Below are 230,686 nucleotides of genomic sequence, written 5' to 3' on the forward strand. Positions count from 1 at the left end.
GGCCTTTAGTCCCAGACCCACAGCAATATGGGTTTTACCCGTTCCGGGATTACCTGCCAGTATTATATTTTGTCCGGATTCTATAAAGTCAAGACGTTCCAATAGCGGTAGTTTCTCCATGGCACCGGTAGGTAATTGATCTCTGACCAGTTCATTTAGATACATTTTTGAAGGAAAATTAGCCTGTCTAATATGGAATTTCTTACGATTCTCTATCCGCCCTTCATACTCCCGCTCCATGAGTTGTAAAAGGAAGTGTTCGTAATCCATCCCTTCCATGGCAGCCTCTTTGGCCAGTTGGCTAAAGTCTCTTCTAAATACGGGCAACCGTAATTCTTTGCTGTAATCCACTATACGCTGATTGATTGTTTTATTCATCGATTTTTAATTTAGTAACGCTGATAGTTGTTGAAGTTGTGATTGGGCCATAGTAGTAATTTGAGTGGGTACCAGGGGCTCATCTTGCTGCTCTTGCTTATTGCCCAGCACTGCTTTTATCTTTTCCACAGTAAGTTTCTTTATCGGGCTTTGGGTAAGCTGGTTCACTACTTGTTCTAGTTTTTCATGGGTAATTTTATGTGCTCGGCAATAAATCAAAAGGTCAATAAAGCCTCGCGCTTCCCCTGTAAAATGGGTTCGATAGAGCTGTTTTAAGTACTCTGAACTTGCCAGGGCTATACTTCCCGGAAGGGCCCTAGGCTTGCGTTTAAAAGTGTCCAGATAATGGTCGATTTTTATGACCCATTGGTGTTTGTGGTAGCTTCGTTTATGAATGGCTACTTTTTGATTATCGTGATAAAGCCATAACTCGTGGCTCATAATCTTAACATCTACAAAACGGCCCACTAAATGATCTGCTACGGAATACCGGTTGGTTTTGTAGCTTACCGTAGCGTATTTATCTACTCTGAGCTGAATTTGTTCAAAGCAGCGCAATCTTATCGGTGCTACTTTTAGAGCGTTTTTTTCCTGATCAAATAATTCATTAGCAGTCTTCCCGGTAAGTTGTTGTTTGGTATTATTAAGCCTTGCTATGGTATTAGATAGCCAAGTATTGGCTTCCTTAAAATTGGTGAAGCTAGATTTTACACCAAAACTCTTACGGCGAATGTATTCCACGCTGCGTTCCACATGCCCCTTTTCATTACCCCGATAGCTATTGCAAAAGCGGTGGCTGAACTGATAGTGCCCGCGTAATTGCAGTAAAGCCTGGGTAGGTTCCTTCTGATATGGACCAACGAACTTAGCTACTGCTACCCGCATATTATCGTAAACCATTTCTTTGTAAACACCACCTACCTGTGCAAAGAACGCTACGTGAGTTTCCATAAAGGCTAGTGTGTCCTGGCGCTGATAGATAGCGGCAAAGCGATAATTGCTGTAGGCCGCTGTAAAAACAGCAAGTTGCAGACGGGTCAGCTTTCCATCTATATAGAGCTTGATCTCTCCCCAATCAAACTCGCAAACATCACCTGGGGTATACGCTTGACGGATAAAAGCTTCCTTAGGTACTTTTTTTCCTTGTTTTTCTTTAATGTAATTACACACGGTAGTGTAGCCAATAATAATGCCTTGCTCCTGCAAAAGAGAGTGGATATCACACTTTTTAAGCAACTGCTTTCTTAGTCCCTGCTGCCTTTTCTTTTCATTAGACAACAATAACGCATCGATGACCTGTTGAACCTCTAGGGTGAGTTTTAATCTGCCACGCTTCTCCTTACTATAGCTTGGAGGGGTCGATAAAAATTGAGCCATTACTTCCTCACAAGGCAAACCCGATTGCAATCCAGATTCAAATTGGGTAATATATTTCTTTACCGTTTTTCTGCTAATTCCAAGCTCATTGCTTATAGCTCGTTGACTTTTACCCTCACGGTAACTCTTTATTATAATTTCCTGTTTTGTATACATACTTATCATTTTCTAGACATCTCTATTGAAATGTCCAAGTTGGTAATAAGTGGTATACTTTTAAATTGAAATATGGGGTAGTTTTATTTTAATATATACAGTTAAAGTAGAAGGGAAGATCGTTCACAAGGCACTTTACAACATCTTGGGAATTAACAAAGAGGGGCAAAAAGAAATACTAGGGATATACTTATCTGAGAGCGAAGGTGCTAACTTCTGGTTGCAGGTACTTACCGACCTTAACAATAGGGGGCTTGAAGATATTTTGATAGCCTGTACCGATAACCTAAAAGGATTTACTAATGCGATACTCGGTGTTTTCCCCAAAGCTGAGGTTCAACTTTGTATCGTTCACCAAATACGTAACTCCTTAAAGTATATAGCTTCAAAGGATCAAAAGGAATTTATGAAAGACCTTAAAAAAGTCTATCGGGCAACAAATAAACAAGTGGCAGAGGATGAACTGGAAAAGCTATCGGGCAAGTGGGAAGAAAAATATCCGGTAGTCATTCAAAGTTGGCAAAACAACTGGGAGCATCTATCACAGTACTTTAAGTATACAGCACCTATCAGAAAAATCATCTATACCACCAACGCTGTAGAGGGGTACCATCGCCAGGTACGCAAAGTAACCAAGACCAAGGGTGCCTTTACAAATGATATGGCACTGCTCAAGCTCGTTTACCTTGCTACGATGAACATCCAGAAAAAGTGGACAAGCCCTCTGCACAACTGGAGCTCTACCATACAGCAACTTTATATTATCTTTGAGGGTAGGATAGACCTGGATATTGGTAAAAACCAATCAAAACGTGTCGCTGACGCTAGGTCGCATTCCAAAATCAGTCGAAAACAAGTTTCGACTAATTTTGAAATGGATAAGAAAAAATAACTCAGACAGAGTTTAATTTACACTACCTATCTAATTGATAAAAGCTTTTCATAATCATATTTTTCATAGTCTTTAGCTTTTTGTTTCCTTAATTTGACCAACTCATTTTTTACTTGTACTCTATACCAATACTCCGGGTTCGTTCTGGAAAAGGAACTTATTTTTAAAACAATATCAGGATTTAATTTTCTTTTTCCAGTTAGGTACGTATGTAAATTACTGTCCTTCATACCAAAATATTTAGCCAAATCTTTTTTAGTAATTCCAAGTACTTTTAGATACATTTTGATAAAATCCAATATATTGATAACCTTATCTTCGTCAATGGATTCTTTCTCGATATAATCTTCTAATTTGTACTGGATAGAAAGAAGTTTGTTTCTAATTTTTCTTTCTTTTGATTGATTTTCAGAATGTTGTTTAACAAAAGTATTGATACTATTTAATTTTTCTTCATTCCAAATATTTTCAGGTTTAATTTCTCTTTCCTTCATAACTATTTAATTTAGATATTCAGTTATTAATTTTTCGCTTCCTTCTGGTAAAATGATCATAGTTGTGGTATTTTTCAATCTTACGGCATTATACTTTTGACTGTATAGGGTCATAAGTTTTATTTCATCCTCAACTTTTTCTTCTATAACATCAAAGGCTACGTATCCTTCTTTATCATTCATAAAACTTTGTCTACAAGCAAAAGCAATTAAACATCCAGCAACTTTATCATACATTCTTTTATTTCCTTTATTATGTGGAGCTACTTCAACAAATGCCATATACACATGAAAATCCGTTTTAGTATTGATAATCAAACATCCTTCAACAACATCAGGATTGATTAATGTAGTTAACGTGTAAGTTTTATGTTCTTTTTTCTTTGAATGCTTATTAAAATTAAACCTCCATCCTGAACTTATGGAGGGTAACTTATTTTTGTTTTTTGTAATTAAAAGTATTTTAGCTTCATCTTCTGAATTACTTCTACAATTAAATACTTTAACATTCATAAATGATTGTATACTATCAAAGGTATTAAAAATTATACAAAATGTATAATTAAACAACCTCATTTTTTAACCTAAAAAGAGAAAATAATCCAAAAACCGCCCCAATTCCTAAAATTAATAAAGCATATTGAATGGATGTATATTCAGTAAGATATTGTACCAACTGAATACTGATAATGGTTACCGTATATCCAATACAATTGACAATGGTTAAAGCGGTTCCTTTTAAGGCTACTGGTGCGCTTTTTGCAATTAACGTAGAAAATTGCGGGGAGTCCGAAATTACCAGAAGTCCCCATAGCACTAAAAAAACAATAAATAGAGGAGGAGCCAGGTAAAAGGAAAATGGTACCAGTAAACAACATATTCCGGAACCTAACAGGCTTATAAATGCAATTTTTTTACTTCCAAAACTTAAGGAAAGAAAACCACCTATACTACAAGATAAAGCACCGATAGCAATAGCTACAAACGACCATAGAGCAACGGATAGATTTGTTCCGTTGTAATTATTATAACTTAAAAGTAAGACCGGTACGAATCCCCAAAATGCATACAGCTCCCACATATGTCCGAAATACCCAAAAGCAGCTTTTCGGAAATCAGGTTTTTTAAAGATTTGAGAGATTTGCTTTGTACTAAAGTTAAGAGATCTTTGTGCAAAAGGTCCGTCCGGTACGCCAAAACCAATAAGTCCGCCCCCAACAAGTGCCAACCCGGAGGTTACGTATACAATAGTCTGATAACTTCCGCTTATGGATAGGTAACTTACCAAATGTGGGAAGGCGGTACCTAATACCAAAGCACCTACTAACAAGCCTAAAGCCTTTCCTAATCCTTTTTGGTAGTAATCGGAAGCAATCTTCATGCCTACCGGATAGATACCAGCCAAACAAAAACCGGTTATAAAACGAACAAAAAGTACACTGATAAATGAAATTCCCGGCACAACCAAAACCAGGTTAGCTAAAGCACCGAACAAAGCGGCTACCATAAAAACTTTAGAGGAAGAAAAACGATCGTTAATGGCATATAAGGCAAACAAAAACGTGCCCATAATAAATCCGATTTGAACGCTAACCAGCGCATATCCTACCTGGCTACTATTAATATCGTTCCCCGTTAGGACATCACTAATTACCACATTCCCTACAAACCATAGTGAAGTGCATAGAAACTGAGCTACGACAATAAGTGGTAAAACAAAAGATTTCACAAGCCTTACTTAAAGTGCCGAAGCAAAATCCTTTAACAACTGGTGTACTTCTTTAGTTCCTTCTACATAATATTTTGCTTTCGTTTTTTTAAAACCAACTTTGATAGTATATGTACTTTCCGGAAGTTCTTTAAACATAAATTCATCCGTCCAGTCGTCACCTATGGCAAAAATAAATTCATAGTCGGTATTCATTAACATTTTAGTAGCTGATTTACCTTTATTGACGCCCCCGGCTTTTATTTCCAATACTTTATCACCGTCCATAATTTCGAGGTTATGATTTGCAATCAAATGTTGTATGGTTGTTTTTACTTCTACCGCGCGTTTTCTAGCCAAATCCGGGTCAACATTACGATAATGCCAGGCTAGCGAATAATTTTTTTCTTCGATAATAGAACCGGGAGTCCGGTCTGTAAAAGTTTCTAAAATAGGTGCAATAACCTCAAACCATTTATTACCTACGGCTTCCATTAATTCCCAGTCTTTCCCGGTTTCGCGTAACCAGGCTCCATGTTCTGTAATTAAAGTATAGGGTTTATGACCAAACCATTTATTAAAGGTGTCTTTATCTCTACCTGTGATTATAATAAGTTTAGTATCAGGTAATTCATAGATAGCATCCAGAATGGTATATAATTCTTCGGTAGGTTTGGCATGTTCCGGAATTTTTTGAAATGGGGCTAGCGTACCGTCATAATCCAAAAATAAAATACGTTGCTTCGCCTTTTTAAAGTCCGAAAACATATGGTTTTTAATGGTGGTATTTAACTTTTTAAGCGCAATTTGCTTTTCATGCTGTTGCGTTAATTCCAGCGCTTCCATAAAATCCGAAGCCCAACGTTCTACATCATAGCGTTGCAATCGTTTTTGCATGGCACTATTTCGTTTTATCTGCTCTTCTACCGGCATTTCCAGTGCATATTTTATAGTATCTGCAATCTCTTCAAAGTTATTAGGGTTAATAATTAAAGCTTCGCTCATTTCTTTAGATGCTCCTGTCATTTCACTTAAAATTAAAACCCCTTTTTTATCTACTCTTGCTGCCACATATTCTTTAGCCACCAGGTTCATACCATCCCGGATAGGGGTAAGCAAAGCAACTTCACTCGAAGTATAGAGGTCAATCAGGTTTTCAAAAGGCATGGATCGATAGAAATACCAGATAGGTGTCCAACTGACCTCGGCAAACCTTCCGTTAATTCTTCCTACTAATTGATCAATTTCATTTTTTAATAATTGGTATTGCGGAACGTCTGATCGGGAAGGAACGGCCAACATCACCAAACGCGCTTTTCCTTTAAATTGCGGATATTTCTCTAAAAAATATTCAAAGGCACGCAGACGATTGGCAATACCCTTGGTATAATCCAGACGGTCAATAGATAGAATTAATTTGGCTTTACTACCTTCCTTTAAATGTTTATCAATTTCCTGTTGAACTTCACTTTTGTTCTTTTTATCCTTTTTATCATGAGAGATGGCAGCTTTATGAAATTTTTGGTAATCAATTCCCATAGGAAAAGAATCTACCACGACATTCCGGTTCTCTAACTGAACGGTGTTAAAATTAATCTCATGTCCTAAAATACGCTGGGTTGCGCTTAAAAAATGACGTTCATAATCATAGGTATGAAATCCAATTAAATTGGATCCTAATAAACCTTCCAGAAGTTCTTTACGATAAGGAATCGTACGGAATACTTCATAAGAAGGAAATGGGATATGTAAAAAGAATCCGATGGTAGCTTCCGGAATCTGGTTGCGTACTAATTGTGGAACCAGTAATAATTGATAATCATGTACCCAGATGGTATCTCCGTCTTTATAAGTTTCGATAACTTTATCGGCAAACTTTTGGTTGACCTTCTGATACATCTCCCAGGTATCTCTTTCAAACCGCGTATATTCCATAAAATAATGAAATAATGGCCACAGGGTATCATTACTAAATCCGAAGTAGTAGCCATCCAATTCCTCTTGTGATAGTGCCACTCCGGAGCACTGATGCTCTTTAAGTGTCTGGTTTACTTTCTTATGCAATTGAGGTGTCAGGCAATCTTCTGTCAGTCCGCTCCAGCCTATCCAAATCCCGTCACTATCGGAATGAACGGATTTCATACCTGTAGCTAATCCTCCTACGCTGGGCGTAGCTTCTATAGAATCATTATCAATTTTTAGTTGTAAGGGTAATCGATTTGAAATAATGATAGTTTTACTCATAAAGTAAGAAAGATTGTTGGTGGTTATATTTGAATTTTGCTAAATTTCGCAAAAAGAAATTAAAGCCACGGCTATTTAAAGGAAAATTATAATTTATGGATAATTTAGATTACGGAATCATTGGGAATTGTAGAAGTGCTGCGCTTATTTCTAAGTACGGTTCTATCGATTGGGGGTGTCTTCCTAATTTTGATTCGGATTCTGTTTTTGCAAAAATTCTGGATGAAAAAATAGGGGGAAGCTTTGAGATTTTAGTAAAAGATACTTATAAGATTTCACAGAAATACATTCCCAGTACAAATATTCTAGTTACAGAATTTGCTGATGGTGATCACATTTTTGAAGCTATTGATTTTATGCCCCGCTATAAGAATGCTGACGGTACCTTTTATGCCCCGGCAGATATTATCCGGTATATTAAACTAATTTCCGGTACGCCTAAATTTAGGGTAAAATACGATCCAAAACTAGAATATGCAATTGCAGCTACCGAACATAAAATCGAAAGCGATTATATCAAGAGTATTACGTATGACGACAAATATGATACTTTATATCTATACACTGATCTGGATCGAGAAAAAGTATTAGCATCCGAAGAATTTACACTTACCGAACATGCCTATTTTGTAGTCAGTTATCATGAAAAAATATTAAAACAATCCCTGGAACGTTCGTATTTAAAAATGCAACGTACCCGGGTCTACTGGTTAAACTGGAGTGAAAATACCACCTCTTATAACTTTTATAACGATCAGATTTTACGAAGTGCTCTAGTCTTAAAATTGTTAAGCTACGAGAAGTCAGGAGCTGTTCTAGCTGCTGCTACCACTTCGTTACCGGAAACCATTGGAGAAGTACGTAACTGGGATTACCGGTTTTGCTGGATTAGAGATGCGTCAATGGTGATTAAAGTAATTTCGAACCTGGGTCACAAAAATTTGGCAAAACGGTTTTTACAATTTATCATAGATATTATACCAGATAAGGATCAAAAGATCCAAATTATGTATGGTATCAACGGTGAAACGAAGCTTACGGAAAAAACTCTGGATCACTTAAGTGGGTATAAAGGATCTAGCCCGGTACGGATAGGGAATGCGGCATATCACCAAAAACAACATGATATTTATGGTATTTTGATGGACGTTATTTATCAGCAATTTGTGAAGTTTGATACGGATGTAGATAATAGTGAAGGACTCTGGACTATTTGTAAAAGTATTGTACATATTGTTAATGTTAACTGGGAAAAACCAGATAAAGGTATCTGGGAGTTTAGAACAGAAGAACGGCACTTTACCTTTTCTAAACTTTTATGTTGGGTTGCCGTAGACCGAGCTATAAAAATTGGGGAATTAATTGATAAAACCAATAAAAACGAACGTTGGATTCAGTTACGGGATCGTATTTACCAAGATATTTATACCAAGTCCTGGAACGAAGAAATACAGGCATATACCCAATCGTACGGTTCCGCTGACCTAGATGCTTCTACTTTATTGATGGAATCCTATGGTTTTATTAAAGCTCGAGACCCACGTTTTATCAGTACTGTCAAGGCTACTGAAAAGGAGTTATGTAATGATGGCTTGTTGTATCGTTATAAAAACAAAGATGATTTTGGCTTACCCTCTTCGTCTTTTACAATTTGTAGTTTCTGGTTTATTAATAGTTTGTATAAAATAGGAGAACGTAAAGAGGCCAAGCGTTTGTTTGACCAATTATTATCTTATAGCAACCATCTGGGCTTGTTTAGTGAAGATATAGACTTTAAGTCCAAACGATTGTTAGGTAATTTTCCACAAGCTTATTCGCATTTGGCTTTAATTGAAACTGCAGTTAACTTTTGTGGGGGCATTACCGAAGAAGACCGGATTATGGAATCTATTCATGAATAATATCGAAAGGTAGCGTTATAATTTTATGATGAATGCTATTTGATTTAAAGCCGTCAGATTGAGTAATTTCATGTAATGAAGTGAAGAAAAATAGCGGGTCCTTGACTTGATCGAGGATATCTAAATTAGGCTTTAAACTTAAAGTAATTTGAGTTATTTAAAATGCCGAAGTTTAAAATTAATTATTAGGGGCAAATTATTAAGTAGTTGCTTCCGATTTCTTTAATAAAATTCGAGAGCGTGGTATACTTTCCGGATAATTTTCCTGTATAAAACGAACCAGTTGTTCCCGGACATGTACTCGTAAATCCCAAGCAGTAGGGGAGTCTTTTGCACTCATTAGTGCCCGAATTTCGATACCTTCGGGTTTTACGTCAGTCACTTGTAATACATTGACTTGTTTGTCCCATAATTCTGTCGCATGTAACACCCGAGTCAGTTCTGTACGCAAAGCTTCTACATTCATTTTATAATCCGTAAAAATAAATACGGTTCCCAGAATTTCTGAAGTTTCGCGAGTCCAGTTTTGAAAGGGTTTTTCGATAAAATAGGTAGTAGGTACGATTAACCTACGCTTATCCCAAATTTTGATAACTACGTACGTCAGGGTAATTTCTTCAATAGTACCCCATTCTCCTTCTACAATAACTACATCGTCTAGGCGTATGGGTTGGGTAAATGCAATCTGGATACCGGCAAGTAGAGTACCCAGGGCTTTCTGAGCAGAAAAACCAATAATGATCCCTGCCACCCCAGCGGAAGTTAGCATACTTACACCAATACTTCGGATGCTTTCAAAACTCATTAGACCAATGCCGATTGCAAAGACTATAATGATAAAAATGGCAATGCGTTCCAGGATATTGAACTGCGTATAAATTTTTCGTGCCCGTAAATTGTTGGAAGCATTGATATCATAACTAGCTACAATACGTTGTTTAATTACTTTTAATACTGCTATAATAATCCAGGTAATAGCAATGATAAGTAGAATCGTAGCAATACCATTGGTGGTAGCAGTCAATTCTTCGGTTACGTATTCTTCTACCGGAAGTAACTTAGTAGTAACGGCTGCTAGTAAAAGGAATAACGGAAGTTTTATTCGGGTAGCGAAATGCGGAGGTATTAAAAATCGTGAATCCCTACCAACCGCTTTTAAAATCAAGTGCAAAGCAATATACGATGCAATTAAAATTCCAAATCCGATAAGGAGTTGCCGAAGAAAGAGTTGGTTGATAGTTCCGAATAGGTTAAAGTTCATTTTATAATTTTAAGGGGTGGTAAAGAAATGGTATTAGTTATTGTCGATAAAAACAAAGAGTAAAATACCCATATTAAACGGAATAAGGTGTACTGAAATACAAATTTATGTATCTTATAATAATCTAATCTAGTTCTTTCTAAAAGTGTAGAATAAACCTGACCATATTATTCAATTATATAATCAAAACATGGTTTAAAGGACAACCTATGACCGTTTTTTGGAGCGAATTAATTTATGATCCCTTGTAATTACGGCTTTTATAAATTTTAATAGGGTTTTGTTTATTTACTAGGTCAGTTTCTCATACTTAGACCGGAACTTTCCGCAATAGATCCGTATTGGAATGGTTTCTATTGATAAGAGTTTAGAAAGAATGCAAGAAAATAATTATGAGTTTTATTATAGTTCGTAAGTCTTTATTAAGTTCTCAATTCAGAAGATAGTAAATGGAACGAAAGTAATTTGGATTAAAAATGGTCTTAGCAATATTATATTGTTCAACAACTAAATTAATTATAGTTCAGTTTAAGGGATAGCTCACAAGATTAATAAAGTTAAATTTAGCCTTAAAAAATAGTAATAAAATAATAGCGAGTGAACAATAGTGGAAAATTGACTTTAAAACGGAATAGTTAGAGGTATTAAATTAGAATGCTGAATTTTGAAAAGTTCTTTTTTACTAGAAACGAGAGATTGATTATATTGAACCCATCAAATCAGAACACTATGCGACTCTATTTTTTTAATTTACTTTTTTTATTTTTTATAGTATCATGCTTCTACGGTCAGCAACAGGATTCTTTATTATTAAAAAAGAATTACGATCTAAAAGAATATCGTATTCCTATGCGTGATGGAGCCGAACTTTTTACTGTGATTTATACACCCAAAGACACTTCTAAAAAATATCCTATTTTGATAAATCGCACTTGTTACAATGCGTCTAAATATACGAATTATCAATATAATGGATATCCTTCAAAATATATAGTTAAAGATGGCTATATCCTGGTATTTCAAGATGTTCGGGGACGGTATATGTCTGATGGTACTTTTGATAATATGCGACCAAACATTGCTGGGAATAATCCTAAGAATAAGAATGATATTGACGAAAGTTCAGATACTTATGATACTATTGACTGGTTGTTAAAAAACATAAAAGGTTCTAATGATAAAGTAGGTATGTACGGGATATCTTATCCAGGACATTATGCAGCTGCGGGTTTGATTGATGCACATCCAGCATTAAAAGCGGTATCTCCTCAAGCTCCAATTGCAGATTTTTTCTTTGACGACTTCCATCATCAAGGTGCTTATCTACAAAGTTATACCGCAGCTTTTGCTGTCTTTGGATATCAAAAAGATAGTCTTACCCGTAAAACCTGGTATACAGATAAAATTAAACGATTTTACGATAATCCGACTCCTGATGCATACGACTTTTTTCTCAAAATGGGGCCTCTTAAAAATGTTACTAAAAAGTATCATCATGATAACTTCTTTTGGAAGCAAGTAACAGAACATCCCAACTATGATGAATTTTGGCAAAAAAGGAATATTTTACCTCACTTAACTAATATTGAACCAGCAGTAATGACAGTTGGGGGATGGTTTGATGCTGAAGACCTCTACGGTCCGCTAAACATTTATAAGACTATAGAAGTAACTAGTCCTAAAGCCGATAATACTATTGTAATGGGACCATTTGACCATGGTGGCTGGGCAAGGGAAAAAGGAAAAACGGTTCATAATCATATATATTTTGGAGATAGTATTGCTACCTTTTTCCTCAAGGAAATAGAGCAAAAATTCTTTGCAAGACACTTAAAGAATGAAAATTCAAATTCTTTACCAGAAGCCTATATGTATGACACAGGGTCAAAAGAATGGAAGAAATTTAATAAATGGCCTCCAGAAAATATTGAAAGCGTAATTTTAGTTTTTGGTAATAATGGTAAACTTAGTATTAATGGTTCCATAGATAAAAAGTTAAAATTTGAATATACCAGTGATCCTCAGAAGCCCGTACCTTATACTTCCCAGACTCAAGGTTTAACATTCACCCCTAGAAGATATATGTCTGATGACCAGCGAGAAGCCTCTCGTCGCCCAGACGTATTAACTTTTGAGACAGAATCCTTGACTTCAGACCGAACGCTTGCTGGTGAAATTATGGCTAAGTTAAAAGTTGCAATTAGTACTACCGATACTGATTTTATAGTAAAAATTATTGATGTCTATCCGCCCGAACATAAGAACTTTGAGCACAATCCCGATAATATTATTATGGGCGGTTATCAACAATTGGTCCGTGCGGAGGTTTTTAGAGGAAGGTTTCGAAATAGTTTTGAAAAACCAAAACCGTTCGTTCCCGGTAACCCCGAAGATGTAAATTTTCGTTTACAGGATATTTTACATACTTTTAAAAAGGGACATCGTATTATGGTACAAATTCATAGTACCTGGTTTCCCTATATTGACCGTAACCCACAAAAATATATAGATAATATTTACAAGGCCAATGAAGAAGATTTTATAAAATCAAACATTACTGTTTTCGGTTCTTCTACTGTTGAAGTAGGTGGTACTCAAAACTGTTGTGAACCAGCTTTATTTCAGGCAGATAAGGGGGAATTTAAGAATTAGTTATATGGAACTGATATTAACTATGAAATAAAGAGAAATAGTTTCAGGAATGAGTTCAAATGAATTTTCTAAACGGACATGGAAGAAAAGAGAAAAAATCTTTATAATTTCATCCTATCAAGGTTCTTTTTAATAGTTTCCATTTTTATGTCGGCTTCAAATTGAACAAAATTTTCTGGGGTTACTTTTTTAGAGAATATGCCGTTTTCTAATAATAGAAGTTCATCGCAGAAATTAGTTAGGGTAGATAAGATATGAGAACTGATAAGTATAGTTTTATTCAAGGATTTTAATTTAAAGAGTAATTCTTCAATGATCATATTGCTTTGAAGGTCAACCCCGTTAAAAGGTTCATCCAGAATATAACAAGAGTTGCCCTGGCCAAGTATAGCTGTAAGAGCTAATTTCTTTTTCATTCCGGTAGAATACTGATCAACATACCTATCCAGAGGAAGTTCAAAAATATTATTATCTTCAATAGTGAAGTTTTTAATATTTCGTGCCTGAACTAAGAGTCTAATATATTCTCTTCCGGTAAGTTTAGGAAAGAAAAAAGGTTCGGTCGCAAGGTAACCCAAATTCTTTTTTGTATTATTTTTAAAAGTTATCGATCCGGTATAGCTTTCTAACCCGGTCATACAATTAAATAAAGTAGTTTTTCCCGCTCCGTTTTTACCAATAATCCCATAGATTTTTCCTGTATTAAAGGTGTACGAAATATTGTTTAAAATTAATACCGAACCATAACTTTTAGATAAACCTGAAATTGTAATCAACGTAAATAAAATTTTAAACTTTGTACTGATTTTTTATAAAAATAGGGTATGGTAAAAAGTAAAGCCGGAGGAAAAATAATTACTACGAAAAACAAAAGCTGTCTCGGCAATTGGTCTGTATTAGGAAAAAAAGCATATTTTAATAAAATAGCGGTTGCTAAATATGTAATTCCAATAAATGATGCGGCAAGAAAAATGTCCAGCGATTCAAAAAAGAATACAAGTACGAATCCAAAAAGCGGAAGTAAGGATAGTAATGAAAACTGTAAAGCAATTTTTAATTTTTTCCGTATAAATTCCTCGGGGGTGGTATCATACGACCATACAATATATGGGTCTTCGATAAGGTTGTAATAAGAAATAGCCGTAAAGAAAAATACCAACATACTAAAAATACAAAGATTAAAATTACCTACATAAACCGAAATCGAACCAAGGAAATACACAAATAAGTACGCCAAATATGTCTTTCTAAAGCCCAGGATAAATTCAAAAGGATGTTTATAAAATGGCGTTGGAATAGTAAAATTTCTATCGATATGAAAAGAAAACAAGCCGGTAATTATAGCAATACTTATAGAAACAATTGAATAAATCCATAATTTCTGAAAGAGAAAGATAAAAGCTACCGGTAAGCTAATTAAGATATTTTCTATAACTCTTATAAACTTATGGGTTGACCTTCCATAACAATTATGTAAAAAGTCATTTCTTTTTTTTGAAGAAAAACTAGTAACTAAAAAGAGTACTATAAAAAGATAAAGATAGGGGGCAGCAACTAATTTTAGAAAAATCCAATTTGAAAAACAGAAAAACACGATGGCGATGAATGGTATTCCCAGTAATGGGGAAATACCAAAAAGCTTAAGCCTTCGCAATAACAAAGTAGCCTGAAGTTGAAAGTGATACAGCATACAAATTAAAACTAAACAAGCAACCACTCTTTAGTTACGATCCTTCGTTTTTAAAAATAATCTCATAATGTTCTACTATAGGAAAAGGTTCATAATAATGATGTAATAACTTTTTCCAATGCTGATATTCTTCCGAAGTTCTAAAATTTACTTCATGGCTTTCAATATCCTTCCAATGCACTAATAAAAGATATTTATTTTCGACTTCCATACATTTGTGTAAAGAATGGCGTATATACCCTTCAATATGAGAAATATATTGAGAAGCCGTAGCAAAATCTTTTTCAAAATTGGTGGCTTCTCCTTTTTTTACGTAAAGCAATGCTTGTTCTAATATCATAGACTACTATTAGTGTTCGACCGTTACATGAATAAAATATGGCTTTAGTTTATAATAGTGTTGGTGTATCAAAATTGAACTAACTATTTTATTTACAGCTATTTACTATATTCCAAACCCTTTCCAAAGGAAAGGACTTTTAGCTACTTTCCCTTCAGGAAGGGCAGGGGATGGGATCTAAGTGAATTGGAATTATTTACGCTATTTTAAACTAGAACCTAAATTTTTTATAAATAGTAGTATCCTAAATTTATAGACGGAAATAACATTTTTCTTACCACTTGTTTACTAGTAAGTAGTGCAAGTAAACTTTTTTAAAGAAAATTTCTACTTCTTAAAAACCGGAAGTAATTTTGTAGATACTTCTCCAAAACCAATACGAACATCTTTATTTTTACAATATCCCGTCATAATTACCGTATCGTTGTCTTCAATAAATTTTCGGTTTTCTCCATCAGATAGTTGTACCGGATTTTTACCTTTCCAACTTAATTCCAACATCGATCCGTAAGAATCCGGAGTAGGTCCGGAAATCGTACCACTACCCATCATATCACCCGAATTTACCGGGCATCCGTTAATGGTATGATGTGCCAGTTGTTGGCTCATATTCCAGTACATATATTTAAAGTTACTCTTACAAACTTTAACTGGCTTTCCCTTTTCCGGTTGAATAGCAACCTCCAGGTGAATGTCAAAACTTCGTTCCCCTTCGGTTTGTAAGTAGGGGAGTTGTTCTTTTTCCGGTTTTGGCCCAGCTACCCGAAAGGGTTCCAAAGCATCCAAAGTAATAATCCACGGTGAAATAGAAGAGGCAAAACTTTTTCCTAAGAAGGGGCCAAGCGGAACATATTCCCATTTTTGAATATCCCGGGCACTCCAATCATTAAACAATACTAGTCCAAAAATATAATCTTCTGCTTCATCTACTGGTATAGGTTCTCCTAACGGATTTGCATCGGTAGTAATAAATGCCATTTCCAGTTCAAAATCAACCAATCGCGATGGCCCAAAGATCGGACTATCCGCTCCGTCGATAATTTTTTGCCCTTGCGGACGGTGAACTGGTATGCCTGACGGAATAATAGAACTACTACGGCCGTGGTACCCTACCGGCATATGTAGCCAGTTAGGTAAAAGGGCGTTGTCAGGATCCCTAAACATAGTTCCTACATTGGTAGCATGTTCTTTACTGCTGTAAAAATCGGTATAATCCCCTACCGTGACCGGAAGTTGCATTTCAATTTCTTCCAGTTTAAACAGCACTATTTTTTTATGTTCTTCATTATTTTGAAGCGCCTTGTTTTCTTTATCAAAAATTTCGGCAATACGGTTTCGAACCAACCGCCAGGTTTTTTTACCATCAGAGATAAAGTCATTTAAACTATCTTGTAAAAAAATATCATCTGTTAAAGGAATCCCTTCAAAGTAGCCCAATTGATGTAATGCTCCCAGGTCAATCGCTGTATCTCCGATACGGGTTCCTATGGTTATGATATCATCCCGGGTAAGAAATACCCCAAAAGGAATATTTTGGATAGGAAAATCGGTTTTTGAAGAAGTAGCAATCCACGTCTGTCTATTGGGGTTATTCGCGGTTATGGGCATGAGTATATTTTTAAACTTATAATTTTAATTAGGGTCAATCGAGCTTTTAAAGTAAATCAACGCTATAGTCAAATATAGAATATTACCTATAACTACTACTTATTGAGATGTGAAAGTTATATAAAATTATGTACTCCATCCGTTATTAAGAAAATATTTACATTTGGATAAAAATCGATTCGTAATATGCCAGATTGTTCTTATTTTTGTATCCTATTTTAAAACAAAAAACAATGCAACGCGACGAAAAGATTTTTGAGTTGATTGAAGAAGAAAAAGAAAGGCAGATCAACGGCTTAGAATTAATAGCTTCTGAAAATTTTGTTAGTGAACAGGTGATGGAAGCTGCTGGTTCTGTTCTTACGAATAAATATGCCGAAGGATATCCGGGTAAACGATATTACGGCGGTTGTGAAGTAGTTGATGTTGTAGAAAGAATAGCCATTGATAGGGCAAAAGAACTTTTTGGAGCTGAGTATGCTAATGTGCAACCACATTCCGGTTCGCAGGCGAATACGGCGGTATACCATGCTTGTTTAAAACCAGGTGATAAAATCCTGGGCTTTGATTTATCTCATGGAGGGCACTTAACCCACGGTTCCCCGGTAAACTTTTCAGGTAAATTATATAATCCTGTTTTTTACGGAGTTGAAGAAAGTACCGGAAGATTGGATTATGATAAAATTCAGGAAATCGCGACTCAGGAAAAACCACAACTAATTATTGCAGGAGCATCGGCTTATTCCCGTGAAATTGATTATAAAAGATTTAGAGAAATTGCAGATAGTGTAAATGCTATTTTATTAGCTGATATTGCACATCCTGCAGGATTAATTGCTAAAGGCTTATTAAGTGATCCTGTACCGCATTGCCATATTGTAACTACGACTACTCATAAAACCCTAAGAGGTCCTAGGGGTGGTTTAATGATTATGGGTAAAGATTTTGAAAACCCGTTCGGAATCACTTTAAAAAACGGTAAAAAACGAATGATGTCTTCTCTCTTAGACAGTGCCGTTTTTCCGGGTAACCAGGGAGGTCCGTTGGAACATATTATTGCAGCAAAAGCTATTGCTTTTAAAGAAGCTTTAAGTGATGAGTTTTTACACTATATGGTTCAGGTAAAAAAGAATGCTTCCGTGATGGCACAGGCATTTATGGACAAAGGGTATAAAGTGATCTCCGGAGGTACAGACAATCATATGATGTTGATTGATTTACGGAATAAAAATGTATCCGGAAAAGAAGCCGAAGAAGCTTTAGGTAAGGCAGATATTACCCTTAATAAAAACATGGTGCCGTTTGATGATAAATCCCCGTTTGTGACTTCCGGAATTCGGATTGGAACGGCGGCTATTACTACTCGTGGGTTAAAAGAAGATGATATGCAACGTATCGTCGAATTTGTTGATGAAGTAATTCAAAATATTAACGACGAATCTATTTTAAAATCCGTTGGTGATAAAGTACATATGATGATGTCAGACATGTCGCTTTTTGTAGCGTAAAGAATTGATAACTTTTTTAATGCTATTAAAAGTTAGTAACGAAGTGGTAAGGTTTTAAAGCCTTACCATTTTTTATATAATCAATACAGATAGATGCGAAATATATGAGAATGGTCAACCGATTTTGGCATTATTGACTTAGCGGTATGTTTTTATTGAAGAACGATATCACTATCAATATGTAATTTTTAATGTAAGGCTTTTACAATAGTTAAAGTGATTTCTCTTTTTCCGTTTAAATAATCACTAATTCGGGAAGCACTGGTGTTTAATAAAACCGCCAGGTCTTTTCGTTTAAACATACGTGATTCAATTATTTCCTGTAGGGAAAGAAGTCTTGTAGCTTTTATATATTTGTTGGCAGTAAGTAAAAAAAGAATTGAAAATGCAAAAACAAGAAAATATTAAAATACACGAAACAGCATTTGTAACTTCTACATTTCGCTCAATGAACGAAAACTTGAGTCAAGATTTTTTTTCAAAATTATGGGGAAATGAAAAAACTGAAATATGGATTAAGGAATACCTTAAAGAAGTTTCATCTGAGGAAACCTTCGCTCATTGTTTAAGAAACAGGTACTTCCTTGATAAAATTAGAGAAGTAATTAAAACTAACAATATTGAAGTCGTAATAAATTTTGGATGTGGTTTGAGTATGTACCCATTTCTATTAGATGAAAAATTAGTCAATATAGAAATTGACAAGGCTGAAATTATAGAATACAAGAAATCCAAAGTTGATATTTGGCAAACAACGGGTGCTCTTCCAAAACGAAATATTCATTTTATAGGTGTTGATTTAAGTAAAGATTACGAGCAAAAATTATTGGCTAAAATAAATTCAATAAAAAATAACAGACCCTGTTTTATACTAATTGAAGGGGTGTTGTTCTTTCTTAATAAAGAAGAAACAAACAAACTGTTTGACTTTTTTAATTTAATTCAAAATCAAGGTGATTTAATTGGTAGTGCCTCTTTCCAAGAATCATTAAAGGAAACTTTAGCGTTTAAAAAATTAATAATTTTCTTTGGTGGGAACGTTTCGAAAACAGGTGAAAGTGATTATCAAACAATACAAGATGAATATTATAGAAAAAGAAAAGAATATAAATTAATTGATCATCAAGATTATTTTAGTCTGTCAAAAAAATATGAGCATAAAATTGAATTGGAAAAAGACTTGATTTTAAATGAAAACTTTTATCTATTGGAAAAATCATCTTAAAATGTAATAAAAACATTCTGCCAACAAGGTATAAAAAACATAGGGCGTTTGTGCTAAACCTAAAGTTCTGTTCATATTAGCAAAGTCCGCTAAATATAAAATTTGGCGTTTATAGGAGAAAAGATAAAAGCATGATATTTATATTTAGCTAAGTAATAAACCGAAACGAAAGTGCTTATAACATGCCCTACGTTTCTTATACTGAACGTTAGCGATCATTAAAGGAAAAAATAAATGGAAATTAAAATAAGAGAAGCAAAACCATCAGAATTTGTAAATGTCTATAATTTAATAAAGGAATTTTCGGAATTCATCAAAACGCCTGAAAAAGTGAAGATAACTCCTGAACAAATGGTTATGGATGAAAAGTATTTTAAATGTCTTATCGCTACTAATGGAAATATGATTCTAGGATTTGCAACATATTTTTTCTCCTATTACTCTTGGACAGGAAAAGCTATTTATTTAGATGACTTATACGTTCCTGAAAAATATCGAAATCAAGGTATAGGAAGCAAGCTATTTGACAAGATAATCGAAATTGGAAAAACTGAAGATTGCTGTAAAATGAAATGGCAAGTGTCAAATTGGAATGAAAAAGCGCAAGACTTTTATAAAGATAGAGGAGCAATTATTGATGATGTTGAAGTTAACTGTGATTTAGAATTGAATTAAAAAACGAGTTGCTAACACTATATAATAATACATAGCTGCCCTTTAGATCAGCAACGTTTGTTATACTAACCGTTACTCGCAAGCTAAAAAAACAACATAGATTAAATTTAATTTACAATCCTTAATGAAAAACATAGTATCAATTTTAATAATATTAACAATACTATTTTCGTGTAAACAAAATAGTGAAATCAAAAAAAACAATGAAAGAGATTTCACCGCTATAAACGATACTTTAACTAAGGATTTACAAAAAGCCTTTGAGAAAGGTGCTATTATTGGGTTTTCTGTATCAGTAGTTGACGAAAACGGAGTGGTTTACGAAAACGGGTTTGGTTACAGAGATATAGAATTAGAAAAAAAGTATACACCAAATACGACTCAAAATATTGCTTCAATTTCTAAAACTTTAATAGGAGTTTCACTATTGAAAGCGCAAGAATTGGGAAAATTAAATTTGGATGACCCAATTAACAAATACCTTCCTTTCAAAATAACAAATCCCAATTATCCTGATAAACCAATTTTAATTAAACATCTTGCATATCATTCATCTTCGATAATTGATGTTGATGAAGTGTATGCAAAGTCTTATGTTTTAAAAAAATCTAAACATAATGATAATGAAGGAGTATATGATTGGTTTAGTATGCCCGAAAAGAGAATTTCACTCATCGAATTTCTCAATAATAGCCTTACTGAAAACGGGAAATGGTATACTAAAGAGATCTTTGCCAATATAGAACCTGGTGTAATGAGAAAATATTCAAACATTGGAGCTGCTCTTTGTGCACAAATAATTGAATATGCTACTGGACAAGATTACCAATCTTTTACAAAAGATTATATACTACAACCTTTAAAAATGACATCTTCAGGTTGGTCCTCAAAAGATATTGACACTACAAAACGTTCAAGATTATTTGCAAACAAAGAAATGCTTATAGCTGAATATTCCTTGATTACCTATGCAGACGGCGGTTTTATCACTTCAAATAACGATTTAGGATTGTTTTTAACAGAGTTAATGAAAGGCTACAAAGGTTCAGGCACACTTTTGAACAAAGAGAGTTATACGAAGTTGTTTAAAAAACAAAAATTCCCAAACGTAGAAACTGAACAAGAATTTGGGATTTTTATGGAATTTAGTAAAGAGTTTATTAAAATTAAAGATGATGTAATTGGTCATAATGGGTCCGACCCAGGAGTTATGACTGCTATGTATTTTAATCCAAAAACTGAAACAGGTAAAATACTTTTAGTAAATACAGATTCAGATTTTAATGAAAATTTTTGGCCAGAAGTAGCATCAATTTGGAATTCATTGATTAAATACGAGACCGAATTGAACAGCGGGAAAGCCAGTAGGTAGCAACGGCTATAAGCAATGCGGAATTAAGTGCTTAAACCGAAAGAGATCGCAAATTCGCAATGACCGCCAAAACCTTGTTTTGGCTCTGTGTTCAACTACAGTGTTAAATTAAAAGGCCAATTTTCTTACAATGTTTTGTTCTAAATTGAAAGTTATAGCTTTTAATATGCCAGTAACCGTCAGTAAAAATAAAAAATTTCACAAAAACCTTATTCTTAAAAATATTGGTGTAAATTTGATTTAATTATGAACCAATTACACTAAACTATGGTAAGACAAAGTATTTCTTTTACGCAACCAAATGATGAATGGTTAAAATTGCAAGTAAATAGCAAAGAGTATTCTAGTAAAAGTGAATTGATTAATGATTTGATAAGACAGGCTAGAAATCAACAAACTCAAATAGACTGGATTAGAGCCAAACTAGATAGAGCTGAGCAAACTGGATTTACAAAGGATTCAAAACAAGATATTTTAGCAGAAGCGAAATTACGATTGAATGGCTAAATACAAATTGAGTAATGAAGCAAAAGAAGATTTAATACGAATTTATAAATACGGAATTAAAAAATTTGGAGAGATTCAAGCTGATAAATATTTTGACTTATTCTTTGAATATTTTGACACTATAGCAGATAGGCCATTCTCTTTTGAGGCTGTGGATTATATTAAAGATGGTTATAGACGCTGCCCTTGTGGAGTTGATAGTATTTATTACAAAATTAATAATGATAATATGGTAGAAATAATAGCTATTGTAGGACGTCAAGACTTAAAAAACATTTTCGAATAATATAAAAGAAGTAGGTAACAAAGTGGTAAGGTTTTAATGCCCTACCACTTTTTATATAATTAATCAATTCAAATAGCTTTAAAATGTATAAGAATTGTCAACAGGTGTGTAGAATATTAGCCTGGTGATATCTTTTTATTGGAGAATGATATCACTATCAATATTTAATTTTTGATGTAAGGCCTTTGCAATATTTAAAGTGATTTCTCTTTTTCCATTCAGGTAATCACTAATTCGGGAAGCACTGGTGTTTAATAAAACCGCTAGGTCTTTTCTTTTTAATCCCATTTCAAACATACGTAATTCAATCATTTCCTGTAAGGAAGGAAGTCCTATAGGAAAATGAGTTTCTTCATATTGTTCAATAGTATCTGTAATAACTTCAAATTCTTTCCCTAAAGGGCTATCGATAGGTGTCTGATCGTCAACACGATCAATTAATTCTTCTAAACGAAGATTTGCCTTTATATAATCCTTATATGTTATTGATTTTTTCATGTTTCTATAGTTCATCAATTCCCATCTTCCTCTCGATCTCTAAACATCACACTTTCATAAGCACCAATATCCGGAGCATTCATATCCCTCGTTTTTCCGGTAATATCTACGCCCATACCCGGTGCCGTTGCTTTTCCGTCTGCTGCTGATTCTTCACCTATATTTAGAAAATTCTGGCTTTTTCTACGTAAATCTAAGTCTGTATCATCATCGGTAAAACGGTCGAGATTTCTTCTGTAATCTGCATCTTCATTCAAGATAATATCGCGGTACAAAGCAGTATCAGTAAAATCATACAATTCCGGGTTTTCCGGTTCAGTACTGGGGGGTGTATATTGAATTAAACAATTTTTAAAATTAAAGTTAAAGGCAGCCTGATCGGTTTTATTAAAACCAATCTCTTGCTGACGGTTACCGTTAATAATACAATTAGTAAAATTAGCTTCAACCAGGTCAGCAATTACTAAGGTTGCCTCATCTGTATTGGGGTTCACCAGTATATTATTATCAATAAGTACAGAAGGAAATTCTCTTTGAGAACCGTTTTGCCAGTAATTAGCAAACGTACAATGTTCAAAATTGTAAATACCGCCCAGAGAACAACTAACGGCAACCTGTCCGGCATTATTGATTACTACATTTTCACCCCTTACGTTTCCGGTTCGCATCAATAACCCCACGTTGGACTGGTTATAAATTTGCGTATTTGTAATTTCTAGGGTAGGATCGGTACCACCATCGTTAGAAGCCATTAAAATTCCGACGGTTCCGTTTTTAATAGTAGCATGGTTTATTTTATGATTAGTGCTTCCTGCAGTTAACCAGATAAAACCCCATTGTCCCGGTATTTCGCTAAATTCTGGTTCCAGGCGGTCACCTTCAAAAATGACTTCATTTTCTTGTAATAACGGATCGGTACTTACCTCTCCATTTACTTGTAATGACGCCATATTTGCAGCAATCAGGCCTGAGTTTTCGTGAAAATGGATTCTGGTACCTGCCTCTATGGTTAAGGTTTTTTCCGGTGGAATCGCTGCAAATCCGTAGATGACATAGGGCTTTTCGTTGGTAAACGTAAGTTCATCATCATCCAGGAAAAAACCTTCAATTCGTATTTCATCTTCATTCTCGTCCAAACCTAAAAGTAAAGTTTCCGTTTCCCCGGTCATATTATCACGCGAAGGAAATAAAAATACCGCGTCTTTTATCAAGGTAACCAAATCAACATCTTGCTGATTGCCATCCGGGTCAAAAAGAATCTGATCGGTGTATAAAAATTCAGTTTCAGAAGATTGTTGTGTGATGTCGGTTGTAGTTTCAACAAAAATAAAAATACTGTCTTTTGCTAAAATCTGTATATCGTTAAAAGAAGTACCCGCAATTCCATCCACATTTAAGCGGTAATTTGAGGCTTCCCCATTTCTTAAAGTAATTCTTGGAATAGTAAAATCATCTCCCGTTCTATTATACACTTTAAATTGATAAGTACTTGAACTAATATTAGAAAAGATAGTATCTAGGACTAAGGTATCCGTTGAAAATTCAAGGTTTCCCGTACTAGGCTCCGAATCAAAATCCTTTCGGCAAGAACTCCAAAAGATAATCGTAAAACAGGAAATTAAAACAAAAATATATTTTTTCATATGCTTTTAACAGAAGTAATCCGTAATGTAAAATACGAATATAAAATAAAGTACGATCAAAACAGAAGTTTTGACTCTTTATACATTACTATTTAAAACAGTTTAATCCGTTTTTTATTTTAGTAAAGGTATTTTTAAACGTCAAAATCGAAAAATTAAAAACATTAAAATAATGATAGTATAATTATTTCTAAAACCACCAGAATCTTAAAAACAGGTTGAAGTAACCCATAAAACATTTGTACCTTTGTCATCATTTTTTAATTATACAATACAAAATTTATGAGTACCTATGATGTAGTAGTAATCGGGTCCGGGCCAGGCGGATATGTAGCAGCCATACGTTGCGCACAATTAGGATTAAAAACTGCCATTATCGAAAAATATGCTACGCTGGGAGGAACTTGTCTTAATGTAGGTTGCATTCCAAGTAAAGCCTTACTAGATTCTTCTCATCATTATGAAGATGCTGTAAAACACTTTGAAGACCACGGAATTGAAGTGCCGGGCGAAATAAAAGTAAACCTGGAAAAAATGATTGCCCGTAAACAGGCGGTAGTCGATCAAACTTGCGATGGGGTGCAATTTTTAATGAAGAAAAATGACATTACTGTATATGAAGGGGTAGGTTCTTTTAAAGATAAAACTCATATTACTATTAAAAAATCAGACGGTTCTGAAGAAACTATCGAAAGTAAAAATATAATCATAGCTACCGGTTCCAAACCAGCTACCTTACCTTTTATCAACATTGATAAAAAACGCGTAATCACTTCCACAGAAGCTTTAAAACTAAAAGAAATCCCCAAACATATGGTGATTATTGGTGGCGGGGTGATCGGATTAGAGTTAGGACAGGTGTACAGAAGGATAGGAGCAGAGGTTTCGGTGATTGAATACCTGGACCGTATTATTCCCGGAATGGATCGTGCCCTTTCTCGCGAACTACAAAAAGTGATGAAAAAACAAGGGGTTAAATTTTATACCTCTCATAAAGTTACCGAAGTAAAAGTTGCGGATAAACAAGTTACCATTACCGCCGAAGATAAAAAAGGAAAGTCGGTGGAATTTGAAGGGGATTACTGCCTGGTTTCCGTAGGGAGAAGGCCGTATACCGACGGATTAAACCTGGAAGCTGCCGGAGTAAATTTAAATGATAAAAATCAAGTCGAGGTAAATGATCATTTACAAACCAGCGTTTCTCATATTTACGCAATTGGTGATGTAATTAAAGGTGCTATGTTAGCGCATAAAGCGGAAGAGGAAGGTGTATTTGTAGCGGAAACTATTGCAGGACAGAAACCACATATTGACTATAACCTAATCCCCGGAGTAGTATATACCTGGCCGGAAGTAGCAGCAGTAGGTAAAACCGAAGATGAATTAAAAGAAGCAGGCATCGCTTATAAATCCGGCCAATTCCCGTTTAGGGCCTTAGGAAGATCCCGTGCAAGCGCGGATTTGGACGGTTTTGTAAAAATCCTTGCTGATGAAAAAACAGATGAAGTATTAGGAGTGCATATGATAGGGGCAAGATGTGCCGATTTAATTGCCGAAGCAGTAACTGCTATGGAATTTAGGGCATCCGCCGAAGATATTGCAAGAATGTCGCACTCACATCCGACATTTGCAGAGGCTGTAAAAGAAGCAGCCCTAGCTGCCACGGAAAACCGTGCTTTACATGTGTAAAGTTTATTTTTCTTGTTTGATATTGAGATAAGTATATGAAACCTTTAGAATGTTTAAGGGAAAAAAGCGTTAATTCGAGTATTTTTTCGTAATGAAATGAAGAAAACATAGCCTGTCCTTGATTTAATCGAGGATATCGAGAATAGCTTTTTTAAATAGAATCCTTGTTCTTGATACAGTTCTTCCTTTAGTTATAGAAATCGAACTGACGAATTTTATAATAATTATTATTTATGCATCACAGATAAAAGAAGTAGATAAAATAAAAGGGCTTGTCTAAAAAGTAATAAAAATTGTTATGCAGTCGCAACGAATAATTCGTCTGCGCTGATTATAGGCAGTAGTCAAAATGATTTAAAAATTAAATTTTATTTTTCAATTTTACTCGAAACGCCAGTAGCATAAACATTTTAGACAATCTCTAATTCTTGTTAAAATAAGAAAAGAACTTAATAACCTAACTCTGAGTAACTTAAACAACTTAATAACAAATAACTATCCCAATACAAGTGAAATATTCCGAAGCTTACTATAATACTTATCAACACCTCCCCGAAGAGTTAGCCAAGCAATACACGAACCTTCGATTTGATAACCATTGTTATTTACGAATCGCTTTAGATAATACTTTTAAAGCCAAATGGGATACGGTTTTAAAAAGACCCGCCTATAAAAACCTTAGTGCAACGGAACGCGAAGAAGTTTTAAACTTACTCAAAACCTATAAAACGAACGAAGCCCTGTTACAGGAACATAATAAAAATTCCTTAGAATGGAGGGGTAAAAAATAAGAGTTACTGCTACACTATTCAGTTCTGTGACTTCCATCACAATAAGGAGGATTGCTGGTTAACTTACAGGTGCATAGAGAAGCTTTTTTATCTTTTTCCACCGAAAAAATCATTGGAACACCGCCTTCATTTTTATGAGCACCATTGCAAAAAGGTTGTTTCTCGCTATACCCACAACTACACCAGGCGTATTTGGTATCTTTTTCTAATTCTATAACTACCGGTTGGTTTCCTGCTCTCTTTGGTGTACTCATAATTCACAATTTTTGTTTTTGTGAAAGTATTTAAAAATGAGTTTAGATTGAAAATAAATTAGGAATGCAAGTACCGTAAATTTTAAATTCTAAGTTCTGACCCCTTTTAAAACATTAAAATTTAAAGCTTCAACTTTCATCTTTTAACTTTGGGAGTAGACATGCCTTTCTTCCCTTCCTATATTCTAGCTTGATAAGTGTATAGATCATGATACCGGCCTTCTTTGGTGATTAATTCCTGGTGCGTACCTCTCTCAGCAATACGTCCGTTTTCAATCACTAGAATTTGATCGGCTTTTCGGATGGTACTTAGCCGATGTGCAATAACAAAAGTGGTTCGGTTTTGCATTAAGGTTTCCAGGCTTTTTTGAATTAAAGCTTCACTTTCCGTATCCAGGTTAGAGGTAGCTTCATCTAAGATGATAATTTTAGGATCTGATAAAATAGCCCGTGCAATCGCAATACGTTGCTGTTGGCCCCCCGATAATTTAACCCCACGTTCTCCAATTTTAGTTTCCAGGCCTTCCTCAAAACGATCGGTAAATTCATCTACATAAGCTGCCTTTACCGCTTTGGTAATTTCCTCTTCGGTAGCATTGGGTTTTGGGAATATAATATTTTCCCGTATGCTACCTTCAAATAAAAATTCATCCTGTAAAACCACTCCCAGGTATTTCCGATAACTGTTCAGTTTAACTTCCGCTAGGTTTTTTTCGTCAATACAAATAGTACCCGAATCCGGATTTAAAAAAGAAGCAGCTAATCCGGCAATCGTGGATTTACCGGAACCCGAACTTCCTACCAGGGCAGTTACACTTCCCGCCGGGGCTTCAAACGATATGTTATGTAAAACTTCTTTATTTTCTTCGTAAGAAAAGGAAACGTCCTTAAACACTAACTTTCCGGTTAAATTCGTTAACTCCAACGTTCGATTCACATCATCATCTTCGGTTTCCAGATTCATTAGCTCTTCCGTACGGTCAAGACCTGCCAAAGCTTCGGTCAATTGACTCCCGATATTACTCATTTGTACGATAGGAGCGATCATAAATGCCAGTACCATGGTAAAAAATAAGAAATCCCCGGTGGTCATAGATCCTTCAATCATATAATAACCGCCAATTCCCATGATTCCGGTAGAAGCAACCCCCGCCAGTAAAAACGTAGAGGAACTGGTCATCAAGGCCGTAGCCGTCAAACTTTTTTTAACATTGATAAAGATACGATTCACCCCTTCTTCAAAAACCTGGCTTTCTTGTTCTTCAGCGTTAAAACCTTTAATTACCCGTACCCCGCCCAAGGTCTCGGTTAATCTTCCTTTTACCTCCGCATTAATTTTTCCTCGTTTTCTAAAAATAGGTCGGATGTATTTAAAAGCCTTCAACACAACAAACCCAAATATGGATATGGGAATAAGGACAAACATGGTCATCAGCGGATTAATATATATCAACAACCCAAAAGATACAATGGCCGTAAATGTACCACCTACTAATTGTACTAATCCAGTACCGATCAAATTACGAACGCCTTCCACATCACTCATAATCCGGGAGACCAGAGCCCCTGACTTATTATCATTAAAAAAGCGTATCGGTAGCGCCAGTACTTTTCGTTGCACCTGGGCTCTTAATTCCGAAATTAAGTACTGCGCCTGTACACTTAAAATACGGGTAAGTAAAAAGGAAGTGATGGCTTGGATTAGAATGGCAATCGCGACTATAAACAATAACTCGTATAAGCCGTCAAAATCCCTTTCCGGAATGATTTCATCTAATAAGACTTTACTTTTCCAGGGAAGTACCAATCCTGCCAGTCGTCCTACTACAATAAGCACTAAACCTATCAACACCAGGTTTCTCCTGGGCCAGATGATGGTCTTAAAGGCTTGTAGAATACTGACTTTATTTTTTTTGGTTTCCGAAGAATTCGTTTGTACAGTAGAACGCATAGATCTTTTTAGACTATTTTAAAATTTGATAAGAAAAATTATAATTATTTTCATTAGTGTCTGGTTAAAATAAATAAAAGTTTACAAAGTATAGTAAAATAAAGTAATTCCAAACTTTGAACTGTTTAGACTGCTTTGTCACTTTTTAAAAGCAATTGGTTCTTTAATGTAAAAATTCACTCTAGTTTAAATAAGCGTTGTTAATATTATTACATAAAACACTGATAATCAGATTTTAAAATTAGCATCATCAAAACATCCTTCCCCAACCCTTCCTTCGAAGGAAGGGAGCAAAAAAGTCTCCCTTTGAAGGGAGATTTAGAGGGATGTTCAGCATTATTTTGATAACAATGCTAATTTAAACTAGAGTCTAAAAATTCATTACATTATTGATTTTCAATACTATAGTGATTAGTCTTAATTCTTGTTTCTAGAAGCGATAGCGAACTGCCCGTCTGCAAGCGAGTCTTGAATCTTTACCGGACAATAATGCATCACTTTCTCTTTTTATGCTTTAAGTTAAAGGTTTTATCCCCTTTAGTTTTCGGTTTTTTATATTTCTTTTTAATTTCGCGTTGGTATTTTCCGCCTAAATTTACTTTTTTATTTTTCTCCTTTTTTTCATGAAAAGCAGGTCCTACTTCATCCTCCGGTCGTCGGTTTGGATTGTAATGTTCTTTGACTTTTTCCTGTTCTTCAGGTATTAGTTCAGTAGATACGTCTACTGCTTCCGGTAGGATATCCAAGCTGATTTTTTGCTCCATCAATTCTTCGATTTCTTCCCTAAACTCCTTTTCTTTAGGCGTAGTAAAAACCAGCGAAACGCCTTTTTTTTCAGCCCTTCCGGTTCGTCCAATACGATGCATGTAATTTTCCGGATATTCCGGAGTATCCAAATTGATCACGTGGCTAATATCGTAGATATCCAAACCTCTCGCCATAATATCCGTAGCAATCAATATCCGAATGTCACCGGATTCAAAGTTTTCAATACTTCGTAACCGGTAATTTTGGGTTTTATTGGAGTGTATGACCGCACATTCTTCCGGAAATTCCTGTTCTAATTGCTCAAAAAGCCGGTCAGCCAATTTTTTATGATTGATAAATACCAAAACTTTAGTAAAATCCGACCGTTTTTCCAGTAAATACAGTAAGAAATTTACTTTCGTATTAAAATTAGGAAGATCGTAAGTAAATTGTTCGATATTTTCTAAAGGTGTCCCGCTTCTGGCTACAGAAACCTTTTGTGGTTTATTAAATATTTGTTCGATAATAGCTTCCACTTCCTGGGTCATGGTTGCTGAAAACATAATATGTTGTCGCTGACGTGGTAAGATATCAAAAATGTTCATTAATTGGGGGCGAAACCCCAAATCTAACATAACATCTACTTCATCAATCACTATCTTCTGTATGGATTTTAATTGCAAAGCCCGACAAGCCGCCAGGTCAAACAACCGCCCCGGAGTTGCTACGACTATATCCAGTCCGGCAGCGACCTGCTCTTTTTGCGTATTGATATTGGTACCCCCATACACTCCGGCACATCGAATGTTAAGGTATTTGCTCAACTTTTCAATTTCGCTAAATACCTGTACTACCAATTCACGGGTAGGAACAAGAATAAGTACTCTCGGGTTTTGTTGAACCGAATACTTTAAAGAACGTAAAATGGGTAATAAATATGCAAAGGTCTTTCCGGTACCGGTTTGTGCAATGCCCACGACATCCTTACCGGACATAATAGGAGAAAAAGCCTCTATCTGAATCGGGGTTGCAGTTTGAAAACCTAAATCGTCCAGGGCATTCTGTAAGGAATTGCTTAAATTAAATTCAGTAAAATTCACAAAAAACAGTCTTTACTTACAAAGGTAGACTTATTTTGTTAGGGGTATCATTTTAATTACTTTTGAATTCTTGAAATGTACAAATGAATAAAATACTGGCTATCGCCGGATCAAATAGCACAACTTCTATTAATCAACGCTTGGTAGAATGGGTGGCGGGGGAATTACCAGGTCAAAAAGTGAAAGTGTTAAAAATTGGTTCGTACCAAATACCTATATATAGCGAAGATCTGGAACGTACTTCCGGCATCCCCGGACAAATTATGGGTATTGCAAAAGAAATAGAAGAAGCCACAGCCCTGATACTCTCTGTAAGTGAACATAACGGAACCTGGAGTGCTTTTTTTAAGAACATTATAGATTGGCTGTCCCGATACAACCGGAACTTCCTGGAACATAAAAAAATACTGTTGATGAGTACCTCTCCCGGGCAACGGGGCGGACTGACTGCGGTAGAACACGCACGGCAAATTTTACCAAGATTTAGCGGAGAAGTCGTAGAAAGTTTTAGCTTTCCTTCCTTTTATCAAAATTTTAATAAAGAAATGGGTACGGTCACGAATGAAGTTTTATTATTAGGATTACGGGAAGTATTAACGACTTTCTCTCAAAACCTGATGGAAAGCTGAGAACCTCAACCACATATCCGCTTCCTGAGCATTTGGGTTTATTTAAAAAAAAACTGTTACAGTGGTCACAACAATTTGAAGAGGTCATATGGCTGGATTCCAATCAGTATCCTCAGCGCTACGGTAGCTACGAAGCTATTATGGCTACCGATGCTTTTACCGTCCTAAAAACTGATGCTTACCAGGCATTTGATAAATTAAACGAATACCAACAGCAAACCGCCGACTGGATATTCGGGTATTTGTCTTATGACCTTAAAAATGATGTGGAAAATTTAACTTCAAAAAACCCCGACTATATAGGGTTCCCGGAACTTTATTTTTTTCAACCGAAGCGGCTATTTTTAATTAGAAAGGACAAGGTAGAAGTTTTGTACCTAAATATGGTTTCAGATGAAGTGGAAGCGGATTGGAAGGAAATTCTTCAAACTAGAACTAAAACTTCTGCGGTATCAAAGACTTCAGGGAATAGTAACATCCGGATTAAGTTACGGATGAGTAAAAATGCATACAGAGAAAAAGTAAAAACCATTTTAGATCATATTCATCGTGGCGATATTTACGAAGCTAATTTTTGTCAGGAGTTCTATGCGGAACATAGTGAAATTGATCCAATTCAAAGCTATTTTTACTTAAATAACATCTCGCAACCACCTTTTGCAACTTTTCTAAAACTGGATCAACTTTATTTACTTTCTGCTTCGCCGGAACGCTATATTAAAAAATCCGGAATCCAGGTAACATCACAACCTATCAAAGGAACTGCAAAACGTTCAAAAGACCTGGAAAAAGATCGCAGATTAAAAATGTCTTTAAAGAATGACGCTAAAGAACAGTCAGAAAATATTATGATTGTGGATTTAGTTAGAAACGACTTATCCAAAATAGCAAATACAGGTTCGGTTAGCGTTGAAGAATTATGCGGATTATATACTTTTAAGCAAGTACATCAGATGGTATCCACCGTAAGTGCTCAGGTAAATGCTGACCAATTACCAGTTTCTATTTTACGAGCTACCTTCCCGATGGGAAGTATGACCGGAGCTCCTAAAATTAAAGCTATGCAAATTATTGAAGCCTACGAAATTTCAAAAAGAGGATTGTATAGCGGTTCAGTTGGATATTTTGACCCTAAGGGAAATTTTGATTTTAATGTAGTTATTCGTAGTATCTTGTATAATCAAAAAACAAAGTATATTTCAACCATGGTGGGGAGTGCCATTACGGCAAAAAGTAATTCGGGTAAAGAATACGAAGAATGTTTGTTAAAAGCCAAAGCCATGCGGGAAGCATTGGAAATAAATAGTTTGTAATTTTGAACTTGTGAATAATCTGGTAGCCACATTTAAAGAACATCTGGAAAAGAACTTTTCCGAACTACTTGATACTCCTTTTTTAATTGCCTGTAGTGGGGGAGTGGATAGTATGGTATTAGTATCTTTATGCCAACAACTATCCCTGAATTTTGGGATAGCCCATTGCAATTTCGAACTAAGGGCAGAAGAAAGTGACGGAGACGAAAGATTTGTTCAGGAAACTGCCCATTTACTACAAATACCTCTATTTCAAAATAGGTTTGATACTACAAAAGAGGCTAAAACCAGAAAAAAATCAATTCAGGTAACCGCACGTGAATTACGTTATCAATGGTTTAAAGAATTAATAGCTACCCAAAATTTTGAATTTGTACTAACTGCACATCATCTGGACGACGTTCTGGAAACGTATTTAATAAACCTGTCCCGGAGTACGGGAATCGAGGGACTTACGGGTATTCCGGAAAGAAACAAACACATTGTAAGGCCATTACTGTTGTTTTCAAGAGAACAACTGCTTTCGTATGCCTTACAAGAGGAAATATCCTGGCGGGAAGATTCGAGTAATCAAGGGATAAAATATTTACGCAATCAACTTCGACATTCGGTGATTCCGGCATTAAAAGGTACTAACCAGAACTTTTTACAAAATTTTAAACATACTATTGACTTTCTAAGCGAAAGCCAGGATTTTATCCGATGTCAGATAGATGCTATTTCAAAACAAATTATCCGTAAAACTTCTGACAATGAGTTCGAAATTTTAATTGAAAAATTAAAGGTTTACCCAAATCCATCTTTTATTCTGTATCAATTATTAAAAGATTATAATTTTACCGCATGGAAAGATATTAATCGGTTACTTACTGCTGAATCTGGTAAATTTGTGACTTCTCCCACCCATCAAATTAGTAAACACCGGAAGGTTTTAATAGTTGCTCCGACAAACTTAGAAATAGCTAATAGTACTGCTTTTTATCCAATTACCGAAAGTGACACTACAGTTTGTTTTCCTGGTGGAATGTTAAAAATGACTCAAGTTAAAGAATATACTAAAGCGTCTATTAATGAAATTTATATAGATCAGGAAAGGTTAAGCTTTCCTTTAAGGATTCGAAAAAAAGAGGAAGGAGATTACTTTTACCCTCTAGGTCTAGGAGGGAAAAAGAAAATTAGTAAATTTTTCAGGGACGAAAAACTATCTTTACCCGAAAAAGAAAAAGTTTGGATTTTAAGCAGTGGTGATAAGGTCGTTTGGATAATTAACCATCGGGCAGATGAACGTTTTAAAGTCAAAAGTAACACAAATAAAATAGTGAAAATAGTCTTCTATGAATAAGTACTTCTGGATTATAATTTTAGCGTTATCAACCTTTTTGGGTCATAGTCAAATTTTTGATCCGGTACAATGGAATGCTACGATTGAAAAAGCTGATGATCATACTTTTACCCTAGGCTTTAAAGCCAAAATTGAAGAAAATTGGCATGTATACTCCCAAAAAGAATACCCCGAAGATGCTATTGCACCCATACCTTTATCCCTTGATTTTAAAGATCAGGAAAAAAAATATGAATTAATAGGTATCACCACAGAAAGTGAAACAAAAACCAGTTTTAACGATGTTTTTAAGTTGGATGAAACCTACTTCGTTAATTCCGCTTTCTTACAACAAATAATAAAGTTTATAGATACACCGATACCCGTAAAAGTAGAGATTAAATACCAGGTTTGTAAAGAGGTTTGTTTAAATGAAAGTGCCTATTTTATTTTTACCCCTGCAAGTTTAAAAGCACAGGTTGTAGAGGCATCCGTTTTTGAAGGAAAAGAAGAAAATGTATCTACTGTTCCAGTTATCACTCCGTCATTCGATCAATCTGCAGATACCAATACCGCAGTAAATAGTAATACTACGGGGATAGAGGAAGAGCAAAATTTATGGGCGTTGTTTTTTATTGCTTTTTTATCCGGATTTGCCGCCTTGCTGACCCCCTGTGTTTTTCCTATGATTCCCATGACCGTCAGTTTTTTTACCAAACAAAGTAAAACCAAAGCTTCCGGGATTAGAAATGCTATATTTTATGCCATCTTTATTATTGTAATTTACGTAGGACTGGGTTCAATTGTCACTGCTATTTTTGGAGCAGATGCTTTAAATTCCTTGTCCACAAACGTCTGGTTCAATCTGGTTTTTTTCCTGCTTTTATTAGTATTTGGATTTTCATTTTTAGGAGCGTTTGAGATTGTATTACCTAATTCCTGGGCTAATAAAATAGACCGGAAATCAGAAAGGGGAGGAGTTGTGGGGATCTTTTTTATGGCCTTAGCCCTTGCTATTGTTTCCTTTAGCTGTACGGGTCCGATTGTAGGAACTATTCTCGTAGAAGCCGCTTCAAAAGGAGGAATTGCCCCTTTAGTCGGTATGTTCGGTTTTTCTTTAGCAATTGCCTTACCTTTTGCCGTCTTCGCTTTATTTCCAGGTTGGTTGCAATCTTTGCCTAAAAGCGGAAGCTGGTTAAATACGGTCAAAGTATTCCTTGGGTTCTTAGAAATAGCCTTTGCCTTTAAATTTCTATCAAATGCTGACCTGGTTCTACAATTGCACCTATTAAATCGGGAAATATTTCTAGCAATCTGGATTGCCATCTTCGGGACTTTATCACTTTACCTGCTGGGTAAAATTAAATTACCTCACGATAGTCCGTTACCTTTTATTTCTGTAGGTAGGTTATCTTTAGCCCTGTTAAGCCTGGCGTTTACTTTGTATTTAATTCCGGGTTTATGGGGAGCTCCTTTAAAATTAATAAGTGGTTTCCCGCCACCCTCCAGTTACAGTGAATCTCCCAGGGGGTTAGGAACTTCTTCTCCAGTACTACTCAATGATCAATTACCTGAGGGAGCTACGTATGGCGAACATGATTTGATCGTTTTTAAAGATTATCAAGATGGATTGGCATATGCCAAAAGAGTTAACAAACCGGCACTTCTGGATTTTACCGGCTATGCTTGTGTCAATTGCCGAAAAATGGAAGAAAATGTATGGTCACAACCCGAAGTATTACGAAAGTTACGGGAAGAGGTCGTTTTAATTTCTTTATATGTGGATTATAAAAAGGAACTTCCGGAAGCAGAGCAGTATATTTCAAAAACAACCGGAAAAAAGATTAAAACCATTGGAAATAAATGGAGTGATTTTCAGATTGAACGCTACGCTGCAAATGCACAACCTTATTACGTATTAATTGATCATAACCAACAAAACTTAAATGCACCTATCGGGTACACCCCTGATGCAACGGATTATCTTAGTTGGTTAAAGGAAGGGATTGGAAATTTCTAGGTTTCTGTGAGTTGATTAGGCACTAGGCAGAAGGCAAAAGTTACTTGTTGTTAAGTTACTAAGTTATTTAGTTAATCAGTTATTGGGTTAATAGGTTATTTGGTGGCTTCAGCTTACAATAGCATGATGCATTAAATTAACATAACTATTTTATTTACAGTTATCTATGCTATCCTAAATCTTTTCTAAAGAAAAGGACTTTGTGACTCCCTTCCCTCTGGGAAGGGCTGGGGATGGGACTAATTTATATGAATTAAAATTATCAACGCTATCGTAAACTAGAGTCTATTTGGTTTATTTGTTGCTATACTCAAAATACTAAATGTTAAGTAATAAATGGATGGCTGAGGCTCTCGACATGCTATAAATTAAGTAAAGTCAAATGGCTGAGGCTCTCGAAATTCTTTAAATTATGTAAAGCAGATGGCTGAGGCTCTCGACATTCTATAAATTAAGTAAGAACGGATGGCTAAGGCACTGGATATTCTATAAATTAGGTAAGAACGGATGGCTGAGGCTCTCAACTTACTGTAAATTAAGTGAGGTCAGATGGCTGAGGCTCTCGAAGCCATCTGTTAAATTACCCTTAAAAATATTTATAAGCTCAAATTCCTACATATATTAGAAAAAAGTGATAAAATTTCATCTAATTTTTTATATAAGTACCAAAACATGTGTAAATATTTAAAAACACTTTTACTGCTTATTAGTTTTTCAGCTATTACTAATTGTAAAGATGACAAAGTAGGAACCCTTTTAAAAGGACCTACCACCGCCATGGTAGAAGTGCATTCCCAAAAGCTTAATGATTGGTTTGAATCTGAATTTCAGGAATACGTAAATGAATCACCAATGTTACAAACCCAATTAGGGATCAAAACTAAAGACTATGGGAAATGGGATGATATTTCTTCTCAAAAACAAGTAAAAGACTTAGAAAAAACTAAAAAAAGGTTGGCTTTCTTACGGGATTCGGTTAAAGTAAATCACTTGAATCCTCAAACTCAGTTAAGTTATGATTTGGCTTTACAAGGCGTAAAAAATGAAATTGAAGATTTTAGTTTTCGGTTGTATAATTACCCGGTAAACCAGATGCATGGAATGCAGGCAGAAATTCCTGCTTTTTTAATTAATATGCATGAAATTAAAGATACTATTGATGCTAAAGCCTACATTTCCCGGCTTAGAGGTATAAGTTCTTTATTCAATGACTTGGTCGAAAACATTAAAATACGAGAGAAAAACGGGATTATGCCACCTAAGTTTGTATTTCAAAAAGTAATTGAAGCAAGCCGTAATGTAATTAAGGGAGTTCCCTTTGATAATTCTACCAAAGCCAGTACGCTACTAGCTGATTTTACAAATAAAGTTGATCAGTTAGCTATTGAAAATAAGGAAAAACAAGAACTCATTAAAGAAGCGGAGCAAGCCTTGCTACAAAACGTACAACCCGCCTATCAAAAGTTAATTGCCACCTTAGAAGATCAACAGAAAAGGGCTACGATGGATGACGGCGTATGGAAATTTCCGAAGGGAAAGGAGTTCTATAAAAACGCTTTACAAAGAACTACCACTACGGATATGACCGCAGAAGAAATTCATCAGTTGGGTTTAAAAGAAGTAGAACGTATTCATAACGAAATGCGTGCTATTATGAAAATGGTAGGCTTTACGGGTTCTCTACAGGACTTTTTTATTTTTATGAAAGAAGACGAGCAATTTTATTATCCTAATACCGAACAAGGTAAAAAAGAATACTTGGAACAAGCCGTTACCATTATTGATTCAATGAAAGGTAAATTGGATGAATTATTTATCACACAACCCAAAGCCGATATTGTAGTAAAAGCCGTTGAACCTTTTCGGGAAAAAAGTGCCGGAAAAGCATTTTATCAACAAGGAACTCCTGCCGGTTCACGACCGGGTAAATATTATGCTAATTTGTACGATATGAAAGCCATGCCAAAGTACCAAATGGAAGCTTTGGCTTATCACGAAGGAATCCCGGGGCATCATATGCAAATTAGTATCGCACAAGAACTGGAAAATATTCCAAAATTCAGGAAATTTGGAGGGTATACCGCTTATGTTGAAGGTTGGGGATTGTACAATGAGTTTTTACCGAAAGAGATAGGAATGTACAGCGATCCGTATTCGGATTTTGGGAGATTGGCTATGGAGTTATGGCGTGCTGCCCGGTTAGTAGTAGATACCGGAATCCATGCTAAAAAATGGACGCGGGAAGAAGGAATTAATTATTATGTAAACAATACCCCAAACGCAGAAAGTGATGCTATTAAGATGGTGGAGCGGCATATTGTAATGCCGGGTCAGGCAACTGCTTATAAAGTAGGAATGAATAAAATCTTAGAACTTCGGGAAAAAGCGAAAAATGCATTAGAAGATGATTTTGATATCCGGGAGTTTCATGATGTTTTACTTACCAATGGTGCAGTCCCATTATATACGTTAGAAAAGCTGGTAAATGAATATATTAAGTTAAAAAGTAATAAATCGGATGAGGTGTAATGGTTTTTAATCAAAAGAGTCTCTCACCAGGCTCTGCCTAGGGTTTAGCGCACAGATTTATGACTTTTAGATTCAAGAACCAAGAATCAAGACACAATAAGTCTTGTTTCATAATTCTTGTAGCGAAGCGTTCTTGTTTCTAATACTTCGATAATTTTTTCTCGAAGTAGTTCATTTAAAAATTCATACTATCCGATGTAATTTAATTGAATAAATAACGACTATTTCGCAAAATAAACATATGATTTACAATGAAGTGGTTTAAATTTTTCTGATTGAAGCGAAAAATAGGTATTTTTTGCTTAATTGAAATCATTTTTCAGCTGCATAGCCGTAGCTACGGAACTTAAAAATGATAAAAAGTAAGTGAAAAAGAACATTTTGCAGCCAATTAAGGAAAGTTTAAACAACTTCAATAATAGATTAGTCTTGATTCTTGATTTTAGAAGCCATAACGATCTTCAATTTTTACCGGACATTAATAATCCTAATAATAAACATATTCTAAGTAACTAATGCTTCAAATTAGAAATAGTATAAAAAATTCAGTTAATTTTTAACAAGTATTGATTTTATCAACCGAAAACGTTATAGATTTCTTAGTTATTAGGTTATTAGCCTTGTAAGCAATAGTTTTGACCACCATGTCGCAAAATATAGAAAAAATTGCCGTTTTAACCTCTGGTGGAGACGCTCCCGGAATGAATGCTGCCATAAGGGCCGTAGTTCGTGCCTGTAGTTATCATAACATCACTTGTATTGGTGTATATAAAGGATATGAAGGGCTTATCCATAATAATCTCGAAGAACTGAATGCTCGCTCGGTACGAAATGTAATTAATAAAGGAGGGACGTTCTTAAAATCTGCCAGGTCTAAAGATTTTAGAACTGAAGAGGGGCGTAAAAAAGCTTACGATAACTTAATTGCAAATTCAATTGATGCACTTATTGTTATCGGAGGGGATGGTAGTTTTACCGGTGCTTTAAAATTATCCCAAGAATTTAATTTTCCGGTAATCGGTATACCGGGTACTATTGATAATGACATTAACGGTACGGATTTTACCATCGGATATGATACGGCTTTAAATACAGTGGTAGAAGCAATCGATAAAATTAGGGATACTGCCAGTTCGCATAACCGGCTTTTTCTGATTGAAGTAATGGGTAGAGATGCTGGAGATATTGCCTTAAATGCTGGTATTGGAGCCGGTGCGGAAGAAATTTTAATACCTGAAGAAAACCTGGGTGTGGACCGATTGATTGAATCCTTACGTAAAAGTAAAGAGTCCGGAAAAACTTCTAGTATTATTGTAGTAGCAGAAGGAGATACCTCGGGTAAAAATATTTTTGAATTAGGCGAATATGTTGAGGAAAAGCTAGAAGATGATTATGAAGTCCGGGTGTCCGTATTAGGACATATCCAGCGGGGTGGGAGTCCAAGTTGTTACGACCGGGTACTTGCAAGTAAATTGGGAGTAGGAGCGGTTGAAGCGCTATTAGAAGGAAAGAGAGATGTGATGATTGGTATTGTCCACAAACAAGTTACTGTGGTAGCACTTACAGAAGCCCTTCAAAAAAGGGTTCATAAACATGACCAATTGATTAAAGTAGCTGATATTACATCAGTTTAAAAGTAGAATATATTTAAAACAATTAAATTATAAAGTATGAGTACGTTAAAACTAGGAATTAACGGTTTTGGTAGAATAGGGAGAATTGCATTTAGAATTGCATCACAAAGAGATAATGTAGAGGTTGTTGCGATCAACGATTTATTGGATGTAGATCACCTTGCGTATTTATTAGAATATGATTCCGTTCACGGAAAATTTGACGGAGATATCTCGGTAAAGAACGGAAATCTAGTCGTAAACGGAAAAGAAATTCGGGTATCGGCAGAACGTAACCCTGAAGATTTAAAATGGGATCAGGCCGGAGCAGAAATCATTATGGATTGTACTGGAATCTTTACTACTTTGGATAAAGCAGACGCTCATTTAAAAGCCGGAGCTAAAAAAGTAGTAATTTCAGCGCCATCTGCAGATGCTCCTATGTTTGTAATGGGGGTAAATCATAAAGAAGTAAAAGATTCTGATACTATTGTATCCAATGCTTCTTGTACAACAAATTGTTTAGCACCTTTAGCTAAGGTAATTGACGATAACTTTGGAATTGAAGAAGCTTTAATGACAACGGTACATGCCAGTACCTCAACTCAATTTGTAGTAGATTCTCCATCCAGAAAAAATTACAGATTAGGACGTTCGGCTATGGCGAATATCATTCCTTCTTCGACCGGAGCAGCTAAAGCGGTTGGAAAAGTAATCCCAAAATTAAATGGAAAACTAACCGGAATGGCGTTTAGAGTGCCAACTGTGGATGTTTCTGTTGTAGATTTAACGGTTAAAACTTCAAAATCGGCAAGTTATGAAGATGTAAAAGCTGCGATGAAGAAAGCTTCCGAAAATGAACTGAAAGGAATTTTAGGATATACTGAAGAAGAAGTAGTATCACAGGATTTCGTAGGAGAATCTCATACTTCAGTATTTGATGCAGGAGCAGGAATTGCTTTAAACGATAACTTCTTTAAGCTAATCTCCTGGTACGATAATGAATACGGGTATTCTTCTAAATTAGTAGATCTATCCGCTTATATCGGAAATTTATAATATTAAAGTAGATAAGCGCAGTTTCAATAAGTTTTATTGAGATTGCGCTTTTATATTTAGTACCTTTTTATAACCGTAATAACCCATGTTGCATTTGAATAATAATCTATATAAATTTCGTCAGTTTGAGTGCTTCGACCGAAGAAGGAAGTGTATTTTATCTACGTTCAGTAGAACTATCGAGTCTTTCGACCAGGCTTAAGATGACGAGGATTTTGGTCAAAAAAGCTATTCTCGATACATTTTTTCTTCATTTCATTACGAAAAAACACTCGAATTGACGCTTTTTCTCCTAAATGCATTGGAAGTTATAGTAGTATTTGGCTTACTAAATCAATTATAAATACAAAAATAACCTGTTTTACTAGTTAATACCTGCTGTTGTATAGTATTGACAATGGGTTAAAGCAGCTATTAGTATTTAGGCAACTATTAAAAGTTTTTTAAAGAAATTTACCATTCTTGCAAGGTAAAGGCTATGGAATAGGGACAAACTCATATTAACTAAAGAATATTTTATAAATGATTTTAATAACAGACGGAGGTTCCACAAAATGTGACTGGATATTAATGGATATGTCCGGTACCATCATTTTTAAGACGCGAACAGAAGGTTTAAACCCCGCCGTTTTTGAAAAATCATTATTGGAACAACGTATTAAAGCAAATATTGAGTTACATTCTAAAAAAGATGAAGTTAGCGTAGTTCATTTTTACGGAGCAGGTTGTGGTACGGCAAAACCGGCCAGCATCTTAAAGAACGTACTGGAAGAGTTTTTTAGTAACGCAAAAGAGATTAAGGTAAAAGAAGATATGGTTGCAGCGGTATATGCTGCTACCACAGAACCTGGTATCGTTTGTATTCTGGGTACCGGATCAAATAGCTGTTATTTTGATGGGGATCATATACATATGGCAGTAGACTCTTTAGGATATATTTTGATGGATGAAGCCAGTGGAAACTATTTCGGAAAACGTCTTATTAAAGATTATTATTACAAACGTATGCCTCCGGAGGTAGCCGAAGATTTTGAAAAACGTTTCGATCTGAACTCTGATACCATTAAAGAAAATCTATATAAAAAGCCAAATCCCAATACATACCTGGCATCCTTTGCCGAATTTATCTTTACTAGTGAACGTAATGGTTATTTCTATAAAGTACTTACCGAAGGTATTCAGCATTTTGTAGAAACACGGGTATTATGTTACCCTGAAGCTCAAAATGTTCCGATTCATTTTATAGGTTCTATTGCTCATTTTAGTGATGATATTATCCGGGCAGCTGTATGGCCTTATCATTTAACGGTGGGAAATATTGTAAGAAGACCTATTGATGGGATTATTGATTATTATCGTAACGATGTACTAAAAGTCAATTCTTAGGCTTTAGTATATGATACTTATTCCCAATTTTTTACCTTGCGTTTATTAACTTTCTTCTTTTTGTATAGGATAATTTAATGTGATTTTAGTACCCTTTCCAGGTTTGGACTTTATAAAAATCCTTCCTTCAATGTAATTAATCCGTTCTTTCATAAAAAATAATCCCATACCCCCTTCAGCATTGTTTTTAGGCACCTTGGGAACGCTTTCCAGATCAAAACCTTTTCCATCATCTTGTATGGTGATACTAAGTAATTCATCAGAATGATTGATAGTCACCATTATTACCTCAGCTTCTGCATATTTAATAGCATTATTAACAGCTTCTTGAGTAATTCTATATAAATTGGTTTCTACCAGGGTGCCAAATCGAAACTCTTTAGTTGTATTATTCGTAATGACAATCTCCTTTCCAGTAAGTTTTCTTAGTTCCAGCACCATTTTATCCAGTGCAGCAACAATGCCGTAATCCGTTAACTCAGGTGGAGTAAGATTAAAAGTAGCGACCCTAATTCCTTTAATTAAATCTTTAGCTAACTTCTTTAAGCCTTCAATTCGTACGGTTGCCTTATCCGGGTTTTTTAAGTTGATAGCCTCAATATTAAACTTAAGGGCGGTAAGCATCTGTCCAATACTATCGTGAATTTCTTTAGCAATACGTTTTCTTTCTTCTTCCTGGGCTTCTACAATCTGACTTACGGTTAAGCGTTGTAGTTCTTCTTTTACCTTATATTCTTTAGCTCGTAGTACTTCCAGTTCTTCTTGTGCTACTACTTGGGTGGTAATATCAGAGCAAAGTAGTAAACGCTCTGTAGTACCTTTCTTTTTATAGATACTTAAAATAGAAATATCGAGCCATAATTCTAATTTTGAAGTAACTATATGAAACTTTTCATTATAAACTCCGCCAGTATTTTGTTGTAGATAATGTAACAACCTATTTTGTTGGACTTCATCTAACTGAAAAAAATTAAGGATGTTTCCTTTTTCGCCTTCTTTACTTAAAATTTTTGCAAATCTTTTACCTAGGGTAATAATAGTACCTTGTTCATCGACCCTGGCATAAAGTAAAGTCTGGTCAATAGCTTTGGTTAAAGTAATAAGTTCTTGAACATTTTCATTCTGAATTTTCCGGAGCTTTTCTGCGTTATTGGCCATTTTGGTAGCCTTACGTTCAGAATTTAATAAATTAGAAATGGTTTGTTTAACGCCTAAGGCAACCGGACGAAAAAGGAAAATAAATTCAACGATCAGTATTAAAAGAACCAGGGCAGCCAATACGTATTCTATTCGTTGCAGCCATACTACTTTCGTTTTAGCTTCGGTTTCGTATTGTTGTACAATAGCATCCATTTTTCCTAAAAATATAGGTTCATGAAAAATTACGGTATCCAGTAATTCCTTACTTCCCGCAATTTCAAGATTAGAACCTTTATTTAATTTAATAAAAGAAATGATACTTGCTTCTATCTTACTGAAAACCGGTTGCAATTCGTTGAACATAGTGGTAATCTGGCGTTTTTTCTCCCTTTTATTGTAAGACACCAGTTTTTTATGGGCGGTTGTCCACTCCTGTAAGGTTTGTTCAATACGGTTTAAATAATGATAATTAGTAGTATCCTTAAAGTAGTTTTGATATAATAATATTTCTTTAGTCAACTTCTGACTTAGCATACGTTGTCTACCGGAAATATTAATAATCTCAGAGTCGTCTAGTTGCGAAGTAATAAATTGTTGAATAACTACCTGTCCGAATAAGGTAAACAAGGCAATGGCTCCGAGAGCAAAAACGTAAATTTTCCGGAGGCGGTTAAAAGTTTGAAAATCCAGTGATTTGGGAATATTCAAAAGATTTATTTTTAATTATCAATAATAAGCAAGGTAAGCAATTTCCTACTTACTTTTGATAAAGGTTTGATAGCTTAATTTCTAAGGTAAAGCAGCCTGTACCAACTCTTTCTCTTTTGAAGAAAAATTAATTTTTAACGCAGCTTTATGCCCTTTATCCGACATCTTATTCCATGTTTTTCGGATAATATCTGTAACTTTAGCATCTTCATGCTTTGCAATAAATTCCTCAAAATAATAGGTTAAGAATACCAGACATGCAACATCTTCCAGGGTTTGTGTACCATCATCTTTTTTTAATTGTTTCTTTTGTAATAAGAAAGAAACACGCTCTATAGTTTCCATTTGATAGCCCACCTGTGCTAAGATAGAAGAAGCTTTATCCGCATGAAATTTTTTAAGGTTAGCTCTCCATTTTAAATAACCTTTTTTATCCATTGGATAGGATTCTCGCGGAATTTGCCATCGGCAAATATGTTGCGCCCTAACTGCTAATTTTAACGCTTCGGAAGCATTAGGTTCAAAATGTGCTAATGTTTCGGTCATTCTATGACCGTAGATAAGTTCTTTAGCGACCTCTTTACCATCAACTAATTCCGAATTAGGATCTTCGGCGTTTGCCTGATCAATTAGTTGGTATGCCTTCTGTAACCGGTTGCTATTTTCCATAAGGAAGTTTTGTTTATCACAAAAATAGAATTATTGTGTACATAAACTAGTCTTTGAAACCCACATATACCATATTATTTTCGATTTTTACCGGATACGTAGCAATTGGTGGTAAATCCCCATTTAGGTTTTCACCATTTTCTAAGGAAAAAGTCTTTTTATGCATCGGGCAGGCGACCTTTGCAATACCTGCCTGGTCACCAATCATACCGCGACTTAATACCATTTCCATTTTATGCGGACATATATTTTGACAAGCATACCACTTGTTTTTACGGGCAAAATTAAATACTGCTATTTGCTTGTCCTTGTATTTGATACAAGCTCCGCCATTTTCAGGAAAGTCTAGAGTAGTAGCCGCTTTAAACCATACGGTGACTTCGTCAATAGTGGTCTTTTGATAGGTTTCTAATATATTATTCATACAAATTCAATCAAATTTTAATTCTAATGATCAGATAGCTTAGTTTGGCGTTTCTTACTGCCAGTGTTGTGGCATTTTCTGATCCCGAAGCGGAACAAAAACCAGGTTATCATCTTTATCATCACTATTTACAAAGTGCTTAAATCTTTTCATCATTTCTTCATCCTCTACGGCTTGTTTCCATTCGCATTGAAAATTGTTGACAAGCGTTTTCATTTCTTCTTCTAATTCTAAGGCAATACCCAGTGAATCTTCTACTACCACTTGTTTTAAGTAATCAATGCCACCTTCTAGTTTGTCTAACCATTTTGCCGTTCTTTCTAAAGGTGCGGCAGTACGTATGTAAAACATAAGAAATCGGTCCAGATAGCTAATGACAGTGGCATTGTCAATCTGCTCAGCTAATAATAAAGCATGTTTCGGAGTAGCACCTCCGTTTCCACATACATACAGGTTCCAACCACCTTCTACAGCTATGACACCAAAATCTTTTCCTCTTGCTTCGGCACATTCTCTTATACAACCGGATACACCGCCTTTTAGTTTATGAGGAGAACGCAATCCTTTATAACGTTCTTCCAGTTCGATAGCAAAACTAACACTTTCGTCCATTCCATAACGACACCAGGTAGAGCCGACACAACTTTTTACTGTTCTTAAAGACTTCCCGTAGGCATGACCACTTTCAAAACCATGTGCAATCAATTCTTTCCAAATCATGGGTAACTGATCTAATCTGGCTCCAAAAAAATCAATCCGTTGCCCTCCGGTAATTTTAGTATATAAATTATATTTTTTACCAATTTCACCAAGTACGATTAATTTTTCCGGGGTGATTTCACCAGCAGCAATACGCGGTACTACGGAGTAGGTACCATTACGCTGAATATTAGCAAGAAACCGATCATTAGAATCTTGAATAACCACCTCTTCATTTGCAGTATCTGCATATAAACTGGCAAGAATAGAAGCTACAAGCGGTTTGCAGGTTTCACAACCATCCCCCTGACCAATAGCGTCAATAATGGTATCAAAACTCCGGTAGTTTTTAACCTTAATTAAGCTGTATAACTCTTGTCGGTTATACTCAAAATGTTCGCAAATCGTATCTTTTACTTCTTTTCCTAAAGATTTTAAGGTAGCTTCTACTAAATCCTTAACCATAGGTTTACAACCACCGCATCCGGTTCCGGCACGGGTAAGATCAATTACATCTCCCAGGTTTTGACAGGAACCATTTTCAATAGAAGAACAAATGCTTCCTTTATTTACATTTTCGCAGGAACATATCTGAGCATCTTCCGGCAGGTCCAGCACATTACCTAATAGGGAACTACCGTCTCCACTACGGTTACCCAGAATTAAGTCTTCCGGATCTTCCGGTAATTTCATGGCTGTATTATAAAGTTGGAACAAGGCATTGTAATCTGATGAGTCACCAACCAGTATTCCTCCTAATAATAAAGTACCATCTTTAGATACGTTGATTCGTTTATAAATTCCTTTTCTTTTATTTTCGTAGACAATAGCATCAGCATCTTCACCTTCGTACAGTGCATCCCCAAAACTGGCTACTTCCGTTCCTATCAATTTTAACTGAGTGGACATATCAATAGCTTCGGACATCACTTTATCAGATTCTCCCAATATTTGAGAGACAGCAATATCTGCCATCTCGTAACCAGGAGCCACTAAGCCATAAATCATATTATTATACAAGGCTACTTCACCAATGGCATAGATATCATTATCCGAAGTTTTCATCGTATGGTCTACGATAACCCCACCACGCAATCCGGTTTCCAGTCCGCATTCTTTTGCCAGTTCATCCCTGGGTCGTATTCCGGCTGAAATTACCAGCATATCGGTTTTTAATTCCGATCCGTCTACATATTGAAGACCTTCAATGGCATTAGTACCCTGTATAAACGAGGTTTGTTTACTTAAATGGATTTGTAATCCTAATTTTTCAATAGTTTCCTGAAGCATATCGCTACCGCCCTGATCTAATTGCCGGGGCATTAACCGGGGAGCGAATTCTACCACATGTGCATCTAACCCCAGTTCTTTAACGGCATTAGCCGCTTCTAAGCCTAATAATCCACCTCCTAATACGGTTGCACTTGATTTACCTGCTAGTTGAATCTTTTTAGCATAGGTAGCAATGGCTTCTAAATCTTCAATAGTTCGATAGACAAATACACCTTCCTTTTCAACTCCTTCAATAGGAGGTACAAAGGCTGAAGAACCGGTTGCTAACACCAGATAATCATAAGAAAACTGTTGCCCTCTATGAGTTTGGATGGTTTTTTGCGCTCGGTTTATTTCGGTAACCAACTCAGAAGTATGTAATTCTATTTTATTCTCTACATACCACTCGCTAGAGGATAAACTTAGATCATCTGCACTTTTACCCGCATAAAATTCGCTTAAATGCACACGATCGTAAGCCCTACGGGGTTCTTCTCCAAAAACTATAATTTTAAAATGGTCTGACTTACCAGATGCTACCAGTTTTTCACAAAACTTATAACTCACCATTCCGTTTCCAATAATTAATATGGTTTTCATAGCACTACGTATTTGTAGTCCAAAAATAAGTATAAATACGTATATACGTCCTATAAATTTGATAATAATCTTAGGATAATTTTAGGAATATAGAAAAATAAATCTATGAAGGTGGCTTCAAGTTCATAGATTAGGCTTAAGGTATTCTTTAAATTATACAGTTTTATTCTGATTTATAAGGTAGTTTTACGTAATACTACGTATGAATACGTATTTTTAACAATTTTATAAGAACCTTTAAAGAAATAGCATTTAATTTTATAGTTAGCAATCGTATTAATAACTTAAATAACTTTACCATGGTAAGTCTTGTACTGGTAGATGATCATTTTTTAGTAAGAGATGGTATCAGGGCACTTCTGGAAGATGAAGATGATTATAGAATCGTTGGGGAAGCTGCAAACGGTGAAGAAGCGATCCGACTAGTCGCTTCTTTAAAACCTAATATTGTCATTTGTGATATTAGAATGCCGGGGATGTCCGGGATTGAAACGGTAGAACAACTTAGTCAGAGAGAAAACGGACCAAAAACTATCATGCTTTCCATGCATGATTCTGATGAATATATTTTACAAAGTGTAAAGGCAGGAGCAGACGGGTACTTACTTAAGGATGCTGGAAAAGAAGAGTTTCTAAAGGCTTTGGCAACCGTTTCAAAAGGAGAAAAATACTTTAGCGGAGATGTTTCTACCATCCTTATTAAAAGTTTAACCCAAGGTGATACTCCCAGCGCTACAAATAGTAAAAACTCAAAAACCGAAACTAAAAAAAATCAGTTGGTAGAATTGACCAAAAGGGAAAGGGAAATCATGGATTTGGCAATTTCAGGCTTAAGTAATAAAGAAATCGCAAACCAACTTAATATTAGTAAACGAACCATTGAAGTGCATCGTTTTAATTTAATGAAAAAGATGAAGGTGAAGAATGTACTTGAACTTAGTCATAAGGCAAAAACCCTCGGTTTACAGGTTAGCTATTAGATTCGATCCGAAGGGATTTATCACCTATGTATACTCTTTATTTTGTACCTATTTGAGTTTCGTATAAACCGGTAACTATATCAAAACTTTCCGTTAAGAAATTAGTATTTTTATAGATGGTTGCGATCTCCTTGGTACCTTTATAAATAGCGTGTTCATCTGTTTTTAAAGGTTCCCAATAAAATAAAACCTTACTTAATCCATCCTGTATGGCGGTATTATTATACGAACTGGTTATTAATTTGGTAACCACCTCATCAAATTGTTGAAAGGTTCTTCTTAAAACCAGTTTATAGTCATTCTTTTGTTTTGAAAAGAGCCTGGCCCCTATATAATAAAGACATAAACGCTGTGAGAGCATTCGTTGCCTTCCGGAATAGTTAATAATACGGATCAACCGATAATCGTCCTCTGTAATATTATCATAACTTTACAAGTTTTCTTCAATACGCTGAACTACTTTATCACAAAGATCGAGTAAATAAGAATTTTGATTTAATATTAAAATTGCCCTTGCTTTATTAGGGGTTGTAGTCAAAAGTTTTTGGTAATCTTTCCATAAATGCGAAACCTTCATTAAAGCATTAAGAATTAGAGTATCCTGTGTGTTTCTTGCTAAAATATTTAATTGATCATTGAAGATTTTAATTCCTGTTTTTAATTCTTCTTGTATACTAGCATCCTGATAACCTGACACTTGTAAAATAAAAGCTTTGGACATACGTTGTGATAACATTCGTTGTCTACCAGCAATATTCACCGCACTAGCATAGGTGATCCGGCCATAAGAACCGGATTGTGCCATACAGGTTGTAAAAATAGAAAGTAAAAAATATATAAATATAAAGTAGAGCTTATAATTCATTTAGGGCTTGTTTTACTTCTACTCGACATAAATTTCAACTAAATATAAAGGGAAATTGCAGATGTTTATGAAAAATTAAGTTAAAATTTTAAGACTTTATTTCAGTTAGAATCATTGAATTTTATAAGTCCTATCTTTCTCATGATTTGAAATTGTTAGTGACCGGTAGAAATCAATAGATGCTTATAAAGCATGGTAGAACAAGGTAATTCCAAACTTTAAAGTGTTCAGAAGTTGTTTTTTTACTTTTTTAGAAGTAATTTGTTATATAACTTAAATAGTTTATAATTTTGATTTTCAATACTATAATGATTAGTCTTGATTCTTAATTCCGGAAGCGATAGTGACCTGCCCGTCTGCAGGCGGGTCCTGAATATTTACCGGACCCTAGTAATTTGAAGTAGGTATTTTACTTCCAGATCGTCTCGATATTATGAATTCATAGTATTCCTGTTAATTTTTATAACGATCCCTTTTTTCTTCACCTATTCTTTTTAAAATTCGCAATAAATTCCTGTAGATCTAATTTACCAATCTACAAATCATGTTATATAAGTATTTATACGTAGTTTTATACGTAAATTTAAAATTGCTATGGCTTCAAAAACATATAAAACCACCTGTTCGTACTGTGGCGTAGGTTGTGGAATAATAGCTAAAAAAAATAACAAAGGTGTATTTTCTATTGAAGGAGATCCAGATCATCCAGTGAACCGGGGTATGTTGTGTTCCAAAGGTATGAACTTACATCATGTAGTCCAGGATAAGAGTGACCGCATTCTATACCCGGAGATGCGTCTTCATAAATCTTATAAAAGACAACGGGTAAGTTGGGATGATGCTTTTGACAGAGCTTCATCAGTATTTAAGACACTAATTGATAAATTTGGGCCGGATAGTGTTGGGTTTTATGTGTCCGGACAATGCCTAACCGAAGAATATTACCTGGTTAATAAAATTGCAAAGGGATTTATAGGGACTAACAATGTAGATACCAATTCCCGTTTGTGTATGAGTTCAGCAGTGGTGGGATATAAACAAGCCCTGGGAGAAGATAGTGTACCTATTGCTTATGAAGATATTGAACTGGCCGATTGTTTTATGATAGCCGGAGCTAATCCTGCCTGGTGCCATCCTATTTTATTTCGGCGTATAGAAGCTCATAAAGAGAAAAACCCAAATGTAAAAATTATTGTAGTTGATCCCAGAAAAACACAATCTTGTGATATAGCAGATTTACACCTGCAAATTTTGCCAGGTACGGATGTAATTTTGTACAATGCAATCGCTAAACGTTTGTTAGATCGTAACCAGGTTGATAAAAATTTTATTCAAAATCACACGGACAATTTTGAAGCCCTACAAGATTCTTTAAAAAAAATTAATTTAAAAGAGTCCGCTAAGCTTTGCGGAATTAGCTTGCAGGACATTAAAAAAGCAGCCTCTTTTATTGGTAATGCTAAAGGCTTTATCACCATGTGGGCCATGGGTCTTAACCAGAGTTCCATAGGGGTTAATAAAAATAACGCTCTTTTAAACTTATCGCTCTTGACCGGACATATTGGTAAACCCGGTTCCGGCCCTTTTTCTCTTACCGGACAACCCAACGCAATGGGAGGCCGTGAAGTAGGAGGGATGGCTAATTTACTCGCCGCTCACCGGGATCTGGGTAATGAAGAACACCGTAAAGAGGTAACTAATTTCTGGGGTGGAAAAGAAATTTCAGGGAAACCAGGATTAACGGCAACCGAAATGTTTGATGCCCTGGAAACAGGAAAACTAAAAGCCATTTGGATTATTTGTACCAATCCGTTAGTTAGTTTGCCTAATTCAAATAAAGTAGAAAAAGCACTTAAAAATGCAAAGTTTGTCATCGTACAGGACATTTCCTTCCGTGCGGAAATCCTGGAATACGCAGACTTAGTTTTACCAGCAGCGGGATGGGCGGAAAAGGAAGGGACAATGACAAATAGTGAACGTAGAATTACCCTACTTGATAAGATAACCGATCCTCCTGGCGAAGCTATGTCAGATGCGGAAATACTTTATAAGTTCGCTCAAAAAATGGGGTATCAGGGATTTGATTATAGTTCGCCCGGTGAAATCTATCAAGAACATACGGAACTGACCAAAGGAACCAATATTGATATTTCCGGGTTGAGTTATGAACGCTTAAAATTAGAAGGTAGCTTTCAATGGCCCGTACCCGAATCCGGACATAGCGGAACTTCCCGTTTATTTGAGGATCATGTGTTTTATACGGATACCGAAAACGCAAAATTTATTGTTCCCAGGTTTACAAAGCCCACCTCAGAATTAATTACTGAAAGACATCCTTTAATTTTAACCACAGGCCGAATCAGAGATCAATGGCATACCCGGACAAAAACCGGAAAGGTCAACCGATTGCAAACCCATATAGCTAATCCTTACTTAGAGATCAATCAGGTAGATGCTTATCTTAGGGGAATTAATGACAATGATATAGTTACCATTGAAAGTAAACGAGGAAAAGTACAGGTAAAAGCTAAAATTTCGGATACCATAAAGAAAGGTACCGTTTTTTTACCGATGCACTGGGGTAAAATGGGAGGTAATGATTTTGGTAGGGCAAATAACCTGACCACTAGTATTGTAGATCCTATTTCTAAAGAACCGGACTTTAAATTTTCTGCTGTAAATGTAGCAAAATTTAAAAAAGAAAAACAAAAAATATGTATTGTAGGAGCAGGTACTGCTGCGTATCGCTTTATACAAACGTACCGTCAGTACAATACCGAAGATGAAATTACCGTATTTTCAAAAGAAGAAGATCCATTTTATAATCGAGTACTTTTACCGGAATATATAAGTGAAGAACTTACCTGGTTGCAGTTACAGAAGATGAGAGAAGGCGGGATGGATACGCTACAAGTAAATTTAAAAACCGGGGTTGCCATTAAAAAGGTGAACAAAGAAGAAAAATGCATTGTAGATAGTAAAAATCAAAAATACGATTATGATGTCCTTATTCTTGCTACCGGAAGCCGGGCCTTTGTTCCTAAAGATGCGCTTTTGCATCTCCCCGGGAGGTTCACTATGCGAAACAGAAATGATGCCGAACATTTAAAAGAATATCTTGCAGGTTCGGGATTGACGCCTTCAAAGCAGCATATTACTATTGTAGGGGGCGGGTTATTAGGATTGGAACTTGCCGCTTCTCTCCGCAAAAAGAAAATTAATATCAGTATCATTCAGCGAGGAAGCCGCTTGATGGAACGACAACTGGATTATGTTGCTAGTCGTCTTTTAGCAGAAGATGTTCGCGAAAAAAATATTGAAATTTACTTTGATAATGAAGTAGATACGGTATTCAGTGAATCCCCCTATGAACTGGATATTAATTTAAAATCCGGTAAATCTATTAAATCTAATGCCATTGTCTACACGATCGGAACGATACCTAATATAGAATTGGGTAAAGAAATAGGTTTACAATGTAGAAGGGGGATTTTAGTCAATCAATATTTACAATCTACAGACCCTTCTATTTTTGCCATAGGTGAAATTGCAGAGTTTGAAGAGATGTTGTATGGGACTACGGCTGCAGCAGAACAACAAGCAGATATTGTTGCTAATTATTTACTAGGTGATTATAGCGCAATTTATAAAGGATCAGTCTCTATGAATATTCTAAAGTTTGAAGATCTGGATCTTTGTAGCATTGGAAATTTAAATATGCCGGACAATGACCCTGATTATGAAGAAGTTATTCTAAGGGATTTAGGAAAACGCTTTTATAAGCGGTGTATTATTAAAAATGACTGGCTGGTAGGTGCAGTTTTAATGGGCGACAAAAGTGAATTTGCAGATTTTAAAAGCCTGATTGAAAATAAAATCGAATTATCAGAACGTCGGGAAGAATTACTACGTTCTGCAAATGCCAACGAACCGGTACTAGGTAAGTTGATATGTAGTTGTAGTCAGGTAGGAGAAGGGAATCTGGAGAAAGCCATTCGTGAAGGCTGTACCGATTTTACTGAACTTTGTTCCCAGACAGGGGCAGGCTTAGGGTGCGGAAGTTGTAAACCGGAGGTAAAGGAAGTATTACATCAAGCAGTACAATTAGCTTAAATATTATGTACAAAATAAAGGTAAAAGGAGGAATTATATCTCCAGGAGAATTAAAGAATGTAATTAACAAAGCCAGGCTTCTGGATCTTGACTTTATACATTTCGGATCAAGGCAGGATATACTTTTTCCGCTAGAAAACGGTACAAATCAAAAACTAGCCGAACACCCTTCGTTTTCTCAGGTAGAAAGTGATTTTTCGACTTCACAAAATATTGCTTCATCTTACGTAGCGACTGATATTTTTTCGGGTACGCATTGGTTGCGGGGTAGTACCTATTTATATATTTTAGAAGATTTTAATTATTCTCCTACACTCAAAGTGTCGATAGTAGATCCGTATCAACGATTGGTACCTCTATTTTCAGGACAACTTAATTTTATCGCTTCCGAAATCGAAGATTATTGGTATCTATATTTAAAGCTACCTTCTGTTCCGGAAGGTTATTACCCGGTATTATTATATACTTGGGATTTAGCTAAAGTGGCTAAAGAAATCGAGAATATACCGGAAACAGACTATAAGACTATTGATGATTTGTTTAAATTGTTGAATGCAAAGCTTTCTACAAACAACCGTACGGTATCAAAAGATTTAAAACTCATTTTTAATCCTTTTCCGTATTATGAAGGGATGAATAAAATGGCAGGCGGGCAGTATTGGCTAGGCTTATATTGGCGTAACAATCAATACGATCTGGAATTCCTGGAAAATTTGTGTGATTTCTGTATTTCGTATAAAATTGGTAAAATTAGTATTACCCCCTGGAAATCTTTAATTATAAAAAACATTCCGTCGGCGGCAAAACTTGAATTAGAAGCACTGCTGGGGCAATCAGGAATCAATATTCGTCATTCTTCCCTGGAATTAAACTGGCATTTACCGGTAGGAAATACCGGGGCTTTACAGTTAAAACAATTTTTAGTGACTGACTTTAACAGTAAGGATATAAGTACGTATGGTATTACCTTTTCTATTGTAAATAATCCGTCTCATTCCGGATATTTTACCTCTATTGTAATTAGAGAGAAATCACAGGCGTTGCCTAATGCAACTCCTCTTTCTTTATCCTATGATGTATTGTATGCCCATGATTTTAATCCTAATTCCAGACAGTATAAAACTTACGCTCAGGATGTTGATAAAGAAGACCTGCCTTCTTTATTAGTGGAATTAACAAAATTATATTTTAAACAATTAAACAATATTAAGGTATCCGTAGAGCAACCCTCAGAAAAACAAGAAGAGAATCAAGTCTTGACAAACTTTTATCAGTGTAAAGAATGTCAAACCATCTACGATCCTAAATTGGGCGATCCTCATCAAAATATACCTCTCCACACAGAATTTGAAGATTTACCCGAAGATTTTGAATGCTCATTATGTCAAGCGGGTAAGGAGAGCTTCATTAGCGCTTTAATTCCAGTATTAAATTAAAACGATTTGTTGATTTTTATTTAGTTCAATTTGGTGTTTAACGAACATTAAATTTAGTTTTATTGATGTAAAGCTTGGTAATCTGTATCTAAGTTTACAAAACCCAACGTTATTTTTAATTAAAAACTAAAAATTCGATACATCTATTAGTATTTAAATATGAAATGTTGAAGAAGTAAGCACTATAAAGTTAGTGTATTGTATCTGAATAATTTACAAATTTAAATTACTTTTATGCCTTATCGTTTTACTCTTTTATAGAAGAATTTAAACCATATCTGCTAGAGAATTTTAAATAGAATAGCATCTATTTTCTTTATTTTTGAAAGCTGTAATAATGAAGTTGTTTAAACTTTCTTAATTGGCTGCAAAATGTTCTTTTTCACTTACTTTTTATCATTTTTAAGTTCCGTAGCCACGGCTATGCAACTGAAAAATGATTTCAATTAAGCAAAAAAATACCTATTTTTCGCTTCAATCAGAAAAGTTTAAACCACTTCAATAAATTAATTCCACCCGTGGTGCATTTAAATAATAATTATTTTAAAATCCGTCAGTTGGAGTACTTCGACCAAAGGAAGAAGGGTGTTTCAACTAGTTCAGTAGAGCTGTCGAGTCTTTCGACCAGGCTCCAGATGATAAGGATTTTAGTCAAAAAAGCTATTCTAGATATCCTCGATCAAGTCAAGGACAGGCTATTTTTTCTTCATTACATTACGAAAAAACACTCGAATTGACGCTTTTTTCCTTAAATATACAAGAGGTTAATACCATAAAGTTATTAGTTAAAACAGCTCTGTTGCTCTAAGTTATTAAGAAAGATTTTATATTCTAAATTTAGTTGATAACAGGGAATTTTATCACTCTATAATATAAAACTTGAATTGACTTTTTTAAATTACAATTAGGCTAATTATTATAACCAAAATATGATATGTATATAGGTATAGATTTAGGAAGCTCATCCATTAAAGTTTCTTTAATAACTTCAGATGGAAAAGCCCTAAAAACCGTTCAGGAACCTGAGGAAGAAATGAATATACTAGTTCCAGGAAAGAATTGGGCAGAGCAAAACCCTGAAACCTGGTGGTCTTATACTTGTAGTGCCATTGCTAGAGTTTGTGACGAAGCACAAATAGCAACTAAAGAAATAAAGGGTATCGGGATTGCCTATCAAATGCATGGATTAGTTCTTATAGAGAAAAATGGGGATGTTTTACGTAATGCGATTATCTGGTGCGACAGTCGTGCTGTTGCTATCGGAGATCAGGCTTTTCAAGATATAGGCGAAGAAGTATGTATGAATGAAATGCTAAATTCACCTGCCAATTTTACGGCTTCTAAATTAAAATGGTTGCAGGTAAATGAACCGGAAGTTTATCAACAAATTCATAAAATTATGCTACCCGGTGACTTTATTGCCTACAAATTATCCGGGAAAGCCCAAACAACAACATCCGGTTTATCCGAAGGTGTTTTTTGGAATTTTAAAGAAGATAAAGTTTCTAAAATCCTTTTAGACCATTATAACATTAAAAAAGAACTATTACCTGAGATCGTTCCAACCTTTGGAAAACAAAGTGAGGTTTCTGCTAAAGGAGAAGAAGCAACTGGTATACAAAAAGGAACTCCCATTTTATACCGGGCGGGAGATCAACCCAACAATGCGTTTTCTTTAAACGTGCTAAATCCAGGTGAAGTTGCAGTTACCGGCGGAACTTCGGGTGTTTTATATGCGGTAACTGAAAGTATGGTTTCTACCGAAGGTGTTAAACTAAATAATTTTGCCCATGTTAATCATGATCCGCAGCATCCCCGAATCGGAAAATTATTGTGCATCAACGGTTGCGGCATACAGTACCGCTGGTTAAAAGAACAACTGGGGTTTAAAGAAGATGCTTATGAGCAGATGAACCAGTTAGCTTCCTCAGTTCCGATTGGTGCGGATGGTGTGGTATGTATTCCCTTTGGTAATGGAGCTGAACGAATGCTTAATAATAAAATAGTAGGTACACATTACCTAAACCTAAACCTACCCGTTCATAATAAATCCCATCTATGCAGGGCTACGCTTGAGGGGATTGCTTTTACTTTTGTATATGGAATGGAATTATTAAAAAAAGACAATAGTGCTATCAATTTAATCAGGGCGGGTAGTGATAATTTATTTAGATCGCAGATATTTGCAGAAACTATTGCAACCTTAACCGGTCAGGAAATTGAAGTATATAATACTACCGGAGCCATTGGGGCAGCCCGGGCAGCTGGTCTTACTTTAGGAACTATTAAAAGTATGAAAGATCTGGTGCTTAAGGAAGATTATGTAAAAACCTACAAACCTTTAACAACTAAAAAAGAATATCAAAAAGCTTACACTCGTTGGAGAAAAGCCTTAGATATATACAATACTAGTCATAATGAATAAACACAATCAATTTTTTAAAGAAATTCCAATTATTACTTACGAAGGAAAGGAATCGGACAATCCTTTAGCTTTTAAATATTACAATCCGGATCAGGTAGTTGCCGGAAAAACTATGCGGGAGCATTTTAAGTTTTCGGTAGCTTACTGGCATTCCTTTTGCGGAACCGGAGCAGATCCCTTTGGACCAGGAACCTTACAATTTCCCTGGGATGAACCGACAGATGCCATGCAAGCAGCAAAGCAGAAAGCGGATGCTGCCTTTGAATTTTTAGATAAAATAGGGTTTGATTACTATTGTTTTCATGACTACGACCTGGTTCGGGAGGCACCTACTTTTAAAGAATCGGAGAGTAGATTACAACAAATTGTTACTTATCTTCAAGAAAAACAAAAGGATAGTGGTAAAAAATTATTGTGGGGAACTGCAAACTGTTTTTCAAACCCCCGCTATATGAACGGAGCAGGGTCTAATCCTGATTTTACCGTAGTAGCCAGAGCCGGAGGACAAATCAAATTGGCACTGGATGCAACAATTGCTTTAAACGGCGAAAACTATGTGTTTTGGGGTGGAAGAGAAGGGTATATGAGCCTTTTAAATACCAATATGAAACGGGAACAGGAACATATTGCTATTTTATTAACAAAAGCGAGGGACTACGCCAGATCTAATGGTTTTACCGGTACTTTTTTAATAGAGCCTAAACCTATGGAACCTATGAAGCACCAGTATGATTTTGATACGGCTACTTCCATAGCTTTTTTAAAAGAATATGATCTGGATAAAGATTTTAAAATTAATATTGAAGTCAACCATGCTACCCTCGCACAGCATACGTTTCAACATGAACTACAGGTAGCAGCAGATCACAGCATGCTAGGAAGTATAGATGCCAATCGGGGAGATTATCAAAATGGTTGGGATACCGACCAGTTTCCAAACAACCTTTACGAAGTAACCGAAGCTATGCTTATATTTTTAGAAAATGGCGGTTTACAAGGGGGTGGAGTTAATTTTGATGCAAAAATCAGGCGTAATTCTACGGATATCGAAGATATTTTTCTAGCTCATATCGGGGGGGCTGATGTTTTTGCCCGTGCTTTATTAACTGCCGATAAGATTTTAGATAGCTCTGCCTATAAACAACTTAGAAAAAATCGTTATCAATCTTTTGATTCCGGTCAGGGGGCAGCTTTTGAAAAGAAAGAGTTGGATTTAAATGATCTATACAAGATTGCCATGGAAAATGGAGAACTTTCTTTACAGAGCGGAAAGCAGGAATTGTTTGAGAACATCATCAATCAATATATCTAGTCCGAACCAAATTATGGTATAGGTTGTTCTCTTCATTGATTTCAACGGAAAATTAGCTTACTTTCACCTTTTATAAGATGAAATTTATATACAGCTAATACGATTAACCAAAAATGAACCCGGCTTCTGCAAGAGAAATAAGAAAAGCTTTGCAAAACAAGTCTCAACAGGAATTAGTTGAGGCTTGTATGCGTTTATCTCGATTTAAAAAGGAAAATAAAGAATTACTTACCTACTTTTTATTTGAATCTGAAAACGAAGATGCTTATGTGGAATCCATAAAGGAGTTTATAGATTCCGAATTTGCGTTATTAGCAGGTAAAAATAAGTATCGATATCTCAAAGCAGTTCGGAAAATTCTACGAATCAGTAAGCGTTTTATTCGATATTCCGGTAAAAAAGAAACCGAAGCTTCAATATTGCTCCATTTTTGTAATGTTGTAAATGATCAAAATAATTCGTTAAAGCGAAATCAAGGCTTGCTTACTGTTTTTAAAAAGCAATTGGAAATGGCGGAGAAAGCAATTGCTACGCTACATGAAGATTTACAATATGACTTTCAATCGGAATTAAGTAGTTTAAAAGCTATTTGATAAGTTGTGTTGGCTTTAGTTTATAATAGCATTGGTGTTCAAAATTAGCTAACTACTTATCTACAGCTATACATCCTATCCTAAATCCTTTCTAAAGGAAAGGACTTTTAGCTACCTTCCTTTTGGGAGGGGCTAAGGATGGGATTTATATGAATTGGAATTATTTACACTATCCTAAACTAGAGCCGTTGTATTTTTATCAACAATAGGTAAAAATTACTACTCCTTAGTATACCAAAAATCAGGGCAATTGCCTTAGTAAAGGATTGCCCTAATCTCGAGTTTTAATTTCAAATGCGAGTAAGTAGTTACATTTTATAACAATACACATTAAACGCTATGCACTATCGATTTAATTGTTTCTCTATTTTTTTGATGGCGGATTCAATTGATTTTTCGGGTTCTATAATATTATATTCACCCCAGAAAGCAGGATCAGAAAAACCGCTTGCTTCGTCACTAATTACCACGGAATTTTTAAGTCGCTCTTTAGGTCGGATAATCTCATTGCTACTGTTTTGTTTCCAATCGGTTACTGCCATTTCTACATTTAGTTTGTAGGTAGAATTAAACAACTTTTTTCTCCAGTTTACTTTAAAAGCCAGGTCGATCCTACCGTACCCGTAATACCACTTACCGTCTTTTTCACGATAGTTAATACTGTAATCCGCAACGGTAGGGTATACTTTTGCGTTTGCCGGTTTTTTACGAACAAACAATTCGGTTGCTTTTTTTCGGTCATCTAGTTTTAAACTAAAAACAGCTTTGGTCATTGCCAGCGATTCCGCATCTATATATAGTTTTCCGTAATATAAAAGGTCGTCAATATTTGGTTTTTGTTTAAAATTAATGACGTACACTACCTTATCATCAATATTTGTAGATTGATCAAAAGAAAAATTGTAGTTAGTAAGAATGTTTTGAGAAAACAGAGATTCCGGATTTTTCATTACATCAATATATAAAGTACTGGATGGGCCTCCCCGTAACTTTAAAGTTAAGGTATCTAATTTTTTATAGTCCGTGCTTTTACGGGCTTTGTATAACTTAATGACATCACTTTTATCGGAGACATACGGATTTTTATAGACATCCACCACGGCCTCGGATAAGGACACGTAGGTTTTTCGTTTTTTAATCGTTTCCCGATAAAAAGCAGTCATAATTGTGTTTTTATCCTGGTAGTTTACACCACGATTATTGATAGCCGCTCTTACAATAGCTTCCGGGTTTGAGGGGTTAATAGCCACCGTATTCAATTCGGTTATGGTTAAGGCTAATGGAATCCTAAGCATCTGTCCGTTAAAGTTGGAAAGGGCTATTGTTTTCTCCTGATATCCTAAATGGGTAATTTGTAGTTCACCGTTTTCCTGTCCTTTAGGTATTTTAATAGAAAACTCTCCCTCATCATTAGAAACCGTTGAAATATTAGAGTCTATAAGGGAAATTGTTGCTGAAATTATGGCTTCATTACTCAGCTGATCCACAATCATACCTTTAAATTCGGTAAAATTTGCCGGATTCTCCTGAGCAATTATGTTTGAAAAGCAGGTAACTACTATAAGGTACAAAAAAGTCTTGTAGTACCGTATTTGTAAATTCGGATGTTTCATAAGTTAATCAAATTTAGAACTAAAAAGTTATAATTACTTGTATTACAAGATACTAATTTATATTAACCTAATCTTAGGATCTATTATAATTAAATGTGAAAATCCGGTGTAACAAACCGGATTTTTATTGTTGAGTCATCATTAAATATTATTATTCAAAAACAATCTTACGGGTTTTATAGCCTTCAATTTTAATTAAATAGGTTTTAGGATCCAGGTAGTTATGAATATATTCATCTACTTCGCTTCTTATTAACAGTTTTCCGGATAGGGTGTATAAACTGTAGCTTATACCTAAAGGAACTTCTCTAATATGTTTAAAAGTTTTGTCTCCGGTGGTTTGTAAGCAAGTATCATCTGCTAAGAATTGATTGGTGAAAGTAATATTTCCCATTCGATCTCCTTGTAAGGTAACTGTAGCAGATGCATCTATATCCAAAATACCTTTACCTGAAATATCACCTAAAATAACCAAACAAGCATTCCTTATTTGAATACGCGAACCATTCTCAATATGCAAGCTCTCTGTAATAAATATGACACCTTCATTTAGATTTTCATCTAATCCGTCAATGGTAGTGTTTTCATAAACAGCCATTAATTTGCTGGAAATATCAATTTTTGTAGTTGCATTACTTTTTAAGGCAAAGCTACTTATCAGTAGTAGAAGTATTATATTTTTCATTTTCTAATTATTTTGGGTTGGTGTAGGAAAAAATTTCTAATAAATTATGGTTAAACCGTAATTATCGACAATATACCATTATTTACAGATTAAATGCAAATTTTTTAACATTTTTTCTTAAATTTTATCATTATTCCTCTTTTAAATTCAAACTTTGATAAAAGTTATCCTCTTAATATTTTATTAATTCATAGCTATTTTAAAATCTTTTATTTTTAAAGGCTAATATTGCATTCAGCACAAATCAGTTTTAATGGAAAGCGTATTACAACTATTCCGAAGTTTTAGTATTTGGTTTAAAATATTACTGGGGGAACTAGCAAATAATATTATTAGTTTACTTTTTATTTTTGCCATGTACCTTTCCTTATGGTACTTTCCGCAGACTATTGATTTATTACTCATTTTAAATCAGGCAGATGCATTCTTCCTCGAGATTCCGCTTTATTTTGGTTCTTTAACGGTAGCTGCTTTCTTTATATGGAATGTACCTAAATATTATTATTACCATAATTATAAAGATATTACTATTAGAAATTTGATTGGATTTGTTCCTAACAAACATTATCAATTTCAAAAGAAAAGTGCAGTAGTTAGCTTTCCCTACCGTACTAAGATACATATCAGAAAAACGGTGCCCAGGGTATTAGCTATTTTACTGTTACTAATAGCATCACTTAGTATTTTGAATGCTATGGAAGAGTTTAACCTGGATAACTTCTACACCTATTATTTACATCCTCAAAATACGCTATTAATAGCCATTATTTTTTTACTGTTACTAACCGTACCGGATTTCTATGAAGCTATCGGACGATTATGGAACAAAAAAATCAAATCTCCCTATATTCTCCCTATTCTAAGCATAGGTTTACTACTTTTTATAATATCACTAGGAACCCTTAATATTCAAACTGAACAAGATTTAGGTAAATTATTTCTTGCCAGTAGCGCATTAACCATACTTTTTGCAACTTTAAGCTTTAATAGCTACTATTTCCTATCCTTTTTTCCCAAAAAAATCTTTTATGCATCTATTCTACTTTCCGGTTTTTTTATAGTGATTTTATTTTTTGTTTTAAATTTTCATCCGGAGTTGTCCGCTTATATTAATCCGTTGTCAATCCTTGTTTTTTCCCTATTAAGTCTATTTATTATTTGTTTTTTATTAATCCTGGGGGGTAAGAAAATTAAATTACCCTTATTGACCCTGGTATTTATATTTGTTGTTTTTTCGGCACGTTTTTTTACTCAAAATTCGGATCATTATCAATTAAAGCTAGTCAAAACCTTATCTAAACGAAACTCGATTGAACAATATATCTATCAATGGATTGATTCTCGAAAAGAAGAGATTTTAGATAGTAAAAAATTTCCGGTTTTACTAGTTTCTGCTGAGGGGGGCGGTTCTCGTGCGGGATTGTGGTCATTTTTAGTGCATAGTTATTTGCAGGAGTCTTCAAAGGGAACCTATTTTAATCGTTATCTTTTATCTTTAACGGGCGCTTCGGGTGGAGGTGTTGGTAACGGTTTGTTCTTTTCTTCTGCTATGGAAGCAAAAAAGAACGGCTTGCCTGTAACTTATAGTCGTAATCCTGATGAAGAGTTTCCCTTTCGCTATAAAGCAAGTTTACTATATCGTAAGAATTATTTGTCAGAAGCACTATTATCTTTAACCGGACGCGATTTACTGAAAGAGATTACCGGACTGTTTCAATTTAGGAATAGGGGCGAACTATTGCAAGATGCATGGTCTGATACCTATAAGGAAATTTTTAGTCCGCTATCAGCTAAGTCCCCTTTACAAAGGGATATATTAAGTTTCTACCAAAAAATAAATGTAAATAGCAGTATCCCCCAGGATTTTATTCCGCCTTTATTATTTGTAAATACCACGCATACGCAAACGGGTACTTACAATACTATAGGTCCGGTAACTTTTAACGAACATACGGAATTTAAAGGCGTTACTGATTTTATTCAGGATCTACAGGATTATTATCCCGAATCCTCCATCAGCTTAGCTTCAGCTTTACGGATCAATGCCAGTTTTCCGTACATTACTCCGGTAGGAGAAGTAAAAAAGACAAAAGTCGGTCGTCAGGAAGTAAAAACAGATCAATATGCAGATGCCGGATATTATGATAATATTGGTGGCGTGGTATCCTTGGGAATCGAGCAGGTATTTAGAAAAGTAATTCAAAAGTCATTTCCGGAACTTGTAGATAAGATAGCCATTAAGCAGGTGCTAATTATGAATGAAAAGCAACGTAAAATAGCCAAAACAGAAACTCAATTTGCAGCACCGTTAACTACGCTGGGTAACGTACGATATGGACATACCTATGCGACCATGGAGCGACTGGGTTTTACACACGCTATTCAGTTAAAACGGACGGCTATTCGACCAAAGTTGTCAACTTTTTCTTTATGGAACGAACAACTAGATAGTACTACTACGATTCAACCTATTTTGCCTCTAGGAAGATATCTTTCTACTATTGCCATTAGATCTATGGAAGCCAGGTTAGACACAATTTCCGGTCAATTAGATAGTCTTTTATTAGAGTAAGTTTAGAAATTTAAGAGTAATATTATAAATACTTTATGAATTTATCCTAAAAGGTAAATAATAGTCCGTTTTTAATGTAAAGGCGTATTATTTATTATTACTCTAATAATGCAAAGCAGTCTAATTTTCAAGGTATTAAACCTTATAATTACGTTAAAAATGGCAATGGTATTTTTTACGTACGTACGATTTCTCTATATTTCTCACCTTAATCCATTACATAATTCTTAGTAATTATGCTTTTATGTTCAATGAATACTTAATTAAATCAATAATCAAAAATAGAAAATGAAGAAAATTTATTTTGTGGTAGGAATAAGTTGTCTTTTATTTTCCTGTAAAAAGGAAGTAAAACAACAAGAAGAAATTGCCACGGTTGAGAAGATTCCAGGAATCATACTGGAAAATATGGATACTTTAGTAAACCCGAAGTCTGATTTTTATAAATATGTCAACGGAAATTGGTTAAATACGACTAAGATACCAGATGACCGAAGTACCTGGGGAGGCTTTAGTGCTTTAAGAAAGTCTACAGATGCAGATGTACTGGAATTGATTGATAAAGCAAAGAAAGAGAATACCTATGCCGAAGGAAGTGACCAGGCAAAGGCCTTGGCTATTTTTGAAAGTAAATTAGATACGGTATCTCGAAATAAAGCAGGTTTGCAACCCATTTTACCAGCAATGGAAGCCATAGACGGGGCTCAAAGCCTGGCAGATTTGCAAACCGTAGTAGCTTCTAATCCTGTGGTCAGTTCTCCTTTTGTGGGCTTATATGTATACGCAGATTTAAATGACAGTAATCAAAATGCAGTATATTTAGGAATAAATGGCTTAGGCTTACCAGATCGGGATTACTACCTGGATACGGATAGTAAATCCAAAGAAATACGGGAAAAATATAAGGAACATATTGCCGGAATGTTTCAAAAATTAGGAGTTGAAGAAGCTAAAGCAAAAGAAGATGCTGAAAAAATCCTTAAAATGGAAACGGAATTAGCAGAACCTCGGTTTACTAAAGTAGAACGTAGAGATGCCCGTAAACGTAATAATCCCAGATCCGTAGAAGAAGTAGATAAGATGCTCTCTTCTATAGATGTAAAGAAAATGATGAAGGATATGGGAGTTACTAAAAAGGTAGATACCATTATCGTAACTCAGTTAAAGGCTACAAAAGCTTTAGATAAATTTTTAAAGAATACTCCTCTTGATGATTTAAAAACTTTGGTAAAATGGGATACTTTTAATAGTAATGCCAGTCGATTGTCAACCGAGTTGGAAACATCGGACTGGGAATTTTATAGCAAGTATTTATACGGGGCAAAAAAGCAACGTCCGGCAGACGAACGGGCGTTATCCACGGTAAATGGAACAGTAGGAGAAGCTTTAGGCCAACTTTATGTAGATGAAAAATTTCCGCCGGAGGCTAAAGAAAAAGCGGAGAAAATGATTGCTAATGTAATTGATGCTTTTAAGAAAAGGGTCAATAAGTTAGAATGGATGGGCGATAGTACTAAACTAAAAGCCATCGAAAAATTAGATAAGTTCACGGTAAAAATCGGATATCCTGATAAGTGGGAAGATTATTCTGAACTTGAAATATCTTCTGATAAATCCTATTTCGATAATATGATTGCGGTACAGGAATGGTCTCGTAAAAAAGACTTTGAAGATATAGGCGAACCTGTGGATAAAACCAAATGGGGTATGTCACCACAAACGGTTAATGCTTATTTCAATCCTTTATACAACGAAATTGTATTTCCTGCAGCTATTTTACAACCGCCTTTTTATAATTATACGGCGGATGAAGCTGTAAATTACGGAGGTATTGGAGCGGTTATCGGACATGAGATATCTCATGCTTTTGATGATTCCGGTGCAAGATATGATGCTAACGGAAATTTGGTTAACTGGTGGACCGATGAAGATTTAAAGAACTTTACCGAACGAGGTAGTAAATTAGCCGAGCAGTATGATGCTATTGAGGTATTGGATAGTGTGTATGTAAACGGAAAATTTACGTTGGGTGAAAATATTGGAGACCTGGGTGGGGTTTTAGCTGCTTATGATGGTTTACAAAAATATTTTGAAGAAAACGGAAGACCTGAAAATATTGATGGCTTTACTCCTGAACAACGTTTCTTTATGTCGTGGGCAACGGTATGGAGAACGTTGTCAAGAGATGATGCTTTACGAACGCAAGTCAAGACCGACCCGCATTCTCCTGGTAAAATCCGGGCAATACAACCTTTATTAAATGTTCCGGCTTTTTATGAGGCGTTTAATATAAAAGAAGGTGATTCTATGTACCTGGCACCTGAAAACCGGGTTCAGATATGGTAATCACCTAATTTTAATTATAATTCAAAACCCTCTTTTTAATAAGGAGGGTTTTTTGATGTTTTATTACAATAGTGTCGTGTAAAGGTTCAAGATCGCTATCGCTTCTATAAACAAGAATCAAGACTAATTTTAATAATTAATCACCTTAAAAAGACAAATTACTTTTAAAAAAGAAAAAAAGCAGCCTCTAAAGACTTTAAAGTTTAGTATTACTTTATTTTACCATATTTTACCATGCTTTAAAAACTATTATTTATTTTAACCCAACACTAATGTTAATTTTTAAAAAAGATAAGAAGAATTAAAAAATAAAAACGAAATAATGAAAAGTATTGCAATATTAATTTTATTACTTACCCTAACAGTTTTTTATTCTTGTAAAGAAACTCAAAAGCAACCGGAAAAAGAGGGGACAGAAGTTATAGAACCAAAAATTTCTACGGATGCTGTAGACAACTTAAAAGATTCAAAAATTGATACTACTGAAAAAACTACAATAACCCAAAATGGTTTTTATGGTTTTAAAATCGGAGATAAAATCAATTTGAAATCTAAAAACCTCCAAGAAAGTGTACGAAAAAATGGGGAGGGCTCCTTTTTAGGATTTGATTTGATGGATGATAAAGGAGAAAAAATAGGATTTATTCTTTCTGAACCGGATAATCAAGAAATTATAAAAGTTATAGAAATAAGTTCTTCAAAATACAAAACCAACAAAGGGATTGGTATCGGTTCCACTTACCAGGAGCTAAAAAATCAATATCCAGATATAGAAACGCATGGAAGCGAAATAGAAAGTAGGACTACAAGTAAGGTAGGAAACTTATATTTTCAATTGGATACTGCCTTTAACACCTATGAAATTGACGAGTCTAAAATTAAACCTTCAACATTAATTACCAGTATATTTCTTCTTTAGATAAAGAAATAAGCCAGAATTAACTTATACACATATAATATTATACAATTCGTTATTAGTACCTGGCTTTAGGATTTTTATTGGTGTCATTACTGTACTTTAAACTTATTTTAGTTACCATTGTGTATTATTAACAACTCCGATAGAGGTATGATCTACGATGTATTAAAAAATAACTTGAATAAAAGTTATCAGTTGTCTACCCCTAATCTTACTGAGTTTTGCAGATATTTTTACCCTAAATCGATCATGAAAAAAGAGTTTCTATTAGAACAAGGTCAAATCTGCAAATTTGAAGGCTTTGTGGTCGAAGGTTGTTTTCGGATATATACGGTTAATGAAAACGGAAATGAGCATACTTTGTATTTTGCAACCAGGGATTGGTGGCTTATGGATATAGATAGTTTTATGAACCAAACTCCTTCGGATTTATATATACAAGCTTTAGAAGCTAGTAAAGTACTTATAATTAATAGGGAAGATAAGATAAAGCTATATACGACGATTCCAGATGTAGAAAAACTGTTTCGAATCATGTCACAAAAAGCACTTGTTGCCTGGCAGAGACGATTAATTCGTAATCATTCTTTTACCGCAAAAGAACGCTATTTTCATTTTATAAAAACCTATCCTGATATTGCAAATAAGCTAACTAATAAAAGCATAGCTGGTTATCTGGGAATTAGTCATGAATTTTTAAGCAAGATCAAAAAATCAAGATAAATAAGTAGGTTGAATTGAACAAGTTCAACTTTTTTTTCTTTTTTCATCAATAGTTTTGCATTTTACGTAAAGGGAACTAAAGATGAAAAAAGGAATCAACCAAATGATTATATTAATTCACAAACCATATAAAATTTTACCAGTATCCTTACTTCTTTTTATAAGTAGTCTTCACGCACAGTTACCAAATGATATTTCCTACGAAGAAGCCCTAAAGATTACATTAGCTGCACAAAAGGTTGCAATAGATACAAATAGTACCGTAAACATCGCTGTAGTAGATGCCGGTGCAAACCTAAAAGCTTTTATCCGAATGGATCAATCGTTTTTAGGTAGTATCGATGTGGCTATTAAAAAAGCAAAAACAGCACGTTATTTTAATATGCCCACCGGAGAATTAGGGAAATTAACCCAACCGGGCGGTGCAATCTATAATATTGAACTTTCTAATGGCGGGTTAGTAACTTTTCCCGGAGGTATTCCCATTAAGAACAAAAATGGAACTATTATCGGGGCGATAGGAGTGAGTGGTGGTACTATCGAACAAGATCATTATATAGCTACCCAGGCAGTAAAAACAATTTTAGATGAATAGTACATTATGAAAAAAATAAATAAAAATATTCTCTTCGGAATTTTATTATTATGTCAAATTTGTCTGGCACAGCATTCAGATCAACTGATGCCTTACCGACAGGATTTTAAAAGTATTTCCGGAAAAAATACGGTTTCTATAACAAGCCATAAAAAGGATGGACAACATTTAGTTTACGTAGGAGGGGTTGGAAATATAGATGTCTATAATTTAAGTCAAGAAGGAATTCTTATACCTATTAGCAATCATGAATTATACAAAAATCAAGGGCCGGCAAGGGGGATGGTTGCTGATACTATTAATGGTACGGATTTTTTGTTTGTGGCTAATAAACACGGTAATGTTATTGAGACCTTTAAGATTTTAGACAATGGATCATTAGAACGCGTACACTTAGTTGAAGATACCGAAGAAACTTACTTAGGAACTGCCATTACCCTACAAGTAATTCATATGAAAAACGCATCCTACCTTTTTATCGGAGGATTAGAGGAAACTCCAGGATTAAGTTCTTTTAGAATAGAGAAGGATGGAAAATTAACACATGTCCAATCTATGAAGGATGATGAAACTATTCATACCGACGGAATTATTGGCATGTTTACCCATAGGATAAAAGGAAAAACTTTTTTATACACTAGTGGATTCCAGGATAATGGGGTAAGTAGCTTTAGGATTTATGAAAACGGTACCTTTAAAAATATTAACAACATAGATGATGATACCACCGCTACGTATTTAACCGGAGCCTACCCGGTCACAGGAGTAACTTTAGGTGAAGATAATTATGTGATAGTGGGTCACAGACATCATAAATATTATAAAAGAGGTAATTTTATAAAAAGACCGAATTTTGTGTATCACGGTGATGCAGTTAGCGTTTTTAAAGTAAATAATAAAGGTGCTTTAGTTCCTCATTCCATATTAAAAGATAATGAACAAACTAAACTACAGGGACAAACCAGGATTGAAATTATTTCCGTAACTAATAACGAAGCCATTTTAGCAGTAGGAACCAGAGACGATGCAAGTATTCAATTATGTAAATTGGATATAAACGGCGTTCTAACACCTATTAATTATTTAGAAACGGGGTTTTCCATTTATTATGGATTAAGGTCACATAAGATCGGAAAAGATCATTTTTTAATTGCAGGATCAAACAGATTCGATATGAATAAAGTAGTTAGCTATAAAATTCTCCCTAAAATAGATAGAACCGGAAAATCCTTAAGACACATTGTGAACCTTACGTATACTAATGAGGCAACCCAAACACAAATTGATGAAGCTGTGAATGCTTTTGTAAATCTTAAAGATCAAATTCCGGAAATAGCAAACTTAGAATGGGGAGTAAATGATAGCAAAGAAGGAGTTAGTAAGGGTTTTACTCATACCTTTGTAATTACTTTTAATAGCGAACACGATAGAGAAGTGTATCTATTTCACGAAGCGCATTTAGGTATGGTTAAAGAAATAGGTTCTATCATTGCCGATGTTCTTGTAACGGACTATTGGACAACTAAAAATTAAACTTATAAATGGAAAGCTTAAAAAATAAAAAAGCCATTATCACCGGGGGTAGTAGAGGATTAGGAAAGGCAACGGCACTAGCTTTTGCTAAAGAAGGTATGGATATTGCCATCACCGGAAGAAATGAAGAAAAATTAAAAGAAACGGTATCCGAATTAGAAGCATTTGGTATAAAAGCCATTTATTCAGCATTTGATGTAGGAAATTATGAAGAAGTACAAAAAAGTATAAAAAACATCATTACTACTCTGGGAACGGTTGATGTTCTCGTAAATAATGCAGGAATCGCAGCTATCGGATCGTTTAATGAAATGGAAGTAAGCCAATGGACACAAATTATTCAGACGAATGTCATGGGAATGTATTATGTAACCAAAGAAGTTTTACCACACCTATTAAGTAAAAACGAAGGTGATATCATCAACGTTTCTTCGACTGCAGGATTAAACGGAAATGCAAATATCTCTGCATACGCAGCGTCAAAATTTGCAGTGATTGGTATGTCCGAATCTCTTATGAAAGAGGTTAGAAAAAATAACATTAGAGTTCTAACCCTGACACCAAGCACTATTGAATCCGACCTGACCATAGAATTGGGTATGCTAGAAAAAGGTTCTGACCATGTGCTCCAGCCGGAAGATTTTGCCCAACTTATTGTTTCAGGATTAAAACTACCCAGAAGAGCGATGTTACAAAGTGCCGCGTTATGGTCAACCAATCCTTAAGTTTGGTTTGATTTCAAAAACATATCTATTAATATTAGTGTCCGGTTAAAACGTATAAAAGTTTGTAAATTATAGTAATATAAGGTAATCCCAAACTTTATAGTATTTGTTATAGGCTGCTTTTTTACTTTTTTAAAAGTAATATAGTTATTTAACGTACATATTTTTATAATGTTAATTTTCAATATTATAATTTTAGTCTTGATTCTAGAAGCGATAGCGACCTACCCGTCGCAGGCGGGTCTTGAATCTTTACCGGACACTATTGTTTTAAAATAAATTAACTATCTTTCTTTCTTTAAAAATAGTAAAGATGTCCCAAAAATATCTTCTGATTCTTTTAGTTTGTATTAGTACTTCCTTATTTGCCCAGAAACCTATTCTTACAGAGGCTTTTGACTTTACAATAGGGGAGAAGTATAAAAAAATTAAAAACCTACAATCCTATTATTTTTCTCAGGGAAATTATTTGGCTTCCTTTAAAAAAGGTCGGGACCAGATGACCATCCAGCGGTTTAGCTTGGAAGAAATGAAAGAAGACTATAAAAAGCGCCAGGTGATTGAAGATAAAGGGGATTTTCAAACGATCATGAAACTAGGTAGTAGGGCATTGTTATTCTATGCAAATAAGGATAAGGCCTTTGCACAAGGTATTTCCATAACGGGTAAGGTCGCGGATAAATCAAAAGTCCTGGTCGATGATTCTGAAAATATTACTGAAGATTTCGGCTTTAAAAGCACCTTTGGGTTTGATGCGGGTGGACGTATCCATAAATTCGGGTTTAAAAAATCTTTTAATGAAACCAAACTATTAATTTTATACCGAATTAAAACCCCAAATGATGAACCGGATAAGATTGGGATCAAAGTATTTGATCCAAGCCTAGAACTTTTATGGGAACGGAAAATTGCCTTGCCACATGCTTCTGATAAGTTGATTCCGGAAGACTTTTCTATTGATGATGAGGGTACTTTTTATATGTCAGCTTCTTTATTTACTGATACTACTAAAGATAAAAACAAGGAAGAGAATTTGTATAAAACAGAAGTTTACACCTTACAACAAGATGCTGAAAACTTTAGTACAACAACCCTGGGACTTACTAACAAGGTGGTGAGCAATGCGGTATTTGGGTTAAATAAAACCGGAGCCGTTGCCTTGACCGGGTTTTACGCATCCGGAAGTAGCCCTACAATAGCATCCGGAATTTTTTCTGCTAGTATCTTAAAAGAAGGAAGCATTCGAGAATTAATACAAACTGATTTTCCGAAGGATAAGGTAAACCTTTTTGCTACCCAAAGGGAAACACGGATCAATGAAGGAACCCAAAGTAAAAAAGACAAAACCGAATTTGAAAACCTAAAAGTGAATAAAATATTTTATAATGCAAACGGATCTTTTACTGTATTGGGAGAACAACGTTATGTAGAATCCTTTACTACCTCAAGTTCATCAGGATCTAGAACTACCTACACGTATTATTACAATCACGGTATTGCTGCTAAATCATCAGCTTCTGGTACTATGGATTGGTTAGAACTCTTACCTAAAGAGCAAATGGGAGTACGAGGTAAAGCCAGCATGTCCTATTATCCTGTAGAACTTAACAATAAGTATTACTTGTTTCATGTCGATCATTTTACGAATCTAAAAAAATCATTTGATGAAAAACCAGACCGCTATTTAGATGGAAAAAAGGACTTTCTATATCTGGTTTCCTATACCATTGATGCCATCACCGGAAAAGTAGAAAAAGAACCGGTATTAACAGGAAGGGACGTACGTAATTCAAGATTAGATAACCTACAGATAAGTAAAGTTGCAGCTACTTCAAACAATGAACTTTACTACGAACTGAATGATGGTTCAAAAAATAATTTATTATTGAAGTTGACACCATCTAACTAATTTAACACTACTTTTCTTTCAAAATTTTTAACAGAATTAACGCTTTTTAAGCCTAATTTAAGTTAATACTACCTTATTATAGTTAAACCCGGTTAAAGCGCTTGACTTTTTTTAAGTACTGGTTATATTAAGTAGACATACAATTAAGTATGTATCTAATTTAAGTAATTATATTATGAAAAATTCAAGCAGTACATTAATCGGAATCTTATCAGCAACTGCCATAGGAGCCATTGCAGGAATCTTATTTGCACCGGATAAAGGTTCTAAGACCAGAGAAAAAATCAAAACAAAAGCAGCAGATACTAAAGATGAAATTGTTGCACAAACTAACAGATTGTCAGACGAATTGAACTCAAAATTCAGATCAAAAAAAGTAGAATTTGAGAGAGAATTGGACGGATTAGTAACAGATATGCACTTAAAAGCAGACGATGTAATGTCCACATTAGAAAAAAAATTAGAAACATTAAGAAGAAGAAATTCTAAAGTTTCAGCGAATTAATGATTCATGCTTGAATTGTGAGTACGGGCTGTCTAAAAGTAAGTAGTATTATTTTTTAGGCAGCTCTGCTTTTTTACAGCTAATTATAATTTTTTGATCATTAGCTGATGTAGTAAAAAATAAAAATGCAGTTCCTCCTTCCCTTATTTTAAATCGTTTTCTTATTTCCCGAACGCTAATCGGAAAATTTCGAATGGTCACATTTGCTTTAGTTATATTTAAAGATTTAAAACTCTTTTTATCATATTTTAATACTTGCTCTATGATAAAAGACCTTCCTGGAAAGCTAATTAAATGTTCTGAAGTATATAAATGTGAATGTTGGTGCAACTTAGCAACTTGATACCGTTCTGAGAGTATTTTAAAAGCTCCACTTTTTAATATAGCAACATTAGGTTCATATAAATAGCGTAAAGGAGGGGAAAAGGTACTTTTAGCAACAGCTTCTTCTGTCCAAACGTAATTAAATTTCTGGTCACCCAACTTTTCAAAATTCATAGTTTTAATAATAGGCTGACCTTCAAAACTTTTATCAAGTACCCATAATAATTCTTTAACTTCATTTTTTATTGCTACAATATGGATTTCAGTAACATTTTTTAATTGTTGTAATCCTGAACTAATATCCAGAAGGGGAGCTGTCTTTAGTAACACATTTTTACCTTGTTTTAAAAGTAATGGAAGGGTTTCAACTATATTAGGAGTATAGCTTACTAAATCTGATACCTTTATATTCTGTGAATCCCGTCGTGCTGGGTCTACATAAATCCAATCTACTTGCCCCGTTTTTTCAAGAAATGCAATTCCATCCGTTACAATAGTTTGTATGTTATTTGCTTTTAATTGTTTAAAATTAGAAGAAGCTATAGCACTAAGTTCCGGGTTAATTTCACAATAAGTAATTTTCTTTACCTTCTTAGAAAAAAAGTACGTATCAATACCCAAACCACCGGTAAGGTCAATTAAGGTCTCCCCTGAAACTAAACTGGCTTTATATAGGGCGGTTTTTTCGGATGAAGTTTGTTCCAGGTTTAATTTTGGTGGATAATACAGAAAATCTTCTTGGTACCAGGAAGGTGCTTTATTTTTTATTGTACGTAAAGCCCCGATTTGTTGGGCTAGTTCCTGCGTGCTAATAGTATCAAAAGGATGTTTAGCTAAGACAATTTCAGGTAAAGTTATTTTTTCTTCTGCCTTTTCTCGTATGTATTGCTGAACTTCAGTAGTTAAGATTTTCGGATTCAAATTGATCTAAATTTCCTTTGTAAGTTGTTTGACCACCTTGTATTTTGATAAGAATTCTTTGGCAATTACTTTAATTACCGTGTATGCAGGTACTGCAATAATTAATCCCCCAATCCCCATAGATGCTCCAAAAATTAAAATAACAAGAAAAATTTCCAGTGGGTGGGATTTTACACTATTCCCAAAAATAAAGGGTTGGTTAATAAAATTATCTATTAGCTGAATGATAATATAACCTAATAAAATATACCCTAATTTCGGTAAAATAACAGTAGAAAAATCTTCTCCTAAATGGCTAGTGGTCGTCAAAATTAAAACAAAAGCACATCCCATTAAAGGACCTACATATGGAATTAAATTAAAGATAGCAGCAATTAAAGCAACGGCAATCGCATTATTAACATCAAATACGGAAAAGACAATAGTATATAAAATAAACAAAATGAAAACCTGTAATAAAAGTCCTAAAAAATATCGGGAAAGCAACTCCTTAATGGTTTCGAGGGCATGCCTAAATTTAGTTTCGTGTTCTTTCTTTTTGGCAAACACCAACAGGCTTTTTTCAAGTAACTTACTATCCTTTAGCAGAAAAAAAGCTATAAAAAGAACTGAAAATAACCCAATCAATAAAGAGCCAAATCCACTAAACAAGGAATTGACTGCAGTAGGTAAAGATTTTAAATTAAGGAAATTTGAAATATTACTTTCTTTAATAATATCCACTAGGTTCACTTCTTCAATATGAAAATATTCAGATATCTGACTATTAAGCTTATTTAAATTAGTATTTAGGTCAATTAGGTTCACTTCACTTAATAATTGACCTTGTTCGGATAAAATAGGGATAAATAATAAAAATATCCCCGAGAATATGGCAGATATCAGAAGTAACGTAATAATAACCGCTATGCCCGTATTTAACTTTAAGTATTTTCTAAAAAAAATAACTAAAGGTCTACCAATTAACGAAATAATGATCGCTATAAGAATATAAATTAGAATAGACTGGATAGTGTATAAAAATACAAAAAACAAACAGGTAAACGCCAGAATAAATACCGCCCTTACAATACCGTTAGCAATCGTTTTTGACCGTATCATTGGTTAAATAAACTAGTTAGTTGTTGCGTAAAATGATATAAAGCAATATTAGTAGCATTAATAACATTCATACTACTATTCCTTCCGTACATATCAATATGAACATGATTAGGAATTAAAGATAAAGTTTTTGAGGAGATACCAAACTGTTCGCTACCAATTATCAAAATAATTTTATTGGTTTCTAAAGTTTGTACGCTATTAAGAGGAACACTTTGACGCGTAATCTCAAGGCAGTACCACTGATAATCAGAAAATTGTAGATTATGTACCAATTCCTCAATATTACTTATAAAATAATGGGGTGTAGTCTTAAAGGTTGACCTGGAAGCTTTTCTAAGACGAGGTGTGATTTCTATACTATTAATTCCTGTAAAGTATATAGCTTTGACCCCAAAACAATCAGCGGTCCTAAAAAGGCTTCCGGTATTTACGGGCGAAAGCAGACTATCACAAATTAGAATTAATTCAAAATTCTTTTTATTAAATACTGTTTCTTCGTGTGTTTTTTGAATGCCCGGGACCACACTATTCCATTTTTAGTATTACAAAAAGCATATAGTCAATTTTCAAAAGCATATTTCACAATATTAGCTCCCATTTTTAAAGCTGTTAAACGTACTTCTTCCGGGTCATTATGAACTTCGGGATCTTCCCACCCGTCACCCAAGTCACTTTCCAAGGTTAATAAGACAGCAAGCCTATCATCAATAAAAATTCCTAAGGCACGCGGACGTTTACCGTCGTGTTCATGAATTTTAGGTAATCCTTTGGTAAACGGAAAAGCTACGTTGAATATTGGGTGATTAGCAGATAATTCTTTTAATTTGTTAGCCGGAAATACTTTCTCTAACTCCCTGGTAATGTATGGCGCCATACCATAATTATCATCAATATGTAAAAATCCACCGCTTTCCAAATATTTGCGTAAATTCTGTACATCTTCTTCAGAAAAATAAACATTGCCATGACCCGTCATGTGTAGTAAAGGGTATTGAAAGATATCCGGACTACCTGGTTTTACCGTTTCCGGACTTTTTTTAATTGTAGTACGAATCTGCGAATTACAAAACTCAATTAAGTTGGGTAGTGCCGTAGGATTACCGTACCAATCTCCACCACCATCATAGTGTACTACAGCAATTTCCTGAGTATACATTTTAAAGGATATTGCGAAAAGACAAGTGATTAATGTAAGCTTTAACAATTTCATACTACAAAAATAAAGTAAATTAGAATAGAATGAACAGAAAGTTAATTTGGTTATATATTTTAGGTTTTTCTTTAGTAAGTAATGCACAAATTCCTGAGAATAGGGGAGTGCTCCTAGAATTGTTTACTTCACAAGGATGTAGTAGCTGTCCCCCGGCAGATAAATTATTAGAAGAGATCAAAGAAAATTACAAAGATCAAAAGGTTTTTACCATTTCATACCATGTGGATTATTGGAATCGTTTAGGTTGGAAAGACCCTTTTAGCAAAGAAGTATTTAGTGATTATCAAAGGGGCTATGCCAGTCAGTTTAACAGCAGGTCTATTTATACTCCGCAACTTGTAGTTAACGGAAAAGAGCATTTTACCGGTTCAGATCGTTTAAAAGCTTTAGATGCAATTGAACATTATTTAGATTCCAGTGAATTTATAGAATTTAAACATTGGGAACTTGAATTAAAAGAGGACACCGTACAATTGGATTATACATTTGAAGATATACCAGGTGTAGAAGTAATTTCCGTTATTGTAAAGAACAGCACCACTACAAAAGTTTTAAGAGGTGAAAACGGTAATCGAACCTTAACAAATTCAAATATTGTCTTAGATCAGCAGGTTAAATTAAATAATAAGGGAAGCTTTGTTTTTAAACTTCCTGAAACGATAGAAGATACAAACGACCTAAGCTTTCTTACCTACCTTAAAAATAAAGAAGGTGCCGTAATAGGAGCTAAGCAAAGTAAGCTAAATTAATTATTAACACCACTAGCAACTAAATTACTATTATTTTGAGCCTTAAAACCAATTTTAAAATATTGTAAAACAGATCTTTATAAATTAATTTAAAATTTTTTGAAAAAATCGGTAACAAAAAATTGAGTTTTGTTACTAATAGAGTGTAAAGTAACATATGTGGTTTGCGTTACATTGTTAATAATCACTTTACGATTTTTAAAAGCTACAACGGCTGTGGGGTATGTCGTTGTAGCTTATTTGTTTTATAATAACTTCTACTAAAATTTAAGTGTTTGTTAAACAGATACTTAAAAAATAATTTAAAATTTTTTAAAAAAAACGGTAACAAAAAAGAAGGTTTTGATACTAATAAAGTGTAAAGTAATATATGTGGTTTGCGTTACATTGTTAATAATCACTTTACAATTCATTAGAGCTACAGCGGCTGTGGGGTATGCCGTTGTAGCTTATTTTTTTACACCGCACTAAAAAAGCTAAAAACAGACCCTCCGTATTTTCTGGCATTGGTCAAATAAGGTACATGGTCCAACTTAGTATGTTTGGAATGTTCAATGATTAACTGACCATCATCTTTTAATAAAGCCTTCTCGAAAACTAAGGAAACTATTTTTTCAAAATCATTAAGACTAAAATCATAAGGGGGGTCAGCAAATATAATATCGTAAGTTCCTGAGACTTTTTCAAGATAACTATATACGTCTGATTTTATAGTTTGGATATTAAAGTCCAATTCCTCTGAAATTTTACTGATATAATTTACGCATCCGTAATGTTTATCAACTGCCGTTATTAGTTTTGTGCCCCGGGAGGCAAATTCAAAACTAATATTCCCGGTGCCGGCAAATAAATCTAATACCCTAATTTGTGAAAAATGGTAAGAGTTATTTAAAATATTAAAAAGTCCTTCTTTAGCCATATCCGTAGTAGGCCGTACCGGTAATTTTTTAGGAGCCGTAAGTCGTTTACCTTTATGACTACCTGAAATAATGCGCATGATGATTCGTATTTAAAAGGGTAAACAAACCCTTTAATTCAGTATCTTTTAGTAGCTCCTCATTTTTAATTGTGGGCTTTATAAGATTAATTTTTCTAATGTATTTTTTGGTAAGCTGGTAAATAGGCTCTTTTTCAAGGTTTGCCGTTAATCCGATTAAATGTAACTGAAATTGTTCCGGATCCAATTCATATTGTTCCGCGGTGAATAAATGATAGTATAAAAAATCTTCTTCGTTTTGATAATAAAACGAATTTACTACTACAATTTTACCAGCGATCAGTAAAATCAGTTCAAAAGAGTCTGGTAATAGGTTACAAATTAGATGAGTATCACTTGTAAATATGGACTGAGAGCGTAAAGTTTTTAAAAGAATGCTCTGCGAATGGTAGTAGGAAAAAGAACCGTAAGTTTCAAAAAAGAAATTATTAATGTTGACATAAGGTACATATACCATAACAGCTTCTTCCTTTTCAAGGTTATCAAAAGCGATAAAGTCCGTAGGTAGGGTTCGAACAGAATAATTTAAGTACAATTCCGGCTGGTTTTCATCAAATAAGGACTTAGGAACCAGCGAGAATAATTCATTTTGATAAACTACAGTTACCGTAGCAAAGTTTTTAATAAGAAAAGGATGTTCCTTATAAATGATGTTCAACTTCTCTAATAAGCGTTCCGGGGTTTGTTGATTCTCAAAATAAACTTGTTCAATCTTCTCAATTCCTGAAAATTCATTTTGAATACAAAAAGAAAATCCATTCAAACTTATTTGAATGGATAAATCGTATGTTGTATAATCAAGGTCGCTACTGATCGTTTGCTCCATAAGATTGTGGCCAGTTACCCGTAGTATTTACTTCAGTCATAGATCCTACAGATAAATGGGTTCCGTTTACACCATCTACAGATACTACGTCTTTCTCTTGATATAATAAATCTTTGTCCTGATCGTGTAATAAAACATCTTTAGATACCTTAGCTTCAAACACGGCTATTTTTAAACCGTTTTTATCAATAAAACCAGCGTCCAGGTCATACTTGGCATCTACCCCTTCAATAGGTACCGTCATCATATTTTTATAAGAACTGCCAGAACCGAAAAGCGAATCCTTAATAGAAGCGTATCCTAAAGTATCAATTACAATCGTGTCCTTAGGTTCGTCAATATTTAACACTTTATTAAACCTGATAAAACTGGAATCCCTACGCTGGGTTAAAGTAAACTTTGCCGTATCGATAAAAGCAATTAATTTTTGCGGGTCTTTTTCAAACCTTCCCATAACCGTTTTAAAGGCTAACTCACTTTTTCTAATATCCCTTAGATTTTCAATTGCCTTTGCGTATCTTTTCTCTTTAAGTTTGTTAAAACGAACCGGCCCTATCACGGAGTCATAAACCATGAAAGCCAGAAATCCTATTACCGCCCAAAGTACTAATTGAATTACAATCTTCATTTTATTATTTAGCTTTAAAATTAGTGTACTCCACAAATCTACAATTTTTTTTGAATCGCAAAAGTTTATCAGCATAAAATCATTAGTATCTTTGATTTTCTAAAAAGATAAAAATAGAATATGCACAAAAAGGAATTTTACCAGTTGCTTATGCGTGATTTTCCTTTTGAACCTACTGCAAAACAGCAAGTACTTCTATTAAAACTAGCAGAGTTTGTTTGTGAAGTGTCAGATAACACGTTGTTTTTATTAAAGGGATATGCTGGTACTGGTAAGACAACCGTCATTGGGATACTTGTAAAATACCTGTGGAAAATTAAGATGAAATATGTATTACTGGCACCTACCGGAAGGGCGGCTAAAGTAATTAGTAATTATTCAGGGAAACAGGCCCATACCATCCATCGATATATTTATTATCCTAAGAAAAATACCAATGGTTCTATACAATTTCAGTTAAAACCAAACAAAGCTCGCGATACCTTGTTTATTGTAGATGAAGCTTCTATGATTTCCGATCAGCCTGGAGAACAGAAATTGTTTGAAAACGGGTCTTTATTAGATGATCTAATGTTGTTTGTATACTCCGGGCACAATTGTAAAATCGTATTCATCGGTGATACTGCCCAATTGCCACCCGTAAAATTAGATGTAAGCCCTGCTTTAAGAGCGGACAATCTGGAGCGTGATTTTAATAAGCAAGTCACACATATCGAACTGGATGAAGTAGTTCGACAAGCTAGTGACAGTGGGATTTTAATGAATGCGACTCAAATCAGGGAATGCCTGAACGAGGGGTTTTATGATACGTTTCAATTTACCCTAAAAAGTTTCCCGGATGTGGTTCGCCTGGTCGATGGTCATGAAATCATGGATGCTTTAAACGAATCCTATCATCAATCCGGGTACGAAGAATCTGTAATCATACTGCGGTCTAATAAACGAGCTAATATCTATAACCAACAAATAAGGTCCCGAATTCTGTTTAGGGAAGAAGAACTAACCCCGGGAGACCACTTAATGGTAGTTAAAAACAATTATTTCTGGTTGGATGTCAAAAGTGAAGCAGGATTTATTGCCAACGGTGATATTATTAAAATCCTGGAAATACAGAAAATAGTAGATTTATACGGTTTTCGGTTTGCTGAAGTAACCATAATGATGGTGGATTATCCTAATCAAAAACCCTTTGATACGGTTTTGATTTTAGATACCTTAACTTTAGAAACCCCATCGTTACCTTACGAAGCATCCAATCGACTATATCAGAAAGTTTCTAAAGACTATGAAACGGAAACTACTAAGTATAAAAGGTTCCTAAAAATTAAAAATAACAAGCATTTTAATGCCTTACAGGTGAAATTCTCCTACGCCATTACCTGTCACAAATCCCAGGGAGGGCAGTGGGATCAGGTTTTTATAGAACAACCGTATTTACCCGAAGGAGTGGGTAAAGAGTATTTAAGATGGTTGTACACCGCCGTAACCCGTACCAAGCAAAAATTGTATTTGATTGGCTTTAAAAATGAATTTTTTGTGGAAGATATGTAATTTGTTTACTTCATTCACAAAATTTTAAAAGTAATAGGTATATAATTATTACGATTTAAAAAAGTATAAGTTGAAAAGAAAAAATTTAAAAATTATTGCCGTTATTCCCGCCAGATATAAGGCTTCCCGTTTTCCGGGGAAGTTAATGAAAGACCTGGAAGGTAAAACGGTCATACGACGAACCTATGAAGCTGCGGTAAACACTAGGCTGTTTGACGAAGTTTTTGTGGTTACAGACAGCGATATTATTTTTAAAGAGATAGAATATTTCTCCGGGAAGGTAATAAAAAGTAAAAAAAACCATGAATGTGGTAGTGACCGTATTGCCGAAGCTATCCAATCTATGGAGGTAGATATTGTAGTAAATGTACAAGGAGATGAACCTTTTATCGATAAAAAATGCCTGAATGCCGTACTTCAGGTTTTTCAGGGAGAAGATGCTGCGCAAATTGACCTGGCTAGTTTAATGAAACCTTTATATAAAAAAGAAGATATTGAAAACCCTAACAACGTAAAGGTAATTGTAAATCAAAATAACTATGCTTTATACTTTTCCCGGTTGCCAATTCCTTACGTTCGAGATGCTTCCGTAGATCATACTTATTATCAACATATTGGTATTTATGCCTTTAGAAAAAAAGCTTTGCTAGATTTTTATCAGTTACCCATGCGATCCCTGGAAGCTTCAGAGAAAATTGAATGTATCCGATACCTGGAATATGGAAAAAATATTAAAATGGTTTTAACGGACGAAAGCTCTATCGGTATTGATACTCCGGAAGACTTGGAAAACGCTCGAATGTTGTTACGTAATGCTACTACTTAATTGTAAATTTGTAAACTATCTTACTCTGGTGAATTTAGGGAAAAAAGCGTCAGTTTGAGTGTTTTTTGTAATGAAATGAAAAAAAAATAGCCTGTCCTTGACTTGATCGAGGATATCGAAAATAGCTTTTTTGACTAAGATCCTTGTTCCCGATGGGCTTCTTCCTTCGGTCGAAGCACTTGAACCAATGGAAGTTATAATAATTATTACTTAACATTAGCATTATATGTTCAAAAAACCATTAGCGTCTGATTAATTAAATAAAAGTTTAAAAAGTACAGTAAAATAAGGTCATTTGATACTTTAAAGTATTTGAATAATACTTTTCTAAAAGTAATTTATTTTTTTAACGCGAATAATTTTATGATATTGGTTTTTCAATACTATAATGATTAGTCTTAATTCTAGGAACAAAAGCGATTTTAAATCCTTACCGGACACTAATGAAAAAAACGAATTATCGTAAAAAAACTATATACATACATTTTTTATTCCCTTATGGGATGGAAAATGGAAGGAGATTTTAGTAAGCATACTGTTAAAAAATGTGTGGTCATTGCCGTACCACATACTAGTTGGCATGATTTTTATATCGGATTACTTATTCGTAAAATTGACGGAGTACGCATTCATTTTGTTGGAAAAAAAGAATTATTCAAATGGCCCCTAGGTTGGTATTTGAAAAAAGTAGGAGGGATTTCAATTGATCGAACCCCTGGGCAAAATAAAGTAGAAGCTATCGCTAAAGAATTTGAGAAAAGGGAGGAATTACGTATCACTATTGCCCCGGAAGGAACCCGTAAAAAAGTATCTGAATGGAAAACCGGATTTTACTACATTGCTAAAGCTGCAAACGTACCTATTATCATGGTAGCTTTTAATTTTGGAAAGAAGAAGGTAACCATCTCAAAACCCTTTTACCCAACGGAAAATATAGAAGAAGATTTTAAATTTATGTATTCTTTTTTTAAAGCGGTCAAAGGAAAAGTACCGGAAAACAGTTTTGAACCTGATCTTTAGAACCTATGGGTTTTACCTATTTTAGTGGTATCCGTATTTTTCACAGGTCTCGTTGCATTGCCACCACCAAACAATAGTTCCGTACTGGTAAAGGTAGACCCAAAAGTTAAAGCTGCCAACCGAACCTGAGAGATAGCATCTTCTACCTGCGCTGTACTTAATTCTTGAAGCGGGTGAATAAATACAGACCATAAAACATCCTGGCTGATCGCATATTTAACATCCAGCGCCGTATGAAAATTGGCGATAAGACTATCTCTTAACAAATTGTCACTTAAATCCTTAACGCTTGCGATAGGCGAAATTATACGCATTCGATTATGAGCTTCGTTGGTAATACAAAACATAGGAACCTGCTCATAAATAAATTGCCAGTTGCCTGATTGTCCGTTTATAGAATCTGCCTTGCTGGTAATAATTTCTTCCATTTTTGAGTTCGTCATATTCTGTCCAAAAGCAGAACTAATAAAAAGAAGGAGTATGGTAAAAGATAAAAAAGTTCTCATACTAGTTTTTTATTTAAGTCGTAAATTAAAAGATAGGCTAACAAAAAAAGCCTTCGTAATGAAAGCTTTTTAAAAATCTATTAAAAGCGGCTATGAAATTATCTATTATTTTCGATCTATAATTTCAAATTTACCAGAGTAACCTATTTCAATGCTTTCGCCATTTTCTAAAGTTAAATTACCTGAAATGGTATAGGTTTCACCTTGTCCTTCTACTTTAATATTACCAGTATCAGATTCTAAATCTTTATCTTTAAATTCAACAAAAGAAAGATGATAGAAAGAATCAATATTAGTTTTTGATAAATTCTCAAAAGTTCCGGTTCTAAACGTATCTCCATTTTCTAATGGTGCATATAGTTCGGTTATGAAATTTAAAGCTTCGTCTCCGGATTTACCAAATAGGTAAAAATCGTAATTATAATACCTGGTTCCATCTTCCTCCTGACCATCATTAATTCCATAGTCCTCAATAAAAACGGAGTCTATACTAAAAGTCCTACCTTCATAAATCATTTGATTTTTAAGGATAACTTCCGTACTATCATCATCGTCTTTTGAACAGGAGACAAAACCTAATGAAACACTAAAAAATAATAATAGTAATACTTTTCTCATAATTTTTAATTTAAAATTTACGAGAGCAAATATATAATATTATTCTTGTTAAGTAAATATTAAATATAAAAATTAATCGTTAAAAAACCTTTTTTCACGATAAATTACTGAATTACTAAGATTCTTCCATAGTATGATATACGTTTTGTACATCATCATCTTCTTCAATCTTTTCTAATAATTTTTCTACATCTGCAACTTCTTCAGCGCTTAATTTTTTTGTAACCTGAGGAATTCTTTCAAATCCTGAAGATAGAATTTCGATACTTCGATTTTCCAGTTCTTTTTGAATGGTTCCAAAACTTTCAAAAGGTGCATAAATCAAAATACCATCATCATCCAGAAAAACTTCTTCCACACCAAAATCAATAAATTCCAGTTCCAGTTCTTCAGCATCCAGACCTTCGGCATTAATACGAAAGTTACAGGTATGATCAAACATAAATTCAACAGAACCGGAAGTACCCAAATTTCCATCGCATTTATTGAAATAAGAACGTATATTGGCAACCGTACGATTGTTATTATCCGTAGCGGTTTCTACCAAAATGGCAATCCCGTGAGGAGCGTAACCTTCAAATAAGACTTCTTTATAATCACCCTGACTTTTATCTGACGCCCGTTTGATAGCCCTTTCGATATTATCTTTAGGCATATTAACGGACTTGGCATTTTGAATAACCGCCCGTAACCTTGAATTAGAATCGGGGTCAGGTCCCCCTTCTTTTACCGCCATTACGATATCCTTACCAATCCTGGTAAAGGCTTTGGCCATCGCAGACCATCGCTTCATTTTTCTTGCTTTTCTAAATTCAAAAGCTCTTCCCATTTGCTAAATTTTTGTCCGTATGGTTACAAACTTAAGTAGAAAGTGAATCATTCACAACTAAAATTTTTGGTACAGTGATAGTAATCAATTATACCGTATCAACGATGGTATTAATAGTATGAGCCAATTTAAAATCTTTTTCTGTTACCCCTCCTGCATCATGAGTGGAGAGACTAATGTCCAATTTATTGTACACATTTGCCCAATCCGGGTGGTGATTTTGTAGTTCAGCTTCAAAAGCAATCCGGGTCATCACGGAGAAAGCATCTTTAAAATCTTCAAACTCAAAACTGGTTTGAATACTATTATGATGATATTCCCAACCTTCCAGATCGTTCAATCTTGCATTAATTTCGGTTTCCGTCATTCTTTTTTATGAATTTTGGTTTTTCTTTTTTTAAGGCACTAGGCACTAGGCAAAAGGCACTAGGCAAAAGTTATTCGGTTATTTAGTTATTCGGTTATTTAGTTATTGTGTTTTTCAGTTACTCAATTATTTATAAGATATAGCTTAGCACTTCATACTTAATACTCAATACCTAATACTTTATGTACATCCCTGCTATAGGTTGACCACTTTTAAATAAAGTGATTAATATATGAGAGCAAATTTAAAGAGTATTCAGAAGAGAAGAAAATATTCTGAGGATTTTAAAAAACAATTGGTCAGTGACTTTGAATCGGGTAAGTTCAGTGTCCCACAATTGGAGCGGATACATAAGATATCCCGCTCAAATATCTACAAATGGATTTATAAATATTCTACCTTTAACGAGCATGGATCAAGAGTTGTAGAGATGAAACACAGTAGTTCGGAGAAGTTAAAAGAATTAGAGAAAAAGGTTAAAGAGTTGGAAGCTGCCCTGGGGCGTAAACAAATCAAGATTGACTATCTGGAGAAGGTGGTGGAGATAGCCAAAGATGAACTTAACATCGATATTAAAAAAAACTTCAACACCCCACAATTAGGTGGTTCCAAAAGCATCAGCAAGTAATGGGTTATTCATTAAATAAGCTATATAACGTTGTAGGTATTAGCAAACAAGCCGTACACCAATACGCTAAGCGCCAAGAAGTCTTTGATCGGAAGATTGAGGGCTTAGTAGTAGAGGTAGATGAGTTGCGCAAAGACTTTCCGGGTTGTGGGGTAGAAAAGATGTACGATATACTACAACCTAATTTTATTGGTAGGGACAGGTTTGTAGAAACTATGATGTTATTGGGCTATAGGCTCAAGATCAAGAAGAACTATAAAAGGACGACTATTGCCGCTAAGGTGTATTACCCTAATTTAATTAAAGGGATGGAAGTAGCTGCACCGTCAGTAATTTGGCAAAGTGATATTACTTACATTCTTATTTGTGGGAAGCATTATTATGCAGTCTTTATCATTGACGTTTATACAAAGAAAATTGTAGGTTACTGCCTATCGGACCATATGCGTGCTACGGCTAACCTAAAAGCTTTACAAATGGCACTAAAGGACCATAAACCACCAAAGGTACATCACTCCGATAGGGGCGGTCAATATATCTACAAAGCCTATATCAAGCTTTTAGAACAACATGACTGTAGGATCAGTATGGCACAATCTGCCCAAGATAACGCTTATGCAGAACGTATCAACAGGACTATCAAAAGGGATTATCTTGACTACTGGGAGATTAAAACCTTTGATCAACTAAAGAAAAGAATGAAGCAAGCTGTCAACCATTACAACCATGTAAGGACACATAACAACATCGATAAGAAAACGCCAGTCCAGTTTGAAGAAAACTTTCCTTCAATAAACAAAGATCAAAGGAAAACAATAACTATTTTTAACAATGAAATATAAACCTAAAAGCGGTCAACACTATTTAGGGATGTACATTACACCTAATGTTATACACTCAACACTTTGTACTTAATACTTTACACCTAATGTTATACACTCAACACTTCTTACCTGATACTTCATACTCAATACTCAATACTTCTTACTTAATACTTTACACTTAATACTTAGTACTTCATACTCAATACTCAATACTCAATACTAACCACTCAATACTTTTCACTCAACAACTTCTACAAACCCAACTCTTCCCTCAAAACTTCATCCAAATTTGAATTTTTACCCCAATAAGCAGAACGAATTTGTTTTTTTAAAGTAGCTTTAGATGTCATTTCCTTTCCACGACTAATATAGGTTTCTTCCCAGCTAGTAATAGTATATGGAGAAGTATTGGTAAAAGTAATTTGTAGTTTCCTTTGAAGTTTAGGGTACTGAATGGTATACACATTAGTACTATCTTGTTTTTGTAAGCTTAATTCCGCTGGATGTGATTTTAAAGCAATATGTTTCATATTAGCATAAGCCAATCCCGGGATTACCGAATGAGAACCTATAGGTAGGCTTGTCGGATCAATTCTAATTTGTAACCAAAGTTCATTTTCTAAAATGGCTTTATCTAGAGTAAAGTCTTGATCTTCTTCTCCTTCAAAATAGGAATGGGTAGTAATTTCGAATTTGGATCTATTATTTAATTGTGCATACATCTGACCGCACCATTCTTGCATCGAACTTACCGTTTTTAACGCATGTTGGTGGTTACCAGTAGGATAAAAAGTACTTTCCATAATACTATACGGATAAATACCTGTATTAAAATTTCGGGTCATATTTAATTTTAAAACTGGTATATTTGTAGGATTCTGACGATTGGCCTTCACCTGTTCCTCAGGTAAAAATTCCTCTGTAACATAAATAAGTACTGCGTTACCTTCCCGCATTTCTCCATATCGGGCTTGCTGCAAATCATAAGAGGTAATTTCAGCCGTACCGTTATACCAGTATTTTTTAAAAGCCTCGGATAAGGGTTTCGGATTATTTTCTACGGTTTCTTCCTGACTACTTCCGGATACTAGAGAAGCAGTTTGTTCCGCATTGGACTTTCCACTCTTACCACAAGTATAAAATAAAATACTACTTAACAACAAAATATGTAAATACTTTCTATTCATTTTGATTTTTTTTAATCTCTGATGCATCTTAATAAAAAAGCGTCAATTCAAGTGTTTTTTCGTAATGAAATAAAGAAAAAATAGTCTGTCCTTAACTTAATAAAGGATTTCAAGCCCTTCAATTCGATTCAGAATTACATAGCTTTTTTGAATAATTTCAAATTACAACAAAGCCCTTATTTAACCATATCTATTAACGTTTTATAAAGAAGTTGTACGGGTAACCCCATCACATTGTAAAAATTACCTTCAATCTTGGTAATGGCTATCAATCCCAGCCATTCCTGTATTCCATAAGCGCCTGCTTTATCCAGAGGTTGGTAGTTAGTAATATAATAGTCTATTTCCTTTTCCGACAATTCCTTAAAAAACACCTTAGTTACCTGATTGATAAGTTTTTCTCTCTTTCCTACCCGGATGCATACGGATGATACTACTTCATGTGCATTTCCTGAAAAAGACCGAAGCATGTTTTTAGCTTCGTCCATATCTTTTGGTTTACCTACGGCATTATCCTGATGCCAGACAATAGTATCACTGGTGATTAAAATCTCATTTTTTTGTAAGTTATCAAAAGCATCCGCTTTTAAAAGAGCTAAGAAATCCGTAATTTCTTCTTTCTTTAAATGTTCAGGATATATTTCTTCTACATTGGGAACCGCTACTTTAAAACTAAGGTTAAGATCTTTAAAAAACTGTTGACGTCTGGGAGAACCGGAAGCTAAAATGATTTGATATTCTTGTAATAATTCGGTGAGCATAGGTTATATAATAATATAAGGATAGGTTACAAAAGAAAGGGCAATCAGTAAAAATACGAGCTTAAGTAATAGAATACTTCGAGAAATCGCTTTACTATGAGTCTTATTGAACAATGTAATTGCTGCGATTAATAAAGGAGCAATCCATAATAGTAATGTGACCGCTACCACTTTGGTTTTAGAAAAGAAATAGGTGTATAGGTAGTAAAAAATCAATCCCATAGGAATAAATAATAAAATTCCACATAACCGGGTTGCTTTGGTAATACCAAATTTTGTAGCTACGGTAGTGATTCCACTTTTAAGATCAGACTCCGCATGTTGGCAATCTGAAATTAATTCGTAGATAAGCGTAAGTATAAATAACAACACTGCATAATCGGATAAAATAGAAAAAATGGTTTGTTGCGAAGTTTGATTCTGCATCGTAATGGCAGGAAGCAAATCAAAAATCCCTGGTACTAGAACAACCATGGCAACAAAAAAAGCAATGACTACATTTTTGATAAGAAATAATTCTTTAAGATAGGTAGCATGAAGGTAGCATAGTGCAGAGATGATTATAAAAATAGTAACAAAAATAGGCCGTGCTATCACATTTGATAAATAGAAACCAATTCCTACACCTGTTATGGTAGCCAGTAAGAAGAAGTTAAATAAAATATTTTCTTTTTTATCAGTAATTTGTTTTTGATATCGATTACTGTACAACCAAATGATGATTTGCCCGGCCACTGTGGTACAGAAAGTAGCAAAAACTAATAGTGCTACCCCAAAATCATTAAGAGCAACATCAATTTGTAACGGACGTAAAAAACCGTACGCTACACATAATTGAAGCAATATTACCCAAACGAGTATGTCAATTTTAAGGGAAGCTAACAAGTTTTTCATAGGCATAAAGATTATTGGTGGTGGTATGGTTCGTTCTTTAAAATAGTAAAACCACGATATAATTGTTCGGTAAAAAATAAGCGAATCATCTGATGAGAAAAAGTCATTTTAGACAAGGCCATTTTACCTTGCGCTCGTTGATACACCGCTTCATCAAAACCATAGGGACCACCAATTATAAAAACAAGAGTTTTAATACCGGTATTCATCCATTTTTGCAATTGTGTTGAGAATTGAACAGAAGTAAATTCTTTTCCGTTTTCGTCCAAAACTACTACATAGTCCGTAGACGTGATTTTACTTAGAAGTAATATACCTTCTTTCTTTTTCTGCTGTAGTTCCGTTAGGTTTTTAGCATTTTTAATGTCCGGAAGTAATTCCGTTTTAAAATTTACGTAGTGTTGTAGACGCTTGTGGTAGTCATTAGTAAGCTGTTGTAGCGTGGATTTATCCGTTTTACCAATAGCTAAAAGTTTGATTTTCATAGGTTATTCCGGATAACTATTTTAAATTCATGTTGGTTTTAATGTAACGTCAGAAATTTCTACGCTTTTTGCTACTTTTACAAAAATAACTTTTACATATGATTACCAAAACGCAATTTGATAAAGAAATTGAGATTATCATAAAAAATGCCATACGAGAAGATGTGGGAGAAGGTGATCATAGTTCTTTAGCCTGCATTCCCAAAGATGCCGAAGGTAAAGCCCAATTGCTGGTTAAAGATGAAGGGGTTATTGCAGGAATCTCTTTTGCTAAAAAAGTTTTTAAATACGTCGATAAAGACATTATTTTTAAACAACAGATTGATGATGGAGATGCCATTACTAAAGGTCATATCGCCTTTACTGTTGAAGGGTCTTCTCAAAGTATTTTAAAAGCCGAACGCCTGGTATTAAATGCGATGCAACGTATGAGTGCGATCGCTACTAAAACCCATCATTTTGTACAATTGTTAGAAGGTACGGATACTAAAATCTTAGATACTCGCAAAACAACCCCGGGAATCAGGGCTTTAGAAAAATGGGCGGTACGAATAGGGGGAGGCGAAAATCACAGGTTTGCTCTATACGATATGATTATGTTAAAAGACAATCATATAGATTTTGCCGGAGGTATTCGAGAAGCAATTGAGAAAACCAAACAGTACCTAAAGGATAAAGAGTTGAAATTGAAAATTATCGTAGAAGCTCGTGACTTGAATGAAATTGAACAAATTCTGGAAGCTGGAGGGGTGTATCGTATTTTGATTGACAATTTTAATATTGCAGATACCAAAAAAGCAGTGAAGCTTATTGGCAATCAGTGCTTGACCGAATCCAGTGGCGGAATCAACGAAAAAACTATTAGAAAATATGCCGAATGCGGAGTAAATTATATTAGTAGTGGGGCATTAACTCATTCCGTTTACAATCTGGATTTAAGTTTAAAGGCATTTTAAAATGTCTAAAGAAGTAGAAGAACAGTTAGAAAAGATTCCCATAATTAGTACTTTGGTACGGTTCGGAAAAAAAATTGTTCTTCCGGGTTTTGAAGGCCTTTCTTTATATGACCTAATCGAGATCTATACTATCGGCATAATTAGAGGTACGTTTACAGCCCGGGCTGGTTCTATTTCCTGGAGTTTTTTCTTGTCCCTATTCCCTTTTTTACTTTTTCTATTAAACCTAATTCCTTATGTTCCTATAGAGTCTTTTCATTCGGAATTTTATCAATTTATAAATGGTATTTTGCCACGGCAGTCGGCTGCCTTTTTTCAGAATATTTATAATGATATCTACTTAAACCCCAGGGGAGGTTTATTATCTACCGTATTTATATTATCTATATTTCTAATGGCCAACGGGATTAATGCGGTATTCTCAGGGTTTGAATATTCTTACCATGTTACCCTGAACCGAAGTGTAATCAGGCAATATTTTATGGCGCTTGGAGTCTCGATTATTGTGGCATTGTTGTTGCTTATTACAGTAATAATTACTTTATACTTTTCGTATTTAATTGAAAACCTGAATAGTAGAGGCATGGTGCGGGATAATATATTTTGGTTACAACTAGGTAAATATAGTATTGTGGTATTAATGATTTTTTTAATTGTTGCCATTCTCTTTTATTTCGGAACGAGAGAAGGAAAAACTCATCGGTTTTTTTCCATAGGAGCAGTAATGACCACCTTATTAATTATAGTAACTACCTATTTATTCGGAATTTATATTGATAATTTTTCGAATTATAATAAATTGTATGGTTCGATCGGAGCCATGTTAATCCTGATGTTATACATTTGGTTAAATGCCATTTTATTACTTCTCGGATTTGAATTAAATGCTTCCTTGACTAAATTAAGGGGGGCTTATAAATTAAACAGTGAAATATCTAACTTATGAAAAAATTAAACTTTTTACTTACACTAGCGTTCATCATTGTGGTTCAATTGAGCGCTCAAACTAAAGTCGGAGACGCAACCTTACCTAACGAAGTTACTTTTAACCAGGAAAAACTGGTACTAAATGGTGCGGGTATTAGAGAAAAATTCTTTTTTGATATCTATGCCGGAGGTTTATATCTTAAAACCAAAACTACAGATGCGGAGAGTATCGCTAACGCCGATGAAACCATGGCGGTAAAATTAGATATTTTATCGGGTATGATGTCCAGGAGTAAAATGGAAGGAGCTTTAAGAGAAGGATTTGAAAAGGCAACTAATAATAATACAGCATCATTAGCTACCCGAATTGATAAATTCATCAATTTAATGCAGGAAGAAATTGAAGTAGGACAGGTGTATGATATTGTATATGAGAAAGGAAAAGGAAGCGTACTATACAAAAATGGGGTTGAAAAAGGTTTTGTCGAAGGCTTAGATTTTAAAACGGCTTTATTTAATATTTGGTTAGGTAAGAAACCAGCAGATAAGGATTTAAAATCGGAAATGTTAGGTAAATAATCGCTGTATTGTTACAAATAAAGGTTTAAATACAGTAATTTGTTTATTTTTTAAGTTTTTTGTCACGATTTTTAAGATAGAACCGGTATCTTAGCTCAATTATATTTTAAAGATTTAAGCTGCCCTAAAATGAAAAAATTCAGTTGTTTTTTGACGGTTCTGCTTTTTACACTATCTGGATTCTCACAAGTTCGAGTAGGAAAAGCCATTTTTCCTTATGAAACTCAATATCAGGACAGTATTGAGCTTAAATTGAATGGTGGCGGTATTCGGGAGATATTATGGGTAGATTTATACTCCGGTGGTTTATATCTTCCCAAACCTATGAAAGATCCGCTTAAAATTCTGGACCTAAACGAAACAATGGCAATCCATTTAAACATCGTATCAAAGTTTGTCACACAAGAAAGAATGATTAAAGCCGTTAGGGAAGGATTTGAAAAAGCCACTTTCGGAAATACAAAAGCCTTAGATAAACGGATTACCCGATTTATTAATTTTTTTTCCGAACCTATTGTAAAGCGAGATGTTTTTGAACTGGTCTATATCAAGAATAAAGGAGTACATGCTTATAAAAATAAAAAATTCTTAGGTTTAATTGAAGGAAGGGATTTTAAATATGCCTTATTTAAAATTTGGCTGGGTGATGAACCAGCAAGCGAAGCTTTAAAATTGGGAATGCTAGGACTGGAATAATAATTCGGTTAATAATTTTATAAAGCTGTTTGGTTACTGATCAAATGGCTTTTTTGTTTCATTAATAATTTTTACATTTAAAGAAAAAGATTTAGAATGAAAAGCAATTGGGGAGTATTAATTTTTTGCGCTTTATTTACAACATATAGTAATGCGCAATCTACGGTCATTGGAGAATGGAAAACCATAGATGACGAAACCGGAGAGGCTAAATCTATTATAGAGGTTTATCAGGATGGAGATAAGTATTATGGTAAAATCGTTGAAATCTTAGTGGGTGGAGAAGAAGCAGCAAATTGTTCTACCTGCGCAGAAGAATTTAAAGGGAAACCGATGAAGGGCGTAGTGATTATGAAAGATTTGGTTAAAGACGGAACAGAATATGAGGAAGGAACTATTACCGATCCTGAAAATGGTAAAACCTATAAATGTAAAATTTGGTTAGATGAGGATAACCCGAATCGACTAAATGTCAGGGGTTATATTTACTTTTTATACCGAACCCAGCAATGGATTAGAGCTTCTTAATTTACCATTATAATCAATCTTTTTATCTTTAATACGACACCATGTCTTATTACATTGATGTAATATTACCAATTCCTTTAGAGAATCAGTTCACTTACGCTATTTCGCAGGCAGAAGCTGCATTTGTTAAACCCGGAATGCGGGTAGCGGTACCTTTTGGTAAAAAAAAATTATATGCCGGTCTTATTGCCTCGGTTCATCAAAACCGTCCGTTGGTTTACGAAGCAAAAGATATCGAACATATTCTTGATGAAGAAGTTTTAGTTACTCAAGCGCAATTACAACTTTGGTCCTGGATAGCTTCTTACTATATGTGTACACTAGGTGAGGTAATGCGGGCAGCATTACCCAGTTCTTTTTTATTAGAAAGTGAAACTTTGATTGTTAAAAGCGAGCATAAAGACATAGACGCCCACGAATTAACTGATCAGGAATATCTGGTTTATGAGGCACTGCAACATCAGAGTATGTTAAAGATTAACGAACTTGTAGAAATCACCGGAAGAAAAAATGTACTGCCGCTCATTAATAGTATGATAGAGAAGGGGGTACTTCATACCAAAGAAGAGATATATGAAGTTTACGTTCCTAAAAAAGTAAAATACCTACAACTTTCTGCTCATTTGGATAATAATGAGGAACTGGAAAAAGCCTTAACTTCTTTAAAAAGGGCAAATCGTCAAAAAGAAGCTTTACTTAATTTATATCAGGCTAAAGCTAAACAAAAAGATATTTTACCGCTACAGAAATTTTTGGCGGAAACCGGTACCACCACCAGTGTTATCAATTCTTTAAAAGAAAAAGGCCTAGTTACCGTATCTGAAGAACAGGAAGATCGGCAGTCGTATAAAGGTGCCACTGAATCACAACCAAATGCTCTTAATGAAGAACAGAAAAAAGCACTGGATGTAGTAAAACAAGAGTTTACTCAGAAAAATGTATGTCTTTTATACGGTGTAACAGCATCCGGTAAGACAGAAGTGTATGTACAGTTAATTAAATCCTATCTGGATCAAGGAAAACAGGTGCTGTACTTACTACCGGAAATCGGACTGACTACACAATTAATACAACGCCTTGAACAATATTTTGGTTCGTACATTACCGTATACCATTCCAGGTTTACCGGAAACGAGCGGGTAGAAGCCTGGAGAAACGTTCAAAACCATAAAAAAAAAGGAAGTTTAATTATTGGTGCCAGGTCATCGATATTTTTACCTTTTAAAAACTTAGGACTAATTATTATCGATGAAGAGCATGAACATTCTTTTAAACAATTTGACCCGGCGCCTCGCTACCATGCCCGGGACACGGCTATCGTTCTCGCATCGTTCTTCCAGGCAAAAGTAGTCTTAGGATCGGCAACTCCTGCGGTAGAAACTTTTTACAACGTACAACAGAATAAGTACGGCCTAGCTTCCTTAACCCGTCGTTATCAAAACGTACAAATGCCTGAAATCCAAATTGTGGATTTAAAGGAAAAGTACAAGAAGAAGTTAATGAAAGATCATTTCAGTGATATCTTATTGACTCATGTACAGGAAGCGTTGGCAAATAAGGAGCAGGTCATTCTTTTTCAAAATCGAAGGGGATTTGCACCGGTAGTCGAATGTACTACCTGTGGTCATGTACCGCAATGTTCAAACTGTGATGTTTCCCTAACCTATCACCAACAGCGTAACCAGTTGCGATGTCACTATTGCGGGTACCACATGGCAATGCCACATACTTGCCTGGCATGTGGTAGTCCCGATATTTCTACCAAAGGTTTTGGAACTGAACAGATTGAAAAAGAACTTTTACAATTCATACCGGATACAAAAGTAGGAAGAATGGATCAGGATACTACCCGTGGCAAACATGGCTATGAAAAAATAATCAATAAGTTTGAAAATAACGAAATTGATGTACTGGTTGGCACGCAAATGCTAACCAAAGGTTTGGATTTTAGAAATGTGAGTTTAGTGGGTATTATGAACGCTGATAACCTACTAAACTATCCTGACTTTAGGGCACATGAACGCAGTTTTCAACTATTACTACAAGTAGCGGGCAGGGCAGGGCGAACCAAGAAACAGGGAAAGGTGTTAGTACAAACCTATAACCCGTACCACCAGATCATTCAGCAGGTTTCTGTAAACAACTATCAAGGTATGTATAAAGACCAGATAGAAGAACGAAAACAATACTTGTATCCTCCTTTTTATAAACTGATTCGGTTTACCGGAAAACACAAGGATTTTTCCAGGGTCAATGAAGCTACGGAATGGTTTGCTAAATCCTTACGTATGTACTTTGGTGAAAACGTATTAGGTCCCGAATTTCCTCCGGTCGCCCGTATTCGAAATCAATATCAAAAGAATATTATCCTAAAAATTTCAGCGGGGCAGTCTTTACAAAAAACAAAAGAAGCAATTGCCAAGATTCTAAAAACCTTTAAAAGTGTTAGAAATTTCAGTGGTGTCAGAATGCTGGTAGACGTAGATCCATATTAGGTGATGGTTGATTGTTAATGGTTGACAGTTTTTGGTTGTTAGTTATCTGTTATTAAGTTATTAGGTTACTGAGTTATTAAGTTGATAACAAATTAAGTACAAATAGAAGGCTGAAGCCGAGGCTGAGGTTCTCGAAGCCCTCGAAGCCGCTGTTTTGGTAAATAGCCAAAAGGACTAGGCAGAAGTTATCAGATTACTGAACTATCTGTTATTAAGTTATTAGGTTATTAAGTTAATACGTAATTGAGTATAAACAGTGGGCTGAGGCTGAAGCTGAGGATAAGGCTAAGTCTCCTGAAGGAGCGAGCTGAGGCTGAGGTTCTCGAAGTCCTCGAAGCCCTCGAAGCCAACAATTAAACAAAAAAAGACCCTAAACTATATGGTATAATTTAGGATCCGGGGGTGTATAAATTTAATCTAAATCTATGAACCGTTTAAAGCTTCAATAAGCGTATGCTTTTTATGTCGGCTTAACGGTATTTTTTCGTCATCAATTTCTATATTTCGGCTATTGTAACGTTCTACTTTATCCAAATTAATTATATATGACTTATGAATTCGTAAAAAACGGTCTTTCGGAAGTTCAGATTCAAAAGACTTCATGGTTGCCAGAACGATAATAGGGTCTCCTTCTTCCATAATCAGTTTAACGTAATCACCAAGGGCTTCTACGTACTTTAACTGACTTAAAAAGATTTTTCTTTTCTTTAAATTACTTTTTACAAAAATATAATCTTCGTCTTCCAGGGCGGCTTGTTCCGTACCTATTCTGGACATACTAATTGCCTTATCAACAGCAGCATTAAAGCGGTCTTTCTTTAAAGGTTTTCTTAAATAATCTACTGCATCATAATCAAAGGCTTTAAAAGCATATTTGGTTTTACCGGTAACAAAAATGATATGAGGTTTGTTTTCCAAATCATCCAGAAGGTCAAATCCGGTTAAAATGGGCATTTCAATATCCAGGAATAATAAATCCACAGGGGTATCGAGTAGTCCGTTTTTAGTTTCAATAGCATTATTCCATTCTGCGACGAGCTCTAAGGAAGGATGTTCATCAATCAATTTGACGATGGCCAGCCTTTGCAAACGAGAATCATCTACTACGGCACATTTAAGTTGTAATTGTTCCACTTGTAAATATTATGTTCTATACAATATTAAGAATTTATTCTTATAACCACAAACATTTTTCGCTTTTTGTCGATAAAAGGAGCGTTTCATCGAAGCGAAAATTATTTGATAATCAGAAAAATAGTGTTACTTTTGCAGCCAAATTAATTTTAATACATATTTATAGTATATGAATCATTATGAAACTGTTTTCATCTTGAATCCCGTTTTATCTGATGACCAGATAAAGGAAACAGTTAAGAAGTATGAAGATATTCTTATTTCTAACGGTGCCAAGATGATCTCCAAAGAAGATTGGGGACTAAAGAAGTTAGCCTACGAGATCCAACACAAGAAAAGTGGCTTTTACCATTTATTTGAATTTACTGCTCCCGGTGAAGCGATTCAACCTTTTGAAATTGAGTTCAGAAGGGATGAAAGAATCATGCGGTACTTAACGGTAAGTCTGGATAAACACGCTATTGAGTGGGCAGAAAAACGTAGAAAAAGAAATAAACAAAAAGCATAGAGTATGTCTTCAATTGAACAACAGGCCAAAGGAAAGAAAGACGGAGAAATCAGGTATTTAACTCCGTTAAACATAGATACGACAAAAACTAAAAAATATTGTCGTTTTAAGAAATCCGGTATTAAATATATCGACTATAAAGATCCTGATTATTTAGGCGCTTTTGTAAATGAGCAGGGTAAATTGTTACCCAGACGATTAACCGGAACTTCGTTAAAATACCAGCGTAAAGTAAGTGTAGCGGTAAAGAGAGCAAGACACCTTGCTTTAATGCCATACGTAGTAGATCTTTACAAATAAAATGACATAATCTTATGGAACTGATATTAAAAAAAGATGTCGAAAATCTAGGATTTGTCGATGATATAGTACAAGTAAAAAACGGATATGGTCGTAATTTTCTGATTCCGCAGGGACACGCTATTATTGCTACGCCTTCTTCCAGAAAAGCTTTAGAAGAAAAGTTAAAACAAAAATCTTTTAAAGAGAAAAAGCAGGTAGATGAAGCTCAAAAGCTTTCTCAAAAGCTTTCCGGATTAGAAATCAAGATCGGAGCAAAAACCGGTTCTGGGGATAAATTATTCGGATCTGTATCTAATTCAGACGTAGCAGATGCGTTTCAAAAAGAAGGAGTGGTTATTGAAAAGAAATTCATTACCGTACCTGGTGGAACCATTAAACGATTAGGACAATACGAAGCTGCAGTTCGATTACATCGTACGGTAGTTGCACAAGTTCCTTTTGAAGTGATTGCAACCAAAGCTTAATCCCTTTTACGGGTATTTAAGCAAATATCTTACAATATTATAATAAATAGAAGAAGCCGTCTCATAACTCAATGAAACGGCTTTTTTTGTTGTTTTTTCTCGGACTCCTATCCTTGAATGATTATCAAATACTCAATTCTCAGAAAGGTCGATTAGGTATTGAGACACTTTCTTTTTTATGCTCAAGCATGTAGTAAGGGCACCGGATTACAAAAACAATCCCGAAGTTTCAAAATAGGTAAGTACTTTTTCTTTATAGCTATTACCAATCGGAAGTTCCAGGTCTTTTATTTCAACTTCGTTCTTAGAAAAACCTGTTAAATAAATAGTATGAACAATATAGGACCGATGAATCCTTAGAAAAGGCAAACCTAATTTTCGTTCAAATGCGCCAATATTTTGTTTGATTCTAATTTTTTTATGAACGGTGTGTATTTCGATATAATCCTTAAAGCTTTCCACATAAACAATTTCATCCTTATATAATCGAATCTTTTTCTGCCCTTGAGTAACAATTAGTGTTTCTCTGGGTACAGAAGTATGAGGAGATTCGGTACTAGCAACTACCTTTGTTTCCATAGCTTTAAAAAATTTCTGTACGGATAAGAAAAAGCGATCAAAAATGATAGGTTTTAGTAAATAGTCCAGAGCATTTACTTCAAAACCTTCAAGTGCATATTCCCGATGGGCGGTGGTAAAAATAACTTCAGGTTTAGTAACCAGGTTTTTAAAAAAATCCACCCCTTTTAAAACCGGCATATTAATGTCTAAAAATAATAAATCCACTTTTTGTTTAGTAAGCAACGAAGAAGCTTCTAAGGCGTTTGTACATTGACCTGCTATTTTCAATTCAGGTATTTTAGAAACGTATGCCTCAATAAGTTCCCGAGCCAGGGGTTCATCATCGATAATAAGACAAGTATAGGTCACAGGCATAATTCGAGGGCAGTGGTATAGAGGGTAGATTCGTCGATAGTATGTAGTTGATGTTTATTGGGATAAAGTAATTCCAACTGCTTCTTAATATTTGTTAAACCTAGTTTTTTTCGATCCGAACTTTTATCCGTCACCTGGGGTTTTGAGTTGGTTAAAGTGAAAAAGAGGTTACTTTCTTTATTTTCTATTTGTATTTGTATGGAAGCCGTATCAATAGCTTCGGATACACCGTGTTTAAAAGCATTTTCGACCAAAGTAAGTAAAAGTAAGGGGGCAATCTCTTCATTACCATTTATAGATTCATCAAAAGTAATCTCCACCCTTTTTCCGTATCTTAATTGTTCCAGTTCAATGTATTTATTAATCAATACTAATTCATCTTCTAATAAAACAAATTTTTTATCACATCGGTACAGCATATAATCCAAGATATAAGAAAGATTTTCAATTACTTTAATCGTTTTATCTGATTTTTTAAGGGCAAGCAAGTATAAACTATTAAGGGTATTAAACAAAAAATGAGGATTTAATTGATTCTTTAAGGCACTTAACTCTGCTTCCCGCTTTTTCTCATGAAGTTCCTGAAGTTGTTGTCGCTCCCGGTAAAAGGAAATAGCCATAAGGATGGCACAAGGATATACCAGATACAGAAATTTGGAAAAAAACTGATTGAAATTAAAGTAAAGATGGTAAAAGTTAACTTCCTCAAAACGTTTCAAAAAAGATTGGTAGGTTTCAGGATAGGTTGGGATAAGGTACCGTACCAGGTAAGAAGTACAAATAGCATGGGCAATTACAAACAGAAGGCAGGTTGCTAAGATAAAAGGAAGAGTACGTCCTTTATTTAAAAACTTAGGTACCAGGAACTTTAAAATAGTGTAAGCTACAAAAACCTGAAGTATCGTTCGAAATCCGTAAACTTCAAACAACTCTCGGGTTTCATTATAATACCAACTGGCACTGGCGGTGGAAAATATAAAAATACAACTCCAGAAAATAGAATGAAGTATTATTTCCCGTCTCACGTTAATAGCTTCCATAGTAGTTAAATTCTAAAACAGATCATTTTGTCGTTCAATATAAAAGGAATATTATAAAGTTGCAGCTACCGATGATAAATAGCGGTTTTTAGCATACAAAGAGGTATAAATGTACAGAAAATGGGTTTCGTCATCTCTATCTGTTTGTTCTTCTTTAAAAGCATATTTTATTAATTCACCGGAATTTATGTTGATAAATAGCAGTTAGGTTTGAAGTCTAATTGAACTCAGTATCTATGCATTATTTACCCTTTTGCTTTATTATTTTGCTTCAAAGTTTCCTTTATGGGCAGACCAGTACATTGTCCGGAAAAATCATGGTCGCTGGTACTACAGAACCTTTACCTTTTACCAATATTACCTTAAAAACCAAAGAAAGCACCATCCTTAGCGGTACGATTACCGATGATAAAGGAAATTTTCGAATAAGCGATATTGCCGTTGGATCCTATATTTTAGATATTGAATTTATTGGTTTTGTCCCTCAACAAATAGATATAAAGGTTGAAAGTAAGAAAAATTATGATTTGGGTATTAAATACCTTACCGAACAAACCGAAATCCTGGAAAGCGTTACCATCACCGCACAAAAATCTACGGTTGAACAACGCCTTGATAGAAAAATTGTAACTGTTGGAAAAGACCTGGTTGCTTTGGGTCCTTCAGCAGCCGACTTGATGAACAACCTCCCCGCAGTTTCTGTAAATTCAGATGGCAATATTAGCTTTCGCGGAAGCGATAATGTGCGTATCCTGATTGATGGTAAACTGAGCAATCTGGAGAACCCGGCGGATATTTTACAGCAAATCCCTTCCAACACCATTAAAAAAATAGAACTGATCAGCAATCCTTCGGCTAAATATAGTCCGGACGGCCTTAATGGTATGATTAATATTATTTTGAAAAAAACGGCTAAAAAAGGTTGGAATACAGCATTGAGTACCAATCTTACTATCGCACAAAAAGAACAATATAATTCAAATATTTCTATCAATTTTAAACCCGGGAAGACCAATTATTACCTCAATTATAGTAACGGCTACGGGGATCAGGTAACAGATGGGGTGGTCAATCGTTTTGATTTAAATTCTAGCCAGGTAACACGTAACTTAAATAATCGAAGATCCAATGTAGTGCGTATAGGGGCAGATTTTACCCCTACTTCTCAGACCACGCTTTCTATTTTTACCAATCAAAACTTTTATAACGCCCTATTTGATGGTGAGAAGCAGGTTCTTTTTACAGAAGAAAGTCAAAATAATTTTGCGTTAAATGATATCCTGACCAGGGACAACTATACACAAGTGTATAATACAGATTATAAATGGTCGATTGACGGTAACTTACATTTTCTGGAACTAGAAGCCAATTACAATCGTTTTGAGAGTGATGCAAAGAATGACTTTAGGTTTTCGGGAGCTACCACGGTGCCTTCATACCTTGAAAATATCGACGACCAGCGATCCGTCTTTACCTTGAACCTGGATTATAAAGTGCCATTAAGTAAAAAATCAACTTTAGAAATAGGAGGCGAAAGCCGAATTAATAAAATTACCAATACATATATCGTCACCAATGCTCAGTTAGAGAATTCTCAACTTCAATACGACCGGGATATTTATTCATCTTACCTCATGTATACTGCTTATCCCGGTAGGTTTGAAATCAATGTGGGTTCACGATTTGAATATTACCTGGTGAACGCCCGGTTTGATGCGGAACGGTCCGATAAGGAATTGTTTAGCCAAAAATTGTTTTCTGTATTTCCTTCCGTATTTATAGGATATCAACCCTCACCGGAAAGCGTTCACCAGTATCAAATCAGCTACGGACGTAGGATTGAGCGTCCTTCCTTTAACCAGGTAAACCCCATACGCCAGACTACCACCCCTCAAATCCTGGCCACCGGAAATTTAGGTTTAACGCCGCAGTTTAGTAATATACTGGAGGCTAGCCATCTTTATAGATTAGGAATAGGTACAATCAGTTCGGGAGTATTTTACCGGTTTGTTAAAGATGAAATCAATCGCATTGGTATTTTTGATCAGGAAGACCCGAATCTTTTACGTTTAAGTTATGATAATTTTGAACGTAATCAAGCCTATGGTGCTGAGATCAGCAGTAACTTAAAACTAACTAGTTGGTGGCGTACCAATACGTCCGTTGAATTTTATACACGACAGCAGGAAGGAGCTATTGAAGGGGAGAAGGTAAGCGTACGTAATACCTTGACTAATTTAAAATGGACAAATAACTTTACGTTGTTTAAACAGGTTTCTGCTTCTCTATTTGCTTTCTACAGTGGTCCACAGGATGTACTACAATACCGACTTAAATTCAATTACTATATCAACGCTGGCTTAAGGTATAACTTTGTTAATGGTAAAGGGAGTATAAGCCTTAACGCTAATGATATTTTAGGTACCCGAAGGTTTGCTTTTAAGACATTTAGAACGGTTTTTCAGGAAGGGGAGTTTCTTAGGGATACCCAACAGGTATTTATAGGCCTGTCTTACCGATTCGGAGGTAAACTTTCTTCTTTATCACGTAAAAAACGAAAAAGTAATATCAAGGCGGACCGCTTTTTATAAATAGTTTATAATTCTAAATTTATATCCATGTTTTCAACACTATCAAACGTTCAACGTTTATCATCCCTACTTCTAATTTTATGCTTTTTACTAATTAGTACAACAAAAGCTCAAGAAATTAGCTATACACTAAAGAAAGGAGAAGTATTCGATCTACTTTTAGTAACCAATCAACCTACTGGTAAAGAGGTTTTTAAAAATTACCGGGCAGAAGCTTTTCCGGTGGCTGTCGAAAAGGGATATTCCTTTTTGTCCGGTTTTAAAATTACCGAAACGCTAGAAGGTGATATCCATCCGGAAGGTGCTATTTTTGGAAAATGGAAGAGTTTAGCGGACAGGCAAGAATTTCTAAAGATAATAACTACACGTGTACCGGATTTCCATAAGATGCGAAAAGAAATCTGGTACTACTTTACGGTAAAGTATTATGAGATAGAACAAGACCTTCACTTCAACCTGGATCCTGAAAAGGTAATTGTTGCTACTACCTACTGGCAGAAGGAAGGTGCATCCTCTGAATTTGAAAACTTTATCGCTAAAGTAAAGAGCCTTATAGAAACGACTGGCGGAAGCTTAAAATTAGCATTTAATAAAGGCTATTCTCCCGAAGGTTACGAATACAATCCGGATTACCTGATATTAACTCAATGGGATAACAAAGAAGATTTTGACCGTTTTATAAAGGATAGTAGTACGATGGATTCGACCATGTTACAAACCCTACATCAATTTATGTTTGGTAAGTAAGTCAAAAATTATAGGAAAGAATCAAAATCAAAGAAAGAATTTGGTAATTTCCAGTATTTTTGCTGCTCGAAAAGTAAGAGTATGAAGTACCAGCGATTAACCAAAGAGCAGTTAGAAGAATTGTATCCGGAGTTTATTAATTTTCTGGCGGCACAATCCATTACTGCTGAAGAATGGCAAGAAATCAAAACCAATAAACCTCAAGTTGCTGAAGAAGAACTGGATGTGTTTAGCGATTTGGTTTGGGAAGGTGTTTTATCTAAAGCAAAGTACCTTGAACATATTTCGAAAGATCAAATGCACCTTTTTAAGCTAATTGATAGCGGAATGCTATTGATTGCCATTAAAATCAACAATCCTAATATCAATATTACTACCAAAGAAGGGTATCAATGGTTGCAAAATAACCTGATGAATGATGAAGTGATTTTCTATAATTCGGATAAAGGTTATAGTAGTGACCCGGCTATGGACATTTTTAAACTGATCCAAAAAGGAGCGGTGATTACCAAAGGGGAATTATACGGATTTTTTGAAAAATTGGTTAAGGTGGTAGAGTAGTAAAAGATATTTTAATTAATAAAGTATAATGAGTGACTTTTACTAAAAAAGACGTTTTATCCTATTAAATCAAAATGTAGAAAGAGGAGTAGAAATAAGCAAACAACCTATAACACAAAGCGAAGTAGTACCAATCATATTATGGCAAACAAACCATCTTTACCTAAAGGAACCCGGGATTTTTCACCAATCGAAGTAGCAAGGCGTACCTATATTATAAATACCATTAAAAAGCAATTTGAACTTTTTGGTTTTCAACCTATAGAAACCCCTAGTTTTGAAAATAGCGATACCTTACTGGGTAAATACGGGGAAGAAGGGGATCGTTTAATCTTTAAAATTTTAAATAGTGGGGATTTCGAAAAAAAGGCTGATAACTTATTAAGAGAGAAAACCTATTTGGATGAAGTTTTTAACGAAAGTTTTTATTTAAATTTCCATCAATATCTAATTAATAAAGCTTCTTTAGATGAAAATAGTTTAACTAATAAACGATTTAATGAAGATGCACAAAATTTAATAGCAGAAGATTTACAACAATATTGGCGTATACACGAAAATGATTTTTTAAATAAAATCTACCCAGAAGATATTAAGGAAAAAATAAAAAACTTTTGGACAAGCGAATTTGGAGCTATAAGAAAATTTTCAATTGATATTATTTATAAAATTCACTTTTCAAGAAACAACCAAGATAATCTTCTATGGAAGTCTGATTTGGATAAACTTGTAACCAGATTAATAACTAAAAAGAACTTAAAGTTTTCTGTTCCTCTCGCTAATGAGATTTCAGATAAAGCTTTGCGATATGACTTGACCGTTCCTTTTGCACGCTATGTGGTACAACATCAAAATGAAATTATTTTTCCTTTTAAACGTTACCAAATACAACCGGTATGGCGTGCTGACCAACCACAAAAAGGTCGTTTTCGAGAGTTTTATCAATGTGACGCGGATGCGGTAGGGAGTACTTCATTATGGCAGGAGGTTGAATATATTAAACTATACGACGCTGTTTTTACGGAACTTGGTCTTAAGGGAGTTACTATTAAAATTAATAACCGTAAAATTTTATCAGGTATTGCTGAGGTTATTGGCGAAAGTGATAAACTTATTGATTTTACCGTAGCGCTGGATAAATTAGATAAAATTGGAGTTGCAGGGGTAACTAAAGAAATGCTAGCCAAAGGAATTAGTTCCCAAGCTATTGAAAAAGTAGAGCCTTTATTACATTTTTCCGGTAGTTTTGATGAAAAATTGGATATGCTTACCAGTCTGCTAACCTCTTCGGAGGAGGGCTTAAAAGGAATTGAAGAGGTTCGTTTTATTTATCAGGCCATTCAGGAAATGCCATTACAAAATGCCACCTTTGAATTGGATGTAACCCTGGCCCGTGGACTTAATTATTATACGGGAGCTATCTTTGAAGTAGCTGCGCCTTACACGGTAAAACTAGGTTCAATCGGAGGAGGAGGACGATACGACGACCTCACCGATATTTTCGGAAAGAAAGATATTAGCGGAATGGGAATTTCGTTTGGCCTCGACCGAATTTATTTAGTTTTAGAAGAGTTAGGCTTGTTTCCGGAAACCCTTCAACAGCATACTCAGGTATTGTTTATCAATTTTGGAGATAAAGAAGCGTTGTATGCAATGAAAGCGGTAAATCAATTACGAACCCTAGGCATCAAAGCCGAATTATATCCGGATGCTGCCAAAATGAATAAACAAATGAAATATTGTAATAAACGCGAAATCCCCTTTGTAGTGCTGGCAGGTGACGAAGAAATGCAATCCGAAACCTATACGGTAAAAAACATGAAAACAGGAGAGCAATCTAAACTCAATATTCAAGCTTTGGTAGATGTTGTTGGGGTTTAGACTAGTTATTATATTTGACTGAGAATCAAGATCGCTATTGCTTTTAGAATCAGGAATCAAGATTTAGAGTTGGTTCTAGTTTAAAATAGAGTAAATAATTTTCATTCATATAAATTAATCCCAGCCCTTCCCGAAGGGAAGGTAGCTAAAAGTCCTTTCCTTTGGAAAGGATTTAGGATAGGATAAATAGCTGTAGATAAAATAGTTGAGTCAATTTTCATATACTAATGCTATTGTAATTTAAAGCCTTACAGTTATATAGTTCTAATCTTACTAATTTAACTAGGTGAAGAGTTTAGTTTTTAGTGTAAAACAAGCTTTTCTATGTTTTAAAATGCATTTAAATGAATAAAATTACAAAAAACTTAATAATTCTCATTGGTATCATTTCTATTTTGGCTTCTATTTACGGATTATTAAATGATCGAAAACTGATAGAAGTGATTGGTGGAATAGCTATCGGATTATCAATAATTGGTTCCGTATTTTTAAGGCAAAATAAGAATAGAAGTTAGTTGTAGATTTTGCAATAAAATAGAGAAAAATAACCTGTCCTAAACTTGATTTAGGATATCGAAATTAGGCTTTACTTGAAAAGTCATTTATGAGTACTATACTATACAACTAAACGTAATATAAAGCCGTCAAATTGAGTGATTTTTTGTAGCGAAGTGAAGAAAAATAGCCTGTCCTAAACTTGATTTAGGATATCGAAATTAGGCTTTACTTGAAAAGTCTTTTATAAGTTTTATACTATACAACTAAACGTAATATAAAGCCGTCAAATTGAGTGATTTTTCGTAACAAAGTGGAGAAAAATTTTATCGAAATTAGGCTTTGTTTTAAAATTACTATTTCTAATTATTTATAACTAAATTTAGAGCAAATTATCCTAATAAATAGAACTTTTAATAGTGGGAAGAAAAAGGAGAATATTTACTTTAAGTTTAGCAGTAATTGCTTTGATAGTAGCAATTTTTGAATTTATCAAAGGTGATGAAATGTTTACGGCATCAATAAGACTTTTTATGGGAGTTACCTTACTTGGTTGGGTGTATTTAGTCCATAGGAAAGAAAAGAAAAAAGGCTAACCCAATATGCTATCCACAGTAATTACTCGATACGTATTAGAATTTATGGTAATTCTGATATTTTTCTCAGTATTAGTAATGTAAAAATTTTTACCGCGTTTTTTAAAACAACTCTCCTTCGTAGTTTTAATGATATTGAACAACCTTTCTTCAATTTCTTCATTAGAAATTTGAATATCTAACTTCTTCCGGATTCTATCGTACACTAGTTCGGTATAACAGATATGGTTTAAAATGTTTTTCTTTATTACTTCCATGTACACCTTAGTTTTTATTTATTCCTTCTGCAAATGTATTTGATAGTTGGCTTAAAATTAGAGATTCAATATAAGTAGTTTAAGAAATGGAATACCACTTCTTGCTACAGTAGAAACAACCCATTAATTTTCCCCGGTACATTTCAACTTTTGTAGTCAAATAAAATGTAGCCTTAAAACTTTAACTTTTTCCAATCTGAATTTAATTTTTAAAACTTGACTTTATTACAGATTATTAAAATATAAATAGCTAGTATACAATTACTTAAAAGTTTTGACTTATCTAGTGATAGGAATCATTCCTTTTCTAGGAAAAATTCCTATCTTTCTTAGTTTTTTGGTAAATTTGTCAAAAAGAGGTTAAGTCGTTGAGAAAATTTGCAATTATTGATGTAGAGACTACAGGGAACGGTATTAACGGTAACCGAATTACCGAAATCTGTATTGTTGTTTTACAGGAAGATAAAGTCATTCATAAATTTACCAGTCTTGTCAATCCCGAACGGAATATACCAGCATTTATTACGGGGCTTACAGGGATTGACAATGACATGGTACGAGATGCACCCAAATTTTTTGAAATTGCCCAGGAAATTGTAGAACTTACGGAAGGTGCTATTTTTATCGCTCATAATGTGACTTTTGATTATAATGTGGTTCGTGGCGAATTTAAACGATTGGGCTATACCTACACCCGTAAGAAACTTTGTACGGTTCGGCTATCTAGAAAATTGATTCCGGGAATGCATTCATACAGTTTGGGTAAGTTATGCACCTCATTAGCAATACCTCTAAGTAACCGCCACCGTGCTGAAGGTGATACGGATGCTACCGTATTATTGTTTCAAAAATTGTTAGATATTGACAAAGATCAGGAAACTATTACTTCTTTCTTAAACGCCCGATCCAAAGAAGCGACTTTACCACCTCATATTAATAAAAAACAAATTGCAGACCTTCCTGAGCAAACCGGTATTTACTTTTTTAAAAACCAAAAAGGAAAGGTAATCTACGTAGGAAAAGCAAAGAATATAAAACAACGGGTACTTAGTCATTTTTATGATAAAAAAAATAAAGAATATGCCTTAGGTCAGCATACGTATAGTATTGATTATGAACTGACTGGTAACGAATTGATTGCGCTTTTAGCAGAAGCTGAGCAAATTCAAAAACTATATCCGCGATTTAATAAAGCACAGAAAAAACCGGTAGCTCCCTATCGAATTATTTCGTATACCAACCGTAGAGGTGTCATGCAATTAGTTATCGACCGAATGCCAAGTACCAATAACGCTGTAGAAATTTTCTATACCCGTGCGGATGCAGTTTTACGCCTGGAACAATTGTGTACGAAATATCAATTATGTCCGCGATATTGTAATTTACAAAGTACCACGGAGAAGTGTTCTCATTATAAAATTAAATATTGTTTAGGTATATGCGAGCAAAAGGAATCTGTAGCCCTTTATAACATAAGAGTTCAACGTGCCCTGGCTGCTTTACAAAAAGAACAGCAGAATTATATTATTAAAGAAAAAGGGCGAACTCAGGAAGAAGAGAGCTTTATTCTGGTAAAAAATGGTTTGTATAGAGGCTTTGGTTTTATCACTCAGGATGATACTATTGAGCATCACGATCAATTTGAAAATTACCTACAACCTCGCAATCATACGTATCACACCGCCAAAATTTTAAAAAGTTATTTAATGAATAAAGCAAAAGATAATGTAGTTTTTATGGAAGTATAAAGGTAAATCCATATATAACCAAAGAAAAAACACTCGAACGGACACTTTTTCCCTAAAAATACCAAAGGTTAAGTTTTACCCAATGCTTTAATAACTTAGTAACCTAATAATACATAGCATCAATCAACAAGGAATAACAATCAACTACTAACTGACAACTATTAATAAACAACTGAAATCACTTCTTCTTTTTATATTTTTCCTCTCGGTCAAATTCAGCATCATTGGGAGCCATTCTAATATTAAATTCTTTTTCACCCCCGTATAATTTGATTTCCTGTATATCCGCAGGTAAATAGTATCCGGCTTCTTCCAGTGCTTCTTTTACATTACGAACTACATTTCCTTTAGTAGTCAGTGCCTGTCTTCTAAAATCTTTAGTATCTACCCAAAAGAAAACTTTTAAATTGACGGTACTGGTTGCCAACTGATCCTCAATAACAAAATTTTCATGCTCTTCGTCTTCGATGACATTTGGTTCTTTTTTTAAAGCTTCCAGAACGGTTTGTTTGGCACCTTCAATATTATCCTCATAGGCAATACCTACGATAAAATCCCATCGGTAAAACCCGTCTTCGGTATAATTAGTTACTGGTTTGGTAAGTACATCGCTATTAGGGATATACACATCTTTTCCGTTAAAGGTTTTTAACTTGGTATATCGAAACTCCAAAGTTTTTACTTTTCCGAAGTTTTCTCCGATTTCTACAGTATCATTGACGTCAAACGGACGGTTAAAAGCTAAAATAACACCAGCAATAAAATTCTCACCGATATCTTTAAAAGCAAACCCTAAAACCACCGCACTTGCTCCGGCGGCAGTTAAGATTCCAGTGGCCACCGCTCCCAAACCCGCAGCTTCAAGCGCCATCATAATAGCCAAAACAATCAAAATATATTTGATAGCCTGACCCAAAAAGCGACTCATTAAGGGATCATCCGTACGAAGTGCTAATTTCCTACGTGAAAAATTACCAATCCAGGTAGCAATTAAGATCCCTAAGATGACAATAATCACACCAATAGTAATCCCCGGAAGTTGTTCTATAAACCTGTTATAAAAATTAATAAAAGGTTCGGTAACCTCTTTAGTCTGGTCACTAATACTTTGCATATAAGTATAATTATTTACTATCTATAACCATAGTCAATCCTGGTTTTTAAATTACCTATTCTTTTATTCCTTTAAAAATGAAATAAGAATATCATTTAATTCATCCCGATGGGTTAGATTAAGTCCGTGGGGTCCGTTAGCAATCACTTTATAGGTATTATTAGCAATACCTTGAGCTGCCTGATCTGCCGAAGTTGCTTTAGGAACGTTATTGTCTGCATCCCCATGAACAATTAAGGTAGGAACATCTACATTTTTTAATTCCGGTCTAAAATCCGTTTCCGCCCAGGCTTTAGCTGCCTGAATAGTGGCTCGCGGAGAAGCATGAGAAGCAATGGACCAGTCATAATGCAATTGCGCTTCACTTATCGTATCTTTATTATCTTCGTAATTATAAAAGATTCTTAAAAAGTTCTTTAAAAAACCTACCCGATCGGTTTGTAAAGCTTGAATAATACCTTGTAAATCTTCTTTTGGAGCACCTTCAGGATTATCCTCTTTTTTTGCTACCAGTGGGATAATAGAACTAATTAAAGCTGCTTTTGCAATTTTCGCACTTCCAAATTCAGTAAGATAGCGCACTACTTCGCCACCACCCATAGAAAAACCAACAATAACCACTTTATTTAAGTCAAGTTGATCTATAATTGCTTTTAAATCTTTAGCCAGACTGGTATAATCATATCCATCCCAGGGTTTAGAAGACTGACCGAATCCTCTACGGTCATAGGCAATACATCTAAAACCGGATTCAACGATCTTCCAAACCTGTTGTTCCCAGGCTTTACCGCTTAAGGGCCAACCATGTATTAAGATAACCGGTTGCCCTGAACCGTAATCTTCATAATAAATTTCTGTTTTCTCCTGAGTTGCGTTGCTAGTAATAAATGGCATGTATTGAATCTTTATTATTCTTAAATTAGTTATTTCGCACTTTCAAATATCTCAAGTTGAATACCGTCAGGATCATTTAAATATGCAAAGGAAGCACCTACAATATCCTCAGCTTTATCTTTTTCTTTAAAAGTATAGGGTTCCGCATTGAACTGATACCCTTTTTCTGAAAGGTTCTTATAAGTTTCCTGAATATCATCTACTTCAAAAGCTATATGAATTGCTCCAACATCATTATTATTTTGTCGAAAGGGTTTACCTATAGGGTTGGTATATTCTATAAGTTCAATTATAGTATTTTTAATTTCGATCATAGCAAATTTACAGGCTGCATTTGGAACTTTTGTTCCTTTTGAAAAACCTTCACCAACCATTTCATTTTGAAATAAGATTTTTCCACCAAGAAACTCTTTGTAAAATTCAATCGATTTTACCAAATTACTAACCGGTATACCTATATGTTGTACACTTCTTGTCATTACCCATCAATTTATAATTATCACCTTCTATCAGAAGATTGCTCTAAATGATCGTTTCCCGGACCACCTTGACTGTATAATTGATTTTCTTCGTCTTTTAAGTTTAAAGTGTTTCTATTTTCCGGTGTAGTTCTTCCAGGTACATCCAGTTCTTTACCTTCAAAATCAACAGGTTCATTTCTATTTAATAATTCCTGGTCTTGACCTTGATCATTGTGTAAGTTTCCGGTTCGATCCCCTAGGGCATTGATATCTTCTTTTGTAATTTCCGGATTATAAGGTAATTTATCTTCTGAATTTTTCATAGTTTTTTGTTCTACTGTTTATCCAAAGAACTAACAAATAGAAGGGATGCTTTAACTCAATCAACCATTTTTGTAATGGAAAAAGTAAGCTTAAAAAGCACTTATTTACACATTGGACATTACCGGACTATCTACAGTTGGTTTTTGAAATAACTTGGTCAAAAGACAGGTAATACGTGAAGGTAATTTTTTACCTACTACATTTTTAGATAACTCTTTTGCAATTTCAATTTCTACTTGTTTCTTATAATCCAAAATTTCATGGTAAGAAAGATTTTCTAAACTTGCTAAGGTCTTTTTATTTACCGTAATAGGTGCTTCTTTTCCGGGATAGTACAACCTACAACGTTCAAAGATTTTACGAGCTTTTAAACTTTCTTTTTTCGCTTTTTTAAGAATGGCTTTTCTCCTTTGAAGAGGGAACTTAGCGTAGTTTTTAGAAATAAAAACATTAATAGTATATAACTTTCGAGAAATATCTCTTAAGGAATAAAACGTATGTTCGTCCATATATAGAACCTTGTTTTCTAAGGATTTAGTTGGTTATACAAAAGTAGATTTGTACTTACTATACTTTGTGCTTTATAAAACCAAATACTATTGCTAACGATCGGAGGGTAGCATTTTCCCTATAACTTTATTAATTCTTTAAGAATTTATTATTAAATAGGTGAAATTTTTAGAAATTTTTTTAAAGAAAACCTATTGAAAATTTGGGTTTAATATTGATAAAAAAGATCGTCTTAGATTTTCACAGCAAACGGGTAATCATTAATAATAACTGTTTTTCCGTTTAAGGACGTTAATGTAAGAGAAAGTTAATGCATACTAGCTATCTTTAAATGCGTATGAGTTAAAGGAGTTTTAGGGTTACTGCTATTTTCGATTTTAAATCTATACAATCATATGGAAAAATTACTAAGGGCATTATTAGCCGGATGGGGTGCAAAAAAAATTGGTGGTGGAAAATGCGGATGTTTCGGAACCGTTTTTGTCTTTCTTATTCTTTACTGGTTACTGGGTTATGTATTTAAAATCTTTTAAATACTTTAATTAGGCTAATAAAAGGCTTTTACACCAAAAAGTAACATGATAGTCTTCTAAATTAAATTTTAATATAAAATAATGGAAATAAATAAAAATTTAATTATCCAGAAAATAGATCCTGTATTGACTAAGGGAGATGGAGCCATCACTTTAGTTTTTTTACATTACTTTGGAGGAGACGGGGGAAGTTGGTTATGGACAATAGATGAGCTTTCTAAAAATTACAAATGTATCTCTTTAACCCTACCCGGATTTGGAAATACCGAACCTTTAAAAAATAAATCGGTAGTACATTTTGCGCAATGGATTGCGGATAAGCTAGCATCGTTAAAGGTGACGAATTATATTCTTTGCGGACATTCAATGAGCGGAAAATTAGCGCTAGTTACTGCTACCCTTAGTACTATCAAACCAAAGCAACTGATTTTAATTGCTCCTTCACCACCTACCGTAGAACCGATGGAAGCTGAAGAAAAAGAACGAATGTTGCACCATCCTGCCATCCGAGAAGCAGAAACAACCGTAAATAAAGTAACTGCCAAAAAATTAAGTGCATCACAAAAAGAATACGCTATTATTTCACAGCTACGAATTGAGCACGAAACCTGGGCATGGTGGATTAAACAAGGAATGGAGGATAATATAACCACATTAATCAAAGATGTAAATATTCCAACCACGATATTAGTAGGAGAAAATGATCCGGTTATTGATATGAATTTGGTTCAAACCGAAGTCCTACCTTATATGCCTGAAAGCCAAATAATCGTTATAAAAGATTCCGGACATCTAATACCTATGGAATCTATATCTGAAGTTGCAAGTACTATCCACCTGATAGCTTCTAAAACAAATCATATTCCGTCGTCACATTAAAACTTTCTTCTTTTAAATTTCGGTTTAAAGAAAATGCGGTACTGATCAATCCTAAATGGCTAAATGCCTGCGGAAAATTACCTAAGAATTTTCCGTCTTTATCAATTTCTTCCGCAAATAAATCCAGATGATTGGAGTAGGTGAGTAGTTTTTGAAAATAGTATTCTGCCTTTTCCAATTGTCCGGCACGGGATAAACATTCTACAAACCAAAAGGAACCAATAATAAAAGCACCTTCATTTAAGTCGTCTTCAAATGGGTTGGTATCGTTTAAATTTCTATAGATTAACACATCGTGCATAATTTTATCCTCAATAGCTTCCATAGTGGCAACCCACTTTTTATCATACGGACTGATCATACGTACCAGTGGCATAATCAAAATAGATAAATCCAGGGTAGAGGCTTCTTTAAAATGTACAAAAGAATTACAGGATTCATTCCAGAATTCTTCATACACATAAGTAAATATTTGATCCCTAACTTTAATCCATTCTACTTCCGGAAAAGGAAAAGAACGTTTTTTACCCAGTCGGATAGCCCGGTCTACTGCCACCCAACACATCACTTTGGTATATAAATAATGACGTTGTGATTCTCTAACTTCCCAAATTCCATGATCAGGCTTCTCCCAGTTTTCTATTACCGTATCTACCAATTTTACAATTAAAGACCAAAAGCTATAAGATATTTCTTCTCCGTATTTATCAAACAAATAGATGGTATCTAATAACTCTCCGTAAATGTCCAATTGCAGCTGATTTACGGCAGCATTACCAATTAATACGGGTTTTGATTTTTCGTAACCTTCATAATGTTCCAATTCCACCTCGGTGAGATCACGACTTCCATTCACACAATACATGATTTGAATATCTTTATTTAATTCAAGCAGGTCTTTTTCTAATCTCGCCTGAATCCACATCATAAATTGTGAAGCTTCTGATAAAAAGCCTAATCGGATAAAGGCGTACATGGTAAAAGATGCATCCCGAATCCAGGTATAGCGGTAATCCCAGTTTTTATCCCCACCCAATACTTCGGGTAGTGAAAAAGTAGGTGCTGCTACCGGGGAACCATGCTCTGCCGAAGTCAACAATTTTAACAGCAATGCCGAACGATTAACATAAGGTGTCCAGTCACCTTTATAGGTAGACGTTTTCATCCAGTTTTGCCAATAAGTAACCGTCGTTCTCAGTTTCTCCCGGGATTTTGAAACGATAGCTTCTTTGGCATCAGCAGTATCTTCATCGAATTGTTTTATAACAAAAATTACTGCTTCCCCTTTTTCTATAGTAAAATTTGATATTTCACTTTTTCCTTTCAGAAATGAAAGCGAACTCTGAATTTCCATCGGAGCAATATCCTTATTGTCACAAAATAGTTTTAATCGGTTATCGGCTATTACTTCTTTTTGAACGGTATCACGGTTATAATTAAAGGTAGGTTCAATTTCTAATTGTATGTTGGTGTTACCTTCAATCCCCTTAATGACCCGAATAATTTCATTAGTACCGGAAGTTTTTCCGTCAAAGGGCATAAAGTCAATAATATCGACTAACTGTTCTTTTGAAATATATCGTGTTAACAACACATTGGTATTCTGAATATACGTTTGGTGTATAGTTGCATTTTCTATTTGTGGCTGTGTATGAAAAAAGCCTCCTTTTTTATGATCTAATAACCTGGAAAATAGGGTAGGAGAATCAAAATTCGGGAAGCAAAAGAAATCAATAGATCCGGTTTTATGGATTAAAGCGGTAGTTTTACAATTACCAATGATTCCGTAATCTTCAATGGCGTAATAGGAAGAAGTATTTTTCAAGCTGTGTAAAATTTAAAAGGCTATTTAAACTGAAATATATTCATTTTAAATAGCCTTTACGGGGTTATTTAGTTTTTTATTTTATCCACCTACAACGGTACCGCCATTTACGTGAATAATCTGGCCGGTAACATAGGTTGAATCTTCTGACGCTAGGTACACATAAGCCGGTGCCAACTCTGATGGTTGTCCGGGACGTCCTAGTGGTACTTGCTTACCAAAATCTTCAATAGCTCCCATTGTTGCCGGGATTAGCGGAGTCATAATAGGTCCTGGTGCTACTCCGTTTACTAAGATTTTCTTTTCTGCTAATTGTGCAGACAATGCTCTGGTAAATGAAGTAATAGCTCCTTTAGTCGAAGAATAATCTACCATCATTTCATGTCCTTTATATCCGGTAACAGAAGTAGTGTTGATAATTCTTGAACCTTCTTTCATGTGTTCCAATGCCAATTTGGTCAAATAAATCATAGAAACAATGTTTAGATCAAAAGTTTCTTTTAATTCATCATAATCAATATTGGTAATGTCTTTGTTAGGATATTGTGTAGCTGCATTATTAATCAGAATATCTAATTGTCCAAATTCTGACATTGTCTGGTCAATTAAGTGTTGGCACACTTCTTTATCGGTTAAATTCCCGGAAAAAGTAACACATTTTCCACCTTCTTTTTCAACTAGTTCTTTTGTTTTTTGAGCATCTTGTTCTTCATTAAGATAAGCGATTGCTACATTCGCTCCTTCCCGTGCAAAATGAACTGCAACTGCACGCCCGATTCCACTATCTCCTCCGGTAATTAAGGCTGTTTTACCTTCTAATTTACCACTTCCTTTATAAGAATCTTTAATTGTTTCAGGTTGTTGTTCCATTTCGGCTTGTAGACCTGGTCTTTCCATTGTTTTCATATCATCTATTTTTTTATTAGGGTAAAATTACCCCTATTCTAATGCAATTATGATCGTTAATGCGAGTTATAGTATCTCATATATACTCTTTAATATAATTTTATGACAAGCAAATAATTATGGTAATTGGAAAAGTTTGAATCCTATGAAATTTGATCAGTTCTATGAAAAATTCGGTTATGTGGAAGCTTTAGCTTTAGTCTTTTTAGGTCTCGCCTTTTTCCCGGAACTTCGTCGTGACCCGTGTTTTTCATACACTTTAGCTGCTATCTCACGATATCCTTCTTGTTTACGTACGGCATAGATACGAGTTCGCATTTCGGTAGAAGCCGTTTTCCAATCTACGATTTGTGCCGGATAATCTCCTAATGGAGTGTCCGTATGGGCAATGATTTCTTCGGCAGAAAAAGGCCGTAATTCCGGAACGAACTTTTTTATAAAAACTGCTTCCGGGTCCTGATCAATGATCTGCTTGGTTGGGCTATAAATCCGTACCGTATTAATTCCTACTACACTTGCCTGCATTTGTAATTGGCTAATATGAATACCTGGTTCATAATCCGTATATAATTGTGCCATCGGATAATTAATTAACTTCCAACTGATATGTAGCGTATGACAGGCAAAGGAGGTAAGTAAAGCCCGCATCCTGAAATTTAAAAACCCGGTCTGGTATAAACATCGGATACAAGCATCAATCATAGGGAATCCCGTGGTACCCGTAATCCAAGCCTGATAATGTGCCGGATCATTTTCATAAAACAAATCTTCATAGGCAACATTCAATGCCTGGAATTCCATTTGCGGATCCGTTTCTAAGCGTTGGATAAAATGATCCCGCCAGTGTAAACGGGACATAAAAGAACGCAGCGACATTCGCCATTTGCCTGCATCAGGATCCCCTTTTTCTTTTAGCTCCAGGAGTTCGTCCATACGATTTTGAGTTCGTTGATAGATCGTTCTGCCCGTCATCGTTCCCCACGCCATATGTACCGAAGTACGAGACCCGGCGGTAAACGCAGTAAGTGGCGATGAGATTCCGCCCCGATAAGCAATTCCCCGTTCATATAAAAAACTAGTTAAATCCTTTTCAGCATTGGATTCGCTTACTTTTTGTATCTGATCATAATCAAGCGTATCTCTTAACGTAGTTGATTTAGGCGCATCCAATTCTTTTTGATAATCCGTACAACTAAACTTTTTAATTTCGGAAGGAACCTTACACTTATGAAGGGTTGAAGGTATGGGCAGTAATTCTTCGTTGGTAAATTCTTTCCAAAGTGTATGGCGTTTATCCCGATCATAAAAATTACGAAATACCGCAGTTTGCGCAAATTCCTTAAAAGATGTACCGATACTATCAGACCACTCCCGAACGGCTATATCTCTTTTATATGTTCGGTTTGTTCCAATCTCTTCATGAGCATAGATAGCATTAAAAGGTACGTGTTTATGTACTTCTTTGAATATATCAACTACCTCCCCCTTATAAATAATAATTTCTCCGTCCCTTTTTTTGTAATTGGTTACTAAATCCGTTAATGCTGTAGTAATGGCATAGGTATGTAATAGGGAAGTGTCGGGAGCCTCTAAGAAAGAGGGTTCAATAATATAAATAGGAATAACCTGATCAAAGGCTTCTAAAGCATGGGTTAAGGCTATATTATCAAAAATTCTAAAATCTCTTTTTATCCAGTATACTGCCGTTTTCATAAAGTCAAAATTTTAGAATAAGAATTAATTAAACCCTATCACCTTTGTGGTCGGGTAAAGTTCTTAAAATAGAACCTTACTAATTGTTTGCATACGCGATTTGTTATGCTCTATTCGTTATGAAACCTTAATTTTACTACAATTCCTGAATAAATTTTGTTCTTTACAAATAGCGACTTTAGTTCTTAATAGTGTTAGTATGTCATAATTACCCCCAACCATTTAATTTTCAGCTATCTATCCTATCCTATATCCTTTCCAAAGGAAAGGACTTTTAGCTACCTTCCCTCCGGAAAGGGCTGGGGATAGGATTAATTGATATAAATTAGAATTATCTACGCTATTTTAAACTAGAGCCTGAATAGCAAATATTGTATTAGATACTACAGATTATTAGTAATTAATCTATGTGTTGGGTTGTAACGAGAGGTACTGATAATCCATTCTTTATATTCAGGTTTCGTCTCGGCCAGGGTTTTGAATATGTCCGCATCATTTTTATAAGCCCTGTTCGGAATCCTTTTATATTCTACTGAAAAGCGTTGAAATTCTTTTTCAATAATTTCGGGTTGTATGGTAATATTTTTATCTTTTATATCAATTTTAGACAAAACTTCGCCGGGTAAATCCGGTAGATAGTGCAAAATTCGATCTTTATTCACTAAGTTCCGGCATAAGGTCATAGAAAAGTTGTCCGCCCATTTTAAAATCTGATGTCCCTGTTGCGCCGTTTTTATAGTAATTTTTAAATGTTTACACACTTTAATTTTTTCAGCTTTTAAGAATGTTAAGATTTCTTTTGAAGCCTTAGATTTTTGTTTTTGATATCGTTCGTATAAATGACACAAACTCATCAGATAAATCCATTGTGATTTTAACTCCAGGTTTTTCAAGAAGTTAATAGTTTCCTTTGGCTCTAACTCTACATTTTTAAAATCTTTAGGTCGGCCTTTATCATCCAGGTAGAACCTTGCTTCAGAGAGTTGATAACTATCATCATGAGAAGCAATGGCAATCAAGTGTTCCAGCCAGTTTCTAACGTATATTTTTATATTTGGCCGTAAGATATTTGCTATTTGAGATGCTAAAAAGGCATGGTGGCGGTTATGTATGACTATTATACTACTCTTCTCTTTTGCAATGATCATAGTACCTCTTTCTTAACAAAATTAGAGGCAGATCGTTAAATGTGTTAGCAAGATCAATTGGATTCTTACCTCAAATAACAATTTTGGGTTATGAAATGTGTTTAAGAAGACGATAATAGGTTCTTTCTAAAATCCTTTGGAGTAAGATTGTATTTATTTTTAAATACTTTAGATAAATAAGACATACTATTTATTCCTACCCGGTAGGCAATTTCTGAAATAGAAAGGTCTGTGGATTTTAATAAATGTACTGCAACATCCAGTCTTATTTTTTGCATATAACTATTGACACTCATACGATATAGAATTCTAAATCCTTGTTGTAATTTCTTTTTGTTTAAGCCCACATGTTCGGCAATCTGTTCGATAGTAAGGGATTCTTCAATATTTTCCTGAATAAACTTGGTAGCCTTTTCTATCATTTTCATTTCAGAACGGCGTAGGACACTTCGTCTACGGTCAGGATCCAGGTCATCAATATATTGTACGATTTGTTGAGTTAAAATTTCTAAGGATTTGCCATTTAAAAAGAATCGGTTTAAAAACGGATCTTTATTAAAATCCTCCATATCTTCAAATAACTCTCCTATCTTAAAACTGTATTGTCCTTTATAATAGAAATTATCTTTAGCTTCTGTATCTTCAAATAAATTTTGTAAATCATCCGGAAGGGATTTAAGTTCACAATCAATAGATTGTATAAACTCCTCTCGAATAATTTCAAGACTATTAATTTTTGTACGACAGTTTGCTTTAAACCTTAAGATATGACCATTGCAATTTTGGGAGGCTACAATAGCATTGTCATACTGCTGTACCTCATGTACATCGGTACAATGTTCGAATGTATGTGTAAACTCTCCGATCGCACAAAATAAAAATTTAAGAGGATGTACTTTATTCACTACAAATTTAAAAACAGTATCCTGTAGAAACGTACAATCATAGCGTAGGATCCCCAATCCGTTTTTAAAGTTGATTCCGGTTATCCTTCCTTCTCCGAAATTTTGAGGAATTTCCAAACTATATTCATCACAATAATGGAAGTATTCCGTATCAAAAATTTTGGCTATGTCTGCAATAACATCTTTAAGTGGTATGGATCTTACCAGTAAATCAAACATGTATGAGGTATTAAAGTCTTATTTTAATAAGGTTATTAATTTAAAATTAGGATAACCAGTTTGAATAGCCAAACCTTAATTGTAATGTAGTAAAGATATAATTAATTGCATCCATAATTGCTTCTTGATAAAAGTAGTTTTAAGCATCTGAATAATTAAAATGTAATAAAATTAAATACGAATGGATTTAAAGATTAAGGGTAAAACTGCTTTGATAACCGGTGGGGATTCCGGAATGGGACAGGAAACAGCAAAATTTTTAGTTAGAGAAGGAGTTCATGTTATTCTTTCAGACAAAGAAAACGGAGAGAGTTTGCAGGAAGCAAAGAAAAAGGTAGAAAAAGAAGCTCAGGATGGAGCGAAAGTACTGACTATGGCTGCCGATATCTCTAATTATGTAAATGTGAAAGAACTGGCGGATCGTATAGAAAAAGAAATGGGTGGTGCGCATATCGTATTTCATTCGGCAGGGGCAAGGGGTGCTGCAGGTGACTTCTTAGAACTTACGGATGAAGACTGGAAAAATACCATTGAGATTGACCTGATGGGTTCCGTACGAGTGGCACGGGCTTTTATTCCACATTTTCAGAAATTAAACTGGGGTCGTATGATTATGGTGGCATCTGAGAATGCTTTCCAACCTTATGAAGAGGAAAGTCCTTATAACGCTTGTAAAGCCGGAATTATCAATTTATCTAAATGTTTATCCCGGGCATATTCTAAAGAAAATATCTTATTTAATTGTATCTCTCCGGCTTATATAGAAACTCCGATGACAGATGCCATGATGGAAGAATTAGCCGAAGAAAAAAATATTAGTGTAGAAGAAGCAGTAGAGTGGTTTGTAGAAAATAAACGTCCGCATATCGCAATGCAACGTAGGGGTAAACCTGAAGAAATTGCTTCTGTAATTGCCTTTTTATGTTCAGAGCATGCCAGTTTTATCAATGGTACCAATATTCGGGTAGACGGGGGTTCGGTAGCCTCTGCATTTGGGTAGTCCGCGACTTCATAGAAACTATTTAGTAAGTAAGAATTTAAATTGCTTGCTAAGTAGTTTTCTAATTTTTATTCTTTAGTTTCAGTAATTCATCCGAAAATAAACGGGCATAATGATTTAGACGTTCCCCGCTTGTAAAGAGTATTATTCTTTCAATTTTTGGGGTAATGCTTCCGGTGGAAATTACTTCGACGAAATAAAGATCCAGAGCGTACAGAGAATGCATTACCCCCTTTAGTTTATATTCAAAAATAAGCGTTCCGGTATTTACTAAAATGCAAATCTTACGGTAAACAGGTTGTTTTTCAAACAGAGTACGTTTCATAAGTCACAGAGGTTTTAGAAGAAAGCGGTCTAATTTGATAACTTAGGTACTTTCATTACTGAAAATTAACAAGCATTATCCTGTTAAAAGTGTTTTTTTAAAGGAAAAATGGATGGTAATATAAATCCATACTACTATTTTAGTCGAATGTAAGGTTTCAACTTAACAATAAAGAAGGAATATGTTCCGCTTTATCAACCATTCTTATCCGGTATCAATTACTAAATCCTTATTTAAGAAAACTACACTTGTAACACCCCCATATTAAAAGGTTTTTCGATAGGGGACTGGTTGGCTGCTTCAATACCCATTGAAATTACTTTTCGGGTGTCCAGCGGATCTATGATACCATCTGTCCAGAGACGGGCAGCTGCATAATAAGGCGAAATTTGATCGTCGTAACGTGCTTTAATTTTAGAATATATAGTATTCTCGTCTTCTTCGGATAATTCTTCTCCTTTTTTCTTTAAAGAAGCTGTTTCAATTTGGGTGAGTACTTTTGCCGCTTGCGCTCCTCCCATAACTGCCAACTCTGCACTAGGCCAGGCATAGATAAAGCGAGGGTCATAGGCTTTACCACACATCGCATAATTTCCGGCTCCGTACGAGTTTCCAATTACAATAGTAAATTTAGGTACTACGCTATTACTAACAGCATTGACCATTTTTGCACCATCTTTAATAATTCCTCCATGTTCGCTTTTACTACCCACCATAAAACCAGTGACGTCTTGTAAAAATACCAGGGGAATCTTTTTCTGATTACAATTGGCAATAAAACGGGTGGCTTTATCCGCAGAGTCCGAGTAAATTACCCCCCCGAACTGCATTTCTCCTTTTTTATTTTTTACAATTTTACGTTGATTGGCTACAATACCTACCGCCCAACCGTCAATACGAGCATATCCGGTAAGTATACTTTGTCCGTAACCTTCTTTATATTCATCAAACTCTGATGCATCTACCAGGCGCTTAATGATTTCGCGCATATCATATTGTTCGTTTCTAGCTTTGGGTATAATCCCGTAAATATCTTTTTCGTTTAGTATGGGTGCAATAGGGGTAGTTCTATTAAAACCAGCATTTTCAGGGGCTCCTATTTTGGATATAATTTTTTTAATTGTGTCAAGGGCATCCTGGTCACTCTCTGCTTTATAATCTGTAACCCCAGATATTTCGCAATGGGTAGTAGCACCTCCCAGGGTTTCATTATCAATAGTTTCTCCGATAGCTGCTTTTACTAAATAGCTGCCCGCCAGAAAGATACTTCCGGTTTTATTTACAATCAAAGCTTCATCACTCATAATTGGTAAATAGGCTCCGCCGGCTACACAACTACCCATAACCGCCGAAATTTGGGTAATCCCCATACTGCTCATCACCGCATTATTCCTAAAAATCCGGCCAAAATGTTCTTTATCCGGAAAAATTTCGTCTTGCATTGGCAAGTACACTCCGGCGCTATCTACTAAGTAGATGATCGGTAATCGATTTTCCATAGCAATTTCCTGAGCGCGTAGGTTTTTTTTACCCGTGATGGGAAACCAGGCTCCGGCTTTTACCGTAGCGTCATTAGCCACTACCAGGCACTGAACTCCTTTAATATATCCTATAATAACCACTACACCTCCGCTGGGACAACCTCCATGTTCTTTGTACATTCCGTCTCCGGCAAAAGCTGCAATTTCCAGGGTAGATGCATCTTTGTCAAGTAAGTAAGCGATACGTTCTCTTGCTGTTAATTTACCTTTTGTATATTGTTTTTCAATCTTCTTTTCACCACCTCCCAGGTATACTTCTGCTAGTTTTTGTCGTAAGGAAGATACCAGTAATTTATTATGATCCTCGTTTTTATTAAAAGTTAGGTCCATGTGTTGCTTTTTTACGAAAATACAAAAAAGACCTTGCGAGTAGTGGTATTAGTAATAAATTATCAATAGTTATTAAAAAATGTAGTGAATATGTTAATAGGATTGCCTCTTTCTTTTAAAGTTAAAATTCCTATCAATCTTGTTATCTGGTCTTTCTTATGAATTAACATTTTCATAACGATTAAGGCATCCCAATTTAATCTTACTTATTTTAAATCCTTTACTTTAGGAGTCTAAAATAAACTCAACTTCTCATGCAAAACATTTCTATTAAAAATGTTGCTTTGGCAACAATCATTATTCTTTTCATTAATAGTTGTACTACCGAAGATAATATCTCCGAAATTGAAAATCAAAGCTTAGCTATTTTCGGTACACTAGAAGCTCCGACTTATCTATACGACAACCAGGGGCCACATGAACATAATCATAGTAATAAAAGAGCATCCGGCTTTACTGAAGGTTTTGAAAATACAGATAAACCCAGTTATGCTAACGGAACTATTTTTCTTCAAAATGGCAACTGGTTTGCTTCGGATGCTCTGGTAGGAGACCTGTCCAATGACCGGAAATTCGGAAGACAATCCGTACGTATCCGGAATACCGGTTATGTAGTAATGAGTTTTGATATGGATAACGGAGCCCGTTCTGTAAGTGTACGCCATGCTAAATACGGTAGTGACGGTACTTCTACCTGGCGTTTGATTGCCTCCTATGATCGAGGTGATAACTGGTCTTTTGTAGGCAATACGGTAACTACTAGCTCCACCCGTTTAAATACGGTAAGCTTCTCAGTGAACGATACTCGCCGTGTTCGTTACGGAATCTATAAAACCGGAGGCGGGAGCAGTCGGATTAACATTGATAATATCGAAATTAATACTGGCGGAAGTACCGGAGGACGGGCACAAAGAGATAGCAACCTAACCTTTGGAAATCCATCAAATGCCGGTAATTTCTCCAATAATTATTTTTTATTAAGACCTGAATATACATTATCTTATAATGAAGACCGCGGTACGGCTAATTGGGTAAGTTGGCACCTGAGCAAAGCCTGGAGAGGTTCTGCTTCGAGGTGTAACTGTTTTGAAGAAGATCGTTCATTGCCTTCTTCTTTCTTTAGAGTTTCCTCTTCGGATTATAGTGGTTCGGGTTTTGACCGGGGGCATATCTGTCCGTCGGCAGACCGGACTTTTAGTAGTGGTGGTAATGCAAATACCTTTTTTATGACCAATATGGCACCACAAGCCCCGGACAATAATCAAAAGAGTTGGGCTGATTTTGAGAATTACCTCAGGTCACTATTAGATGATAACGAGATTCATATAATTTCCGGAGTGGCAGGTAGTGGTGGTACCGGTCGTGAAGGATTCAGGCGGACGATTGCGAATGGGGCGGTAAGCGTACCAGATTCTTTTTGGAAAGTAGCCTTAATTATTCCTAACGGAACCAATGATATTAACCGGGTAACTACCTCCTCAAGAGTACTGGCAATCAACGTTCCGAATGACCAGAATATCAGTACGAACTGGAGAAATTTTAGGACTAGTATTGATGCTATCGAGCGATTGACCGGATATGATTTTTATGAAAATTTACCTAACCAGGTAGAAGCTGTTTTAGAAGCCAGGGTAGGAAATTAGAGGTGTACCTTACTTATTTTAAAATAAAAGACTGAAAAACAGGCAATTTGCCTGTTTTTTTATACCCTAACTTTTACGTACGTATTACTTTTACTACATCCGATCCTAATAAAGTTACGGTTATGACCGGAAATTAACGATATTTGTTTTTCAACTAAACAATAAATCATCCAAATAAGGTATTATGGGTATGAATAAAAATACGGTATTGGCATGGGCTACATTTATCATGATTCTGGTAGGAGTCTCCTTAATTCTCCTAGGGGCTTTTAGGTACAGAGAGGTCTCCGGCTGGGGATTTGCCGCAGTTGGAATCGGTTTTTTTGCCATTGCCTGGGTATTTAATGCCTTAAAAGGAAGAGTATAGTTAAATATTCCACAAACATTTAAAATAGAAATATGTCTGATGACAAGAAAGTGATTTTTTCCATGTCGGGAGTCACTAAAACCTTTAAAAGTGCCAATACTCCGGTACTCAAAAATATATATTTAAGCTTTTTCTACGGAGCTAAAATTGGTATCTTGGGTTTAAACGGCTCTGGTAAATCAACTTTATTAAAAATCATTGCCGGGATAGATAAAAATTTTCAGGGAGATGTGGTTTTTTCTTCGGATTATTCAGTAGGATACCTGGAACAAGAACCTCAGTTAGATCCCGATAAAACCGTACTGGAAGTAGTCAAAGAAGGAGCGGCTGAAACGGTTGCCATCCTGGATGAATACAATAAAATAAATGATATGTTCGGCTTGCCGGAAGTCTATGAAGATGCAGATAAAATGCAAAAGCTGATGGATAAACAGGCAGAACTTCAGGATAAAATTGATGCTAGTAATGCCTGGGAATTAGATACCAAGCTGGAAATTGCCATGGATGCTTTGCGTACACCGGACCCCGATAAAAAAATAGAGGTATTGTCCGGTGGAGAACGAAGAAGGGTGGCCCTATGTCGTTTATTATTAAAAGAACCGGATGTGTTATTGCTTGACGAACCAACCAACCACCTGGATGCCGAATCCGTACATTGGTTAGAACACCACTTGGCACAATATAAAGGAACGGTAATCGCTGTGACCCACGATCGGTATTTTCTTGATAATATCGCAGGTTGGATACTTGAATTAGATAGGGGAGAAGGAATTCCTTGGAAAGGGAACTATTCTTCTTGGCTAGACCAAAAATCCAAGCGAATGGCACAGGAATCCAAAACTGCTTCTAAACGTCAAAAAACCCTGGAACGTGAATTGGAATGGGTAAGACAGGGAGCTAAAGGTAGGCAAACCAAACAAAAGGCTCGTTTAAAGAACTACGATAAGTTGATGAGCCAGGATCAAAAACAGGTAGATGAAAAACTGGAAATCTATATTCCGAATGGCCCCCGGTTAGGGACTAATGTAATTGATGCCAAAGGAGTGAGTAAGGCTTTTGGGGACAAGTTATTATACGAAGATCTAAACTTTACGTTACCACAAGCTGGTATTGTTGGGATCATTGGTCCTAACGGGGCGGGGAAAACGACGATCTTTAAAATGATAATGGGTGAAGAAACCCCGGATCAAGGAAATTTTGAAGTAGGTGAAACTGCAAAAATAGCTTATGTAGATCAAAGTCATAGTAATATTGATACGGAAAAGACCATCTGGCAAAATTTTAGTGATGAGCAAGAATTAATTATGATGGGTGGAAGACAGGTAAATTCCAGGGCTTATTTAAGTCGTTTTAACTTTAGCGGAAGCGAACAAAACAAAAAAGTAGCCACTCTATCTGGTGGGGAACGGAACCGTTTGCATCTGGCAATGACTTTAAAAGAAGAGGGCAACGTATTGTTACTGGATGAACCTACTAATGATTTGGATGTAAATACCTTGAGAGCCCTGGAAGAAGGTCTGGAAAACTTTGCGGGATGTGCGGTAGTAATTTCTCACGACCGTTGGTTTTTAGATCGAATATGTACACATATTTTAGCTTTTGAAGGAGATTCACAGGTATACTTTTTTGAAGGAAGTTTTTCTGATTATGAAGAAAACAAGAAAAAACGTCTAGGGGGAGACCTTATGCCTAAACGAATTAAGTATAAAAAGTTGGTTCGGTAGATTTTGAAATATTATGAATCTAATTAAGCTATTTATTTTTTTACCATTTATACTTAACGCTCAATTTAATGATGTTTTAGTTTTCAAGGATGGAAGAAAATTATTGGGAGAGGTTGTTCACGTAAAGAAAAATGCTATTTACAAAGAATCAAAAACATTAAAAAACAAAAGTTTAATAAAGAACTATTGTACGCTGTTACCAAGGTAATTCCTATTTATGGAAAGGATACCAAAACATTCTTTTATAAAAAGGTTAAAGGGGGTAAGGGAATTCTTATTCTTGAAAAGTTAGTTGGCGGAACTACTGAATGTTATCGTGAACTTTCCTATGTAAATAATGCGGGTGGTCTAATGGGTTTAGGAACTGGAGGTCGTATGGGTCCGGTTTCTACTTACTATTTAGGAAGACAATCAGATAGTACAGTAATAAAAATAACACATGGACCTAGATTCAAGAAATTTAACTCAATAATTAATTCTTTCTTTAAGGAATGTCCTCAATTACTTGAGAAGTATAACTCAGGATTCTTTAAAAAAGAAATAGAGTCATTAGTCGATATGACTAAATTTTATAATGAAACAGGGTGTACGACAAATTTCCGTAAATAGAGATTTTTATAATTTTTTAATTTCCAACATTTCTTGATTTTACTGAGTTTTTGTTTCTGAAAAAATTAAGTTATCAGCAAAACCGGAAATTTGCCGTACACCTATGAAACCTGCAACTAGGTTAAATTAAGATAATTACTTTTGAAGAGGTAATGCCACTATTAAATTTCTTAACTCGTTATATGTAAGAGTATAAAATAGTTTTGACAATAAATAAAACTATAGAATAGCGATATCCGGTAATGCAACAACTTCCCCCACCTGCATATTTTCTAGATAGATACTACCTATCCGAACCCGAACCAAACGTAAGGTAGGCAATCCTACCGCTGACGTCATTTTGCGGACTTGCCTAAACTTTCCTTCGATTAAGGTTATAGAAATCCAACTGACCGGACCGTGACGGGCATCCCGGATTTTTTTACTACGTTCCGGTAGATTCGATTTTTCTGGGAGGGCGACCACTTTGGAAGGTTTGGTCTGATATTTTTTACCATCAAAACCTATCTCGACCCCAGTTCTTAATGTTTTAAGAATCTCTTCGGTAATTTGTCCGTCAACTAAGGCATAATATTCCTTTTCAATACCTGCACTATTGATATGATTACTTAATTTTCCATCTGTAGTTAGCAGTAAAAGGCCTTCAGATTTTTCGTCCAGGCGACCCACAGACATCAATTTTTCCGGAAAATCAAATAACTCACCGAGTAACTTCTTTTTACCTTGCTTTTGACCGTTATTCACAAATTGGCTTAAATACCCGTAAGGTTTATATATCTTAAAGTGATGGTGGTTCTCCAAATACGTAAAAATATACTTTCTTAAAAGTAATTACGGTATCGCCGGATACCAATCCCATTGAATCACTTCGATATCAGGACTACCAGCATTGACTAAAGCTTTAAATTTGGAAACATCGCTTAAGCCTTCGGTACCCCGATAATGGTAAGGATATACCCTTTTAGGTTTAAAAGCAAGTACGGCATCTGCCGCCGCCTCAACTGGCATGGTATACGGCAAATTCATACAGACAAAAGCTTTATCAATATTTTCTAAGCTTCGCATTTCAGGAATATCTTCCGTATCTCCTGAAAAATAAACACGTTCTTTTCCTAAGGTCAGTACATATCCGTTTCCTCTACCTTTATTATGAAATTTTAGGGCTTCTTCTCTTAAGTTGTACATGGGTATAGCCTCTATGGTAATCCCTTTTAGGTTTTTACTTTCACCATTATTTAAAATTATTAGCTGACTATTATAAGAAGCGGGTAGTTTTTCTGCCACGGCTTGTGGAGCTATTACTTGTGCATCGGATAAATCCAAACTATCCAGGGTTGCTATATTCATGTGATCTCCGTGAATATCTGTAATCAAAACCATATCCGGTTTTTTCTGACCTTCAAAAGCTTTTCTACCTCCGGTTGGGTCAATATAGATTACGACATCATTATATTCTACTACCGTAGTGGCATGTTCAATAGGGGTAATGGTAGCGACTTTTTCTTTTTCTGTAGTTTCAGTAGGTATTATTTTATTAGTTGCCAGTTCTTCATTGGTATTCTTTATTGAATCCTCTGATTTTTTAGTGTTTTTACAGGAAGTAAAAAAAACTGTAATTAAAACAGAAATAAATAGTATGTTTTTCATAGTAACGAATTTCATTTTCTAAAGTATTAAAACCCTCGTAGCTTAAAAATATTTTACAAGAAGATTAACTATCCACCCAGAGTTTAATAGCCATAGCTATTACCATTACTAGCAAAAAGAATTTAACCAATCCGTCTCCCTTATTTACAGACCAACGACTGGCAATCCACCCACCACCAGCATTGCCGGCAGCCAAAATTAGACCGTATGTATAATTAACCTGGTCATTATAAATAAAAATGCTCAGGGCGGCAACAGTATATATACCTACAACTATGGCTTTTATAGCATTAGATTGAACTAAGGAAAAGCGATGTACGGTGCTTAATGCAAAAAGAATAAGGATACCTACTCCAGCCTGGATAAAACCCCCGTAGATACCAATAAGAAAAAAGAGTATCCCACCTATCGATTTTTTTAAAAGAGTCTGTTCGGTTTTAGGTTTATTATTAGCTGTTTTAGGTTTTACCAGCATAAAAATAACTACCAGCACCATGATAACCGCCAGTATTTTATTGAAGATTTCTTCATCCAGTGTGACTGCTATTCGGGCTCCAATTAACGAACCTATTAACGCCCAAATACCCAGGTAAAAACTAAAACGAGAAGGTTGAATACCTTTACTTTTAAATCCAGCTACAGAAGTTGCGGTTTGAATAAAAATTCCGATACGATTAGTCCCGTTAGCTACTGCCGGGGGAAGCCCTAGAAATATGAGTAGGGGCAGAGTTAATAAAGAACCTCCCCCCGCCAACGTATTTACGATTCCGGCAAAAAAACCTATTGCAATAATTAAGAAGTATACTAAAATTTCATTCATATTTACTACTACTGAACGACTAAAGTACGCTGAAATCTTAAGAAGTAGAAGAGTCGAATAAATCAAAAATTATCGAATTATGAATATCTAAATAAGAAGATACCGGAATTTCCGAGATTTTTATCATACATTTATTATAGGAAAAAACTTGCTTTTTATACCTATTGCTAATTATAAAAATACCGTTTTAAAGAAAATTGATCACATATTTCCGATTGCTGCTGTTTTCAGATCATATACTCGCTCTCAGTTTAAAGCAGATTTAATTGCTGGTATTACGGTTAGCATTGTTTTAATTCCTCAGGCCATGGCGTATGCTTTGCTTATGGGAGTACCTCCGATTTACGGATTGTACGCTTGTGTTTTCCCTTTATTTATTTATACGTTTTTAGGAACTTCCCGTTTATTAAGTATAGGTCCGGTAGCCGTTACTGCTATTTTAGTCATGAGCGGAGTAAGCCAACTTGCTGAACCCTTTAGTGATCAGTTTTTAAGCCTGGTTATTTTTAGTAGCTTATTAATTGGTTTATTACAGATTATTTTGGGGGTTTTACGGATGGGCTTTTTAGTAAATTTAATTTCACAACCCGTGCTTACCGGTTTTATTTCTGCTGCAGCAATTATTATTATCGTATCCCAATTAGGGGAAGCACTGGGTATTTCTGTGCCCTCTTTAAATACATTTCAAAGAATTCAATATACTTTTCAAAACCTACAGAACACTCATGTACTTACATTTGTAATGTGTTTACTGTCTATTTTATTGATAATGGGGTTAAGAAAATGGAAACATTCTTTTCCAGGGGCATTGTTCATTTTATTATTAAGTTCCTTAGCTACGTATTATTTTAAATTATATGATCAGGGAATTTCAGTGATTGGTGAAGTTCCAAAAGGGCTACCTGATTTTGAACTACCAGATTTTAGCTACCAAAACATGCTTACCCTATTACCTGCTGTTCTTACCATTACCTTTATAGGATATGTTGGCAGTATTGGTATTGCCAAATCCCTGGAATTAAAAAATAAAGATCACGTAATTAAACCCAGCCAGGAACTTTTAGCGCTTGGTATAGCGAAAGTGATCGGGGCTTTTTTTCAAGCAGTACCTTCCTCAGGGAGTTACAGCCGGACCGCTATTAACGACAGGGCAGGAGGTAAGACCCAAATTTCCTCATTGATCACAGCAATTTTAGTGGTTATTTCCCTTTTGTTTTTAACCACATACTTCTATTACATTCCCAAAGCCGTACTTGCCGCTATCATTTTAGTTTCGGTATTGGGGTTAATTGATGTGAAAGAAGCGATACATTTATGGCATATTAAAAGAAAGGAATTTATCATTATGATTACTACTTTTATTGGTACGCTGATCATAGGAGTAGAGTTAGGAATTTTTATCGGTGTTTTATCAGCCTACTTTTTTCTACAATATCACAGTTCCCGTCCGCACGTAGCTGAACTTGTAAAAATCCCTGATACGAACTATTACCGAAATATTTTAAGGTTTCCGGAAGCCCTACGTTCAGAACAATATCTAATTATCCGTTTTGATGATCAATTGTATTTTGCCAATGCTACTTATTTTAAAGATGTTATTTTAAAACATATTGGACAGCGTAGCGTAACGCCAAAATTTTTAATCCTGGATGCAAAAAATATGCATGATATGGACACTACCGGTTTGTACATTCTGGAAGATGTATATACATATCTTGAAAACTCCGAAATACAATTATTAATCAGCGGAGCCATCGGGCCGGTTCGGGATTTTTTGCAAAGATCAGGCTTTACCGATCAGTTAGGAAGTGCGTATTATTTTATGACCATTGCAGATGCAGTAAGTTACGTAGAAAACAAATCGGTACATACTCATACATTTACTCCAGCTGTACAGTATAACGAAAGACGTTCTTTGTTGGATTAGGGTTTATTATACTCAGATGCTAGTTTATGTCCTACCTATCATAAACATGCAACTTCAATCCCATTCCGTAGTTGACGTGATTAATTCTGATTAGATTATTTCCTTCCGTATAGTTTTTATCAAATCGTTGCCAGGTTCGGTTTCTAAAAAATATTCTTCGGGCGAAGGTGATATTATTTTTTATTTTATTAGTAAAGGGTAGTAAAGGACGAAAGGTAGTGGGAATTTTAACAATACCGCGATTGGTTTCTACTTCATGATATTTCTTACCTTGTTGTAACTTACCGTTCTTATCCGTATATCCCAAAACTTGTATCGATATAAAAATCCCTTCTTCAGGAATAAAAACACCCGAATCCGAAATATCTAATTCAAAGTTAGACTTACTCTTATCTGTAATTCTGAAAAAAACGTCTTTATAGGGTAAACGTTTTCCGGGAGCCCCTTTTTTATTTTTATAAAATTGCATCTTAAATTGGGTAGAGAATTGTTGTTTTTTACCGGAAGGTCCCCGAATATCTTCCAAAAGAATTGGCAAGTACACCGATGCAATTTTAGTCCGTTGCAGAGGTATTTTCGGAAAATAAACTGCAACTTCGGATTCTACGGTAGGTAACCAGGATTTAAAGTAGTCATTATGTACAATAGCATTTTTCTTTTTTGTCTTATACTTCCCCAGGTTCTCGGCGGTAATCAGAACCTCCTTTAATTCCGCTACTTCCTGAACTAAATTTATAATAGCAGGTAAATTTGAAGTATGTAAAGACAATTCTTTATATCCTAAAGCGGAAATATATAAGGAAGTAATATCCGGGTAGCGTTTTTTACTAAAATTAAAATCTCCGGCTTCATCAGCAAAAATACCTTGTCCGTTACCAAAAGAGATAGTAGCATAAGAAACCGGTTGTTGCGTAGTACTATCGACTACTTTATACACTTGAGAATGTACTGGTAAATAGCAAATAAATAATAGAACACTTAAAAACAGTACTATACGTAAAGAAGGTTTGATCATGGGGTAATTTATGACTTTAAATTGACTTTAAGAATTGGAATTCATAAGTGGTTTCTACAAAATCCACACCGAAAATTAAATGAAGCTTATTTAATAAATTTAGTTATATAAGGAAGCTAGCCTTAAGTACTAGCTTATCTTTACAACTTGAGAACCATTCTAAATATTACTGCTATTGAGAAGAGCGATCCAATGCATGCTATTAAGTGCCTTATTTTTTACGGCAATGAATATTACAGTAAAATACTTATCCGGATTCAGTGCGGCACAATTAGTTTTTTTTAGATCTCTCGGATCTTTGTTTTTTACCGTTCCCCTTCTCATTAAGAATAGGATTTCACCTTTAGGAAATCAAAGAAAGTGGTTAGTTCTTAGAGGGGTTGCAGGAGTAACTTCTATGGGTCTGTTTTTCTGGTCCGTACAATATCTTGCCATTGGAACTGCTGTCTCTTTAAGATATCTGGCTCCCATATTTGCCAGTATTTTTGCACTGCTTTTTTTAAAAGAAAAGATTAAAATACTTCAGTTTTTCTTTTTTGGCATTGCTTTTTCCGGTGTACTTCTAATTAAGGGATTTGATCACCAATTACAGACTACCGGTCTGGTTTTGGTAGTTGGTTCTGCTATTTCCAGTGGTTTTGTCTATGTATTAATCAATAAAATTGGTAAACATGACCACCCTGTGGTAATCGTAAATTATTTTATGATGATCGCTGTATTTGTTGGTGGGATTTTTTCTATATTCTTTTGGCAAAAAAACCCAAATATTTCAGAACTATTAATGTTGTTGAGCCTTGGCATTTCTGGTTATTTCGGTCAGCTTTTTATGACTAAAGCTTTTCAAAGCCAGGCAACTAATAAAGTAGTTTCTTTAAAATATGTAGAAGTGCTCTTTACCCTATTAGGAGGAGTATTGCTATTAGGCGATAATTACACCTTAATCAGTTTAGTAGGAATGGTACTGGTTATTACCGGCTTGGTATTAAACATCACCTATAAAACCAGTTCTTCATAGAAAATAAAAACGACCCTACCACGTTTTAACCTATAGATGTGTTACGTAGGGCCGTTCGCCATGGGGCTAAATAGAGTTGTGTTGTATAGGGTGGTTAGCTAAAATCTTCTCGTAGATAGTACATTAGTTTTGCCCGGTCGGTAAAACTTTTAATACCTAAGATTTCGCCGTTTAGTTTATTATAAACTACTTCGGCAAATAAAAAATCACAATAAAAAATACTGTAATAAAAATCCCGGTTTGCGTCGTTAACACTGAACAGGTGAATACCTTTTGACCAGATATCTCTGTATTTCGTTTGTAAATCTCTAGAGTTAAACTCTTTCTCTAATGGTGATGGTTGTATCATGTTATTAATTTTATTCTAGGGAAATACTAAATTACACAAAAACCGTAACTGTACAAACTTTTTGACATAAAAGTTAAGTAAATCTTAATTATTTTTTTAAACAGGTTAGCACAGCCTATCGAATACTAATTGTAATATTTAAATAGTATACTGTTGTTCAAGTGATTAAATATATGTGTTGTTATGCTAGTTTAAAGTTTACTTTTAGAATTTTTATATTTTTAACTTTATTCCGTATAAGCTAGGTGAAAATTTTTCACTTTATATAATGTATTTATAGGTATATCCATAGTCTTCATAGTTTGTTTTATATTTAACAGGGTTGCAGAAAAAACTAACATCCCGGGTGTGTTGCTACTTATTAGTTTAGAGATTTCCATTCTAGAAATATTTCGTTTAATAAATACAATGCTTCAGTGGTTTATATTTATCTTAGGTCACTTAAGATGTTACTATAGTTTATACTTACAATGGTCTTCTTTGCTAACAATATAATACCATTATGTACATACTATATATTTTGTTAAGGTTTTTTGATCTTTTATTAAACAAAAAGTAACTTATTTAGGAATATGACAACAATTTTCAAGAATTATTGAGTTTTTTCAAGAATTGTGCAGAGTTTTCTTTAGTTTTAGGTGCTTTATGACATAAGCAATAAAATCCTCATTAAAAATTACACATTGTCACCCTTCTTATGGAAGTATTACATATTAGCTTTGAGTTCTATCCTTTAGCAAAAACAGGCGGTCTGGCTGACGTGGTCGGAGCTTTACCAAAATACTTAAACAACCTGGATATCTCGACGGGAGTTATTCTTCCTAAATATGATAAAAGTACTTTTCAGGATTTAAAAGTCATTAGTCAGACAGAAGGTACCGTATTGCTGGGTACAACAGAATACCTATATACTATTGAAGAAATTAAAGATACCCGTTTTGAATTTCCGTTATATATAGTAGCTATACCTTCTTTACTCAATCGAGATCAAATGTACGGATATCCCGATGATGTAGAGCGCTTCCTTGGTTTTCAAATAGCTGTTCTACAGTGGATATTAACATTAAAAGATAAACCACAGATACTTCATTGTCATGATCATCATACCGGGTTGATTCCATTTATGAAAGATTATTGTTATGATTTTGAAGATTTAAAACCATTAAAAAGTATTATTACTATTCATAATGCACAATACCAGGGACAATTTGGGTATGAATATGAACATTACCTCCCTTATTTCAACGAGGAAGATAAAGGCTTACTAGACTGGGATCAACTTATCAATCCATTGGCTACGGCTATAAAATGTGCTGATCGTGTGACTACGGTATCACCTACATACATGAGAGAGCTTCAACAATCGGCAGCAGGGCTAGAAGGTTTATTAGTACATGAAAAGAACAAGTGTATCGGTATTTTAAATGGAATTGATGCTACTTATTGGAACCCTAAAACTGATAGCTTATTAAAAGAGCCATACGACAGAAGAAATTTTATTTCCAAACGCAAAATACATAAAGAGTGGTTGTGTGATACCTATGGATTTATAAAGGAACTCCCGTTATTTATTTTTATCGGAAGGTTAGTTTATGAAAAAGGGGTCGACTTATTACCGGAAGTTATTGAGAAAATAATGCCACAAGCAAATTTAAATTTGTTACTTCTAGGTTCCGGAGATCAAGTTATTGCAGCAAATTTGAAAGCTGCTGCTCAAAAAGTGGGTACGCATTGTCAGGTTCATATTGGATATGACGAACAACTATCTCACCTTATGTATGCAGGAGGGGATTTTATTTTAATGCCATCCCGGGTAGAACCTTGTGGGCTCAATCAGATGTATGCTTTACGTTACGGTACTATCCCTGTTGTAAGGCGAACCGGAGGACTTCAAGATACAGTAGTGGATATTGGAGACGACGGTTACGGTATTTGTCATGCACAAGCTACCGTTACTGATATCTGTGAAGGTATTAGGCGAGCTGTTGAACTTTATAGTAATTCAAAATTCTATCGACAGACCCAACGTAAAGCCATGCAAATAGATAATTCGTGGAATCATTCAGCTAAACAATATAAAACTCTATATCAGTCACTTATAAAATATATTCATGATTAATAAAAAAGTACTTGCAGTCATACTAGGGGGTGGACAAGGAACCCGTTTATCCCCTCTTACTGATGACAGATCAAAACCGGCGGTTTCTATTGCAGGAAAATACAGACTGGTAGACATTCCTATTTCTAACTGTATTCATTATGATATAAAAAGGATGTTTGTGTTAACCCAGTTTAACTCGGCATCACTTAACCGACATATTAAAAATACGTATCGATTTAGCTCTTTTAGTAATGCTTTTGTAGACATTCTTGCTGCCGAACAAACGCCAAATAACAAAACCTGGTTCCAGGGAACAGCAGATGCGGTTCGGCAATCTTTGCATCACTTATTAAATCATGAATTTGAATATGTGCTGATTCTATCCGGAGATCAGTTGTATCGGATGGACCTCGATCGTTTTTTACGAGAACACGAAGAAAAGAATGCTGAGATCACCGTAGCTACCATACCGGTGACCGCCGAAGAATCCCATGCTTTTGGTATATTAAAGACTGATGATAATTTAAATATTTCATCCTTTATTGAAAAGCCTCCTTTAGATAAATTACCGGGTTGGGAATCCGAGGTAAGTCCGCAAATGAAAAAACAGGACAGAATTTACTTGGCTTCCATGGGGATCTATATGTTTAACAGAGACTTATTAATTGATATCTTATCTAATACGGAAACCATAGATTTTGGGAAAGAAATTTTACCACAATCCATAGGTAAACATAAAATTGCAGCCTATCAGTATGAAGGATACTGGACAGATATTGGTACCATACCCTCCTTTTTTGAAGCTAATATAGGATTAACTGATCCTATTCCTGATTTTGACCTGTTTGACACCAGTAATTCAGTTTTAACCCGACCCAGAATATTACCTCCTTCTAAGATTATGAGTACTATGCTCAACAAAAGTATGATTGCAGACGGATGTATTATCAATGCCAAGGAAATTAGTAATTCAGTGATTGGGATACGATCCAGGATTGGTAAAGATACTGTAATTAATGACACGTATATGATTGGGGGTAATATCTACCAATCTCTTGAAGAAATGGAAGATGATAAAGAAAATAACCGTCCGTGTATCGGAGTAGGGGATCGCTGTGATATATCTTATGCAATTATTGATAAAGATGCACGGATTGGAGATAATGTTGTTATAAAAGGTGGTAAGCATCTTGAAGATAAAGAAGAAGATACCTATGTCGTACGAGATGGCGTAATTGTGATTCGTCGTCGGGCTATTATTCATAACGGAACTATTATTTCTTAAGTAGTTACAATAATTTAATATATATGGCAGACGTGCTTCCACATAGTTTATTTACTGATTTTGATATCGAATTATTTAAGGCAGGTAAGCATTATCGCCTTTTCGATAAATTTGGTTCTCATTTACTTACTAGAGATGGCCAGGAAGGAACTTATTTTTCGGTTTGGGCACCTAACGCCAAACAAGTTTCAGTTACCGGAGACTTTAATTATTGGAATGACCAAGAGCATCTATTAAAAGTACGATGGGATTCTTCGGGGATTTGGGAAGGGTTCATACCGGGAATACAACAAGGTGCTTTATACAAATATAAAATTCAGTCCCAGGAAGGAACTTATACTGAAAAAGCAGATCCTTATGCCCGTCGTTGTGAACACCCACCTAGTACCGCTTCTGTGGTTTGGAAAGATCATTATGAATGGAAGGATACTGATTGGCAACAAAATCGAGGTGAAAAAAATAGTCTAACTGCCCCCTTTTCAGTGTATGAAGTTCATTTACCTTCCTGGAGAAAAAAACCAGGAGAAAACCGCTCGTTATCTTACTACGAATTAGCAGACGAACTAGTAGCGTACCTCAAGGAAATGGAATTTACACACGTGGAGTTTATGCCGGTGATGGAATTTCCGTATGACCCTTCCTGGGGATACCAAATAACCGGATATTTTGCACCGACTTCCCGCTTAGGCTACCCGGAAGAACTTAAATACCTTATCGACCAATTGCATCAAAACGGTATCGGAATTATTTTGGACTGGGTACCCTCTCATTTTCCGGAAGACGCGCATGGACTTGGAAATTTTGACGGTTCGCATCTTTATGAACATCCGGACAAACGAAGAGGGTACCACCCGGACTGGAAAAGCCTTATCTTTAATTACGGACGTAATGAGGTAAAAAGTTTTTTAATTAGTAATGCGATTTATTGGTTACAGAATTATCATATTGACGGATTACGGGTAGATGCTGTTGCCTCGATGTTATTTTTAGATTATTCCCGTGAGGAAGGAGAATGGGAACCTAATATCTATGGCGGAAATGAAAACCTGGAAGCCATCGAGTTCTTAAAAGAATTAAATTTAGAAGTATATAAGAGTTTTCCTGATGTTCAAATGATTGCCGAAGAATCCACTTCTTTTTCCGGTGTTTCCAAACCGGTTTTTTTAGGGGGATTGGGGTTTGGCATGAAATGGATGATGGGGTGGATGAATGATACCTTGTTGTATTTTCAAAAAGAAACGGTATACCGTAATTATCACCATAATGATATCTCCTTTAGCTTGACCTATGCATTTGCTGAAAATTTTTTGCTACCCTTAAGCCATGATGAAGTGGTACATGGCAAAGGAAGTATTATCGGGCGTATGCCAGGAGATGAATGGCAACAATTCGCTAATCTGAGGCTGTTATATTGCTATATGTTTACCCATCCCGGAACTAAACTTCTGTTTATGGGATCAGAGTTTGGGCAACATGCAGAGTGGGATTTTAATGATCAACTGGATTGGTATGTTTTAGAATATAAATTTCACTATGGTGTAAAACAATTGGTTAAAGAGTTAAATGCTTTGTATAAAAAAGAAGAGGCTTTATATAAACATCAGTTTGATCAGCAGGGATTTGAATGGATTAGTTATGACGACCATGAAAATTCGGTACTTAGTTATATCCGAAAAGGAGAGCATGAAAAAGATTGGGTCATTGTAATTTGTAATTTTACCCAAGTTCCTCGAACTGATTATCGTATAGGAGTTCCCAAAAAAGGTTCTTTAACTGAAATTTTTAACAGCGACGCCGATCGTTTTGCCGGAAGCGAGATGTCTTGTACTACCAAGGTGAAAATTGAGAAAATCGGATGGCAAGGAAGAACTCACAGTGCATCCGTCGAACTACCGCCATTAGCGGTTCGGATGTTTAAGATTTCTTAACTACTAAATTCATCTAAAACTAATATATTTTTTCAAACGTTTTCGCTTAAATTCTCTTAATAACTACTAGCAAATAAAATTTTTAATTACCAATAGTTATTGTTCTTTTACTAATTGGAAAAAAAAAGTTATGATATTAAATACGGAATTAGAAGTAAAAGGAAATATGTTTCCGGGGAAGGTAGTATCGTACTCTCACCTGGTTGATAAAATCAATTTTGCTTCGGAAAATGGGGTCTTATTACAAATTACCATTTTAAGGGGGAGTGTTGTTCGTTTTCGATATGCTACTGATAATAATTTTGAACAGGATTTCTCCTATGCGATCAGTGAAACTGCCGTAAAAGGATACAGTTTACTAGAAGTCGAAGAATTAGAAGATTCATATCAAATTGTTACTAAAAAATTAAAGATTTTAGTGACTAAAGTGGATATGAGGGTAACGATAAAAGATCATAATGATAAAATTATTCTTCAGGATGAATTAGGCTTTCACTATGAACAAAGTTATGAGTTCGGTGGAAATATCGTAAAGATGAGTAAAGTAGCTCCGCAGAGCGAATGTTACTATGGCCTGGGCGATAAGCCGATGCATTTAAACTTAAAAGGGAAGCGTGTACATAACTGGGCTACCGATCAATATGCTTTTGGCAAAGATCAGGACCCGTTGTACAAAGCAGTTCCTTTTTATATTGGATTGCATGATCAGAAAGCCTACGGAGTGTTTTTTGATAACACTTTTAAGTCCTATTTTGACTTCTGTCAGGAACGTCGTAATGTAACCAGTTTCTGGGCGCACGGAGGAGAAATGAATTATTATTTCTTTTATGGTCCGGATATGCAGGAAGTTATTACTCGCTATACCGATCTTACCGGAAAGCCTGAGTTACCACCACTATGGGCATTAGGTTACCATCAGTGTAAATGGAGTTATTATCCGGAAAGTCGAGTAAAAGAAGTTGCTAATAAATTCAGGGAATTACAAATTCCATGTGATGCCATCTACCTGGATATTGACTACATGGATGGTTTCCGTTGTTTTACCTGGGATAAAGAATATTTCCCTGATCCGAAACGAATGGTAAAAGAACTGGCAGATGATGGGTTTAAAACGATTGTAATTATAGATCCCGGAATTAAAATTGACGAAGATTATTGGGTTTATCAAGAAGCAATAGAAAAAGATTACTTCTGTAAACGTGCGGATGGTCCTTACATGCGCGGAAAAGTATGGCCGGGCGAATGTTTCTTTCCGGATTATACCAATCCGGAAGTCCGAGAATGGTGGGCAGGCCTTTTTAAAGAGTTAGTAGATGAAATAGGAGTAAAGGGCGTTTGGAATGATATGAACGAACCTGCGGTCATGGACGTACCTGGAAAAACCTTTCCTAACGATGTACGCCATGACTATGATGGTAATGCTTGTAGTCATCGCAAGGCACATAATATCTACGGAACCCAGATGGCACGGGCTACGTATGAAGGAGTTAAGCGCTTTGCTTATCCCTTACGACCCTTCGTTATTACAAGATCAGCCTACTCGGGAGCGCAACGTTATACCAGTTCCTGGACCGGGGATAATATTGCTACCTGGGAGCATTTATACATTGCAAATGTACAGGCGCAACGTATGAGCATGAGTGGGATGTCTTTTACCGGTAGTGATATCGGGGGATTTGCTGAGCAGCCTACGGGAGAACTTTATGCCCGATGGATTCAGCTAGGGGTATTTCATCCTTTTTGCAGAACCCATTCTTCCGGAGATCATGGTGATCAGGAACCCTGGACATTTGGCCCGGAAGTAGTAGACGTTACGCGTAAATACGTTTCACTACGTTACGAATTGTTACCTTATTTATATACCATGTTTTGGGAATATGCAACCGAAGGAATCCCCATGTTAAAATCTTTGGTTTTATACGATCAGGAAGATACGCAAACTAATTACCGTACGGATGAATTTGTCTTTGGAAACCAAATTTTAGTGTGTCCGATCCAGGAACCTAATGCATTGGGTCGAAGAATGTTTATTCCACGTGGTAACTGGTACAATTACTGGACACATGAATATGTAGAAGGTGGTTTAGAACAATGGGTAGACGCTCCGTTGGATACCATTCCTTTATTTGTAAAAGAAGGAGCTATTATTCCAAAATATCCGGTACAGCAATATGTGGGAGAAAAGAAAATCGAAGAACTGTTATTAGAATTATACTATAAAAAAGGTAATAAGGAAACTTCTCAGGTATATGAAGATGAACAGGACGGATATGATTATACAAAAGGCAGGTATAGCCTTCGTAGCTTTTCATTTACCGGAAAAGAAGATGAAGTTATCATTCAGCAACATATCACAGGTTCTTATGTTACCGAATATGAAAAAATGCGCTTTAAATTGATCGGTGTTCCCTTTCAATTAGAGTCGGTAGAAATTGATAACGTTACGGTAAACCTGTCTGAAGTAGAATACAATTTGGAACAACAAACTTTATTAGTACCTAAAGACTTTAATGTACTGCATTTGGTAGGAAAGAAGTGAAAACAGGAATAAATTAAATGTCTGATTAACTTTTTTCCAGATGTTTTTAGAAATTTATTAAGGTGAGAAGAGGAAATTTAGTGACGATACTAAATTTCCTCTTTTAATAAATGGTAAGTACTGGGTCTGGTAAAGTAAATAGTCAACCCTGTTTTATCAGACAGTTATTTGTAACTTATTATTAACAGTTTGTTAGCTATCCAACTTATACTGCTACCACATCATACATACGAACCATACCATAACAGTTAACATAATTTATGATTGGAACGTTTCCTCTTCACAATATTTGTAATTTTGATTTTTATAATAAAGAATAGAACATTACAATCATGAAAATCACCAAAATTTTATATTTAATAGTTGTTTTAACTATTGTAAATGCGTGTGCTACCAATCCTTTTACTGGAAAGAAGACGTTAGCTATTGTACCTAATTCTCAAATATTACCTGCTGCCTTTCAACAATATGATCAATTTTTAAAAGAAAACAAAGTGGTTACCGGCACAAATGAAGCAGAACTGATCAAAAGAGTGGGTCAAAAAATATCCAAAGCTTCCGAAAGATGGTTAAATGCAAACGGACATCCGGAATATTTAGAAGGATATTCATGGGAATATAACTTAGTTAAAAATGAGGCAGTGAACGCCTGGTGTATGCCCGGGGGTAAAATTGTATTTTATACTGGTATTATGCCCATTGCCAAAACAGAAGCCGGAATTGCAGCGGTTATGGGTCACGAAGTAGCTCATGCTCTTGCTAATCATGGTCAGCAACGGATGAGCGCAGGCCAAATACAACAACTAGCAGCTGTAGGAACTAGTGTGGCTGTAAGTGGTAAAAGTCAGGCGACACAACAGCTAGTAGGAACTGCTTTTGGGTTAGGAACCCAGTTTGGGGTAATGTTACCCTTTAGTCGTAGTCATGAAACCGAAGCAGATAAAATTGGATTAACCTTAATGGCTATTGCCGGATACAATCCGGACGAGGCGGCAAATCTATGGCAACGTATGAAAGCTAATAGCGGTGGACAAGCACCACCGGAATTTATGAGTACGCATCCTTCTAATGACACCCGGATCGCAAACTTAACCGCTTGGGCTCCTGCTGCAAAGATAGAAGCTAAAAAATTTGGTGTTACTAGCTTTAAGTAATTGTAAACTTATTAGTTTCTTATAAATATATTAGTATTTTAGAAGCCGTTCTTACTTTTAGGAACGGTTTTTATTTTATTATGTATGAAAGTTCCATTACCTAAAGGTGATAAAAAACTATTAAACGCCTGGGCGTTCTACGATTGGGCCAACTCAGTATATAGTTTAACTATTGTATCGGCGGTTTTTCCTATTTTCTACGGAGTATTGTTTGAAAAAGGAGAAAGCGTTTCTATCTTGGGAACCACGATTAGAAGTACCCCTTTGATCACCTATGCTACTGCCCTTGGCTTTATTATAGTAGCTGTGACTTCCCCATTTTTATCCGGAATTGCCGATCATATCGGGAATAAGAAAAACTTTATGAAGTTTTTTAACTACCTGGGAGCAGCATCCTGTATCGGATTGTTTTGGTTTACTAAAGAAACTATTTATACAGGTTTACTTTTCTATATACTGGCACTAGTAGGTTTTTGGGGAAGTATTGTCTTTTACAATTCCTATTTACCAGATATAGCTTTTGAAGAACAACAAGATGCAGTAAGTGCTAAAGGGTATTCACTTGGATATCTAGGTAGCGTATTGCTATTAGCTTTAAATCTGACCATGGTATTGTATTACGAAACTTTTGGATTTGAAAATGCTATTATCAGTATGCGTTATTCATTTTTATTAGTGGGAGTTTGGTGGATTGGTTTTAGTCAGTATACATACTACTATTTACCTAAAGGTTTCAAGAAAGAGCAAGAGGTGACCAATTCATTATGGAACGGGTATAAAGAACTACAAAAAGTTTGGAAAAACCTGTCTACTCAAACTGCATTAAAGAGATACTTAGGTGCATTTTTTGTCTATAGCATGGCTGTACAAACCGTAATGTTAGTAGCTACCTACTTCGGCGAACAAGAAATAGACTGGGGAGGGGATGATCAAAAAACCATGGGACTTATTATCAGTATCCTGGTCATACAATTAGTAGCTATTCTAGGAGCTGTTCTCACCTCAAAAGCTTCGGCAAAATTCGGAAATGTAAAGACATTAATTGGGTTAAACTTTATTTGGGCTTTTGTTTGTCTATATGCCTATTTTGTAACAACCTCAACACAGTTTTATGCTACTGCAGCTGTAGTCGGATTGGTGATGGGGGGTATACAAGCTTTATCCAGATCGACTTATGCTAAATTTCTTCCGGAAACTCAGGATACCACTTCTTATTTTAGTTTTTTCGATGTAGCTGAAAAGATAGGAATTGTCATTGGTATGGCAATCTTTGCAACAGTTGACGTACTTACAGATAGTATGCGCTATGCTGTGCTTCTCTTATTTTTATTTTTTATTATTGGGATCATTCTACTATTACGTGTATTAAAAATAGTTCCTCAACAATCATAAGTCTTAATTGGGTATAGGATAAAGATTATCGTGTAAGAGTTCAGGCTTAAAAAGGCTAAGTTATAATTTCGTTAAAACAATATTAATCAATTTATAATCGTATTTATTTATTAAGATAATTACGTAATCTAGCTTTAAATTTGGAAGTTACCCCTATGAAAACCTGTAAATATATAGTTGTTTTAATAAGTTTTATCCTCTTAGGATCTTGCTCTGCTACCACAAGAACTATTAATGGTGTACAAAGGTCGCTTAAAGGTCAATGGTCTTTAGATAAAATCACCTACAGCAGATCAGGTATTTTTGATGTTATTCTATATGATGACGCTTCAGCAGAATGTTTGACCGGAAGTGTATGGACTTTTATACCGAACAATAATACCGGTTTTTATTCCGTAAACCAAAGTAGCTGTGTTTCCACCGGTGATCGTAGATTTCGTTTTAACATTCCCGAATCAGACGCAAACGGCAATTTTAGTTTTTTATTTAAACCCATTGATGCTAAAAAGAAAAGTACTAATGGTAATAGAGGATACCGGATGGGACTTCCTTTGTTAGACGAAAACCAAATGACCTGGACACAAACCATTTCTATGGAGGGAGCACCTTTTGTAATTACCATGAATTTTAATAGACTTCAACAATAAATATTTAAAAATTAAGTAAATAAGTAATCATGAAATCAATAACAAATAAATTAGCAGTAGGCTTTATCTCTTTATCCATGTTGGTAAGTTGTGATGCGGTACAGAATGCAAATAAAACACAAAAAGGAGCCGTTATTGGTACCACGGCCGGCGCTGTATTGGGTGGTGTTATCGGTAATAATGTAGGAAAACGAAATTCTGCCTTAGGAGCAGTAATCGGTGGTGTAGTAGGAGGTGTTGCCGGTGGTGTGATCGGTAAAAAAATGGACAAGCAAGCTCAAAAGATAGAGGAAGAATTACCAGGGGCGGAAGTAACTCGAGTAGGTGAAGGAATCGATATAGTTTTAGACGAAAATAGCGGAGTACGCTTTGCTACAAATAAAAGTGATATTAACGGGCAATCTCAGGAAAACTTGAATAAACTTATCAATATTTTTAAAGAATATCCGGATACAAATATTGTTATTGAAGGACATACGGATAGTTCAGGCGATGATGCTTACAATTTAGCTTTATCTGAAAAGAGGGCAAAATCCGTAACGAGTTATTTAACAAGTAACGGAATCTCAGGTAGTCGAATTACCACCTACTGGCACGGAGAAACCTTACCAAAATATGACAATACTACGGCAGAAGGAAGAGCTAAAAACCGTCGTGTTGAAATTGGTGTAGTTGCTAATGAAAAGATGATCCAAGATGCAAAACAAGGAGTAGACTAGGCATTACTTTTAAAAAACATTTTAAAACTTCCGGAGGATACAGGTAACACTGAAATCCTCCGGATTTTTTATTTTATAAAGTAAAAGGTTATAATACAGCAACGTCACATCGAGACGCTCAATTTTACCACTCGACCTGACGGTAACATAGAAATACTTTTTACCTTTAAAACAGTTATATTCCTATTAAATTTTACTTCAAAATACGTATCTTTCCTACTTGAAAAAGAAATTACATATTGCAATTATCGGAGGGGGTTTAGCAGGATTAGTAAGCGCTATTGACCTTTGCCAACGAGGATTTCAAGTTACCCTCATAGAAAAAGACAGCTTTCCGCGTCATAAGGTTTGTGGGGAATATATATCAAATGAGATATTACCCTATTTTGAGTTTCTAGGGATTCATATGAAAGAGCTGACCGATGTCAAAATTTCTAAACTATTTCTAAGTACACAAGATGGAAATACTATTGAGAGTAACTTAAATTCAGGTGGTTTTGGCGTTAGCCGTTACACCTTAGATCATTATTTATATAAAAAAGCAATAAAAGAAGGAACAATCTTTATTGAAGGACAGGCAATTCAAATTAAAAATGACAAAAAAGAGAAAATTATAATTCTTCAGGATAAAAAGAAAATTACCTGTGACTTAATCATAGGCGCTTTTGGTAAGCGCTCTAATTTAGATAAAGCTTTACAACGGGATTTTACTTCGGTGATATCACCGTGGTTAGGAGTTAAAGCACATTATCAAGGTGATTTTCCTAAAGAACAAGTTGCCTTGCATAATTTTGATGGCGGTTATTGCGGAATTTCAAAAGTTGAGGAGGACAAAATTAATGTTTGTTACCTTGTTCATTTTGAAAGTTTTAAAGCCTATAGAAATTTAGAAGATTTTGAATACTCGGTATTGCATGAAAATAAATATCTACGGAGTTTTCTTAATAATTCAGAAATGATCTTTGATAAACCCATCACTATAAGCCAGGTAAACTTCGCCAAAAAAAAATTAGTAGAAGATGAAATATTAATGGTAGGAGATGCAGCCGGACTTATCCATCCTTTATGCGGTAATGGAATGGCAATGGCAATAAAAGGCGCAAAACTAGTTGCAGATATACTAACTATTTATGCAGACGGAATTATAACTAAAGATCAAATGTACGCCAAGTACAAGCGAGAATGGAAACAACAATTTTCCAATCGGTTACGGGCTGGTAGAATTTTACAGAAAATGTTATTGAACAAGCATATTCAACAAACTTCTTATAAATTTGCTAAAATGGTTCCGGCATTAGTGCCGGTTATTATCAAGCAAACACATGGCAAACCTATGGTATGTTAAATTATAAATATCGTAGCTCAGAACGGGAATTAATGGATCATCCGGATATTGATCAGGAAGTATTAAATGAGGCATTAAGAGATGTATCAAGGGTAAATAAGTTACTGGGAGGTAATCGAATTACTATCAATGCGGTTTTTAAACGAATACTTTTATTAAAAAATGATAATCCCGTAATATTAGATTTAGGTTGTGGGGACGGAGAGATATTACGGTTATTAGCAGGCAAAGCCAGAAAAAAGAGAATATCTGCAACCTTTATAGGTGTGGATATTAGTGAAAAAGGGATTCGACAAGCTATAAAACAAAGTAAAGATTATCCGGAAATCAGGTATGTTTGTAAAGATCTAAAAGCGTTGGACCCAATCCAATATGGATGTGATATTCTAATCTGCACCTTAACTTTGCATCATCTGCCGGATGCTGAAATTATTAAAATTCTTCAGAAAAGTATGACGCTGGTATTTGATAGTATTATTATTAATGATTTGCATAGAAATAAATTAGCCTCCTTTTTTTTCAGAATTTTTAGTTTGTTTTTGATCAAAAGTAAGGTAGCTAAACATGATGGTTTAGTTTCTATAAAAAGTGCATTTGTTAGAAAGGATTTTTTAAATTATGCTACACATCTGAATTTTAAAAATACAAGCATATCCTGGCGTTGGGCATTTCGCTACGAATGGATTATCGCAAAATAATATTATAGGATTGATTCATATATTATCAATAAAACAATAGATTGAGTACAAAAATTGTAAGTATAGCTAAAGCGCTTCCGGCGTATTCTCGACAAACCGATGAAATCATTCCATTTGTCAAACAATGGATGAACGCGCAGGAAGAGCGCTTTCAAAGGAAAGTCATTAAAATTTTTGAAAATGCTGCGGTAGATAAACGTTATAGTATCATGGCACCTGAAGAAGTGTTTACAGCCACTTCATTTCAGGAAAAAAATGATATCTATATCCGTGAAGTAAAAAAGTTAGGTAAAAATGTTTTGACTGATGCCTTACACAAAGCAGACTGGAAACCAGATTCTTTGGATTATATTATTACGGTAAGTTGTACCGGAATTATGATTCCATCTTTGGATGCTTACTTAATCAATGATGTAGGACTTAAGCAGGATGTGGTGCGCTTACCTGTGACTGAGATGGGTTGTGCTGCTGGGGTTTCAGGGATGATTTATGCCCATAATTTTTTAAAAGCAAACCCGGGAAAACGAGCGGCTGTTATTGCAGTAGAAGCACCAACAGCAACGTTTCAGTTAGAAGATTATAGCATGGTAAATATTGTAAGTGCCGCTATCTTCGGAGATGGTGCTGCCTGCGTACTTTTATCTTCTGAAGAAGAAGCCATAGGTCCTAAGATTTTAGGGGAAGGAATGTACCATTTTTATGATAATACTCATATGATGGGGTTTAATTTAACCAATACCGGGTTGCAGATGATCTTAGATAAATCAGTACCCGAAACAATTGCCAGTCATTTTCCGAAGATTATTCATCCCTTTTTAGCATCCTTCGGAAAAGATATCGAACAAGTTGATCATTTGATTTTTCATCCGGGAGGAAAAAAAATAGTAATGACCGTTGAAGAATTGTTCGGAAGTTTGGGTAAAAATATTGAAGATACGAAGGAAGTCTTACGTGCTTATGGAAATATGAGTAGTGCTACGGTATTGTACGTTTTAGAAAGGTTTATAAATAAAAATCCTTCTCCCGGAGAAGTCGGATTATTACTAAGTTTTGGTCCGGGATTCTCTGCACAGCGGGTTTTAGTGGAGTGGTAGGTGCATATTCCCACCCCAGCCCTCCCTGAGGGAGGGGGTTTAATTTTTTACTTTTTGTAAGGATTTGTATTTGATCTTTGACAGTATAGTATGTTATCACAAAAATTTTTTAAATACGTAAATTTTATTATCTTAAATTATATAATTCGACATTATGGATACTGAATTAACTTTAAAGTTAGATAGTGATACTATTTAAAAAGCTAAAGCATATGCTTCTAAAAGAAAAATTAGCCTTTCTCAAATAGTAGAGAAACATTTACAGGCTATAACTTCTGAAGAAGTAAATGAAACTTTTGAGATTTCATCATTCGTAAAAAAAATGACAACTGAAAATAACATGCCTTCGGATCTTGATTATAAAGAAGAATATTCTAATTATTTACTCAAAAAGTATCAATAAGTTCAAAAAGAAGTAAAATATTTTTGGATACAAATGTCGTTTTAGACCTTCTTAGTATTAGAAAGCCCTTTTATGATTCTATTGCAAAAATTGCAACTTTAGCGGAAAAACAAAAGATAGTTTTAGTAGTCTCACAAATATCGTTTGCTACCGTTAATTACTTCCTTACTAAATTTGAAAATAACAAGGTTGCCAGAGTCCAGTTAAAATGGCTGATGAATATGTATAAAGTTTAATGTAGTTATTTTTTTAAAGGAAAAAGATCAAATTTTTAAGAAACCCTCATTCGTTTAAAATTTTACGAATATCTCTTTGTACTTCATCTTGTGTTCTTATTAATTCTTCAAGCATGAATTTCATTTTCAACTTTGTATCTATAGCAGTTGAAGTCCAATTGGAGTAAATAAAATCTAAAATTTTATTCAATTTGTACTCTACTAGTTCTTTTCCCTCTTCAATATCCGCTAAGATGGATAATCTTTCATAAGGTAATAATTCTATTTTTGTGTTAGATAGTGCTTTCCAATAGTTTAATCTAATTGCTGGCGCATATACTCCTTTTGCCTTTTCGATAATTTGAAGAAGGGATACCGTTTCATCTTCCGAGTAAGAATTCAATGTATCAATAAGTATTTTCTGCTTAGGTATTTTTTCAGTTATTTCCACATCAGTTTCTTTTAACTCCATTTTTAAAGCAGTAAAGAATTTTGCTATATATTTTCTATCCTTTCTTTCTTCATTCCAATTATTAATAGCTAGGGCAAGTAATACTCCAATAAGAACCGGAATAATATCTCTTAGAAACTTTTTAAAATTATTTTTCATTCACATAATTTCTTAAACGGTTTATATAAAGCGCTAAAAATAGTAAAAGATGTACTCAATCTTATAACATAAATAAAGGTTGTGACGGATTAGTTTGTAATATGCAATACATTATATCAATTACTTTCTTAAATTTAGTTCATGAAAAAATTTGTATTGATATGTCTAATCCTTTTTCCGGTAATTGCTTGTTCTGGTGATGATAAAAAGGATAATGAGGAAAATATGACTACTGATCCTGAAGTGGTAGATATTACGGAAGAAGCTCAAGTAACAAATGTAACTGTTCAGGGAGAACCCGGAGCTTATACTTTTGCCGTAGAAATAAAAAGTCCGGATACCGGATGTGATCAATATGCGGATTGGTGGGAAGTCGTAACTGCTGAAGGTACACTTATATATCGAAGAATTCTCGCTCATAGTCATGTGGCGGAACAACCTTTTACCCGTTCCGGAGGAAAAATTGTCATTAATCCGGAAGATTCGGTTTTGGTTCGTGTACATATGAATAATACAGGATATGCTAGAAATGTGTTTAGTGGTTCTGTGGCTAAAGGTTTTAAGGCAACAGAAGTACAATTGGAGGCAGATACAACTTTGGCGAAGACCGCACCTTTACCAAATGGCTGTGGAGGATGATTAAAACAACCGAAGAAATTATTTCTTTATTACCTTATCAGGAACCATTTTTATTTGTAGATAAAATTGAAAGTATTTCTGATGAAGGATGTACCGGATATTATACGTTACAACCTGATGCGTTTTTTTATAAAGGACATTTTAAAGACCACCCAGTCACCCCGGGAGTCATCCTTACTGAAATAATGGCACAGATCGGATTAGTCTGTTTGGGTATTTATCTTAGTGATGTGAAATTACAACTGAATCAGGTAGGGGTTGCGATGAGTAGTACCCATATGGAGTTTTTAAAATCAGTATTACCCAGTGAAAAAGTAAAAGTAACTTCCTTAAAGCAATACTTTAGGTTTAATAAGCTAAAATGCGAAGTACGAATGTTTAACGAACTGAATATATTAGTAGCAAAGGGTACTATTTCAGGGATGATTGTACCCATTTCTAATGAAAAATAGAAGGGTAGTGGTTACCGGATTAGGTGTAGTGGCACCTAATGGTCATACCGTAGCTGATTTTAATGAGGCTATTCAAAATGGAACCAGCGGGATTACTCATTTTGAGGAATTAGAAAAATTAAATTTTTCATGCCAAGTAGCTGGTATACCGAAATATAACAAAGATTACTTAAATAATTACTTTACTCAACTTCAACAACGGGGTTTACTAGCCACTGGCTTAGAGTACGGGGTTATTGCAGGCATGGATGCCTGGAAAGATGCAAAACTACCGGTAGTTCCAAAAGACGAAAGTCCCAACTACGACGCAGGAATCATTATGGGTTCTGGTACCATGGGAGTAGGTAAATTTCGGGAAGCTATTTTAAAGGTAGATGAAGGGAAGGTAAGACGTTTGGGTAGCACAACAGTACTGCAAACTATGGCTAGTGGTGTCAGTGCGTATTTAGGTGGTATTTTAGGTTGTGGGAACATGGTTACTACAAATTCATCAGCCTGTAGTACAGGTACTGAGGCGATTTTGTTGGGTTATGAGCGAATTCAATCCGGAAATGCAGAAGTTATGTTAGTAGGCAGTACTAGCGATAGCGGACCTTATATTTGGGGAGGCTTTGACGCTATGCGTATTTTACCCAGCCAATATAATCATCGTCCTGAACAAGCTTCAAGACCTATGAGTCAGGATGCAACCGGTTTTGTACCCGGTAGTGGTGCCGGGGCATTAGTACTCGAAAGTTTGGATAGTGCACTACAACGCGATGCAACCATTTACGCTGAAATTTTGGGGGGACATGTAAATAATGGCGGACAACGTAAGGGAGGTAGTCTTACAGCTCCTAACAATGAAGCAGTACAACGATGTATCCAAAAAGCTGTCGCTAATGCGCAAATTGATCCGAATGAAATTGATGCTATTAATGGTCACTTAACGGCCACTACCAAAGACCCGGTAGAGATTGACAATTGGAGTAAAGCTTTAGATAGAAGCGGTTCGGATTTTCCCTATGTTAATTCTTTAAAATCTATGATTGGACATTGTATTGCTGCTTCCGGCAGTATCGAGAGTGTTGCTAGCGTATTGCAGTTGCATCACGGGTTTATCTTCGGTAACATTAATTGCGAACCTATCCACGCGGATATTTTAATACAAGTAGATTCGAATAGAATAGTGCAAAAAACTCAGAATATTTCAGTAAATATTATCGCAAAAGCTAGTTTTGGTTTTGGTGATGTCAATGCATGTGTTATCTTTAAAAAGTTTAAGAAATAACCCTATTTGCACGATAAACCTATGGATGATAAAGCGCTTTTTATTCCAAAAATTAAAGAAATTATAGCTCCATACGTTGAAAATCAGGAAAATTTTGAAAATATTTCCCTAGATACTGATTTTATACAAGATCTAGATATTAATTCAGCTAATCTGGTAGATATTATACTTGATGTAGAGGATGCTTATCAGATTGAAATAGATAACGATGCTATGAACCGCATGACAACCGTAGGCGCTTCTATAGAAGTTATTCAGGAAAAGAAGAAATAGAACAAAGGTATGATCGGGAATGATATAGTGAATCTTACACTAGCCCGAAAACAAAGTAACTGGCAACGTAAAGGTTGGTTAGAAAAGGTATTTACTAATGACGAAATAAGCTATATTCAAAATTCTTTAGTTCCGGAGCATAGCGTTTGGATGTTATGGTCTCAAAAAGAAGCAGCTTATAAAGCCCATCAAAGACTTACCCGTTGTAAATCCTGGTATCAACCCAAAAAAATCATTTGTTCGTTAACCAACGAGGTAGTTACTATTGATAACTATACTTTCTTTACTACTACTGATATCCATCCGGAGTATATCTATAGCCAGGCATATTTAAAAAATAAAATTAGTTATTCGCAAATATGCCCAGGAGCTCAAGGTGAAGTTCGTCAACTTTTATTAAAGTATCTCTCAAAAACGAATTTCCTACAGATCCAACATCTTAAGATTGTAAAGGATTCCTTGGGGATTCCATATATACATTATCACCAACAACAATACCCTCAATCCTTTTCTATTACACACCACGGAAATTATGCTGCATTTAATATGTAGTAATATTTTGTTTAAGGTTGTGTTGTCATTCTGTCAGCTATTAAAATCATTATAAATACAAATATCTAAAATGCTTAATATCAGTTTTTTATTAAAGTTAAGTAAAGTTTTAATTTAATATTATCAGTAATGCTTTTTTTTATTTAAAGATGTAATCAAATTGTCTAAAGGTTAATACTATAGATAAAACCTATAGTCATAACTCAGTTAAATTTTATATATATAATTGTAGATATCTACAATTATAGATAATATATAGTGGCTTTGAACCATAATACATGTTGGAATCATTCCAAATTATTGTAGGAATTTAAAATTGATTTTGTCGGTAAAATACAACCTTAAAAAGATTTAAAAGATTTGGACAAACGAATATTTGTAAAACTCTTTCTTTTATATATTAGAGGTGAAAGACCTAGTGGTCAAAGTATTTTTAAAAATAGTACTCTTTGGAATAAGTTTAGTAGATTTAAAAATGGGCTACAAAATACCTAGTAGATTGACAAAACATAAAATCTCAAAAAAATTCGAGCCTAAAGGCTTTTAGTTTACAAATAGAAGGATCCGAAAAATATATTGGGTTTGCTATTTATAGCCAGAAGTATATTTACTATGAAGAATGATAAAATCCGTTAGTTCGAATATTGAATACTTAAATGATAATAAAATTAAGTTACTCTATTAATATATACTAAAATCAATATCGAAATCAATGCGCAAATGCTGAATCCGATAAAAATAGGTAATACGGTAGCAGTAACAAAAGTTCCAATCCAAAAACTAATAGGTACTGCAAGAATGGTTGAAATAAAACCGGAAACGGATGCACCGACACCTGCTACATGACCCATGGGTTCCATAGCCAATGCTCTTAAATTTCCAAAAAGGAAACCGATAGCTAAAAATTGGACGATAAGAAAGATAATAAGAATTTCTATTACAGGATTACCTGAATTGTAAAGTAGGATCACATACGTAAGCGAAATTGCAAAAAATGTAAATAGCGCAATCTTCACCAGTTGATACATTCCTATTTTAAGAACTAACACTCCGTTTAATAATATGGCAACTCCTACGGAAAAAGCTAATAGTCCAAAAACAAATGGAAACTGATCTGCCAGGTCATATTGAACTTCGAAAATTTGTTGAGCCGTACTCAAATAGGTCATAAAAGATCCGACAATAAAACCGGTGATTAAGGTATACCCAATGGCTTGTTTGTTTTTTAGTACCTCTTTAAACCCAAAACGTACCCGTTTAAAACTTAGCGGGGTTTTATATGCGGTCGGTAAGGTTTCAGCTTGTCTTTGCCAAAACCATAGGCTAACAAATACACTTATGAGAAGCTGACCGTAGAAAATTCCTTTCCAATCAGAAAATTCTAAAATACCTTTTCCTATAGTTGGTGCTATAATAGGTACTAAGATAAATACGACGGTAACAAAAGACATAATACGCGCCATATAATCCCCACTATACTTATCCCGGATCATCGCAATGCTCATGGTTCGTGGGGCAGACAATCCTATACCCTGTAGGATTCTACCGATAATCATTGTTTGTAAATTAGTGGCGTAAACACAAAGTAAACTGGCTACTCCAAAAATTAAGAAACCAATATAGACTACAGGTTTTCGTCCCACACTGTCTGAGATAGGTCCGTAAGCTAGAGGGCCAATCCCCATACCTAAGAAAATCATGGTGATGATAAGTTGTTCATCCGCCGGATGGGTTGTGCCTAGTGCTTTACCCATATCAGATAATGCAGGAAGTACGGCATCAATACATAGTGCGGTGATCGACATTAAGGAAGCCATTAAGGCTATAAACTCAAATTGTCTGATTTTTTGAAGCATCCGGCAAATGTAGTTTTTTTAACTTCGGAGACATTACTTCAATAAAATTATATCTTGATAAAAAGAGATTTTTACCCAAAGATGTACGTTAAGCTTATTCTTAATTTTTTAATGGTTTTAATGTATAAATGACGAGAGTTTTAGTAATCAGCTTGTTATTAAATATTTAAATTATTTTTAACCATTTTCAGTATATATTATGAATCCTTACTAGTCTCGAAATAGGAAGTAAATATGGTTAAAGTTGAATGTTTCCGTTTATTAACCACTTTAGTCCTGGTAAGACTTTAATTGAAGTATAAATTTTATTAAATAGAACTAGTTAAACGTTTAGATGTGAGTATCTTGTAAAAAACACAAAATAATGCGAATTTTAATTAAAGTAGGAGTTTTATTAATAGTTTCTATGCTATGGGGAAGTTGTAAGACCTCTCAGGTAAATAATACAGAACTACTTTCAGGAAGTAAGGTAGAACAGCTATTACAAAACCGAAACCTGGAAATGCAGATGCAATGGGCTAATCCACTTAATACGGTAGCGATAAATGCCATTTTGAATAGTGGCTTATTACCACCGGGTCAGACCGGAAATCAAATTAGTCTTATTGGTAATGGTAATTATTTTAGAATTAAAGGAGATACCATAGCTGCGTATTTACCTTTTTATGGTGAAAGAAGATTTGGAGGTGCCTATGGTCGGGATGCTCAAATAGAGTTTGAAGATATTCCTAAAAATTTAGAGATTACCCGAAATGAGAAAAAAGGATATTTTGATTTAAAATTTGAAATTCGCGATAAAAATCATTCTACAGACAACTATCAAGTAAGTGCGCAATTGTATCCTGGAAATAAAGGAGTGGTTACGATTAATAGCAGTAGCCGAACGGTTATTTCATATAGTGGTACCATTCAGCCTTTAGCTAAAGAGGAAGTAGTATCTGTTGAAGGGAAGGAGTAGGGGATAGACACTAGAAACAAGATAATTATTAATGGTGCACATCCCGACCGCAGCACACCCCAGGGGAGGGAGTTTTACTTTTTATTTTACATATAAGCATTCTACTACCTGAGAGAAAAAGTAATTCCGGCGTATAAAAACACATAGTTTGCCCGGTCAAAAAAAGACTGAATCTCCTGATTAGTTTCGATTCTTAGAAAATCCCGGATCCATTGAGCGTTTATATGAATACCTAAAAATCGAGTAAATTCATATTGCAAAGTTCCGGTAATACTCATTGAGAATCCGTTATCCTTAAAATTTAATTTATTAACTCCTTTAAATTCATTGCGATAATTAGCCCAGCCGGCTCCCAGCGTACTCCTAAAACTCAAAGGAAAATTATGAATTGTAAATTGTCGCCCCATATTCATATAATAATGGCAGATGGTTGCGTTATCAAAATTACCAGTAAGCGTAGTATCATCTGTAGTAGCTTTATAAATATTAAAATCATAACCAAAGATGTATTTAGGATTCAAAAAAAATGTAGCATTAAAGTGGTGGGATGTTTTTTTGCTGTAGGTTTTAAGAAAGGTATCTCCATAGGACAAAGGATAACCTACAGCGGCAGATAATATTATACGAGCCCAATCTGTGGATTTATCGTTCTTTGTGATAAGTTGTTCCTGCTTTTCTACTGGTTTGGTTTGACCATTAAGTGAATAAGAGAGGACTTTACATAGGCAGATAGCGATAACAATACTTCTAAAATTCAAATTCATAGGTTTGGTTTTCATTTGGAACTAATTTTAAAGTATTTACCAGTAGTTGAGTTTGATTTCGCAGGGAATACTCAAATCGAAGGGTATCCTTTTCTACTAATCGATCTAAATTGATGAGCTGTTCGTTTTCTGTAGGTAACATCGTTCCCGAAGCACATAATAGTTCATTACCTAGTTGGTCATCTTGTTTTGTCAATTTTATACGCTGTATAGTGTTCGAACAATACACCCGGTAATTTAAAGTGTCTTGAGTAGAAGTATTCCGGATGATTTTAAAAGTTCCTTGTGTGATTTTTGATAAGATCACCTGACCGGTATCAAATTTAAAATCTATAACTCTAGGGGAAGGTAAATCTATGAATTCTTTAGTAATTATACCTTCATTGTGAAAGGCTTCTTCCGGATGATTGATTCTGATATGAAGTGCCTGATTAGGAACTAAAGAGGTGAACTGATAAAATCCTTTATTGTCACTTTGGGCATGTCCAAAAGTAAATACCGCTTTAGATTCATTAAAAAAATTATTATCTGCAGCATAAATAACTACATTAATATTTGATAACGAATTGGCATCGGTATCGACAAGCGTACCTGTAACTAAAAAGCGTTCATTATCTACTACATCCAGTTCACATTGGGTTCCAAGACAAAGCATACTGGCACAGGCTATTCTATAGAATAGCTTCGGGATTGACTTCATAACTGTTCGTTTTTTTAATAGATGACAAACAGTTAATAGGGTTGCTTGGTAGTTATAAAAAATTATTTTATCACGTAGTATTTGCTTTAATATCATACAAACCAGCTAATAAAAAAACAACCTTCTAAATGAATAGAAGGTTGTTTTATAAGAGGAGGGAAGGGATTTACTTAAACGTAAGTATTGTATTTCCCTGAACTATTTATAAGTTGTTCAAATAGTACCTTATTCTACAATAAGTTTTAAGGTACGATTAGCACCGGATCGATTTGCTATTTTAATCAAGTATAATCCTGATGGTAATCCGGATACGTTCATATTAATCTGTCTGGTACTAGTATCGATTAGCATAGAGCGTAAGGTCTTCCCGGATAAATCGGTAAGCGTAAGCCTACTGTCTATCAAATCTTCCGAATTTTCAATGACCACATTGGCGATTGCAGGATTAGGATACATAGTAAATGAAAGTTCTTCAACGCTTTTATTATTCGCATCACAATCAGGTGCTTGCGTAGAATTACTAAAATAAATCGTATAAGAATCTGCTACCAAAGCAAAATTACTACCATCAACAGCAACATCATAGGTTCCGTCTAATCCGTCTATACCAGTATTCACCAAGGTAATTTGAGGGTTTTCACTATTAAAACTTTGGCTCGCACCACTAAAATCAATATACCATGGCGCAACGTTTAAGTCAAAAGCGAATTGGTATAATCCATTATTTTCTAAGCTCCATTTTATGGTAAATTTGGTCATATTATCCATATTTGGACCATTTTTTCCTAGAATATGTACGTTACTAAAGGAATTATCCCTGGTTGCCAGAGCAGTTGGAGTTTCAAAATCGCAAGTTCCATCATTTGTATCCAAGTTACCTACCTGGATGGTAACGCTGGCCATATCATTACCACCTTTTCCATCAGATACGCTTACCCTTGCGGTATAAGTTCCAGTTTCAGTATAGGTATAAGAAGATATAGCAGTACTTCCACTAGTCCCGTTACCATAATCAATAACGTAGGTAAGATCATCACCATCAGCATCGGTTGATCCGGATGCGTCAAAAGAAACTTCTAACGGAGCCGTACCACTGATCGGAGTGGCAGTTAGTGAAGCTACCGGAGCTTTATTACTTCCTCCGGAACCACCACTACAGGAAGGAGGGGTAGTTGAATTACTAAGATATAAAGTAAAGCCACCGGATTGTGATACCATTACAAAATCATTTTCATTGATAGTTACGTTATATGAACCATCCATTCCGTCAATACCCGTACCTGTTAGGGTAATGGTTGGGTTAGCCGAGTCAAACGTATAAGTGGCAGAAGATTTTAAATCAACGTACCAACTAGGCTGACCGTTATCTGTATTTAAGGAGAAAACGTATAAACCTTTATTTCCTAAATCCCAATTAACATTGAATTTACTCACATTACTCAAATCCGGAGCGTCTTCACCTAGAGCATATATGTTATTAAAAGTTGCGTTCATAGAAGGTAAGGCCGATGGTCTTGGTGTATCAAAAGGACAAACCACTTCTTCGCACTTAGCATCTTTCACCAAGCTAACGGATTTACTTAACTTTTCTGTAAATTCACCGTCAGATACGGTTAAGGTTACGTCAGCACTTTCTAATCCTGTATAGGTATGAGACACCGTTTTACCAGTTGCACTTGTTCCGTCTCCAAAGTCCCAGGTATAAGTTAACGTATCTCCGTTAGGATCCGTAGTACCTGAAGCGTCAAATGCGACTGTTTCTCCTCCACATCTCCCGGCATCACCTTCAAAAGCAGGTACGGGTGGTTGATTAGGTAATAAAGTATTTCCAAAATCTATATCACTGGTAGCATAGAAAGCTTCCGGGGTTAAAGAGCGTTGCCAGATACTAAAAAGGATATGCTTACCGGTTCTGGGAGGAAGTACTATATCAATATTATCCGTAGCCGAAGCATCTCTTGGTTCGGTACGGGTAAGGAGTTCCAGGCTATCCCAGGTAAGGGGTTGATCCGGAGTCCAACTAGCCTTGGTAATATAAACTTCATAATATAAAGTCTGGTGTGGTGCGGTATTCGTCCATGTTACCGTCAGAGGTCCTGGTTTTACTGCGGTAGCTACCCAGTCGTTACGCACTTGGTCGAGTCCTCCGTATTTATCAGGACGTCCGGCACTCGCCAGGTTACCGTCATTAATGATGGTACGGTGTTTTCCTCCGGCATCCATTCGTGCTACTTCGTTCCAATCATAAAAAGCCTGGGTACCCCAACCGATAATGGCTGCTTCACAAGCAGGGGAGTCCGGACTTTGCGGATCTTCCTGAAAACATACCCATGACCGACTAGGCGGATAGGTAACCGTACCGTGTGATACAACAGATTGAAGAGGGGCAAATAGTACTATCGCACATAGGGCAAGGTGTATAGACCTTTTTGTAAAATAAAGCGAAACTTTATTTAATTTTTGAAATTTGAGTTTGTGTTTTTGCATGGTATTAATTAATTATCATCAATAATATTTCTGTTAAAATTTGCTCTAAATTTACTACTTTATGATTGATTTTAATCGATAGTCACAATTTGTTTATGTAAGAATGGCTTTACATTAAACAAATAGTTTTTCAAGCCTCTAAAAAGAAGAAAGAGTAAAGAAATAATAGAAAAGTTTTATCAGTAGATGAATGAACCCAATAAACGTTTTAGAATTGTTTATTTAAGTTTATTGAGTTCGTAAAGAAAGTACAAATTTAGCCTTCTTTCTTTAAAATTTCAATATGTCGTTGTAAACGTTCTACTTCCTCAGGTAAGGTACCTTTATACACACCACGAATATGACCTTGTTTATCTACTAACACCAAATTTTCGGTATGGATAAAGGCGTTTTTATCGTGTGTTTGTTTATAGGTATCATCAGCAAAATAGGCGTCTCGAGCCAATTTATAAATTTTGTCTTTTTCCCCAGTAACTAGATACCATTGCTCGGGATTTATTTTAAATCTCTCCCCGTATTTTTTTAAAATTTCAACGGAATCATACTCCGGAAAGACGCTATGCGAAATTAATTTAATGTCCGGATCGTTCTGATAAACATCCTGTAAAGTAAGCATATTATTTGTTAACCTTACACAAATACTTGGGCAGGTAGTAAAGAAAAAGTTGGCTACATAAATATATCCATTTAAGTCTTTATTGGTAATTTTATTTCCTAATTGATTGGTAAAACTAAAGTCGGAAATTTTATGAATTTTTTTGACGTCGGTTTGACTTGGGTTCCAGGTAGGAGTGAAGTCTGCCGTATTATAAAAGGGGAGTTGCGTTACTTTTTTTTCGGCTAGTTTGATGGGTTTTTCACTGGCTTCACTAGTTTTTTGATTTTTACAGGAACATAAGCATCCTGCTAGTAAAACAATAATTCCTAATTTTCTAATCCACATACGTATCTGATTTACAACCTTCGGCGCCAATTAACCCAAAGCGTTCTCCCTGAATAACCTGATAATTAGCTTTTATTTTTCCGTCAACATTCCAAATCCGTTGGGTGCCATTTTCTTTACCGTCAATGTAGTTAAATTCTTTGGCTAACTGTCCGGAAGCATACCAATCCCGTTGCACACCCGTAGGATTTCCAAAATCATCAAATTGATGGATAAATTCCAGTTGGCCGTTATTCCACCAGGCTTTATGGGTTCCTGATTCTTTTCCGTTTGTAAAATAGCGTACCGCTGCCCGGGCACCATTATGATAGAATCTTTCTTCCTTACCATGTTTTTTTCCTTCCAAATAAGGTATTTTAGCTAGGGTAATCGTATCCGTTTTAGAAAAAAGCATACCTGTAAAAGGTTTGTTCTGATAATACATCATTCCATCTTTTAAGGTCAATTCCTTATCACTAATATCCAATTCCTGCATCTGAGACGTACAAGAGTTTAACAAAAGGATAAAAAATAGAAAAACGGTTAGTACGTTAGCAAACATAAAATTCCAGCAAACTTTTTAAAATCTATAATCTGGCTACAATAATACAAAATTGAAAAACGTAGGTAAAGGAACTTTATTATTAAGTGTTTTGGTTAAAGGTAGTGGTTGGGGGGAATTAAAGGGAAGTTATAGGTTGCTTTAAATATCCTATTTTACATAATATAAATTATAGTACAAAAATATATTATAGCTAATTGGCGTAATTGATTTCCTCGCATAATAATTTAAATATTTTCATCTATCTATCCATTTTCTAAAATCTCTGGTAGAAGCCGTACTAGTTATTAAAGATGTAGATAATCCCTTTACTTTTATACTTAACCTATTCTTACTGTAGGGTGCTATTTTTTCTATAGAATCTATATTTACTACATAACTTCTATTTATTCTAAAAAAATGTTCTGGATTTAACTGATTAGATAATACACCAATAGATCTTGAAAAACTATGTAGTCTACCATCACTATCCCTGAGCTTACAGAAATCACCACATGCTTCTATATAACATACATTTTTTGTGTTTACAAGTGTGATGCCTTCAGGTTTTTTAATCGCAAATCGTTTTTTGTAATTGTCTTTTTGACTAATAAGTGTTTTAAATTGTTGGAAAAAGTCTTTTTCAATAAACCTATCTTGAAATAAACTTCGATACTTTTTTAAAGCACTATCAATATCTTGTTGTGTATATGGTTTTATAACATATGCAATACCATTGGATTGAAAGGCGTTTAACAGATGTTCATCATAAGCGGTACAGAATATAATGGGTGTAATCACTTTAATAGCATTAAAAACATCAAATGACATCCCTCCTACTATTTTAATATCAGATAAAATCAAATCATAACTTGTTTCTTCAAGAGCTTGTATAGAGTCATCCACGGTACGTGTATGCATGTGTTCAAAATCTGAAGGTAAGCATTTCGTAACATGAAATAGTAGTTTCTTAAAAGCAGGAGTCTCGTCTTCTATGATAAGAATGTTCATGGGTTTATAATATTGTTAGTTGACCACTTTCAACAAAGGTAGTACTAAAATAAAGTGCATTGCAGATGAATTAATCTCTATCATTTTATCTGAAAGTAATTCATAACGTTTCTTCAAACTTTGTAAACCTGTTCCTAAAGATTCGTTTACAACTTTTGGATTTGAAATGGTATTTGTAATTGTAACTGTTTTATGATCTATTGCAATAGTTGTAACTATAGACACATTATTTTGGGGTTCATTATGTTTGACAACATTTTCTAATGCGCTTAATAACACTCCGCTAGGTAAGTATACGCCTTTAATAGGTCCTTTTTCTGCTACATGAAAAGTGTAATCATTTTCAAACCTTGTTTCAATGAGATAAATATAGTTTTTTGCTAATACCATTTCATCTTCTAGAGTAACTATATCATCTTCATTTGTTTTGATTAAATTTTGATATAAAGATGCAAGGTTAATAATATACTCTTTTACTTTTTCTTTAGGTGAATAGTCAATTAGTGCATCAATAGTATTTAAACTATTATACAAAAAATGTGGGTTGAACTGAGATCTCAACAATCGTAACTCTAGTTCTTTTTGAATATTTGAAAACGTCGTAGTTCTTAGTTGATATTCATAATATTTTTTAGCGGAAATTAAAGCTAGTGGAAATGATAAATCACCTAAAGAACTATGAAAATTCATTATGAAAAGCTGTCCAAAAGGCATAAGTTCTTTCCAATTTATAAAACCATCTCGGGAAAGTTCACCAGATAAAAAAGTAAGAAAACCAATCAACCAAAAACTAGATAAAGTCAAAATAATTAATATTACATATTTTTTCTTTTTCACGAGAAAATTAATAAGCAATACCTTACTTACATATAGCAATAGAAGGACTTTAAGCCAAAAAACAGGAATGTCTATAAAGTATTCTACTAATTTATATTTCTGAACATAGAATTTAAAAATAAGCCATATAGTGGCAAAGACAAGATAACCTACTATAATTTTATAATCTGACTTGTTTAATTTAAAAGCATTTACTTTATAACTATACATATTTAAGAAATTAGTTAAAACGAAATGATTACGGAGTCATCAAATATTGAAGAAATACCATTGGAAGTTGTGATTGGTTTGCATTTGTAAACATTATATACCCCCATTTTGTTTCTGGTTCAATGATAAAAATACTAGAATACCCGGAATTGTTACCACCATGTCCATAAACGAACCCAAAGGGTAAAGTAACTTTCGCAAACCCAAGTGTCCAATCTGTAACACCTAATTGTTTTTGGGGATGTCCATCGGGTAAAGTAAATTGAGTTTTAAAAAGCTCGTCATAACTTTCTTTTGATAACCCTTCTTTATTCATTAAAGCAATTAACCACTTTGAAAAATCCAAGGCTTCAGAATGAATAGAAAATGCTGAACCAAATATTTTTGGGTCATCATCTTCGCCAACAACTTTTCCATCTTTGTATCCTTCTGCTTTATTCTTCATATTATAGGAATCTTGGATAAATTTTGTATACTTCAACTTCAACCTAGCCGCAACTCGTTTTTGGTATACTTTTTCTAATCCGGCATCATCTGTTTTTAGAATATATGCTAAAACTTTAGCCAAGTATTGGTATCCTTCTCCAGAATATTGAAAGGCTGTTCCCGGTTCAAATGATATAAACAACTTATTTTCTTTATAATCTGATCTCCAATTTGGAAACCCTGTTGTATGAGTAAGGACCATTCTGGCTGTTATCTTCTTGTAGCGCTCATCGTGAGCAATAGCTTCATAGGGTAAATATGTACAAAGAGGTTTATCTAAATCTATTATTCCCTCTTCCACAAAACTCATAATAAAATATGCAAATAATGGTTTTGAAAGCGAAGCTCCTTCAAATAGGGTACTCTTTGAAACTTTTTTCTCTTTACCTATATCTGCATATCCTTTTATTAAGTGATAAACAACCTTTCCATCATTAATAATTGCCAAGGACAATCCAGGTACATTAAGTGTTTTCATCTTTGCTTCAATAAATGTTTCAATTGAATCGAAGGAAACTTCTTTTCCAATAAGATTTTTTAAGGTGTTTTTAGTTTTTCTTTCTTGTCCGTATACTTGATTTTGAAATATGGACGACATTATAGCTAATAACGTAATTAGAAATAATTTACGAGTAAATAACATAATAGTTTGTATTTGATATTAGGCTAGCAAGATGACTTAATTCAAAAAATATTAAAAGTATAAAAAACCAAACAAGGATAATAAACAGTTTAGATAGGATAAAATTTAGTTTAGGAATAATTTAATACTAATATTTATAAAGTCATTCCATACACATTCCCACTTCACTCCTATCCCTTCGACTCCGCTCAGGACAGGATAGCTTCGGACAAAGCGTATACCATTACATTTTTGAAGAAACTTTTAGAAAGAAAAAATAAGAAGATTAGTAGTTGTAAAAGCTTTTTATTAAGGCAGAGTTACCTAAAGTAGAACATTATAGTACAAATACATATTATAGCAAATTGGCGGATATAGTATATTATAAATCGAGTATTTGATCAAATATCCATGAAATTTTTTTTACGCAATTCTAGTGAAGTTGTCTCAAGAGTATAAAATTACTCTCACGAGATAATTTCTATTCACATGCTCACTGTAGAATACAGATTAAACATTTTCCAGGTTTGCATATCCTTTTGTCTTGATACTAAAAAGAAACAAAAAATAAGGCTGTATAAACTTTAGAAACAATCACTGCTCAATCGCTATATTTTAGGAAACATTTTAACCATTTAAGTTTGTTTTGAACTCGCTTTAAACTTTCTTCTTCTTAAGAATATGTATTGCTAGCCCTCTAAGATATGTGCACTCATTCTCCTATTGTTTTGGCCAAAGTTTTCTGAGACCGTTTTGCCAACGCTTCATCTGGGTAAAAACAAACTGTTTCTATTTTACATAATAATTAGTTCTCAATCGGTATTGATACCCTAATTTGATTCAGTACATTATTATAAAGATCTATTTCTACCGCATCTGTTTCAATAGAAATAACTAAACTATATTTAACCGAAGAATTATAGCGATTAAGTTTTTTTCTACTTTTCCACCATCCTCCAACTGGAAAAACGGCTAATTTGTTTCTCAATGCTAAATCAGCGGCTGAACCAACCCAAATATCTTTATGAATACTTCCTTTATCTCTTACTTGACTTCCAAGCATCCAGTTTTCACTACCTTCAGCTACATAATTTTCCTGACTATCTTTAATAGCTTTGCTAACTCTAGCTTTAAATGCATCTTCACTTTCGTTACTATCAATCATTTTAAACCTCAAGCCATGTGATTTGTATGACTGGTCACTAGTATATCTTTTATTTCCAGGATTTGGTTCAATGAAATAAGATAAAGTAACTTTTAATTTAACATCTAACTCGGCTAAATCAGATAGAATATCTGTTGGCCAAGGTAAATCGAATAGATGAAAAAAATTAGTCTTTACTCTACTGTCTTCATATTTAAAAGGTCTTAAAGATCTTTCTGCTATTATATTTAAAGAATTTTCCGCACTATATTTTGCTTTGTTTAGATTAGGAATTCCATATCCGACTCTTTCAAGTAATCTAGATTTTTCTTCTGAAGAAAAACTGGTTAAATTTCTATTATCTAACATAGCATTATTCCATTCTGCCGAATGAATGATTAATGCTCTAATCGTTTCGGGTTTGTAATTAGGGTATTTTTGATACAATTCAGCTGCAAATTTAGAAGCTAATGCTGTAGCTGCACTTGTATCAGACATAGTGGTAAGCCATGATCTTCCTATTCCCCCTACTCCCGTTGATAATAATTTTAATGATTCATCATCAAGTATTCCAGAGTTAAATATACCGTCGTTTCCTCCTTCAAAAACAACATCAGGCTTTTTAGGCCACTTTTTATTCCAACTTATAGAAGTCGTATTACAAGGAGACATTTGTCCTCTTTGCGCTAGTAATTCAGCTCCGGGATAAACTGTCAAATCCAACCTATCTTTATTTGTATAAGCCCCAATAGTAATTGCATTGAAAGCTTGAGCTGGATCTTCTATAGATAGATCATCGTTAGCTAAAGGGTAATTTAACCTATCTTCAAAAGATAAATTACCACTTGAAACTAAAATTAGTGTATTATTATTTCTTTCTTCTAATGTACCAAACATTTTTTGATCTATAGCAGCAGACCAAGAAGACGGTCTTCCTAGGTATTTATTATCAGGAGATGTAACAGCCAAACATACAATTCTTTTATTATTAGAATTCATTATTTCTCCAATAGCAATTGCTTCCAAAGTTATCTGTCCATACAAATCAGGATCATTAGCAGTACTATCAACAATTTTTATACTTTCAATATTGTTAGTTACATTTATTTGATTGTTTGATGTTAATGGATCATTTAAATCTCCATAAATAATAAGACCAGCCATAGGTGTTCCGTGTCCTTGTCTATAAGAATCGGAATTTGTCCAAGTTGGATTTATAGAATCTAAATTTTCTTCAGGAATTAAATCCTCAAGAAGAGGATTTACTCTATTGACTCCAGAATCTAATAAGCATACAGAAACATTATTTTGCTCTATTTGATTATTAATTCTACCCCGTAAATCATTTATAAAATCTCCTTCCCAATTCTTATCTATATTTAGAAAAAAATCAGAAGTTTCGATAGGTTTTCTTATCTCTGATAAATTATTAATATAAAGTAATTTTTCTGCTAATTCTTCAGGAGTACCTTTGATTAAACCAACAATGTTTTCTGGAAAAACTAGAAGTCTATTATTAATTAAAAGCGTATCTGAATCTAATGAATTTAGAGTTTCTCGCACATTCTCTCTATCAGAATCACTAAACCATACCTCCCACCAAACACTTACATTTGATAAAGGGAAAATAATTTCAGGTTCCTGCCAAAAACTTTCTAAAGTTGCAGCTCTAATATTTTCAATATTCGCTATTAAATTTTGATTTTTTGGCTTGCCTGTTTTTGTTTCTTCAGTTAAATATTTTTCTACTTTGTTTAAAAAATTTGAGACAGCTCTTTTATTTAAATAAACAGCGATCTTATAAGCTATTTGACTATTGCCATCATCATCTTTGGAAAATATAGCTTTGCAAGATGCAAGTCTATAATTTCCTTTTGCATCTTCGAAACTATCAAAAGCTAACTCAAAGTTTATTGCAGATTCAAATTCAATATATACAAATTCATAATCTTCATTACCATCAGTAAATTCAGATACAGCGGATTCAAAGGATCTTTTTATTCCTGTTCCATGCCCTCTTCTATCTCTATTATCTTTGTGATAAAATTTCCCGCCACCATAAGTACTATATGGCAAAGAAGAATTATTCCCATTAAGAAAAATGTGATTTAAGTTGGACATACTCTGTTAGAAAGGTCTTTTTCTAGAATTAATAGTTTCAATTAAAAATTCTAAATTGGATTTTTCCTTTCCATAGACAATAATATTCTTTAAAAAATCCTGACATATTTTTTCTAAATCAGAAAAGTTTAGTCCAATAGATTTTTTAGAGAGCTCTATTAAGATATTATCATCTATTAATTCACTTTTTAAAAGTTCCCTTTTATAATATTGAAATATTTGTTCTTCTGTTGGTATAGGGTAAGTTATAATATCATCAAATCGTCTAAATAATGCTTCATCTAAATTTTCAGGCATATTAGTCGCCGCAATTATTAAACTATTTGAATCATCCTTTTCAATCTGAAGTAAAAAACTATTAAGAACTCTTTTTATTTCTCCTACTTCATTACCTTGGTTTCTAGTTGTACCAATACTATCAAATTCATCAAACAAATAAACAGCCCTAAACTCTTTCATTGTATCAAAAATTAAGCGAAGTTTAGCTATTGATTCTCCCATGTACCTGCTTATCAGACCATCAAGTCTTATAACAAATAATGGAATACTTAATTCATTTGATATTACCCTAGCTGTCATTGTCTTACCACAACCAGGGGGACCGGTTAGTAATATTTTTTTTCTAGGAAATAAATTATGTTGCCTTAATTTTTCTATTTGACGTTGCTCATCTAAAATTCTTTGAATGGACTTTTCTAAATTAATAGACAAAACCATATCTTTTAATTTATCATTTGGTCTTGTAAACTCTAATAAATCATTCAGTTCTTTTTGAGCAGAGTTTATAGGAAGACGTTTCAAAGCAGTTCCATTAATCTTTGATTTTTTTGAGTCTTTAATTATTTTTTTTAATTCTTCCGCAAGTACTTGACGCCCTTTTCTAGCTTCCGCTGCCGCAATCTGCATAGCAGTTGCATAGAAACGAGAATCATCTCCCTCAGTAAACGATTTTATTAAGCTTTTTATTTGTTCGGCTGCAGCCATTTTGTTTTAAAAATTTTGCTGTAAAAATATACAAAAGTATTATCAAATAGTTGGTGAATTCCTTAACTAATTAAAAATTAGAATTAATATTCCCATTCCACACACATATTGCTTCTACTCTTCTTCCCTATCTGCAAAAAGCGTATTCCATTACATTTCTAAAGAAACTTTTTAGAAAGAAAAAATAAAGAAGATTTGTCTTTGAGAAAGCTTTTTCCCAAAGGAAAGTGACATAAAGCAGAACATTATAGTACAAATATAGTATCAAGTAAAATAGTATCTATAATAAACTTTACGGGCTAGCAATGACTACAAGTATTCTAAATTTAATAAGGTTTAATGCGATATAGAAGTTTAAAAAAAGGTATTTAAAAGTTCTGATGTCAATTAGCACTATCTCTAATAAAAACAGAAGGTTATCCATGTAGATAACCTTCTGTTTATTAGGTAATGATAAAATTATATTTTACAAACTACCGATTACTTTTTTACAAAGCTAGAGGATATACTATCCCCGTTATTAGTTAAAGTCACAATGTATAATCCGGTTGTTAATTGGGATACTGCAATGGTGTTTTTTGTATTACTTATTTTTCCAGTTGTAAGGGCAACACCCTCCAGGTTATATATGGTATAATCTACTTCTTTACCTACATTAGCAATAGTTAGTAAATCAGTTGTAGGGTTAGGATATATATTAATGTCATTAGTAGAATCTTTAAGAAAACTTACCGTAGATAAGGTAGTAGAGACAGGTGCTAAAATAATCTTATCTAAGTTCCATTGCCAGATACTAGATCCGCTAGCGGTAATTCGCAGACGGTGCTGACCAGCGGTTAAATTAACCGTATTATCGTGTGTTACCTTTTGATAAGTATCCCATCCACCACTACTCGGGATATTAGTTAGTGCTAAGCTTACATTATCTATTTCAAACTGTACTTGTGCAGCTTCAGATAGGGTTGCCACCTCATAAGTTAATTTATAGTCCCCGGTTTCAGGAATCGTAATTGTGTACTCAGCATTATCACCTGCATTTACAAAGTTTGTTCCTACACTTGACTTATTCATACCAAACCCGGGACCTCCAAATTCACTATCATCATAAGTTCCATTAGTACTTACAAAGGTTTCTGCCTCAATAATAAAGTTTTTATCGTCTTCGGGTGTTTGTACTATATCAAAACGCACTAAGAAATTTGAACCACCTTTTACCGATGGCCAATCATAACGATGCGCTAAACCCCATTGTACACCGTCTTTTGGCGAAGTACCTTCGTTTCCTGGTCGAAAAATACCCAGGGCTTCAGGAACGTCTTTTACTTTACCTTTTAATTCAAAATTTAATCCGTCTTCTGCAAAAAGAACGGTACCACGTTCGGGACCATCTAATTTGTTTATGATTGCCATACCTCCGTCATAATTCCATACGGCTACTTCGTGACCACTTGTAGTAATGGGATTGTATTGAGATTTTATATAAGGACCGGTAGGCTTATCGGCAATAGCTACCCCCCATCGGATTTCGCGTTCCCCACAATAACGTTCTTCGCCCATACGTTCCCCTTTATAATAAAGGTAAAACTTGTTATCGTAAAACATTAAACAAGGGTCATGTACTTTATGACTATCAAAATCACCTTTAACGGTTGCATCTATACGACTTGTAGAACCGTCCGCCCACTTTCCATTATCCGTTGCTCTTAAAATAGGTTCATCTAATTTGACCCAGGGTCCGTCAGGAGAATCAGCAACTGCCATGGCTACGTTATTTTTAACTCTTTCAATATAAGGCCATTGTACCGTTTGGTAGACCAAATAAAATTTACTTTGATGGACAAAAATTTCCGGAGTAAAAACAGACTGATCATCAAAACGTCCTCTTACGCCTCGAGTCACTGCTGGTCCTTGCTCATCCCATTTAAAACCATCCTCTGAGGTAGCATAGTAAATGTCTGCATTGTCCCACGGAAAAACATTTGTATCACCATCTAGGTTAGCATCACCTCTAAACCAGGTTGATGGCTCAGTTAATTTATAGGTATACCAAACATAAAATTTGTTATTGTGCTTGATTACCGCGGTTGGATCTCTTCTGGTAAACTTGGCGTCTCTTTTTAAAGTTCCTGTAATATTTGATTCTGTCCATTCCATATTCCAAACAGGATCATCAGGAACATTTGGGTTGTTATAATCCTTACAATCGTTTATATAACGCTCCCATCTTAGCGTAGCTACACTTTTTATTTTTGGTCGTAGAGCGATAGACAAATTTGAGTCAGGCGCTAAATTTCTCAAATCTTCAAACATATAGCCATTTCTGTCTATTTGTAAGGTTCTGGTAGCATTTGAATTGACGGTTATACTAAAAGCCCCAGCGCTATTCGTCGTAGTTGTTTGATTAGTTTCTACTAAAACAACAGAAGCGTTGGCAATAGGTGAATTTGTATTTTTATCTAGTACGACGCCGCTATACGATTGATTTTGAGCTTGTACGAAGGTGATTCCTAAGAGGAATAAGGTAATAAGAAATTTTTTCATGATTTGCGATAGTTGGTTATCATTTAAATTGTATCTATATATTGAACGAAATTATAATATATTTATTGGAATGAAAACAATATATACTGTTTTTGCTGATACTCTTTTTTTTTAACATCTGTACACGATTAAAAATTTTTTTTTAGCCTTTTTCATTAGTGTCTGGTAAAAATTCAAGACCCACCTGCAGACGGGCAGGTCGCTATCACTTCTAGCGTCAAGAATATAAGACTAATAGGTGCAATATTAAAAATAGATGCTTTGAAAATATGTAATTGTTGTTTTGAGTCTCATGTTTGGTATATATTAGAAACACCCTTAAAAACAAATAGCGAAATAACGGAAGCCAGTTATTTCGCTATTGATAAAGTTTGACTTACTACTTTGTAGTAACAATATGTTGTTATAGGAGTAGTAAAATATTATAATTATCAGCCTCTGGCCATTTAGGGAAAAAAGCGTCAATTCGAGTGTTTTTTCGTAATGAAATGAAGAAAAAATGTATCGAGAATAGCTTTTTTGACTAAAATCCTTGTTCTCGATAGTTCTGCTGAACTAGCTGAAGTACACTTCTTCCTTTGGGCGAAGCACTCGAACTGACGGATTTTATAATTATATTTATTCAAATGTGTCACGGGTAATTATCACCTACATCTAATACCAAACATCTGTTTTACCGCTACTCGATCGGTACTGGACAAGATAGGAAGAATACGTTCGGTTTGCGAAAAATCACCATTCATTACAGAAAATTTATCAGCTCCAAATCTAGTATTATTAATAAAGATATCACTATCCAATACTTTGCTGTTTCTATGTGAAAAACCAACCGTATGACCCAGTTCATGTGCTACAAGTTTAGCTATAAAGTCTACATTACTGGCATTTGGATTTCGTGCTGGTCGAACTTGCATCAATCGAAACGGATTTAAATTTAAAAATTCACCTACCTGCACTCTACGACCAGGAGATAGTGCACTTCCTCCGGTACCAGCGAACCTGATAGTTACATCCGGGCGGGTATTTACTAATTTAAAAAATAGCACATTATCGCTAACCTGATTCCAGGCTTTAATAGCTTTTGCAATAGCTCTCCCTGCGATAGAGTTAGGAGCAAAATTACTTTTTACTCTTACGAAACGTGCTTTATCACAAGGCGTAACTATATTAAATCGACGGTGCCGCTGAGCAGCTTTTGTATCGATACCCGTATCAGCAGGTAAATCCTCGGCGATTACAGGATTTAAGATATCTTCCGGATACATCAAGATATCTCCTTCAACTTTGTAAAACTCACCTTCTTTAGTAACTGGAATAGTTTGTACATCAAAACCCAAATCTTCTAATCCAGCTAAAATGTTTTTTGGAACTTGTTCTTGTATTGGAGGTTGGACAGCATCAAAGGTTTCTTCTTGACAACTTGTAAGTGCTAGCATAGATAGCGCTATGCTACACAGGCTCATGCTTTTAAACATTGTTTTCATAATAATAAATTTTTGTGTATTTCTGCAAGATAAATAAATTACAAGTTGAAAAATAAATCCTTTACAAGTATTATATTTTTCCTACAAGAACCTATAAGCAGTACTCCCCTCCTATTTCAATTGAAACTATATAGTATGCTAAAGCTACATATACCTTATAAATTCATCCATTCTGCGGCTTTTCTTTGAATTTTTGCAAAGTCTACTGATGCTTTTGCGTTTTGTAATTGTTGATCCAATTCTGCCTGGGACATATTAAAATAGGCTTCGGCAATTTCAAATTGATTTTTACCTTCTTCAATCTGAGTTTTTATATCCGGCACAAATTCTTTTAAAGCCAAATATGCTGAAGAACCTGTTTCATATTGTAGATTTTCCAATACTAACAATAAAATTTCCTGATTGGTAATCCCATAGTCATCGTCCGTTACACTCCCGAAGATAAAAGGCTCGTTTGCTCTGGCGGAAAACGCATTTCGTAAAGCTATTTTTTCCATATATCGAGCGGTTCCTTCCCCTTTTTCGCCGTCTGAAGTAATATCAGTACCAGTAATTACATTCTCTGCACTTCTGATTGCTACATATTGCTTTAACTTTTCTTCTAATTGAACAGTATTTAGGTTTCCGTTGGGAAAGTCTTTAAATATTTGGTGAACCAGTGATTTATATTCATAGTACTGTTGGTTAGGACTAGGAATTAAAGATGGACCATAAGAAGCCCAATCCTCTTGATAAATATGAAAAATCTCATGAACTATAAAGTCAATACTTCCTAAAACTTGCATATCGGGATTAAAAAAACCACCGGGATAGGTCGCTAATCTTCTACCAGCAGTTACCTCTTCATCGGTATACACTTGTATATAGTACACACTGTTCTCATCGATAGTAAAGTCAAAATCATAAGTTCCATTACCCTCACTTCCCATAATAAGATTAAAAGCTTCTTTTGCCTGGGTATCGTATCTAACTACGTTTAAACCTGCACTTTCCTCATCTGGTATAGCGACGGCCCCCATAATGGTGGATTGAGGATTGACCACATAACCTTCATAGGTATCGTCTTCTTCATTCTTACGAATTAAATACATAGGTTTATCTGCTAGTGTATAACCTGGCCAAATAGCTTCTTCTATTAAGGCATCATCTACCGCCTTAATTTGAGAAAATAATTGAGTATGTACAGGATTGTCACCTTCTTCTACTTCGATAATATCCTCTTCATCAAAACAGCTTCCTAAGATTAAAGCCAAAACAAAAAATTTCAATAGGTTTACATTTACTTTCATTATTTATATTTTATAAGTTTTTCTTAAGACAAACTATTTTTACCAAACACGTAATAAAAAATTAAAAAATATGATATACAATTGTAAACTATTAATTTTTAATTATTTACAAATAGATTAGGCTTTAGTTTACAATAGCGTAGCGTAGATAATTCTAATTAATATAAATCAATCCCATCCCCAGTCCTCCCAGAAGAGAAAGTAACTAAAAGTCCTCTCCTTTGGAAAGGATTTAGGATAGGATAGATAGCTCTAAATAATATAGTTGGGTCAATTTTGATACATCTACGCTATTTTAAACTAGAGCCATATGATAGAGTCAATAAATAGAGAGTACTGGATTATTTTAGAATTATTTAACTTTACCGCATATTCGTAAAAATGGAAGATGCGCTGCTTGTTGAACAATTCAAACAAGGTAACTTAAAGAGTTATGAAGTACTGTACAAGAAGTATCACAAAGTGCTGGTACTTTATGCTAAACAGTTTGTAAATGACTTACAGATTGCAGAAAATATCGTACAAGATACCTTTGTAACCCTTTATGAAAAACGCGATGCTTTGCAAATTCATACTTCCTTTAAATCCTTTATGTATACAGTAGTACGTAATAATTGTCTTAATTATCTTAAAAGGGAAAGCAAAATTCTTGTAAACTCAGATATTTCAAATGAGCTGCCAACTCATGAAGAAAGTGAGCATACCATAACTAAACTAGAAATGGCAGAAAAATTACATCGAGCCATCAATCAATTACCACAACAGAATCAACAAATTTTTAAATTAAGTAAATACAGAGGTTTGACTAACGAAGAAATTTCAGAAAAACTGGGTCTTACCAAGCGTACGGTGGAAACTCATATTAGTAACGCACTTAAAAAGTTAAGGGCAACCTTAACCATGATGGTTATAATACTTATAAATTTTATAACTTTAATTTACGTGTTGTTTATTTCAAATTTGTCATATCTATAAAGAGGTCCTTATGAACGAAAATTACTCAAATATAAACGATACGACCCTCTACCGTTATTTGGAAGAATCTACCTCAGCGCAAGAAAAAACTCAGGTAGAAAACTGGATAGAATCCAGTGATACCAATCGTGCGCAATTTGAAGAAGTTAAGAAAATCTGGGAGCTTTCTACGATCACCGAAGATTTTGAGCAACTGGATACAGACACGAGCTGGAATAGTGTTCAACAGCGTATACTGGAAAAAGAAGGCTTGCATGGTAAAAAATCAAAATTTTCCATGCTTTGGAAAGTTGCTGCAGTTCTAATTTTATTATTTAGTGTTAGTATACCGTTCTTGTACAACCGCTCAACGACACTGGTGGCAGATAGCACTAAAGAATTTGTACTACCAGACAATTCTCAGGTCTGGTTAAAGAAAGGAAGCCAATTAACCTATCACAAAACTTTTAATGATGCTACCCGAGAGGTAGCATTAGAAGGAGAAGGCTATTTTATCGTTAAAAAGAATAAAGAAAAGCCATTTTCTATCCAATTGGGTCCTACCACTACCACCGTTCTGGGAACTGAATTTAACTTAAAGAAGCAGGATCAAACAGATATGGTGTCTCTGACACTAATAGAAGGTAGCGTACAATTTGCAAATGATAAAGAGTCAAAACTAATCAAACCGGGAGAAACCATTACGACTACTTCAAACGGGAAACTATCGGTAAGTTCTACCAGTAATCCAAATGTAGATTCCTGGAGAACTAAAATTTTGAAGTTTGAACAAACTGAACTTTCTCAGGTTATTCAAAATATAGTAAATACCTACGATACCAAAATAGAAATTGCTAATAAAGAACTTCTTAGCTGTAAACTTACCGCTACCTTTGAAAAACAGTCTATAGATGAAGTTATAGAGGCCCTGGTTTTATTATATCAATTTTCAGTAGAAAAAGAAGCTAATGTAATACGATTAACAAACGGACGTTGTACGTCTTGATGCAGTATTATTATCGTTACATATCATCTTTTATACTGATCGTATGGATACCGGTCCTTTGTATTTCTCAAACCGATGTAAATGCTTTACTTTCTCAAAAACAAAGCTTAACGGCTGTAAACCAAAGCTTGCAAGAGGTGCTAAACCAATTGGAAAGAAAGGGAGGTGTTACATTTGCCTATGCAGAAAATACGGTGGATTTACAACGTATGGTTTCTATAGATATAAAACAAAAACCAATACTGGATATACTTCAACAACTATTTTCTGAGTCCGGATATGCCTTTAAAAACATAGGGAAACAGATACTAATTTATAAAGAAATTAGTAAAGAATCTGTAGTTTTAAATGGTTATGTCAAAGAAAAAAATTCAAGAGAGTCGTTATCAGAAGCAACTATCTATCTTCCGGAATTACAAATAGGTACTATTACCAACAACTATGGCTTTTTCTCTATAAAAATACCTAAGGGTACCTATGAAGTAGTAACCTCAACCTTAAGCTATCAAGAGAATAGGCAGGTTATAATAATGGACGCTGATAAAGAAGTAATTATAGCATTAGATATTGTACCGGAAACTATGGATGAAGTTGTAATTACCGCTTCATCATATGATAAGCCAGGTGCATCCGTACGAATGTCTAACCTTAGATTAACCAGTAACCAACTTGAAATTACTCCGGTAGTACTAGGCGAAAAAGATATATTCAAAACAATGCAATTATTACCGGGAATACAATCCGGTACAGAAGGGAGTGCACAGGTTTTAGTAAGAGGAGGTTCCCCGGATCAAAACCTAACTATTCTGGATGAAGCTACGGTTTATAATTCCAATCATTTATTCGGATTCATATCTGTTTACAACGTAGATGCCGTAAAGTCTACTAAAGTATATAAAGGAGCTTTTCCAGCCAGTTACGGGGGCAGGCTATCCAGTGTGACCAATATTACTATGAAAGATGGTAATAAAGAAAGCTTTTCCGGTGCTTTCAATATCGGTTTATTGTCATCATCTTTTCTACTGGAAGGTCCAATTCAAAAAAACAAAACTTCTTTTATATTCAGTGGCAGACGTAGTTTTGCCGATCTTTTGATAAGACCTTTTCAACAGAATAATAGTAACCCAGCAAATTTATATTTCTATGACATGAATGTAAAACTGCATCATATTCTAAATAAGCGTAATAATCTCTACATAAGCAGTTATTTTGGCGAAGACGCTTTTACTACAAGTTCAGAAGAACAGACAAGGCATATAGAACAAAGTTTGAGTTGGGGTAACGTAACAACTACCGCCCGGTGGAATCATCAGTATAGTAATAGCTTATTTTCTAACCTCTCTTTAATTTACAGTAATTATAACCTAAAGGCAGGATATAAAGGGGTGGTAAATACGGAAAATAATAACCAAAATGAGTTTCAAGCCTTTTCCAGAATCAATGATTATAGTATAAAAGCTTCGTTTGACTATTATCCTAATTTAGTACATAGTATTAATTTTGGATTAGAAAGTACGCTTCATAAGTTTGTCCCGGAACGTAAGCAATTGTCCTTACAGACAGGTACCATATCTTCAAACGAACAACGATTAAATTCGCTGGAAAGTGCTATTTATATAGAAGATCAACTTTCGCTTTCACAAAAATTAACCGCTATCCTGGGGGCACGAGGTAATTACTTTGCTATTGATCGTTTTAATACATTTTCTTTTGAACCCCGTTTATCCTTGGCTTATCAGTTTAAACCAAATTATACCTGGAAAGCTTCTTATACCAGAATGAATCAATTTGTTCATCTGTTATCAAACTCAGGAACCGGATTACCTACGGATTTATGGGTTAGTTCTACCCGCAATGTAGCCCCACAACAAGCACAACAATACGTATTAGGGGTTGCAAAGGACTTTACTAATACTGGTTATTCTCTGGAAGTTGAAGGGTATTATAAAGAAATGAACAATATCATCGCCTATAAAGAGAATGCTTCTTTCCTCAATATACAAAATTTACAAACCGGACAGAATGTAAATTGGGAAGATAACATCACTTCCGGTAAAGGCTGGGCTTATGGAATGGAATGGTTGTTAAGAAAGCAAAAAGGCAAATTGCAGGGCTGGTTAGGCTATACCCTCTCTTGGTCAGAAAGGCAATTTGATGAATTAAATCGAGGGAAACTTTTTTTTGACAAATACGATCAACGACATAATATTGCTCTGGTAAGTACCTACACCCCCTCAGAAAAAGTTACCTGGTCTGCTTCCTGGATTTATCGTTCAGGTATTAATTTTACCGTTCCTGATTTTGAAAGTCCATCGGTTAACAATGACTTCTCCATTGGGATAGGTTCCCCCGATTTTCTAGGAGATGCTACGGATACCTTTACAACACAGCGAAATAACATACGAGGAGAAGCAACACATAGATTGAACCTGGGGGTACAATTTCATAAGAAAACTAAAAAAAATAACCTACGTACCTGGCAATTTTCTATTTACAATATATACGCCCGTAAAAACCCTTTTTATTATTACGTCAGTGATGGTAATTCAAGTCCTATTGGGATAGGAAATTCTAGTCAAACGCTTGAAAAGTCTTTAAGGCGCGTATCAGTCCTTGTTTTTATTCCTTCTATTAATTACTCTTATACATTTTAATAATGAAATATTGTTATTATATATTATCAGTAAGTCTATTAATTCTAATATTTAGTTGTGATGATAAGGTTGATTTGGAACAATTTATTGATGATTCTGAAGAATTAACTTTAGTCTATAGTTCTATTTCACCCCAAGACACTATATTAAAAGTTAGGGTCTTAAAGACCTTATCTTCTGATAACAATATTGAGATTAATAATTCAGATGCCTTTGTAATCCCGAATGCTGTTATTACTTTATCAGATGCTACTAATAATAGTGTTAGATTATCTTACAACTCAGATGATAAGAATTATCAAATTGAAGCTACACAATTAGAAATACTTCCCGGAGCTACTTATTTTTTATCTGTTATGGTTGACCAAAGGGAATTTACATCTTCCTGTACCATTCCAAATAATGCGGTTACCGAACTTGCTTTTGAACTTACCGATAATTTAAATAATGCCGGTGATTTAAAAGAATCTGTAACTATTAGATTTCTAGATATCCCCGAAGCATCTAATAATTATATTGTAGGTGCGAGAATAGAAGATGATGCTTTTGATTTGTTCTTAGATTTTGAAAATCGACGTTTTATAACGGATCAGATAGAAGACGGTGCATTACTCGCTTCCTTTGGTTTTTTTAATAATAATCCGGATTCGGTCACTGATATTACCCTTCAGGTAGCAAATGTTGAACCTATATTGTACGACAGTTTATTTGCAAGTTATTCCAATAAAGAAAATAGGCAAAACCCCTTTTACGAGGTTATTATTCCCCCCAACAACATTGAGGGAGAAAATGCATATGGTGTTTTTGCTGGTTTTCAAATTACCGAGCGATTAATTACCTATCAATAAAGTAACCAATTACACATTTCGTAGAATAAATAGGATAATAAAGGCTTAAAATTAATTTTTATGAGTATATACAGGTATTTTTTGAAGTATTTATATTTCATTTTATAAACTTGGGTATTTTAAAATAGGTATTAAATTTCTTTTTTAGTATTTTTCAACAGTGAAACCAAGCCTACAATTTTTATTGATTGCTAAATAAATAAACATATTATTTTATGCTGTATTAGCTGTTTAATTGTATACTTGATTGCATTTATTAAAATTTAATAATACAAAATTTACTATGCGAACTGCTTCTGAAAAAAAATCACTAGTTTCTCTATCAAACTACGGAATTACAAATACAAATATTCATTACCAATTATCTTCATCCGAACTTCATCGTATTTGTACAGCTGAGGGTTTAGGTACAGAAACAGATTTAGGGGCGTTAGCCATTACAACGGGAAAATTTACCGGAAGGTCACCTAAAGATCGGTTTATCGTTAAAGATAAGATTAGTAAAGATCAGGTTTGGTGGAGTGATATCAATCTTCCTTTTGAAACGGAAAAATTTGATACGCTTTATGATAAAGTAGTGGCTTACTGCAATAAAATAGATCAATTATACGTACGGGATGTATATGCCTGTGCGGATAAAAACTATCAGATGAATATCCGGGTGATTAACGAATACCCGTGGTCTAATATGTTCGCCTACAATATGTTTCTACGACCGAATGACGAAGAATTAAAAAACTTTACACCAGAATGGACCATTCTGAATGCTCCGGGTTTTATGGCTGATCCGGAAGTGGATGGCACCCGACAATCAAATTTTGCTATTTTAAACTTTACACGAAAAATTGTTTTAATTGGAGGTACCGGATATACGGGTGAAATTAAAAAAGGAATTTTTTCAGCCTTGAATTTTATTTTACCTAGGTATAAAGAAACGCTGCCGATGCATTGTTCTGCAAACGTAGGAGAAAAAGGGGATACTGCCATATTTTTTGGTCTGTCCGGCACCGGAAAAACCACTTTATCTACAGACCCCAATCGAAAGTTAATTGGTGACGACGAACATGGATGGACTAAAGAAAATACGATTTTTAATTTTGAAGGTGGGTGTTATGCTAAAGTAATTAATTTGTCCGCGGAGAACGAACCCGAAATTTACGGGGCAATCAAAAAAGGCGCTATTCTAGAAAATGTAGTGTTAGATAAAAATGGGACAATAAACTTTAGTGATACCTCCATTACCCAAAATACCCGCGTAAGTTATCCGATCAACCATATTGAAAATATTCAACAACCATCTATTGGTAAAAATCCGCAAAATATTTTCTTTTTAACCGCAGATGCCTTTGGTGTCCTCCCTCCTATTTCAAAACTTACTCCAAGTCAGGCAGCTTATCATTTTATTTCGGGATATACGGCAAAAGTAGCAGGGACAGAAGCTGGGGTTAAAGAACCTATTCCTTCGTTTTCCGCTTGTTTTGGAGCCCCGTTTATGCCTTTACATCCCGCAAAATACGCTGAACTACTCATGCAGAAAATCAATAATACGGATATTAATGTATGGTTAGTTAATACCGGATGGACCGGAGGTGTTTATGGAGTAGGAACCCGTATGAAATTACAATATACCCGGGCGATGATCCAGGCAGTTTTAAACGGAGAATTTGGTCCGTACACTTATGAAGAGTATCATATCCATTCCGTATTTGGAGTAGCACAACCCCGGCAATGTAGCGGAGTACCCACAAAGATTTTAAGTCCGCGAGCCACCTGGGCAGATGATAAAGCTTATTATAAAACCGCATTTAAATTAAGTAATGCCTTTAGACATAATTTTAAAAAATTTGAGTCTTATGCCAGTGAAGAAATCCGAAGAGGCGGTCCTCAGCGATATGCGGATTAATTAGGAACAAACTAGTATTTCTACTAAAAAATCAAATGTGTACCCGATGAGGATACACCTTTTTACTTATTCACCGAACAAATGTTTTAACGAATAAACTATTCCCCGGTCACCGGAAACACTGATTTCGCCAACCTTTTCAACATACTTTATTTAAATTTTCTTATTTCTTTTTAGATTTCTTAGAAGAAGCTTTAGATCCTTTATGCTTTAATTTGTTTTTCTCGGCAATTTTATTTTTAATCCTGGTCTCTTCTTCTTTTATTTCCTCCAAAAATTGATTATTATAAGTATTTTTTTTTGCTAACTTTATAATTTTCAGTGCTTTTTTATACTTAGCTTTATATTCGTAGAGAATTGCTTTCTTCAAATATATCATCGCTTTATCTATACCTTTTATAGTAATTGCAAAATTAATAAGCTTTTTCGCTTCGCCATAATCCTCGTTCCATATTAATACGTTAATATACTTAGAATATATATCTAGCGCATGCAAGTCCTGCGCTAATGCTTGTTGATAATATTCTTTGGCAACTTCAAAATTTTTAAGCTGTTCTGCGTAAATCTGACCCATTAAACCTAAAGCAATGACGTTATTCTGGTTATAAGATAATGCATAACTTAAAGATTCTACGGCTTCTTCTAAATTATAAGGATAAGCGTCTAACGCCTGGAATATATATTTATCTAATAAATTACTCATTTTTATATTTTTGATTCATCACGTAAATCGTGTTTTAACCGATTTCTTTGATTTTTAAAAGTCTTTTGTTTCATTACTTTTTTAAAATTAGTTCCTTTAAATACTCTAACCGGATTACCTCGTTGTACATGCAAATGATTTTCCCATTGATCGCTTAACGATTCTTTTAGTTTGTTCAATTGAACTTCAAGCAATTTCTCTTTTAATCGCCTTATTGCCATCTTTTTGTTTTGATGTTGTGAACGACTATCCATTGCTACCACTGAAATTCCTGTAGTTATATGAATTGCTCGTACTGCGGAATTAACTTTATTTACATTCTGACCACCGGGACCGGAACTTCGCATTGTTTGAAAAGTGATTTCTTTATCAGATATCTCTTTCATCATGACTGTTTCCAGTTCATAGATTCCAATAAACCAATTTTTTCGTTTATGATATTCACGAAATGTAGATGTTCCGATCCATTGTATAGTACCTATCCATGAGTTTACAAAGGCTTGTAATCCTTCACCTTCTAGCTTTATTGTTGCTGATTGCACGGTTCCATTTTCGGGACCGGATATTCTTTGGATCACGGTATGATTAAGTTTAATTTGTTTTACTTCTTCTATAAAATATTTTAGAACTATAGCAACCACTTGGCAACATTCTGCCGGACCTCTTCCCGCCGTTATTTGTATAATTTTTTGTTTCATTTTACTATTTGTAATTATTTGTCCATTCGCACAATTTTAGGAGTAAACCTTCCTAATATTTCTACTAATTCTTTTTGATTTGCCATTACTTTATGAATATTTTTATAGGCCATGGGTGCTTCGTCAATACCTCCACCCACTAAGGTGACTTCATGAGCTTTCAGCTCTTTTTTTATCTCACTTCGGGTCAAGGTTTCTTTACATTTTCTCCTTGATAATAACCTTCCAGCTCCGTGTGATGCAGATTGCAAACTTTTTTCGTTTCCCAATCCTCTCACTATAAAACCGGGAGCAGTCATCGATCCGGGTATAATACCTAATTCTCCTTTGGCGGCGGGAGTAGCACCTTTTCTATGAACAATACACTCTTCTCCATTGACTTTTTGTTTCCAAGCAAAATTGTGATGATTCTCAATTTTAACGATAGGCTTTGAACCTAACAACTTGGCAATCCTGGCATGTATATCATCATGACATGCTTTTGCATAATCGCCAGCTAGATTCATTGCTAACCAATACTCCTGGCCATCATGAGTGTTTAAATCCAACCAAGCTAACTGTTGTACATGTTTTGGCAACGGACACTGTTTTGTTGCCAAATAAGTATAGTGTTTCGCAATATTGGCACCTAATCCCCTGGATCCGCTATGTGATAATAGTCCGAGGTATTCTCCTGTCGGTAAATCCCATTCATTATCGCTTTCCGTAATGGAAACGGTGCCAAACTCTACAAAATGATTTCCTCCCCCAGAAGTTCCTAATTGCTTGTATGCTTTGTCTTTTAATCTTTTTACAAAAGGAATGGTATTAAATTCATTTCGTTCAAAAATTTCATGATCGTGCTTTACCCTATGCGTTTCATACATTCCAAACTTTGTATGCTCAGAGAGTATGTTCTCTAGCTGATGTTTTTTTCCTTTTAAATAAGAAACAGCAATGGGATATATGGTAAGGCACATTCTACAACCAATGTCAACTCCTACTCCATAAGGAATCACCGAATTTTTTGTAGCTAATACGCCACCAATCGGTAAACCATACCCTGTATGTGCATCAGGCATTAAAGCTCCGGCGACAGCAACTGGTAATTTTAAAGCATCAAATAATTGGTACTTAGCTTGATCTTCAATCTCATTTTCTCCAAAAATCTGAAAGGGGGATCGAATCGCTTTTAAAACTTGCTTTTTCACCTCGACAGGGTTTACTAAACTCTCTGCGATCTTTCCCCAAACTCCATTACCTTGGTAGGCTTCTGGATTGACTAATACCTTTTTGGCCTCTATTAATATTTGTTCTTTTTTTACTCGTTTATGATATCGATTAATATAACCTAAGGTCACATTAATACTATTGTTTTTTGGAAAGCCCAATTTGATAAGGTCTTTTCCACTTAGTTTCTTTCCCATGTTTATAGGTTGTGATATTATTTAATAATGAAAATTCATTATTACTAAAAATGATATATTACATTTCGGAAATTAGAACTAAGGCATTGACAGGAAATTCCTGAAAAAGTAGAAAATAAAAAATCCGAAACTTTTTGTGCTTCGGACTTCTTGATATCTCTAATAAAAGATTAGTTATAAGTGAAGTCCCGAAGCATACTCAAAAAAAGACCTAGTCCCTTTGGAGTCGTAGTAAGTTGCTTTATAAAAGTCATTGTACTTCGGTTTTATAGATTATTCTTAATTTTTTTTGTACACTAATGCTGAATAAGATTAGTGTAACAATTCTATTTTATTGCGATGCAAATATGAAAGAAGTTTTTGAACTATCCAAACAAATTTTTAAATTAATTAACTGATTATTAAATATTTATATAAATTTTAGCCAAAATAATCCCTGTCCGTTTTCCAACGGATATCAGCTTTTCCGGTAATCAATTGTTATGCTGAATTTTATTTTTCAAATGACATTTGATCTGATTGTAATAGTTTTCAAAAAAAATCAATAAAAAAAGCGTCCAATTTCTTGAACGCCCTGTTTATATATCTTATTTCTAATTTACTACCTAAAATCGTTATTAGAAAACAGCTTTTTAGCGTCCTGTATGTGCGGTAAAAATGATAACATAGGCGAAAAATTTGTTTTTCAGTTCGTAATTCGAGTGCAAATATGGGATTATTTATTTAATTGACAAATTCATTTCCTTTTGTAATCTACTTAAAAAATTTTCAGCTATTAAAATTTTGTTGGCATTTAACTTCAGATTTTTTTCTTGAGTTTCATATTTTTTAATATGCTCATCGTGAAGTGGAAATGGAAACCTTCCAGCCCAACTCATAAAAGGTTCTAAATTTATTAGTACATCTTTTTCTTCTGAAGAAAAACATACGTCATACAACTTCATTATATCAAATATATTATGCCCATTACCGCTCCACTTTTTCCTCAATTGTCTAAAATTTTGGATTTTATTACTTTCAATTTTATCCAATTCTTTAAATAGAACATAAGCTTTTACCATAGTTTCGATTGAAGCTGCGTAAATAAGGTTTGTGGAATTAAAAAGTCCTAACATCGTGTTTCTATCTTTTTCCGAACTTTTTAAATTCATTTGTTTTTGAAATAACTTAAGATTTTCCTTTCCAGCTATACTAAGAGATATTGAATGATCTACCCATATCATATAGTCAAGTGATTTTCTTCGTTCCATTTAATTTTTTCTATCATTTAAGTTATTTTCTTCTCCTTTTCTTTTTACGCCAAGGTGCATTTTTTTGCCAGTCCCCTGCCATGATGCATCCATAAGGTAGTACTTCATCTATAACTGTTCCTAAACCAAATTCACCCATTTGATTTCTCACTGTTTTTGCGTTCTTATAGGCACTTGGTAATTCAGTAATATCAATTTCATTTGAAAAAAACCGAATGTCTAAGCCTTTTGTTTCTTCAATAAATATTTCTTGAGTAGTACCCGTTTTACTTTTTCGATGCTGTGTTCTACTCATATTACGCCCGGCTCCATGCGGTGCAAAACCAAGATTTGAATTTGTAGTTTCGCCATTCACAATTAACACAGGTTCTGACATATTTAAAGGAATCAACCTGGGTCCGGTAATGTCCGGCATAAACTTGGGATCTAAGGGAGTCGCCCCTTTAGCATGATAAAACAAGTCGTTATCTTTAAAAACAAAATTATGCTCGTTCCAATATCTATCCTCAGCTTCAACTAATAATGCATTTAACGTTGCATTATGAATGACTTCATGGTTTGTTTTTGTCCATTTTCTGATAATCTGCAAAGCTTCCCAGTAGCTCTGCCCTTCCTCGGTATCAAAAGGAATCCATGCATTTTGTTTTAATGTTTCCGGTGATAATTCTTTTCTGAAACGTTCAGCTATTTTCATTCCCCGGGTATATAAATTAGCTCCCGGCCCCCTGGATCCGTGATGTGTAACCATCATGGTATTGCCTGTTTTTTTTGATTTACCAACAAATAGAAAATGATTTCCATCTCCTTGTGTTCCCAAGTGCGCCCTTGCCGCCTGAATCATTTTTTCGTTATTTAAAAAATAATTCCCTTCAAAATCTTTTAATAATGCTGACGGAAATCGAAATTGCGTATTTCGATCCCTTCCACCCGGGCCAAAATGTGTATTTTGGTGTGCCGCATCCAAAACTTTTTTGGGATCAGCTTTTCCAAAATCAGTTAACATGACCGAACAACAAATATCAGCACTATGCATCCCAGGATGAATCGCATTTTTAGCTACGGCTACTCCACCTACCGGAATAGTACCGTTGGGTCCGGTAGGACAAGCGTCCGGCATGATAGCTCCTTCAACTAAGGTGGGTGTTTTCATCAAGGTTTCCATAGAAGCCACTACCGAATTTACGTTGCTTTCTTCCAGCTCGTTTTCTGCTTTGATATTCATATGAAAAGGTGCCGGCTGTTTCTTTAAATGTTGAACTGGTCCGGGTCTGAATTGTTCTAAATAGGAATGTAAAGCTTCGTCTTTTAGTTGGTTAGTATTGATATATTCAATGGCTTCCGGAAACCATTTTCCAGAAGTAAATCCCATTTCAATTAATGTTTTTCCTGTTATATTCATTTTATTTTTCATAATTCTCATTTCGTAAGCCCCGCCGACTCCTCGTTCGACGGAGCGATTCCTAAACCAATGTTGTTTTTAATTCTGGTACAAATATTAAATGTATGTACGCAATGATTTTGCGTAGATTATATTTATTTGTAGTATTCTTTTTTTAAATCTAACCTGGCATCAATATTTTTAGCTATTTCATATATACTTTTAAAGTAAGGCATAGCGATTTGTGAACATTTTTCTCTTTGTATTTCTGATTGTATTACAGGATCTTTTGTTGAAACACTTATTTCTTTATGAATTGAAACTTCTTTATTAATTCTTTTTTTTTTTCATTTCCTCAAGATTAAATGAATACACCAACATGTTTTTCCGTTTTCCTTTATTAATTTTTTCCATCTCCGCATGTGAAAAAGCATTTCTAATACTATCACGAATTTTATCATTTAAAAATTTCTTTTCATCATCGTCAATAAGATTAGCTTCATAATTTTTTTTTATAGATTCACTCAAAACGAGTTTATCATATTTCTGATATGCCATGTCCAATTTTAGTTTTAGTTCAAAATCATTTATTCCTATTTTCATCCCATAAATTTCTTTACTGATTAATGAAAGTTTTAACATTCTTTCTAATAAATGATTAGTTAGTGTTACTGAAGCTATATATTGTTCAATCATTAAGCAATTGATAATTTGGTATTTAACAGGATTTAAAGCAGATAAAATTGCTAATCTATCATTGAAATAATATTCGAGTGTATCATAGTTTCTAATTACTTTTTCTGTGTAACCTTTCAAAAAAATTTCCTTTGACATATTAATTTTTATAAAATTCTTCTCTTATACTAGCTAATAACTCATTTGCTTTATCCAAATCAGGCTTTTCTATTAAATCCGATTGATCATAAAAAACCTCTAATTCTTCTTTAATTTTCTCAGCTTCTCGAACGAGATCTTTATATTCAAAATCTCCGTTTTTGATTCGTAACAAATGCTCTCGGTCTTTTCTTCTAACATTTACAAATCCTTCCTCAGCAATCTCTTTAGCCATATGCAACAATCGAAACGTATGCATCATATTTTTAGAATCATAGTTCTTACCGTGTGATACATTGTTCGCGTAGCGTTCTTTGTTTCTTTTTTCAACCCAAGTCCAATATTCCTTATACTTTTTACAATAGGACGAATAGCCATCTAGATTAAAATATAGCAATACTATAGGCTGTTCTTCTTTGGGTACTGAACTTACACATACCTCATTGGCGTTTTTACGTGCGATCCCTTGATACCCATTGCTCTCGCTATAAAAGAGATTATAACAGTCTTTCATATGCGGAATTTTTACCAGTCCGCAATATTCTGCTTTTAATTTTTTAACCTCCAAATATTTGCTGAGCCTCATGGATTGCTTTCCATCCCTCACATAACAAAAATCTAAAACAGATTTCCTGTTTTTCTCTACGGGATTAACTATCTTTTTATTTAAACCTCGTGCTTTTCTAATTTGGGTATACGCATAATTTGCGAAGGTATTTTTACATAACTTGGACAGAAAATAGTCTATTTTGATTTGCTCAAAAATTGGGTCTTTAAAGTGTACGCAATCTTCCGGAACATTTAAGAGTTCCAAAATATTTGGATTGTTTTTGGATAGTAATTCTATGAATTTTCTAAGTTCGTAATAAACAATATCGTTCGTTTCATTATTGATTTGTCCTATATAATCTAACGAATAGAATTTTTCTTTCGGTGATATAAAAACACCTCTTATATCCGTATCAGAATTTGCAGTAGCTAATCCGTACGCACGGCTTCCGCTTACACACTCAAATATGATAGATTTAGAAGCTTTTAATTCTGCTATAGTCTTCATTTTGTTAGTTTTTGCTGGTCAAATTGTCCTATTATTTTTCAGTAACACTTTTGAATAGGAAGTGATCCATTCTTTCCATATTAGGTTTTCCCGACGGTAAAGATTTAGCATATTTGTCATTGCTTGCGATAGTTTCCGAAACAAAGCGAAAAAGTTTTTCATTTCGAGAATGTACATAGCTTTCCTTATTTTCAGATTTCACCATCATCAAATCTTTGATTTCTTTCTCTATATTAGGAGATACCAAATACAGCATTTTACTGAAAACTACCGGGGGCAAGGTTTTATATTCTAATATCCATTTACCTGCAATTGTTGTTCTCAAAGCATAAAATAGACTTTTCAATTTTATTGTTGAACCAGTCAGTTTTGCTTCGTACTTTTTACTCATGCTTAGATAATGATACATACCGGCAATAGGTGAAAAGCAATCTTTTGCCATATCTCGTAATTCGACAATCCATTCATTATTTTCTTGATAGGGTATTGGAGAAAATAGATGTTCTAAAGCGGGAACATTAGATTTTTTGAGCAATCGTAAGCTTTTACGTAATTCCCAACCTACAGCATCAAAATCTTCATCTATAAAATCTATTGTATCTCTTTGTTCAGCTAACTTTACGTACCATTCTAAAGGATGCGTGTATAAAAAACGAACATCATAATCGCTATCCGGTGAAGCAAATCCCCAAGCTCTACTTCCGGATTCACAAGCATAAAGAATATTTACTTTTCTACTCTTTTTTATAATACCTAATCTTGTTTTAATATCAAATTGAGTTAAATTTAACTTTTCCGTTGTATGTTGCTGTAGTTCCATAATTTTCCTTTCGTGAGCCCCGCTGACTCCTCGTTCGACGGAGCGATTCCTAAACCAATGTTGTTTTTAATTCTGGTACAAATATTAAATGTATATGCGCAATGATTTTGCGTAGTAAAAATTAAACTCTATTTTTTAAGAAAATTTAAGAATGGCACTGAATAAAAATGCATTGATACGTTATAAAACAATAGATAAATGCTTACAAAATAATAACCGTAAGTGGACCTTAGACAATCTGATTGATGCTTGTTCTGACGCATTGTATGAATATGAAGGACGGGATGTTAATGTCAGTAAACGTACCATACAATTAGATATTCAAATGATGCGCAGTGACAAATTAGGTTATAATGCACCTATTGAAGTTTATGATAAAAAATATTACCGGTACGTAGATGATTCCTACTCCATTACCGATATTCCTTTGACTGAAAATGACATGAATGTACTATCTGAAACGGTTGAGATGTTAAAGCAGTTTAAAGATTTCTCTTTGTTCTCTGAACTAGGTGGTATCATTCAAAGATTGGAAGACAAAGTGTATACAGAAAAAACGCATCAATCTGCAGTTATACATTTAGATAAAAACGAAAAGCTTAAAGGATTGGAACACCTTGATGTATTATACCAGGCCATTTTGAAAAAAATGGTTTTAAAAATAACCTATCAATCATTTAAAGCTGAGAAACCTTCAGTTATAACTTTTCATCCATTTATTTTAAAGGAATTTAATAATCGGTGGTTCCTGATAGGAAAAACATCTACTAAAAAACCCATCTTAACGTTTGCATTGGACAGAATTATAGGCATTGATTATGATTCATCTCTCAATTATCTGGACGAAAACTTTAACGGAGATCGTTACTACAAAGATGTAATCGGAGTCACGGTATCTAATACCCGAGCCGAACGTATTCAATTCTGGGTTAATAAAAGCAATGCTCCTTATGTATTGACCAAACCCTTCCACCGCTCGCAACGTCTTATACAAGAAACTGAAAACGGATGCATCTTTAATATACTCGTACAGGTTAATTTTGAATTAGAACGAATGATCCTCGGCTTCGGAGATGCTATTGAAGTTTTAAAACCAGCGAAATTAAGGAGGCGGATTCAAAACAAATTAAAAATTGCTCTGGAACGTTATGAGGATTGAATGGACATGATTTAAGGTCAATTTACATACAGTATTTTAAGCCTTCTTATAATCCAACCACTTAAACCATACTGCTTTCCCATGAGCCAATACTCCCCTACCATCTTTTAGCCGAATCCAGAAAGTTAAAGCAAAACCAATACCCAGGCATGCTAGTGCTACACCTACAATATGCAGGGGTACCATCATAAAATCAGGATTCAGCATAATCAGCATAATAATTAAAGTGGATAATGGAAAAGATAAAGCTAGTAGATTGATCGCTGTAGCACTTTCAAATGTTTTTTCTTTTCCAACTTCTCTTTTTTCCTTTTCGCTAATACTGGCAATATGAGCATACGGCCAAAAACTACAGGCACTTAGGGAAAAAGCTAATATCCAAAGTACATCTTCCCTTACCGATAGCTGCATAACCCAAATTACCCCGGCACTGATAAGCATGACAATGCCCGCGCGAATGATTAAAACCGAAAGAAGTTTAATACATTGTTCTTTTCGGATTTTCACCGCTAAACCTATAAATATCATCACTAAAGGAGTCATCAAAAAACTCAACTTTTGTAAGGTACTTTGTGCAAGTATAGGTAAATTCCTAAAGGAAAAACCAAAACTCATCAAAGCGAGAGCGACTAAAATTAATAAGGTCACAGGTTCTGAAAATAAGGTAACCAATAAAGATTTTAATTTCCCTTTTTCCGATTCTCTATGAGAACTTTGCTTAAAATACCATCGTGTAGCAATACTGTATAAAATAATTAATACAAACACTTTATTACCTAAGTCCGCCATTGCAGCCTTAGCCAGGTATTTTTGACCTAGAAGTTCAGCAATAAAGGGAAAACATGATAAACCCGGGGCTAATGACGGAATCATCAGACGCATAGTCCTGTAATCCGGGCTGTCTTTTTTAAAACCCACCAAAGGTAAAATAAAAGGAAATAGGTAAAACAAAAGTAGGTTGATTCCCAAAGCAATCAGGGGAAATCCTAGTAATTCCGGGTCTATATCAATACCCATTAAAGCAATAAAAATTGTAGCAGGTAAGGCAAGATTTAGAATAATTTTTTTTAAACCCTGTATTTCTGCTTTCGAATTAAATTTACGCTTTAAAAGAAATCCTATACCTATAAAAATTCCAAATAATATTGTTTTCTGAACTGTTGCATCCATAAATTTATACCAGGATTTCAGAAATAGATTCGGTAAAAATTTTCATTTCATCCATGGTACCAATACTTACCCTACACCAGTTTTGATCCCAAAATTTAAAAGCACGTACTACCACCTTTTTATCATATATTTTTTCCAGGAATTCATTACCATCCATATCTATAGGAAAAATTACAAAGTTAGTCTCTGATGGCATGGGTACGATTCCCATTTCTTTAAGGAAATTAGTAGTATATGTTCGTGCTTCTACAATCTTTTGTTTTGTAGAGACCAGAAATTCAGTATCATCTATACTAGTATAAGCTGCTGCGATGGTCGGTCCGGAAATTCCCATACCCCCCCGGGTGATTTCCTGAATTTTTTCTAATAAAGTAGTAGCACCCATCATATATCCGATTCGCAAACCGGCCATACCATGAATCTTAGAAAACGTTCTGGAAATTAAAACATTTTTACCTTCAGCAACTAGAGATACCATACTATTAGCCACATCTCCATCAGTAAGTTCAATATAGGCTTCATCGATAAAAACCGGTACTTTTTCAGAAACACGTGCGCAAAAATCTTTTAGCTTCTTAGTATCTGTTAAGGTTGCAGTAGGATTATTAGGGTTTGTAATATAAACTAGTTTGGTTTGATCGTCAATAGCTGCTTCCATAGCTTCCAGGTCATGCTGATAATCTGCAGTAAGTTTAATAGCTTTCCAGTCTCCTCCGAAAGCTTTGGCCACACTGACTAAAGACATGTAACTCGGATCAGCACTCACTACATTGCCACCGTTTTGAAATAATACCAGCGCTGTTTTTTCTAACAAATCCGAAGAACCGGGACCCATCATAATTTGATCAGGCTCCACACCTTCCTTCGTTGCAATTTTTTTTACCAGTTCTCCTAAAGATTTCCAGGAATAATGATTTCCTTCAAATACCTTTTCTTGAAAAGCCTTAGCAGCCTTTTTTGAAGGGCCATAGGGATTTTCATTCCACACCAGACGAGCTTTTATGGTGCTTAAATCCGGAAATTTAGGAGGCGTAAACTCATCAAAAACTGAGTTTTGATATAAAAATTTACGATTGTTTTGTTGCGCATTAATCACCGTATTTGACCACATCTCTGACGGGACAATAGTCATGGCACCAAATGTCAAAAATCCTTTTTTAAGCCAATCTCTTCTGTTAATTTGCGTAGTTCTCATAGCACCTTATTTTAATTAGAATTTGCTTGTTTAAATTACTAATTTATAACTATAACCATGAGAATAATTATTTAAAAATCAATAGGTTATTTTGTGTAGTCTTTAAAAAAAATTATAAAAAATAACGAAATTGATTACCACATAATATAAGGTTACTTCACCTAATAGAAACCCAATTCGGTATTGCATCTGGGTTTTAATTTTAATTTCTAGAAGCGATAACAATCGGATATATGACAAATTTCCGTAAATAGAATTTTTATAATTTTTCAATTTCCAAAATTGCTTGATCTTATTGAGTTTTTGTTTCTGAAAAATCAATTTATCAGCAAAACCGGAAATTTGTCGTACACCCAAGACCCCAAAGGTTTCCAAAACCTTTGGGGTCTTAACAATTACTTGTAACTCATATGTTATTGCCTTATTCAATGCGGGTAGTACGAATAACCCGTTAGAAGGTACGCTACGATTCGGGATTTCTTTTAATTTTGGGCAGCAGTATTAGGATAGATAATATATGGGTATTAGTACCTATTGTTAAACGATGATCATTTTAAAAAGTTAAAAGGCTCCCGGGTGTACGACAAATTTCCGTAAATAGAGATTTTTATAATTTTTCAATTTCTAAAATTGCTTGATCTTATTGAGTTTTTGTTTCTGAAAAATCAATTTATCAGCAAAACCGGAAATTTGTCGTACACCTTAACAATTTTAAATTTTAACCGGACACTAATGATTCAAATATCAAATTTTTGCTAAGAAATCAAAGAATACCATAAAACACATACAAAACCCCTATCCTTCTTTAGAGAATAGGGTTTTATCAATTTAAATATAATACTATTAGAAAGGAACTTAAGAGTTACCGTAAAATCCTATTATTTTCTAATTACCATACGTCTGGTTTCAGAATAATCTCCTGTTCTAAATACGTAGAAATATACTCCGGCTTCGTTTTTATCATCCGCATTAAAAACTATTTCATGCTCTCCCGCACCTTTCTCCGTATTAATTAAAGTTTTTACTTTCTGTCCTAAAATATTATACACGGTAATATTTACCGGAGATTTTTTTTGTAAAGAATATTTAATGGTACTTTTAGAAGTAAAAGGATTCGGATAATTTTGTTCTACCGCTCCTAACTTGGACTTTTCAAAAGAATCTACATCTAATGTATTGTTTCCAAAATCAATATCACTGGTTGAATAAAAAGCTTCCGGAGTTTTAGATCGCTGCCAAATGCTATACAATACGTGTTTTCCGGTTCTTTCAGGTAATACTACATCTATTTTATCTTCAGAAGAAAGTGGTCTGCCACCAGTTCGTTTAAGTAGCTCAATACTATCCCAGGTTAAGGGTTGATTTGGCGTCCATCCTTCTTTAGTAATATAGACTTCATAATATAAAGTCTCATGTGGTGCAGTAATAGTCCAAGTGAGGGTGAAAGGTCCCGGAGTAACTGGTGTAGCCACCCAGTCATCTCTAACCTGATCCAGCCCTCCGAATTTGTCAGGACGACCGGCGCTTGCCAGGTTCCCATCATTGATAATCTTACGGTGTTCCCCACCGGCATCCATTCTCGCAACTTCAGTCCAGTCATAAAACGCCTGCGTACCCCAACCTTTTACGGCTGCATCACAAGCAGGAGAGTCCGGACTTTCAGGGTTTTCTTGAAAACATACCCAAACTCGACTTGGAGGACTGGTCACCGTACCATGGGTAAAAACAGGTTGAAAAGATGCTAAAGTAAGTGCCGTACAGCACAGGGTTTTGGAATGAAGTACTACAGTTTTCCATAGATGGTTTTTCCTAAAACGTTGAGAACGTAATTTAAGTTTCATAAGCTGAATAAATAATTAATAATTGTGTTAGTAACCTTAAAAAGGTCAATCAAATTAACTCATTTTATCCCACTTTATTGTTTAAATCGTAAAAAATCAGGAGAAATTAATGAATATTAAACCAATATGATAATTAAAATAATAGTTTTCAGAGTGTTAAGCTACTCTTAAATTTTATATTTTTTCCACTTTATTTTAAAAAGTACTTTAACCAAAACGTATAGAAGTGAAATGAAGGATACTTCTTTTATAAATTGAAATTCCTAACTTTCTAAAAAAACACAATTGTATATACTCAACCTTATCCTTTATTATGCAATACTTAAAAAAAGTATTTTACGAAGCTGAGTATCGCTTATATTATAAAGGCTTATTATCTTTAGCCTCATGAAAGATTCTCGTATTGAAACAACATTAACCGTAGTTCGAAACTATCTCGAAAAGTTTTCATCGATTACGGATTCGGATTGGGAGTTTTTCTCTTCTAGGCTTATTCCCAGGCAGATTGCTAAAAAAACCACGTTTCTAAAACTCAACTCCGTAGAAAGCACTATTTCTTTTATCGTATCCGGAATGGTACGCTTATATATACCCGAAAGTGAAGATTCTAAAGAAATTACCTTTGGCTTTTCTTTTCAGGAACAATTTATAAGTGCTTACGATTCGTTTTTAACCCGAACACCTTCTCAATACGAGCTACAAACTTTAACGGACACTTCACTTCTTACTATGACTTATGAAAATTTACAGGAAGTTTATAAAACTACTCAAATTGGAAATTTAATTGGAAGGCTTACAGCTGAACGCCTATTTCTTATAAAATCAAAAAGAGAACAAACCTTACTACAAAATACCGCAGAAGAACGCTATTTGAATATTTTTAAATATCATCCGGAAATGATACAGAGAATACCTCTTAAATATATCAGTTCATACATAGGGGTTACCCCTCAGGCACTTAGCCGCATTAGAAAAAAAATTACTTAACCCGGGTTCATTGTTTACCAACTTAACTCCTGATACCTTTGAGTAAAAAACTATGGCAATTGTTATACTGGTACTGTTTTTATGGTATTCAGGACTATTTTTTCAGTCCTTCTTTTTACACCGTTACGCAGCGCATCAGGTATTCACCATGTCCAAAGCAACCGAACGTATCGCTTTTATACTTACCTGGATTTGTCAGGGATCTAGTTACTTAAGTGCTTATGGCTATGGTATTATGCATAGAATCCATCATGCCTATACCGATACAGAAAAAGATCCGCATTCCCCTAAATACGATAAAAATATGTTTGCTATGATGTGGAAAACCAAAAATATATACCAGGATATCAATAAACAGCGTATTCAAGTTGATGCTAAATTTTTAAAGAATGTACCGCAGTGGAAATCTTTTGACCGTATCGCCGGATCTCGTATTTCCCGTATTGGATGGATGTTGGTATATACGTTATTGTTTGTCTGGTTGGTAACTGCATGGTGGCAGTGGTTACTACTTCCGGTAGTATTTTTAATGGCACCTATACACGGAGTAATAGTAAACTGGTTTGGTCATATCTACGGGTATCAAAATTTTAAAACCAGTGATACCTCTAAGAATTTATTTAAATTTGATTTCTTAATGATGGGCGAAGGTTATCATAACAATCACCATTACCGTAGCACCCGAGCAAACTTTGGCGGAGTACGTTGGCATGAAATTGACATCACTTATGTCATAATCAGAATGCTTAATAAAGTCAGAATTATTAAACTTGCCTAAAAAGATTATAAAATTATAGGAATGAATAACTATTTAAAATTATAGCGATTCATTCCAAAAAACCTATATATAGTAGGATGCTATTTAAGAAAAACAGGTAATAACACTAAAGATCGCCATTCCTAAAGTAAGCACAGAAATAAATATACCTGTAACGTTGTCAAACGTATCCTTATTATAGTGTACTGTTTTTACCTTAACTTGATTACTGTTCAAGAAATTATTTGGTAAATTCTTATTATTAAAATTATCTTGCTTTGAAGAAATCATAAGTGATATATTAATTATTCACTCAAATATACAGGAAATACTTTTAGCAAAACGTTAAAATGCAATTTATTTCGATGAAAAACATATTATGTTAATTTATGAGTAAAAAAAATATTAAAATTGGTGGAGTTCCGGAACATTTTAACCTTCCCTGGCATTTGCTAATTGAAGACAAGCCTGTATCCCTACAAAAAGTGAATTTGGAATGGAAAGATTTTAAAGGAGGTACCGGTGCTATGTGTAAAGCTTTACGGACTAAAGAAATTGATGTAGCTATCATCTTAACCGAAGGCATTATAAAAGATATGCTAGCTGGCAATCCATCCCGAATAGTTCAAACTTACGTACAATCCCCTTTGTTATGGGGAATTCACGTAGATGCCAAATCTGAAATTAAAACCGTAAATGATTTAAAACAAAAGAGTGCTGCTATAAGTCGCTATGGGTCTGGTTCATACTTAATGGCATATGTTTTAGCTTCACAACAAAACTGGGATTTGGATTCCCTTGAATTTAAGGTTATTAAAAACCTGGAAGGTGCTGTAGAAGCTTTGACTCAAAAGGAAGCGGATTATTTTATGTGGGAGCACTTTACGACCAAACCATTGGTTGATAAAGGAATCTTTAGAAGAATAGGTGATTGTCCTACTCCCTGGCCTTGCTTTGTAATTGCAGTTCGCGAAGAAATTATTACTACTCACAAAAGTGAAATTAAAGTATTACTTGACGAACTCAATATGGTTACAAGTGCCTTTAAAAAGATTGAAAATATAGAAACTATTATAGCAAATCGTTACGATCAGAAGGAAGAAGATGTTAAAAAATGGTTAAATATTACGAAATGGAGTCAGTCTTTACTCTCTCCTAAAGAAGTAGAAAATGTACAAAATACCTTATTGAAATTACGGTTAATTGCTCAAAAATTGGAATATAATAAGATTATACACACTATTTCGTAAGATTTAAAAAAGGGAAAAAGTATAAAATTTAGATAAGTATTGAGAATATGATAATTTGTAATGGGGTTAATTTTAAAAATTATAATGTGTTAACCTAAATTTATGAATTTCGTTAAATATATCATTAGTAAGCAAATACAAGTCCAGGAATGTAGAAAAAAATGTATTTTTGTTATACCCTGGATTACTAAAAATTAATAACGGAACGCAACCACTTGAAAATTTTTGCATCTAATAGGTAAATAACAGCAATATGGTAACCTTCTTAATGATTCTTTTAGGCTTAGTTAGTTTAAATTTTATTTTATTAAAATACAGTACACAATCTGTTGATAAGAAAAAGACAAAAACTAAAAAGCAACAGGTAGTCAATCCTTATACTAAAGAAAAGGAAGGAGAAATTGCAAAAGCTGCTTAAAACCTACCAATCAATTTCTGACTGATTTGTTTCTGATAAGTAAGCATTTGCTTGACTGAAATGTTTATTACCAAACCAATACCCCCGGTTTGCACTTAATGGTGAAGGATGACCACTGGTTAATACCAGATGCTTAGTTGCATCAATTTTAGCTCCCTTTTTCTTAGCATACCCACCCCAAAGCATAAATATAACATCGGTTTTTCGGTCAGAAATCGTTTTAATTACTGCATCGGTAAATTTTTCCCAACCTTTATTCTGATGAGAACCCGCTTGATGTGCGCGTACCGTTAACGTGGCATTCAATAATAAAACCCCTTGCTTTGCCCAACGAATTAAATTTCCATGGATAGGTGGTTTTTCTCCAATATCCTCCTCTATTTCCCTAAAGATATTAATTAAAGAAGGAGGTATAGCGATCCCTTCCGGAACAGAAAATGCCAGTCCATGTGCCTGACCGGGACCATGATAAGGATCCTGACCTATAATAACCACTTTCACTTCATCAAAACTGCAATAAGAGAAGGCTGCAAAGATATCCTTACCTTTAGGGTAGCAGGTAGCGCTTGTATATTCTGATTTAACAAAGGAAACCAGGTCTTTAAAATAAGGTTTTTCAAACTCTTCTTTTAAATGTTCTTTCCAGCTTTGTTCAATATTTACATCCATCAAGACAATAGTTAATACGTCAATTGTTTACATTTACAAAAGGTTAAAATAACGGATAAACCTTAAACAAAAGTGCCCGAACAATCTTTTGGCATTTATTTATAAGACGTTTATAATTATATGATTCGAATTTCAGAAAAAACACTTTCAGATCTTGAGTTCCCTACAGTATGTCAACAAATCAGCGAACTATGTAATACGGATCCTGGTAAAAACAGGGCTCTGCAAATCAAACCTTTTCCTACTAAAGAGAAAGTAACTTTTGCCCTACAACAAGTAGAAGAATATCGGTTATCAAGTTATCAGGATGCCAGGATACCTAATCACGGGTTTGATGCTATTGAGAGAGAATTAAAATTACTTTCTATTGAAAACACTTTTCTGGAAGCTTTGAATTTTAAAAAACTAATCACCTTAAATCAAACTTTTAACGATCTATATATCTTCTTTAAAAAAAGACAGGAGATTTACCCTAGCCTTTGTGAATTTGCAAAAGAATTTCCATTTACCACAGAGATTATTGACCAGATTGAAGCCATCATTGATAAATACGGAGAAATAAAAAGTAATGCCAGTGTCCAACTCTCCAATCTTCGTAAAGAAATTAACGAAATCCAAGGAAAACTAAACGGAAGTTTTGGGCGTGACCTTCAGAAGTACAATAGTTTAGGATTTCTGGACGAAATTAAAGAAAGTGTTGTCGATAACAGAAGAGTGCTTGCAGTAAAAGCAATGTACCGGCGTAAGGTAAAAGGTGCCATGATGGGGAGTTCAAAAACCGGAAGCATCGTGTACATAGAGCCGGAAGCCACTCTGCAATTTAGCCGAACACTTAATAATTTATTATATGAAGAGAGAGAAGAAATTGTAAAGATTTTAAAACAACTGACCAATCGAATTCGACCTTTTGCGGATTACCTACAATCATATCAGGAATTTTTAAGTACCATTGATGTCATCGCGGCAAAAACCAAGTACGCTGAACAAATGAACGGGATCTTGCCTAAAATTTCTGATACCCGGGAATTATCTTTTAAAGATGCTTATCACCCTTTATTATACCTTTCGAATACTAAAAAAGGACAAAAAACCTTTCCGCAAAGTATTCACCTACATCAAAACAACCGTATCATTGTCATTTCAGGACCTAATGCCGGTGGTAAAAGTATCACTTTAAAAACTATTGGGTTACTACAAGTTATGTTACAATCAGGAATGCTTATTCCGGTGCATGAATACAGCAGGGTGTGTTTGTTTACTTCTGTTCTTACGGATATTGGTGATAATCAATCTATTGAAAACCATTTAAGCACCTATAGCTATCGACTTAAAAATATGAATCGGTTCCTAAAGAAATGTGACGATCAAACCTTATTTCTAATTGACGAGTTTGGTACCGGGAGTGATCCGGAATTAGGTGGCGCCCTGGCTGAAGCTTTTCTGGAAGTCTTTTATGAAAGAGGATCCTACGGAATTATTACCACGCATTATGCTAATTTAAAAATGCTGGCTAATGAATTACCTGAAATGACTAACGCAAATATGCTATTTGATGCTAAAACCCTTGAACCACTATTTAAATTATACCTGGGAGAAGCCGGCAGTTCCTTTACCTTTGAAGTGGCCCAAAAAAACGGAATACCATACAGCTTAATTAACAAAGCCAAAAAGAAAGTAGAAAGAGGCAAAATCCGTTTTGATAAAAGCATTGCAAATTTGCAAAAAGAACGGTCTAAATTGCAAAAAACAACTTCGGCTTTACAAACTAAAGAACAAAAAGCTGAAGAGCAAAAAAAACAACTGGAAAAAACGAACTTACGCATTCAGGAAAAACTAGAGAGTTATCAGCAATTATATGATAGTAACCAACGGATGATTTCTCTAGGAAAAAAAATAGATGATCTGAGTGAAAACTATTTTAACAACAAAAGGAAGAAAGCCTTAATTGATGAATTCTTAAAAATTGTTGCAGTAGAAAATTCAAAGCGTAGAAAGAAATCCGTAAAACAGAAAAAAGCAGAACAGCATAAAAGACAACAGATTAAGGCGGAAGTAGAGAAAAAAGTAGAAGTAATTCGCGAAAAAAAGAAAGAAGAAAAGAAAAAAGAAGAAAAAATTGAACTACAAAAGCCAAAAGTTGCTTTAAAAGTCGGAGACCGGGTTCGTTTATTTGATGGAAAATCCGTGGGTACCATTGATACTATTGAAAAGAAAAAAGCTACGGTAAATTACGGCATCTTTACGACCCAGGTAGCTACGGATCAATTAGAACTGGTCGAAAAGAAGAAATAAAACGGTGTAAAACCACGACAAGCCGTACCTGTTAAAGTAAGTATAAATACGCATAGCCTCTTAGCTATATAAGTATATTTGAATGACTGGTTTTAGTATTTACGCGTCCGTATACCTACTGAAATTCAAAATATATAAAAATTTTGTTCTCAATGATCAAACATCGCTACCTGGTACTCTTTTTTATTTTTTTTCAAACTTTATCTTACACACAAGCACCGTCTAAATGGAATTCCATAGAAATATATGAAGCTATTGAAAAATTAAATTTCTTAGGTTCGGCATTATACATAGCGGCACATCCTGATGACGAAAACACCAAATTGATTTCGTACCTTTCTAATAAGGTAAAAGCAAGAACAGCTTACTTATCCTTAACCCGCGGAGACGGTGGTCAAAACCTTATTGGCCCAGAAATCCGCGAAATGTTGGGTGTTATACGTACCCAGGAATTAGTAACTGCACGTAACATCGATGGAGGTTCACAATTATTTACTCGTGCCAACGATTTCGGATACTCGAAGCACCCTAAAGAAACCTTGCAAATATGGAATAAAGACAGTGTCTTAGGCGACGTAGTGTGGGCCATTCGTAATTTTAAACCGGATATTATTGTCAATCGTTTTGACCATAGAACACCAGGCGCTACCCACGGGCATCATACATCTTCGGCTATGTTAAGTGTAGAAGCTTTTGATTTAGCTGGAGATGCTTCTAAATTTCCTTCTCAATTAAAATATGTAACCTCATGGCAACCTAAACGTACGTTTTTTAATACTTCCTGGTGGTTTTACGGTAGCGAAGAAAATTTTAAAAAAGCAGATAAATCCAGGTTGCTAGATGTTGACACGGGAGTTTATTTTCCGATAAAAGGAATTTCTAATTCTGAAATTGCAGCTTTAAGCCGAAGCCAACATAAATCGCAAGGGTTCGGGGCCTTAGGAACTCGCGGTAGCCTGACGGAATATCTGGAATTAGTTAAAGGAGACCTTCCGAAAGATAAAAATAATCTCTTTGAAGGAATTGATACCTCCTGGAACCGGATAAAAAAGGGAAAAGAAATTCAGGTTTTACTAGATCAGATTTTACAAGAATATGACTTTACTAATCCTTCAGCTTCTACCGCTAATTTAATCGAGGTGTATAAGAAAATTCAAAATCTGGAAGATCAACATTGGAAACAAGTAAAATTAGAAGAAATTAAAGATATTATCCTAGCAGTTTCCGGCATCTACTTAGAAGCTTCAACGACTACTGCATTTACAACACCTTCTGCTACCCTACCCATACAAATAGAAGCGATTAATCGTAGTAGTACACCAGTTGTCTTAAGTAGTATTATAATTCCTGCCATCAACTATAAAGAACAAGTAAATAAAAAACTAGAAGATAATAGAACTGAAAATATAGAAGTTAGTGGCAAACTGATGGCTAACCTCTCTTATACCACTCCTTACTGGTTAAAAACAACCGGAAGTTTAGGGATGTACCATGTTGCAGACCAAAAATTAATTGGTCGGCCGGAGACTCCCAGTCAGTTACAAGTTTCTTTTGAACTAAGCATTAATAACATCTCTATTCCTATTACCAAACAGATTGTGTATAAGGTAAAAGACCCGGTAAAAGGGGAAGTATACCAACCTTTAGAGATTATTCCGGAAGTCACTATCAATCTAAAAGAAGAAGTTCTACTTTTTGCTGATACATTGTCTAAAAAACTTCCGGTAGTGATTCGAGCACATAAAGACAATATGAAAGGAGAAGCATCGATAAAAACAGTAGGAAACTGGAAGATTACACCTGATAAGATTGCGGTTAACATCGTAAAAAAAGGAGAAGATCAAACTGTTTATTTTACGCTAACTCCCCCTGAAAATCAAAATATTGCAGCCATTTGTCCGGAATTTAAAATAGAAAATACCACCTACACTAAAAAAATAAACCAGGTTACCTACGAACATATTCCAAATCAAACCGTAATACTTCCTTCTGAAGCTAAAGCCATAAAACTGGATATTGCTATAAAAGGAAAAGAAATTGGGTACATTAACGGAGCGGGTGACGTAGTTCCTGAAAGTTTACGGCAAATAGGTTACAATGTAACTATCCTGGAACCTACCAAGTTGCAATTAAACACCTTAAAAAAATACGATGCAGTCATCACGGGGGTAAGGGCATATAATATCTTAAATGAACTTGCTTTTAAACAAAAGGTGTTAATACAGTACGTTAAAGAAGGTGGTAATTTAATCATTCAATACAATACCAGCCGAGGCTTAAAAACAAATGACCTGGGGCCCTACCCGCTCACCTTATCAAGAGACCGGGTTACGGATGAAAATGCAACCGTTAGTATTCTGGATTCGGAACATCCTGCGCTAAACAGTCCTAATAAAATTACCGCTAAGGATTTTGAAGGTTGGGTACAAGAAAGAGGTTTATACTTTCCAAAAGAATGGTCAAAAGAATACACCGCATTACTAAGTATGGCTGATGAAGGAGAATCTATTAAAAAAGGTTCTTTATTAGTTGCTTCTTACGGAAAAGGAAATTATGTATATACCGGACTTAGTTTCTTTAGAGAATTTCCGGCTGGAGTACCCGGAGCATACCGGCTTTTTGCTAACTTAATTTCTTTAGGAAAATAGGTAGGTATGAAAAAAAATATTTCCTATACTTGGCGAAAAATGTATACCATAATTCTCCTGTGTAACCTCATGTATTTGTTCCTGTTTTATATGATTATGCAGTGGTTTACTAACTAAATATCTTTATGCAGTTACTTGACTGGTTTGTTTTATTAATTACCCTACTCGCTATCGTACTTTATGGAGTATGGAAAACTAAAGGCAGTACTAATGTAGAGGACTATATTGGGGGCGGGCGTAAAAGTAACTGGTGGACGATCGGTTTATCCGTAATGGCTACCCAGGCCAGTGCTATTACCTTTCTATCCACTCCCGGACAAGCTTTTCATAGTGGGATGGGATTTGTACAGTTTTATTTTGGGATTCCGATTGCTATGATCGTGGTATGTATGGTGTTTATTCCTATTTACCTTAAATTAAAGGTGTATACGGTTTATGAATTTTTAGAATCCAGATTTGATTTAAAAACCCGTACGCTTACCGCCATTCTCTTTTTAGTACAGCGTGGTTTGGCTGCTGGTATTACTATCTTTGCCCCGGCCATCATCCTGAGTGCCGTACTGGGATGGAACCTTACCTTATTAAATTTTATCATTGGCGTTTTAGTTATCATTTATACGGTTTCCGGTGGAACCGAAGCGGTGAGTGTTACCCAAAAGCAACAAATGGGTATTATCTTTTTAGGTATGTTTATTGCCTTCTTTTTAATACTACAATACTTACCGGAAGACGTTGGATTTGTAAAAGCACTAAGCATCGCTGGAATTAGCGAACGGATGAAAATCCTGGACTTTTCTTTTGATTTATCCAATCGATATACCGTGTGGACCGGACTGATCGGAGGTACTTTTTTAATGCTTTCCTACTTTGGTACGGATCAAAGCCAGGCACAGCGATATCTTTCAGGTAAATCCGTAAGAGAAAGTCAATTAGGGTTGTTGTTTAATGGTATAGTTAAAGTACCCATGCAATTTTTTATCTTGCTTACCGGAATCATGGTTTTTGTATTTTATCAATTTCATAACACCCCGCTTAACTTTAATCCTGCTGCTGAAAAAGCGGTGTTAGCTTCGCCCCTGTCGCAGTCTTACTTGGAACTTCAAGAGAACCTTCATACCGTACAAAATCAAAAAGAAGCACTTCTTCTTAGTAATGTGAACTCCCTCAATACCGTATCAGCAGAGTTAAAAGAACTGGAAACATCGGAAAAAGATATACGAGAACAGGGAAAAGCTTATATTAAACAAGCAGATAATCAGGTAGAAACGAATGATAAAGATTATGTATTTATACATTTTATTCTGCACAACCTTCCTGTAGGCCTGGTGGGGTTATTGCTAGCGGTAATTCTATCCGCAGCCATGTCTTCTACTGCTTCAGAATTAAATGCATTAGCCGCAACTACGACTATTGACCTTTATCAAAGAAATCAGATTGAAGCTAAAGATGATACTCACTATGTAAAAATGACCAAATGGTTTACTGTAGGATGGGGAGGTATCGCTATCCTGGTAGCTTGTTTTGCCAACTTGTTTGATAATCTTATTCAATTAGTGAACATTATAGGTTCCATTTTTTACGGAAATATCTTAGGAATTTTTTTACTGGCGTTCTTTATTACCTTTGTAAAGTCAAACGCAGTATTTTGGGGCGCTATTATAACCCAAATGATCGTTTTAGTGGTATGGTGGTTGGATTGGTTACCATTTTTATGGCTGAATGCGCTGGGTTGTATCTTAGTCATGTTAATCAGTATGAGTATTCAAACCATGGCAAGATCAAAAACCCTTAAAAACTAAGCGGTATAATCTGTATTTGGCAATCTATTATTGTATTTAAATTAATTAGAGATGAAGGTTTGTAATTGGGGAATATTGGGTTGTGGTAAAATAGCAGAAAAGTTTGCCGAAGATCTAATACATGTACCTAACGCTAATTTGTATGCCGTAGCCAGTAGAGATAAAAAGAAAGCTGAAGCTTTTTCAAAACAACATCAGGCGAATCAGTATTTTGGGAACTATCAAAGTTTAATCGATACTCCCGAAGTTGATGTCATCTATATTGCGACACCTCACGTTTTTCATTTTGAACAAACCATTGCTTGTTTAATGCATCACAAAGCAGTTTTATGTGAAAAACCTTTTGCGATGAATAGTAGGGAAGTCGCGGAAATGATCCGGATGGCAAAGGAGCAGAATGTTTTTCTGATGGAAGGATTATGGACCCATTTTCTACCTCATTTTCAATACATTTTGAACATTGTTAAAAGTGGAAGCCTAGGAGCCATTACTCATGTATCCGCAGATTTTGGTTTCAAAGGCAATCCGGTAATGACTCCCCGATTATTTGAAAAGAATTTAGGTGGAGGTAGTTTATTAGATGTAGGGGTGTACACCTTATTTTCCGCTTTACTATTACTGGGATATCCGCAAAAAAGCAGCGCTAGGGCAGAATTTTCAGGTAATGGTTCTGATTTGGATTGTACAATAACCTTAACTTATGAAAATAAGGTGACTGCTAATTTATATAGCTCTATTATTAAAGAAACACCTACGGAACTTATAATTGACTTTGAGCATGGAAAAATAAAAGCAAACGGCAGGTTTCACGAGCCTACTTCCTTGGAGATAACGCAAAAGGGTACCACAGAAAGCAAAGATTTTACTGGCACCGGACTTGGGTTTCAATATGAAATTATGCATGTACAAGAAATGTTACAAACAGGTAGCAAAGAGAGTACCGTTATGACATTTGAAAAAAGTAAACAACTGATGAAATTACTGGACGAAATCCGTTCTAAAATTGATTTGGTATACTAAAAACAAAAAGGATGTCATGTATCAAAACAGAACATCCTTTTATAGTGTGAAGTGAAAGAAAATTTTTATTATTTAGCCCCCCATTCTGAAAGAGAATCTTTATTTAACTTTACATAATCGCTATTACCTGCTTGCTCAGCAAGTTCCATAGAGGTTTTAGCCGCTTGTATAGCTCCTTTTTTATCTTTTAAATCCGCTAAGATTAAAGAATGTTGTCGGTGTATCCAGAAAGCTGGTTTCTCAGACTTTGCAATAGCCTTTTCAATACTTTCCTTAGCTTTTTCTAGTTCACCTGTTTCTCGGTAGAAAGAAGCTACCTGATAGTAGTTACTTGCAGAAGGCCCGTTCATTACCATATCAATATTTTTCATGGCCATATCTTTAGTAGGTACCTCAATTTTAACCGGTACTTCTGTACTTTCCCAAATAATATTTAATAGGGTACTGTCCATCTTTAAATCACTAAACGCCATGGTAAAAGTTTCCATAGTATCCGGAAAAGCAATAGGTTTTACCGTAATTTTAGCAGCTACCTCAGATTCTTTCCACTCTTTTGGGTTTCCCCAATTGTTAGTATCCTTGTACAAATATACTTCCCAGGAATCTTTACCTGGCTTTGTATATAGCGCATAAGAACCTGCTTTTACTTCTTTACCTTCTACTTTTGCATCCGTACTAAAAGTGATGATGGTGTTTTTATTAGCACCTGTTCTCCATATTTTATCAAAAGGAACCAGATTACCAAAAATTTTACGACCTTTCATACTAGGCCTAGAAAATTCCAATGTGATATTGGACAGTCCGACTTCCTGTTCAATTTTTGCCATAGGACTTGGTTGTGGCATTTTTAACTGGGCCTGAGTCGCAAAAGTCCCTAGGATAAAGGTGAATAGTAATAATACGTTTTTCATTATGATTCGTTTAGATTTATGCTCCAAAATAATAAGTAAGAATTGTCTTTACAGTTAACAAAAGCTTAAAAAAAGGAATAGTATATTTGCCGAAGTTTTATAACCGATGAAAAGAAAATTATTTGCCGAATTTTTGGGAACATTTTCACTTATCTTTTGTGGTACGGGGGCTATGACTATTAACGAAGTTACTTCTGGTGACGTTACACACGTAGGAATTGGTATTACCTGGGGTTTAATTGTGATGGCGTTAATTTATGCCCTGGGAGATATTTCGGGAGCTCATTTTAACCCTGCTGTCACGGTTGCTTTTGCGTATGCAAAAAAATTTAGTTGGAAAGAAGTTCCCGGATATATTATCATACAAGTAGCTGGAGCTGTAACGGCCAGTGCTATTTTATGGTTTTTATTTCCGGATAGTCAATTTTTAGGAGGTACTTTACCTACGATAACACCTTATAAGGCTTTTATTTTAGAATTGTTACTTACCTTTTTTTTAATGTTGGTAATCATCAATGTTTCTACGGGTTCTAAAGAAGTCGGAACTATGGCCGGAATTGCTATAGGAGGAGTTGTCCTATTAGAAGCCTTGTTTGCCGGACCCGTTACAAATGCATCGATGAATCCCGCAAGATCCCTGGCTCCGGCGCTGTTTTCAGGTCAATTACAACATCAGTGGTTATACCTTACCGCCCCTTTTATCGGAGCTATTATGGCTGTGCTTTGTTGTAAATATCTAAAAAGTAATAATTGCTGCGATAATTGTTAACTAAATTTTTCTGTTAATTTAAGTTAAAATAACTATATTTGTTAATAAATACAAAAGATGATTGTTGCGGACTTGGATTTTTGTAAACTTCAATTTTATCAAAATTATGTTATTTTAATAATAGCAGAAAGTACCGTAGTCTGTTCAAAAAAAGCTACACTCATTCGAAAAGTATTAACAGATCATTTTAAAACTGAGCCCTTTATTATGATTAATTACAAGAAAAACAAGCATAGTATTTTGCCGGAAGTTTATAAAAAAGGCCAATTAAAAAATATGAAAGGCCTGGCAATAGTTTCAAATTGTGAGAAAGAAAGAGAACAAGCATTGTTAGACCAACAGCATTTTCATAAATCTTTTACCTTTTTCCAGGATATTAAAGCTGCTAAATCCTGGGCTTCTTCCTATTTTTGGTCATAAATTCTTTATTCACCTTTATTCTACTATGTTCATTTGTGTTCGATTACAATAATTAAAAGTTTACAAAGCATAGTAAAATGTTGATTTTCGATACTATAATACTTAGTCTTGATTTTTGTTTATTGAATCGACAGCAAACTACCTCGCTGTAGGCGGGTTTTGAATCCTTACCGGACACTATTAATTGTATACATGTAATTTATCCTTATCAATTATTTAATATTGATTTAACGATATGGAAATTAAATTATTTTTTGTTTAACAGATTCTATATTAACAATAAACAAAAGCTTTGTATTTTTATGGTCAATTCTTATTCTATGAAAATTTATACGTTACATACGAAGCAAAAATTGCCTATTACGGTTCAGGAAGCATGGAATTTCTTTTCGGATCCTCATAATTTAAAAATGATTACTCCAGAAGAAATGGGTTTTACGATACTTTCGGGTGCGGATAAAGAGATGTACGGAGGGCAACTTATTAAGTATACGGTTTCTCCAATCGCAAATATAAAGGTAAAATGGGTCACTAAAATTATACATGTAGAACCCCTTAAATACTTTGTTGATGAACAATTATATGGGCCTTATGCGCTATGGCATCATAAACATTTTATTCATCCTATACCCGGTGGGGTTTTAATGGAAGATATTATTGATTATAAAGTTCCTTTTGGGATCCTGGGGCAATTAGTGCATCCACTGTTAGTAAAACCAAAACTTGACGATATTTTTGATTATAGAAAAAAAGCTTTGATTGATCTTTTTGGAGTATTTAGTCCACCAGTTCAAAATATCAAGGATAAAGAAGCGGTAGATAAATACGAGATTTTAAATTAAGCATACATAATGAACAACATTTTACTTGTAGGAGGTAGCCATGGTATCGGACTTGAAATTGCAAAAAGATTACAGAATGATTATAAATTATATATAGCAGCAAGAACAGATGACAATCTGGATGCCTTATCCTGTGATTATATAAAGTTTGATGCTACGGCAGATTCGCTTGATACTTCGCTATTACCTGAACGCTTAGATGGATTTATTTACTGTCCTGGGACTATCAATCTAAAACCTTTCCCAATGTTAAGCGCTCAGACTTTTGAAGAAGATATGAAACTTAATTTTTTTGGAATTGTTGAAGTACTTCATACTATTTTACCTTTATTAAAAAAGTCCGAACAAGCCAGTATTTTATTTTTTAGTACGGTAGCCGTAAAAGTAGGTATGCCTTTTCATAGTAGTGTAGCTGCTGCAAAGGGAGCTATTGAAGGTTTTGCCAAAGCACTTGCCGCCGAATTCGCCCCTAAAGTGCGGGTGAATGTAATTGCGCCTTCCTTAACAGATACACCTCTTGCTAAAAGATTATTAGGTAATGAAAAGAAGAAAGAAAAAATGAACGAAAGACATCCTTTAAAAAGGGTGGGTGAAAGTGAAGATATTGCCAACTTAGCCGAATTTCTTATTAGCGAAAAAAGTGGTTGGATGACCGGGCAAATCCTTGGTCTGGATGGGGGAATGTCGACCCTTAATGTGAACTAGTAATGGGAAAAAATAAAGTTTCTATTTTTTGGTTCCGTAGAGATTTACGTTTAGAGGACAATATTGGTTTTTTCCACGCTTTAAAAGAAGGTAATCCGGTTATCCCTATATTTATATTTGATAAAAATATTTTAGATAAATTACCTGAAGATGACGCCCGGATTACTTTTATCTTTGAAACCTTACAGACGATGAGGTCTGAGTTACAGAAAAAGTATAAAAGCTCATTGGCACTCTATTACGGTACTCCCGAATCTGTATTTAAAGAGTTAATTAAAGAGTTTGATATTACTACCGTATATACCAATCGCGATTACGAACCGTATGCAAAGGAGCGTGATCAAAACATTACGGATATACTACAAGAAAAAAGGATTGACTTTAAAACTTTTAAAGATCAGGTAATTTTTGAAAAAGATGAAGTAGTTAAAGCCGACGGAAAGCCTTATGTAGTCTACACTCCTTATAAAAATAAATGGAAAGAACAGTTTAGCATCGATAAGTTGAAGATATATGATACCAATTCATATTTCGATAATTTGGTAAAACGTACTGATTTACCTAATCTATCTTTAGAAGATATGAATTTTACAGCATCTTCACTAAAAGTTCCGGACTATGAAGTAAATTCCGAATTATTAGAAAACTACGAAAAAACACGAAATTATCCGTCAAAAGATCATGGAACTTCAAGAATAGGACCTCATTTAAGATTCGGAACCGTAAGCATTCGTAAAATCGTCAAGCAAGCTTATGATGTTAATAATGAAACGTTTTGGTCTGAATTAATTTGGCGAGAATTTTTTATGCAAATTTTATGGCACTTTCCGGAAACTACAGACCAAGCCTTTAAATCTAAGTACGATCGCATTGAGTGGCGAAATGATGAACAGGAATTTCAAAAATGGAAAAACGGAGAAACCGGTTATCCGCTAGTTGACGCCGGGATGCGTCAATTAAACGCCATAGGATATATGCATAATAGAGTACGGATGTTAACCGCCAGTTTTTTATGTAAACACCTATTAATTGACTGGCGCTGGGGTGAAGCATATTTTGCGGAAAAGTTATTAGATTATGAACAATCATCAAATGTAGGGAACTGGCAGTGGGCCTCAGGATCGGGAGTGGATGCTTCACCGTATTTCCGCATATTTAATCCGACTACTCAAATTATAAAATTTGATAAAGACCATAAATATATTAACGAATGGGTGGGTAATTTACAGGAAATAAAGTATCCTGAACCCATGGTTGACCATAAAGAAGCTAGAGAACGCTGTTTACAGGTATATAAAGAAGCCGTTGCCTAATTTTTAAAGTTCTATCTATTATTATATTTTGTATTTGTTGATTTTACTGAAAGGTAAAACCTTTTAGCAACTGAGTAAACTACAAAATAACTTCCTGTAAAAAACCAAGTGGATAAGTCTGATTTATGCTTGTACTCTGGTGATTTTAGCACCTATAGCTCGTAAGCGTTCATCAATATGTTCGTATCCCCTATCGATTTGTTCGATATTCTGAATCGTAGAAGTACCTTTTGCACTGAGAGCCGCAATTAATAACGAAATACCTGCCCTGATATCAGGAGATACCATGGTGGTTGCTTTTAAAGTAGACTTAAAATCATGACCGATAATAGTAGCTCGATGGGGATCACATAAAATGATTTTGGCGCCCATATCAATAAGTTTATCGACAAAAAATAAACGGCTTTCAAACATTTTTTGATGTACCATAACCTCTCCCCTTGCCTGTGTTGCTACTACCAGTACAATACTTAATAAATCCGGAGTAAACCCGGGCCAGGGAGCATCTGCAATGGTCATAAAAGATCCATCAATATAACTTTCAATCTGATACCCATCCGTATGTGGTGGAATGTAAATATCATCTCCTCTTTTTTCAAGGGTAATACCTAGTTTTTTGAAAGTGTTAGGGATCTGACCTAGGTTTTCCCAACTTACACCTTTAATGGTAATTTCACTTTTAGTCATTGCCGCTAACCCAATCCAGGAACCGATCTCAATCATATCCGGTAAAATCCGATGGTTACAACCACCTAAACTCTTTACACCTTCAATACTCAATAGATTGGAACCAATACCTTCAATTCTAGCTCCCATTGAGTTTAACATCTTACATAGTTGTTGTAAGTAAGGTTCGCAGGCAGCGTTATAGATAGTAGTAGTACCTTTGGCTAAAGAAGCAGCCATGACAATATTAGCTGTTCCGGTCACTGAGGCTTCGTCTAGCAACATATAAGTTCCCTGTAAGCCGTTAGGAGCTTCCACACCATAAAAACGCTCTTCTTTATTATATCGAAAAGAAGCTCCAAGATTAATAAAACCTTCAAAATGCGTATCTAATCTCCTTCTACCAATTTTATCTCCTCCGGGACGCGGAATATACCCTTTACCAAACCTACCTAATAATGGACCTACAATCATTATTGACCCTCTTAGTCCGCTTCCTTCTTTTTTAAATTGTTCACTTTCCAGATACTCCAGGTTCAATTCGTTACTTTGAAATGTATACGTTCCCTTTGATACTTTTTCAACCTTAACCCCCAGGTTTTTTAAAATTTGAATAAGTTTATTTACATCTCTTATATCCGGAATATTAGAAATAGTAATTATTTCAGGAGTAAGTAATACGGCACATAAGATCTGAAGTGCTTCGTTTTTTGCACCTTGCGGAGTAATTGCTCCTTTTAAAGCATGTCCGCCTTCAATTTGAAAAGTATCCATAAAAAAGGGAGGTAAGGAAGATTAATATCTTTTTTTATTTCTAGGCTTATAATTCTTCTTATTGTTATTATTACTGGTACTTTTCTTCTTTTTACCTTTTAATAAATCATTAGATGAGCTTAACTCCTCATTACTATCCTTCAGGTTCAGTTTTCCGTCACTTAATTCATATAAATGATTAAAAATAACCCGATCATCAACCGTATCCTTATTCCAGTTAAGGTAGCACTTTTTCATATGGTTAGCAATGGTAAGTACTAAAGCACTCTTCATATCACCGTCTTCCCAACTGTTAGCAACATCAATCATTCTTTTAATATTGTTCCCGTAAAAACGGTATTTAGGAAAATTCTGCGGATAATTTAAAGGTTCGGGACGTTCTTGTAATTTTTCTTTAGTTAAGATAGGATAAGGGGCATCAACGTCTAATTTAAAATCACTGATAATAAAGAGTTGATCCCATAATTTATGCTGAAAATCCGGTACATCCCGTAAATGAGGTTGTAAATTTCCCATTACTGAGATAATAGCCTTAGCTACCTTATTACGTTCTTCTTTATTTTCAATGGCAATTGCAGAATCAATCATTTTTTGCAAATGCCGACCGTATTCAGGAATTATTAACTTCACACGATCCGTATTATATTCTAAACTTTCAATATTCATATATCTTATCTGAAAATAGCCATCCGAAATAGTTTATTTTAAAACTTAAAAGCGATGTATTAGTAGTACATTTCAATTCGGAATCTATATATTTTATTAGTATTGGTTATTAGGTTGTATGTTTATTAAAGAACTTTTTAATAGTCCGTAGGCATATAATTAATATACCAGTAAACTTCAATTATTTTGATAGTCCTAATTTTAATAGAATAAATTACTCTATTTATTTTGCAAATTAACAAATTTATTAAAAGGAACTATGGTCTTAATACTATTATTTTAATACTCGCCAAAGAATGGCTATAATGAGATTACCCCCTCCACTTTGTCAGCTACTTCTTTATATTTTGAAATTACCTTATCCGGATTTTCCATTCTTACTTTTATGGAAACACTGGTGTATTTTCCATTTTTAGATTTTTTAGTGGTTATTACAGCACCAAGATTATCAAAGATAGATTCAACCTTTGCTATCTTATCATCCTTACTTGGTACAATAAACTTATAGAGGTAAAGTGAGGGCCACTCGGAAGTTTCTTCTAATTGTGATCTTAATTTTTTATAAAACGCTTCGGTTTTATCAGCATCATCCATAAATTTTTTATGCAAAGATACGCTTATTAACTAAATTCAGTATTGTAAAACTTAAATAGCTGTTAACTAAAACTTACTTATAATCAATACAACATTAATGATTTCTTGACCTGTAGCATCATTGAAAATTATTAAAATATAATCTAAAGAAATTTATTCTGAAGTGATTTAAACTTTTCTGATTGAAGCGAAAAATAGGTATTTTTTGCTTAATTAAAATCATTTTTCAGTTGCATAGCCGTAGCTTCGGAACTTAAAAATGATAAAAAGTAAGTGAAAAAGCATGTCCTAAATTCAGTTTGGGAAACATTTTGCAGCCAATTAAGGAAAGTTTAAACAACTTCTCTATAAAAAAGTTACGGTACGTAAATTTGTAGTATACTTTTCTACTTAAAATTAAGGATATAGAAAGATTATTGGGTTTCAACTGCGTCTTACGATAATTTTTTAATGAGATGCTATGTTATCTGTAAAATTTTGGATTTCTTAATTAAAATTTTATACTATTTGACAGATATATTCTATTTTTACGAACCTTTAGAAGAAGTTGATTTAAAGAATTTTATAGATTTTGAGCGTACGTAAAGTAGTGATAACCGGTGGTCCTTCAACGGGTAAAACAAGTATAATAGAACATTTGGAAGCAGATAACTCCGTTTGTTTACATGAGGTGTCCCGCAAAATTACTTTAGAAGCACAACGTAAAGGAGTTACACAACTATTTCTGAAAGACCCAAGTCTATTCAGTAAAAAATTATTAGAAGGTAGAATCGCTCAATTTAAAGAAGCCGAAGCATGTGAGACTTCTCCGGTGTATATTGATCGTGGTATTCCGGATATTATAGGATACCTGGATTATGCACATCAAAAAATAGAGGAGCCTTTTAAACAAGCAGCCGAAAACTACCGTTACGAACAGGTTTTTATTCTTCCGCCGTGGCAAAAGATTCATATTACGGACAACGAAAGATATGAAAATTATGAGCAGGCAAGTGATATCTATCAGTATGTACTGGGGGCTTATAACTTATATGGTTATCACTGTATACAAGTACCTTTTGGCACCGTAGAAGAACGGTGTAAATTCATTAAACAATATGTCGGTATCACCGTATGAATCCAGCTTCGGAGGTATTACATACATATTGGGGACATTCTTCATTTAAACCCGGGCAGGAAAAGATTATTGCCAACTGCCTGAACAATACGGATTGTATCGCTTTGTTACCTACGGGTGGCGGAAAATCAGCATGTTATCAGATACCCGGCTTACTTAGGGATGGCATTTGCCTGGTTATTTCACCATTAATCGCCCTAATGGAAGATCAGGTAAATCAACTTAAACAAAAAGGTATTAAAGCAGTAGCTTTAACGAGTACCGTTAAGCCAGATGAGTTAATGGTGTTTTTTGACAATTGTACACACGGGTCCTATAAGTTTTTATATGTATCCCCGGAACGTTTGCAAAATGAAGTGGTACTACAATACCTGCAACAACTACCTTTAAACTTGATTGCCGTTGATGAAGCGCATTGCATTTCTGAATGGGGGCATGATTTTCGGCCGGACTACAGGAAAATCAAAGTACTTCGCGAATTAGTACCTTCTGTACCGATTATTGCCTTATCTGCAACCGCTACAAGTAAAGTTATCAAAGAAATTAAAGAGAATCTGGATCTTTTTCAACCGGAAGTAATCAAAGTATCTTTTGCACGAAAAAACCTGGCTTACAAAGTTTTTAAGGTAGAAGACAAAATGGCTTCGGTAGTACATGTGTTAAATAAATATCCAGGTAGTTCGATCATTTATGTTCGTAATAGAAAAGCAACCCTGGAGATTACCACCTGGCTAAATAATCAGCATTTTAAAGCTACAAGTTACCATGGGGGCATTGATACTTCAGAAAAAAGTAAACGACTTACACAATGGATGTCAGGAGAAGTTACCATTATGGTAGCTACCAATGCTTTTGGGATGGGTATTGATAAACCTGATGTTCGGAATGTGATTCATATTGCGTTACCGGATAGTATTGAAAATTATTTTCAAGAGGCAGGTCGGGCCGGAAGAGACGGTGTCAGTTCTAATTCATTTTTATTTTATCAACAAAACGATATACAGGTTGTAAAAAATCAATATATAAAAACCCTACCGGACAAGGATTTTTTAAGTACCGTATACCATCGTCTTGTTACCTATCTTCAAATTGCTTACGGCGAAGGAATGGCGACCAAATATATTTTTAATTTTAATTTATTCTGTCAGCAATATGATCTTCCAATACTATTGACTTATAATTGCCTTCAGTTTCTAGATCAATCCGGAATTTTAAAATTTACTAAGCGATTTCAGCGCAATTCCAGTTTGTACATTAAAGCCTCGGGAAATGAGCTTTTACAATATATAGAAAATAATAAAGAGTATCAATTAGTAATTAAGGCAATACTAAGACTTTACGGGGGTGTTTTTGAGGAATCTACCGCTATTAACATGGCACTTATTGCTACTAAAATCGGAAAAGACATTAGTTTTATAGTTAAGGTATTACAAGCTGTTCAGGATACAGGTATGCTTACTTTTATTCATAAAATTACAGACGCAGAAGTTGTCTTTTTGGTTCCCAGAGAAGATCAGGTAAGCCTTTCTCCGCTTACTCCGCTTCTCAAAACTTACAGAGATTCTAAAATCAATAAAGTCGATGCAATAATTCGTTATATAGAAAGTCAGCAATGCCGAAATATACAGTTATTACAATATTTTGATGAACCTAATGCGATCAAATGTACTATTTGCGATATTTGTCTTCAAAAAATACCGGAAAAAACCAAACCTGAAATTGCTTCTGAAATTAAAAAATTATTAAACAATAAAACTGCAAGCACGCAGGAAATAGTAGCTTCTATTCATGCTTCAGAAGCTTTAATTATTGAGGTCATTAGGGAATTACTTGAAAAAAATTACATAAAGAGGAATATATCAAATACATACCAACACGTCAGTAAATGAGAACATTAAGAATTGTTTTTATGGGAACCCCAGAATTTGCGGTGGCTTCTCTTAAAACCATTGTAGAAAATAATTATCAGGTAGTAGGTGTGATTACTGCTCCTGACCGTCCGGCGGGAAGAGGTCGACAATTAAAAGAATCTGCTGTTAAACAATTTGCCCTATCACAACAAATTCCGGTTTTACAACCTATAAACTTAAAAAACCCCGATTTTATTAAAGAACTTGCTTTATTAGAAGCTAATGTACAGGTAGTCGTAGCATTCAGAATGTTACCCAAGATAGTTTGGGAAATGCCTGAATATGGTACTTTCAACCTGCATGCTTCCTTATTACCTTTGTATCGAGGGGCTGCTCCTATTAACTGGGCTATAATTAATGGGGAGGAAAAAACCGGGGTAACTACGTTTTTTATTGATGAAAAAATTGATACCGGAATGATCATTAACCAGGAAGAAGTTGCTATCCGTGAGGATGATAACGCCGGAACCTTGCATGATCGACTAATGGCATCCGGAGCAGATTTAGTGAGTACTACTTTAAGGCAAATTAAAGAAGATACTATATCTGTAATTAAACAACCTTCTTTACAACCGGAGAAAACAGCTTTTAAACTAACCAAAGAAAATACAAGAATTAACTGGAACCAACCCGCTTCAGTCATCCATAACTTTATCAGAGGACTGTCCCCCTATCCTGTAGCATGGACTAGCCTGAATAATAACAACAAAACCAATACTGTTAAGATTTATGAAGTATCTATAGTAATAACAGAAAATAAATTCCCCATCGGACAACTACTTATAGAAGATAATCAGATAAAAGTTTCGGTCCCCGACGGATTTGTAATTCTCCATCAAATTCAATTACCAGGAAAAAAGGTGATGTCTGCTAAAGCTCTACTTAACGGATATCAATTTGCAAAAGAGGCGCGATTAAAATAAGAATCTTATATTTTTACTGTTAACTTTTCATAAAAAATAAATCTTTATTAACAATCGAATATAGTTATTAACAAAACCCCGTATTTACTGGGCTAATCCTTGCAAGGGTCATAAATCCATATAAATTTGTATTGCGTTTAACAAAAGTTGGTGCGCAACTACCAATTATTTAAAATCAGAATTATGAATAAAACAGAATTAATTGATGCAATGGCAGAAGATGCGGGAATCACAAAGGCCGCCGCAAAAAAAGCATTGGAATCATTTTTAGGAAATGTACAGAAATCTCTTAAGAAGGGAGATCGTATTTCTTTAGTAGGTTTCGGATCTTGGTCAGTATCAAAAAGAGCTGCGAGAGAAGGAAGAAACCCTCAAACCGGTAAAACTATCAAAATCGCTGCTAAAAATGTAGTTAAATTTAAAGCAGGTGCAGATCTATCAGGAGCTGTAAACTAGAACGATTTATTTATTATAGCAGAACCTCTTATATTCGTATAAGGGGTTTTTTATGCTTGCTTAATTTTTAAATTCTATAAACAAATGCTTATGTCACTTACGAAGCTTTTATAACTTACATTTTTTATTATTAGTGTCCGGCTGAAATAACTAAAAGTTTATAAAGTATCGTAAATAAGGTAATTCCAAACTTTATCATATTTTAAGGTTGCTATTTTACATTTTTAAAAGTAGTTTGTTTTTTCAAGTAAATAATTTGTGGTATTGCATTTCAAAACCATTATAACTTTGCCTTGACTCTTAATTCTAGAAGTAATGGCAATCTTAAATCTTTACCGGATGTAAATACCTTTCTTACTACATCTTACCTGTAAAAAAGCAACTTTCTTGAAGTTTACAGTTAAAAAAAATCAATAACATCTTTGATTATTGCAAAAATTTTATATAGTTTTAGATTATGTAAATAAAAGCGTATGACCTCACTTGAACCCGCTAAAGGACATTTGTTGATAGCTGAGCCATCAATAACCGGTGATTCGTTTAACCGATCTGTGGTATTGCTTGCAGATCATGGCGTACAGGGTTCAGTTGGATTTATAATGAACAAACCCTTAGAATATACATTATCAGATCTAGTACCGGAAATTAATGCTAACTTTTCAATTTATAATGGCGGACCAGTAGAGCAGGATAATTTATATTTCATTCATAAAGTACCTCACTTAATACCTAAAAGTATTGAAATTTCTAACGGAATCTACTGGGGAGGCGATTTTACCGAAGTTTCCAAGTTGATTGAGGAAAATAAAATTAGTGCAAAAGAAATTCGGTTTTTTTTAGGTTATTCCGGATGGGATGCTAATCAATTATTATCAGAATTAGAATCAAATTCTTGGGTTATTGTAAAGAACACGTACGAAAAAAATATAATCAATAAACCTGATACTTCTTTTTGGAAAGAAAAGATGATTGAATTAGGTGGAGACTATATTTTATGGTCTAACGCTCCTGAAAACCCGAGTTATAATTAAATTTACATACTTCTACTCCATCAAGTTGCCATTAATTCCCATCTTTTTAATTTCCTGTTGCAGTAATTTTTGTAGTTGTAAAGAAGTCTTCGTGATATACTCCTTTTTCTTGTACTTGGTTATTGGAATAATTCCGGAAATCGTATTGGTTAAAAATAGCTCGTCTGCTTTTTGTAGCTGAAAAGGAGATATAGAAGTTTCTTCGATAGCATAGTCCGAATTTTTTTTCAGTAGTTTAAGAATTTGCAAACGCATGATTCCATTAAGACATCCGTCTGTTAGCGGAGGGGTACTAATGGTGGTTCCGTTCACCATAAAAATATTGGCATTAAGCGATTCAATAGCCATCTTATTCGTATTTAATAGCAAGCAATTCTTAAAATTATTCTCTTCAGCAAAAATACTTCCTAAAACATTGATTAATCTATTATTAGATTTAAGGGTAGATAATAAATCAGGTGTAACATAATGATCTTTATACAAACCTACTTCATAAGAATGATTTTCTTTAATTGTAAATAGTTCTTCAATCTCTTCCGCAAAAATTATAAACTCTACCCCTCTTTGCTTTGGAGTATATAATCCTCCTTCACTTCTATGCACTATAATTTTAACACGATTTACTTTATCAGCTAAATCATTTATTGCGATAAGTTCTACTATTTTTTCCTGAAGATATTCCATGGTAAAATTCATCGGAATTTCCATCCGCATGATTCGCATGGATGCCATTAAGCGCAAATAATGATCTTCCCAAAAAAGAATAAGTTGATGTTTAACTTTTATCGTTTCAAAAACTGCATCTCCGTATTGATATCCACGGTTGTAAACAGACAAACCAGCTTGGTTTATAGGTTGATGGGTTCCGTTTTGAGAAATGTATTTCATCTTGCTTATAGTAAAAAGAGAGTGGCAAAGATACATTACAAAACATTAGTGTCCGGTAAAGATTCAAGATCGCTATCGCTTCTAGAACCAAGAATCAAGACTAATCATTATAATGTTGAAAATCAATTATATAAGATTATTCATGTTTAAAAAAAATTACTTTTAAAAAAGTAAAAAAGCAGCCTCTAAATACTTTAAAGTTTAGAATCACCTTATTTTGATACGCTTCATAAACTTTTATTTCTTTTAAGCCGGCACTAATAATTACAAAAAAGAGTTTGACCATACGGACAAACTCTTTTAAACTAACACTGTAAAAACTATGACGATTTTTAAGTATTACTTGTTTAATAAATTTTTAGTAGTTGTTTTCTCTGTGGAAAAATAGCTATTCTTTCGGATCAAAGTTTTCAAAAAAGTTAGGCTTAAATACTAACTGTAACCATGCCCAGTTTTGAACATCTGCCGCTGCATCTTCTGTGATATTTCTAATCTCGTATAGACCATCGCTAGCAAACATTTGAGAATATCCTGCTGCTAATGCAAATCCTTTGAATTTTTTAGCAAATACAATATCTACTTCCGTACCTAGGGATTTTTCACCCCCTGCAGTTTCTTGTTCTCCGCTAAAGTTTAATACTTTGATTAACAGGTTAGAAGTTTCACTGGTATTGAACTTAACACTAGCATGCAAATCAATTAATCCTACTGAATTTGCATGGTTTCCAACGTAGAAGTAATCCATAAAACCATTAAACTTATGATTAGTACCGTATAAAGGGAAGAAAGCTCCGGTTTCTCCTGCTTCTCCATCGTTACCACTGATAATTTCTGCTCCAATACCTAAGTTTACTACAGAACTTGTTTTATAATTTAGATCAAGACTAGTCAAATAAGCCCCTTTTACATCCACTTCATTCTGACGGTCGCCCGTTTGTAAATACCCGTTAAAAAGAATTCCTAAATCTCCTAGTTTATAGTTTAAATGGGCACCAAAGGTTTGTAAACTGCTAATCCCTCCAAAAGAATCAATATTTCCATCAGCATCTCTTGTAAAATCTTGAAAACCATTATTCAATACTAATAAACTACCATTAAGCCCCTTATTTTTAAAGTTTAAATGCATATACTGCATGTGTTTATAGGAAAAGAAACCAGTGATCGTATACAAATTACCTACAGAATCAAATCCGGTTGGATTTTGCGTATCCTGATTCCATGCAAACCCAAAATCAGCTTTAAATTTTTCAGATTTATAGGTAAACAAGCCAAGATCATGGTTACGACCTTGTTGAGCCCAATCTAAGCCTCCTAAAATACGCTGATCATCATAAGATAGTACTTGTCGTCCTAGTTTAGTTGACCAACCGCTACCTAAATTGATTTTTGCCCATGCTTGAAAAACGGCAAAAGAATTATTCTGATCGAAGGGTAAAATCTGGCGGTTCTCTCCCCAAACTGCTACGTCTTGTAAACTGACGTATAATTCATAAGCCCCAAAAGTATAATCACTGTTAAGGCGTACCCGGGTAGAAATTCCAAAACCAGGTTCTGCAGCATCCGGAATCAAATTTCCGAAACCATGACGGAATTCTGTTCGAGGTTTAAATTCTCCACTTAGTTTAAATTGTGCTTGTGCAATTTGACATGCAAAAAGTAACGTGATAATATATATGAATTGTTTCTTCATAATTTTAGTTTAAATAGTTGTAGTTAAAAAAAGTAATGGTTATAATTAATTTAATGCTCTAGAAAGTCAATGAGATGCTTTCTATATGCGTAATAATCAGAATGTTCTAATACGGATTTTCGGGTTCTTGGTCTTTTGAAGTCAATATTCAATATATCACCGATTTTTGCACAAGGCCCACTGGTCATCATAACTACGCGATCTGCTAAAAAGATAGCCTCGTCTACATCGTGGGTGATCATTACTGCCGTAATTTTTTCTTTGTTCCAAATTTCGATAAGGATATCTTGTAATTCTCCGCGAGTTAGGGAATCAAGCATTCCAAAAGGTTCATCTAACAATAGTACCTTTGGTTTGATGGCAAATGCACGTGCTATTCCTACCCTTTGCTGCATCCCTTGCGATAATTCATTTGCTTTTTTATTAAAAGCACCTTCCAGCCCTACTTTATGCAAATAATACTTAGCAATATCGTTACGTTCTTTTTTAGTAGCATGGCTAAATACCTGATTAACTCCTAAAAGGACATTGTCCAGAGCAGTCATCCATGGCATTAAACTTGGTGATTGAAAGATGACTCCTCGATCCGGTCCCGGACCTTTTACCGGTTTGCCTAAGACTGCTATATTCCCACCGGAAATTTCGTTGAGTCCGGCAATCATAGATAACATGGTCGTTTTACCACAACCGGAATGTCCGATAATTGTTACAAACTCTTCCTTCATAATTTGAAGGTTTAGGTTCTCTAGAACGGTATAGTCTCCTTTAGGAGTTGGGTATACTTTCTTTAAGTTTACCAGGTCCAGCATTACTTTTGAAGAATACGCAATGCCATTTTCTTTGGTAATTTGTTTTGATAAGGTTTCTGTCGTCATAGTACAATTTTTTTAGGCTACAAAACCTTTTGGTGCGATGTCCGGTAGCATATATACTTCTTTAGATACTGATTTTCGGGATTCTCCAATATCCATTAGATATTCGATAATCGCATTACGTGTTTTTTTGTAATTAGGATTATCATTTAATGCAGTTTTATCCCTGGGACGTTCGATATCAATTTTGAATTCAGGGCCAAGCGTGGCATTAGGTCCAGGTTTTAAGGGAATTATACGGTCCGCCATATAAATACCTTCATCTACATCGTTAGTAATTAATAAGGCGGTTCGTTTATCTTTACTCCAGATATTCAATATTTCATCTTGTAGATTCCCCCGGGTTAAAGCATCCAGTGCTCCCAGTGGTTCATCCATAATAATCATTTCGGGATTCATGGCTAGAGCTCTGGCAACTGCCACTCGCTGTCTCATTCCTCCGGAAAGTTCTTTAGGACGTTTATTAATAGCAGGGCTTAAACTTACCATCCCTACGTACTCTTTTACCCGTTCCTGCAATTCGCTTTTTTTTGTTTTTGGAAAAGCTTCTTTAACGGCCATATAAATATTTTGACCTACGGTTAACCAGGGAAGTAAAGAATAGTTCTGAAAAATTACACCACGTTCATGGCTGGTACCTTCTATCGGTTTTCCTTTGAATAATACTTCTCCATCAGTAGGTTGTAACAACCCGTTAATCAAGTTAACTAAGGTGGTTTTTCCACTTCCGGTAAAACCAACGATGGCTACAAACTCTCCTTCTTCAATAGATAAATTTATATTAGAAAGTACATTGGTTTTATTATCTCCTTCTCCGTAAGACTTGTATACACTATTTAATTCTAAATACGCCATGTTTTCAGTTTTAAGTTTAATAATTAAACTGCTTCGTTTTTATTAAAAGAAACTGTATTTTGAATAACTAACATGATTCGATCTAAAAGAAAACCAATAATACCAATTACAAACATGGCTACGATAATTTTAGAGTTGGAATCATTAGCCCCATTCTGAAATTCCTCCCAAACGAACAAACCTAAGCCTTGGCTTTGCGCCAAAAGTTCAATGGCAATCAATACCATCCAGGCTACGGAAAGAGTAATACGAAGTCCTGTAAAAATTAAAGGAAGAGAAGAAGGTAAAATTACTTTAAAAACTTTTTGAAAAGTTCCTAATTTAAGCACTTTAGCTACATTAATGTAATCTTTATCAACCGATGATACGCCCATTGCCGTATTAACCAGGGTTGCCCACATCGCACATAAACCTACACTGATGAATGAAATGACAAAGGCATTATCAGAACTATCACCTATATATAAAGTTTTTACGATCATAAACACTAACAGGTACCAAACTACCGGAGATACCGGTTTAAAAATTTGGATAAACCAATTAAATGCACTTCTTAACGTAGGGCTTAGTCCGATGACAATACCAATAGGTACTGCGATTAATAGTGCTAGTAGGAATCCTGCGAATACTGTTTTAATACTGGTTAAGACAATATCAATAAATGAAGCTCTACCTGTGTAGACAATGGCATCTTTGCCTTGAGCAACCAGTTTCTCATTTACCCCCTTCATCTTTTCAACAAAGGCTGCTTTATCTGCGGTAATTACTTGATGGTCTGCGATCAAAGACTGTAAGGATGCCCATACTTGTGCTGGTGAAGGTAAAGTATTAGGTTGGCAACTGCTAGTACCCGCAGCTATACAAGCGGTTAATGCATCAGCAGCTTGTTGTCCTTGCTCCGTAAGTGCTTTTTCAATTTTATAATCTGCTTCTACATTATATAAAGCTTTTGCTCCCAGGTGCCATAATCCGATAAAAAGCAATATGGATACAATGGTAATTGCTGTTTTACGTAGCGATTTTAAAACATTAGCCTTTTGAAATCTTGCGGTAAACCAGTTTGTTACCGGTTTTAGAAAAGCGATTTGCTGTCCTTCTTTTTTTAAGGTGATATTATGTCCCATATTACTTTTTATTTAAGAGTATACTTATCAATTAATTGGCTTGATCTTTATTACCTATAGTGAAACTATTGATGTATCCGATCGGATCTTTTGCATCAAAGGCATTACCATCAATAAAATCTGTGGTTTTAGGTTTGTACCCATCCGTATCCGGAATATCGGTTGCAGGTATATGTCCTTCTTCTACAAGAAGATTTGCTGCTTTTTTCCAGATATCAGGTCGGTAAATGTCTTTAATTGTACTTTCATACCATCCTGCTGGTTTTGATTCCGGAATTTGTCCCCATCTTCTCATTTGGGTCAAAAACCAGATTCCGTCAGAATAGAATGGGTATGTAGCGTTGTATTTATAAAATACATTAAAGTCAGGCATTTCTCTTTTGTCTCCCTTTTCGAATTCAAAAGTTCCGGTCATAGAATTTGCTAATACCTCTTCAGGTGCTCCTACATATTGAGACATGGATAAAATCTTTACGGCTTCTGCTCTATTTTCAGGCTGATCTAACCATTTTCCGGCACGAATTAAGGCTTTAGTTACTGCTACTGCTGTATTCGGATTCTCATCGATAAATTTTTGAGTCATTACAAATACTTTTTCCGGATTGTTTTTCCAGATATCGTAATTAGTTACTACTGGTACTCCAATACCTTTGAAAACAGCTTGTTGATTCCATGGCTCTCCTACACAGTATCCGTAAATAGTTCCGGATTCTAAAGTAGCTGGCATTTGTGGTGGTGGGGTTACGGATAATAAAACTTCCGCATCAATTTGTCCCTGTACGTTATCTGCTGTGTACATTCCCGGGTGAATTCCGGCTGCTGCTAACCAATAACGTATTTCGTAATTATGTGTGGAAACCGGAAATACCATTCCCATTTTAAAAGGTTTTCCTGAATTTTTATACTCGGTAATTACAGGTTTTAAAGCATCCGCTTTAATCGGATGTTCAGGTTTTCCATCAGCTCCTTTGGGAACATTAGGTTTCATTTTTGACCAGACATCGTTACTTACCGTTATACCGTTACCGTTAAGGTCCATAGAAAAAGGAGTTACCAGTTTAGCTTGTCTACCAAATCCAGCCCCTGCCGCGATTGGTTGACCGGCAAGCATATGCGAACCGTCTAACTGACCGTCAATAACCCGGTCAAGTACATTTTTCCAGTTGGATTGTGCTTCTACGGAAACAAATAAACCTTCATCTTCAAAAAACCCTTTTTCTTTTGCAATAGCTAAAGGAGCCATATCGGTTAGCTTAATAAACCCAAAAGTCAATTGAGGTTTTTCGATATCCAGTGTATTCTTACCGGAATCTGTTTCGGTTTCAGTGGTCGCAGTCTCGGTTTTTTTGGTTTCTTTTCCTCCACATGCTATAAGAAGTGCTGATAAACATGTTAGAAAGAATGTTTTAGTTGGTGAGAATTTCATAATCTTACGTTTTAGTATTTACTACGTATTAATACTTAATTTTAAACAAATATACACGCACTGCTCTAAATGCTATGTGCGTTCAAACAGGAGTAAACCTTTTTTTATTACATCTTTATACCTGCGTTTTGACAGGTATTTTAGATAATAATAACATAATCAAGTAATTAAAATTTAAGAAAAAGCACAGGGTAATACGTAGTAGTACGTATATTGATAAAATAAGTAATGAATTTACTTATCCTAAGTAGAAATTATGTTCGTCAATTTCCCTTTGTAGAGCTTGTGTCGAATGAAGACCGATACGTTTTCCTTTGGTAAAAATTAGCGTTTCTTTTTTAAGGGAAGATAAAATGCGTATTACCTGTTCTTCGGTAGTACCGGCATAATCCGCATATTCTCTACGACTTAATATTACAGATATATATCCGTTAGTCTGACCAAATTTTCGGTTGACATATAATAAGGTATCTATAACCCGTTCTCTAACCGTCATTTGAGATAAGGACTTTACTTTTACTTCGCTTTTATTTAATTCGTTGGCATAAAAAAGCATTAAGGCGTAGGTAAATGAAGGTTCCAGACGTAGTACTTCCTGAAGGCTTTCTTTAGAAAAATAGCAAAGCTTACAATCTTCCAGGGCTGTAGCACTTATTGGGTAAGATTCTTCTGTCCCGAACCCCCGGTGCCCTATGATCTCACCTTCACTAGCAAACCGAACGATTTGCTCTTTACCCATTAATCCGGTACGAGAGACTTTTACCTTACCACTAAGTAAAAAGAAAAGCCCGGTTACGGAGGCGCCTTCCATAATAAATTGTTGTCCTTTTTTACACCTGATTTCTCTACGCTCTTCGGTAAAACGTAAAACGATTTTAGAGTTTAGATTTTTATTAATAAGACAATTTTTATTATTACATGAAACACACGCATTACGCGAAGTAACTGTCATATTTTCTAATGCGGAGTGGGTATGCAAAATAATTGTTTGTATTTTTAAATGGGTTTCTTTTAAGTAAATTTGAAAAACTACATTTTTATGATACTACTTAAAACCACATACTAAAATACGTATTAATACGTAATCTGGTAATTCTTACGTGCTTTTTGGTAAATATTCAGAA

General features: G+C 34.7%; 206 protein-coding genes and 2 pseudogenes (1 of these 208 cut by a window edge). 108 read left to right on the top strand and 100 right to left on the bottom strand.

The genetic code is table 11. The features are described from left to right. Both istB and istA read right to left on the bottom strand, forming a co-directional pair. Window positions 1-378, bottom strand: the 5' portion of a protein-coding gene (istB, locus tag NBT05_RS13675) for an IS21-like element helper ATPase IstB (RefSeq protein WP_265770419.1). 378 nt of this gene lie to the left of the window's left edge; the window shows 378 of its 756 coding nt (coding positions 1-378); the start codon lies at window positions 376-378; the stop codon falls past the left edge of the window. Between the two features lie 6 nt (window positions 379-384). Further along, window positions 385-1,911: an IS21 family transposase gene (gene istA, locus NBT05_RS13680; RefSeq protein WP_265770420.1), complete on the bottom strand. Its 1,527-nt coding sequence runs from the start codon at window positions 1,909-1,911 to the stop codon at window positions 385-387. Window positions 1,912-2,005: 94 nt separating this feature from the next. On the opposite strand from istA, the pseudogene NBT05_RS13685 reads away from it, so the two are divergent. Then, window positions 2,006-2,704 (top strand): annotated as a pseudogene (locus tag NBT05_RS13685) (IS256 family transposase); the annotation flags it as partial. Window positions 2,705-2,829: 125 nt separating this feature from the next. Here the strand turns inward: NBT05_RS13685 and NBT05_RS13690 are convergent. The 4 genes from NBT05_RS13690 to NBT05_RS13705 are packed head-to-tail and all read right to left on the bottom strand — an operon-like array spanning window position 2,830 to window position 7,249. Then, window positions 2,830-3,297 (bottom strand): helix-turn-helix transcriptional regulator, encoded by a 468-nt coding sequence (locus tag NBT05_RS13690; RefSeq protein WP_265770421.1) that lies wholly within the window; start codon window positions 3,295-3,297, stop codon window positions 2,830-2,832. Between the two features lie 6 nt (window positions 3,298-3,303). Further along, on the bottom strand, window positions 3,304-3,810 hold the full coding sequence (locus tag NBT05_RS13695; protein ID WP_265770422.1) for a hypothetical protein: 507 nt from the start codon (window positions 3,808-3,810) through the stop codon (window positions 3,304-3,306). 49 nt (window positions 3,811-3,859) lie between these two features. Next, window positions 3,860-5,026 carry an MFS transporter gene (locus NBT05_RS13700; RefSeq protein ID WP_265770423.1) on the bottom strand — a complete coding sequence of 389 codons (1,167 nt, stop codon included), beginning with the start codon at window positions 5,024-5,026 and terminating at the stop codon, window positions 3,860-3,862. Between the two features lie 9 nt (window positions 5,027-5,035). Continuing rightward, window positions 5,036-7,249: a bifunctional alpha,alpha-trehalose-phosphate synthase (UDP-forming)/trehalose-phosphatase gene (locus NBT05_RS13705; RefSeq protein WP_265770424.1), complete on the bottom strand. Its 2,214-nt coding sequence runs from the start codon at window positions 7,247-7,249 to the stop codon at window positions 5,036-5,038. 95 nt (window positions 7,250-7,344) lie between these two features. Between NBT05_RS13705 and NBT05_RS13710 the strand changes: the two genes are divergently transcribed. Further along, a complete protein-coding gene (locus tag NBT05_RS13710; RefSeq protein WP_265770425.1) occupies window positions 7,345-9,150 on the top strand; it encodes a glycoside hydrolase family 15 protein in 1,806 nt (601 codons plus the stop codon). Between the two features lie 199 nt (window positions 9,151-9,349). On the opposite strand, the gene NBT05_RS13715 is transcribed toward NBT05_RS13710, so the two are convergent. After that, window positions 9,350-10,411: a mechanosensitive ion channel family protein gene (locus NBT05_RS13715; protein ID WP_265770426.1), complete on the bottom strand. Its 1,062-nt coding sequence runs from the start codon at window positions 10,409-10,411 to the stop codon at window positions 9,350-9,352. A 729-nt stretch (window positions 10,412-11,140) separates the two neighbouring features. Here NBT05_RS13715 and NBT05_RS13720 point away from each other — a divergent pair. Next, entirely contained in the window at window positions 11,141-13,063 is a 1,923-nt protein-coding gene (locus NBT05_RS13720; RefSeq protein WP_265770427.1) for a CocE/NonD family hydrolase, read from the top strand. Between the two features lie 101 nt (window positions 13,064-13,164). On the opposite strand, the gene NBT05_RS13725 is transcribed toward NBT05_RS13720, so the two are convergent. From NBT05_RS13725 to fahA, 4 genes are all read right to left on the bottom strand, one after another. After that, window positions 13,165-13,839, bottom strand: coding sequence for an ATP-binding cassette domain-containing protein (locus NBT05_RS13725; RefSeq protein WP_265770428.1), 675 nt, complete (start codon window positions 13,837-13,839; stop codon window positions 13,165-13,167). Continuing rightward, a complete protein-coding gene (locus NBT05_RS13730; RefSeq protein WP_265770429.1) occupies window positions 13,836-14,753 on the bottom strand; it encodes an ABC transporter permease in 918 nt (305 codons plus the stop codon). Before NBT05_RS13730 ends, NBT05_RS13725 begins: the two co-directional genes overlap by 4 nt. A gap of 34 nt (window positions 14,754-14,787) precedes the next feature. Next, window positions 14,788-15,093, bottom strand: a complete 306-nt coding sequence (locus NBT05_RS13735; RefSeq protein WP_265770430.1) for an antibiotic biosynthesis monooxygenase family protein — start codon at window positions 15,091-15,093, stop codon at window positions 14,788-14,790. A gap of 327 nt (window positions 15,094-15,420) precedes the next feature. Continuing rightward, window positions 15,421-16,701: a fumarylacetoacetase gene (gene fahA / locus NBT05_RS13740; RefSeq protein ID WP_265770431.1), complete on the bottom strand. Its 1,281-nt coding sequence runs from the start codon at window positions 16,699-16,701 to the stop codon at window positions 15,421-15,423. 233 nt (window positions 16,702-16,934) lie between these two features. On the opposite strand from fahA, the gene glyA reads away from it, so the two are divergent. Next, window positions 16,935-18,209: a serine hydroxymethyltransferase gene (gene glyA / locus NBT05_RS13745; RefSeq protein WP_265770432.1), complete on the top strand. Its 1,275-nt coding sequence runs from the start codon at window positions 16,935-16,937 to the stop codon at window positions 18,207-18,209. 188 nt (window positions 18,210-18,397) lie between these two features. Here glyA and NBT05_RS13750 read toward each other — a convergent pair whose 3' ends face one another. Beyond that, the gene (locus tag NBT05_RS13750) at window positions 18,398-18,511 is read right to left on the bottom strand and encodes a helix-turn-helix domain-containing protein (RefSeq protein WP_265770433.1); all 114 of its coding nucleotides are present in this window, start codon (window positions 18,509-18,511) and stop codon (window positions 18,398-18,400) included. Window positions 18,512-18,594: 83 nt separating this feature from the next. Here NBT05_RS13750 and NBT05_RS13755 point away from each other — a divergent pair, with 83 nt between their 5' ends. From NBT05_RS13755 to NBT05_RS13775, 5 genes are all read left to right on the top strand, one after another. Further along, window positions 18,595-19,434: a class I SAM-dependent methyltransferase gene (locus NBT05_RS13755; protein WP_265770434.1), complete on the top strand. Its 840-nt coding sequence runs from the start codon at window positions 18,595-18,597 to the stop codon at window positions 19,432-19,434. A gap of 234 nt (window positions 19,435-19,668) precedes the next feature. Then, window positions 19,669-20,109 (top strand): GNAT family N-acetyltransferase, encoded by a 441-nt coding sequence (locus tag NBT05_RS13760; protein WP_265770435.1) that lies wholly within the window; start codon window positions 19,669-19,671, stop codon window positions 20,107-20,109. Window positions 20,110-20,233: 124 nt separating this feature from the next. Then, complete coding sequence (locus NBT05_RS13765) at window positions 20,234-21,481, top strand: serine hydrolase domain-containing protein (protein ID WP_265770436.1); 1,248 nt, start codon at window positions 20,234-20,236, stop codon at window positions 21,479-21,481. A gap of 267 nt (window positions 21,482-21,748) precedes the next feature. Continuing rightward, entirely contained in the window at window positions 21,749-21,988 is a 240-nt protein-coding gene (locus NBT05_RS13770; protein ID WP_265770437.1) for a ribbon-helix-helix domain-containing protein, read from the top strand. Then, on the top strand, window positions 21,981-22,274 hold the full coding sequence (locus NBT05_RS13775; RefSeq protein WP_265770438.1) for a type II toxin-antitoxin system RelE/ParE family toxin: 294 nt from the start codon (window positions 21,981-21,983) through the stop codon (window positions 22,272-22,274). Before NBT05_RS13770 ends, NBT05_RS13775 begins: the two co-directional genes overlap by 8 nt. A gap of 135 nt (window positions 22,275-22,409) precedes the next feature. Here NBT05_RS13775 and NBT05_RS13780 read toward each other — a convergent pair whose 3' ends face one another. Both NBT05_RS13780 and NBT05_RS13785 read right to left on the bottom strand, forming a co-directional pair. After that, window positions 22,410-22,772 (bottom strand): helix-turn-helix domain-containing protein, encoded by a 363-nt coding sequence (locus tag NBT05_RS13780; RefSeq protein ID WP_265770439.1) that lies wholly within the window; start codon window positions 22,770-22,772, stop codon window positions 22,410-22,412. Between the two features lie 14 nt (window positions 22,773-22,786). Beyond that, window positions 22,787-24,415 (bottom strand): hypothetical protein, encoded by a 1,629-nt coding sequence (locus tag NBT05_RS13785; protein WP_265770440.1) that lies wholly within the window; start codon window positions 24,413-24,415, stop codon window positions 22,787-22,789. A 282-nt stretch (window positions 24,416-24,697) separates the two neighbouring features. Between NBT05_RS13785 and lpdA the strand changes: the two genes are divergently transcribed. After that, complete coding sequence (lpdA, locus tag NBT05_RS13790) at window positions 24,698-26,104, top strand: dihydrolipoyl dehydrogenase (RefSeq protein ID WP_265770441.1); 1,407 nt, start codon at window positions 24,698-24,700, stop codon at window positions 26,102-26,104. A 509-nt stretch (window positions 26,105-26,613) separates the two neighbouring features. Next, window positions 26,614-26,895, top strand: coding sequence for an acetyltransferase (locus NBT05_RS13795; RefSeq protein ID WP_265770442.1), 282 nt, complete (start codon window positions 26,614-26,616; stop codon window positions 26,893-26,895). Window positions 26,896-26,909: 14 nt separating this feature from the next. On the opposite strand, the gene NBT05_RS13800 is transcribed toward NBT05_RS13795, so the two are convergent. The 3 genes from NBT05_RS13800 to NBT05_RS13810 all read right to left on the bottom strand — a co-directional run bounded on the left by NBT05_RS13800 (window position 26,910) and on the right by NBT05_RS13810 (window position 30,947). Continuing rightward, a complete protein-coding gene (locus NBT05_RS13800) occupies window positions 26,910-27,149 on the bottom strand; it encodes a CDGSH iron-sulfur domain-containing protein (protein WP_265770443.1) in 240 nt (79 codons plus the stop codon). A 178-nt stretch (window positions 27,150-27,327) separates the two neighbouring features. Then, window positions 27,328-29,100, bottom strand: coding sequence for an ABC transporter ATP-binding protein (locus NBT05_RS13805; protein WP_265770444.1), 1,773 nt, complete (start codon window positions 29,098-29,100; stop codon window positions 27,328-27,330). A gap of 494 nt (window positions 29,101-29,594) precedes the next feature. Then, complete coding sequence (locus NBT05_RS13810) at window positions 29,595-30,947, bottom strand: DEAD/DEAH box helicase (RefSeq protein WP_265770445.1); 1,353 nt, start codon at window positions 30,945-30,947, stop codon at window positions 29,595-29,597. 83 nt (window positions 30,948-31,030) lie between these two features. Between NBT05_RS13810 and NBT05_RS13815 the strand changes: the two genes are divergently transcribed. The 8 genes from NBT05_RS13815 (at window position 31,031) to NBT05_RS13850 (ending at window position 42,817) form a co-directional block, all read left to right on the top strand. Next, entirely contained in the window at window positions 31,031-31,576 is a 546-nt protein-coding gene (locus tag NBT05_RS13815; RefSeq protein WP_265770446.1) for an NADPH-dependent FMN reductase, read from the top strand. Further along, window positions 31,573-32,889, top strand: a complete 1,317-nt coding sequence (pabB, locus tag NBT05_RS13820) for an aminodeoxychorismate synthase component I (RefSeq protein ID WP_416346197.1) — start codon at window positions 31,573-31,575, stop codon at window positions 32,887-32,889. Before NBT05_RS13815 ends, pabB begins: the two co-directional genes overlap by 4 nt. Window positions 32,890-32,899: 10 nt before the next feature. Next, on the top strand, window positions 32,900-34,231 hold the full coding sequence (gene tilS, locus NBT05_RS13825; RefSeq protein ID WP_265770449.1) for a tRNA lysidine(34) synthetase TilS: 1,332 nt from the start codon (window positions 32,900-32,902) through the stop codon (window positions 34,229-34,231). After that, entirely contained in the window at window positions 34,224-36,230 is a 2,007-nt protein-coding gene (locus NBT05_RS13830; protein WP_265770450.1) for a protein-disulfide reductase DsbD family protein, read from the top strand. The genes tilS and NBT05_RS13830 overlap by 8 nt, the downstream gene beginning before the upstream one ends. 672 nt (window positions 36,231-36,902) lie before the next feature. Beyond that, window positions 36,903-38,759 carry a DUF885 domain-containing protein gene (locus NBT05_RS13835; protein WP_265770451.1) on the top strand — a complete coding sequence of 619 codons (1,857 nt, stop codon included), beginning with the start codon at window positions 36,903-36,905 and terminating at the stop codon, window positions 38,757-38,759. A 644-nt stretch (window positions 38,760-39,403) separates the two neighbouring features. Beyond that, complete coding sequence (pfkA, locus tag NBT05_RS13840) at window positions 39,404-40,393, top strand: 6-phosphofructokinase (RefSeq protein WP_265770452.1); 990 nt, start codon at window positions 39,404-39,406, stop codon at window positions 40,391-40,393. A 36-nt stretch (window positions 40,394-40,429) separates the two neighbouring features. Further along, window positions 40,430-41,431: a type I glyceraldehyde-3-phosphate dehydrogenase gene (gap, locus tag NBT05_RS13845; protein WP_265770453.1), complete on the top strand. Its 1,002-nt coding sequence runs from the start codon at window positions 40,430-40,432 to the stop codon at window positions 41,429-41,431. 522 nt (window positions 41,432-41,953) lie between these two features. Further along, window positions 41,954-42,817: a BadF/BadG/BcrA/BcrD ATPase family protein gene (locus NBT05_RS13850; protein WP_265770454.1), complete on the top strand. Its 864-nt coding sequence runs from the start codon at window positions 41,954-41,956 to the stop codon at window positions 42,815-42,817. Window positions 42,818-42,862: 45 nt separating this feature from the next. Here NBT05_RS13850 and NBT05_RS13855 read toward each other — a convergent pair whose 3' ends face one another. The 4 genes from NBT05_RS13855 to nirB all read right to left on the bottom strand — a co-directional run bounded on the left by NBT05_RS13855 (window position 42,863) and on the right by nirB (window position 48,329). Continuing rightward, window positions 42,863-44,665: an ATP-binding protein gene (locus NBT05_RS13855; protein WP_265770455.1), complete on the bottom strand. Its 1,803-nt coding sequence runs from the start codon at window positions 44,663-44,665 to the stop codon at window positions 42,863-42,865. Window positions 44,666-44,746: 81 nt separating this feature from the next. Continuing rightward, window positions 44,747-45,334 carry a DUF4202 domain-containing protein gene (locus tag NBT05_RS13860; protein ID WP_265770456.1) on the bottom strand — a complete coding sequence of 196 codons (588 nt, stop codon included), beginning with the start codon at window positions 45,332-45,334 and terminating at the stop codon, window positions 44,747-44,749. 46 nt (window positions 45,335-45,380) lie between these two features. Continuing rightward, window positions 45,381-45,758 carry a nitrite reductase small subunit NirD gene (gene nirD / locus NBT05_RS13865; protein WP_265770457.1) on the bottom strand — a complete coding sequence of 126 codons (378 nt, stop codon included), beginning with the start codon at window positions 45,756-45,758 and terminating at the stop codon, window positions 45,381-45,383. A gap of 54 nt (window positions 45,759-45,812) precedes the next feature. Continuing rightward, on the bottom strand, window positions 45,813-48,329 hold the full coding sequence (gene nirB, locus NBT05_RS13870; RefSeq protein ID WP_265770458.1) for a nitrite reductase large subunit NirB: 2,517 nt from the start codon (window positions 48,327-48,329) through the stop codon (window positions 45,813-45,815). A gap of 299 nt (window positions 48,330-48,628) precedes the next feature. Here nirB and NBT05_RS13875 point away from each other — a divergent pair, with 299 nt between their 5' ends. Continuing rightward, complete coding sequence (locus tag NBT05_RS13875) at window positions 48,629-49,309, top strand: response regulator (RefSeq protein ID WP_265770459.1); 681 nt, start codon at window positions 48,629-48,631, stop codon at window positions 49,307-49,309. A 37-nt stretch (window positions 49,310-49,346) separates the two neighbouring features. Here NBT05_RS13875 and NBT05_RS13880 read toward each other — a convergent pair whose 3' ends face one another. Together NBT05_RS13880 and NBT05_RS13885 are read right to left on the bottom strand one after the other, a co-directional pair. After that, entirely contained in the window at window positions 49,347-49,706 is a 360-nt protein-coding gene (locus tag NBT05_RS13880) for a type IV pili methyl-accepting chemotaxis transducer N-terminal domain-containing protein (protein ID WP_265770460.1), read from the bottom strand. Window positions 49,707-49,739: 33 nt separating this feature from the next. Then, window positions 49,740-50,174 carry a type IV pili methyl-accepting chemotaxis transducer N-terminal domain-containing protein gene (locus tag NBT05_RS13885; protein WP_265770461.1) on the bottom strand — a complete coding sequence of 145 codons (435 nt, stop codon included), beginning with the start codon at window positions 50,172-50,174 and terminating at the stop codon, window positions 49,740-49,742. Window positions 50,175-50,768: 594 nt separating this feature from the next. Between NBT05_RS13885 and NBT05_RS13890 the strand changes: the two genes are divergently transcribed. The 5 genes from NBT05_RS13890 to NBT05_RS13910 all read left to right on the top strand — a co-directional run bounded on the left by NBT05_RS13890 (window position 50,769) and on the right by NBT05_RS13910 (window position 60,053). Beyond that, on the top strand, window positions 50,769-54,287 hold the full coding sequence (locus NBT05_RS13890; RefSeq protein ID WP_265770462.1) for a nitrate reductase: 3,519 nt from the start codon (window positions 50,769-50,771) through the stop codon (window positions 54,285-54,287). A 5-nt stretch (window positions 54,288-54,292) separates the two neighbouring features. Next, complete coding sequence (locus NBT05_RS13895) at window positions 54,293-55,723, top strand: rubredoxin (RefSeq protein ID WP_265770463.1); 1,431 nt, start codon at window positions 54,293-54,295, stop codon at window positions 55,721-55,723. 934 nt (window positions 55,724-56,657) lie between these two features. Beyond that, a complete protein-coding gene (locus NBT05_RS13900; protein WP_265770464.1) occupies window positions 56,658-58,148 on the top strand; it encodes a xylulokinase in 1,491 nt (496 codons plus the stop codon). After that, on the top strand, window positions 58,141-59,460 hold the full coding sequence (xylA, locus tag NBT05_RS13905) for a xylose isomerase (RefSeq protein ID WP_265770465.1): 1,320 nt from the start codon (window positions 58,141-58,143) through the stop codon (window positions 59,458-59,460). Before NBT05_RS13900 ends, xylA begins: the two co-directional genes overlap by 8 nt. A gap of 113 nt (window positions 59,461-59,573) precedes the next feature. Then, a complete protein-coding gene (locus NBT05_RS13910; protein ID WP_265770466.1) occupies window positions 59,574-60,053 on the top strand; it encodes a hypothetical protein in 480 nt (159 codons plus the stop codon). A gap of 344 nt (window positions 60,054-60,397) precedes the next feature. Here the strand turns inward: NBT05_RS13910 and NBT05_RS13915 are convergent, their stop codons facing one another. Both NBT05_RS13915 and NBT05_RS13920 read right to left on the bottom strand, forming a co-directional pair. Then, entirely contained in the window at window positions 60,398-61,666 is a 1,269-nt protein-coding gene (locus tag NBT05_RS13915) for a carboxypeptidase-like regulatory domain-containing protein (RefSeq protein WP_265770467.1), read from the bottom strand. 151 nt (window positions 61,667-61,817) lie between these two features. Then, window positions 61,818-62,351, bottom strand: a complete 534-nt coding sequence (locus NBT05_RS13920; protein ID WP_265770468.1) for a hypothetical protein — start codon at window positions 62,349-62,351, stop codon at window positions 61,818-61,820. 253 nt (window positions 62,352-62,604) lie between these two features. On the opposite strand from NBT05_RS13920, the gene NBT05_RS13925 reads away from it, so the two are divergent. From NBT05_RS13925 to NBT05_RS13965, 9 genes are all read left to right on the top strand, one after another. Next, entirely contained in the window at window positions 62,605-64,923 is a 2,319-nt protein-coding gene (locus NBT05_RS13925) for a hypothetical protein (protein ID WP_265770469.1), read from the top strand. Window positions 64,924-65,211: 288 nt separating this feature from the next. After that, complete coding sequence (locus NBT05_RS13930) at window positions 65,212-67,269, top strand: M13 family metallopeptidase (RefSeq protein WP_265770470.1); 2,058 nt, start codon at window positions 65,212-65,214, stop codon at window positions 67,267-67,269. A 322-nt stretch (window positions 67,270-67,591) separates the two neighbouring features. Next, the gene (locus NBT05_RS13935; protein ID WP_265770471.1) at window positions 67,592-68,188 is read left to right on the top strand and encodes a hypothetical protein; all 597 of its coding nucleotides are present in this window, start codon (window positions 67,592-67,594) and stop codon (window positions 68,186-68,188) included. Between the two features lie 249 nt (window positions 68,189-68,437). Continuing rightward, on the top strand, window positions 68,438-68,911 hold the full coding sequence (locus NBT05_RS13940; protein WP_265770472.1) for a Crp/Fnr family transcriptional regulator: 474 nt from the start codon (window positions 68,438-68,440) through the stop codon (window positions 68,909-68,911). Between the two features lie 82 nt (window positions 68,912-68,993). Then, window positions 68,994-69,506, top strand: a complete 513-nt coding sequence (locus tag NBT05_RS13945; protein WP_322874181.1) for a heme-binding protein — start codon at window positions 68,994-68,996, stop codon at window positions 69,504-69,506. Between the two features lie 6 nt (window positions 69,507-69,512). Continuing rightward, entirely contained in the window at window positions 69,513-71,039 is a 1,527-nt protein-coding gene (locus NBT05_RS13950; RefSeq protein ID WP_265770473.1) for a Dabb family protein, read from the top strand. An 8-nt stretch (window positions 71,040-71,047) separates the two neighbouring features. Further along, window positions 71,048-71,764 carry a 3-ketoacyl-ACP reductase gene (locus tag NBT05_RS13955; RefSeq protein ID WP_265770474.1) on the top strand — a complete coding sequence of 239 codons (717 nt, stop codon included), beginning with the start codon at window positions 71,048-71,050 and terminating at the stop codon, window positions 71,762-71,764. Window positions 71,765-72,077: 313 nt separating this feature from the next. Continuing rightward, complete coding sequence (locus tag NBT05_RS13960; protein ID WP_265770475.1) at window positions 72,078-73,673, top strand: hypothetical protein; 1,596 nt, start codon at window positions 72,078-72,080, stop codon at window positions 73,671-73,673. A gap of 175 nt (window positions 73,674-73,848) precedes the next feature. Then, window positions 73,849-74,178, top strand: a complete 330-nt coding sequence (locus tag NBT05_RS13965) for a YtxH domain-containing protein (RefSeq protein ID WP_265770476.1) — start codon at window positions 73,849-73,851, stop codon at window positions 74,176-74,178. A 48-nt stretch (window positions 74,179-74,226) separates the two neighbouring features. On the opposite strand, the gene NBT05_RS13970 is transcribed toward NBT05_RS13965, so the two are convergent. Genes NBT05_RS13970 through NBT05_RS13985 form a run of 4 tightly spaced genes read right to left on the bottom strand, consistent with a single transcriptional unit; the run spans window position 74,227 to window position 77,683 of the window. After that, a complete protein-coding gene (locus NBT05_RS13970) occupies window positions 74,227-75,423 on the bottom strand; it encodes a THUMP-like domain-containing protein (RefSeq protein ID WP_265770477.1) in 1,197 nt (398 codons plus the stop codon). A gap of 6 nt (window positions 75,424-75,429) precedes the next feature. After that, window positions 75,430-76,524: an AI-2E family transporter gene (locus NBT05_RS13975; protein ID WP_322874182.1), complete on the bottom strand. Its 1,095-nt coding sequence runs from the start codon at window positions 76,522-76,524 to the stop codon at window positions 75,430-75,432. Next, window positions 76,521-77,051, bottom strand: a complete 531-nt coding sequence (locus NBT05_RS13980; RefSeq protein ID WP_265770478.1) for a TrmH family RNA methyltransferase — start codon at window positions 77,049-77,051, stop codon at window positions 76,521-76,523. Before NBT05_RS13980 ends, NBT05_RS13975 begins: the two co-directional genes overlap by 4 nt. Before the next feature lie 35 nt (window positions 77,052-77,086). Further along, complete coding sequence (locus NBT05_RS13985) at window positions 77,087-77,683, bottom strand: DUF4159 domain-containing protein (RefSeq protein WP_416346168.1); 597 nt, start codon at window positions 77,681-77,683, stop codon at window positions 77,087-77,089. 83 nt (window positions 77,684-77,766) lie between these two features. On the opposite strand from NBT05_RS13985, the gene NBT05_RS13990 reads away from it, so the two are divergent. Then, complete coding sequence (locus NBT05_RS13990; RefSeq protein WP_265770480.1) at window positions 77,767-78,489, top strand: DUF1223 domain-containing protein; 723 nt, start codon at window positions 77,767-77,769, stop codon at window positions 78,487-78,489. 457 nt (window positions 78,490-78,946) lie between these two features. Here the strand turns inward: NBT05_RS13990 and NBT05_RS13995 are convergent, their stop codons facing one another. The 3 genes from NBT05_RS13995 to NBT05_RS14005 are packed head-to-tail and all read right to left on the bottom strand — an operon-like array spanning window position 78,947 to window position 80,940. Then, window positions 78,947-79,486 (bottom strand): RsmD family RNA methyltransferase, encoded by a 540-nt coding sequence (locus tag NBT05_RS13995; protein ID WP_265770481.1) that lies wholly within the window; start codon window positions 79,484-79,486, stop codon window positions 78,947-78,949. Continuing rightward, a complete protein-coding gene (locus NBT05_RS14000; RefSeq protein WP_265770482.1) occupies window positions 79,467-80,312 on the bottom strand; it encodes a DUF3822 family protein in 846 nt (281 codons plus the stop codon). The genes NBT05_RS13995 and NBT05_RS14000 overlap by 20 nt, the downstream gene beginning before the upstream one ends. After that, window positions 80,293-80,940 carry a hypothetical protein gene (locus NBT05_RS14005; protein WP_265770483.1) on the bottom strand — a complete coding sequence of 216 codons (648 nt, stop codon included), beginning with the start codon at window positions 80,938-80,940 and terminating at the stop codon, window positions 80,293-80,295. Before NBT05_RS14005 ends, NBT05_RS14000 begins: the two co-directional genes overlap by 20 nt. A gap of 120 nt (window positions 80,941-81,060) precedes the next feature. Here NBT05_RS14005 and NBT05_RS14010 point away from each other — a divergent pair, with 120 nt between their 5' ends. The 3 genes from NBT05_RS14010 to NBT05_RS14020 all read left to right on the top strand — a co-directional run bounded on the left by NBT05_RS14010 (window position 81,061) and on the right by NBT05_RS14020 (window position 84,337). Then, window positions 81,061-82,491 (top strand): ATP-dependent DNA helicase, encoded by a 1,431-nt coding sequence (locus NBT05_RS14010; protein ID WP_265770484.1) that lies wholly within the window; start codon window positions 81,061-81,063, stop codon window positions 82,489-82,491. A gap of 70 nt (window positions 82,492-82,561) precedes the next feature. Further along, complete coding sequence (kdsB, locus tag NBT05_RS14015; RefSeq protein ID WP_265770485.1) at window positions 82,562-83,317, top strand: 3-deoxy-manno-octulosonate cytidylyltransferase; 756 nt, start codon at window positions 82,562-82,564, stop codon at window positions 83,315-83,317. 498 nt (window positions 83,318-83,815) lie between these two features. Beyond that, a complete protein-coding gene (locus NBT05_RS14020; protein WP_265770486.1) occupies window positions 83,816-84,337 on the top strand; it encodes a 1-acyl-sn-glycerol-3-phosphate acyltransferase in 522 nt (173 codons plus the stop codon). On the opposite strand, the gene NBT05_RS14025 is transcribed toward NBT05_RS14020, so the two are convergent. The 4 genes from NBT05_RS14025 to NBT05_RS14040 all read right to left on the bottom strand — a co-directional run bounded on the left by NBT05_RS14025 (window position 84,334) and on the right by NBT05_RS14040 (window position 86,657). Beyond that, entirely contained in the window at window positions 84,334-84,843 is a 510-nt protein-coding gene (locus NBT05_RS14025; protein ID WP_265770487.1) for a hypothetical protein, read from the bottom strand. The genes NBT05_RS14020 and NBT05_RS14025 overlap by 4 nt on opposite strands. Before the next feature lie 105 nt (window positions 84,844-84,948). Continuing rightward, window positions 84,949-85,461 (bottom strand): hypothetical protein, encoded by a 513-nt coding sequence (locus NBT05_RS14030; protein ID WP_265770488.1) that lies wholly within the window; start codon window positions 85,459-85,461, stop codon window positions 84,949-84,951. 115 nt (window positions 85,462-85,576) lie between these two features. Next, window positions 85,577-86,290 (bottom strand): YebC/PmpR family DNA-binding transcriptional regulator, encoded by a 714-nt coding sequence (locus NBT05_RS14035; RefSeq protein ID WP_265770489.1) that lies wholly within the window; start codon window positions 86,288-86,290, stop codon window positions 85,577-85,579. Window positions 86,291-86,378: 88 nt separating this feature from the next. Further along, window positions 86,379-86,657, bottom strand: coding sequence for a 4a-hydroxytetrahydrobiopterin dehydratase (locus NBT05_RS14040; RefSeq protein WP_265770490.1), 279 nt, complete (start codon window positions 86,655-86,657; stop codon window positions 86,379-86,381). A gap of 232 nt (window positions 86,658-86,889) precedes the next feature. Between NBT05_RS14040 and NBT05_RS14045 the strand changes: the two genes are divergently transcribed. Together NBT05_RS14045 and NBT05_RS14050 are read left to right on the top strand one after the other, a co-directional pair. Next, on the top strand, window positions 86,890-87,285 hold the full coding sequence (locus tag NBT05_RS14045) for a transposase (protein ID WP_265770345.1): 396 nt from the start codon (window positions 86,890-86,892) through the stop codon (window positions 87,283-87,285). Further along, a complete protein-coding gene (locus tag NBT05_RS14050) occupies window positions 87,285-88,127 on the top strand; it encodes an IS3 family transposase (protein WP_265770344.1) in 843 nt (280 codons plus the stop codon). Before NBT05_RS14045 ends, NBT05_RS14050 begins: the two co-directional genes overlap by 1 nt. A 233-nt stretch (window positions 88,128-88,360) precedes the next feature. Here NBT05_RS14050 and NBT05_RS14055 read toward each other — a convergent pair whose 3' ends face one another. The 4 genes from NBT05_RS14055 to rlmH all read right to left on the bottom strand — a co-directional run bounded on the left by NBT05_RS14055 (window position 88,361) and on the right by rlmH (window position 91,436). Continuing rightward, window positions 88,361-89,296, bottom strand: coding sequence for a septum formation inhibitor Maf (locus NBT05_RS14055; RefSeq protein WP_265770491.1), 936 nt, complete (start codon window positions 89,294-89,296; stop codon window positions 88,361-88,363). A gap of 176 nt (window positions 89,297-89,472) precedes the next feature. Further along, on the bottom strand, window positions 89,473-90,057 hold the full coding sequence (locus NBT05_RS14060) for a Maf family nucleotide pyrophosphatase (protein ID WP_265770492.1): 585 nt from the start codon (window positions 90,055-90,057) through the stop codon (window positions 89,473-89,475). 3 nt (window positions 90,058-90,060) lie between these two features. Further along, window positions 90,061-90,951, bottom strand: coding sequence for a UbiA family prenyltransferase (locus NBT05_RS14065; RefSeq protein WP_265770493.1), 891 nt, complete (start codon window positions 90,949-90,951; stop codon window positions 90,061-90,063). Between the two features lie 11 nt (window positions 90,952-90,962). After that, window positions 90,963-91,436, bottom strand: coding sequence for a 23S rRNA (pseudouridine(1915)-N(3))-methyltransferase RlmH (rlmH, locus tag NBT05_RS14070; RefSeq protein WP_265770494.1), 474 nt, complete (start codon window positions 91,434-91,436; stop codon window positions 90,963-90,965). A gap of 98 nt (window positions 91,437-91,534) precedes the next feature. Between rlmH and nadC the strand changes: the two genes are divergently transcribed. The 6 genes from nadC (at window position 91,535) to priA (ending at window position 97,617) form a co-directional block, all read left to right on the top strand. Beyond that, window positions 91,535-92,392 carry a carboxylating nicotinate-nucleotide diphosphorylase gene (nadC, locus tag NBT05_RS14075; protein ID WP_265770495.1) on the top strand — a complete coding sequence of 286 codons (858 nt, stop codon included), beginning with the start codon at window positions 91,535-91,537 and terminating at the stop codon, window positions 92,390-92,392. Window position 92,393: 1 nt separating this feature from the next. Then, window positions 92,394-93,338, top strand: a complete 945-nt coding sequence (locus tag NBT05_RS14080; RefSeq protein WP_265770496.1) for a YihY/virulence factor BrkB family protein — start codon at window positions 92,394-92,396, stop codon at window positions 93,336-93,338. Continuing rightward, complete coding sequence (locus tag NBT05_RS14085; RefSeq protein ID WP_265770497.1) at window positions 93,335-93,898, top strand: chalcone isomerase family protein; 564 nt, start codon at window positions 93,335-93,337, stop codon at window positions 93,896-93,898. The genes NBT05_RS14080 and NBT05_RS14085 overlap by 4 nt, the downstream gene beginning before the upstream one ends. A gap of 129 nt (window positions 93,899-94,027) precedes the next feature. Beyond that, on the top strand, window positions 94,028-94,594 hold the full coding sequence (locus tag NBT05_RS14090; RefSeq protein WP_265770498.1) for a chalcone isomerase family protein: 567 nt from the start codon (window positions 94,028-94,030) through the stop codon (window positions 94,592-94,594). 96 nt (window positions 94,595-94,690) lie between these two features. Next, window positions 94,691-95,122 carry a DUF2147 domain-containing protein gene (locus NBT05_RS14095; RefSeq protein ID WP_265770499.1) on the top strand — a complete coding sequence of 144 codons (432 nt, stop codon included), beginning with the start codon at window positions 94,691-94,693 and terminating at the stop codon, window positions 95,120-95,122. Between the two features lie 41 nt (window positions 95,123-95,163). Then, window positions 95,164-97,617, top strand: a complete 2,454-nt coding sequence (gene priA, locus NBT05_RS14100) for a replication restart helicase PriA (protein WP_265770500.1) — start codon at window positions 95,164-95,166, stop codon at window positions 97,615-97,617. A gap of 423 nt (window positions 97,618-98,040) precedes the next feature. On the opposite strand, the gene NBT05_RS14105 is transcribed toward priA, so the two are convergent. Then, the gene (locus tag NBT05_RS14105; protein ID WP_265770501.1) at window positions 98,041-98,751 is read right to left on the bottom strand and encodes a LytR/AlgR family response regulator transcription factor; all 711 of its coding nucleotides are present in this window, start codon (window positions 98,749-98,751) and stop codon (window positions 98,041-98,043) included. A gap of 169 nt (window positions 98,752-98,920) precedes the next feature. Here NBT05_RS14105 and rpsF point away from each other — a divergent pair, with 169 nt between their 5' ends. Genes rpsF through rplI form a run of 3 tightly spaced genes read left to right on the top strand, consistent with a single transcriptional unit; the run spans window position 98,921 to window position 100,026 of the window. After that, on the top strand, window positions 98,921-99,259 hold the full coding sequence (gene rpsF, locus NBT05_RS14110) for a 30S ribosomal protein S6 (RefSeq protein WP_265770502.1): 339 nt from the start codon (window positions 98,921-98,923) through the stop codon (window positions 99,257-99,259). 3 nt (window positions 99,260-99,262) lie between these two features. Continuing rightward, window positions 99,263-99,559 carry a 30S ribosomal protein S18 gene (gene rpsR / locus NBT05_RS14115; protein ID WP_265770503.1) on the top strand — a complete coding sequence of 99 codons (297 nt, stop codon included), beginning with the start codon at window positions 99,263-99,265 and terminating at the stop codon, window positions 99,557-99,559. A 14-nt stretch (window positions 99,560-99,573) separates the two neighbouring features. Then, entirely contained in the window at window positions 99,574-100,026 is a 453-nt protein-coding gene (gene rplI / locus NBT05_RS14120) for a 50S ribosomal protein L9 (RefSeq protein WP_265770504.1), read from the top strand. Between the two features lie 207 nt (window positions 100,027-100,233). Here rplI and NBT05_RS14125 read toward each other — a convergent pair whose 3' ends face one another. Both NBT05_RS14125 and NBT05_RS14130 read right to left on the bottom strand, forming a co-directional pair. Continuing rightward, window positions 100,234-100,962, bottom strand: coding sequence for a LytR/AlgR family response regulator transcription factor (locus tag NBT05_RS14125; RefSeq protein ID WP_265770505.1), 729 nt, complete (start codon window positions 100,960-100,962; stop codon window positions 100,234-100,236). Then, entirely contained in the window at window positions 100,953-102,002 is a 1,050-nt protein-coding gene (locus NBT05_RS14130) for a sensor histidine kinase (protein ID WP_265770507.1), read from the bottom strand. Before NBT05_RS14130 ends, NBT05_RS14125 begins: the two co-directional genes overlap by 10 nt. A gap of 236 nt (window positions 102,003-102,238) precedes the next feature. Between NBT05_RS14130 and NBT05_RS14135 the strand changes: the two genes are divergently transcribed. Together NBT05_RS14135 and NBT05_RS14140 are read left to right on the top strand one after the other, a co-directional pair. After that, window positions 102,239-104,593 (top strand): TonB-dependent receptor domain-containing protein, encoded by a 2,355-nt coding sequence (locus NBT05_RS14135; protein WP_265770508.1) that lies wholly within the window; start codon window positions 102,239-102,241, stop codon window positions 104,591-104,593. Between the two features lie 27 nt (window positions 104,594-104,620). Further along, entirely contained in the window at window positions 104,621-105,340 is a 720-nt protein-coding gene (locus NBT05_RS14140) for an antibiotic biosynthesis monooxygenase family protein (RefSeq protein WP_265770509.1), read from the top strand. 1 nt (window position 105,341) lies between these two features. Here the strand turns inward: NBT05_RS14140 and NBT05_RS18475 are convergent, their stop codons facing one another. Beyond that, window positions 105,342-105,461 (bottom strand): SipW-dependent-type signal peptide-containing protein, encoded by a 120-nt coding sequence (locus NBT05_RS18475; protein WP_416346198.1) that lies wholly within the window; start codon window positions 105,459-105,461, stop codon window positions 105,342-105,344. Between NBT05_RS18475 and NBT05_RS14145 the strand changes: the two genes are divergently transcribed. The 4 genes from NBT05_RS14145 to NBT05_RS14160 all read left to right on the top strand — a co-directional run bounded on the left by NBT05_RS14145 (window position 105,422) and on the right by NBT05_RS14160 (window position 108,873). Then, window positions 105,422-105,901 carry a DUF6495 family protein gene (locus NBT05_RS14145; protein WP_265770510.1) on the top strand — a complete coding sequence of 160 codons (480 nt, stop codon included), beginning with the start codon at window positions 105,422-105,424 and terminating at the stop codon, window positions 105,899-105,901. The two genes, NBT05_RS18475 and NBT05_RS14145, sit on opposite strands and share 40 nt — an antisense overlap. 141 nt (window positions 105,902-106,042) lie before the next feature. Then, window positions 106,043-107,782 (top strand): histidine--tRNA ligase, encoded by a 1,740-nt coding sequence (hisS, locus tag NBT05_RS14150; protein ID WP_265770511.1) that lies wholly within the window; start codon window positions 106,043-106,045, stop codon window positions 107,780-107,782. Window positions 107,783-108,126: 344 nt separating this feature from the next. Continuing rightward, a complete protein-coding gene (locus NBT05_RS14155) occupies window positions 108,127-108,297 on the top strand; it encodes a hypothetical protein (protein WP_265770512.1) in 171 nt (56 codons plus the stop codon). A gap of 399 nt (window positions 108,298-108,696) precedes the next feature. Further along, window positions 108,697-108,873, top strand: a complete 177-nt coding sequence (locus NBT05_RS14160; protein WP_265770513.1) for a hypothetical protein — start codon at window positions 108,697-108,699, stop codon at window positions 108,871-108,873. Here the strand turns inward: NBT05_RS14160 and NBT05_RS14165 are convergent. Next, window positions 108,870-109,130, bottom strand: coding sequence for a DUF3781 domain-containing protein (locus NBT05_RS14165; protein WP_265770514.1), 261 nt, complete (start codon window positions 109,128-109,130; stop codon window positions 108,870-108,872). The genes NBT05_RS14160 and NBT05_RS14165 overlap by 4 nt on opposite strands. A gap of 368 nt (window positions 109,131-109,498) precedes the next feature. Between NBT05_RS14165 and NBT05_RS14170 the strand changes: the two genes are divergently transcribed. Next, window positions 109,499-110,878 carry an exonuclease domain-containing protein gene (locus tag NBT05_RS14170; RefSeq protein ID WP_265770515.1) on the top strand — a complete coding sequence of 460 codons (1,380 nt, stop codon included), beginning with the start codon at window positions 109,499-109,501 and terminating at the stop codon, window positions 110,876-110,878. Window positions 110,879-111,056: 178 nt separating this feature from the next. Here the strand turns inward: NBT05_RS14170 and NBT05_RS14175 are convergent, their stop codons facing one another. From NBT05_RS14175 to NBT05_RS14195, 5 genes are all read right to left on the bottom strand, one after another. Then, window positions 111,057-111,992 (bottom strand): mechanosensitive ion channel family protein, encoded by a 936-nt coding sequence (locus NBT05_RS14175; protein WP_265770516.1) that lies wholly within the window; start codon window positions 111,990-111,992, stop codon window positions 111,057-111,059. 63 nt (window positions 111,993-112,055) lie between these two features. Continuing rightward, window positions 112,056-112,886, bottom strand: coding sequence for an alpha/beta fold hydrolase (locus tag NBT05_RS14180; protein WP_265770517.1), 831 nt, complete (start codon window positions 112,884-112,886; stop codon window positions 112,056-112,058). A 29-nt stretch (window positions 112,887-112,915) separates the two neighbouring features. After that, the gene (locus NBT05_RS14185; RefSeq protein WP_265770518.1) at window positions 112,916-113,365 is read right to left on the bottom strand and encodes a VOC family protein; all 450 of its coding nucleotides are present in this window, start codon (window positions 113,363-113,365) and stop codon (window positions 112,916-112,918) included. Between the two features lie 20 nt (window positions 113,366-113,385). Beyond that, on the bottom strand, window positions 113,386-113,670 hold the full coding sequence (locus tag NBT05_RS14190; protein ID WP_265770519.1) for a hypothetical protein: 285 nt from the start codon (window positions 113,668-113,670) through the stop codon (window positions 113,386-113,388). Between the two features lie 105 nt (window positions 113,671-113,775). Then, the gene (locus NBT05_RS14195) at window positions 113,776-114,180 is read right to left on the bottom strand and encodes a hypothetical protein (RefSeq protein ID WP_265770521.1); all 405 of its coding nucleotides are present in this window, start codon (window positions 114,178-114,180) and stop codon (window positions 113,776-113,778) included. 396 nt (window positions 114,181-114,576) lie between these two features. Here NBT05_RS14195 and NBT05_RS14200 point away from each other — a divergent pair, with 396 nt between their 5' ends. Both NBT05_RS14200 and NBT05_RS14205 read left to right on the top strand, forming a co-directional pair. Continuing rightward, entirely contained in the window at window positions 114,577-114,714 is a 138-nt protein-coding gene (locus NBT05_RS14200) for a hypothetical protein (protein ID WP_265770523.1), read from the top strand. 81 nt (window positions 114,715-114,795) lie between these two features. Further along, entirely contained in the window at window positions 114,796-115,593 is a 798-nt protein-coding gene (locus tag NBT05_RS14205; protein ID WP_265770524.1) for an alpha/beta fold hydrolase, read from the top strand. On the opposite strand, the gene NBT05_RS14210 is transcribed toward NBT05_RS14205, so the two are convergent. The 5 genes from NBT05_RS14210 to NBT05_RS14230 all read right to left on the bottom strand — a co-directional run bounded on the left by NBT05_RS14210 (window position 115,562) and on the right by NBT05_RS14230 (window position 122,309). Beyond that, window positions 115,562-117,418, bottom strand: a complete 1,857-nt coding sequence (locus NBT05_RS14210; protein ID WP_265770525.1) for a glycoside hydrolase family 15 protein — start codon at window positions 117,416-117,418, stop codon at window positions 115,562-115,564. The two genes, NBT05_RS14205 and NBT05_RS14210, sit on opposite strands and share 32 nt — an antisense overlap. Before the next feature lie 81 nt (window positions 117,419-117,499). Continuing rightward, window positions 117,500-118,324, bottom strand: coding sequence for a glucose 1-dehydrogenase (locus NBT05_RS14215; protein ID WP_265770526.1), 825 nt, complete (start codon window positions 118,322-118,324; stop codon window positions 117,500-117,502). 177 nt (window positions 118,325-118,501) lie between these two features. Beyond that, window positions 118,502-120,037, bottom strand: coding sequence for a cryptochrome/deoxyribodipyrimidine photo-lyase family protein (locus NBT05_RS14220; RefSeq protein WP_265770527.1), 1,536 nt, complete (start codon window positions 120,035-120,037; stop codon window positions 118,502-118,504). 383 nt (window positions 120,038-120,420) lie between these two features. Next, window positions 120,421-121,185 (bottom strand): DUF3891 family protein, encoded by a 765-nt coding sequence (locus NBT05_RS14225; RefSeq protein ID WP_265770528.1) that lies wholly within the window; start codon window positions 121,183-121,185, stop codon window positions 120,421-120,423. 101 nt (window positions 121,186-121,286) lie between these two features. Continuing rightward, window positions 121,287-122,309, bottom strand: a complete 1,023-nt coding sequence (locus NBT05_RS14230; RefSeq protein ID WP_265770529.1) for a helix-turn-helix domain-containing protein — start codon at window positions 122,307-122,309, stop codon at window positions 121,287-121,289. A gap of 181 nt (window positions 122,310-122,490) precedes the next feature. On the opposite strand from NBT05_RS14230, the gene NBT05_RS14235 reads away from it, so the two are divergent. Next, a complete protein-coding gene (locus tag NBT05_RS14235) occupies window positions 122,491-123,309 on the top strand; it encodes an SDR family NAD(P)-dependent oxidoreductase (RefSeq protein WP_265770531.1) in 819 nt (272 codons plus the stop codon). Between the two features lie 61 nt (window positions 123,310-123,370). Here NBT05_RS14235 and NBT05_RS14240 read toward each other — a convergent pair whose 3' ends face one another. Continuing rightward, on the bottom strand, window positions 123,371-123,634 hold the full coding sequence (locus tag NBT05_RS14240) for a hypothetical protein (protein WP_265770532.1): 264 nt from the start codon (window positions 123,632-123,634) through the stop codon (window positions 123,371-123,373). A 242-nt stretch (window positions 123,635-123,876) separates the two neighbouring features. Then, window positions 123,877-125,505, bottom strand: a complete 1,629-nt coding sequence (locus tag NBT05_RS14245) for an acyl-CoA carboxylase subunit beta (protein ID WP_265770533.1) — start codon at window positions 125,503-125,505, stop codon at window positions 123,877-123,879. Between the two features lie 254 nt (window positions 125,506-125,759). On the opposite strand from NBT05_RS14245, the gene NBT05_RS14250 reads away from it, so the two are divergent. The 4 genes from NBT05_RS14250 to NBT05_RS14265 all read left to right on the top strand — a co-directional run bounded on the left by NBT05_RS14250 (window position 125,760) and on the right by NBT05_RS14265 (window position 129,848). Then, entirely contained in the window at window positions 125,760-127,148 is a 1,389-nt protein-coding gene (locus tag NBT05_RS14250; RefSeq protein ID WP_265770534.1) for a DNA/RNA non-specific endonuclease, read from the top strand. Between the two features lie 184 nt (window positions 127,149-127,332). Further along, on the top strand, window positions 127,333-127,515 hold the full coding sequence (locus NBT05_RS14255; RefSeq protein WP_265770535.1) for a CAL67264 family membrane protein: 183 nt from the start codon (window positions 127,333-127,335) through the stop codon (window positions 127,513-127,515). Between the two features lie 32 nt (window positions 127,516-127,547). Next, complete coding sequence (ettA, locus tag NBT05_RS14260) at window positions 127,548-129,239, top strand: energy-dependent translational throttle protein EttA (protein WP_265770536.1); 1,692 nt, start codon at window positions 127,548-127,550, stop codon at window positions 129,237-129,239. A 186-nt stretch (window positions 129,240-129,425) separates the two neighbouring features. Continuing rightward, window positions 129,426-129,848 carry a hypothetical protein gene (locus tag NBT05_RS14265; RefSeq protein WP_265770537.1) on the top strand — a complete coding sequence of 141 codons (423 nt, stop codon included), beginning with the start codon at window positions 129,426-129,428 and terminating at the stop codon, window positions 129,846-129,848. Window positions 129,849-130,067: 219 nt separating this feature from the next. Here NBT05_RS14265 and NBT05_RS14270 read toward each other — a convergent pair whose 3' ends face one another. The 3 genes from NBT05_RS14270 to NBT05_RS14280 form a co-directional block, all read right to left on the bottom strand. After that, window positions 130,068-130,649: a pseudouridine synthase gene (locus NBT05_RS14270; RefSeq protein WP_265770538.1), complete on the bottom strand. Its 582-nt coding sequence runs from the start codon at window positions 130,647-130,649 to the stop codon at window positions 130,068-130,070. 30 nt (window positions 130,650-130,679) lie between these two features. Continuing rightward, window positions 130,680-131,495, bottom strand: coding sequence for an MBL fold metallo-hydrolase (locus NBT05_RS14275; protein ID WP_265770539.1), 816 nt, complete (start codon window positions 131,493-131,495; stop codon window positions 130,680-130,682). 64 nt (window positions 131,496-131,559) lie between these two features. Further along, the gene (locus NBT05_RS14280) at window positions 131,560-132,315 is read right to left on the bottom strand and encodes a sulfite exporter TauE/SafE family protein (RefSeq protein WP_265770540.1); all 756 of its coding nucleotides are present in this window, start codon (window positions 132,313-132,315) and stop codon (window positions 131,560-131,562) included. A 148-nt stretch (window positions 132,316-132,463) separates the two neighbouring features. Here NBT05_RS14280 and NBT05_RS14285 point away from each other — a divergent pair, with 148 nt between their 5' ends. After that, window positions 132,464-134,242 (top strand): SulP family inorganic anion transporter, encoded by a 1,779-nt coding sequence (locus tag NBT05_RS14285; protein WP_265770541.1) that lies wholly within the window; start codon window positions 132,464-132,466, stop codon window positions 134,240-134,242. Window positions 134,243-134,273: 31 nt separating this feature from the next. Here NBT05_RS14285 and NBT05_RS14290 read toward each other — a convergent pair whose 3' ends face one another. Further along, a complete protein-coding gene (locus NBT05_RS14290) occupies window positions 134,274-135,257 on the bottom strand; it encodes a hypothetical protein (protein WP_265770542.1) in 984 nt (327 codons plus the stop codon). Between the two features lie 196 nt (window positions 135,258-135,453). Here NBT05_RS14290 and NBT05_RS14295 point away from each other — a divergent pair, with 196 nt between their 5' ends. Further along, the gene (locus NBT05_RS14295) at window positions 135,454-136,272 is read left to right on the top strand and encodes a DMT family transporter (RefSeq protein WP_265770543.1); all 819 of its coding nucleotides are present in this window, start codon (window positions 135,454-135,456) and stop codon (window positions 136,270-136,272) included. Window positions 136,273-136,366: 94 nt separating this feature from the next. Here NBT05_RS14295 and NBT05_RS14300 read toward each other — a convergent pair whose 3' ends face one another. Continuing rightward, window positions 136,367-136,621: a hypothetical protein gene (locus tag NBT05_RS14300; RefSeq protein ID WP_265770544.1), complete on the bottom strand. Its 255-nt coding sequence runs from the start codon at window positions 136,619-136,621 to the stop codon at window positions 136,367-136,369. 697 nt (window positions 136,622-137,318) lie between these two features. On the opposite strand from NBT05_RS14300, the gene NBT05_RS14305 reads away from it, so the two are divergent. The 13 genes and pseudogenes from NBT05_RS14305 (at window position 137,319) to NBT05_RS18420 (ending at window position 152,162) form a co-directional block, all read left to right on the top strand. Then, window positions 137,319-138,740: a glycogen synthase gene (locus NBT05_RS14305; RefSeq protein WP_265770545.1), complete on the top strand. Its 1,422-nt coding sequence runs from the start codon at window positions 137,319-137,321 to the stop codon at window positions 138,738-138,740. Continuing rightward, complete coding sequence (locus tag NBT05_RS14310) at window positions 138,733-140,007, top strand: glucose-1-phosphate adenylyltransferase (RefSeq protein WP_265770546.1); 1,275 nt, start codon at window positions 138,733-138,735, stop codon at window positions 140,005-140,007. The genes NBT05_RS14305 and NBT05_RS14310 overlap by 8 nt, the downstream gene beginning before the upstream one ends. 23 nt (window positions 140,008-140,030) lie before the next feature. Beyond that, window positions 140,031-141,935: a 1,4-alpha-glucan branching protein GlgB gene (gene glgB, locus NBT05_RS14315; RefSeq protein WP_265770547.1), complete on the top strand. Its 1,905-nt coding sequence runs from the start codon at window positions 140,031-140,033 to the stop codon at window positions 141,933-141,935. A gap of 130 nt (window positions 141,936-142,065) precedes the next feature. Continuing rightward, a complete protein-coding gene (locus tag NBT05_RS14320; protein WP_265770548.1) occupies window positions 142,066-144,474 on the top strand; it encodes a glycoside hydrolase family 31 protein in 2,409 nt (802 codons plus the stop codon). Between the two features lie 332 nt (window positions 144,475-144,806). Continuing rightward, on the top strand, window positions 144,807-145,628 hold the full coding sequence (locus NBT05_RS14325) for a M48 family metallopeptidase (RefSeq protein WP_265770549.1): 822 nt from the start codon (window positions 144,807-144,809) through the stop codon (window positions 145,626-145,628). An 84-nt stretch (window positions 145,629-145,712) separates the two neighbouring features. Continuing rightward, complete coding sequence (locus NBT05_RS14330; RefSeq protein ID WP_265770550.1) at window positions 145,713-147,020, top strand: MFS transporter; 1,308 nt, start codon at window positions 145,713-145,715, stop codon at window positions 147,018-147,020. A 155-nt stretch (window positions 147,021-147,175) separates the two neighbouring features. After that, the gene (locus NBT05_RS14335) at window positions 147,176-147,667 is read left to right on the top strand and encodes a lipocalin family protein (protein WP_265770551.1); all 492 of its coding nucleotides are present in this window, start codon (window positions 147,176-147,178) and stop codon (window positions 147,665-147,667) included. A 29-nt stretch (window positions 147,668-147,696) separates the two neighbouring features. Beyond that, window positions 147,697-148,386 carry an OmpA family protein gene (locus NBT05_RS14340; RefSeq protein WP_265770552.1) on the top strand — a complete coding sequence of 230 codons (690 nt, stop codon included), beginning with the start codon at window positions 147,697-147,699 and terminating at the stop codon, window positions 148,384-148,386. 220 nt (window positions 148,387-148,606) lie between these two features. After that, complete coding sequence (locus NBT05_RS14345; protein ID WP_265770553.1) at window positions 148,607-149,731, top strand: NAD(P)/FAD-dependent oxidoreductase; 1,125 nt, start codon at window positions 148,607-148,609, stop codon at window positions 149,729-149,731. After that, window positions 149,725-150,429, top strand: coding sequence for a methyltransferase domain-containing protein (locus tag NBT05_RS14350; protein ID WP_265770554.1), 705 nt, complete (start codon window positions 149,725-149,727; stop codon window positions 150,427-150,429). Before NBT05_RS14345 ends, NBT05_RS14350 begins: the two co-directional genes overlap by 7 nt. A gap of 41 nt (window positions 150,430-150,470) precedes the next feature. Then, a complete protein-coding gene (locus NBT05_RS14355) occupies window positions 150,471-151,523 on the top strand; it encodes a type III polyketide synthase (protein ID WP_265770555.1) in 1,053 nt (350 codons plus the stop codon). 211 nt (window positions 151,524-151,734) lie between these two features. Then, a pseudogene (locus tag NBT05_RS14360) lies at window positions 151,735-151,926 on the top strand (DUF6364 family protein); the annotation flags it as partial. Window positions 151,927-151,949: 23 nt separating this feature from the next. Beyond that, window positions 151,950-152,162: a PIN domain-containing protein gene (locus tag NBT05_RS18420; protein ID WP_323670461.1), complete on the top strand. Its 213-nt coding sequence runs from the start codon at window positions 151,950-151,952 to the stop codon at window positions 152,160-152,162. A 46-nt stretch (window positions 152,163-152,208) separates the two neighbouring features. On the opposite strand, the gene NBT05_RS14365 is transcribed toward NBT05_RS18420, so the two are convergent. After that, on the bottom strand, window positions 152,209-152,751 hold the full coding sequence (locus tag NBT05_RS14365; protein ID WP_265770556.1) for a DUF6090 family protein: 543 nt from the start codon (window positions 152,749-152,751) through the stop codon (window positions 152,209-152,211). A 141-nt stretch (window positions 152,752-152,892) separates the two neighbouring features. On the opposite strand from NBT05_RS14365, the gene NBT05_RS14370 reads away from it, so the two are divergent. The 5 genes from NBT05_RS14370 to NBT05_RS14390 are packed head-to-tail and all read left to right on the top strand — an operon-like array spanning window position 152,893 to window position 155,937. Beyond that, entirely contained in the window at window positions 152,893-153,390 is a 498-nt protein-coding gene (locus NBT05_RS14370; protein ID WP_265770557.1) for a hypothetical protein, read from the top strand. Further along, a complete protein-coding gene (locus NBT05_RS14375; protein ID WP_265770558.1) occupies window positions 153,387-153,842 on the top strand; it encodes a 3-hydroxyacyl-ACP dehydratase FabZ family protein in 456 nt (151 codons plus the stop codon). The genes NBT05_RS14370 and NBT05_RS14375 overlap by 4 nt, the downstream gene beginning before the upstream one ends. Beyond that, window positions 153,832-155,112: a beta-ketoacyl-[acyl-carrier-protein] synthase family protein gene (locus NBT05_RS14380; protein ID WP_265770559.1), complete on the top strand. Its 1,281-nt coding sequence runs from the start codon at window positions 153,832-153,834 to the stop codon at window positions 155,110-155,112. The genes NBT05_RS14375 and NBT05_RS14380 overlap by 11 nt, the downstream gene beginning before the upstream one ends. A gap of 21 nt (window positions 155,113-155,133) precedes the next feature. Next, window positions 155,134-155,385 carry an acyl carrier protein gene (locus NBT05_RS14385; protein WP_265770560.1) on the top strand — a complete coding sequence of 84 codons (252 nt, stop codon included), beginning with the start codon at window positions 155,134-155,136 and terminating at the stop codon, window positions 155,383-155,385. Window positions 155,386-155,394: 9 nt separating this feature from the next. Continuing rightward, the gene (locus NBT05_RS14390) at window positions 155,395-155,937 is read left to right on the top strand and encodes a 4'-phosphopantetheinyl transferase superfamily protein (RefSeq protein WP_265770561.1); all 543 of its coding nucleotides are present in this window, start codon (window positions 155,395-155,397) and stop codon (window positions 155,935-155,937) included. Between the two features lie 668 nt (window positions 155,938-156,605). Here the strand turns inward: NBT05_RS14390 and NBT05_RS14395 are convergent. Beyond that, entirely contained in the window at window positions 156,606-157,793 is a 1,188-nt protein-coding gene (locus NBT05_RS14395) for a multidrug effflux MFS transporter (protein ID WP_265770562.1), read from the bottom strand. 364 nt (window positions 157,794-158,157) lie between these two features. Between NBT05_RS14395 and NBT05_RS14400 the strand changes: the two genes are divergently transcribed. Then, complete coding sequence (locus NBT05_RS14400; RefSeq protein WP_265770563.1) at window positions 158,158-158,751, top strand: DUF4251 domain-containing protein; 594 nt, start codon at window positions 158,158-158,160, stop codon at window positions 158,749-158,751. Between the two features lie 104 nt (window positions 158,752-158,855). Here the strand turns inward: NBT05_RS14400 and NBT05_RS14405 are convergent, their stop codons facing one another. The 13 genes from NBT05_RS14405 to NBT05_RS14465 form a co-directional block, all read right to left on the bottom strand. Further along, entirely contained in the window at window positions 158,856-159,515 is a 660-nt protein-coding gene (locus NBT05_RS14405; protein WP_265770564.1) for a hypothetical protein, read from the bottom strand. Then, on the bottom strand, window positions 159,499-160,215 hold the full coding sequence (locus NBT05_RS14410; protein ID WP_265770566.1) for a hypothetical protein: 717 nt from the start codon (window positions 160,213-160,215) through the stop codon (window positions 159,499-159,501). The genes NBT05_RS14405 and NBT05_RS14410 overlap by 17 nt, the downstream gene beginning before the upstream one ends. Window positions 160,216-160,440: 225 nt before the next feature. Next, entirely contained in the window at window positions 160,441-162,702 is a 2,262-nt protein-coding gene (locus NBT05_RS14415; RefSeq protein WP_265770567.1) for a lytic polysaccharide monooxygenase, read from the bottom strand. Window positions 162,703-162,958: 256 nt separating this feature from the next. Further along, the gene (locus tag NBT05_RS14420; protein WP_265770568.1) at window positions 162,959-163,645 is read right to left on the bottom strand and encodes an SCO family protein; all 687 of its coding nucleotides are present in this window, start codon (window positions 163,643-163,645) and stop codon (window positions 162,959-162,961) included. After that, window positions 163,635-164,186 carry a toxin-antitoxin system YwqK family antitoxin gene (locus NBT05_RS14425; RefSeq protein WP_265770569.1) on the bottom strand — a complete coding sequence of 184 codons (552 nt, stop codon included), beginning with the start codon at window positions 164,184-164,186 and terminating at the stop codon, window positions 163,635-163,637. The genes NBT05_RS14420 and NBT05_RS14425 overlap by 11 nt, the downstream gene beginning before the upstream one ends. A gap of 237 nt (window positions 164,187-164,423) precedes the next feature. Beyond that, a complete protein-coding gene (locus NBT05_RS14430; RefSeq protein ID WP_265770570.1) occupies window positions 164,424-165,176 on the bottom strand; it encodes a LytR/AlgR family response regulator transcription factor in 753 nt (250 codons plus the stop codon). Window positions 165,177-165,191: 15 nt separating this feature from the next. Next, window positions 165,192-166,223, bottom strand: a complete 1,032-nt coding sequence (locus NBT05_RS14435) for a sensor histidine kinase (RefSeq protein ID WP_265770571.1) — start codon at window positions 166,221-166,223, stop codon at window positions 165,192-165,194. Between the two features lie 28 nt (window positions 166,224-166,251). After that, on the bottom strand, window positions 166,252-167,352 hold the full coding sequence (locus NBT05_RS14440) for a serine hydrolase domain-containing protein (RefSeq protein ID WP_265770572.1): 1,101 nt from the start codon (window positions 167,350-167,352) through the stop codon (window positions 166,252-166,254). 784 nt (window positions 167,353-168,136) lie between these two features. Further along, window positions 168,137-170,596: a S8 family peptidase gene (locus NBT05_RS14445; protein WP_265770573.1), complete on the bottom strand. Its 2,460-nt coding sequence runs from the start codon at window positions 170,594-170,596 to the stop codon at window positions 168,137-168,139. Between the two features lie 6 nt (window positions 170,597-170,602). Further along, window positions 170,603-171,580 (bottom strand): AAA family ATPase, encoded by a 978-nt coding sequence (locus NBT05_RS14450; protein WP_265770574.1) that lies wholly within the window; start codon window positions 171,578-171,580, stop codon window positions 170,603-170,605. A 480-nt stretch (window positions 171,581-172,060) separates the two neighbouring features. Beyond that, window positions 172,061-174,121, bottom strand: a complete 2,061-nt coding sequence (locus NBT05_RS14455) for a carbohydrate-binding protein (RefSeq protein WP_265770575.1) — start codon at window positions 174,119-174,121, stop codon at window positions 172,061-172,063. Between the two features lie 644 nt (window positions 174,122-174,765). Continuing rightward, entirely contained in the window at window positions 174,766-175,605 is an 840-nt protein-coding gene (locus NBT05_RS14460; RefSeq protein ID WP_265770576.1) for a M57 family metalloprotease, read from the bottom strand. A gap of 155 nt (window positions 175,606-175,760) precedes the next feature. Then, the gene (locus NBT05_RS14465) at window positions 175,761-176,894 is read right to left on the bottom strand and encodes a hypothetical protein (protein ID WP_265770577.1); all 1,134 of its coding nucleotides are present in this window, start codon (window positions 176,892-176,894) and stop codon (window positions 175,761-175,763) included. 381 nt (window positions 176,895-177,275) lie between these two features. Between NBT05_RS14465 and NBT05_RS14470 the strand changes: the two genes are divergently transcribed. From NBT05_RS14470 to pckA, 5 genes are all read left to right on the top strand, one after another. Then, window positions 177,276-177,869, top strand: coding sequence for an RNA polymerase sigma-70 factor (locus tag NBT05_RS14470; protein WP_265770578.1), 594 nt, complete (start codon window positions 177,276-177,278; stop codon window positions 177,867-177,869). A gap of 10 nt (window positions 177,870-177,879) precedes the next feature. After that, window positions 177,880-178,854 (top strand): FecR family protein, encoded by a 975-nt coding sequence (locus NBT05_RS14475; protein WP_265770579.1) that lies wholly within the window; start codon window positions 177,880-177,882, stop codon window positions 178,852-178,854. Beyond that, window positions 178,854-181,508 carry a TonB-dependent receptor gene (locus tag NBT05_RS14480; protein ID WP_265770580.1) on the top strand — a complete coding sequence of 885 codons (2,655 nt, stop codon included), beginning with the start codon at window positions 178,854-178,856 and terminating at the stop codon, window positions 181,506-181,508. Before NBT05_RS14475 ends, NBT05_RS14480 begins: the two co-directional genes overlap by 1 nt. 2 nt (window positions 181,509-181,510) lie before the next feature. Beyond that, window positions 181,511-182,356: a hypothetical protein gene (locus tag NBT05_RS14485; RefSeq protein WP_265770581.1), complete on the top strand. Its 846-nt coding sequence runs from the start codon at window positions 181,511-181,513 to the stop codon at window positions 182,354-182,356. 283 nt (window positions 182,357-182,639) lie between these two features. Beyond that, window positions 182,640-184,259 (top strand): phosphoenolpyruvate carboxykinase (ATP), encoded by a 1,620-nt coding sequence (gene pckA / locus NBT05_RS14490; protein WP_265770583.1) that lies wholly within the window; start codon window positions 182,640-182,642, stop codon window positions 184,257-184,259. 163 nt (window positions 184,260-184,422) lie between these two features. Here pckA and NBT05_RS14495 read toward each other — a convergent pair whose 3' ends face one another. The 8 genes from NBT05_RS14495 to NBT05_RS14530 form a co-directional block, all read right to left on the bottom strand. Next, window positions 184,423-184,962, bottom strand: a complete 540-nt coding sequence (locus NBT05_RS14495; RefSeq protein ID WP_265770584.1) for a tetratricopeptide repeat protein — start codon at window positions 184,960-184,962, stop codon at window positions 184,423-184,425. Window positions 184,963-184,964: 2 nt separating this feature from the next. After that, window positions 184,965-185,660 carry a peptide chain release factor H gene (gene prfH, locus NBT05_RS14500; RefSeq protein WP_265770585.1) on the bottom strand — a complete coding sequence of 232 codons (696 nt, stop codon included), beginning with the start codon at window positions 185,658-185,660 and terminating at the stop codon, window positions 184,965-184,967. A gap of 14 nt (window positions 185,661-185,674) precedes the next feature. Then, the gene (locus tag NBT05_RS14505; protein ID WP_265770587.1) at window positions 185,675-187,066 is read right to left on the bottom strand and encodes an RtcB family protein; all 1,392 of its coding nucleotides are present in this window, start codon (window positions 187,064-187,066) and stop codon (window positions 185,675-185,677) included. A gap of 719 nt (window positions 187,067-187,785) precedes the next feature. Then, window positions 187,786-188,316: a hypothetical protein gene (locus NBT05_RS14510; protein WP_265770589.1), complete on the bottom strand. Its 531-nt coding sequence runs from the start codon at window positions 188,314-188,316 to the stop codon at window positions 187,786-187,788. A 22-nt stretch (window positions 188,317-188,338) separates the two neighbouring features. Further along, entirely contained in the window at window positions 188,339-189,715 is a 1,377-nt protein-coding gene (locus NBT05_RS14515; RefSeq protein WP_265770590.1) for an RtcB family protein, read from the bottom strand. Window positions 189,716-190,024: 309 nt separating this feature from the next. Continuing rightward, window positions 190,025-190,528: a hypothetical protein gene (locus NBT05_RS14520; protein WP_265770591.1), complete on the bottom strand. Its 504-nt coding sequence runs from the start codon at window positions 190,526-190,528 to the stop codon at window positions 190,025-190,027. Between the two features lies 1 nt (window position 190,529). Further along, window positions 190,530-191,585 carry a DNA polymerase beta superfamily protein gene (locus tag NBT05_RS14525; RefSeq protein WP_265770592.1) on the bottom strand — a complete coding sequence of 352 codons (1,056 nt, stop codon included), beginning with the start codon at window positions 191,583-191,585 and terminating at the stop codon, window positions 190,530-190,532. 31 nt (window positions 191,586-191,616) lie between these two features. Continuing rightward, window positions 191,617-192,405 (bottom strand): nucleotidyltransferase domain-containing protein, encoded by a 789-nt coding sequence (locus tag NBT05_RS14530; RefSeq protein ID WP_265770593.1) that lies wholly within the window; start codon window positions 192,403-192,405, stop codon window positions 191,617-191,619. Window positions 192,406-192,556: 151 nt separating this feature from the next. Between NBT05_RS14530 and NBT05_RS14535 the strand changes: the two genes are divergently transcribed. After that, window positions 192,557-193,564 carry a helix-turn-helix transcriptional regulator gene (locus tag NBT05_RS14535; protein WP_265770594.1) on the top strand — a complete coding sequence of 336 codons (1,008 nt, stop codon included), beginning with the start codon at window positions 192,557-192,559 and terminating at the stop codon, window positions 193,562-193,564. Window positions 193,565-193,600: 36 nt separating this feature from the next. On the opposite strand, the gene NBT05_RS14540 is transcribed toward NBT05_RS14535, so the two are convergent. From NBT05_RS14540 to NBT05_RS14550, 3 genes are all read right to left on the bottom strand, one after another. Further along, the gene (locus NBT05_RS14540) at window positions 193,601-194,734 is read right to left on the bottom strand and encodes an AEC family transporter (RefSeq protein ID WP_265770595.1); all 1,134 of its coding nucleotides are present in this window, start codon (window positions 194,732-194,734) and stop codon (window positions 193,601-193,603) included. Window positions 194,735-194,738: 4 nt separating this feature from the next. Then, complete coding sequence (locus tag NBT05_RS14545) at window positions 194,739-195,929, bottom strand: pyridoxal phosphate-dependent aminotransferase (RefSeq protein WP_265770596.1); 1,191 nt, start codon at window positions 195,927-195,929, stop codon at window positions 194,739-194,741. Between the two features lie 878 nt (window positions 195,930-196,807). Continuing rightward, entirely contained in the window at window positions 196,808-197,770 is a 963-nt protein-coding gene (locus NBT05_RS14550; RefSeq protein WP_265770597.1) for a lytic polysaccharide monooxygenase, read from the bottom strand. 387 nt (window positions 197,771-198,157) lie between these two features. Between NBT05_RS14550 and NBT05_RS14555 the strand changes: the two genes are divergently transcribed. The 4 genes from NBT05_RS14555 to NBT05_RS14570 all read left to right on the top strand — a co-directional run bounded on the left by NBT05_RS14555 (window position 198,158) and on the right by NBT05_RS14570 (window position 201,182). Further along, complete coding sequence (locus NBT05_RS14555) at window positions 198,158-198,757, top strand: Crp/Fnr family transcriptional regulator (protein ID WP_265770598.1); 600 nt, start codon at window positions 198,158-198,160, stop codon at window positions 198,755-198,757. A gap of 52 nt (window positions 198,758-198,809) precedes the next feature. Next, entirely contained in the window at window positions 198,810-199,535 is a 726-nt protein-coding gene (locus NBT05_RS14560; RefSeq protein WP_265770599.1) for an acyl-CoA desaturase, read from the top strand. A 368-nt stretch (window positions 199,536-199,903) separates the two neighbouring features. After that, the gene (locus NBT05_RS14565) at window positions 199,904-200,764 is read left to right on the top strand and encodes a substrate-binding domain-containing protein (RefSeq protein ID WP_265770600.1); all 861 of its coding nucleotides are present in this window, start codon (window positions 199,904-199,906) and stop codon (window positions 200,762-200,764) included. Window positions 200,765-201,017: 253 nt separating this feature from the next. Beyond that, entirely contained in the window at window positions 201,018-201,182 is a 165-nt protein-coding gene (locus NBT05_RS14570) for a hypothetical protein (protein ID WP_265770601.1), read from the top strand. 3 nt (window positions 201,183-201,185) lie between these two features. Here the strand turns inward: NBT05_RS14570 and ung are convergent, their stop codons facing one another. Next, window positions 201,186-201,851 carry a uracil-DNA glycosylase gene (gene ung / locus NBT05_RS14575; protein ID WP_265770602.1) on the bottom strand — a complete coding sequence of 222 codons (666 nt, stop codon included), beginning with the start codon at window positions 201,849-201,851 and terminating at the stop codon, window positions 201,186-201,188. A gap of 120 nt (window positions 201,852-201,971) precedes the next feature. Here ung and NBT05_RS14580 point away from each other — a divergent pair, with 120 nt between their 5' ends. The 4 genes from NBT05_RS14580 to NBT05_RS14595 all read left to right on the top strand — a co-directional run bounded on the left by NBT05_RS14580 (window position 201,972) and on the right by NBT05_RS14595 (window position 209,610). Further along, window positions 201,972-204,143 (top strand): endonuclease MutS2, encoded by a 2,172-nt coding sequence (locus tag NBT05_RS14580; protein WP_265770603.1) that lies wholly within the window; start codon window positions 201,972-201,974, stop codon window positions 204,141-204,143. Between the two features lie 152 nt (window positions 204,144-204,295). Next, a complete protein-coding gene (locus NBT05_RS14585) occupies window positions 204,296-206,791 on the top strand; it encodes a PIG-L family deacetylase (protein WP_265770604.1) in 2,496 nt (831 codons plus the stop codon). Window positions 206,792-206,916: 125 nt separating this feature from the next. Continuing rightward, the gene (locus NBT05_RS14590) at window positions 206,917-208,590 is read left to right on the top strand and encodes a sodium:solute symporter (RefSeq protein ID WP_265770605.1); all 1,674 of its coding nucleotides are present in this window, start codon (window positions 206,917-206,919) and stop codon (window positions 208,588-208,590) included. A gap of 51 nt (window positions 208,591-208,641) precedes the next feature. Then, on the top strand, window positions 208,642-209,610 hold the full coding sequence (locus tag NBT05_RS14595; protein WP_265770606.1) for a Gfo/Idh/MocA family protein: 969 nt from the start codon (window positions 208,642-208,644) through the stop codon (window positions 209,608-209,610). A 68-nt stretch (window positions 209,611-209,678) separates the two neighbouring features. Here NBT05_RS14595 and NBT05_RS14600 read toward each other — a convergent pair whose 3' ends face one another. Continuing rightward, entirely contained in the window at window positions 209,679-210,521 is an 843-nt protein-coding gene (locus NBT05_RS14600) for a DUF2911 domain-containing protein (protein ID WP_265770607.1), read from the bottom strand. Between the two features lie 106 nt (window positions 210,522-210,627). Between NBT05_RS14600 and NBT05_RS14605 the strand changes: the two genes are divergently transcribed. From NBT05_RS14605 to NBT05_RS14625, 5 genes are all read left to right on the top strand, one after another. After that, window positions 210,628-211,290: an MIP/aquaporin family protein gene (locus tag NBT05_RS14605; protein ID WP_265770608.1), complete on the top strand. Its 663-nt coding sequence runs from the start codon at window positions 210,628-210,630 to the stop codon at window positions 211,288-211,290. 57 nt (window positions 211,291-211,347) lie between these two features. Further along, on the top strand, window positions 211,348-211,710 hold the full coding sequence (locus NBT05_RS14610) for a hypothetical protein (protein WP_265770609.1): 363 nt from the start codon (window positions 211,348-211,350) through the stop codon (window positions 211,708-211,710). 320 nt (window positions 211,711-212,030) lie between these two features. Continuing rightward, a complete protein-coding gene (locus NBT05_RS14615) occupies window positions 212,031-212,552 on the top strand; it encodes an SRPBCC family protein (RefSeq protein WP_265770610.1) in 522 nt (173 codons plus the stop codon). Window positions 212,553-212,558: 6 nt separating this feature from the next. Continuing rightward, window positions 212,559-213,257 (top strand): SDR family NAD(P)-dependent oxidoreductase, encoded by a 699-nt coding sequence (locus NBT05_RS14620; RefSeq protein WP_265773253.1) that lies wholly within the window; start codon window positions 212,559-212,561, stop codon window positions 213,255-213,257. 2 nt (window positions 213,258-213,259) lie between these two features. Beyond that, window positions 213,260-214,570 (top strand): cryptochrome/photolyase family protein, encoded by a 1,311-nt coding sequence (locus tag NBT05_RS14625; RefSeq protein ID WP_265770611.1) that lies wholly within the window; start codon window positions 213,260-213,262, stop codon window positions 214,568-214,570. A 123-nt stretch (window positions 214,571-214,693) separates the two neighbouring features. Here the strand turns inward: NBT05_RS14625 and murA are convergent, their stop codons facing one another. The 3 genes from murA to NBT05_RS14640 all read right to left on the bottom strand — a co-directional run bounded on the left by murA (window position 214,694) and on the right by NBT05_RS14640 (window position 217,270). Further along, window positions 214,694-216,010, bottom strand: coding sequence for a UDP-N-acetylglucosamine 1-carboxyvinyltransferase (gene murA, locus NBT05_RS14630; protein WP_265770612.1), 1,317 nt, complete (start codon window positions 216,008-216,010; stop codon window positions 214,694-214,696). Between the two features lie 21 nt (window positions 216,011-216,031). Further along, a complete protein-coding gene (locus NBT05_RS14635; protein WP_265770613.1) occupies window positions 216,032-216,676 on the bottom strand; it encodes a DUF4290 domain-containing protein in 645 nt (214 codons plus the stop codon). A 300-nt stretch (window positions 216,677-216,976) separates the two neighbouring features. Then, the gene (locus tag NBT05_RS14640; protein WP_265773254.1) at window positions 216,977-217,270 is read right to left on the bottom strand and encodes a DUF493 family protein; all 294 of its coding nucleotides are present in this window, start codon (window positions 217,268-217,270) and stop codon (window positions 216,977-216,979) included. Window positions 217,271-217,841: 571 nt separating this feature from the next. Here NBT05_RS14640 and NBT05_RS14645 point away from each other — a divergent pair. From NBT05_RS14645 to NBT05_RS14665, 5 genes are all read left to right on the top strand, one after another. Beyond that, complete coding sequence (locus NBT05_RS14645; RefSeq protein ID WP_265770615.1) at window positions 217,842-218,387, top strand: ATP-binding protein; 546 nt, start codon at window positions 217,842-217,844, stop codon at window positions 218,385-218,387. Continuing rightward, window positions 218,384-220,276: a RecQ family ATP-dependent DNA helicase gene (locus NBT05_RS14650; protein WP_265770616.1), complete on the top strand. Its 1,893-nt coding sequence runs from the start codon at window positions 218,384-218,386 to the stop codon at window positions 220,274-220,276. The genes NBT05_RS14645 and NBT05_RS14650 overlap by 4 nt, the downstream gene beginning before the upstream one ends. Further along, window positions 220,273-221,220: a methionyl-tRNA formyltransferase gene (fmt, locus tag NBT05_RS14655; RefSeq protein ID WP_265770617.1), complete on the top strand. Its 948-nt coding sequence runs from the start codon at window positions 220,273-220,275 to the stop codon at window positions 221,218-221,220. The genes NBT05_RS14650 and fmt overlap by 4 nt, the downstream gene beginning before the upstream one ends. Window positions 221,221-221,403: 183 nt before the next feature. Continuing rightward, window positions 221,404-221,676 (top strand): HU family DNA-binding protein, encoded by a 273-nt coding sequence (locus NBT05_RS14660; protein ID WP_265770618.1) that lies wholly within the window; start codon window positions 221,404-221,406, stop codon window positions 221,674-221,676. Window positions 221,677-222,149: 473 nt separating this feature from the next. Continuing rightward, window positions 222,150-222,707 carry a YqgE/AlgH family protein gene (locus NBT05_RS14665; RefSeq protein ID WP_265770619.1) on the top strand — a complete coding sequence of 186 codons (558 nt, stop codon included), beginning with the start codon at window positions 222,150-222,152 and terminating at the stop codon, window positions 222,705-222,707. Window positions 222,708-222,719: 12 nt separating this feature from the next. Here the strand turns inward: NBT05_RS14665 and NBT05_RS14670 are convergent, their stop codons facing one another. From NBT05_RS14670 to NBT05_RS14700, 7 genes are all read right to left on the bottom strand, one after another. Continuing rightward, window positions 222,720-223,595 (bottom strand): aminotransferase class IV, encoded by an 876-nt coding sequence (locus NBT05_RS14670; RefSeq protein ID WP_265770620.1) that lies wholly within the window; start codon window positions 223,593-223,595, stop codon window positions 222,720-222,722. 388 nt (window positions 223,596-223,983) lie between these two features. After that, complete coding sequence (locus tag NBT05_RS14675; RefSeq protein WP_265770621.1) at window positions 223,984-225,285, bottom strand: hypothetical protein; 1,302 nt, start codon at window positions 225,283-225,285, stop codon at window positions 223,984-223,986. Between the two features lie 50 nt (window positions 225,286-225,335). After that, on the bottom strand, window positions 225,336-226,160 hold the full coding sequence (locus NBT05_RS14680) for an ABC transporter ATP-binding protein (protein ID WP_265770622.1): 825 nt from the start codon (window positions 226,158-226,160) through the stop codon (window positions 225,336-225,338). A gap of 12 nt (window positions 226,161-226,172) precedes the next feature. Continuing rightward, on the bottom strand, window positions 226,173-227,012 hold the full coding sequence (locus tag NBT05_RS14685; protein ID WP_265770623.1) for an ABC transporter ATP-binding protein: 840 nt from the start codon (window positions 227,010-227,012) through the stop codon (window positions 226,173-226,175). Window positions 227,013-227,035: 23 nt separating this feature from the next. Beyond that, window positions 227,036-228,136, bottom strand: coding sequence for an ABC transporter permease (locus tag NBT05_RS14690; protein WP_265770624.1), 1,101 nt, complete (start codon window positions 228,134-228,136; stop codon window positions 227,036-227,038). Between the two features lie 31 nt (window positions 228,137-228,167). Further along, on the bottom strand, window positions 228,168-229,562 hold the full coding sequence (locus NBT05_RS14695; protein ID WP_265770625.1) for a CmpA/NrtA family ABC transporter substrate-binding protein: 1,395 nt from the start codon (window positions 229,560-229,562) through the stop codon (window positions 228,168-228,170). Window positions 229,563-229,800: 238 nt separating this feature from the next. Next, window positions 229,801-230,514 (bottom strand): Crp/Fnr family transcriptional regulator, encoded by a 714-nt coding sequence (locus tag NBT05_RS14700; RefSeq protein ID WP_265770626.1) that lies wholly within the window; start codon window positions 230,512-230,514, stop codon window positions 229,801-229,803. Window positions 230,515-230,686 lie beyond the last annotated feature (172 nt).

Source organism: Aquimarina sp. ERC-38, assembly GCF_026222555.1.
In the GTDB taxonomy this organism is placed as follows: domain Bacteria; phylum Bacteroidota; class Bacteroidia; order Flavobacteriales; family Flavobacteriaceae; genus Aquimarina.

Bases quoted from the DNA above. Each gene is read 5' to 3' on its own strand.
- istA (WP_265770420.1), bottom strand. From the start codon at position 1,911: ATGTATACAAAACAGGAAATTATAATAAAGAGTTACCGTGAGGGTAAA.
- NBT05_RS13690 (WP_265770421.1), bottom strand. From the start codon at position 3,297: ATGAAGGAAAGAGAAATTAAACCTGAAAATATTTGGAATGAAGAAAAA.
- NBT05_RS13695 (WP_265770422.1), bottom strand. From the start codon at position 3,810: ATGAATGTTAAAGTATTTAATTGTAGAAGTAATTCAGAAGATGAAGCT.
- NBT05_RS13705 (WP_265770424.1), bottom strand. From the start codon at position 7,249: ATGAGTAAAACTATCATTATTTCAAATCGATTACCCTTACAACTAAAA.
- NBT05_RS13710 (WP_265770425.1), top strand. From the start codon at position 7,345: ATGGATAATTTAGATTACGGAATCATTGGGAATTGTAGAAGTGCTGCG.
- NBT05_RS13715 (WP_265770426.1), bottom strand. From the start codon at position 10,411: ATGAACTTTAACCTATTCGGAACTATCAACCAACTCTTTCTTCGGCAA.
- NBT05_RS13720 (WP_265770427.1), top strand. From the start codon at position 11,141: ATGCGACTCTATTTTTTTAATTTACTTTTTTTATTTTTTATAGTATCA.
- NBT05_RS13730 (WP_265770429.1), bottom strand. From the start codon at position 14,753: ATGCTGTATCACTTTCAACTTCAGGCTACTTTGTTATTGCGAAGGCTT.
- NBT05_RS13735 (WP_265770430.1), bottom strand. From the start codon at position 15,093: ATGATATTAGAACAAGCATTGCTTTACGTAAAAAAAGGAGAAGCCACC.
- fahA (WP_265770431.1), bottom strand. From the start codon at position 16,701: ATGCCCATAACCGCGAATAACCCCAATAGACAGACGTGGATTGCTACT.
- glyA (WP_265770432.1), top strand. From the start codon at position 16,935: ATGCAACGCGACGAAAAGATTTTTGAGTTGATTGAAGAAGAAAAAGAA.
- NBT05_RS13750 (WP_265770433.1), bottom strand. From the start codon at position 18,511: ATGTTTAAACGAAAAGACCTGGCGGTTTTATTAAACACCAGTGCTTCC.
- NBT05_RS13755 (WP_265770434.1), top strand. From the start codon at position 18,595: ATGCAAAAACAAGAAAATATTAAAATACACGAAACAGCATTTGTAACT.
- NBT05_RS13760 (WP_265770435.1), top strand. From the start codon at position 19,669: ATGGAAATTAAAATAAGAGAAGCAAAACCATCAGAATTTGTAAATGTC.
- NBT05_RS13765 (WP_265770436.1), top strand. From the start codon at position 20,234: ATGAAAAACATAGTATCAATTTTAATAATATTAACAATACTATTTTCG.
- NBT05_RS13770 (WP_265770437.1), top strand. From the start codon at position 21,749: ATGGTAAGACAAAGTATTTCTTTTACGCAACCAAATGATGAATGGTTA.
- NBT05_RS13775 (WP_265770438.1), top strand. From the start codon at position 21,981: ATGGCTAAATACAAATTGAGTAATGAAGCAAAAGAAGATTTAATACGA.
- NBT05_RS13780 (WP_265770439.1), bottom strand. From the start codon at position 22,772: ATGAAAAAATCAATAACATATAAGGATTATATAAAGGCAAATCTTCGT.
- NBT05_RS13785 (WP_265770440.1), bottom strand. From the start codon at position 24,415: ATGAAAAAATATATTTTTGTTTTAATTTCCTGTTTTACGATTATCTTT.
- lpdA (WP_265770441.1), top strand. From the start codon at position 24,698: ATGAGTACCTATGATGTAGTAGTAATCGGGTCCGGGCCAGGCGGATAT.
- NBT05_RS13800 (WP_265770443.1), bottom strand. From the start codon at position 27,149: ATGAGTACACCAAAGAGAGCAGGAAACCAACCGGTAGTTATAGAATTA.
- NBT05_RS13805 (WP_265770444.1), bottom strand. From the start codon at position 29,100: ATGCGTTCTACTGTACAAACGAATTCTTCGGAAACCAAAAAAAATAAA.
- NBT05_RS13815 (WP_265770446.1), top strand. From the start codon at position 31,031: ATGAATAAAATACTGGCTATCGCCGGATCAAATAGCACAACTTCTATT.
- NBT05_RS13830 (WP_265770450.1), top strand. From the start codon at position 34,224: ATGAATAAGTACTTCTGGATTATAATTTTAGCGTTATCAACCTTTTTG.
- NBT05_RS13835 (WP_265770451.1), top strand. From the start codon at position 36,903: ATGTGTAAATATTTAAAAACACTTTTACTGCTTATTAGTTTTTCAGCT.
- pfkA (WP_265770452.1), top strand. From the start codon at position 39,404: ATGTCGCAAAATATAGAAAAAATTGCCGTTTTAACCTCTGGTGGAGAC.
- gap (WP_265770453.1), top strand. From the start codon at position 40,430: ATGAGTACGTTAAAACTAGGAATTAACGGTTTTGGTAGAATAGGGAGA.
- NBT05_RS13850 (WP_265770454.1), top strand. From the start codon at position 41,954: ATGATTTTAATAACAGACGGAGGTTCCACAAAATGTGACTGGATATTA.
- NBT05_RS13860 (WP_265770456.1), bottom strand. From the start codon at position 45,334: ATGGAAAATAGCAACCGGTTACAGAAGGCATACCAACTAATTGATCAG.
- nirD (WP_265770457.1), bottom strand. From the start codon at position 45,758: ATGAATAATATATTAGAAACCTATCAAAAGACCACTATTGACGAAGTC.
- nirB (WP_265770458.1), bottom strand. From the start codon at position 48,329: ATGAAAACCATATTAATTATTGGAAACGGAATGGTGAGTTATAAGTTT.
- NBT05_RS13875 (WP_265770459.1), top strand. From the start codon at position 48,629: ATGGTAAGTCTTGTACTGGTAGATGATCATTTTTTAGTAAGAGATGGT.
- NBT05_RS13885 (WP_265770461.1), bottom strand. From the start codon at position 50,174: ATGAATTATAAGCTCTACTTTATATTTATATATTTTTTACTTTCTATT.
- NBT05_RS13890 (WP_265770462.1), top strand. From the start codon at position 50,769: ATGGCTTCAAAAACATATAAAACCACCTGTTCGTACTGTGGCGTAGGT.
- NBT05_RS13895 (WP_265770463.1), top strand. From the start codon at position 54,293: ATGTACAAAATAAAGGTAAAAGGAGGAATTATATCTCCAGGAGAATTA.
- NBT05_RS13900 (WP_265770464.1), top strand. From the start codon at position 56,658: ATGTATATAGGTATAGATTTAGGAAGCTCATCCATTAAAGTTTCTTTA.
- xylA (WP_265770465.1), top strand. From the start codon at position 58,141: ATGAATAAACACAATCAATTTTTTAAAGAAATTCCAATTATTACTTAC.
- NBT05_RS13910 (WP_265770466.1), top strand. From the start codon at position 59,574: ATGAACCCGGCTTCTGCAAGAGAAATAAGAAAAGCTTTGCAAAACAAG.
- NBT05_RS13915 (WP_265770467.1), bottom strand. From the start codon at position 61,666: ATGAAACATCCGAATTTACAAATACGGTACTACAAGACTTTTTTGTAC.
- NBT05_RS13920 (WP_265770468.1), bottom strand. From the start codon at position 62,351: ATGAAAAATATAATACTTCTACTACTGATAAGTAGCTTTGCCTTAAAA.
- NBT05_RS13925 (WP_265770469.1), top strand. From the start codon at position 62,605: ATGGAAAGCGTATTACAACTATTCCGAAGTTTTAGTATTTGGTTTAAA.
- NBT05_RS13930 (WP_265770470.1), top strand. From the start codon at position 65,212: ATGAAGAAAATTTATTTTGTGGTAGGAATAAGTTGTCTTTTATTTTCC.
- NBT05_RS13935 (WP_265770471.1), top strand. From the start codon at position 67,592: ATGAAAAGTATTGCAATATTAATTTTATTACTTACCCTAACAGTTTTT.
- NBT05_RS13940 (WP_265770472.1), top strand. From the start codon at position 68,438: ATGAAAAAAGAGTTTCTATTAGAACAAGGTCAAATCTGCAAATTTGAA.
- NBT05_RS13945 (WP_322874181.1), top strand. From the start codon at position 68,994: ATGAAAAAAGGAATCAACCAAATGATTATATTAATTCACAAACCATAT.
- NBT05_RS13950 (WP_265770473.1), top strand. From the start codon at position 69,513: ATGAAAAAAATAAATAAAAATATTCTCTTCGGAATTTTATTATTATGT.
- NBT05_RS13955 (WP_265770474.1), top strand. From the start codon at position 71,048: ATGGAAAGCTTAAAAAATAAAAAAGCCATTATCACCGGGGGTAGTAGA.
- NBT05_RS13960 (WP_265770475.1), top strand. From the start codon at position 72,078: ATGTCCCAAAAATATCTTCTGATTCTTTTAGTTTGTATTAGTACTTCC.
- NBT05_RS13965 (WP_265770476.1), top strand. From the start codon at position 73,849: ATGAAAAATTCAAGCAGTACATTAATCGGAATCTTATCAGCAACTGCC.
- NBT05_RS13975 (WP_322874182.1), bottom strand. From the start codon at position 76,524: ATGATACGGTCAAAAACGATTGCTAACGGTATTGTAAGGGCGGTATTT.
- NBT05_RS13985 (WP_416346168.1), bottom strand. From the start codon at position 77,683: ATGTATACTCAGGAAATTGCTGTAGTACACTATGATGGTGGTGGAGAT.
- NBT05_RS13990 (WP_265770480.1), top strand. From the start codon at position 77,767: ATGAACAGAAAGTTAATTTGGTTATATATTTTAGGTTTTTCTTTAGTA.
- NBT05_RS13995 (WP_265770481.1), bottom strand. From the start codon at position 79,486: ATGCGCATTATTTCAGGTAGTCATAAAGGTAAACGACTTACGGCTCCT.
- NBT05_RS14000 (WP_265770482.1), bottom strand. From the start codon at position 80,312: ATGGAGCAAACGATCAGTAGCGACCTTGATTATACAACATACGATTTA.
- NBT05_RS14005 (WP_265770483.1), bottom strand. From the start codon at position 80,940: ATGAAGATTGTAATTCAATTAGTACTTTGGGCGGTAATAGGATTTCTG.
- NBT05_RS14010 (WP_265770484.1), top strand. From the start codon at position 81,061: ATGCACAAAAAGGAATTTTACCAGTTGCTTATGCGTGATTTTCCTTTT.
- NBT05_RS14020 (WP_265770486.1), top strand. From the start codon at position 83,816: ATGGGATGGAAAATGGAAGGAGATTTTAGTAAGCATACTGTTAAAAAA.
- NBT05_RS14025 (WP_265770487.1), bottom strand. From the start codon at position 84,843: ATGAGAACTTTTTTATCTTTTACCATACTCCTTCTTTTTATTAGTTCT.
- NBT05_RS14030 (WP_265770488.1), bottom strand. From the start codon at position 85,461: ATGAGAAAAGTATTACTATTATTATTTTTTAGTGTTTCATTAGGTTTT.
- NBT05_RS14035 (WP_265770489.1), bottom strand. From the start codon at position 86,290: ATGGGAAGAGCTTTTGAATTTAGAAAAGCAAGAAAAATGAAGCGATGG.
- NBT05_RS14040 (WP_265770490.1), bottom strand. From the start codon at position 86,657: ATGACGGAAACCGAAATTAATGCAAGATTGAACGATCTGGAAGGTTGG.
- NBT05_RS14045 (WP_265770345.1), top strand. From the start codon at position 86,890: ATGAGAGCAAATTTAAAGAGTATTCAGAAGAGAAGAAAATATTCTGAG.
- NBT05_RS14050 (WP_265770344.1), top strand. From the start codon at position 87,285: ATGGGTTATTCATTAAATAAGCTATATAACGTTGTAGGTATTAGCAAA.
- NBT05_RS14055 (WP_265770491.1), bottom strand. From the start codon at position 89,296: ATGAATAGAAAGTATTTACATATTTTGTTGTTAAGTAGTATTTTATTT.
- NBT05_RS14060 (WP_265770492.1), bottom strand. From the start codon at position 90,057: ATGCTCACCGAATTATTACAAGAATATCAAATCATTTTAGCTTCCGGT.
- NBT05_RS14065 (WP_265770493.1), bottom strand. From the start codon at position 90,951: ATGAAAAACTTGTTAGCTTCCCTTAAAATTGACATACTCGTTTGGGTA.
- rlmH (WP_265770494.1), bottom strand. From the start codon at position 91,436: ATGAAAATCAAACTTTTAGCTATTGGTAAAACGGATAAATCCACGCTA.
- nadC (WP_265770495.1), top strand. From the start codon at position 91,535: ATGATTACCAAAACGCAATTTGATAAAGAAATTGAGATTATCATAAAA.
- NBT05_RS14080 (WP_265770496.1), top strand. From the start codon at position 92,394: ATGTCTAAAGAAGTAGAAGAACAGTTAGAAAAGATTCCCATAATTAGT.
- NBT05_RS14085 (WP_265770497.1), top strand. From the start codon at position 93,335: ATGAAAAAATTAAACTTTTTACTTACACTAGCGTTCATCATTGTGGTT.
- NBT05_RS14090 (WP_265770498.1), top strand. From the start codon at position 94,028: ATGAAAAAATTCAGTTGTTTTTTGACGGTTCTGCTTTTTACACTATCT.
- NBT05_RS14095 (WP_265770499.1), top strand. From the start codon at position 94,691: ATGAAAAGCAATTGGGGAGTATTAATTTTTTGCGCTTTATTTACAACA.
- priA (WP_265770500.1), top strand. From the start codon at position 95,164: ATGTCTTATTACATTGATGTAATATTACCAATTCCTTTAGAGAATCAG.
- rpsF (WP_265770502.1), top strand. From the start codon at position 98,921: ATGAATCATTATGAAACTGTTTTCATCTTGAATCCCGTTTTATCTGAT.
- rpsR (WP_265770503.1), top strand. From the start codon at position 99,263: ATGTCTTCAATTGAACAACAGGCCAAAGGAAAGAAAGACGGAGAAATC.
- rplI (WP_265770504.1), top strand. From the start codon at position 99,574: ATGGAACTGATATTAAAAAAAGATGTCGAAAATCTAGGATTTGTCGAT.
- NBT05_RS14125 (WP_265770505.1), bottom strand. From the start codon at position 100,962: ATGCCTGTGACCTATACTTGTCTTATTATCGATGATGAACCCCTGGCT.
- NBT05_RS14130 (WP_265770507.1), bottom strand. From the start codon at position 102,002: ATGGAAGCTATTAACGTGAGACGGGAAATAATACTTCATTCTATTTTC.
- NBT05_RS14135 (WP_265770508.1), top strand. From the start codon at position 102,239: ATGCATTATTTACCCTTTTGCTTTATTATTTTGCTTCAAAGTTTCCTT.
- NBT05_RS14140 (WP_265770509.1), top strand. From the start codon at position 104,621: ATGTTTTCAACACTATCAAACGTTCAACGTTTATCATCCCTACTTCTA.
- NBT05_RS14145 (WP_265770510.1), top strand. From the start codon at position 105,422: ATGAAGTACCAGCGATTAACCAAAGAGCAGTTAGAAGAATTGTATCCG.
- hisS (WP_265770511.1), top strand. From the start codon at position 106,043: ATGGCAAACAAACCATCTTTACCTAAAGGAACCCGGGATTTTTCACCA.
- NBT05_RS14155 (WP_265770512.1), top strand. From the start codon at position 108,127: ATGAATAAAATTACAAAAAACTTAATAATTCTCATTGGTATCATTTCT.
- NBT05_RS14165 (WP_265770514.1), bottom strand. From the start codon at position 109,130: ATGGAAGTAATAAAGAAAAACATTTTAAACCATATCTGTTATACCGAA.
- NBT05_RS14175 (WP_265770516.1), bottom strand. From the start codon at position 111,992: ATGCAAAGTATTAGTGACCAGACTAAAGAGGTTACCGAACCTTTTATT.
- NBT05_RS14180 (WP_265770517.1), bottom strand. From the start codon at position 112,886: ATGCCATTTATTACTAGCAACGCAACTCAGGAGAAAACAGAAATTTAT.
- NBT05_RS14185 (WP_265770518.1), bottom strand. From the start codon at position 113,365: ATGACAAGAAGTGTACAACATATAGGTATACCGGTTAGTAATTTGGTA.
- NBT05_RS14190 (WP_265770519.1), bottom strand. From the start codon at position 113,670: ATGAAAAATTCAGAAGATAAATTACCTTATAATCCGGAAATTACAAAA.
- NBT05_RS14195 (WP_265770521.1), bottom strand. From the start codon at position 114,180: ATGGACGAACATACGTTTTATTCCTTAAGAGATATTTCTCGAAAGTTA.
- NBT05_RS14200 (WP_265770523.1), top strand. From the start codon at position 114,577: ATGGAAAAATTACTAAGGGCATTATTAGCCGGATGGGGTGCAAAAAAA.
- NBT05_RS14205 (WP_265770524.1), top strand. From the start codon at position 114,796: ATGGAAATAAATAAAAATTTAATTATCCAGAAAATAGATCCTGTATTG.
- NBT05_RS14215 (WP_265770526.1), bottom strand. From the start codon at position 118,324: ATGAAAACAATGGAAAGACCAGGTCTACAAGCCGAAATGGAACAACAA.
- NBT05_RS14220 (WP_265770527.1), bottom strand. From the start codon at position 120,037: ATGAAAACGGCAGTATACTGGATAAAAAGAGATTTTAGAATTTTTGAT.
- NBT05_RS14225 (WP_265770528.1), bottom strand. From the start codon at position 121,185: ATGATCATTGCAAAAGAGAAGAGTAGTATAATAGTCATACATAACCGC.
- NBT05_RS14230 (WP_265770529.1), bottom strand. From the start codon at position 122,309: ATGTTTGATTTACTGGTAAGATCCATACCACTTAAAGATGTTATTGCA.
- NBT05_RS14235 (WP_265770531.1), top strand. From the start codon at position 122,491: ATGGATTTAAAGATTAAGGGTAAAACTGCTTTGATAACCGGTGGGGAT.
- NBT05_RS14240 (WP_265770532.1), bottom strand. From the start codon at position 123,634: ATGAAACGTACTCTGTTTGAAAAACAACCTGTTTACCGTAAGATTTGC.
- NBT05_RS14245 (WP_265770533.1), bottom strand. From the start codon at position 125,505: ATGGACCTAACTTTTAATAAAAACGAGGATCATAATAAATTACTGGTA.
- NBT05_RS14250 (WP_265770534.1), top strand. From the start codon at position 125,760: ATGCAAAACATTTCTATTAAAAATGTTGCTTTGGCAACAATCATTATT.
- NBT05_RS14255 (WP_265770535.1), top strand. From the start codon at position 127,333: ATGGGTATGAATAAAAATACGGTATTGGCATGGGCTACATTTATCATG.
- ettA (WP_265770536.1), top strand. From the start codon at position 127,548: ATGTCTGATGACAAGAAAGTGATTTTTTCCATGTCGGGAGTCACTAAA.
- NBT05_RS14275 (WP_265770539.1), bottom strand. From the start codon at position 131,495: ATGAAAAACATACTATTTATTTCTGTTTTAATTACAGTTTTTTTTACT.
- NBT05_RS14280 (WP_265770540.1), bottom strand. From the start codon at position 132,315: ATGAATGAAATTTTAGTATACTTCTTAATTATTGCAATAGGTTTTTTT.
- NBT05_RS14290 (WP_265770542.1), bottom strand. From the start codon at position 135,257: ATGATCAAACCTTCTTTACGTATAGTACTGTTTTTAAGTGTTCTATTA.
- NBT05_RS14295 (WP_265770543.1), top strand. From the start codon at position 135,454: ATGCTATTAAGTGCCTTATTTTTTACGGCAATGAATATTACAGTAAAA.
- NBT05_RS14300 (WP_265770544.1), bottom strand. From the start codon at position 136,621: ATGATACAACCATCACCATTAGAGAAAGAGTTTAACTCTAGAGATTTA.
- NBT05_RS14305 (WP_265770545.1), top strand. From the start codon at position 137,319: ATGGAAGTATTACATATTAGCTTTGAGTTCTATCCTTTAGCAAAAACA.
- NBT05_RS14310 (WP_265770546.1), top strand. From the start codon at position 138,733: ATGATTAATAAAAAAGTACTTGCAGTCATACTAGGGGGTGGACAAGGA.
- glgB (WP_265770547.1), top strand. From the start codon at position 140,031: ATGGCAGACGTGCTTCCACATAGTTTATTTACTGATTTTGATATCGAA.
- NBT05_RS14320 (WP_265770548.1), top strand. From the start codon at position 142,066: ATGATATTAAATACGGAATTAGAAGTAAAAGGAAATATGTTTCCGGGG.
- NBT05_RS14325 (WP_265770549.1), top strand. From the start codon at position 144,807: ATGAAAATCACCAAAATTTTATATTTAATAGTTGTTTTAACTATTGTA.
- NBT05_RS14330 (WP_265770550.1), top strand. From the start codon at position 145,713: ATGAAAGTTCCATTACCTAAAGGTGATAAAAAACTATTAAACGCCTGG.
- NBT05_RS14335 (WP_265770551.1), top strand. From the start codon at position 147,176: ATGAAAACCTGTAAATATATAGTTGTTTTAATAAGTTTTATCCTCTTA.
- NBT05_RS14340 (WP_265770552.1), top strand. From the start codon at position 147,697: ATGAAATCAATAACAAATAAATTAGCAGTAGGCTTTATCTCTTTATCC.
- NBT05_RS14350 (WP_265770554.1), top strand. From the start codon at position 149,725: ATGTTAAATTATAAATATCGTAGCTCAGAACGGGAATTAATGGATCAT.
- NBT05_RS14365 (WP_265770556.1), bottom strand. From the start codon at position 152,751: ATGAAAAATAATTTTAAAAAGTTTCTAAGAGATATTATTCCGGTTCTT.
- NBT05_RS14370 (WP_265770557.1), top strand. From the start codon at position 152,893: ATGAAAAAATTTGTATTGATATGTCTAATCCTTTTTCCGGTAATTGCT.
- NBT05_RS14375 (WP_265770558.1), top strand. From the start codon at position 153,387: ATGATTAAAACAACCGAAGAAATTATTTCTTTATTACCTTATCAGGAA.
- NBT05_RS14380 (WP_265770559.1), top strand. From the start codon at position 153,832: ATGAAAAATAGAAGGGTAGTGGTTACCGGATTAGGTGTAGTGGCACCT.
- NBT05_RS14385 (WP_265770560.1), top strand. From the start codon at position 155,134: ATGGATGATAAAGCGCTTTTTATTCCAAAAATTAAAGAAATTATAGCT.
- NBT05_RS14390 (WP_265770561.1), top strand. From the start codon at position 155,395: ATGATCGGGAATGATATAGTGAATCTTACACTAGCCCGAAAACAAAGT.
- NBT05_RS14395 (WP_265770562.1), bottom strand. From the start codon at position 157,793: ATGCTTCAAAAAATCAGACAATTTGAGTTTATAGCCTTAATGGCTTCC.
- NBT05_RS14400 (WP_265770563.1), top strand. From the start codon at position 158,158: ATGCGAATTTTAATTAAAGTAGGAGTTTTATTAATAGTTTCTATGCTA.
- NBT05_RS14405 (WP_265770564.1), bottom strand. From the start codon at position 159,515: ATGAATTTGAATTTTAGAAGTATTGTTATCGCTATCTGCCTATGTAAA.
- NBT05_RS14410 (WP_265770566.1), bottom strand. From the start codon at position 160,215: ATGAAGTCAATCCCGAAGCTATTCTATAGAATAGCCTGTGCCAGTATG.
- NBT05_RS14415 (WP_265770567.1), bottom strand. From the start codon at position 162,702: ATGCAAAAACACAAACTCAAATTTCAAAAATTAAATAAAGTTTCGCTT.
- NBT05_RS14420 (WP_265770568.1), bottom strand. From the start codon at position 163,645: ATGTGGATTAGAAAATTAGGAATTATTGTTTTACTAGCAGGATGCTTA.
- NBT05_RS14425 (WP_265770569.1), bottom strand. From the start codon at position 164,186: ATGTTTGCTAACGTACTAACCGTTTTTCTATTTTTTATCCTTTTGTTA.
- NBT05_RS14430 (WP_265770570.1), bottom strand. From the start codon at position 165,176: ATGAACATTCTTATCATAGAAGACGAGACTCCTGCTTTTAAGAAACTA.
- NBT05_RS14435 (WP_265770571.1), bottom strand. From the start codon at position 166,223: ATGTATAGTTATAAAGTAAATGCTTTTAAATTAAACAAGTCAGATTAT.
- NBT05_RS14440 (WP_265770572.1), bottom strand. From the start codon at position 167,352: ATGTTATTTACTCGTAAATTATTTCTAATTACGTTATTAGCTATAATG.
- NBT05_RS14445 (WP_265770573.1), bottom strand. From the start codon at position 170,596: ATGTCCAACTTAAATCACATTTTTCTTAATGGGAATAATTCTTCTTTG.
- NBT05_RS14450 (WP_265770574.1), bottom strand. From the start codon at position 171,580: ATGGCTGCAGCCGAACAAATAAAAAGCTTAATAAAATCGTTTACTGAG.
- NBT05_RS14455 (WP_265770575.1), bottom strand. From the start codon at position 174,121: ATGAAAAAATTTCTTATTACCTTATTCCTCTTAGGAATCACCTTCGTA.
- NBT05_RS14460 (WP_265770576.1), bottom strand. From the start codon at position 175,605: ATGAAAACAATGTTTAAAAGCATGAGCCTGTGTAGCATAGCGCTATCT.
- NBT05_RS14465 (WP_265770577.1), bottom strand. From the start codon at position 176,894: ATGAAAGTAAATGTAAACCTATTGAAATTTTTTGTTTTGGCTTTAATC.
- NBT05_RS14470 (WP_265770578.1), top strand. From the start codon at position 177,276: ATGGAAGATGCGCTGCTTGTTGAACAATTCAAACAAGGTAACTTAAAG.
- NBT05_RS14475 (WP_265770579.1), top strand. From the start codon at position 177,880: ATGAACGAAAATTACTCAAATATAAACGATACGACCCTCTACCGTTAT.
- NBT05_RS14480 (WP_265770580.1), top strand. From the start codon at position 178,854: ATGCAGTATTATTATCGTTACATATCATCTTTTATACTGATCGTATGG.
- NBT05_RS14485 (WP_265770581.1), top strand. From the start codon at position 181,511: ATGAAATATTGTTATTATATATTATCAGTAAGTCTATTAATTCTAATA.
- pckA (WP_265770583.1), top strand. From the start codon at position 182,640: ATGCGAACTGCTTCTGAAAAAAAATCACTAGTTTCTCTATCAAACTAC.
- NBT05_RS14495 (WP_265770584.1), bottom strand. From the start codon at position 184,962: ATGAGTAATTTATTAGATAAATATATATTCCAGGCGTTAGACGCTTAT.
- prfH (WP_265770585.1), bottom strand. From the start codon at position 185,660: ATGAAACAAAAAATTATACAAATAACGGCGGGAAGAGGTCCGGCAGAA.
- NBT05_RS14505 (WP_265770587.1), bottom strand. From the start codon at position 187,066: ATGGGAAAGAAACTAAGTGGAAAAGACCTTATCAAATTGGGCTTTCCA.
- NBT05_RS14510 (WP_265770589.1), bottom strand. From the start codon at position 188,316: ATGGAACGAAGAAAATCACTTGACTATATGATATGGGTAGATCATTCA.
- NBT05_RS14515 (WP_265770590.1), bottom strand. From the start codon at position 189,715: ATGAATATAACAGGAAAAACATTAATTGAAATGGGATTTACTTCTGGA.
- NBT05_RS14520 (WP_265770591.1), bottom strand. From the start codon at position 190,528: ATGTCAAAGGAAATTTTTTTGAAAGGTTACACAGAAAAAGTAATTAGA.
- NBT05_RS14525 (WP_265770592.1), bottom strand. From the start codon at position 191,585: ATGAAGACTATAGCAGAATTAAAAGCTTCTAAATCTATCATATTTGAG.
- NBT05_RS14530 (WP_265770593.1), bottom strand. From the start codon at position 192,405: ATGGAACTACAGCAACATACAACGGAAAAGTTAAATTTAACTCAATTT.
- NBT05_RS14535 (WP_265770594.1), top strand. From the start codon at position 192,557: ATGGCACTGAATAAAAATGCATTGATACGTTATAAAACAATAGATAAA.
- NBT05_RS14540 (WP_265770595.1), bottom strand. From the start codon at position 194,734: ATGGATGCAACAGTTCAGAAAACAATATTATTTGGAATTTTTATAGGT.
- NBT05_RS14545 (WP_265770596.1), bottom strand. From the start codon at position 195,929: ATGAGAACTACGCAAATTAACAGAAGAGATTGGCTTAAAAAAGGATTT.
- NBT05_RS14550 (WP_265770597.1), bottom strand. From the start codon at position 197,770: ATGAAACTTAAATTACGTTCTCAACGTTTTAGGAAAAACCATCTATGG.
- NBT05_RS14555 (WP_265770598.1), top strand. From the start codon at position 198,158: ATGAAAGATTCTCGTATTGAAACAACATTAACCGTAGTTCGAAACTAT.
- NBT05_RS14560 (WP_265770599.1), top strand. From the start codon at position 198,810: ATGGCAATTGTTATACTGGTACTGTTTTTATGGTATTCAGGACTATTT.
- NBT05_RS14565 (WP_265770600.1), top strand. From the start codon at position 199,904: ATGAGTAAAAAAAATATTAAAATTGGTGGAGTTCCGGAACATTTTAAC.
- NBT05_RS14570 (WP_265770601.1), top strand. From the start codon at position 201,018: ATGGTAACCTTCTTAATGATTCTTTTAGGCTTAGTTAGTTTAAATTTT.
- ung (WP_265770602.1), bottom strand. From the start codon at position 201,851: ATGGATGTAAATATTGAACAAAGCTGGAAAGAACATTTAAAAGAAGAG.
- NBT05_RS14580 (WP_265770603.1), top strand. From the start codon at position 201,972: ATGATTCGAATTTCAGAAAAAACACTTTCAGATCTTGAGTTCCCTACA.
- NBT05_RS14585 (WP_265770604.1), top strand. From the start codon at position 204,296: ATGATCAAACATCGCTACCTGGTACTCTTTTTTATTTTTTTTCAAACT.
- NBT05_RS14590 (WP_265770605.1), top strand. From the start codon at position 206,917: ATGCAGTTACTTGACTGGTTTGTTTTATTAATTACCCTACTCGCTATC.
- NBT05_RS14595 (WP_265770606.1), top strand. From the start codon at position 208,642: ATGAAGGTTTGTAATTGGGGAATATTGGGTTGTGGTAAAATAGCAGAA.
- NBT05_RS14600 (WP_265770607.1), bottom strand. From the start codon at position 210,521: ATGAAAAACGTATTATTACTATTCACCTTTATCCTAGGGACTTTTGCG.
- NBT05_RS14605 (WP_265770608.1), top strand. From the start codon at position 210,628: ATGAAAAGAAAATTATTTGCCGAATTTTTGGGAACATTTTCACTTATC.
- NBT05_RS14610 (WP_265770609.1), top strand. From the start codon at position 211,348: ATGATTGTTGCGGACTTGGATTTTTGTAAACTTCAATTTTATCAAAAT.
- NBT05_RS14615 (WP_265770610.1), top strand. From the start codon at position 212,031: ATGAAAATTTATACGTTACATACGAAGCAAAAATTGCCTATTACGGTT.
- NBT05_RS14625 (WP_265770611.1), top strand. From the start codon at position 213,260: ATGGGAAAAAATAAAGTTTCTATTTTTTGGTTCCGTAGAGATTTACGT.
- murA (WP_265770612.1), bottom strand. From the start codon at position 216,010: ATGGATACTTTTCAAATTGAAGGCGGACATGCTTTAAAAGGAGCAATT.
- NBT05_RS14635 (WP_265770613.1), bottom strand. From the start codon at position 216,676: ATGAATATTGAAAGTTTAGAATATAATACGGATCGTGTGAAGTTAATA.
- NBT05_RS14640 (WP_265773254.1), bottom strand. From the start codon at position 217,270: ATGGATGATGCTGATAAAACCGAAGCGTTTTATAAAAAATTAAGATCA.
- NBT05_RS14650 (WP_265770616.1), top strand. From the start codon at position 218,384: ATGAATCCAGCTTCGGAGGTATTACATACATATTGGGGACATTCTTCA.
- fmt (WP_265770617.1), top strand. From the start codon at position 220,273: ATGAGAACATTAAGAATTGTTTTTATGGGAACCCCAGAATTTGCGGTG.
- NBT05_RS14660 (WP_265770618.1), top strand. From the start codon at position 221,404: ATGAATAAAACAGAATTAATTGATGCAATGGCAGAAGATGCGGGAATC.
- NBT05_RS14665 (WP_265770619.1), top strand. From the start codon at position 222,150: ATGACCTCACTTGAACCCGCTAAAGGACATTTGTTGATAGCTGAGCCA.
- NBT05_RS14670 (WP_265770620.1), bottom strand. From the start codon at position 223,595: ATGAAATACATTTCTCAAAACGGAACCCATCAACCTATAAACCAAGCT.
- NBT05_RS14675 (WP_265770621.1), bottom strand. From the start codon at position 225,285: ATGAAGAAACAATTCATATATATTATCACGTTACTTTTTGCATGTCAA.
- NBT05_RS14680 (WP_265770622.1), bottom strand. From the start codon at position 226,160: ATGACGACAGAAACCTTATCAAAACAAATTACCAAAGAAAATGGCATT.
- NBT05_RS14685 (WP_265770623.1), bottom strand. From the start codon at position 227,012: ATGGCGTATTTAGAATTAAATAGTGTATACAAGTCTTACGGAGAAGGA.
- NBT05_RS14690 (WP_265770624.1), bottom strand. From the start codon at position 228,136: ATGGGACATAATATCACCTTAAAAAAAGAAGGACAGCAAATCGCTTTT.
- NBT05_RS14695 (WP_265770625.1), bottom strand. From the start codon at position 229,562: ATGAAATTCTCACCAACTAAAACATTCTTTCTAACATGTTTATCAGCA.
- NBT05_RS14700 (WP_265770626.1), bottom strand. From the start codon at position 230,514: ATGACAGTTACTTCGCGTAATGCGTGTGTTTCATGTAATAATAAAAAT.